The sequence below is a fragment of the Streptomyces sp. NPDC107765 genome (genome assembly GCF_055657085.1).
In genome coordinates, this window is record NZ_JBVKBL010000011.1 from 114,116 (window position 1) to 344,801 (window position 230,686).

189 protein-coding genes and 4 pseudogenes (2 of these 193 cut by a window edge) are annotated in these 230,686 nt (G+C 72.9%); 102 read left to right on the plus strand and 91 right to left on the minus strand.

The genetic code is table 11. The features are described from left to right. From ACZ7MX_RS25550 to ACZ7MX_RS25560, 3 genes are all read right to left on the minus strand, one after another. Positions 1–862 carry the 5' portion of a ScbA/BarX family gamma-butyrolactone biosynthesis protein gene (locus ACZ7MX_RS25550; protein ID WP_472135561.1) on the minus strand. 116 nt of this gene lie to the left of the window's left edge, so 862 of the gene's 978 nt are visible here — the first part of the coding sequence; it begins with the start codon at positions 860–862; its stop codon lies off the left edge, out of view. Positions 863–991: 129 nt separating this feature from the next. Then, positions 992–1,609 carry a ScbR family autoregulator-binding transcription factor gene (locus tag ACZ7MX_RS25555; protein WP_472135562.1) on the minus strand — a complete coding sequence of 206 codons (618 nt, stop codon included), beginning with the start codon at positions 1,607–1,609 and terminating at the stop codon, positions 992–994. A gap of 467 nt (positions 1,610–2,076) precedes the next feature. Further along, positions 2,077–2,721 carry a TetR family transcriptional regulator gene (locus ACZ7MX_RS25560; RefSeq protein WP_472135563.1) on the minus strand — a complete coding sequence of 215 codons (645 nt, stop codon included), beginning with the start codon at positions 2,719–2,721 and terminating at the stop codon, positions 2,077–2,079. Positions 2,722–3,204: 483 nt separating this feature from the next. Here ACZ7MX_RS25560 and ACZ7MX_RS25565 point away from each other — a divergent pair, with 483 nt between their 5' ends. After that, positions 3,205–3,954, plus strand: a complete 750-nt coding sequence (locus ACZ7MX_RS25565) for an HAD family hydrolase (RefSeq protein WP_472135564.1) — start codon at positions 3,205–3,207, stop codon at positions 3,952–3,954. 13 nt (positions 3,955–3,967) lie between these two features. Here the strand turns inward: ACZ7MX_RS25565 and ACZ7MX_RS25570 are convergent, their stop codons facing one another. Next, positions 3,968–4,819 (minus strand): PaaX family transcriptional regulator, encoded by an 852-nt coding sequence (locus tag ACZ7MX_RS25570; protein ID WP_472135565.1) that lies wholly within the window; start codon positions 4,817–4,819, stop codon positions 3,968–3,970. Positions 4,820–4,823: 4 nt separating this feature from the next. Further along, a complete protein-coding gene (locus ACZ7MX_RS25575; RefSeq protein ID WP_472135566.1) occupies positions 4,824–6,473 on the minus strand; it encodes an AMP-binding protein in 1,650 nt (549 codons plus the stop codon). Between the two features lie 239 nt (positions 6,474–6,712). Here ACZ7MX_RS25575 and ACZ7MX_RS25580 point away from each other — a divergent pair, with 239 nt between their 5' ends. Together ACZ7MX_RS25580 and ACZ7MX_RS25585 are read left to right on the plus strand one after the other, a co-directional pair. Beyond that, positions 6,713–7,840 (plus strand): acyl-CoA dehydrogenase family protein, encoded by a 1,128-nt coding sequence (locus ACZ7MX_RS25580; protein WP_472135568.1) that lies wholly within the window; start codon positions 6,713–6,715, stop codon positions 7,838–7,840. Between the two features lie 123 nt (positions 7,841–7,963). Further along, complete coding sequence (locus ACZ7MX_RS25585; protein WP_472135569.1) at positions 7,964–8,764, plus strand: VOC family protein; 801 nt, start codon at positions 7,964–7,966, stop codon at positions 8,762–8,764. A gap of 88 nt (positions 8,765–8,852) precedes the next feature. On the opposite strand, the gene ACZ7MX_RS25590 is transcribed toward ACZ7MX_RS25585, so the two are convergent. Continuing rightward, positions 8,853–10,382, minus strand: a complete 1,530-nt coding sequence (locus ACZ7MX_RS25590) for a helix-turn-helix domain-containing protein (RefSeq protein ID WP_472135570.1) — start codon at positions 10,380–10,382, stop codon at positions 8,853–8,855. Between the two features lie 285 nt (positions 10,383–10,667). On the opposite strand from ACZ7MX_RS25590, the gene ACZ7MX_RS25595 reads away from it, so the two are divergent. From ACZ7MX_RS25595 to ACZ7MX_RS25610, 4 genes are all read left to right on the plus strand, one after another. Then, complete coding sequence (locus ACZ7MX_RS25595; RefSeq protein WP_472135571.1) at positions 10,668–11,636, plus strand: DUF1648 domain-containing protein; 969 nt, start codon at positions 10,668–10,670, stop codon at positions 11,634–11,636. 1 nt (position 11,637) lies between these two features. After that, positions 11,638–11,997 carry a GntR family transcriptional regulator gene (locus tag ACZ7MX_RS25600; RefSeq protein ID WP_472135572.1) on the plus strand — a complete coding sequence of 120 codons (360 nt, stop codon included), beginning with the start codon at positions 11,638–11,640 and terminating at the stop codon, positions 11,995–11,997. A 188-nt stretch (positions 11,998–12,185) separates the two neighbouring features. Next, on the plus strand, positions 12,186–12,989 hold the full coding sequence (locus ACZ7MX_RS25605) for a nucleotidyltransferase (protein WP_472135573.1): 804 nt from the start codon (positions 12,186–12,188) through the stop codon (positions 12,987–12,989). Between the two features lie 215 nt (positions 12,990–13,204). After that, positions 13,205–13,969, plus strand: a complete 765-nt coding sequence (locus ACZ7MX_RS25610) for a S16 family serine protease (protein WP_472135739.1) — start codon at positions 13,205–13,207, stop codon at positions 13,967–13,969. A 49-nt stretch (positions 13,970–14,018) separates the two neighbouring features. Here the strand turns inward: ACZ7MX_RS25610 and ACZ7MX_RS25615 are convergent, their stop codons facing one another. Then, on the minus strand, positions 14,019–14,960 hold the full coding sequence (locus ACZ7MX_RS25615) for a sigma-70 family RNA polymerase sigma factor (RefSeq protein WP_472135574.1): 942 nt from the start codon (positions 14,958–14,960) through the stop codon (positions 14,019–14,021). Between the two features lie 400 nt (positions 14,961–15,360). Between ACZ7MX_RS25615 and acnA the strand changes: the two genes are divergently transcribed. Next, complete coding sequence (gene acnA / locus ACZ7MX_RS25620; RefSeq protein WP_472135575.1) at positions 15,361–18,078, plus strand: aconitate hydratase AcnA; 2,718 nt, start codon at positions 15,361–15,363, stop codon at positions 18,076–18,078. A 103-nt stretch (positions 18,079–18,181) separates the two neighbouring features. On the opposite strand, the gene ACZ7MX_RS25625 is transcribed toward acnA, so the two are convergent. Then, entirely contained in the window at positions 18,182–21,598 is a 3,417-nt protein-coding gene (locus ACZ7MX_RS25625) for a GH92 family glycosyl hydrolase (RefSeq protein WP_472135576.1), read from the minus strand. 435 nt (positions 21,599–22,033) lie between these two features. Between ACZ7MX_RS25625 and ngcE the strand changes: the two genes are divergently transcribed. From ngcE to ACZ7MX_RS25670, 9 genes are all read left to right on the plus strand, one after another. Then, positions 22,034–23,473: an N-acetylglucosamine/diacetylchitobiose ABC transporter substrate-binding protein gene (ngcE, locus tag ACZ7MX_RS25630; protein WP_472135577.1), complete on the plus strand. Its 1,440-nt coding sequence runs from the start codon at positions 22,034–22,036 to the stop codon at positions 23,471–23,473. 63 nt (positions 23,474–23,536) lie between these two features. Further along, positions 23,537–24,460: a carbohydrate ABC transporter permease gene (locus ACZ7MX_RS25635; RefSeq protein ID WP_472135578.1), complete on the plus strand. Its 924-nt coding sequence runs from the start codon at positions 23,537–23,539 to the stop codon at positions 24,458–24,460. Continuing rightward, positions 24,460–25,428: a carbohydrate ABC transporter permease gene (locus ACZ7MX_RS25640; protein ID WP_472135579.1), complete on the plus strand. Its 969-nt coding sequence runs from the start codon at positions 24,460–24,462 to the stop codon at positions 25,426–25,428. Before ACZ7MX_RS25635 ends, ACZ7MX_RS25640 begins: the two co-directional genes overlap by 1 nt. Before the next feature lie 208 nt (positions 25,429–25,636). Further along, positions 25,637–26,836: an ROK family transcriptional regulator gene (locus ACZ7MX_RS25645; protein ID WP_472135580.1), complete on the plus strand. Its 1,200-nt coding sequence runs from the start codon at positions 25,637–25,639 to the stop codon at positions 26,834–26,836. Positions 26,837–26,975: 139 nt separating this feature from the next. Further along, positions 26,976–28,070: a substrate-binding domain-containing protein gene (locus ACZ7MX_RS25650; RefSeq protein WP_472135581.1), complete on the plus strand. Its 1,095-nt coding sequence runs from the start codon at positions 26,976–26,978 to the stop codon at positions 28,068–28,070. Positions 28,071–28,303: 233 nt separating this feature from the next. After that, entirely contained in the window at positions 28,304–29,104 is an 801-nt protein-coding gene (locus ACZ7MX_RS25655) for an ATP-binding cassette domain-containing protein (RefSeq protein ID WP_472135582.1), read from the plus strand. Beyond that, the gene (locus tag ACZ7MX_RS25660; RefSeq protein ID WP_472135583.1) at positions 29,101–30,441 is read left to right on the plus strand and encodes a sugar ABC transporter permease; all 1,341 of its coding nucleotides are present in this window, start codon (positions 29,101–29,103) and stop codon (positions 30,439–30,441) included. The genes ACZ7MX_RS25655 and ACZ7MX_RS25660 overlap by 4 nt, the downstream gene beginning before the upstream one ends. 237 nt (positions 30,442–30,678) lie before the next feature. Beyond that, positions 30,679–32,649, plus strand: coding sequence for a 1-deoxy-D-xylulose-5-phosphate synthase (gene dxs / locus ACZ7MX_RS25665; RefSeq protein WP_472135584.1), 1,971 nt, complete (start codon positions 30,679–30,681; stop codon positions 32,647–32,649). A gap of 198 nt (positions 32,650–32,847) precedes the next feature. Continuing rightward, on the plus strand, positions 32,848–34,383 hold the full coding sequence (locus ACZ7MX_RS25670) for an amino acid permease (protein ID WP_472135585.1): 1,536 nt from the start codon (positions 32,848–32,850) through the stop codon (positions 34,381–34,383). A gap of 80 nt (positions 34,384–34,463) precedes the next feature. Here ACZ7MX_RS25670 and ACZ7MX_RS25675 read toward each other — a convergent pair whose 3' ends face one another. Then, complete coding sequence (locus ACZ7MX_RS25675) at positions 34,464–34,712, minus strand: hypothetical protein (protein WP_472135750.1); 249 nt, start codon at positions 34,710–34,712, stop codon at positions 34,464–34,466. Here ACZ7MX_RS25675 and ACZ7MX_RS25680 point away from each other — a divergent pair. Then, on the plus strand, positions 34,638–35,030 hold the full coding sequence (locus ACZ7MX_RS25680) for an MmyB family transcriptional regulator (RefSeq protein ID WP_472135586.1): 393 nt from the start codon (positions 34,638–34,640) through the stop codon (positions 35,028–35,030). The genes ACZ7MX_RS25675 and ACZ7MX_RS25680 overlap by 75 nt on opposite strands. Here ACZ7MX_RS25680 and ACZ7MX_RS25685 read toward each other — a convergent pair. The 3 genes from ACZ7MX_RS25685 to ACZ7MX_RS25695 all read right to left on the minus strand — a co-directional run bounded on the left by ACZ7MX_RS25685 (position 34,939) and on the right by ACZ7MX_RS25695 (position 38,783). Next, positions 34,939–35,325, minus strand: coding sequence for an NTP pyrophosphohydrolase (locus ACZ7MX_RS25685; RefSeq protein ID WP_472135587.1), 387 nt, complete (start codon positions 35,323–35,325; stop codon positions 34,939–34,941). The two genes, ACZ7MX_RS25680 and ACZ7MX_RS25685, sit on opposite strands and share 92 nt — an antisense overlap. Positions 35,326–35,427: 102 nt before the next feature. After that, entirely contained in the window at positions 35,428–37,560 is a 2,133-nt protein-coding gene (locus ACZ7MX_RS25690; protein ID WP_472135588.1) for a 3-hydroxyacyl-CoA dehydrogenase NAD-binding domain-containing protein, read from the minus strand. Continuing rightward, positions 37,557–38,783 carry a thiolase family protein gene (locus ACZ7MX_RS25695; protein ID WP_472135589.1) on the minus strand — a complete coding sequence of 409 codons (1,227 nt, stop codon included), beginning with the start codon at positions 38,781–38,783 and terminating at the stop codon, positions 37,557–37,559. The genes ACZ7MX_RS25690 and ACZ7MX_RS25695 overlap by 4 nt, the downstream gene beginning before the upstream one ends. 261 nt (positions 38,784–39,044) lie before the next feature. Between ACZ7MX_RS25695 and ACZ7MX_RS25700 the strand changes: the two genes are divergently transcribed. After that, positions 39,045–39,710, plus strand: a complete 666-nt coding sequence (locus ACZ7MX_RS25700) for a PepSY domain-containing protein (RefSeq protein ID WP_472135590.1) — start codon at positions 39,045–39,047, stop codon at positions 39,708–39,710. 44 nt (positions 39,711–39,754) lie between these two features. On the opposite strand, the gene ACZ7MX_RS25705 is transcribed toward ACZ7MX_RS25700, so the two are convergent. From ACZ7MX_RS25705 to ACZ7MX_RS25715, 3 genes are all read right to left on the minus strand, one after another. Next, positions 39,755–41,035, minus strand: a complete 1,281-nt coding sequence (locus tag ACZ7MX_RS25705) for an HRDC domain-containing protein (RefSeq protein WP_472135591.1) — start codon at positions 41,033–41,035, stop codon at positions 39,755–39,757. A 77-nt stretch (positions 41,036–41,112) separates the two neighbouring features. Continuing rightward, entirely contained in the window at positions 41,113–41,775 is a 663-nt protein-coding gene (locus ACZ7MX_RS25710) for a response regulator transcription factor (protein ID WP_006602452.1), read from the minus strand. Between the two features lie 253 nt (positions 41,776–42,028). Further along, a complete protein-coding gene (locus tag ACZ7MX_RS25715) occupies positions 42,029–42,685 on the minus strand; it encodes a DUF3000 domain-containing protein (RefSeq protein ID WP_472135592.1) in 657 nt (218 codons plus the stop codon). A gap of 102 nt (positions 42,686–42,787) precedes the next feature. On the opposite strand from ACZ7MX_RS25715, the gene hemE reads away from it, so the two are divergent. After that, complete coding sequence (gene hemE, locus ACZ7MX_RS25720) at positions 42,788–43,855, plus strand: uroporphyrinogen decarboxylase (RefSeq protein ID WP_472135593.1); 1,068 nt, start codon at positions 42,788–42,790, stop codon at positions 43,853–43,855. 47 nt (positions 43,856–43,902) lie between these two features. On the opposite strand, the gene ACZ7MX_RS25725 is transcribed toward hemE, so the two are convergent. Then, on the minus strand, positions 43,903–45,288 hold the full coding sequence (locus ACZ7MX_RS25725; protein WP_472135594.1) for an FAD-dependent oxidoreductase: 1,386 nt from the start codon (positions 45,286–45,288) through the stop codon (positions 43,903–43,905). Positions 45,289–45,494: 206 nt separating this feature from the next. Here ACZ7MX_RS25725 and ACZ7MX_RS25730 point away from each other — a divergent pair, with 206 nt between their 5' ends. Next, on the plus strand, positions 45,495–46,025 hold the full coding sequence (locus ACZ7MX_RS25730; protein ID WP_472135595.1) for a hypothetical protein: 531 nt from the start codon (positions 45,495–45,497) through the stop codon (positions 46,023–46,025). Positions 46,026–46,058: 33 nt separating this feature from the next. Here ACZ7MX_RS25730 and ACZ7MX_RS25735 read toward each other — a convergent pair whose 3' ends face one another. Both ACZ7MX_RS25735 and ACZ7MX_RS25740 read right to left on the minus strand, forming a co-directional pair. Beyond that, the gene (locus ACZ7MX_RS25735; protein ID WP_472135596.1) at positions 46,059–47,255 is read right to left on the minus strand and encodes a thiolase family protein; all 1,197 of its coding nucleotides are present in this window, start codon (positions 47,253–47,255) and stop codon (positions 46,059–46,061) included. Between the two features lie 96 nt (positions 47,256–47,351). Next, the gene (locus ACZ7MX_RS25740; RefSeq protein ID WP_472135597.1) at positions 47,352–48,419 is read right to left on the minus strand and encodes a DUF4349 domain-containing protein; all 1,068 of its coding nucleotides are present in this window, start codon (positions 48,417–48,419) and stop codon (positions 47,352–47,354) included. A 140-nt stretch (positions 48,420–48,559) separates the two neighbouring features. Here ACZ7MX_RS25740 and hemG point away from each other — a divergent pair, with 140 nt between their 5' ends. Both hemG and hemQ read left to right on the plus strand, forming a co-directional pair. Further along, a complete protein-coding gene (hemG, locus tag ACZ7MX_RS25745) occupies positions 48,560–50,035 on the plus strand; it encodes a protoporphyrinogen oxidase (protein ID WP_472135598.1) in 1,476 nt (491 codons plus the stop codon). A gap of 11 nt (positions 50,036–50,046) precedes the next feature. Then, entirely contained in the window at positions 50,047–50,799 is a 753-nt protein-coding gene (gene hemQ / locus ACZ7MX_RS25750) for a hydrogen peroxide-dependent heme synthase (protein WP_472135599.1), read from the plus strand. Between the two features lie 63 nt (positions 50,800–50,862). Here hemQ and ACZ7MX_RS25755 read toward each other — a convergent pair whose 3' ends face one another. The 6 genes and pseudogenes from ACZ7MX_RS25755 to ACZ7MX_RS25780 all read right to left on the minus strand — a co-directional run bounded on the left by ACZ7MX_RS25755 (position 50,863) and on the right by ACZ7MX_RS25780 (position 57,621). Beyond that, a complete protein-coding gene (locus tag ACZ7MX_RS25755) occupies positions 50,863–52,542 on the minus strand; it encodes an alpha/beta hydrolase (RefSeq protein WP_472135600.1) in 1,680 nt (559 codons plus the stop codon). An 84-nt stretch (positions 52,543–52,626) separates the two neighbouring features. Continuing rightward, complete coding sequence (locus tag ACZ7MX_RS25760; protein ID WP_472135601.1) at positions 52,627–53,445, minus strand: TIGR04222 domain-containing membrane protein; 819 nt, start codon at positions 53,443–53,445, stop codon at positions 52,627–52,629. 136 nt (positions 53,446–53,581) lie between these two features. After that, the gene (locus tag ACZ7MX_RS25765) at positions 53,582–54,610 is read right to left on the minus strand and encodes a TIGR04222 domain-containing membrane protein (protein ID WP_472135602.1); all 1,029 of its coding nucleotides are present in this window, start codon (positions 54,608–54,610) and stop codon (positions 53,582–53,584) included. After that, a pseudogene (locus ACZ7MX_RS25770) lies at positions 54,610–56,014 on the minus strand (MbnB/TglH/ChrH family RiPP precursor modification enzyme). The gene ACZ7MX_RS25765 and the pseudogene ACZ7MX_RS25770 overlap by 1 nt, the downstream one beginning before the upstream one ends. A 145-nt stretch (positions 56,015–56,159) precedes the next feature. Further along, positions 56,160–56,861, minus strand: coding sequence for a LysE family translocator (locus ACZ7MX_RS25775; RefSeq protein WP_472135603.1), 702 nt, complete (start codon positions 56,859–56,861; stop codon positions 56,160–56,162). A gap of 7 nt (positions 56,862–56,868) precedes the next feature. Beyond that, positions 56,869–57,621: an aminoacyl-tRNA hydrolase gene (locus ACZ7MX_RS25780; protein WP_472135604.1), complete on the minus strand. Its 753-nt coding sequence runs from the start codon at positions 57,619–57,621 to the stop codon at positions 56,869–56,871. A gap of 384 nt (positions 57,622–58,005) precedes the next feature. Between ACZ7MX_RS25780 and ACZ7MX_RS25785 the strand changes: the two genes are divergently transcribed. From ACZ7MX_RS25785 to ACZ7MX_RS25795, 3 genes are all read left to right on the plus strand, one after another. Then, entirely contained in the window at positions 58,006–58,968 is a 963-nt protein-coding gene (locus ACZ7MX_RS25785; protein ID WP_472135740.1) for an ABC transporter ATP-binding protein, read from the plus strand. Beyond that, complete coding sequence (locus ACZ7MX_RS25790; RefSeq protein WP_472135605.1) at positions 58,965–59,630, plus strand: ABC transporter; 666 nt, start codon at positions 58,965–58,967, stop codon at positions 59,628–59,630. Before ACZ7MX_RS25785 ends, ACZ7MX_RS25790 begins: the two co-directional genes overlap by 4 nt. Positions 59,631–59,795: 165 nt before the next feature. After that, complete coding sequence (locus ACZ7MX_RS25795; protein WP_472135606.1) at positions 59,796–59,987, plus strand: hypothetical protein; 192 nt, start codon at positions 59,796–59,798, stop codon at positions 59,985–59,987. A gap of 25 nt (positions 59,988–60,012) precedes the next feature. On the opposite strand, the gene zapE is transcribed toward ACZ7MX_RS25795, so the two are convergent. Beyond that, the gene (gene zapE, locus ACZ7MX_RS25800) at positions 60,013–61,152 is read right to left on the minus strand and encodes a cell division protein ZapE (RefSeq protein ID WP_472135607.1); all 1,140 of its coding nucleotides are present in this window, start codon (positions 61,150–61,152) and stop codon (positions 60,013–60,015) included. Between the two features lie 67 nt (positions 61,153–61,219). Here zapE and ACZ7MX_RS25805 point away from each other — a divergent pair, with 67 nt between their 5' ends. Next, complete coding sequence (locus ACZ7MX_RS25805) at positions 61,220–62,044, plus strand: dihydrofolate reductase family protein (RefSeq protein WP_472135608.1); 825 nt, start codon at positions 61,220–61,222, stop codon at positions 62,042–62,044. A gap of 136 nt (positions 62,045–62,180) precedes the next feature. After that, positions 62,181–62,678 carry an indole-3-glycerol phosphate synthase gene (locus ACZ7MX_RS25810; RefSeq protein ID WP_472135609.1) on the plus strand — a complete coding sequence of 166 codons (498 nt, stop codon included), beginning with the start codon at positions 62,181–62,183 and terminating at the stop codon, positions 62,676–62,678. Between the two features lie 29 nt (positions 62,679–62,707). Here the strand turns inward: ACZ7MX_RS25810 and ACZ7MX_RS25815 are convergent, their stop codons facing one another. Together ACZ7MX_RS25815 and ACZ7MX_RS25820 are read right to left on the minus strand one after the other, a co-directional pair. Continuing rightward, positions 62,708–63,394 carry an ABC transporter ATP-binding protein gene (locus ACZ7MX_RS25815; RefSeq protein ID WP_472135610.1) on the minus strand — a complete coding sequence of 229 codons (687 nt, stop codon included), beginning with the start codon at positions 63,392–63,394 and terminating at the stop codon, positions 62,708–62,710. Beyond that, positions 63,391–64,473 (minus strand): ABC transporter permease, encoded by a 1,083-nt coding sequence (locus ACZ7MX_RS25820; protein ID WP_472135741.1) that lies wholly within the window; start codon positions 64,471–64,473, stop codon positions 63,391–63,393. The genes ACZ7MX_RS25815 and ACZ7MX_RS25820 overlap by 4 nt, the downstream gene beginning before the upstream one ends. Positions 64,474–64,657: 184 nt before the next feature. Here ACZ7MX_RS25820 and ACZ7MX_RS25825 point away from each other — a divergent pair, with 184 nt between their 5' ends. From ACZ7MX_RS25825 to ACZ7MX_RS25845, 5 genes and pseudogenes are all read left to right on the plus strand, one after another. After that, positions 64,658–65,893 (plus strand): sensor histidine kinase, encoded by a 1,236-nt coding sequence (locus ACZ7MX_RS25825; protein WP_472135611.1) that lies wholly within the window; start codon positions 64,658–64,660, stop codon positions 65,891–65,893. Positions 65,894–65,901: 8 nt separating this feature from the next. Beyond that, positions 65,902–66,543 (plus strand): response regulator, encoded by a 642-nt coding sequence (locus ACZ7MX_RS25830; protein ID WP_472135742.1) that lies wholly within the window; start codon positions 65,902–65,904, stop codon positions 66,541–66,543. A 337-nt stretch (positions 66,544–66,880) separates the two neighbouring features. Further along, on the plus strand, positions 66,881–68,278 hold the full coding sequence (gene murC / locus ACZ7MX_RS25835) for a UDP-N-acetylmuramate--L-alanine ligase (protein WP_472135743.1): 1,398 nt from the start codon (positions 66,881–66,883) through the stop codon (positions 68,276–68,278). A 17-nt stretch (positions 68,279–68,295) separates the two neighbouring features. Beyond that, positions 68,296–68,733, plus strand: coding sequence for a peptide-methionine (R)-S-oxide reductase MsrB (gene msrB, locus ACZ7MX_RS25840; protein WP_472135612.1), 438 nt, complete (start codon positions 68,296–68,298; stop codon positions 68,731–68,733). A gap of 400 nt (positions 68,734–69,133) precedes the next feature. Next, positions 69,134–69,256: pseudogene (locus ACZ7MX_RS25845) on the plus strand (alpha/beta hydrolase); the annotation flags it as partial. A 197-nt stretch (positions 69,257–69,453) separates the two neighbouring features. On the opposite strand, the gene ACZ7MX_RS25850 reads toward ACZ7MX_RS25845, so the two are convergent. The 4 genes from ACZ7MX_RS25850 to treZ all read right to left on the minus strand — a co-directional run bounded on the left by ACZ7MX_RS25850 (position 69,454) and on the right by treZ (position 74,837). Then, complete coding sequence (locus ACZ7MX_RS25850) at positions 69,454–70,113, minus strand: 4'-phosphopantetheinyl transferase family protein (RefSeq protein ID WP_472135613.1); 660 nt, start codon at positions 70,111–70,113, stop codon at positions 69,454–69,456. Continuing rightward, complete coding sequence (locus ACZ7MX_RS25855; protein ID WP_472135614.1) at positions 70,110–71,090, minus strand: metallophosphoesterase family protein; 981 nt, start codon at positions 71,088–71,090, stop codon at positions 70,110–70,112. Before ACZ7MX_RS25855 ends, ACZ7MX_RS25850 begins: the two co-directional genes overlap by 4 nt. A gap of 116 nt (positions 71,091–71,206) precedes the next feature. After that, positions 71,207–72,940 carry a PucR family transcriptional regulator gene (locus ACZ7MX_RS25860; RefSeq protein WP_472135615.1) on the minus strand — a complete coding sequence of 578 codons (1,734 nt, stop codon included), beginning with the start codon at positions 72,938–72,940 and terminating at the stop codon, positions 71,207–71,209. Between the two features lie 112 nt (positions 72,941–73,052). Then, positions 73,053–74,837, minus strand: coding sequence for a malto-oligosyltrehalose trehalohydrolase (gene treZ, locus ACZ7MX_RS25865; protein ID WP_472135616.1), 1,785 nt, complete (start codon positions 74,835–74,837; stop codon positions 73,053–73,055). A 234-nt stretch (positions 74,838–75,071) separates the two neighbouring features. On the opposite strand from treZ, the gene ACZ7MX_RS25870 reads away from it, so the two are divergent. Continuing rightward, positions 75,072–75,617: an FHA domain-containing protein gene (locus tag ACZ7MX_RS25870; RefSeq protein ID WP_472135617.1), complete on the plus strand. Its 546-nt coding sequence runs from the start codon at positions 75,072–75,074 to the stop codon at positions 75,615–75,617. Here ACZ7MX_RS25870 and otr(A) read toward each other — a convergent pair. Then, positions 75,596–77,524 carry a tetracycline resistance ribosomal protection protein Otr(A) gene (gene otr(A) / locus ACZ7MX_RS25875; RefSeq protein WP_472135618.1) on the minus strand — a complete coding sequence of 643 codons (1,929 nt, stop codon included), beginning with the start codon at positions 77,522–77,524 and terminating at the stop codon, positions 75,596–75,598. The genes ACZ7MX_RS25870 and otr(A) overlap by 22 nt on opposite strands. Positions 77,525–77,707: 183 nt before the next feature. Next, positions 77,708–79,147, minus strand: coding sequence for a dihydrolipoyl dehydrogenase (gene lpdA / locus ACZ7MX_RS25880; protein WP_472135619.1), 1,440 nt, complete (start codon positions 79,145–79,147; stop codon positions 77,708–77,710). 141 nt (positions 79,148–79,288) lie between these two features. On the opposite strand from lpdA, the gene ACZ7MX_RS25885 reads away from it, so the two are divergent. Next, the gene (locus ACZ7MX_RS25885) at positions 79,289–80,185 is read left to right on the plus strand and encodes a LysR family transcriptional regulator (RefSeq protein WP_472135620.1); all 897 of its coding nucleotides are present in this window, start codon (positions 79,289–79,291) and stop codon (positions 80,183–80,185) included. A gap of 43 nt (positions 80,186–80,228) precedes the next feature. On the opposite strand, the gene treY is transcribed toward ACZ7MX_RS25885, so the two are convergent. Beyond that, positions 80,229–82,922 (minus strand): malto-oligosyltrehalose synthase, encoded by a 2,694-nt coding sequence (treY, locus tag ACZ7MX_RS25890; RefSeq protein WP_472135621.1) that lies wholly within the window; start codon positions 82,920–82,922, stop codon positions 80,229–80,231. Between the two features lie 151 nt (positions 82,923–83,073). On the opposite strand from treY, the gene ACZ7MX_RS25895 reads away from it, so the two are divergent. Beyond that, entirely contained in the window at positions 83,074–84,324 is a 1,251-nt protein-coding gene (locus tag ACZ7MX_RS25895; RefSeq protein ID WP_472135622.1) for an MFS transporter, read from the plus strand. On the opposite strand, the gene glgX is transcribed toward ACZ7MX_RS25895, so the two are convergent. Continuing rightward, positions 84,284–86,500, minus strand: coding sequence for a glycogen debranching protein GlgX (gene glgX / locus ACZ7MX_RS25900; protein ID WP_472135623.1), 2,217 nt, complete (start codon positions 86,498–86,500; stop codon positions 84,284–84,286). The two genes, ACZ7MX_RS25895 and glgX, sit on opposite strands and share 41 nt — an antisense overlap. Positions 86,501–86,739: 239 nt before the next feature. Here glgX and ACZ7MX_RS25905 point away from each other — a divergent pair, with 239 nt between their 5' ends. From ACZ7MX_RS25905 to ACZ7MX_RS25920, 4 genes are all read left to right on the plus strand, one after another. After that, positions 86,740–87,549, plus strand: a complete 810-nt coding sequence (locus tag ACZ7MX_RS25905) for a Tat pathway signal sequence domain protein (protein WP_472135624.1) — start codon at positions 86,740–86,742, stop codon at positions 87,547–87,549. Between the two features lie 41 nt (positions 87,550–87,590). Then, entirely contained in the window at positions 87,591–88,943 is a 1,353-nt protein-coding gene (locus tag ACZ7MX_RS25910; RefSeq protein WP_472135625.1) for a copper amine oxidase, read from the plus strand. Positions 88,944–89,043: 100 nt separating this feature from the next. Next, the gene (locus ACZ7MX_RS25915) at positions 89,044–90,285 is read left to right on the plus strand and encodes an SAV2148 family HEPN domain-containing protein (RefSeq protein ID WP_472135626.1); all 1,242 of its coding nucleotides are present in this window, start codon (positions 89,044–89,046) and stop codon (positions 90,283–90,285) included. Positions 90,286–90,307: 22 nt separating this feature from the next. Then, on the plus strand, positions 90,308–93,598 hold the full coding sequence (locus ACZ7MX_RS25920; protein WP_472135627.1) for a BTAD domain-containing putative transcriptional regulator: 3,291 nt from the start codon (positions 90,308–90,310) through the stop codon (positions 93,596–93,598). Here ACZ7MX_RS25920 and ACZ7MX_RS25925 read toward each other — a convergent pair. Next, positions 93,544–94,365: an SDR family NAD(P)-dependent oxidoreductase gene (locus tag ACZ7MX_RS25925; RefSeq protein ID WP_472135628.1), complete on the minus strand. Its 822-nt coding sequence runs from the start codon at positions 94,363–94,365 to the stop codon at positions 93,544–93,546. The two genes, ACZ7MX_RS25920 and ACZ7MX_RS25925, sit on opposite strands and share 55 nt — an antisense overlap. A 231-nt stretch (positions 94,366–94,596) precedes the next feature. On the opposite strand from ACZ7MX_RS25925, the gene ACZ7MX_RS25930 reads away from it, so the two are divergent. After that, positions 94,597–95,316 carry an exonuclease domain-containing protein gene (locus ACZ7MX_RS25930; protein WP_472135629.1) on the plus strand — a complete coding sequence of 240 codons (720 nt, stop codon included), beginning with the start codon at positions 94,597–94,599 and terminating at the stop codon, positions 95,314–95,316. A 136-nt stretch (positions 95,317–95,452) separates the two neighbouring features. Here ACZ7MX_RS25930 and ACZ7MX_RS25935 read toward each other — a convergent pair whose 3' ends face one another. Then, a complete protein-coding gene (locus ACZ7MX_RS25935) occupies positions 95,453–96,343 on the minus strand; it encodes an aminoglycoside phosphotransferase family protein (protein WP_472135630.1) in 891 nt (296 codons plus the stop codon). Positions 96,344–96,518: 175 nt separating this feature from the next. Between ACZ7MX_RS25935 and ACZ7MX_RS25940 the strand changes: the two genes are divergently transcribed. From ACZ7MX_RS25940 to ACZ7MX_RS25975, 8 genes are all read left to right on the plus strand, one after another. Then, positions 96,519–97,463, plus strand: coding sequence for a carbohydrate ABC transporter permease (locus ACZ7MX_RS25940; protein ID WP_467573858.1), 945 nt, complete (start codon positions 96,519–96,521; stop codon positions 97,461–97,463). After that, positions 97,460–98,299, plus strand: a complete 840-nt coding sequence (locus ACZ7MX_RS25945) for a carbohydrate ABC transporter permease (RefSeq protein WP_472135631.1) — start codon at positions 97,460–97,462, stop codon at positions 98,297–98,299. The genes ACZ7MX_RS25940 and ACZ7MX_RS25945 overlap by 4 nt, the downstream gene beginning before the upstream one ends. Next, a complete protein-coding gene (locus tag ACZ7MX_RS25950) occupies positions 98,299–99,627 on the plus strand; it encodes an ABC transporter substrate-binding protein (protein WP_472135632.1) in 1,329 nt (442 codons plus the stop codon). The genes ACZ7MX_RS25945 and ACZ7MX_RS25950 overlap by 1 nt, the downstream gene beginning before the upstream one ends. A 321-nt stretch (positions 99,628–99,948) precedes the next feature. Next, complete coding sequence (locus ACZ7MX_RS25955; RefSeq protein WP_472135633.1) at positions 99,949–101,157, plus strand: S8 family peptidase; 1,209 nt, start codon at positions 99,949–99,951, stop codon at positions 101,155–101,157. Between the two features lie 176 nt (positions 101,158–101,333). Next, positions 101,334–101,954: a TetR/AcrR family transcriptional regulator gene (locus tag ACZ7MX_RS25960; RefSeq protein WP_472135634.1), complete on the plus strand. Its 621-nt coding sequence runs from the start codon at positions 101,334–101,336 to the stop codon at positions 101,952–101,954. Positions 101,955–102,163: 209 nt separating this feature from the next. Continuing rightward, positions 102,164–103,540 carry an MFS transporter gene (locus ACZ7MX_RS25965; protein WP_472135635.1) on the plus strand — a complete coding sequence of 459 codons (1,377 nt, stop codon included), beginning with the start codon at positions 102,164–102,166 and terminating at the stop codon, positions 103,538–103,540. A gap of 67 nt (positions 103,541–103,607) precedes the next feature. Further along, positions 103,608–103,748 carry a hypothetical protein gene (locus ACZ7MX_RS25970; RefSeq protein WP_472135636.1) on the plus strand — a complete coding sequence of 47 codons (141 nt, stop codon included), beginning with the start codon at positions 103,608–103,610 and terminating at the stop codon, positions 103,746–103,748. Then, positions 103,714–104,814: a glycosyltransferase family 2 protein gene (locus ACZ7MX_RS25975; protein WP_472135637.1), complete on the plus strand. Its 1,101-nt coding sequence runs from the start codon at positions 103,714–103,716 to the stop codon at positions 104,812–104,814. Before ACZ7MX_RS25970 ends, ACZ7MX_RS25975 begins: the two co-directional genes overlap by 35 nt. Before the next feature lie 65 nt (positions 104,815–104,879). On the opposite strand, the gene ACZ7MX_RS25980 is transcribed toward ACZ7MX_RS25975, so the two are convergent. After that, positions 104,880–105,914, minus strand: coding sequence for a LacI family DNA-binding transcriptional regulator (locus ACZ7MX_RS25980; RefSeq protein WP_472135638.1), 1,035 nt, complete (start codon positions 105,912–105,914; stop codon positions 104,880–104,882). 142 nt (positions 105,915–106,056) lie between these two features. Between ACZ7MX_RS25980 and ACZ7MX_RS25985 the strand changes: the two genes are divergently transcribed. Next, positions 106,057–106,374 (plus strand): hypothetical protein, encoded by a 318-nt coding sequence (locus tag ACZ7MX_RS25985; RefSeq protein ID WP_472135639.1) that lies wholly within the window; start codon positions 106,057–106,059, stop codon positions 106,372–106,374. 26 nt (positions 106,375–106,400) lie between these two features. Then, positions 106,401–108,083 (plus strand): glycoside hydrolase family 13 protein, encoded by a 1,683-nt coding sequence (locus ACZ7MX_RS25990; RefSeq protein WP_472135640.1) that lies wholly within the window; start codon positions 106,401–106,403, stop codon positions 108,081–108,083. 159 nt (positions 108,084–108,242) lie between these two features. On the opposite strand, the gene ACZ7MX_RS25995 is transcribed toward ACZ7MX_RS25990, so the two are convergent. The 15 genes from ACZ7MX_RS25995 to ACZ7MX_RS26065 all read right to left on the minus strand — a co-directional run bounded on the left by ACZ7MX_RS25995 (position 108,243) and on the right by ACZ7MX_RS26065 (position 122,146). Then, the gene (locus tag ACZ7MX_RS25995) at positions 108,243–109,091 is read right to left on the minus strand and encodes a sirohydrochlorin chelatase (protein ID WP_472135641.1); all 849 of its coding nucleotides are present in this window, start codon (positions 109,089–109,091) and stop codon (positions 108,243–108,245) included. 4 nt (positions 109,092–109,095) lie between these two features. Beyond that, positions 109,096–110,043, minus strand: coding sequence for an ABC transporter permease (locus ACZ7MX_RS26000; protein WP_472135642.1), 948 nt, complete (start codon positions 110,041–110,043; stop codon positions 109,096–109,098). Further along, complete coding sequence (locus tag ACZ7MX_RS26005; protein ID WP_472135643.1) at positions 110,030–110,836, minus strand: ABC transporter ATP-binding protein; 807 nt, start codon at positions 110,834–110,836, stop codon at positions 110,030–110,032. Before ACZ7MX_RS26005 ends, ACZ7MX_RS26000 begins: the two co-directional genes overlap by 14 nt. 36 nt (positions 110,837–110,872) lie before the next feature. Next, entirely contained in the window at positions 110,873–111,982 is a 1,110-nt protein-coding gene (locus tag ACZ7MX_RS26010; RefSeq protein WP_472135644.1) for an aliphatic sulfonate ABC transporter substrate-binding protein, read from the minus strand. 213 nt (positions 111,983–112,195) lie between these two features. Continuing rightward, positions 112,196–113,551, minus strand: coding sequence for a sulfate adenylyltransferase subunit 1 (locus tag ACZ7MX_RS26015; RefSeq protein ID WP_472135645.1), 1,356 nt, complete (start codon positions 113,549–113,551; stop codon positions 112,196–112,198). 2 nt (positions 113,552–113,553) lie between these two features. Beyond that, positions 113,554–114,504 (minus strand): sulfate adenylyltransferase subunit CysD, encoded by a 951-nt coding sequence (gene cysD / locus ACZ7MX_RS26020; RefSeq protein WP_472135646.1) that lies wholly within the window; start codon positions 114,502–114,504, stop codon positions 113,554–113,556. After that, positions 114,501–115,034, minus strand: coding sequence for an adenylyl-sulfate kinase (cysC, locus tag ACZ7MX_RS26025; RefSeq protein WP_472135647.1), 534 nt, complete (start codon positions 115,032–115,034; stop codon positions 114,501–114,503). Before cysC ends, cysD begins: the two co-directional genes overlap by 4 nt. Before the next feature lie 20 nt (positions 115,035–115,054). Continuing rightward, positions 115,055–115,747, minus strand: a complete 693-nt coding sequence (locus ACZ7MX_RS26030) for a phosphoadenylyl-sulfate reductase (protein ID WP_472135648.1) — start codon at positions 115,745–115,747, stop codon at positions 115,055–115,057. Then, entirely contained in the window at positions 115,744–115,929 is a 186-nt protein-coding gene (locus ACZ7MX_RS26035) for an eL43 family ribosomal protein (protein ID WP_472135649.1), read from the minus strand. Before ACZ7MX_RS26035 ends, ACZ7MX_RS26030 begins: the two co-directional genes overlap by 4 nt. A gap of 31 nt (positions 115,930–115,960) precedes the next feature. Then, complete coding sequence (locus ACZ7MX_RS26040; protein ID WP_472135650.1) at positions 115,961–117,658, minus strand: nitrite/sulfite reductase; 1,698 nt, start codon at positions 117,656–117,658, stop codon at positions 115,961–115,963. 214 nt (positions 117,659–117,872) lie between these two features. After that, on the minus strand, positions 117,873–117,956 hold the full coding sequence (locus tag ACZ7MX_RS26045; RefSeq protein ID WP_350257049.1) for a putative leader peptide: 84 nt from the start codon (positions 117,954–117,956) through the stop codon (positions 117,873–117,875). A 92-nt stretch (positions 117,957–118,048) separates the two neighbouring features. Then, positions 118,049–118,654: a GNAT family N-acetyltransferase gene (locus tag ACZ7MX_RS26050; RefSeq protein WP_472135651.1), complete on the minus strand. Its 606-nt coding sequence runs from the start codon at positions 118,652–118,654 to the stop codon at positions 118,049–118,051. Between the two features lie 157 nt (positions 118,655–118,811). Further along, positions 118,812–119,477, minus strand: a complete 666-nt coding sequence (locus ACZ7MX_RS26055) for a class F sortase (RefSeq protein WP_472135652.1) — start codon at positions 119,475–119,477, stop codon at positions 118,812–118,814. Between the two features lie 167 nt (positions 119,478–119,644). Then, positions 119,645–120,505, minus strand: a complete 861-nt coding sequence (locus tag ACZ7MX_RS26060; RefSeq protein WP_472135653.1) for an LLM class flavin-dependent oxidoreductase — start codon at positions 120,503–120,505, stop codon at positions 119,645–119,647. 342 nt (positions 120,506–120,847) lie between these two features. Then, the gene (locus ACZ7MX_RS26065; RefSeq protein ID WP_472135654.1) at positions 120,848–122,146 is read right to left on the minus strand and encodes a helix-turn-helix domain-containing protein; all 1,299 of its coding nucleotides are present in this window, start codon (positions 122,144–122,146) and stop codon (positions 120,848–120,850) included. Positions 122,147–122,489: 343 nt separating this feature from the next. On the opposite strand from ACZ7MX_RS26065, the gene ACZ7MX_RS26070 reads away from it, so the two are divergent. Beyond that, positions 122,490–122,915: a hypothetical protein gene (locus tag ACZ7MX_RS26070; protein ID WP_472135655.1), complete on the plus strand. Its 426-nt coding sequence runs from the start codon at positions 122,490–122,492 to the stop codon at positions 122,913–122,915. A 537-nt stretch (positions 122,916–123,452) separates the two neighbouring features. Here the strand turns inward: ACZ7MX_RS26070 and ACZ7MX_RS26075 are convergent. After that, positions 123,453–125,096, minus strand: coding sequence for an acyl-CoA dehydrogenase family protein (locus ACZ7MX_RS26075; protein ID WP_472135656.1), 1,644 nt, complete (start codon positions 125,094–125,096; stop codon positions 123,453–123,455). A gap of 17 nt (positions 125,097–125,113) precedes the next feature. On the opposite strand from ACZ7MX_RS26075, the gene ACZ7MX_RS26080 reads away from it, so the two are divergent. Beyond that, positions 125,114–126,196 carry a YihY/virulence factor BrkB family protein gene (locus ACZ7MX_RS26080; protein ID WP_472135657.1) on the plus strand — a complete coding sequence of 361 codons (1,083 nt, stop codon included), beginning with the start codon at positions 125,114–125,116 and terminating at the stop codon, positions 126,194–126,196. A 193-nt stretch (positions 126,197–126,389) separates the two neighbouring features. Then, the gene (locus ACZ7MX_RS26085; protein WP_472135744.1) at positions 126,390–127,724 is read left to right on the plus strand and encodes an MFS transporter; all 1,335 of its coding nucleotides are present in this window, start codon (positions 126,390–126,392) and stop codon (positions 127,722–127,724) included. 74 nt (positions 127,725–127,798) lie between these two features. On the opposite strand, the gene ACZ7MX_RS26090 is transcribed toward ACZ7MX_RS26085, so the two are convergent. Beyond that, a complete protein-coding gene (locus tag ACZ7MX_RS26090; protein ID WP_472135658.1) occupies positions 127,799–128,224 on the minus strand; it encodes a hypothetical protein in 426 nt (141 codons plus the stop codon). Next, on the minus strand, positions 128,221–129,933 hold the full coding sequence (locus ACZ7MX_RS26095) for an IclR family transcriptional regulator domain-containing protein (protein WP_472135659.1): 1,713 nt from the start codon (positions 129,931–129,933) through the stop codon (positions 128,221–128,223). The genes ACZ7MX_RS26090 and ACZ7MX_RS26095 overlap by 4 nt, the downstream gene beginning before the upstream one ends. A 215-nt stretch (positions 129,934–130,148) precedes the next feature. On the opposite strand from ACZ7MX_RS26095, the pseudogene ACZ7MX_RS26100 reads away from it, so the two are divergent. The 8 genes and pseudogenes from ACZ7MX_RS26100 to ACZ7MX_RS26135 form a co-directional block, all read left to right on the plus strand. Further along, positions 130,149–130,937, plus strand: a pseudogene (locus ACZ7MX_RS26100) (CoA transferase subunit A); the annotation flags it as partial. A 147-nt stretch (positions 130,938–131,084) separates the two neighbouring features. Next, the gene (locus ACZ7MX_RS26105) at positions 131,085–131,876 is read left to right on the plus strand and encodes a CoA-transferase subunit beta (protein ID WP_362139058.1); all 792 of its coding nucleotides are present in this window, start codon (positions 131,085–131,087) and stop codon (positions 131,874–131,876) included. Next, positions 131,873–133,102: a thiolase family protein gene (locus tag ACZ7MX_RS26110; protein WP_472135660.1), complete on the plus strand. Its 1,230-nt coding sequence runs from the start codon at positions 131,873–131,875 to the stop codon at positions 133,100–133,102. Before ACZ7MX_RS26105 ends, ACZ7MX_RS26110 begins: the two co-directional genes overlap by 4 nt. Positions 133,103–133,346: 244 nt before the next feature. Then, positions 133,347–134,210: a protocatechuate 3,4-dioxygenase subunit beta gene (pcaH, locus tag ACZ7MX_RS26115; RefSeq protein ID WP_472135661.1), complete on the plus strand. Its 864-nt coding sequence runs from the start codon at positions 133,347–133,349 to the stop codon at positions 134,208–134,210. Further along, entirely contained in the window at positions 134,210–134,869 is a 660-nt protein-coding gene (pcaG, locus tag ACZ7MX_RS26120) for a protocatechuate 3,4-dioxygenase subunit alpha (RefSeq protein WP_472135662.1), read from the plus strand. Before pcaH ends, pcaG begins: the two co-directional genes overlap by 1 nt. Before the next feature lie 100 nt (positions 134,870–134,969). Next, positions 134,970–136,397, plus strand: a complete 1,428-nt coding sequence (pcaB, locus tag ACZ7MX_RS26125; protein WP_472135745.1) for a 3-carboxy-cis,cis-muconate cycloisomerase — start codon at positions 134,970–134,972, stop codon at positions 136,395–136,397. Further along, on the plus strand, positions 136,394–137,230 hold the full coding sequence (pcaD, locus tag ACZ7MX_RS26130) for a 3-oxoadipate enol-lactonase (RefSeq protein ID WP_472135663.1): 837 nt from the start codon (positions 136,394–136,396) through the stop codon (positions 137,228–137,230). Before pcaB ends, pcaD begins: the two co-directional genes overlap by 4 nt. Next, positions 137,227–138,465, plus strand: a complete 1,239-nt coding sequence (locus ACZ7MX_RS26135; protein ID WP_472135664.1) for a 4-hydroxybenzoate 3-monooxygenase — start codon at positions 137,227–137,229, stop codon at positions 138,463–138,465. Before pcaD ends, ACZ7MX_RS26135 begins: the two co-directional genes overlap by 4 nt. Here the strand turns inward: ACZ7MX_RS26135 and ACZ7MX_RS26140 are convergent. After that, on the minus strand, positions 138,414–139,517 hold the full coding sequence (locus ACZ7MX_RS26140) for a PP2C family protein-serine/threonine phosphatase (protein ID WP_472135665.1): 1,104 nt from the start codon (positions 139,515–139,517) through the stop codon (positions 138,414–138,416). The two genes, ACZ7MX_RS26135 and ACZ7MX_RS26140, sit on opposite strands and share 52 nt — an antisense overlap. Before the next feature lie 253 nt (positions 139,518–139,770). On the opposite strand from ACZ7MX_RS26140, the pseudogene ACZ7MX_RS26145 reads away from it, so the two are divergent. From ACZ7MX_RS26145 to ACZ7MX_RS26160, 4 genes and pseudogenes are all read left to right on the plus strand, one after another. After that, positions 139,771–140,829: pseudogene (locus ACZ7MX_RS26145) on the plus strand (NAD-dependent epimerase/dehydratase family protein); the annotation flags it as partial. Beyond that, positions 140,809–141,552, plus strand: a complete 744-nt coding sequence (locus ACZ7MX_RS26150) for a glycosyltransferase family 2 protein (protein ID WP_472135746.1) — start codon at positions 140,809–140,811, stop codon at positions 141,550–141,552. The pseudogene ACZ7MX_RS26145 and the gene ACZ7MX_RS26150, both read left to right, overlap by 21 nt. Then, positions 141,549–142,220, plus strand: coding sequence for a TIGR04282 family arsenosugar biosynthesis glycosyltransferase (locus tag ACZ7MX_RS26155; protein ID WP_472135666.1), 672 nt, complete (start codon positions 141,549–141,551; stop codon positions 142,218–142,220). The genes ACZ7MX_RS26150 and ACZ7MX_RS26155 overlap by 4 nt, the downstream gene beginning before the upstream one ends. Next, positions 142,217–142,948, plus strand: a complete 732-nt coding sequence (locus ACZ7MX_RS26160; protein WP_472135667.1) for a class I SAM-dependent methyltransferase — start codon at positions 142,217–142,219, stop codon at positions 142,946–142,948. Before ACZ7MX_RS26155 ends, ACZ7MX_RS26160 begins: the two co-directional genes overlap by 4 nt. On the opposite strand, the gene ACZ7MX_RS26165 is transcribed toward ACZ7MX_RS26160, so the two are convergent. Then, positions 142,873–143,430, minus strand: coding sequence for a hypothetical protein (locus ACZ7MX_RS26165; RefSeq protein WP_472135747.1), 558 nt, complete (start codon positions 143,428–143,430; stop codon positions 142,873–142,875). The genes ACZ7MX_RS26160 and ACZ7MX_RS26165 overlap by 76 nt on opposite strands. 20 nt (positions 143,431–143,450) lie before the next feature. Continuing rightward, positions 143,451–144,701 (minus strand): molybdopterin-dependent oxidoreductase, encoded by a 1,251-nt coding sequence (locus tag ACZ7MX_RS26170; protein WP_472135668.1) that lies wholly within the window; start codon positions 144,699–144,701, stop codon positions 143,451–143,453. Between the two features lie 114 nt (positions 144,702–144,815). Between ACZ7MX_RS26170 and ACZ7MX_RS26175 the strand changes: the two genes are divergently transcribed. Then, positions 144,816–146,234 carry a hypothetical protein gene (locus ACZ7MX_RS26175; RefSeq protein ID WP_472135669.1) on the plus strand — a complete coding sequence of 473 codons (1,419 nt, stop codon included), beginning with the start codon at positions 144,816–144,818 and terminating at the stop codon, positions 146,232–146,234. Between the two features lie 111 nt (positions 146,235–146,345). Here the strand turns inward: ACZ7MX_RS26175 and ACZ7MX_RS26180 are convergent, their stop codons facing one another. Further along, positions 146,346–146,597, minus strand: a complete 252-nt coding sequence (locus ACZ7MX_RS26180; protein WP_030413200.1) for a hypothetical protein — start codon at positions 146,595–146,597, stop codon at positions 146,346–146,348. A 234-nt stretch (positions 146,598–146,831) separates the two neighbouring features. Between ACZ7MX_RS26180 and ACZ7MX_RS26185 the strand changes: the two genes are divergently transcribed. Then, positions 146,832–147,386, plus strand: a complete 555-nt coding sequence (locus ACZ7MX_RS26185; RefSeq protein WP_472135670.1) for a MarR family winged helix-turn-helix transcriptional regulator — start codon at positions 146,832–146,834, stop codon at positions 147,384–147,386. A 54-nt stretch (positions 147,387–147,440) separates the two neighbouring features. On the opposite strand, the gene ACZ7MX_RS26190 is transcribed toward ACZ7MX_RS26185, so the two are convergent. Then, complete coding sequence (locus tag ACZ7MX_RS26190; protein ID WP_472135671.1) at positions 147,441–148,640, minus strand: serine hydrolase domain-containing protein; 1,200 nt, start codon at positions 148,638–148,640, stop codon at positions 147,441–147,443. Positions 148,641–148,880: 240 nt separating this feature from the next. Between ACZ7MX_RS26190 and ACZ7MX_RS26195 the strand changes: the two genes are divergently transcribed. Continuing rightward, a complete protein-coding gene (locus ACZ7MX_RS26195; protein ID WP_472135672.1) occupies positions 148,881–149,561 on the plus strand; it encodes an isochorismatase family protein in 681 nt (226 codons plus the stop codon). A gap of 70 nt (positions 149,562–149,631) precedes the next feature. On the opposite strand, the gene ACZ7MX_RS26200 is transcribed toward ACZ7MX_RS26195, so the two are convergent. Further along, the gene (locus tag ACZ7MX_RS26200; protein WP_472135673.1) at positions 149,632–150,450 is read right to left on the minus strand and encodes a lipase family protein; all 819 of its coding nucleotides are present in this window, start codon (positions 150,448–150,450) and stop codon (positions 149,632–149,634) included. A 317-nt stretch (positions 150,451–150,767) separates the two neighbouring features. On the opposite strand from ACZ7MX_RS26200, the gene ACZ7MX_RS26205 reads away from it, so the two are divergent. From ACZ7MX_RS26205 to ACZ7MX_RS26235, 7 genes are all read left to right on the plus strand, one after another. Continuing rightward, entirely contained in the window at positions 150,768–151,154 is a 387-nt protein-coding gene (locus ACZ7MX_RS26205) for a hypothetical protein (RefSeq protein ID WP_030413195.1), read from the plus strand. 261 nt (positions 151,155–151,415) lie between these two features. Further along, entirely contained in the window at positions 151,416–152,072 is a 657-nt protein-coding gene (locus ACZ7MX_RS26210) for a 2Fe-2S iron-sulfur cluster-binding protein (protein WP_472135674.1), read from the plus strand. Beyond that, positions 152,069–153,064: an FAD binding domain-containing protein gene (locus ACZ7MX_RS26215; protein WP_472135675.1), complete on the plus strand. Its 996-nt coding sequence runs from the start codon at positions 152,069–152,071 to the stop codon at positions 153,062–153,064. Before ACZ7MX_RS26210 ends, ACZ7MX_RS26215 begins: the two co-directional genes overlap by 4 nt. A gap of 53 nt (positions 153,065–153,117) precedes the next feature. Next, the gene (locus tag ACZ7MX_RS26220; RefSeq protein ID WP_472135676.1) at positions 153,118–155,235 is read left to right on the plus strand and encodes a xanthine dehydrogenase family protein molybdopterin-binding subunit; all 2,118 of its coding nucleotides are present in this window, start codon (positions 153,118–153,120) and stop codon (positions 155,233–155,235) included. Positions 155,236–155,413: 178 nt separating this feature from the next. Beyond that, positions 155,414–155,914, plus strand: coding sequence for an ATP-binding protein (locus tag ACZ7MX_RS26225; protein WP_472135677.1), 501 nt, complete (start codon positions 155,414–155,416; stop codon positions 155,912–155,914). A gap of 923 nt (positions 155,915–156,837) precedes the next feature. Next, positions 156,838–158,895: a phosphocholine-specific phospholipase C gene (locus tag ACZ7MX_RS26230; protein WP_472135678.1), complete on the plus strand. Its 2,058-nt coding sequence runs from the start codon at positions 156,838–156,840 to the stop codon at positions 158,893–158,895. Positions 158,896–159,079: 184 nt separating this feature from the next. Beyond that, entirely contained in the window at positions 159,080–160,138 is a 1,059-nt protein-coding gene (locus ACZ7MX_RS26235) for an aldo/keto reductase (protein ID WP_472135679.1), read from the plus strand. Between the two features lie 58 nt (positions 160,139–160,196). Here the strand turns inward: ACZ7MX_RS26235 and ACZ7MX_RS26240 are convergent, their stop codons facing one another. Both ACZ7MX_RS26240 and ACZ7MX_RS26245 read right to left on the minus strand, forming a co-directional pair. Continuing rightward, positions 160,197–161,378 carry a L,D-transpeptidase family protein gene (locus ACZ7MX_RS26240; RefSeq protein WP_472135680.1) on the minus strand — a complete coding sequence of 394 codons (1,182 nt, stop codon included), beginning with the start codon at positions 161,376–161,378 and terminating at the stop codon, positions 160,197–160,199. A gap of 178 nt (positions 161,379–161,556) precedes the next feature. Then, positions 161,557–162,621 carry a DUF6777 domain-containing protein gene (locus tag ACZ7MX_RS26245; protein WP_472135681.1) on the minus strand — a complete coding sequence of 355 codons (1,065 nt, stop codon included), beginning with the start codon at positions 162,619–162,621 and terminating at the stop codon, positions 161,557–161,559. Between the two features lie 524 nt (positions 162,622–163,145). On the opposite strand from ACZ7MX_RS26245, the gene ACZ7MX_RS26250 reads away from it, so the two are divergent. Next, entirely contained in the window at positions 163,146–164,474 is a 1,329-nt protein-coding gene (locus ACZ7MX_RS26250; protein ID WP_472135682.1) for a streptophobe family protein, read from the plus strand. On the opposite strand, the gene ACZ7MX_RS26255 is transcribed toward ACZ7MX_RS26250, so the two are convergent. The 3 genes from ACZ7MX_RS26255 to ACZ7MX_RS26265 are packed head-to-tail and all read right to left on the minus strand — an operon-like array spanning position 164,471 to position 168,454. Continuing rightward, positions 164,471–165,532 carry a serine/threonine-protein kinase gene (locus tag ACZ7MX_RS26255; RefSeq protein ID WP_472135683.1) on the minus strand — a complete coding sequence of 354 codons (1,062 nt, stop codon included), beginning with the start codon at positions 165,530–165,532 and terminating at the stop codon, positions 164,471–164,473. The two genes, ACZ7MX_RS26250 and ACZ7MX_RS26255, sit on opposite strands and share 4 nt — an antisense overlap. Continuing rightward, complete coding sequence (locus ACZ7MX_RS26260; RefSeq protein ID WP_472135684.1) at positions 165,529–166,086, minus strand: hypothetical protein; 558 nt, start codon at positions 166,084–166,086, stop codon at positions 165,529–165,531. The genes ACZ7MX_RS26255 and ACZ7MX_RS26260 overlap by 4 nt, the downstream gene beginning before the upstream one ends. A 16-nt stretch (positions 166,087–166,102) precedes the next feature. Beyond that, positions 166,103–168,454, minus strand: a complete 2,352-nt coding sequence (locus ACZ7MX_RS26265; RefSeq protein WP_472135685.1) for an ABC transporter ATP-binding protein/permease — start codon at positions 168,452–168,454, stop codon at positions 166,103–166,105. 452 nt (positions 168,455–168,906) lie between these two features. Here ACZ7MX_RS26265 and ACZ7MX_RS26270 point away from each other — a divergent pair, with 452 nt between their 5' ends. Beyond that, positions 168,907–170,538, plus strand: a complete 1,632-nt coding sequence (locus ACZ7MX_RS26270) for a nucleobase:cation symporter-2 family protein (RefSeq protein WP_472135686.1) — start codon at positions 168,907–168,909, stop codon at positions 170,536–170,538. A gap of 72 nt (positions 170,539–170,610) precedes the next feature. On the opposite strand, the gene ACZ7MX_RS26275 is transcribed toward ACZ7MX_RS26270, so the two are convergent. Then, positions 170,611–171,336 (minus strand): transcriptional regulator, encoded by a 726-nt coding sequence (locus tag ACZ7MX_RS26275; RefSeq protein ID WP_472135687.1) that lies wholly within the window; start codon positions 171,334–171,336, stop codon positions 170,611–170,613. 655 nt (positions 171,337–171,991) lie between these two features. On the opposite strand from ACZ7MX_RS26275, the gene ACZ7MX_RS26280 reads away from it, so the two are divergent. Beyond that, positions 171,992–174,361, plus strand: a complete 2,370-nt coding sequence (locus ACZ7MX_RS26280; protein ID WP_472135688.1) for a glycosyltransferase — start codon at positions 171,992–171,994, stop codon at positions 174,359–174,361. Then, positions 174,358–175,551 carry an acyltransferase family protein gene (locus tag ACZ7MX_RS26285; protein WP_472135689.1) on the plus strand — a complete coding sequence of 398 codons (1,194 nt, stop codon included), beginning with the start codon at positions 174,358–174,360 and terminating at the stop codon, positions 175,549–175,551. The genes ACZ7MX_RS26280 and ACZ7MX_RS26285 overlap by 4 nt, the downstream gene beginning before the upstream one ends. Here ACZ7MX_RS26285 and ACZ7MX_RS26290 read toward each other — a convergent pair. Then, positions 175,524–176,297 (minus strand): TetR/AcrR family transcriptional regulator, encoded by a 774-nt coding sequence (locus ACZ7MX_RS26290; protein ID WP_472135690.1) that lies wholly within the window; start codon positions 176,295–176,297, stop codon positions 175,524–175,526. The genes ACZ7MX_RS26285 and ACZ7MX_RS26290 overlap by 28 nt on opposite strands. A 209-nt stretch (positions 176,298–176,506) precedes the next feature. On the opposite strand from ACZ7MX_RS26290, the gene ACZ7MX_RS26295 reads away from it, so the two are divergent. Then, positions 176,507–176,728, plus strand: a complete 222-nt coding sequence (locus ACZ7MX_RS26295) for a hypothetical protein (protein ID WP_472135691.1) — start codon at positions 176,507–176,509, stop codon at positions 176,726–176,728. Between the two features lie 76 nt (positions 176,729–176,804). Here the strand turns inward: ACZ7MX_RS26295 and ACZ7MX_RS26300 are convergent, their stop codons facing one another. Continuing rightward, positions 176,805–178,787 carry an APC family permease gene (locus ACZ7MX_RS26300; protein WP_472135692.1) on the minus strand — a complete coding sequence of 661 codons (1,983 nt, stop codon included), beginning with the start codon at positions 178,785–178,787 and terminating at the stop codon, positions 176,805–176,807. Between the two features lie 245 nt (positions 178,788–179,032). On the opposite strand from ACZ7MX_RS26300, the gene ACZ7MX_RS26305 reads away from it, so the two are divergent. Continuing rightward, positions 179,033–179,512 carry a DUF4118 domain-containing protein gene (locus ACZ7MX_RS26305; RefSeq protein ID WP_472135693.1) on the plus strand — a complete coding sequence of 160 codons (480 nt, stop codon included), beginning with the start codon at positions 179,033–179,035 and terminating at the stop codon, positions 179,510–179,512. A 54-nt stretch (positions 179,513–179,566) separates the two neighbouring features. Here the strand turns inward: ACZ7MX_RS26305 and ACZ7MX_RS26310 are convergent, their stop codons facing one another. The 4 genes from ACZ7MX_RS26310 to ACZ7MX_RS26325 form a co-directional block, all read right to left on the minus strand. Next, positions 179,567–180,073 (minus strand): hypothetical protein, encoded by a 507-nt coding sequence (locus ACZ7MX_RS26310; RefSeq protein WP_472135748.1) that lies wholly within the window; start codon positions 180,071–180,073, stop codon positions 179,567–179,569. A gap of 162 nt (positions 180,074–180,235) precedes the next feature. Further along, a complete protein-coding gene (locus ACZ7MX_RS26315; protein ID WP_472135694.1) occupies positions 180,236–183,100 on the minus strand; it encodes a SpoIIE family protein phosphatase in 2,865 nt (954 codons plus the stop codon). Between the two features lie 150 nt (positions 183,101–183,250). After that, positions 183,251–184,471 carry an agmatine deiminase family protein gene (locus ACZ7MX_RS26320; protein WP_472135695.1) on the minus strand — a complete coding sequence of 407 codons (1,221 nt, stop codon included), beginning with the start codon at positions 184,469–184,471 and terminating at the stop codon, positions 183,251–183,253. Positions 184,472–184,525: 54 nt separating this feature from the next. Beyond that, on the minus strand, positions 184,526–186,091 hold the full coding sequence (locus tag ACZ7MX_RS26325) for an APC family permease (protein WP_472135696.1): 1,566 nt from the start codon (positions 186,089–186,091) through the stop codon (positions 184,526–184,528). Between the two features lie 136 nt (positions 186,092–186,227). Here ACZ7MX_RS26325 and ACZ7MX_RS26330 point away from each other — a divergent pair, with 136 nt between their 5' ends. The 3 genes from ACZ7MX_RS26330 (at position 186,228) to ACZ7MX_RS26340 (ending at position 189,978) form a co-directional block, all read left to right on the plus strand. Then, on the plus strand, positions 186,228–186,872 hold the full coding sequence (locus tag ACZ7MX_RS26330; RefSeq protein ID WP_472135697.1) for a TetR/AcrR family transcriptional regulator: 645 nt from the start codon (positions 186,228–186,230) through the stop codon (positions 186,870–186,872). Between the two features lie 293 nt (positions 186,873–187,165). Then, the gene (gene rsgA / locus ACZ7MX_RS26335; RefSeq protein ID WP_472135698.1) at positions 187,166–188,293 is read left to right on the plus strand and encodes a ribosome small subunit-dependent GTPase A; all 1,128 of its coding nucleotides are present in this window, start codon (positions 187,166–187,168) and stop codon (positions 188,291–188,293) included. 134 nt (positions 188,294–188,427) lie between these two features. Next, complete coding sequence (locus tag ACZ7MX_RS26340; RefSeq protein WP_472135699.1) at positions 188,428–189,978, plus strand: DNA-3-methyladenine glycosylase 2 family protein; 1,551 nt, start codon at positions 188,428–188,430, stop codon at positions 189,976–189,978. A gap of 45 nt (positions 189,979–190,023) precedes the next feature. On the opposite strand, the gene ACZ7MX_RS26345 is transcribed toward ACZ7MX_RS26340, so the two are convergent. Continuing rightward, complete coding sequence (locus ACZ7MX_RS26345; protein ID WP_472135700.1) at positions 190,024–190,506, minus strand: DUF456 domain-containing protein; 483 nt, start codon at positions 190,504–190,506, stop codon at positions 190,024–190,026. 224 nt (positions 190,507–190,730) lie between these two features. Between ACZ7MX_RS26345 and ACZ7MX_RS26350 the strand changes: the two genes are divergently transcribed. Continuing rightward, a complete protein-coding gene (locus ACZ7MX_RS26350) occupies positions 190,731–192,473 on the plus strand; it encodes a pyruvate dehydrogenase (RefSeq protein WP_472135701.1) in 1,743 nt (580 codons plus the stop codon). Positions 192,474–192,489: 16 nt separating this feature from the next. Here the strand turns inward: ACZ7MX_RS26350 and ACZ7MX_RS26355 are convergent, their stop codons facing one another. Beyond that, positions 192,490–195,621 (minus strand): alpha-mannosidase, encoded by a 3,132-nt coding sequence (locus tag ACZ7MX_RS26355; protein WP_472135702.1) that lies wholly within the window; start codon positions 195,619–195,621, stop codon positions 192,490–192,492. Positions 195,622–195,815: 194 nt separating this feature from the next. Between ACZ7MX_RS26355 and ACZ7MX_RS26360 the strand changes: the two genes are divergently transcribed. Beyond that, entirely contained in the window at positions 195,816–196,283 is a 468-nt protein-coding gene (locus ACZ7MX_RS26360) for an ATP-binding protein (RefSeq protein ID WP_472135703.1), read from the plus strand. Positions 196,284–196,323: 40 nt separating this feature from the next. Here ACZ7MX_RS26360 and ACZ7MX_RS26365 read toward each other — a convergent pair whose 3' ends face one another. Continuing rightward, positions 196,324–197,424: a DUF2637 domain-containing protein gene (locus ACZ7MX_RS26365; protein WP_472135704.1), complete on the minus strand. Its 1,101-nt coding sequence runs from the start codon at positions 197,422–197,424 to the stop codon at positions 196,324–196,326. Between the two features lie 195 nt (positions 197,425–197,619). Then, the gene (locus ACZ7MX_RS26370) at positions 197,620–198,459 is read right to left on the minus strand and encodes a (2Fe-2S)-binding protein (RefSeq protein ID WP_472135705.1); all 840 of its coding nucleotides are present in this window, start codon (positions 198,457–198,459) and stop codon (positions 197,620–197,622) included. A 186-nt stretch (positions 198,460–198,645) separates the two neighbouring features. Between ACZ7MX_RS26370 and ACZ7MX_RS26375 the strand changes: the two genes are divergently transcribed. Then, positions 198,646–199,344 (plus strand): GntR family transcriptional regulator, encoded by a 699-nt coding sequence (locus ACZ7MX_RS26375; protein WP_472135706.1) that lies wholly within the window; start codon positions 198,646–198,648, stop codon positions 199,342–199,344. Between the two features lie 75 nt (positions 199,345–199,419). Here ACZ7MX_RS26375 and ACZ7MX_RS26380 read toward each other — a convergent pair whose 3' ends face one another. The 3 genes from ACZ7MX_RS26380 to ACZ7MX_RS26390 form a co-directional block, all read right to left on the minus strand. Beyond that, on the minus strand, positions 199,420–200,295 hold the full coding sequence (locus ACZ7MX_RS26380; protein ID WP_472135707.1) for a hypothetical protein: 876 nt from the start codon (positions 200,293–200,295) through the stop codon (positions 199,420–199,422). Positions 200,296–200,977: 682 nt separating this feature from the next. After that, entirely contained in the window at positions 200,978–201,838 is an 861-nt protein-coding gene (locus ACZ7MX_RS26385) for a hypothetical protein (protein WP_472135708.1), read from the minus strand. 467 nt (positions 201,839–202,305) lie between these two features. Next, entirely contained in the window at positions 202,306–203,967 is a 1,662-nt protein-coding gene (locus ACZ7MX_RS26390; RefSeq protein ID WP_472135709.1) for a PucR family transcriptional regulator, read from the minus strand. 265 nt (positions 203,968–204,232) lie between these two features. Between ACZ7MX_RS26390 and ACZ7MX_RS26395 the strand changes: the two genes are divergently transcribed. From ACZ7MX_RS26395 to ACZ7MX_RS26415, 5 genes are all read left to right on the plus strand, one after another. Then, the gene (locus tag ACZ7MX_RS26395) at positions 204,233–205,120 is read left to right on the plus strand and encodes an FAD binding domain-containing protein (protein WP_472135710.1); all 888 of its coding nucleotides are present in this window, start codon (positions 204,233–204,235) and stop codon (positions 205,118–205,120) included. Continuing rightward, the gene (locus ACZ7MX_RS26400) at positions 205,111–205,722 is read left to right on the plus strand and encodes a (2Fe-2S)-binding protein (RefSeq protein WP_472135711.1); all 612 of its coding nucleotides are present in this window, start codon (positions 205,111–205,113) and stop codon (positions 205,720–205,722) included. Before ACZ7MX_RS26395 ends, ACZ7MX_RS26400 begins: the two co-directional genes overlap by 10 nt. 2 nt (positions 205,723–205,724) lie before the next feature. Continuing rightward, on the plus strand, positions 205,725–208,112 hold the full coding sequence (locus ACZ7MX_RS26405) for a xanthine dehydrogenase family protein molybdopterin-binding subunit (protein ID WP_472135712.1): 2,388 nt from the start codon (positions 205,725–205,727) through the stop codon (positions 208,110–208,112). A 243-nt stretch (positions 208,113–208,355) separates the two neighbouring features. Then, the gene (locus ACZ7MX_RS26410; RefSeq protein WP_472135713.1) at positions 208,356–209,843 is read left to right on the plus strand and encodes an NCS2 family permease; all 1,488 of its coding nucleotides are present in this window, start codon (positions 208,356–208,358) and stop codon (positions 209,841–209,843) included. Between the two features lie 41 nt (positions 209,844–209,884). Next, positions 209,885–211,066, plus strand: a complete 1,182-nt coding sequence (locus tag ACZ7MX_RS26415) for an XdhC family protein (protein ID WP_472135714.1) — start codon at positions 209,885–209,887, stop codon at positions 211,064–211,066. 552 nt (positions 211,067–211,618) lie between these two features. Here ACZ7MX_RS26415 and dmpI read toward each other — a convergent pair. Next, complete coding sequence (dmpI, locus tag ACZ7MX_RS26420; protein WP_093486277.1) at positions 211,619–211,801, minus strand: 4-oxalocrotonate tautomerase DmpI; 183 nt, start codon at positions 211,799–211,801, stop codon at positions 211,619–211,621. A gap of 137 nt (positions 211,802–211,938) precedes the next feature. Beyond that, positions 211,939–212,865, minus strand: coding sequence for a LysR family transcriptional regulator (locus ACZ7MX_RS26425; RefSeq protein ID WP_472135715.1), 927 nt, complete (start codon positions 212,863–212,865; stop codon positions 211,939–211,941). Between the two features lie 78 nt (positions 212,866–212,943). Between ACZ7MX_RS26425 and ACZ7MX_RS26430 the strand changes: the two genes are divergently transcribed. Both ACZ7MX_RS26430 and ACZ7MX_RS26435 read left to right on the plus strand, forming a co-directional pair. Then, a complete protein-coding gene (locus ACZ7MX_RS26430; protein WP_472135716.1) occupies positions 212,944–213,483 on the plus strand; it encodes a GNAT family N-acetyltransferase in 540 nt (179 codons plus the stop codon). An 862-nt stretch (positions 213,484–214,345) separates the two neighbouring features. Then, positions 214,346–215,887: an AMP-binding protein gene (locus ACZ7MX_RS26435; RefSeq protein WP_472135717.1), complete on the plus strand. Its 1,542-nt coding sequence runs from the start codon at positions 214,346–214,348 to the stop codon at positions 215,885–215,887. Positions 215,888–215,915: 28 nt separating this feature from the next. Here the strand turns inward: ACZ7MX_RS26435 and ACZ7MX_RS26440 are convergent, their stop codons facing one another. Both ACZ7MX_RS26440 and ACZ7MX_RS26445 read right to left on the minus strand, forming a co-directional pair. Beyond that, positions 215,916–216,338 (minus strand): RidA family protein, encoded by a 423-nt coding sequence (locus tag ACZ7MX_RS26440; protein ID WP_472135718.1) that lies wholly within the window; start codon positions 216,336–216,338, stop codon positions 215,916–215,918. A 58-nt stretch (positions 216,339–216,396) separates the two neighbouring features. Continuing rightward, entirely contained in the window at positions 216,397–217,386 is a 990-nt protein-coding gene (locus ACZ7MX_RS26445) for a zinc-dependent alcohol dehydrogenase family protein (RefSeq protein ID WP_472135719.1), read from the minus strand. Between the two features lie 208 nt (positions 217,387–217,594). Here ACZ7MX_RS26445 and ACZ7MX_RS26450 point away from each other — a divergent pair, with 208 nt between their 5' ends. The 6 genes from ACZ7MX_RS26450 to ACZ7MX_RS26475 all read left to right on the plus strand — a co-directional run bounded on the left by ACZ7MX_RS26450 (position 217,595) and on the right by ACZ7MX_RS26475 (position 224,583). Next, positions 217,595–218,518, plus strand: coding sequence for an AraC family transcriptional regulator (locus tag ACZ7MX_RS26450; protein WP_472135720.1), 924 nt, complete (start codon positions 217,595–217,597; stop codon positions 218,516–218,518). 140 nt (positions 218,519–218,658) lie between these two features. Further along, a complete protein-coding gene (locus tag ACZ7MX_RS26455; RefSeq protein WP_472135721.1) occupies positions 218,659–220,281 on the plus strand; it encodes an adenosine deaminase family protein in 1,623 nt (540 codons plus the stop codon). Between the two features lie 368 nt (positions 220,282–220,649). Further along, a complete protein-coding gene (locus ACZ7MX_RS26460; protein ID WP_472135722.1) occupies positions 220,650–220,826 on the plus strand; it encodes a hypothetical protein in 177 nt (58 codons plus the stop codon). After that, entirely contained in the window at positions 220,823–222,472 is a 1,650-nt protein-coding gene (locus ACZ7MX_RS26465) for an AMP-binding protein (protein WP_472135723.1), read from the plus strand. The genes ACZ7MX_RS26460 and ACZ7MX_RS26465 overlap by 4 nt, the downstream gene beginning before the upstream one ends. A gap of 94 nt (positions 222,473–222,566) precedes the next feature. Then, positions 222,567–223,769 carry a bifunctional glutamate N-acetyltransferase/amino-acid acetyltransferase ArgJ gene (gene argJ / locus ACZ7MX_RS26470; protein WP_472135724.1) on the plus strand — a complete coding sequence of 401 codons (1,203 nt, stop codon included), beginning with the start codon at positions 222,567–222,569 and terminating at the stop codon, positions 223,767–223,769. Between the two features lie 118 nt (positions 223,770–223,887). After that, the gene (locus tag ACZ7MX_RS26475) at positions 223,888–224,583 is read left to right on the plus strand and encodes an alpha/beta fold hydrolase (protein ID WP_472135725.1); all 696 of its coding nucleotides are present in this window, start codon (positions 223,888–223,890) and stop codon (positions 224,581–224,583) included. 68 nt (positions 224,584–224,651) lie between these two features. Here ACZ7MX_RS26475 and ACZ7MX_RS26480 read toward each other — a convergent pair whose 3' ends face one another. Genes ACZ7MX_RS26480 through ACZ7MX_RS26490 form a run of 3 tightly spaced genes read right to left on the minus strand, consistent with a single transcriptional unit; the run spans position 224,652 to position 226,250 of the window. After that, positions 224,652–225,035, minus strand: a complete 384-nt coding sequence (locus tag ACZ7MX_RS26480; protein WP_472135726.1) for an MmcQ/YjbR family DNA-binding protein — start codon at positions 225,033–225,035, stop codon at positions 224,652–224,654. Between the two features lie 55 nt (positions 225,036–225,090). After that, entirely contained in the window at positions 225,091–225,630 is a 540-nt protein-coding gene (locus ACZ7MX_RS26485; protein WP_472135727.1) for a GNAT family N-acetyltransferase, read from the minus strand. Further along, on the minus strand, positions 225,627–226,250 hold the full coding sequence (locus tag ACZ7MX_RS26490; protein ID WP_472135749.1) for a short chain dehydrogenase: 624 nt from the start codon (positions 226,248–226,250) through the stop codon (positions 225,627–225,629). The genes ACZ7MX_RS26485 and ACZ7MX_RS26490 overlap by 4 nt, the downstream gene beginning before the upstream one ends. Positions 226,251–226,416: 166 nt before the next feature. Between ACZ7MX_RS26490 and ACZ7MX_RS26495 the strand changes: the two genes are divergently transcribed. After that, entirely contained in the window at positions 226,417–227,427 is a 1,011-nt protein-coding gene (locus tag ACZ7MX_RS26495; protein ID WP_472135728.1) for a helix-turn-helix domain-containing protein, read from the plus strand. Here the strand turns inward: ACZ7MX_RS26495 and ACZ7MX_RS26500 are convergent. The 3 genes from ACZ7MX_RS26500 to ACZ7MX_RS26510 form a co-directional block, all read right to left on the minus strand. Further along, positions 227,402–228,139 (minus strand): hypothetical protein, encoded by a 738-nt coding sequence (locus tag ACZ7MX_RS26500; protein ID WP_472135729.1) that lies wholly within the window; start codon positions 228,137–228,139, stop codon positions 227,402–227,404. The two genes, ACZ7MX_RS26495 and ACZ7MX_RS26500, sit on opposite strands and share 26 nt — an antisense overlap. Positions 228,140–228,729: 590 nt before the next feature. After that, positions 228,730–230,211 carry a catalase gene (locus ACZ7MX_RS26505; RefSeq protein ID WP_472135730.1) on the minus strand — a complete coding sequence of 494 codons (1,482 nt, stop codon included), beginning with the start codon at positions 230,209–230,211 and terminating at the stop codon, positions 228,730–228,732. A gap of 194 nt (positions 230,212–230,405) precedes the next feature. Then, a protein-coding gene (locus ACZ7MX_RS26510) for a thiamine pyrophosphate-binding protein (RefSeq protein WP_472135731.1) crosses the window boundary here: on the minus strand, positions 230,406–230,686 show its 3' portion. Its footprint extends 928 nt past the window's final position; only the last 281 of its 1,209 coding nucleotides appear in the window; its start codon lies beyond the right edge, outside the window — the gene reads right to left on this strand; the stop codon is at positions 230,406–230,408.

The window sequence follows — 230,686 nt, forward strand, 5'->3', positions numbered from 1 at the left end:
GCACCCAACTCGGCGCGTCCAGTTCGGCGTACCGCTCGAAGGAGCACTCCAGGGAGACCGGCAGCATCGGCACACCGGGGGTCACCGCCTGGGCGGCCTGGCGGACGGCCTCGACCATCAGCATGCCGGGGGCGTGGTCGACGGGATGGCCGAAGAGCACCGGATGGGAGGTGTCGACCCGCAGCTGCCAGCGGTCCGGGAGGTCGGTGGGGGAGAGCACCACATCGCGTGCGCGGTCCCGGGCGACCAGCTGTGGGCTGACCGGCTCCGGCACCGGCAGCCGACGGGAGTTGGCGAACGCCAGGTCGCCGTATCTGCCGCGCAGCCGGCGGTGGGCCGTCGGGCTGTGACAGGAGTAGATCAGCCGGGCATGGGCCAAGTGGGCGCCGTCGCACCGGATGCGGAACTCCTGACGGGCGCTGATCAGGCGCTTCCCGCGGCGTACCACGTCATGGTCGGTGATCCGCAGCTCCACCTCGGCAGGTTCGTCGGCGGTGCGCAGCGCCTGCGGGGCGAGGTCGTAGCGGACGTGCTGCCAGACGATGGGGTGGTCGAGCGGCACCCGGTGCGCCACATGGCTCAGCAGTATCCCCGCCTGCCGCACGGTCTCGATCAACAGCAGCGGATCGTGCAGCCCGGCGACCGGTTCGTAGAAACTGTGGGCCCGCGGCCACTGGGCGCTGACCACCCAGCTGTTGCCGGGGCCGGGCCGCCAGTTGGTGAGGAACACCTCGGACACGGCGGTGCGGTGCCCGTACTCGCGGAGGCCGGGCGGGTACGAGGTCGGTCGGTTACCTCCCGCCGACGGGGCCGCCCTGTGGTGGTCGCGCGAGGAGGAGGGCATCAGGGTGGCGCTGGCCATAGGCGTCCCTTTCTGCGGTGCGGCACTCAGCGCCCTCACGGGCGAACGATCGACGACGGCCCCGAGGTAACTAAGATACGGACCATGTGGTTTGTTTGCCAGGGGCCACCTGCCGGAGTGAAGCGCGGTTCAGATGGGGACCTGGGTCCTGCGGCCGTGCGGATCGAGATGGCTCAACGGACCGGGCGCGGCCAGCCCCGGCAGGGTGTGCTTCCACAGCGCGGTGACCCGCTCGGGGAGGTCCGCGCGATTGGTCGCGGCCCGCGAGAACAACTGCACGCCCATGTAGGCGGCGACGAAGAACTCGGCCGCCCGTTCGGGCACCACGCCCGGCAGTAATTCCCCGTTGTCCCGGGCCTCGCGGAACATCGTCGTGATGATGTCCGTCCACACCTGATAGGGCATCAACGGTTCCTCGCTGAAGGTCGTTTCCACCGCGATCCGGGTGCCGGCCTGCAGCATCGGGTCGCTGCGCAGCGCCAGGGCCACCTGGTGCGTGAAGTCGATGGCGTCCTGGAGGCGGGACGCGCTGACCTGTGGGAGGAACGGTTCGGTCTGCTCCGTGATGACGGCACGGGCCAGCGCGTCCTTGGAGGTGAAGTGGAAGTACACCGCCCCTTTGGTGACGCCGGCGCGCTGGATGATCTCGGCCATGGTGGCCGCCTGATAGCCGCGATGTCCTATGACGTGAGCCGCTGCTTCGAGGACCGTGCGTCGGGTACGCAGTGCGCGTTCCTGCTTGACCACAGATCATCCTCCGCATGCTCTCTTGGAGTTGTTCGGCCGCCACCGCCGCTCGTGGCCGCGCAGTCTATTTGCGCCATGGTAAAGAAGCCAACCATGCGGTATTGAACCGCGCGCCGCCCGTCCCCAAGCCCCGTCGGTCGCAGGGCACTTCATCGGGAGCAGGGCATCGGGCGCAGGGCAGCGGGAGCAGGGCCGGCCTCGCTGCCGCAGTCTCGGCGGCACGCGGGTCCCGGCAGCGGCTGCGCGCTCCGGCGGACTCGGCCGCCGCCCTTAGGCGCGGCGGGAGTTCACCGCCGACGAGCGGGTGCGGAGGTGACCCCCGGCGCCGGACGGCATCGACGTGCCGGCATCGGCGCGGTGTGCGTGAAGCGGTGACGCGGACGCACGGTGGCAACGGCGCGTCGGCGTTCGCCGGAGAGAGGAAGACGGGCCGCGGGTGCGGCCCGGTACGGCGCGGCGGCTCCGGATCAGCCGGCCGCAGGCAGTTGCGCCGGTGCGGGAACGCCGGCGGCCGGCACCCGGTCCGGGGCCTCCGGCAGCAGCGCCCACAGCCCGGCGACGGCCTCCTCGTCCCACCAGGTGCCGTCCTCGCCACCCAGGTGCAGCAGCCCCACCACGATCGAGGTCAGCAGTTGGGCGGTGCGCCGCGGTTCGGCGTCCGGCGCGTCCGCCGCGGCCGGTCCGCCGGGGCTGCCGGTGCCGCAGGTGACGGCCTTGTCGAGGAAGAGCGCGTACCAGCGCTGCTCCAGGGCGTAGATGCCGAGGCCCGGTGCGGTCTCGGGCCGCAGCCGCAGCCCGGCGCGCAGCACCGAGTCGGTCCGCACCCGGCCGAACAGCTCGACGGCGAAGTCCCGTACGGCGTGCGGCAGCGGCTCCGGGGAGCGGGTGAAGGCGTCCTCGATCTCCTGGAGGGTGGCGAGTGCGGAGTCCCGCACCGCGAGGGTCAGGTCGTCCTTGGACGTGAAGTGGAAGTAGAGGGCGCCCTTGCTCAGGCGGGCCCGCCGGCTGATCTCGACCATGCCCGCGGCCGGGACCCCCTTCTCCAGGAAGGTCTCGGCGGCCGAGCGGATGAGTGCCTGGCGGCTCTGGATGGCGCGATGCTGGGTGGGCACGGTGTCCGTCCCGTCTCTAGTACGGCTGCGAGCTGTTTGCAGTCTACATAGAAAACCAACCATGCGGTTCGATATGCTTCAGGGGTTTGGCCGGAACTCGCGTCTCCTGACGGGAAGTCGACGGTTCGCCGCCCCTTGGGGGCATCGGCGGCCCCTGTGAAGCGTGTGTCCCCAGTCTGAACGCTGGAAAGGGTGTTGTCGACCCGTCAGGGAGTGACCAAGGCACATTGACAAACAGCGCAGGCGGTTTTTAAATCTCCGAAGGCGGTAAACGGGACGTTCTCTTCCGTTGCAGCCGCCCCGTCGGTCGCGTGCCGCCCCAGGACAGCGGTGCGCCATGGCGAGACCGCCTCAGCCGTTACGAGTCGTCGACCGCGGGCCGCCCCACCAGCAGAGCCGGCAACGTCACCCGAACCCGCACCCCCACCGGAACCCGAAAGGTCTCCAGCCATGCGCGTAGCAACGGAAGTCCGCGAACGTCCCGTGAGAGGCGCACGGGGTACCGGAGTCGACACGCTCCGGGCCGCCGTCTTCGACCTGGACGGCACTCTCGCCAACACCCTGCCCGCCATCAGCAAACTGTTGGTCAAGGTGGCTTCGGAGCAGGGCTGCTCGGTGACCGCGCGGCAGGCGGCGGCGGCCATCGGCAAGCCGCCCGGCCCGGCCTTCGGCCGGCTGCTGGGCCGTCCCGAGGACGACAGCCGGGTGCAGGCCGCCATCAACCGCTACCGCGAGCTGTTCTCCTACGAAGTGCTCTGTCAGGGACCGCAGCTGCTCTTCCCCGGCGTGAGCGCGGGGCTGTCCGCACTGCGCGCCCACGGCGTCGAACTGGCGGTCGCCACGTCCAAGCCCACCCGCAGCGCCGAGGCGCTGCTCGACGTCATGGGCATCCGCGACCTGGTCGGGCCGGTCATCGGCCAGGACATGGTCCGGCGCGGCAAGCCGCACCCGGAGCTGGTGCTGCGGGCGGCCGGCCGGCTGGGGGTCGCGGCCTGGCAGACCGCCTACGTGGGGGACACCGTGGGGGACATGAGGATGGCGGTCACCGCGCGGATGGAGCCGGTCGCGGTGACGTACGGGGTCGGCACGTTCGGCGAGTTGGCCGCGGTCGCCGGTACGCGCATGTGCGGTTCGTTCAAGGACGTGGTGTCGGTGATCGCCGCCGCCCGGCCGCGCCCCGCCATGGCCGCCGGAGCCGCGGGCGCCGCGCGGGCCGTACAGCGCCGCCGCTGACGCGCCGCGGCCGTCACGGCCCGGCCGTCACCTCACGCACGTAACGGGCGCCCGCCGCCTGCAAGGTGTCGTGCAGCCGGCCGAAGACCTCCGCGGCGCGGCCACCCGGCCAGTCCTCCGGCAGGAGGGGAGAGGGCAGTCCGGGATCCGCGTACGGCAGACGGCGCCAGGCGTCCAGGGCCAGCAGATAGTCGTGGTAGGCGGCCTCGCCCGGCACCGTGCGCCGCCGTGACCACCGGCGCAGCACCGGCTCCTGCTCCGCCAGGAAGGCGCGGTGCTGCGCGGCGATGGCGTCCAGGTCCCACCACCGCGCCACCGACGAGGCCGTCGGCGCGAAACCCGCATGGGTACCGGTGAACAGCTCGACGTAGGGGGCGAGTTCGAGCCGCTCCAGGGTGTGCCGGGTCTCCTCGTAGAGGTGGGCGGGGGCGATCCACACACCCGGGGCGGCGGTACCGAAGCCCAGCCGGGCCAGCCGTGAGCGCAGCAGGTGCCGTTTGTGCCGCTCCTCCTCGGGGACGGAGAAGACGGCCAGCACCCAGCCGTCGGACAGCCGCGCGGCCGGCCGGCCGAAGATCCGCCGGTCACCGTCGTCCAGCAGCTGGCGGCCCGCGTCCGACAGCCCGTAGCCGGCCGCCCCGGTGACGGTCCGCCCGGGGACGAGCAGGCCGCGCCGCTTGAGGCGGGAGACCGAGGAACGCACCGACGGCGGATCGACACCCAGCACGCCGAGCAGCCGGATCAGCGCGGCGACCGGCACCGGCCCGGCCGGCTGGTCCGCCGGGCCGGGCTCGTCGCGCCCGTACGCACCGTAGAAGGTGACGATCAGGGACCGGGGGGTGCGCTGTGTCTGCTGGTCGGTCACCGGATCACTGTAGATCGACGACCGGGTGCGGCCCGCGGGACGGGTCGGCCGCCTCTTGCGGCGCGCGCAGCCGGAAGCGCTGGAGCTTGCCGGTCGGGGTGCGCGGCAGCGCGGTGTGGAAGACGATCTCGCGCGGGCATTTGTACGGGGCGATGCGGGACTTGGTGAAGGCGCGCAGCGCGGCGACGGTGTCCGGGCCCTGGGGTACACCGGCCCGCAGGACGACGTGGGCGACCACCACCTGCCCGCGCTCCTCGTCCGGTCGCCCGACGACCGCGGCCTCGGTCACGTCGGGGTGGTGCAGCAGGGCGTCCTCCACCTCGGGGCCGGCGATGTTGTACCCGGCCGAGATGATCATGTCGTCCGCGCGGGCCACATAGCGGAAGTAGCCGTCCGGCTCGCGGACATAGGTGTCGCCGGTGAGGTTCCAGCCGTCCCGCACGTACGCGGTCTGCCGCGGGTCCGCGAGGTAGCGGCAGCCCGTCGGGCCGCGGACCGCCAGCAGTCCGGGCTCGCCGTCCGGCACCGGCGCGCCGTCCGCGTCCACCACCCGCGCCTCGAAGCCCGGCACCGGCAGGCCCGTGGTGCCGGGCCGGATCGCCTCGTCGGCGGCCGCGATGAAGATGTGCAGCAGTTCCGTGGCGCCGATGCCGTTGATGATCCGCAGACCGGTCGCCTCGTACCAGGACTGCCAGGTGGCGGCGGGCAGGTTCTCCCCGGCCGACACGCAGCGGCGCAGCGAGGAGACGTCGTGCCCGGCGAGCCGGGGCAGCATCGCGCGGTAGGCGGTCGGCGCGGTGAACAGCACCGAGATCCGGTGCCGGGCGATGTCGCCGAGCAGCCGCTCGGGTCCGCCCCAGTCGGCGAGCAGGGCCGAGGCGCCGGCCCGCAGCGGGAAGATGACCAGCCCGCCGAGGCCGAAGGTGAAGCCCAGCGGCGGGCTGCCGGCGAACACGTCGTCCGGGGTGGGCCGCAGCACCTGTGCGGAGAAGGTGTCGGCGATGGCGAGCACGTCCCGGTGGAAGTGCAGACAGCCCTTGGGGCGGCCGGTGGTGCCGGAGGTGAAGGCGATCAGCGCGACGTCGTCGGCCGCGGTCGGCACCGCCGGGTACGGGGCGCCGCCGGGCCGGGCCAGGTGCCGCAGATCGCCCGGTCCGTCGCCGCCGTACGTCGTGATGCGCAGCCCGGGGACCTGGGCCTTCGCGAGGTCGTCGACCGCCTCGGCCGCGCACAGGGCGTGCTGCACCTGTGCCAGCCCGCAGATCGTGGCGAGTTCGTCGGGGCGCTGGGAGGCCAGCACCGTCACCGCGACCGCGCCGGCCTTCATCACGGCGAGCCAGCAGGCGGCCAGCCAGGGGGTGGTGGGGCCGCGGAGCAGGACGCGGTTGCCGGGGCGCACACCCAGCGGACCGGTGAGCGCGTGCGCGATCGCGTCCACCCGGGCGCGCAGTTCCCCGTACGTCCAGACCCGGCCGGCCGCATCGCGCAGCGCGGGCCGGTCGGCGCCGTACCGGGCGAGGGAGCCGTCCAGCAACTCGGCGCCGCAGTTCAGCCGGTCGGGATAGCCCAGGTCGGTCAGGTGCGGCCACTGCTCGCGAGGTGGCAGCCGGTCGCGCGCGAAGGTGTCGGTGTGGGCCGAGGACCGTGGCTCCATGGCGGTGCGCCCCCTAGGACGGCCGGGTGGCCGGCTCGGTCGGCTGCTCGTCCCTCCGGCCGGGACCGGCCGACGAGCCGTCGAGACTGCTCCAGAACTGTCTGTTGTCCAGGGACTGTCCGTCGCTCAAGGGCTGTCCCTCGCCCCGGGGGCTGCCGTGCGGATCCGTCGTCAGCGTAACGTGTTCGTGACGGCAGTCAACAGACCGCGATAGAGGACCGCTACCAGGGAGCCGCCTCGTGACTGTATTCGCGCTGGGACCGGACGAGCAGGAATGGTGCGCCGCGTTGCGCGCCATGACGGCCGAACGGCTGAGCCCGCTCGCCGAGAAGGGGACCGAGGGCCGGGTCAACCGCCCCCTGGTCGCCGCCCTCGGCGAACTCGGCCTGCTGCGCCGCCTGTTCCCGGACGACGGGCCGCCGCGCGCCCTGGACCTGTGCCTGCTGCGGGAGTCCCTCGCCCAGGAGTGCACGGAGGCGGAGACCGCCCTCGCGCTCCAGGGGCTGGGGACCTGTCCGGTCGTCCAGTCGGGGACCGAGGCGCAGCGCGCCCGCTGGGTGCCCGAGGTCGTCGCCGGCCGCGCGGTCGCCGCCTTCGCGCTGAGCGAGCCGGACGCGGGCTCGGACGCCGCCGCGCTGTCTTTGGCCGCCGAGCCGGACGGGCCGGGGCGCTGGCGGCTGACCGGCGAGAAGTGCTGGATCTCCAACGCGCCCGAGGCGGACTTCGCCACCGTCTTCGCCCGCACCGGCGGCGCGCCGGGGTCCCGCGGCGTCACCGCCTTCCTGGTGCCCGCCGACCGGCCCGGCCTGACCGGCACGCACCTGGAACTGCTCAGCCCGCACCCCATCGGCACGCTGGTCTTCGACGGCACCCCGGTGACCGGTGAGGACGTCCTGGGCGAGGTGGACGGCGGCTTCGCCGTCGCGATGCGCACGCTGAACCTCTTCCGGCCGAGCGTGGGCGCCTTCGCGGTCGGTATGGCGCAGGCCGCGCTGGACGCCGCGGTGGCGCACGCCGGCGCGCGCACCGCGTTCGGCGGACCGCTGAAGGACCTGCAGTCCGTCGGCCACCAGCTCGCCGAAATGGCCACCCGCACCGAGGCGGCCCGCCTCCTGGTCTACGCGGCGGCCACCGCGTACGACACCGGGGCCCGCGACATCGCCCGCCGCTCGGCGATGGCCAAGCTGCTGGCCACCGAGACCGCGCAGTACGTGGTCGACGCCGCCGTCCAGATCCACGGCGCCCGCGCGCTGCGCCGTGGCCACCTCCTGGAGCACCTCTACCGCGAGGTCCGGGCTCCGCGCATCTACGAGGGCGCCACGGAGGTGCAGCGCTCGATCATCGCGAAGGAGCTCTACCGGGCCTGACCGCCGACGGCGGGCCGGTGCCGCGCACGGCCCGCCGACCGGCGGTCACCCACCGTTCCGACGGGCGATTGTCAGTGCCGAATGTCAGGCTGAATCCAGAGAGGATCCGCGAAGGGAAACGCCATGATCACTACTGACTTCGTCCCCGGCTCCCCGTGCTGGCTCGATCTGGGTGCGCCCGACGTCGAGGTCGCGACGGCCTTCTACCGAGCGGTGTTCGGCTGGCGGTCGGAGCCGTTCGGTGACCAGCAGGCGGGCGGATACACGCTCTTCCGGCTCGACGGGAAGGCGGTGGGCGCGGTCGGCCCGCTCACCGAGGACGGCGCCGCGTCGGCCTGGACGATCTACTTCCACACCCCCGACGCGGACGCCACGGTCAAGGCGGTGGAGCGGGCGGGCGGCTCGGTCCGTTCGCAGCCGGTCATGGTCGGCGCCGAGGACGGCCGCTTCGCGCAGCTCACGGACCCGCAGGGCGCGGACTTCGCCGTCTGGCAGCCCGCGCGGTACCCGGGCTTCGAGGCCGCCGACGCCCCGGGCAGCCTGGGCTGGACGGAGCTGTACACCACCGACCCGGCCGCCGCCCAGACCTTCTACCGATCCGTCTTCGACTGGCACACCCAGGACATGCCGCTCCCCGCCGGAGGCGGCACCTACACCCTCCTCACCCCCGCGCACTGCGGCGACGACCGCACGCACGGCGGCCTCATGGGCGTCCCCACCGACCTCCTCGCCCCCACCGGCAAGCCCTACTGGCACCCCGTCTTCATCTCCAAGGACTGCGACGCCACCGTCGGCCTGGTGACCGGCAACGGCGGCACCCTCTCCATGGGCCCCGAAACCGCCGAGGGCGTCGGCCGCCTCGCCGTCTGCACGGACTCCGCAGGCGCCGAATTCGTCGTCCTCACGCCGCACGGAGCGCTGTGACGCCGGGACCCCGGCAGGCGCGGCACGCCCCGGCTGACGGCAGCCGGGGGCGGGTGCCTGCCCGAACTGCCGCAGCCGGGGCCGGCGTTCAGATGTCCCGGAAGATCTCGATCTGGGCGCCGATGGAGTTGAGGCGGGCCGCGAGGTCCTCGTAGCCGCGGTTGATGACGTAGACGTTGCGCAGGACGGAGGTGCCTTCGGCGGCCATCATGGCGAGGAGGACGACGACGGCGGGGCGCAGGGCCGGGGGGCACATCATTTCCGCGGAGCGCCAGCGGGTCGGGCCGTCGACCAGGACCCGGTGCGGGTCGAGCAGTTTGACCTGGGCGCCGAGGCGGTTGAGGTCCGTGAGGTAGATCGCGCGGTTGTCGTAGACCCAGTCGTGGATCAGGGTCTGGCCCTGGGCGCTGCCCGCGATCGCCGCGAAGAAGGGGACGTTGTCGATGTTCAGGCCCGGGAAGGGCATCGGGTGGATCTTGTCCAGCGGGGCCTGGAGTTTGGAGGGGCGGACGGTCAGGTCGATCAGCCGGGTGCGGCCGTTGTCGGCGGCGTACTCCGTGCTGCGTTCGTGGTCCAGGCCCATCTCCTCCAGGACCGCGAGCTCGATCTCCAGGAACTCCACCGGCACCCGGCGGATGGTCAGTTCCGACTCGGTGACGACCGCGGCGGCCAGCAGGCTCATCGCCTCGACCGGGTCCTCGGAGGGGGCGTAGTCCACATCGCGCTCGATGTGCGCGATGCCGTGCACGGTGAGCGTGGTGGTGCCGATGCCGTCGACCCGGACGCCCAACTCCTCCAGGAAGAAGCAGAGGTCCTGGACCATGTAGTTGGAGGAGGCGTTGCGGATGACCGTGACGCCGTCGTGCCGGGCCGCCGCCAGCAGGGCGTTCTCGGTGACGGTGTCCCCGCGCTCGGTCAGCACGATCGCGCGCTTGGGGGTGACGGTGCGGTCGACCTCGCCGAGGTAGGTGCCGTCGGTCGCGGTGATCTCCAGCCCGAAGTGCCGCAGCGCCGCCATGTGCGGGGTGACGGTCCGGGTGCCGAGGTCGCAGCCGCCCGCGTACGGCAGCTTGAAGCGGTCCATGCGGTGCAGCAGCGGACCGAGGAACATGATGACGCTGCGGGTGCGGCGGGCCGCCTCCAAGTCCATGGAGTCCAGGTCGAGTTCCGCGGGCGGCACGATCTCCAGGTCGTTGCCGTCGTTGATCCAGCGGGTGCGTACGCCGATGCTGCCGAGCACTTCGAGGATGCGGTAGACCTCCTCGATGCGGGCCACCCGGCGCAGAGTTGTGCGTCCGGCGTTCAGCAGAGTGGCGCAGAGCAGCGCCACGCAGGCGTTCTTGCTCGTCTTCACGTCGATGCTGCCGGACAGCCGGCGGCCACCGACCACCCGCAGATGCATCGGGCCGGCATAGCCGAGCGAGACGATCTCACTGTCCAGCGCCTCGCCGATGCGAGCGATCATCTCAAGGCTGATGTTCTGATTCCCGCGTTCGATGCGATTCACCGCACTCTGGCTTGTGCCGAGCGCCTCCGCGAGCTGCGTCTGCGTCCAGCCCCGGTGTTGCCGGGCGTCACGGATGAGCTTGCCGATGCGTACGAGGTAGTCGTCTGCCATGGGGCGACCGTATCTCAGATATGAGATGGGTATGCAATTGATGGTGGTTGAGTTGTTCTATTAGTATGCGAATAAGTGGGGGTGGTTGAGGGTGGGTCACCGACGGTGTGTGCGCGATGCCGTGGGGCGTAGGACCAACGGGCCCTATTCGGCTGGTACCCCCAATGGCGCACTAAATACTGCGCAAAGGGCCTTTGGCGAGTGAAGGGCGTGAAAGGTGTGAAAAGCGTGAAAGGGATGAAAGGTGCGACAGGGGTCGGGGACGGGGCGCGGTCGCGTTCCGGGTTGGCGTCGAGCGGTCCCTGGTGGGCCCTGATCGCCGCGTTCCCTTTCGTCGCCGTGCCCACCACCGTCGTGCTCGTGTACGCCGTCGTCGCCGACCGGCTGCCCGAACCGCTCGCGACCCACTTCGCCACCGGCGGCCGGGCCGACGGCTATGGCACCGCCCCGGACTTTCTGACGGGGGTTCTGGGGCTCCTCCTGGTAAGCGGCGCCGTCTTCGGTGCCCTCCTCCAGGTGCGTGCGTTCCGCCCCGCCACCCCTTGGCTGATCGCCGGCGGTTACGCCACGGCCGCCGGGGTCGGCTATCCCGGCTGCCTCACCCTGCTCCTCAACGACGGCGTCGCCGATGCCTCGGCCGTACGGCTGCCCTTGTGGCATCTGCCCGCGATGGTGGTGGTCGCCCTGGCCGCCGGTGTACTCGGCCGGCTGCTGGCCGGCGCCCCGCCCCGGCTGCCGCACCCGGAGTCCGGCCGGGCACCCCGGCTTGATCTCCCGGCCGGCACGGCCGCCGGCTGGTCACGCACCATCAGCTCACCCCTGATGGCCGTCCTCGGCGGCGTGCTGCTCTGCGGCGGGCTGGTCCTCGGCGTCCTCGTCGACTGGTGGGCGAGCCTGAGCCTGATCCTCGCGGCGGCCGTGGTCCTTCCGTTCGCCTCCGTGCGGGTGACCGTCGACCGTCGCGGCCTGACCGTCGCGCCCACCCTGCTGCCCTCGCGGCTCCGCATCCGGCAGGTGCCCCTCGACCGCATCACGGAGGCCACCGGCCGGCCGATCGCCGCCCTGCGGGAGTACGGCGGCTGGGGCTACCGCATCCGCCCCGGCGGCAGCGGGCTCATACTGCGCTCGGGTGACGGCATCGTGGTGACGCTCACCGGCGGCCGGACGTTCGCGGTGACGGTCGACGACGCGGCCACCGCCGCTGCCCTGCTCAACACGTACGCGGACCGCGCGCGGTCGCAGAAAGGAGGCTGAGGTGCTCTTCCGGGTCGATCCCGGCTCGTCCGTCCCGCTCGGCGACCAGATCGCGGCATCGGTCCGCGGGGCGATCGCCGACGGCAGCGTCAGCACCGGGGAGCGGCTGCCGGCCGCCCGCGAACTCGCCGCGTCCCTGGGCGTGAACGTGCACACGGTCCTGCGCGGCTATCAGCGCCTCAAGGAAGAGGGCCTGATCGAACTCCGCCGCGGCCGCGGCGCGGTCGTCACCGGCACCACCTCGCCGGCCCGCGCCCGCCTCGGCGAGACCGCCGCCCGTCTGATCGCCGAGGCCCGCCAACTGGGGCTCTCGGACGACGAGATCGTGGGGGTGGTGCGGGTGGGGCTTAACGGGCGGTGAGGGAGCGGGCGGACGAGCGGTGAGGGGCAGGCGGACGGGCAGTGAAGGGGCGGGCGGAACGGTGCGAGCCGGTCGCCCGGCCGTTGCGCGGCACCCCAGGGCCGGTGCGGGGGCCGCTGGTCGTTGCGCGCCGCCCCGCTCTCGTCCGGCCCCTCCCCGTGCTGCGCCGTCCGGGCCACACTGCAGCCATGGAACCCACCCAGGACCGGCGCACCGACGCCCTCCTCCAGCGCTTCCACACCGCCCTGCACACGCGGCTTCCGCTCCGGGCCCTGTGGGCGCACGGTTCGCTGGGCGGCGGGGACTACCAGGAGGGCCGTAGCGACCTCGACCTGATCGCGGTCCTCGACCGTCCCCCCACCCCGGAGGACGAACGCGAGATCGGTGCGCTGCACCGCACGCTGGACGCCGGCGACCCGCTCGCCCGGCACCTGCACTGCAGCTACCTGGTCGCCGATGACACCGCCGCCGACCCCGGACGCAGCCACCTCACCTGGGCCCACCGGGAGGTGCTGCGCCGCCCGGTCACCCCCGTCACCCGGCGCGAACTCCACACGTTCGGCCGCGTCCTTACCGGTGACGCCCCCGGTGCGCTGCTCCCGCCGGTGACCGATGCCGAGCTCGCCGCCTACATCCGTCACGACCTGCGGAGTTACTGGCGGCCCGCCCTGGACCACCCGGCGCGCTGGCTCCAGGACGTCTGGGTCGACCTCGGACTGCTGACCCTCGCCCGCGCCACGGTGACCCTTCGCGACGGCACCCTCATCACCAAGGCCGCGGCGCTGACCGTCCTCGGCGAACTCGGTGCCCCGGACGCCGTCGTCACCGACATCGAAAACCGGCGGTACGGCCCCCGGTCCGCCCTCGTGCCCGCGGACCCGGACCGCCCCGGTCCCTCGCCCTGGCACCTTCGCCGCGCCGACCTCACCCGCGCCTTCCTCGGCCCGGCCCTCGACCGGACCCTCGTGACGTACGGAGAGGGCCGGGCTTGAGACGTCAACTGCACGGAGAATAACCGGAGTTGAGCGTGTCCGGTGTCGAACGGGCGCGGCGTTCCGGGGTCGGTGAAAGCGGGCAATTGCCGTGATCTAGATTGGGCCGGGTGACCACTCGCCCCTCCCGTGACGAAGCCCCGACGTCAACGTCGACGCCCTCGCAGACGCCTGCGCCGACCCCGGCTCCCGGCCGTTCCGGGTCCCGCGCCCGGGTGCGGGGGATCGCGCTCGGCGTCGTGCCGCTGGTGGCGCTGCTCGCCGTGGTGGGGTTCGCGCCGCTGCCGTACTCGGTGGCGCGGCCCGGGCAGACCACGGACGTGCTGGGGAAGCACGGTGGCGGGGAGGTCATCGCCGTCAGCGGTGCCCCGGTGCGTAAGACCCGCGGCCAGCTGCGGATGGTGGCGATCCAGGCGACCGGCCCGCATGTCGACATCCACCTGGGCCAGGTGGTCGACGCCTGGTTCCGTCCGGATCGTGCGGTGATGCCCAAAGATGCCGTCTTTCCTTCCGGAAAGTCCGATGCGCAGGTCGCCCAGCACAACCTCGCGGACATGAAGTCCTCCCAGCGGTCCGCCGTCGCCGCCTCGCTCGGGCTGCTGCACAAGGACCCGGACCAGGTGAAGGTGAAGCTGACGCTGGACGACGTGGGCGGGCCCAGCGCCGGGCTGATGTTCTCGCTCGGCATCGTCGACAAGCTGGCCGGCGACGGCAGCGGCGGCGACCTCACCGGCGGTCGCACCATCGCCGGTACGGGGACCATCGACGCCGACGGCACGGTGGGTGCGGTCGGTGGCGCGGCGCTCAAGACACAGGCGGCGCGGCGCGACGGGGCGAGTGTCTTCCTCGTGCCGGAGGAGGAGTGCGCACAGGTGCAGCCCGCACCGGCGGGGCTGCGGCTGGTCCCCGTCACCACGCTCAAGAGCGCGGTGCAGGCACTGCGCGCACTGGCCCGTGGCGGCACGGTCCCCCACTGCTGAGGCGGCCCACGCGACTCCTCGAGCAGCGGTCCTCCATCGCCGGTTGCCCTCACTCGCCGTCGGTCGATGACCTCGGTGTCCTGGTCATCGTCCTGTCCTCGTCCTCGTCCTCGTCGAGGATGGTCAGGTCCAGCCGCCGCAGCCGCGCGAGGTCGGCCAGGATGTTGATCTCGACGATCCTTCCGTGCGCGAGGGTGAAGCCCATGACGGAGAAGAGCCGGCCGTTGTGCACCGTGACCACCCCCGGCGCGCCGTTGACCAGGGCCGGCCGGGCGGACAGCGCCAACCGGGAGAACAGCAGGGCCTGTTCGACGACCGGCCGGGCCCCGCGGACCAGTTTCGAGATGCCGCCGGGCGCGGCACCGGCGTCCGCCCGCAGCACCACGTCCGGGTCGAGCACCGCGAGCAGCGCGTCGAAGTCACCCCCGCGCGAGGCGGCGAGGAAGGCCTCGACCACCTCCCGCTGGCGGGTGAGATCGGAGTCCGGAACCGGCGCCGTGCCCCGGACCCGCCGGCGGGCGCGGCTGGCGAGCTGCCGGGTGGCGGCCGGTGTGCGGTCGATGACCGGCGCGATCTCGTCGAAGGGCATCGCGAACATGTCGTGGAGCACGAACGCCAGCCGTTCGGCGGGGGTGAGGGTCTCCAGAACGACCAGCAGGGCGAGCCCCACCGAGTCGGCCAGCAGTGCCTCCTGTTCCGGGTCGACGCGGTCCGGGGAGCTCACGATCGGCTCGGGGACGTGCGTGTCGAGGGGGTCCTCACGACGCGCCTTGCGCATCCGCAGCTGGTCCAGGCAGACCCGGCCCACGATCGTGGTCAGCCAGCCGCCCAGGTTCTCCACCCCGTCCACGCCGGACCGGCTCAGCCGCAGCCAGGCCTCCTGCACGGCGTCATCCGCCTCGCTGAGCGAGCCGAGCATCCGGTAGGCCACCGCCCGCAGATGCCTCCGGTTCTCCTCGAACTGCTCCGCCAGCCACTGGGCGTCGGTCATCGCTCTCCTGCTTCCCCGTCGAGGTGCGTCATGAGGATGACGTAGCGGACCGGCACGATGTGACGGTCACGTGAGGGCATGGAGTTGTCACGCCGCGTCGTGCGAGGTCATCGCCGACCCGGCCCGCCTGTGCCGGCTCGCGCTCGTCGCCCTGTATGTGCAACCCGTGCCGGAAGCGTCACCGCCCGCGTGCGGGGAAAGCGGGCACAGGAAAGTCGGGGCATGACCGCGCCGCCTCGATGTACTAGAGTTATCTCGACATCGAGATATCTGCCGAGAGGCGTACCGCTGCCGCTCTAGTAAGGCGTACCTAACTTAGGCTCACCTTAGCGGATGGGGCGAAAGCCCGTGACGGCAGGATGCGGTGGTACGCGCGAATTCATGCATGAAGGAGACTGTCGTGTCGGCGAACAGCTTCGACGCCCGCAGCACGCTGCGCGTGGGCGACGAGTCGTACGAGATCTTCAAGCTGGACAAGGTCGAGGGCTCCGCTCGCCTTCCCTACAGCCTGAAGGTGCTGCTGGAGAACCTGCTCCGCACCGAGGACGGCGCGAACATCACCGCCGACCACATCCGGGCGCTCGGCAACTGGGACTCGCAGGCCCAGCCCAGCCAGGAGATCCAGTTCACGCCGGCCCGCGTGATCATGCAGGACTTCACCGGCGTGCCGTGTGTCGTGGACCTCGCCACCATGCGTGAGGCCGTGAAGGAGCTGGGCGGCGACCCGGCGAAGATCAACCCGCTGGCCCCGGCCGAGCTGGTCATCGACCACTCCGTCATCGCCGACAAGTTCGGCACGAAGGACGCCTTCGGCCAGAACGTGGAGCTGGAGTACGGCCGCAACAAGGAGCGCTACCAGTTCCTGCGCTGGGGCCAGAAGGCGTTCAACGAGTTCGCCGTCGTCCCGCCCGGCACCGGCATCGTCCACCAGGTCAACATCGAGTACCTGGCCCGCACCGTCATGGTCCGCGGCGGCCAGGCGTACCCCGACACCCTGGTCGGCACCGACTCGCACACCACGATGGTCAACGGCCTGGGCGTCCTGGGCTGGGGCGTCGGCGGCATCGAGGCCGAGGCCGCGATGCTCGGCCAGCCGGTCTCCATGCTCATCCCGCGCGTCGTCGGCTTCAAGCTGACCGGTGAGCTCAAGCCCGGCACCACCGCCACCGACCTCGTGCTCACCATCACCGAGATGCTGCGCAAGCACGGCGTCGTCGGCAAGTTCGTCGAGTTCTACGGTGAGGGCGTCGCCGCCACCTCCCTCGCCAACCGCGCCACCATCGGCAACATGTCGCCCGAGTTCGGCTCCACCGCCGCGATCTTCCCGATCGACGACGAGACCCTGAACTACCTGCGCCTGACCGGGCGTGACGCCAAGCAGGTCGCCCTGGTCGAGGCGTACGCCAAGGAGCAGGGCCTCTGGCTGGACCCGAAGGCCGAGCCGGACTTCTCCGAGAAGCTGGAGCTGGACCTCTCCACCGTCGTCCCGTCGATCGCCGGCCCGAAGCGCCCGCAGGACCGCATCGTCCTCGCCAACGCCGCCGAGCAGTTCAAGCTGGACGTCCGCAACTACGTCGACGTGGTGGACGAGGCGGGCCAGGAGTCCTTCCCGGCCTCCGACGCCCCGGCCGTCCACCCCAACGGTGCGCCGTCCAACCCCTGCACCGTCACCGCCCCCGACGGCTCGACCTACACCCTCGACCACGGTGCGGTGACCGTCGCGGCCATCACCTCCTGCACCAACACCTCGAACCCGTACGTCATGGTCGCCGCGGCGCTGGTCGCCAAGAAGGCCGTCGAGAAGGGCCTGACCCGCAAGCCGTGGGTCAAGACCACCCTCGCCCCGGGCTCGAAGGTCGTCACCGACTACTTCGACAAGGCCGGTCTGACGCCGTACCTGGACAAGGTCGGCTTCAACCTCGTCGGCTACGGCTGCACCACCTGCATCGGCAACTCCGGCCCGCTGCCGGAGGAGGTCTCCAAGGCCGTCAACGACCACGACCTGGCCGTGACCTCGGTGCTCTCCGGCAACCGCAACTTCGAGGGCCGGATCAACCCCGACGTCAAGATGAACTACCTGGCCTCGCCGCCGCTGGTCGTCGCCTACGCCCTCGCCGGCTCCATGAAGGTCGACATCACCCGCGACGCCCTGGGCACCGACCAGGACGGCAACCCGGTCTACCTGAAGGACATCTGGCCGACCGAGGCCGAGGTGAACGACGTCGTCGCCAACGCCATCGGCGAGGACATGTTCTCCAAGTCCTACAGCGACGTCTTCGCGGGCGACGCCCAGTGGAACGCGCTCCCGGTCCCGACCGGCAACACCTTCGAGTGGGACGCCGAGTCCACCTACGTCCGCAAGCCCCCCTACTTCGAGGGCATGCAGATGGACCCGGCGCCGGTCCAGGACATCACCGGCGCCCGCGTCCTCGCCAAGCTGGGCGACTCGGTCACCACCGACCACATCTCCCCGGCCGGTGCGATCAAGGCCGACACCCCGGCCGGCCAGTACCTCACCGAGCACGGCGTCGAGCGTCGCGACTTCAACTCCTACGGCTCCCGCCGTGGTAACCACGAGGTCATGATCCGCGGCACCTTCGCCAACATCCGCCTGCGCAACCAGATCGCGCCGGGCACCGAGGGCGGCTACACCCGCGACTTCACCCAGGCCGACGCGCCGGTGTCGTTCATCTACGACGCCTCGCGCAACTACATCGACCAGGGCATCCCGCTGGTCGTCCTGGCCGGCAAGGAGTACGGCTCCGGCTCGTCCCGCGACTGGGCCGCCAAGGGCACCGCGCTGCTCGGCGTCAAGGCCGTCATCGCCGAGTCCTACGAGCGCATCCACCGCTCGAACCTCATCGGCATGGGCGTGCTGCCGCTGCAGTTCCCCGAGGGCCGCAACGCCGAGTCGCTCGGCCTGACCGGTGAGGAGACCTTCTCCATCGCCGGCGTGACCGAGCTGAACGACGGCACCACGCCGCGTACGGTCAAGGTCACCACCGACACGGGCGTCGAGTTCGACGCGGTCGTCCGCATCGACACCCCCGGTGAGGCCGACTACTACCGCAACGGCGGCATCATGCAGTACGTGCTGCGGTCGCTGATCCGGAAGTAATCCCCGGCAGCCGCAACCGGCTACTGCGCCAAGACGGGCCGCACTCCCTCTGCCGAGGGGGTGCGGCCCGTCCGCGTGGGCGCGGCCGGTGAGGCGCCCCCGGTCACCGGCTTGCCGGCGCTCCCAGCAGCTCGACCTCGGCGAGCGTGGCGGTGCCGTCGGGCACCAGCCGGTAGTGCCGGTGGTCCGCCGGGCGGGCGAGCGCGAAGACCCGGGTCTGCCGGTCCCAGGCGAACGATTCGCCGGAGCGGCGGTCCAGCACCGTCCAGTGCGTGCCGTCCGCGGAGCCCTCCAGCCGCCAGCCGGCCGGGGCGGTGCCGCGGTCGGCCGAGGTGAGCGTGTACGAGGTGACCCGGGCCGGCCGGGGCAGGTCGATCGGCGCCGCGGTGAGCGGGGCCGCCGTGTCGGAGGTGTTGTCGAAGAGCGGGCCGGCGGACGGGTCGGTGGTGTCCGCCGGCGGCACCGGCACCTCGTCGTCCTTGGTGAGGGACGTGGGCGCGGCGTGCGGGCCGGTGCCCCAGGAGGACGGCCGGTCGCCCATGGTGAATTCGAGGGTGCCGCCGCGGGCGAGCAGCCGGTGCGGCAGCGCGGTGGAATTCCACGGCTTTCCGTCGACCCGGAGGTCCTGGACGTAGATGTTGCGGGCGTTGTTGCGCGGGGCCTCGATGACGAGATCGCGGCCGTTCTCCAGGTGGACCGTGGCCTTGGGGAACAGCGGTGAGCCCACCGCGTATTCGCCCTGGCCCATCACCAGCGGGTAGAAGCCGAGCGCGCTGAAGACGTACCACGCGGACATCTCGCCGTTGTCCTCGTCGCCCGGATATCCCTGGCCGATCTCACTGCCGAGATAGAGCCGGGAGAGCGCCTGACGGACCTTCTCCTGGGTCTTCCAGGGCTGCCCGGTCGCGTCGTAGAGATAGGCGATGTGGTGCGACGGCTGGTTGCTGTGGCCGTACATGCCCATCCGGGTGTCGCGGGCCTCGGTCATTTCGTGGATCACACCGCCGTAGGAGCCGGCGAATTCCTTGGCGGCGGTTTCCGGGGTGGAGAAGTAGGCGTCCAGCTTCTTCGCCAGCGCGGCGCGGCCGCCGTAGAGGTTGGCCAGCCCCCGGGTGTCCTGCGGCGCGGTGAAGGCGGCGGTCCAGGCGTTGGTCTCGGTGTAGTCGTTGCCCCAGACCCGGGGGTCGAACTTCTGCGAGGGCAGCCGCCAGTGGCCCTCGGCGTCCTTGCCCTGGAAGAAGCCGATCCGGTCGTCGAAGAGCTTGACGTAATTCCGGGCGCGACCCAGGAAGTAGTCGGACTCCTCCTTGTAGCGGGGCTTCTTGGTCTTCTCGTAGAGCGCCTGGCCCATACGGGCGATGCCGAAGTCGTTGAGACAGCCCTCCAGCGCCCAGGACATGCCCTCACGGGTGTCGGTGCTCGTATAGCCGAGGAAGGGCGCGGTGTTCATGCCCTTGCGGCCGACGCCGGAGCCGGGCGGGGCGACCGTGGCGTTCTTGACGGCGGCGGCATAGGCGGCCTCGGCGTCGAATTCCACGCCCTTGACGTAGGCGTCGGCGAAGGCCACGTCGGAACTCGTACCGGTCATCAGGTCCGCGTATCCGGGCGAGGACCACCGCGAGATCCAGCCGCCGTCCTTGTACTGCTGGACGAAACCGTCGACCATTTTCCCGGCCCGCCGCGGGGTGAGCAGCGAATAGGCCGGCCAGGTGGTCCGATAGGTGTCCCAGAAGCCGTTGTTGACGTAGATCTGCCCGTCGACGATCTTCGATCCGGTGCGGGTCGGGGTGTCCGGGCCGGTCTGCGGGGAGAACGGGCTCGCATAGCGGCTGCGCGAACCGACCTGCTCGAAGCCGGAGTTGGGGTAGAGGTAGAGCCGGTAGAGGTTCGAGTAGAGGGTGGTCAGCTGGTCGCGGGTGGCGCCCTCGACCTCGATCCGGCCGAGGAGCGCGTCCCACTGTGCCTGGGCCCGCCGCTCGACGGTGCCGAAGGCGGTGCCGGCCGGGATCTCCCGGTTCAGGTTCGCCCGGGCCTGGTCCACGCTGATCAGGGAGGTGGCGATCCGCATCGTCACGGTCCGGTCGGCGCCCGGGCGGAACCGGAGGTACCCGGTGACGTCCTTGCCGCCCCCTCCTGCCAGCCGGCCCCCGCCGGTGACCGGCGCGTCGAAGACGCCGTAGACGAAGAGCCGGGTGGCGCCGACGGACAGCCCGCTGCGGACGTCCGAGAAGCCGGTGACCACACCGCGGTCGGTGTCCAGGCTCAGCCCGCCCTTGTTGTTGACGTTGTCGAAGATCAGGCTCGCCCGGTCGCCGGGGAAGGTGAAGCGCATCAGCGCGGCGTGGTCGGTCGGGGTGATCTCCGTCTTGAGGCCGTTGTCGAAGGTCACGCCGTAGTAGTGCGGCCGGGCGGTCTCGTTGCTGTGGTGGAACGGCAGCGCACGGCCGGTGCGGGAGGCGTCCGGGGTGCCGTCCGCGACGGACGGCATCACCTGGAAGGTCTGCCGGTCGCCCATCCAGGGGCTGGGTTCGTGGCTGGCGCTGAACGCCTGGAGGGTGGGCAGGTTGTCGGCGTTGTTCTTCCGCGCGTACTCGTAGAGCCAGTCGGCGGAGTTCGCGTTGGTCACCGGGGTCCAGAAGTTGAAGCCGTTGGGGACGGCGGTGGCCGGGAAGGTGTTGCCGCGCGAGAAGCTGCCGCTGGAGAGGGTGCCGCGGGTGGTGACGGCGTAGTCCGACAGATGGGCGAGCGGTTTCTCCGGCGGAGTGGGCCGGAGGGTGATGTCGTCGACCCAGCCGCGGAAGGCGGGCGCGGCGGTGGGGGCCCTGGGCGCGTCGTAGACGACCAGGATCCGGTCGACGGTCTTGCCGGCGGCGACCGCGCCGATCCGCGAGGTGCGGTGGTTCCACTGGTTGACGTAGAGGGTCTTGGACGCGGCCTGGCCCTGCGGGGTCAGCGGAGCGCCGTGCTGGTCGACCGCGGACAGGTCGCTGAGGTAGGTGCCGTCGGTGAAGGCCAGATCCACCGCGACATGGGTCGCGGGGTAGGACAGATCGGTCGTGGCCATCTCCGGGAAGACCAGGTACGAGAGCGAAGTCGACGCCGTGACCGGGACGTTGACGTCGAAGATCTTGTTGTACGCGTAGCCGTGGCCGTCGGCGGTGTGGATGCCGGCGTACCGCAGCGCATGCCCGCCGGTGAAGCCGGCGTGGGCCTTGGCGGTGGGGGAGTCGGTGGGGCCGGTGTCGGGGCGGGTGGTCATGCCGGGCGCCGCCGGGGTGGTCTCCGGGCTCACGCCGTCGGTCCGGGGTCTGCCGTCGGGGCCGGTCTCGGCGGTGTCGGTCCAGTCCGGGCTGGGCTGGCCGGGTTCGAAGGAGGAGCTGAACTCCGCGTCCGCGCGGGGGGTATGGGGTGGCGCGGCCCGGGCCGGGCCGGGAAGGGTGAGGACGAGCAGAACGGCCGCCGTGAGGGCGGCCGGGCGGGTGATGTCCCGCAGCTGACGGTGCCGGTGTCGGATCCGCACGCGAGCCCTCTCAACCAGGTTGACATCGTTGTCAGTTGAATGGCGCCAAGGCAAACAGAGATAAGTAACGTGCGTGGGGACTTTGGTGTCAAGGGTGCGACTGCGATCGGGGTGCCGGTCGTGTCGCGGGGTGATCCGGCGGGCCACCGGCGGCAGATGCGCCGCATGTCCGCGAGGTCTCAACTAGGGAAAGATGCCCGGCCAACCCTGCATTCGATCTTGCCCCTTCGGCTGGAAGTGGACTATACCTGTCGGCGTCCGACCGGCCGTACGACCCAGGCCGTGGATCCGGGGGGAAGGCGGGGAACGGATGAATGACCCGCATTTCTCTAGCAGGCCCGGTGCACATCCCGTACAACTCAGCTTCATCTGACCTGCGGTGCCGGGGTGGCTCCGGTACACCGCCTGAGTCCTGAAGAAGGCGAGGACTTGAGCATGGGATCCACCTCAGAATTCAATCGTCGTGATCTGGTCAAGCGAGCGGCCGCCCTGGGGATCGTCGCGGTACCGGCCATGAGCGTGCTGTCCGCCTGTGCCAGCGGCGGTGGCGGCGACGAGGACAAGGTCGAAAAGGGCAAGAAGTCGGCGAAGAATCCGCTGGCGGTCAACGAGTCGGCCGGCCTCGACGTGGTCATCTTCGACGGCGGATTCGGCGACAAATACGCCAAGGACGCCCAGGCCCTGTACGTCAAGGACTTCCCGAAGGCCGACGGCAAGGTCAAGCTGTCCTCCACCCAGAAGATCCAGTCGACCCTGCAGCCGCGCTTCAACGGCGGAAACCCCCCGGACCTGGTCGACAACTCCGGTGCCGAGCAGATGGATTTCGGCACGCTGGTGGCCAAGGACCAGCTGACCGACCTCACCCCGCTCCTGGACGCCCCCTCCGTCGACGACCCGAACAAGAAGGTGCGCGACACCCTGCGCCCCGGCGTCGTGGAAATGGGGCAGTTCGGCGGCAAGGAGACCTGGATCCTCTACTACGCCTACACGGTGTACGGGGTGTGGTACTCCCGGAGCAATCTGCACAAGCTCGACGCGGAATACCCCGAAACCTGGGACGACATGCTCGCGCTCTGCGCGAAGGCCAAGAAGAAGGGCGTCGCGGGCTGGACGTACCCCGGTAAGTACCCGTACTACCTGCCCTTCAGCCTCTACCCGTTCATCGCGAAGATCGGCGGCGAAGAGGTCCTGAAGAAGATCGACAATCTGGAGCCCAACGCCTGGAAGGACCCGGCGGTCAAGGCGGCCTTCGAGGCCTATTACGAGCTGTACCGCAAGGGCTATGTGCTGAAGGGCTCGCCCGGCCTGGACCACCTCCAGTCGCAGAAGGCCTGGGCCGAGGGCAAGGCGCTGTTCATTCCCAACGGCTCCTGGGTGGAGAACGAGTCGGCCAAGCAGATCGCGAAGAACCCGCACTTCGACCTCGCGGTCGGCGCCCCGTCCAGTCTGTCCTCCTCCGACAAGATGCCGTACGGCACGATCTGGGCGTCCGGCGGTGAGCCGTACATCGTCCCGAGGAAGGCCCGGAACGCCGAGGGCGGAATGGAATTGCTGCGCATCATGCTCAGCAAGCAGTCCGCGCAGAACTTCATCAAGCAGGTGTCCTCGCTGACCTCGCTCAACGGCGGCACGGAAGGACTGAAGCTGCCGCCGGGCCTGGCATCGGCGCAGGCCGCACTGCAGAAGGCGGGCCAGAACATCGTCAATCCGCGGCTGCAGGACTGGTACGTGGCGCTGCAGAAGGAACGCATCGGGGTCGGCGCGCTGGGCGAGATGATGGCCGGCCGGATGACGCCCGACGAGGCCATCGCGAAGATCCAGAAGTATGCGGACGAAACCCGCGACGATTCCAGCGTGAAGAAGTACAAGCGCTGACGGATACGTCGTCCGACGCGTCACCGGCGGTGGGAACGCAGGCAGAGAGCGGGATCGGTAGTCATGAAGCACGGTAAGTACCGTTTCATCGCGGGGTTCTTGGTGCTCCCGCTGGCGATTTATGCGATCTTCGTGATCTCGCCATTCCTCCAGGCCATCTACTACTCCTTCACGGACTGGACCGGACTGAGTCCGGACCTGAAGATGGTCGGGTTCGACAATTACGCCCGCCTCTTCAAGGACGAGGTGTTCTGGGCCGCGGTGGGCAACAGCGTCACGCTGTTGCTGCTGCTGCCGGTGGTGACGCTCTCGCTCGGCCTGTTCTTCGCATTCATGCTCAACGTCGGTGGCCGCCGCCGGAAGAAGGCGGTCATCGGCGGGGTGCGCGGCTCGGGCACCTACAAAATCCTCTACTTCTTCCCGCAGGTGCTGTCGGTGCCGATCGTGGCGCTGCTCTTCCAGTTCGCCTACAACCCGGAGAGCGGCGCCCTGAACGCGTTCTTCAAGGCGATCGGGCTCGATGGTGTGCAGCCCGACTGGCTGGGGGATCCGCAGCTCGCGCTGTGGTGCGTGATGGCCGCCATGGTGTGGGCCAACGTCGGTTTCTACGTCGTGCTGTTCTCGGCCGGTATGAGTTCCATTCCGAAGGACTTCTACGAGGCCGCGCTGCTGGACGGCGCGAACCGCTTCAACACCTTCTTCCGGATCACCCTGCCGCTGCTGTGGGACACCGTGCAGACCGGCTGGATCTACATGGGCATTCTCGCCCTGGACGTTTCGGCCTTCGCGTTCGTGCAGATCATGAGCGTCGGCCCGGGCGGTCCCGACTATTCGACCGAGGTCCTTCCGCTGTACGTGTACCAGAAGACGTTCCGCGACGGTCAGGCCGGTTATGCGACCGCCATCGGCGTTTCCCTGCTGATCGTGACCCTGATCTTCTCGGGCATCGTCATGCGGCTGGGACGCCGCGAGCGACTGGAGTTCTGATGAGCGCGCAGACCGACCCCGCGGACCTCCCGGGCGTCACCAAGGAGCAGGGGTCGCCCGGCGGGGCCGCCTCGCGGGTGCCCGGACCGCGCGCCGGACGCGGCGGCCCGGACGGAACGGCCGGCCGGGACGGCGGCGGCGAGGGCCGGGTCCTCAACGTCTTCTCGCACGGAGTCCTGGTCATCTGGGGCCTGTTGGTGACCATGCCGCTGCTGTGGGCGGTGGTCAGCTCCTTCAAGGACGACACCGAGATCTTCGGCTCGCCCTGGAGCCTGCCCTCGGTGCTGCACTTCGACAACTGGGCCCGCGCCTGGGACAAGGCGAACATGGGCCAGTACTTCCTCAACTCGCTGATCGTGGTGGGCGGTTCGCTGATCGGCACGATGCTGCTCGGGTCGATGGCGGCCTATGTGCTGGCCCGTTTCGACTTCCCCGGCAACCGCTTCCTCTACTTCCTGTTCGTCGGCGGCATGGGCTTTCCGGTCATCCTCGCGCTGGTGCCGCTGTTCTTCGTCATGAAGAACATGACGCTGCTGGACAGCTATCACGGCCTGATCCTGGTCTACATCGCCTATTCGCTGCCGTTCACGGTCTTCTTCCTGAGCGGCTTCTTCCGGACGTTGCCCACCTCGGTGGCCGAGGCCGCGCTGATCGACGGTGCCTCGCACACCCGCACCTTCTTCCAGGTCATGCTGCCGATGGCCAAACCCGGTCTGATCAGCGTCGGGATCTTCAACTTCCTCGGGCAGTGGAACCAGTACCTGCTGCCGACGGTGCTCAACGTCGGTGATCCGGACAAGAAGATGCTCACCCAGGGACTGGTGGCACTGGCGGTGAGCCAGGGATACAAGGGCGACTGGTCGGGACTGTTCGCGGGTCTGACGATCGCGATGCTCCCGGTGCTCGCCGCGTACATCATCTTCCAGCGCCAGGTGGTGGCCGGGCTGACCGCCGGCGCGCTCAAGTAGTGCCTGATCAGACCGTGCCTCCCGTCGGATTGCCGGCGGGAGGCCGGTGCGCTGTGCTGGTTTCGGGGTGCCTGGAGGACTTGACGGGAGGTGGCCCGGGCGGCTCAGCTTAGATTCACATGTTGGAGACAAGCCGGGCCCCGCTGCTGTGGTCCGGCAAGGCGGGCGGTCGTCGCGCCGTCCGTCCCAGGCGGGAGTGGATGAGTCGATGGAGACTCCGGGGTCGCAGTCCTCGCTGCACCGGGCCAATCTGGAGCGGGTGGTACGCGCGGTACGCATGGCGGGCTCGCTCACCCAGGCGGAGATCGCCCGGAGCACGGGGCTGTCCGCGGCCACCGTCTCCAACATCGTCCGGGAACTGAAGGACGGCGGCACCGTCGAGGTCACCCCCACGTCGGCGGGCGGCCGGCGGGCGCGCAGCGTCTCGCTCTCCGGTGACGCGGGCATCGTCGTGGGCGTCGACTTCGGCCACTCCCACCTGCGGGTGGCGGTCGGCAACCTGGCGCACCAGGTGCTCGCCGAGGAGGCCGAGCCGATCGATGTGGACGCCTCCGCCGCGGAGGGCTTCGACCGCGCGGAAGTGCTGGTCAACCGGCTGATCGAGGCGACCGGCATCGGCGCGGACAAGGTCATCGGCGTCGGCCTGGGCGTGCCCGGACCGATCGACGTGGAATCCGGGACGCTGGGCTCGACCGCGATCCTGCCGGGCTGGACGGGTACGAACCCCGGCCAGGAGCTGTCCGGGCGGCTGGGCGTGCCGGTCTACGTCGACAACGACGCCAACCTCGGTGCGCTGGGCGAGCTGGTCTGGGGTGGTGGCCGCGGGGCCGCCGACCTCGCGTACATCAAGGTCGCCAGCGGTGTCGGTGCCGGGCTGGTGATCAGCGGGCAGATCTACCGCGGGCCGGGCGGTACCGCGGGCGAGATCGGGCACATCACGCTGGACGAGTCCGGGCCGGTGTGCCGGTGCGGCAACCGCGGCTGCCTGGAGACCTTCACCGCGGCCCGGTACGTCCTGCCGCTGCTGCAGCCGAGCCACGGACCCGATCTGACCATGGCGCGGGTGGTCGAGCTGGCTCGCGAGGGCGACCCGGGCTGCCGGCGGGTCATCGCGGACGTAGGCCGCCATATCGGAAGTGGTGTGGCGAACCTGTGCAATCTGCTCAATCCCAGCCGAGTGGTGCTCGGCGGCGATCTCGCCGACGCCGGTGAGCTGGTGCTCGCGCCGATCCGCGAATCCGTCTCCCGGTACGCAATCCCCAGCGCCGCACGGCAGTTGGGCATCGTCACCGGCACGCTCGGCGGTCGCGCCGAGGTGCTGGGCGCGCTGGCGCTGGTGCTGAGCGAGATGGGCGATTCGACGCTGCTCGACGGCGCTCAGCACGTGGACGCACCCGCCCTGGCATAAGCGCTCTGCGTTCACACAGCTAACGCATGGCACCGTTGCCATCTCGTTAAGGATTTACTTCTTGACGGTCGGCTGGCGGCCGAGTTGACTTCCCCCACCTCGGCCGCAACGACGCGGCCTCGTCAGGGAGGCAACCCCAATGAACGTTTGGACGCGCCGCGTCGTCATAGGCACCGCCGCCGTTTCGATGGCTCTCTCCGTTGCCGCGTGCGGCAAGGCCGGAGACGGCGCCAAGGGCGGCGGTGGCGACAACAAGACCATCGGCCTGCTCCTGCCGGAGAACAAGACCACGCGTTACGAGACCTTCGACCGCCCGATGATGGAGGCGAAGATCAAGGAACTGTGCAGCGACTGCACGGTCAAGTACAACAACGCGGCGCAGGAGACCGAGACCCAGAAGAAGCAGTTCGACGCGCTGATCACCCAGGGTGTGAAGGTGATCATCCTGGACCCGGTCGACTACAAGGCCACCCAGTCGTGGGTGAACCAGGCCGCCAAGAAGGGCGTCAAGGTCATCGCCTACGACCGTCTGGCCGAGGGCAAAATTTCGGCCTATGTCTCCTACGACAACGAGAAGATCGGCCGCCTCCAGGGGCAGGCGCTGGTCAAGGCGCTCGGCGACAAGGCCAAGGACAGCAATGTCGTCATGATCAACGGCTCGCCGACCGACCCGAACATGCCGTTCTTCAAGAAGGGCGCACACAGCGTCCTCGACAAGCAGGTCAAGAAGATCGCGTACGAGCAGGACATCCCGGACTGGTCCTCGGACGAGGCCAACAAGAAGATGAACGCGGCCCTCGACTCGCTGGGCAAGGACGGCATCCAGGGCGTCTACTCCGGCAACGACGGCATGGCCGGCGGCATCATCACCGCGCTCAAGCAGAAGGGCGTCAAGGTCCCGGTCGGCGGCCAGGACGCCGAGCTCGCGGGTCTGCAGCGGCTCCTCAAGGGCGACCAGGCGTTCACCATCTACAAGCAGATCAAGCCGCAGGCCGACTCCACGGCCGAGATCGCGGTCAAGCTGCTCAAGGGCGAGAAGATCGACTCCCTGACGTCCACCAAGGTCGACAGCCTCAGCGGCGCGGTCAAGGGCATCCCCGCCAAGCTCTACGACGCGCAGATCGTGACCAAGGACAACATCGCCACCACGATCATCAAGGACAAGGTCTACAAGGCGAGCCAGATCTGCACCGGCGACGTCAAGAAGGCCTGCGCGGCGGCCGGCATCAAGTAGCCGGCGACAGCACCTACGCGCCATCTCCCGCGCGGCACCACCCCCTCGGTACCGCGTAAGGCATCCGGCCCCGGCCCGCGCCGACCCCTTCCGGGCGCGGGCGGGGCCCTCCCCGGCATCCACCTCGGCTCGCCGAGCACCCCTCTGAGCGCTCGCAGAGCACCACTCCTCCCGCTCGCAGAGCACCCCTCTTTGCACCACCATGCCCCGCCGTTGTGACGGCGGCGAAGGAGATGATTCACGTGTCCGCTACGCCTGTGCTGGCGTTGCGCGGAATCTCCAAGCGGTTCGGCGCCGTCCAGGCACTCACGGACGTCACGCTGGAGATCCACCCCGGTGAGGTGGTCGCCCTCGTGGGCGACAACGGCGCCGGCAAGTCCACCCTGGTCAAGACCATCTCGGGCGTCCACCCGGTCGACGACGGCACCATCGAGTGGGAGGGCGAGGCGGTCCGCATCAACAAGCCGCACGACGCCCAGGAGCTCGGCGTCGCCACCGTCTACCAGGACCTCGCGCTCTGCGACAACCTCGACGTCGTCGCCAACCTCTTCCTCGGCAACGAGAGCCGCACCGCCGGCATCCTCGACGAGATCGCCATGGAGAAGCGCGCCAAGGAACTGCTCGACACCCTCTCCATCCGCATCCCCAGCGTCCGCATCCCGGTCGCCGCGCTCTCCGGCGGCCAGCGGCAGGTCGTCGCCATCGCCCGTGCGCTGATCGGCGACCCGAAGATCGTCATCCTCGACGAGCCCACCGCCGCGCTCGGCGTCGAGCAGACCGCGCAGGTCCTCGACCTGGTCGAGCGGCTGCGCGAGCGCGGCCTGGGCGTCATCCTCATCAGCCACAACATGGCCGATGTGCAGGCCGTCGCGGACCGGGTCGCGGTGCTGCGGCTGGGCCGCAACAACGGTGTCTTCGACGTCGAGGGCACCTCCCACGAAGAGATCATCGCCGCCATCACGGGTGCCTCGGACAACGCGGTGACCCGCCGCAAGGCGCGCACGGACCAGGTGAAGAAGGAGGTTGGGGCATGAGCGACCTCACCAAGGAGCCGACGGGCGGCGTCACGGAGGCCGCGGCCGGCGAGGCGACGGACGCGGTGACGGAGACCGAGCAGGCCGCCGCCGCCGACGCCCCCCAGCCCGCCGCCGTCGACCCCCGGCTGCTGGTCCGGGAGGCGGGCCTGGCCGGCTACCTCGCCGACTTCAAGCGCCGGGTGCGCGGCGGTGAGCTGGGCTCGCTGCCGGTCGTCATCGGCCTGATCGTCATCGCGATCGTCTTCCAGCTCAAGAACAGCAGCTTCCTGTCGGCGGACAGCCTCGCGAACATCGGTGTCTACACCTCCGGCCTCGGCATCATGGCCGTCGGCATCGTCTTCGTCCTGCTGCTCGGTGAGATTGATCTCTCCGTCGGCTCGGTGGCCGGCGTCGGCGCGGCCGTCTGGGCGGTGCTCAGCGTCACCCACGGCGTCAACGACTGGCTCGCGGTCCTGATCGCCATCGCGGCCGGTGTGGTCATCGGCGTCATCCATGGCTTCTTTTTCGCCAAGATCGGCGTGCCGGCGTTCGTCGTCACCCTGGCCGGATTCCTCGGCTGGAGCGGCCTGCAGATCTGGATGATGGGCCAGGAAGGCTCGATCAACACGCCGAGCGGCAGCCTGGTCGAGAACCTCACCGGCTACTACTTCGAGGACAAGGCCGCCGCGTACGGCCTCGCGCTGGTCGCGGTCCTCGCGTACGCCGGTTCGCTGCTGCTGGACAGCAAGCGCCGCAAGGCCGCCGCGCTGACCTCCCGGCCGCTCAGCGAGATCCTGCTGCGCACCGGTGTGGTCGCGGTGATCGCCTTCGTGGTCGCCTACGTCCTCAACGAGCCGGCCGGCGCCCGCGGGCTCCCGCTGGCCCTGGTGCTGTTCCTGGCCGTCCTGGTCATCGCCGACTTCGTGGTGCGCCGCACCTCGTACGGACGGCAGATCTTCGCGGTCGGCGGCAACGCCGAGGCGGCCCGCCGGGCCGGTATCAACGTGAACAAGATCCGGATCAGCGTCTTCGCGATCTCCGGGATGCTCGCCGCCTTCGGCGGGCTCTTCATCGCCAGCCTCTCCGGTGGCGCCACGAAGAACCTCGGCTCCGGCAACACCCTGATGAACGTCATCGCGGCGGCGGTCATCGGCGGCACCAGCCTCTTCGGCGGCCGCGGCAAGATCTGGTCCGCGCTGCTGGGCATGCTGGTCATCCAGTCCATCCAGCAGGGCCTGAACCTGCTGGGCATGGCCAGTGAGATCCAGTACATGATCACCGGCGCGGTGCTGCTGGCCGCGGTCGTGATCGACTCGGTGTCGCGGCGGACCCAGAAGACCGCGGGCCGTACCTGACACTGCCCCGCCGCCGTCCCTTCCCGGACGGCAGCTACCGGCCCCCACCGGGCGTGTCCCGGTGGGGGCCGAAACGTGTTCCCGGAGGCATTTCCGGGGCGGCCGAAAGACGGCTTTCACCCGAGTGACATACATCGCAAGGCCCGGGCGTCGCGGCAGCAGGCGCGACATTAGACTCATCTGATCGGCAAGCTCGATCGATCGACGGCAGCAGCAGCAAGCAGCAAGGAGGCAGGGGTGGCGTTGCTTTCCCGTATCAGGGGACCGCGCGATCTGGACCGACTGGGCCCGGAGCAGCTGGAGCAGCTGGCGGGGGAGATCCGTTCCTTCCTTGTCGACGCGGTCTCCAAGACCGGCGGCCACCTCGGCCCGAATCTCGGTGTGGTCGAGCTGACCATCGCCCTGCACCGGGTCTTCGACTCGCCCAGAGACCGGGTGCTCTTCGACACCGGCCACCAGTCCTACGTCCACAAGCTGCTCACCGGCCGTCAGGACTTCTCCAAGCTGCGGGCCAAGGGCGGTCTGTCGGGCTACCCCTCGCGGGCGGAGTCGGCGCACGACGTCATCGAGAACAGCCACGCCTCGACGGTGCTGGGCTGGGCGGACGGTCTGGCCAAGGCCAACCAGGTGCGCGGGAAGAAGGACCATGTCGTCGCGGTCATCGGTGACGGCGCGCTGACCGGAGGTATGGCCTGGGAGGCGCTGAACAACATCGCGGTCGCCAAGGACCGCCCGCTGGTCATCGTCGTCAACGACAACGAGCGCTCCTACGCGCCGACCATCGGCGGGCTGGCCAATCACCTCGCCACCCTGCGCACCACCGACGGCTACGAGCGCTTCCTGGCCCGCGGCAAGGACCTGCTGGAGCGCACCCCGGTCGTCGGCAAACCGCTCTACGAGACCCTGCACGGGGCCAAGAAGGGCCTGAAGGACTTCATCGCGCCCCAGGGCATGTTCGAGGACCTGGGCCTGAAGTACGTCGGCCCGATCGACGGCCATGACATGGAGGCGCTGGAGTCCGCGCTGCAGCGCGCCAAGCGGTTCGGCGGCCCGGTCATCGTGCACTGCCTCACCGAGAAGGGCCGCGGCTACAAGCCGGCCGAGCAGGACGAGGCGGACCGTTTCCACGGCATCGGCGTCATCCACCCCGACACGGGTCTGCCGGTGGCCTCCGGCGGCGCCAGCTGGACCTCCGTCTTCGGCGACGAGATGGTCGAGCTGGGCCGGGAGCGCGACGACATCGTGGCGATCACCGCGGCGATGCTGCAGCCGGTGGGCCTGGGCAAGTTCGCCAAGGAGTTCCCGGACCGGGTCTACGACGTCGGCATCGCCGAGCAGCACGCGGCCGTCTCGGCGGCGGGCCTGGCCACCGGCGGCCTGCACCCGGTCTTCGCGGTCTACGCCACCTTCCTCAACCGCGCCTTCGACCAGATCCTGATGGACGTCGCGCTGCACAAGTGCGGCGTGACCTTCGTCCTGGACCGGGCCGGCGTCACCGGCGACGACGGTGCCTCGCACAACGGCATGTGGGACATGTCCCTGCTCCAGGTCGTCCCGGGCCTGCGGATCGCCGCGCCGCGCGACGCCGACCAGGTGCGCGCGCAGCTGCGCGAGGCCGTCGAGGTCAAGGACGCACCGACCGTCGTGCGCTACTCCAAGGGCAAGGTCGGCCCCGCCGTCGAGGCGGTGCGCCGGGTCGGCGGCATGGACGTGCTGCGCGAGCCCGCCAGCGCCGTCGAGCGGCCGGACGTGCTGCTGGTGTCCGTGGGTGCGCTCGCCCCGATGTGCCTGGAGATCGCCGACCTCCTCGACAAGCAGGGCATCTCCACCACCGTCGTGGACCCGCGGTGGGTCAAGCCGGTCGACGAGGCGCTGCCCGGCCTGGCGGCCCGGCACCGGGTCGTCATCACCGTCGAGGACAACTCCCGGAGCGGCGGCGTCGGTTCGGCGATCGCGCAGGCGCTGCGGGACGCCGGTGTGGACCTGCCGCTGCGGGACTTCGGCATCCCCGAGCGGTTCCTCGACCACGCCTCCCGCAAGGAGGTCATGGCGGAGATCGGGCTCACCGCCCCCGACATCGCCCGCCAGGTGACCGGCCTGGTCGCCAAGATCGACAACCGCGACGAGGACGCCGCCGGCGCCGCGTCGGCCGAGGACGCCGCCGGTGCCCGGGGCACCGCGGAGCCCGCCGAGGTCGCCCGCGACTGATTCCCGCGCACTGCTGCCGATGGGCCGGCCGGTCATCCGTACGGATGTTCCGCCCGGCCCATCGGCATCACGGCAACCGCACCCCATCGGGTGAATCCCCGCCGTCCGGGGGCCCGCCGAAGCTGACTGTTTCACGCCATTGCGGAGACTCGGTCAGTTCAGGAGAGTTGCCAGGGTCGTCCAGGCGGAGGTTCGCCCATGAGCACACAGCACGGACCACACATCGGACCACGACACACGGCGCGGCGGGCCAACGGCCTGTTCCGCACCAAGTCCGTCGAGCAGTCGATCCAGGACACCGAAGAGCCGGAACACACCCTCAAGAAGTCCCTCTCGGCGCTCGACCTGACCGTATTCGGTGTCGGTGTCATCATCGGCACCGGCATCTTCGTCCTCACCGGAAAGATCGCCAAGGAGCAGGCCGGACCGGCCGTCGCACTGTCCTTCATCGCCGCCGGCGTGGTCTGCGCGCTGGCGGCCCTGTGTTACGCGGAGTTCGCCTCCACCGTGCCGGTCGCCGGATCGGCCTACACCTTTTCCTACGCCTCACTGGGTGAGCTGCCCGCCTGGATCATCGGCTGGGACCTGATCCTGGAACTGGCCCTGGGCTGCGCGGTGGTCGCGGTCGGCTGGTCCGGCTACATCCGCTCCCTGCTGGACACCGCCGGATGGCATCTGCCCGCCGGCCTCGCCGGCACGCACGAGGGCCGCTTCGGGTTCGATCTGCTCGCCTGCATCCTCGTGCTCGTCCTGACCGGCATCCTCGTCCTCGGGATGAAGCTGTCCTCCCGGGTGACCGGCGTGGTCGTGGCGATCAAGGTGACCGTGGTCCTGCTGGTCATCATCGCCGGGGCCTTCCTGATCAGCGGGGCCAACTACCACCCGTTCATCCCGCCCAGCCAGCCGACGCCGTCCGGCGGCGGGGTGTCCGCACCCCTGATCGAGCTCATCTTCGGGTTCACCCCGTCCCACTTCGGCGTCATGGGCATCTTCGCCGGGGCGGCCGTGGTCTTCTTCGCGTTCATCGGCTTCGACGTCGTCGCCACCGCCGCCGAGGAGACCCGCCATCCGCAGCGGGACGTGCCGCGCGGCATCCTCGGCTCCCTGGCCATCTGCACCCTGCTGTACGTCGCGGTCTCGGTCGTGGTGACCGGCATGGAGAACTACCACAAGCTCTCGGTCGACGCCCCGCTCGCGGACGCGTTCAAGGACCTCGGCAAGCCGTTCTTCGCCGACGTCATCAGCTTCGGCGCCGCGGTCGGCCTGACCTCGGTCTGCATGATCCTGCTGCTCGGCCAGAGCCGGGTGTTCTTCGCGATGAGCCGGGACGGGCTGCTGCCGCGGGTGTTCTCCCGCGCCCACCCGCGGTTCGGCACGCCCTACCGCTCGACCATCGCCCTGGGCGTCATCGTCGCCGTCGTCTCCGGCTTCACCTCGATCGACGTGCTCGCCGAACTCGTCAACATCGGCACGCTCTTCGCGTTCGTGGTCGTCGCCATCGGCGTCGTCCTGCTCCGCCGTTCCCGCCCCGACCTGCCGCGCTCCTTCCGCACCCCGTGGGTGCCGGTGGTGCCGCTGCTGTCGGTCCTCGCCTCGCTCTGGCTGATGCTCAACCTGCCCGCCGAGACCTGGATCCGGTTCGCGATCTGGATGGCCATCGGCTTCGTCATCTACTTCCTCTACGGCAGATCGCACAGCCGCCTCGGCCTCCGCAACCGGCAGAACAACGGCTAGCGCGGCCCGTCCCACGGATCACCCGGGCCGGCCGGGACCTTGACCGGACCTGCCCGGCCCGGGTGATCCGTGCGGACTCCTCACGCAGCGCCCTTCACGAACGCCCCTGACGAACCGGCCGCCGTCGGGTTGACCGTGCTCCAGTCCTCCTTGCCGCGGCCGTCGGCCAGCGCCGTGCCGAACAGGGTCCGCACGCCGTCCAGGACCGGGTGCGGGACTCCGCCGGCCATGCGGGCCGCGTACTCCAGGTCCTTGTGGGCCCACTCCGCGGAGAAGTTGACCGGCTCCGGCGGGGTCAGACAGCTGTTCCAGGCCAGTTCGGTGACCACGCCGCCGCGACCCTCCGGCAGCGTTACGACGTGCGCGCGCGGACCAACGGCCGCAAGTGCTTCGCCGATTCGGCGGTCGGACGGATGGACCTCAGCTACGAGGCGTACACGGTCGCCCGCACCGACGGCCACCGCCTCGTCGTCTATCAGGCCGAGCCCGGCACCCCGGACCACGACGCGATGCTCCTGCTGAGGTCGCGGCTTCCGGGCGCGACCGCCGCGCGCATCACGCGCGTCCGCGCCCCCGGACCGCCCGCGGCCCGGTCACCCGGGCGCCCAGCGCCTGCACGCGGTCGCGCAGTCCACGGTCCGCCGTGACCACCAGGCAGTCCCGCCCGGTGCCCTCGTCCGCGACCAGTTCCACGATCCGGTCGTCACCGCTGCCGGGCGCCGGAACCACCCGTACGCCCTCCACGGACGTCACCCCGCGCGCCGCGCCCTCCACCACGAGGACCAGTTCCAGGGGCGGTTCGGCGAGGCCCGGCAGCCCGCCCGCGGCGTAGGCCGGCAGGGTGTCGCGCAGCCGTTCCGCCGCGCCGTGCCGGTCCCGCCACCAGCCGTCGGGGACCGAGCCCACGACGTTCGCGGCATCGACGATGACCAAGGTATCCATGGCGCCACCCTGCCATGCCGGGGCGCCCGCGGCTCCCGCCCGGACATACGGCAGCGCGGGCCGGCTCCGCCGAGCCGGCCCGCGCCTTCGTACCGAGCCGCGTTACGCGGGCACGCTCGCCACGCCCGGGGCCAGGAACTTCTTGCCGGTCACCCGCTCGGAGACGCCCTCACGGTCCAGGTACGGCGTGATGCCGCCCAGGTGGAAGGGCCAGCCGGCGCCGGTGATCAGGCACAGGTCGATGTCCTGGGCCTCGGCCACCACGCCCTCGTCGAGCATGAGGCCGATCTCCTCGGCGACCGCGTCGAGCACCCGGTCGCGGACCTGGGCCTCGGTCAGCACCGAGTCGCCCTGCTTGAGCAGCGCGGCGACCTCGGGGTCCAGCTCCGGCTTGCCGCTGTCGTAGACGTAGAAGCCGCGCTTGCCGGCCTCGACGACCGCCTTGAGGTTCGGCGACACCTTGAAGCGGTCCGGGAAGGCCCGGTTGAGGGTCTCCGAGACGTGCAGGCCGATCGCGGGGCCGACCAGCTCCAGCAGCACCAGCGGGGACATCGGCAGACCCAGCGGCTCGATGGCCTTCTCGGCGACCTCGACCGGGGTGCCCTCGTCGATGACGTTCTGGATCTCGCCCATGAAGCGGGTCAGGATGCGGTTCACGACGAACGCCGGGGCGTCCTTGGTGAGGACCGCGGTCTTCTTCAGCTTCTTGGCGACGCCGAAGGCCGTGGCCAGCGCGGCGTCATCGGTCTTCTCGCCGCGCACGATCTCCAGCAGCGGGAGGATCGCGACCGGGTTGAAGAAGTGGAAGCCGACGACCCGCTCGGGGTGCTCGAGCTTCGACGCCATCTCGGTCACCGACAGCGAGGAGGTGTTGGTGGCGAGGATCGCGTGCGCCGGGGCGACCGCCTCGACCTCCGCGAACACCTGCTGCTTGACGCCGATCTCCTCGAAGACGGCCTCGATGATGAAGTCCGCGTCCGCGAAGCCCTCGGCCTTGTCGAGGACACCGGTCACCAGGGCCTTGAGGCGGTTGGCCTTGTCCTGGTTGATCCGGCCCTTGCCCAGCAGCTTGTCGATCTCGCCGTGGACGTAGCCGACGCCCTTGTCGATGCGCTCCTGGTCGATGTCGGTGAGGACCACCGGCACCTCCAGGCGGCGCAGGAACAGCAGCGCCAGCTGAGAGGCCATCAGACCGGCGCCGACGACGCCGACCTTGGTGACCGGGCGGGCCAGGTTCTTGTCCGGGGCGCCGGCGGGCCGCTTGGCGCGCTTCTGCACCAGGTTGAACGAGTAGATCCCGGCGCGGAGTTCGCCGCCCATGATGAGGTCGGCGAGCGCCTGGTCCTCGGCGTCGAAACCGGCCTGCAGGTCACCGCTCTTGGCGGCCGCGATGATGTCCAGCGCGCGGTAGGCGGCCGGGGCGGCGCCGTGCACCTTGCCGTCGGCGATGAAGCGGCCCTTGGCGACGGCCTGGTCCCAGGCCTCGCCGCGGTCGACCTCGGGACGCTCGACGGTGACGTCACCCTTGAGCACCTGCGCGGTCCAGATCAGCGACTGCTCCAGGAAGTCCGCGCCCTCGAAGATCGCGTCGGCGATGCCGAGGTCGAAGACCTGCTGGCCCTTGAGCTGCTTGTTCTGGTTGAGCGAGTTCTCGATGATGACCGAGACGGCCTTGTCCGCACCGATGAGGTTCGGCAGCAGGGCGCAGCCGCCCCAGCCGGGGACCAGACCGAGGAAGACCTCGGGCAGCGAGAAGGCCGGCAGGGCCTTGGAGACGGTGCGGTACGAGCAGTGCAGACCGACCTCGACGCCACCGCCCATCGCGGCACCGTTGTAGTACGCGAAGGTCGGCACGGCGAGCCCGGAGAGCCGCTTGAAGACCTCGTGGCCGCCCTTGCCGATGGCCAGCGCGTCCTCGTGCTTCTTCAGCAGCTCGACGCCCTTGAGGTCGGCGCCGACCGCGAAGATGAAAGGCTTGCCGGTGATGCCGGCGCCGACGATCTCGCCGTCCGCGGCCTCCTTCTCGACCTGGTCGAGCGCGGCGTTGAGGTTCGCCAGCGAGCCCGGGCCGAAGGTGGTCGGCTTGGTGTGGTCGAAGCCGTTGTCCAGCGTGATGAGGGCGAACCGGCCCGCGCCGAAGGGCAGGTCGAGGTGGCGGACGTGCGCCGACGTCACGACCTCGTCCGGGAACAGCTCGGCCGCGCCCTTGAGCAGCTCGGCGGTGGTGGTGCTCACTTGTCGCCTCCGGCGTCCTTGTGGTTCGGGTTCTCCCAGATGACCGTCGCGCCCATGCCGAAGCCGACGCACATGGTGGTCAGGCCGTAGCGGACCTCGGGCTGCTCCTCGAACTGGCGGGCCAGCTGGGTCATCAGCCGGACGCCGGAGGAGGCCAGCGGGTGGCCGAAGGCGATGGCGCCGCCGTACTGGTTGACCCGCTCGTCGTCGTCCGCGATGCCGTAGTGGTCGAGGAAGGCGAGGACCTGGACGGCGAACGCCTCGTTGATCTCGAACAGGCCGATGTCGCCGATGCCGAGGCCGGCCTTGGCGAGCGCCTTCTCCGTCGCCGGGATCGGGCCGTAGCCCATGACCTCGGGCTCGACGCCCACGAAGGCGTAGGAGACCAGGCGCATCTTCACCGGGAGGTCGTGCTCCCGGGCGAAGTCCTCGGACGCGATGATCGAGGCGGTGGCACCGTCGTTGAGACCGGCGGCGTTGCCCGCGGTGACCCGGCCGTGCGTACGGAACGGGGTCTTGAGGCCCGCGAGGTTCTCCAGGGTGGTGCCCGGGCGCATCGGCTCGTCGGCGGTGACCAGACCCCAACCGGTCTCGCCCACCTCGGCGTTGGTGTTGCGCACCGAGATCGGGACCAGGTCCTGCTGGATCTTGCCGTTGGCGTACGCCTTCGCGGCCTTCTCCTGCGAGCGCACCGCGTACTCGTCGGCGCGCAGCTTGGTGATCTGCGGGTAGCGGTCGTGGAGGTTCTCCGCGGTCATGCCCATGAACAGGGCCGACTCGTCGACCAGCTTCTCGCTGACGAAGCGGGGGTTGGGGTCGACCGCCTCGCCCATGGGGTGGCGGCCCATGTGCTCGACACCGCCGGCGATGACGGCGTCGTACGCGCCGAAGGCGATGGAGCCGGCGGTCGCGGTGACGGCCGTCAGCGCACCGGCACACATACGGTCGATGGAGTAGCCGGGCACCGACTGCGGGAGGCCCGCGAGGATGCCGGCGGTGCGGCCGAGGGTCAGGCCCTGGTCGCCGATCTGGGTGGTGGCGGCGATGGCGACCTCGTCGATCTTCGCCGGGTCGAGACCGGGGTTGCGGCGCAGCAGCTCCCGGATCGACTTCACGACCAGGTCGTCGGCGCGGGTCTCGTGGTAGATGCCCTTCGGGCCCGCCTTGCCGAACGGGGTGCGGACGCCGTCGACGAAGACGACGTCCCTAGCGGTACGAGGCACGTTGGCTCTCCTCCAGGTGCGGGATGGCACTGCTGCGGGGCGCCCCCAGGGACGCTTCCCACCGACATGCTACTTACGGGTAACCAGCCTGCCCACCCCCACCGCCCGGAGCGGTGAAGGTCACACCGGATGGAGGTGTGGGGCGGCCGGGGCGGCGCGCCGCCGACGGGGAACGGGGCGGCCGGGAGCCGGTGATCGAAAACGTCCGGATGCCGTCGGGTCCTGGCGCAAACCACGCCAAGTCACACTTAAAGTGACGGTATGGACACAAAGAGGAGTGCGGCGCTCTGTACCGCCGTCGTCCTGGGCGGCGCCCTGCTGGTGGGCTGCGGAAACGGGAACCCAAAGGCAAAGGCAACCGGGACGCCCGGCCGGGGCAGCGCGGCCCCTTCCCGGGCGGTGGCCGCCTCGGCCCCCGGCTCACCGGGCACCACGCTCAGCGCGGACCAGACCGAACGGAAGGCGCTCATCCCGGCCGCCAAGGTGGACTACGCGCGGGCCCTGAAGGCGGCGGTCGCCGCGGTGCCGGCCTCGGAGCCGGTCGCGGCCGAACTCAAGGGCACGCCGAAGAGCCCCTACTGGCGGACGGTGGTCGCGACGTCCGACGGAATCGCGCACGCCGTCCGCGTCGACGCGATCACCGGCAAGGCCGGCCCGCCGCACACCGAGTCGGACGACGCCGACGACAAGAAGGAACTGGCCGCCCGGCTCGACGAGGCCACCGTCACCGCGCAGCAGGCCGCCGAAACGGCCACCGCGAAGACGAAGGGCACGGTCAGCTCCCTGGGGCTGGGCCAGGCCGACAACGGCAGCGACAAGGCGGCCTGGTTCGTCGACGTGGTCACCACCGACGACTGGAACAAGACCACTTACGACATCGACGCGACCAACCGTAAGATCCTCCGGATGCACGTCGACCAGGACTGATCTGACGGATCGGTCCTGGTCGACGCGGTGGTGGGCCGGGCGGCTCAGCCGTCCTCGGCGCCCGTCAGCAGGGCCTCGGTGAGGATCGGGGCGACCTGCTCGATCTGCCAGGGGCGGGCGCCGTAACCGGTGAGGATCTCGGCGACCGACTCGCGGCTGGGCACGGCGGGTGGCTCCCAGCACAGCCGGCGCACGGTGTCCGGCGTGATGAGGTTCTCCTGCGGCAGGTTGAGCTCCTCGGCCAGCGCGGTGACCGCGGCGCGGGCGGCCGCCAGCCGGGCCGCGGCGACCGGGTCCTTGTCGGCCCAGGAGCGGGGCGGCGGGGGGCCGTTGAGCGGCTGGCCGGGCTGCGGCAGCTCGCTCTCGGGGAGCGCGCGGGCACGGTCGACGGCGGCCTGCCACTGCTCCAGCTGGCGACGGCCCATGCGGTGGCCGAAGCCGGGCAGCGCGGCCAGCGCGTGGCTGTTGGGCGGGAGGTTCAGCGCCGCCTCCACGATCGCGGCGTCGCCCAGCACCTTGCCCGGCGAGACGTCGCGCCGTTGGGCGACCTGGTCGCGGGCCGTCCACAACTCCCGTACGACCGCCATCTGGCGGCGCCGGCGGACCTTGTGCATACCGGACGTACGGCGCCAGGGGTCCTTGCGGGGCGGCGCCGGGGGAGCGGCGGCGATCGCCGCGAACTCCTGGTGGGCCCACTCCAGCTTCCCCTGTCGGGTCAGCTCCTCCTCCAGCGCGTCGCGCAGGTCCACCAGCAGCTCGACGTCGAGCGCGGCGTAGCGCAGCCAGGGCTCGGGCAGCGGGCGGGTGGACCAGTCGACCGCGGAGTGGCCCTTCTCCAGCGCGAAGCCGAGGACGTTCTCGACCATCGCCCCCAGGCCGACCCGGGCGAAGCCGGCCAGCCGCCCGGCCAGCTCGGTGTCGAAGAGCCGGGTGGGGACCATCCCTATGTCACGCAGGCACGGCAGGTCCTGGGTGGCGGCGTGCAGCACCCACTCGGCGTCGCCGATCGCCTCGCCCAGGGCCGTCAGGTCGGGACAGCCGACCGGGTCGATCAGCGCGCTGCCGGCGCCCTCGCGGCGCAGCTGCACGAGGTAGGCGCGCTGGCCGTAGCGGTAGCCCGAGGCGCGCTCGGCGTCGACGGCCACCGGGCCGGTGCCGGCCGCGAAGGCCGCCACCACCTCGGCGAGCGCCTCGTCCGTCGCGACCACCGGGGGAATGCCCTCACGGGGCTCCAGGAGAGGGACCGGCGCCGGTCGGGGATCCGGAGGGGAGTCTCCGGGGGCTCGCAGTGTCGTGTCTGCTGCGGTCTTTTGGGCGTCGGTCACCAGTCAAGGGTATCTGTGTATGCACGTCGCCCGTCGAGGGAACGTTCCCTCGACGGGCGAGCCGGTCGTGCAAAGGGTCAGTGGATGATGCCGGTGCGCAGCGCGACCGCGACCATTCCGGCGCGGTCGCCGGTGCCGAGCTTGCGGGCGATCCGGGCGAGGTGGCTCTTGACGGTGAGGGCGGACAGCCCCATCGACACGCCGATGGCCTTGTTGGACTGGCCCTCCGCCACCAGCCGCAACACCTCGACCTCACGGCCCGACAACTCCCGGTAGCCGCCGGGGTGCCCGGGGGCGCCCGGAGGACGGCGCTGCATACGGGCCGCGTTGGCCCCGATGGGAGAGGTGCCCGGCCGGCCCGGGATGCCCAGGTTGGTGCGGGTTCCGGTGACGACATAGCCTTTGACGCCGCCGGCCAGGGCGTTGCGGACGGCGCCGATGTCGTCGGCGGCGGAGAGGGCGAGGCCGTTGGGCCAGCCGGCCGCCCGGGTCTCGGACAGCAGGGTGAGGCCGGAGCCGTCGGGAAGGTGGACGTCGGCAACGCAGATGTCGCGCGGGTTGCCGACGCGGGGGCGCGCCTCCGCGATGGACGACGCCTCGATCACGTCACGCACTCCGAGGGCCCACAGGTGGCGGGTGACGGTGGAGCGGACGCGGGGGTCGGCCACGACGACCATGGCCGTCGGCTTGTTCGGGCGGTAGGCGACCAGGCTCGAAGGTTGCTCAAGGAGAACAGACACCGGGCCTCCTGGGGGAGTGGCGGGGGGGACGGAAGCCGGCTGGGGGGAGCCGGAATGATCCGTGTTTGAAGGGTCACTGACCTCTTCGGCAGCAATCCGGCGGGACTTTAGACTTTGATCACGATTTAGTTAGGGGCAATTCGGGCAAATCGGATGCGTGATCGATCAGGTGGGCACCCAGTGCATACCGAGGTGATCAGAGCCCGCGCGAACGTGATCAATACGGCCGGAGCACGGCCCGCCGCGACGGCGGTCAGCGGGGATGTGCGCCGCGGCGCTGCGGCAACGGGACGACCCCGCCGCGCGGTGCCGCGTCCGGCGCGGCCGGCGGCAGCCCCGCCACCTGCGCCAGCAGATCGCACCAGGCCGCCAGGTGCACGCCCAGGTCCAGCGCCCCGCCGGGCCCCTCGGCCGGCGTCCAGGACGCCCGGATCTCGATCTGGGTCGCCGGCTCGCGCGCCGCGAGCCCGCCGAAGTAGTACGACCCGGCCCGGGTCACCGTGCCGCTCGGAGCGCCGTACCGCACCCCCCGGGCCTCCAGCGCACCCGTGAGCCAGGACCAGGACACCTCCGGCAGCAGCGGATCGGCGCCCATCTCCGGCTCCAGCTCCGCCCGCACCAGCGTCACCAGACGGAACGTGCCGTGCCACGTGTCCTCGCCGGCCGGATTGTGCAGCAGCACCAGCCGGCCGTCCGCCAGGTCCCGGTCCTCCTCGCCCGGCGCCGTCGCCCGCTCGACGACCGCCGCCTCCAGCGCGTACGCGTACGGGGCGAGCCGTCTCGGCGCCGGTGCCGGATCGATCTCGACCTCCGGCCGCAGTCGTGCCGCGCGGAGCGCCTCGACCGCCTGACGGAAGGGGATCGGGGCCTCGTCCGCGCTGTCCGCGAGGTGTTCGTGAGCCGCAGCCATGCCCGGAAGATTAGGCGGAACCGGGCCCGCATACGGGGAGGACACCCGGTACACGCGTCGCCCATTCGGAGGCGCCCCGGAGCGCATGCGAAGATTTGGGGCGTGAGCGCCAACCATAGCCCTGCGGGCCAGCAGCAGACCGGTACCCACGACTCGGCCTTCCTCCGGGCCTGCCGGCGTGAGCCGGTACCGCACACGCCGGTGTGGTTCATGCGTCAGGCCGGGCGCTCGCTGCCCGAGTACCTCAAGGTGCGCGAGGGCATCCCGATGCTGGAGTCGTGCACGCGGCCCGAGCTGGTCGCCGAGATCACCCTGCAGCCGGTGCGCCGGCACGACGTCGACGCGGCCATCTACTACAGCGACATCGTCGTGCCGCTCAAGGCCATCGGCGTCGACCTCGACATCAAGCCCGGAGTCGGCCCGGTCGTCGCGAACCCGATCCGTTCGCGCGCCGACCTCGCCCAGCTGCGCGACCTGACCCCGGACGACGTCTCCTACGTCACCGAGGCCATCGGCCTGCTCACCGCCGAGCTCGGCCCCACGCCGCTCATCGGCTTCGCGGGCGCGCCCTTCACGCTGGCCAGCTACCTCGTGGAGGGCGGCCCGTCCCGCAACCACGAGAACACCAAGGCCCTGATGTACGGGGACCCGCAGCTGTGGGCCGATCTGCTCGACCGGCTCGCCGAGATCACCTCCGCGTTCCTCAAGGTGCAGATCGAGGCGGGCGCGAGTGCCGTGCAGCTCTTCGACTCGTGGGTGGGCGCGCTCTCCCCGGCCGACTACCGGCGCTCCGTGATGCCCGCATCCGAGAAGGTCTTCACGTCGGTCGCGGCGTACGGCGTCCCGCGCATCCACTTCGGTGCCGGCACCGGTGAGCTGCTCGGACTCATGGGCGAGGCCGGCGCGGACGTCGTCGGCGTCGACTGGCGGGTGCCGCTCGACGAGGCCGCGCGACGCGTCGGCCCCGGCAAGGCGCTCCAGGGCAACCTCGACCCGGCCGTCCTCTTCGCCCCGCGCGAGGCCGTCGAGACCAAGGCCGGCGAGGTCCTCGACGCCGCCGCCGGCCTCGAAGGCCACATCTTCAACCTGGGCCACGGCGTCATGCCGAACACCGACCCGGACGCGCTCACCCGGCTCGTCGAGTACGTCCACACCCGCACCGCGCGCTGAACCGGACGGCACGCTGACCGGTAGGTGCGCCGAACGCCGCGGAGCGGTCAGGCGCCTGCCGCCCGTACCGCACCCGCGGCCTTGCGGGCGGCCACCAGGACCGGGTCCCAGACCGGGGAGAACGGCGGGGCGTAGCCCAGGTCGAGGGCGGTCATCCGCTCCACCGTCATCCCGGCGGTGAGCGCGACCGCGGCGATGTCCACGCGCTTGCCGGCGCCCTCCCGGCCGACGATCTGCACGCCGAGCAGCCGGCCGGTCCGGCGCTCGGCGAGCATCTTGACGGTCATCGGCCGGGTGCCGGGGTAATAGCCGGCGCGGCTGGTGGCCTCGACGGTGACCGCGACGAACTGCAGTCCGGCGGCGTGCGCCTGGCTCTCCAGCAGCCCGGTCCGGGCGATCTCCAGGTCGCAGACCTTGCTGACGGCCGTGCCGACGACTCCCGGGAAGGTCGCGTAACCACCGGCCACATTGGCGCCGATGACCTGGCCGTGCTTGTTGGCGTGGGTGCCCAGCGCGATGTGGCGGGTGCGGCCCGAGACCAGGTCCAGGACCTCGACGCAGTCGCCGCCGGCCCACACCGTTTCGTGGCCGCGCACCCGCATCGCCAGGTCGGTGAGCAGCCCGCCGGACTCGCCCAGCGGCAGCCCCGCCGCCTCGGCCAGTGTGGTCTCCGGCCGGACGCCCAGCCCCAGGACCACCACGTCCGCCGGGTACTCGGCGTCCTCGGTGGTGACCGCACGGGCCTTTCCGGCGTCGTCGGTCAGTACGCCGGTGACGGTGGCGCCGAGCACCGTCTCGATGCCCATCCGGCACATCGCCTCGTGGACCAGCGCCCCCATGTCCGGGTCGAGGGTCGACATCGGCTGTTCGGCCTGCTCCAGGACGGTGACCTCGTATCCACGGTGGATGAGCGCCTCGGCCATCTCCACGCCGATGTAGCCCGCACCGACGACCACGGCCCGCCGGCCCGCGGCACCCTCCAGGGTGTCCAGCAGCGCCTGGCCGTCGTCCAGGGTCTGCACGCCGTGCACACCGGGGGCGTCGATCCCCGGCAGCGGGGGCCGTTTGGGCGTCGCGCCGGTGGCCAGCACCAGCTTGTCGAAGCCGGTCCAGGTCTCCCGCCCGCCGTCATCCAGCTCCCGGCTGCGCACCCGCCCCCGGTCCAGGTCGAGTTCGGTGACCTCGGTGCGCATCCGCAGATCGATGTCCCGGGCGCGGTGCTCCTTCGCCGTACGGGCGACCAGCGCGTCCGGTCCGTCGACCTGGCCGCCCACCCAGTAGGGGATGCCGCAGGCGGAGTAGGACGTGAAGTGGCTGCGCTCGAACGCGGTGATCGCGAGCTCCTCGGGCTTCTTCAGCCGGCGCGCCTGCGACGCGGCCGCCATCCCCGCCGCGTCGCCCCCGACGATCACCAGCCGCTCGGCCGTCGCCATGCCATGTCCCTTCGTCGGATGTGCCTGATGTGCCTGATGTGTCGGTCCGTTGCTTGCTGGGTACCCGGTCGCCCCGCGCGTCTACCGCGTGCCCGTGAGGCGATGCCGGATCGTCCCCGGGGCGGGGCGGTGTTCCGCCGCGCGGGGGAGCGGTGATGCGCCCGTGGGGCGATGTGCTGCCGGGGCGCGGTGGCCACCCTGGAACGGTGACTGGACACCGCAATTCCGAGGCCGCCCCCGCCCGCCGGCCCACGCCGGACGTGCCGCGGTGGGCACGGCTCGCCGCCCACGCCGTACCGCTCCTCATCCTGCCGTCGGGGCTCTGGCGGATCGGCGTCGTGCTCGCCGTCCCGGGCTTCGGCAGCGCCGCGGCCCGGGCCCAGAGCACCGGGACGCATCTGTACCTGCTGGTCCTCGTGATCGTCTCCGAGGGGCTCGGGCTGCTGACGCTGGGGCTGGTCCGGCCGTGGGGGGAGGTGGTGCCGCGCCGGGTGCCGCTGCTGGGCGGGCGCACCGTGCCGCCGCCGGCCGCGGTGGTCCCGGCCGTCCTCGGCGCCGTCGCCGCCACCGGAGTCGTCTGCTACTTCTTCGCCTCCGTACTGCTGACGGGCTTCCCGCCCGGCCACACGCCCACCGAGGAGCTGGTCCTGACGGTCTGTTACCTGCCGTTGCTGGCCTGGGGACCCCTGGTGGGCGTGCTGGCGTACGCCTACCACCGGCGCCGGGCGGGCACCTGACCCGGCCGGGCCCGCCGCCGCACGGACGTCCCGCTACCGCTCCAGTACGAGCGCCAGGCCCTGGCCCACCCCGATGCACAGGGCGGCCAGGCCGGTGCCGGAGCCCGCGGCGGCGAGCTGGTGGGCGACCGCGCCGGCCAGCCGGGCGCCGGAGGCCCCGAGGGGGTGGCCGATGGCGATCGCGCCGCCGCGCGGGTTGACCACGGACGGATCGAGGTCCGGCCACTGGCCCAGGCAGCCCAGGGCCTGAGCCGCGAACGCCTCGTTCAGCTCGAACGCGGCCAGATCGGCGAAGCCGCGCCCGGCCCGGTCCAGCGCGCGCCGGACCGCCTCCACCGGGCCCAGCCCGAACAGCTGGGGCTCGATACCGGTCACCGCGCTCGCCCGGATCCGGGCCAGCGGCTCCCGCCCGGTGGCGCGCAGCCCCTCCTCGTCGACCAACAGGAGGGCGGCCGCACCGTCGTTGAGCGGTGAGGAGTTGCCGGCGGTGACCGTGCCCCCGGCCGTCCGGAACACCGGCTTCAGCTTGGACAGCGCCTCCAGGGAGGAGCCCTCACGGATCGTCTCGTCACGGTGCAGATCGACGCCGGGAAGCGGTACCACCTCGGCGTCGTAACCGCCCTCCCGCCAGGCCCGGACCGCCTTCTGGTGGCTCGCCAGCGCGAACACGTCCTGCTGTTCCCGGGTGATGCCGTGCGCGTCGGCGATCAGCTCGGCGCCCTCGCCCAGCGCCACCGTCCACTCCGGGCGCATCCGCGGATTGACCATCCGCCAGCCCAGCGTCGAGGAGAACATCTCCTGATGGCCGGCCGGGAAGGCCCGCTCGGGCTTGCGCAGGACGTACGGCGCGCGGCTCATCGACTCCACCCCGCCCGCCACCACGATCTGCGCATCGCCGTGCGCGATCGCCCGGGCCCCCTGGATGACCGCCTCCAGACCGGAGCCGCACAGGCGGTTGACGGTGACGCCGGGCACGGTCACCGGCAGCCCGGCGAGCAGCACGGCCATCCGCGCGACATTGCGGTTGTCCTCGCCGGCGCCGTTCGCGTCACCGAAGCAGACGTCGTCGATCCGCGCCGGGTCGAGGTCGGGGGTGCGGTCGACCAGGGACCGCACCACATGGGCGGCGAGGTCGTCGGGCCGGACGCCGGCCAGCGCGCCGCCGTATTTGCCGACGGGGGTCCGCACGGCGTCGACGATGTAGACATCCCGCAGGCGTGGCTCGGTCATCAGGCGCTGTCCTCGCTGTCCCGGCTCTCGAACGGTCGGCGGACGGTACGAAGATCGCCGCCGCCGAACCGAGTCTTTGCCCGCCGCCGCCCGCTGTCAACGGGGTCCTTGGTCACCCTCCCCGGCCGCCGCGGTCCGGTCGGGGTCCTCCGGCGCGTTCGCCGGCCCGTCGTCCGCGGCATGCTCCCCGGCGGCCGGTCCCGGCCCGTCCCGCGTGTCCGCGGCCCGGGTCCGGCGCCGGAACGCCGACGGCAGCCGGCCGCGGACCAGCCGCCACAGGCCGTACAGCAGCCCCACGGCCACCGCGAACGGCAGCACCGCGCCGAGCGCCACCAGCAGCCACTTCACGGCCGCCAGGAAGGCGTGCCAGCCGCCGGACAGCGCGTCCCCGAAGGACCTCGTGTCGTCGTCCAAGGCTCCGTCGGGGGCGGCGTCCGGCTGCCGCAGCAGCAGCGTGACGGTGGCCATCGCGGTCCGGTCCCTGAGCGATTTCAGCTGCGACTCCAGGGACTCCAGATCCGCCTGCTGGCTGCTCAGTTCGGACTCCAGCGAGACGATGTCGCCGATCGACGCCGCCTTCTCCATGAGCGCCCGGACCCGCGCCACACTCGCCCGCTGGGTCCGGACCCGGCTGTCCACGTCCACCACCTGATCGGTGACGTCCTTCGCCGCGACCTCACGGGACACCACGGTGCCCAGGCGGGCCAGCCGCCCCAGTACGGCGTCGAACTCCGCCGTCGGGACCCGCAGCACCAGCCGCGACCGCTCATGCCCCTCCGGGTCCTGATCGGTGGTCTCCGTGGCCGGGTAGCCGCCCGCGCCGTCGACGACCGCCCGGGCACGGGCCACCGCCCCGGAGACGTCCTCGGCGTGCACGGTGAGCGTCGCGGTCCGGACGATCCGCGACGAGGCCGCCGTCGGCACCTTCGCGAGCCTGCCGCCGGGGCGGGCGACGGCACCCTCCGCGGCGCCCCGGGCGCCGGTCCGGCCGTCGGCCGCACCGGTCCGGCCGCCGGCGGCCGCCCGGCTCGGCGCCGCCTTGCCGGGCAGCGCCGCCCCGGTCGAGGTCGGGCCGGCCGACGTGCCGCACCCGGCAGCCGTCAGGGCGACGGCGAGCAGCAGCCCCGCCGTCGCCGTTCGCCCTGCTCGTGCTGCTCCCCGCATGTGCGCTCCCCGCGAAGTGACGTGCCGGTGGCGCTTCTTCGGCCGGCGCTTCTTCGACGGGGGCGCCCGGAGAGGGGTTGTGCTTCGCCGGGTCGCGATCCGGTCACGGCGCTGTCAGTGCCCTTTGAGAGAGTGGAGCCATGAGCGCAGCGCACACGAGCACGCCCCCCGGCACCGGCGGCGGGCAGGTCGTCGTCATCGGTGGCGGTATCTCCGGACTGGCCGCGGCCCACCGGCTGCTCGAAGGCGGTGCCCGGGTGACCGTCCTGGAGGCGTCGGACCGGCTCGGCGGCAAGCTGCGGGCGGGCGAGATCGCCGGCGTGCCGGTCGACCTCGGGGCCGAATCGATGCTGGCCAGGCGGCCGGAGGCGGTGGAGCTCGCGCGCGCCGTCGGGATCGGCGACCGGCTCCGGCCGCCCACGACGGCCACCGCCTCGCTCTGGACCCGCGGTGCGCTGCGCCCGATGCCCAAGGGCCATGTCATGGGAGTCCCCGGGGACCTCGCCCCGCTCGCCGCCTCCGGTGTCGTCTCCCCGGAGGGCCTCGCCCGCATCGAGGAGGACGCCGAGCTGCCCCGGACGGAGGTCGGCACGGACGTCGCGGTGGGTGAGTACGTCGCCCGGCGCCTGGGCCGCGAGGTGGTCGACCGCCTGGTGGAGCCGCTGCTGGGCGGGGTGTACGCCGGCGATGCGTACCGGATCTCCATGCGGGCCGCCGTACCGCAGCTGTTCGAGGCCGCGCGGACCAGCCGCTCGCTGTTGGAGGGCGTCCGTGGCATCCAGGCCCGGACCGCTGCCACGATGCACCAGATCGGTCCGGCCGCCGGCGGAGGCGGCGCCGGTGCCCCGGTGTTCATGGGGATCGAGGGCGGGATCGGCACACTGCCCGGCGCGGTCGCCGAGGCCGTCCGGGCCAAGGGCGGCGAGATCCGGACGGGCACGCCGGTCGTCGAGGTCCGGCGGTCCGCCGACGGCTGGCGGATCGAGCTCGACGGTGCGGCGCTCACCGCCGACGCGGTCGTCCTCGCCACCCCCGCGCCGGACGCCGCCCGGCTGCTCGCCCGGGACTGCGCGCCGGCCGCCCGCGAACTGGCCACGGTCGAGTACGCCTCGATGGCCCTGGTCACCATGGCCTTCCGCCGCTCCGAGCTGCAGCGGCAGCCGGCCGGCAGCGGCTTCCTCGTACCGCCGGTGGACGGCCGCAAGATCAAGGCCGCCACCTTCGCCGGCAACAAGTGGGGCTGGATCGACCGCGCCGCCCCGGACCTCTTCGTGCTGCGCACCTCCCTCGGCCGGTACGGCGACGAGGCGGACCTGGCGCGCGAGGACGCCGAGCTGGCCGCCCTGGCCCGCGCCGACCTCCGCGAGGCGATCGGGCTGACCGCCGCCCCGGTGGCCGCCCGGATCACCCGCTGGGAGGACGGTCTGCCCCAGTACCCGGTCGGCCATCTGGAGCGGGTGGCCCGCATCCGGGAGGCCGTCGGGCAGCTGCCGGGCCTGCGGGTGTGCGGTGCGCTCTACGACGGCGTCGGCATCCCGGCCTGTATCGCCTCGGCCCGCAAGGCCGCCGAGGACATCCTCGGCACCCTGCGGCCGGCCGGCCTCCCCGGCGAGTGAGAATGGACGACATGACAGACGCTTCCACCCCCGCTTCCGCACCGCAGGCCCCTGCGGCGCCCGAGAAGGCACCGAACGCCGGCAAGAAGGCCAAGGACCTCAACGAGGTCATCCGCTACACCCTCTGGTCGGTGTTCAAGCTGCGCGACGTCCTCCCCGAGGACCGCACCGGCTACGCCGACGAGGTCGAGGAGCTGTTCGCGCAGCTCGCCGCCAAGGACGTGGTGGTCCGCGGCACGTACGACGTCTCCGGCCTGCGCGCCGACGCCGACGTCATGATCTGGTGGCACTCCGAGAGCTCGGACGCCCTCCAGGACGCCTACAACCTCTTCCGCCGCACCCGGCTCGGCCGCGCGCTGGACCCGGTGTGGTCCAACATGGCGCTGCACCGCCCCGCCGAGTTCAACAAGGCGCACATCCCGGCGTTCCTGGCCGACGAGCGGCCCCGCGCCTACGTGAGCGTCTACCCCTTCGTGCGCTCCTACGAGTGGTACCTCCTCCCCGACGAGGACCGCCGCCGGATGCTCGCCGACCACGGCAAGATGGCCCGCGGCTTCCCGGACGTCCGCGCCAACACCGTGCCGTCGTTCTCGCTCGGCGACTACGAGTGGGTGCTCGCCTTCGAGGCCGACGAGCTCTACCGCATCGTCGACCTGATGCGTCACCTGCGCGGCTCCGAGGCGCGGATGCACGTCCGCGAGGAGGTCCCGTTCTACACCGGCCGTCGCAAGGCGGTCGCCGAACTGGTCGCCGGACTGGCCTGACCTCCCGGCACGGACGAGCGGGCCGCCCCTGCCCCGGGGCGGCCCGCTCGTCGGTCGTTTCGGCTACTTCCCCGGGCGCGCGTGCTGGGCGCGGGCCGTCTGCTGGCCCGGCACCGGCTCCGCGCGCGGCGCGCAGTACACCTTGTGCGCCGGGATCTTCCCGTGCAGCAGATACGCCTCGGCGTAGCGGTTGACGCACTCGTTCTCGCCGAAGCCGATGCCGTGCGTGCCCGCGCCGTTCTCGGTGACCAGCGACGAGCCGGGCAGCCGGCGCTGCAGCTCCAGCGCGCCCCGGTACGGCGTCGCCGCGTCCCGCTCGGCCGCCAGCAGCAGGACCGGCGGCAGCGCACCGGGCTCCGTGTGGACGTCGAGCGGGAGGCGCGGGCCGTGCAGCGCACCGTCGAGCTCGGTGGCGGCCGCATGGCCGGCGGCGTCCGCCAGGCCCTGGCCCGACCCCTGCTCCACCCGGCGGGCCGCCGCCGCGACCCCGGCCGCCGCGGACTGCGTCCGGTCCGGCCAGAACGCGCACGGCAGGTTCATCCAGGCGTTGTCCCAGGTCTCGAACGGTGCGATCTCGGCGACGTCGGTGTTGTCCCGGTCCCAGGTCCGCCAGGACCGCGGCCAGGGCCCGTCGTTGCACTCCACGGCCGTGTAGACCGCGTTGGCGTTCTCCGCGTCCTTGGCGCCGGTCTCGTGCGGCAGGGCCTGGGCGATCAGCGGTTTGGGGTCGCCGTGCAGATAGCTCGCGAGCGCCTCGGCGCGCAGCGGCCAGAAGCCGTCGTTGTAGCCGGTCTTGAGGAAGGCGGCCTGCAGCTCGCCGGCGCCGATCTTGCCGTTGAGCGGACGGCGGCGCAGCTTCCCGGAGACCGTGTCGTACGCCTGCTGCACGGCCTTCTTGGTCCTGCCGAGGTGGTAGTGGTCGTCGTGCTTGGCGACCCAGCGCAGCCAGTCGCCCCAGCGGCGCTCGAAGGCGATGTCCTGATCGAGGTTGTTGCGGTACCAGATCTTCCGGGGCTCCGGGTTGACCACGCTGTCGAAGATCATCCGCCGCACGTGGCCGGGGTAGAGCGTCGCGTAGACCGCGCCGAAGTACGTCCCGTACGAGGCACCGATGAAGGTCAGCTTCTTCTCACCGAGGGCGGCCCGCAGCATGTCCAGGTCCCGGGCGTTGTTGACCGAGTTGTAGAACGGCAGGTCCGCGCCGGCCCGCCGGGCGCAGCCGCGGGCGTACGCCCTGGCCTGGGCCCGCTTCTTCCGCTTGAACGCCGCGTCGGGGTACATCCGGCTGTCGGTGGGCGCCTTGGCGAACTCCTTGGGGTCCTGGCACGACAGCGGCGCCGAACGGCCCACCCCGCGCGGCGCGTAGCCGACGAAGTCGTAGGCCCGGGCCAGCCTGCTCCATTTGGGCAGCGTGCCGTAGAACGGGAACTCCAGGCTGGAGGCGCCGGGGCCGCCCGGGTTGAACACCAGCGAGCCCTGCCGCTCGCGGGGCGCGGTGGCACGCGCCCGGCTGACCGTGAGCTGGATCTTCTTGCCGTCGGGGCGCGCGTAGTCGAGGGGGACGGTGAGCCTGCCGCACTCGACGGACGACGGCAGATGCGGCGCGCACCGGCCGAAGTCGATGCGGTGCGCGACGGGCGCGGGTGGCGCCCCGGCCGCCTGCGTGCTGCCGCCCGCCGGGGCGGTGGCGAGGGCGGTCACGATCAGCGACCCGATGGTGCCGTACAACGCAAGTGCTCTCACTGGCCGTCCCTTCGTGTGTGCATACAAAAGGGATAGTTGGGGCGGTGATTGGCGATGTAAAGCACCGGGCACCGGTGTCGGGCGCTATGCCCCGGAAGAGTGGAGCGCGGCGCGAAGGGCGGGATCGGTGAGGGCGCTGGGGCCGTTCAGGGCCAAGGAGATGAGGGAGGTGAGGGGTGCCAGAGGGGTGGAGGGGAGCCGCGAGCCGGGCGGGTCGGCCTTGTCGGGGAGGCGCTCTTCGCCCGCGTCGGTGGCCCAGTCCCGGTACGGGTGGAGCTCGAAGCGGGCCACGGCCAGGGTCCCGAGGCAGAGCACCAGCGGCAGCGAGAACCACCCCAGGAGCAGCGCGGTGTCCGTGCCGGGCGGCGCCATCCAGTAGGCCGCGGCGGCGGCCAGGACGACCAGGAGGGCGGCGGCCCACACCTGGCGGACCCCGCTGCGGATGCCGGGGCGGGCCGCGGCGGGCAGCGCCAGCCCGTCGGCCACCAGCTTGTCGGCCACCGCCCGGACCGCCTCGTCGGCCACCAGGGCCTCCCGCACCGCGGGTATCGGGCGCTGTCCGTCCGGGCCTATCGCGCTGAGCGTCGCCTGCTCGACCGGGTCCTGTGCGACCGGCTCGACGACGGTGGCCCAGCCGGTGTGGGCGAGCAGCAGCCGGCGCTTCTGGGCCATCAGCACCAGGACCACGTCGGCGAGCCGCTGCGGCCCGCCGGAGAGGTAGGCCATCTCGTAGAGGGTCAGTCCGGGCGCGTGCCCGTCGTCACCGGCCGGGTCCGGGACCGGGGCGGAGACCGGCGGGCGGGCCGGGCGGCCGGTCCGGGCCGCGGCGACCGCGGCCCGGCACACCCGTGCACAGGAGAACACCGCCGCGACCGCGGCGACGAGGAGGAAGAGAAGCCACATGGTCCATTTTCTACGGGAAGGTCCATGACAATGGCTATTAATTTTCCCCTTGTGTGGACCACATCACGTCCCTTCCTTCCCTGATCAGGACGGGTGTGGCCCGCAAACCGGACACCTTCGGGCGGAGAATCGTCGCTCAGCTGCTGCCGCAGCCGGAACCGCCGCCGCACGACGAGCCACCGCCGCACGAGGAACCGCCCCCGCAACTCGAACCGCCGCCGCACGACGAACCGGAGCCGCAGGACGAACCGCCGCTGCCGCAGCCCGAACCGGAGCCGCCGTCGGACGAGCCGCACCAGAAGGAGCTGTCGCCGCCCAGGTCGCCACCGGAGTCGTAGCCGGCCGCCGAGCTGCCGGACGACGAGCCGCCGGCGGTGGCCAGCGCGGCGGTCCGCTGAGCCTCCTCGAACTGCTGCCGCAGCAGCTCGTCCGCTATCAGCGCCGTACCGCCGAGCGCCACCACCAGCCCGGCGGCCTGCCAAGCCCCGCCCACGCCGGCCCTGGAGTGGGCGGCCTGCGCGGAGCGCAACGCGCGGGCACCCGCCTTGGTGACGCGGTTCCGGAAGACCGTCCGGCACAGCGCGGCCACGATCAGACCCGCGATCAGCGCCGGCATGACCGTGATCACCACCGGCGGGTCGAACCCCTCGCCGAAGCCGTCGTCGTTGCCGGCGTCCGCGACCGAGAGCAGCACCCCGAGGGCGAAGAGCACAAGGGTGGCGGCCATTTGAGCGCCCGCCAGCCGGCGCCAGCCGCGTCCCCGCCGCGGATGACGCATCAGTCCGCGGGCCGCCAGCCGGTTGCCGACCTCCTGGACCGCGGGGCTGCGCATGGCCTCGGTGCGCACCGCGGCCAGCGCCCCGCCGGGCGTCCGGGCGACCGCGTCCAGCACGGCGGTCTCGACCGCGTGCTGCGCGGTGGCCTGGCGGACGGTCACCACGCCCGGGCCGCCCACCGCCAGCCGGCCGTCCTCGCACATCCCGGCGAGCGCCGCGTCCACCACCCGCCCGGGACCGCCGGCCAGGAACGCCGTCTCCCACACGGTGCGGGCCTGCGCCTCGCCCCGGGGGACGGACGGGGTGCCGCGCCGCACCAGGAGCGTGCCGAGCAGCAGCACCAGCGAGGAGGCACCGAGGCCCACGTACACCGCTTGCGTGAACGACATCATCGCCACCTTCCCTTCAGTGCCTGGCGAACGGCGTGGACGGTACGGGCGAGCCGGGCCGCGGGCCCGGCGGACGGTGGGGTGGGGCTCGCGCGCTCCCGCCACCAGCGGGTCAGCCGCTGCCGGGCAGCGGGGTCCGCGGGACGGCCCTGGGCGAGCAGGTGCGCCGCGAAGTCCAGCGCGTCCTGGCGGTAGCCGCCGCGCATCGGACGGTTGCGGGCGTAGCCGGCGAACGCCGGACGGTAGTCGTCGCCGAGGATCTCGGGCAGCTCGGGCGCGACCTTGGCGACCACACCGGACCGCTTGGCGGTCAGCGCCCGGCTCTGCACGCCCAGCCGGGTGCGGTCGAAGCCTTCGGGCGCCGGGGTGCCGGCGACCAGCGCGGAGAGCAGCGCGGTCTGCGCCAGCGCCAGCCGCTGCCGCGCCGCGTCGGTACCGGAGGTGGCCGGGGCCGCGGTGGCGAGGGTGGTGGGCGGTGCGGTGGTGCGGGCGGTGGGGGCCGCGCCGGCGGTGGGGCCGGCGCCCGGCTCCCGTACGGGCTCAAGCCGCCTGGACATGGCGGGCCTCCTTCAGGACGGTGCGGATCGCGTCGAGTTCCCCGGCCAGCTCGCCGGCCTCGGGGAAGTCGTCATCGCGCTCCAGCAGCACACCGGGCGGGGTGATCCGGGCACACAGCTCGGCGAGCACGTCCAGCACCGGCCGGGTCACCGGATGGGCGTGGCTGTCGTGCCAGACCCCGTCCCGCTCCACGCCGCCCGCCACATGGACGTAGGCGATCGCCTCGACCGGCAGCTCGTCCAGCGTCACGGCCGGGTCCTCACCGCGGTTGACGTGGTTGGTGTGGAGGTTGGCGACGTCGATGAGCAACCGCACCCCCGTCCGCTCGACGAGCTCGGCCAGGAACTGCCCCTCGGTCAGCTCCTCGTCCGGCCAGTTGACCAGGGCCGCGATGTTCTCCAGCGCCAGCGGCACCGGCAGCGCGTCCTGGGCGATGCGGACGTTCTCGCAGAGCACGTCCAGCGCGTCGCGGGTGCGCGGGACCGGCAGCAGATGCCCGGCCTCCATCAGCGGTGAGGCGGTCAGCGGCCCGCCGGCCCGGACGAACGCGATGTGCTCGGTGACCAGCGGGGCGCCCAGCACCTCGGCGCGCTCGGCGAGGGCGGCCAGCCGGCCGGCGTCCGGACGGTCGGCGCCGCCGAGCCCGAGCGAGACGCCGTGCGGGACGACGGTCGTCCCGCGCTCCCGCAACTCCCGCAGGGCGTCCGGGAGATGGCCGGGGCAGATGTTCTCCGCCACCACCTCGACCCAGTCCACACCGGGCAGCCCGGCGATCTCCGCGGCGATTTCCGGCCGCCAGCCGATGCCCGTCCCCAGGCGCTCGATGTCCGTTCCCGGATGCTCCATGGTTCCCCCTCCCACTCCGTGGTCGGGGTACTCATGGCCACGTCAGGACGGGCCGAACCCTGTACCTGCCGAGTTCAGAGCTTCATTTGAGCTTCCCGCCCGGACCTCCGCCTGCTTACGGCAACCCGTCGGCCGTCCCTGCCGGTCAGCGCGCGGTCTCGAACCCCACCGCGGCACCGAGCGCCAGCAGCACCCCGCCGGTGGCCTGATCCAGCCGCCGCCGTATGCGCGGCCGCTGGAAGACGGCCCGGGCGCGGTGCACCGCGAAGGCGATACCGCCGAGCCACAGCACGCCCAGCGCGGCATGGACGGCGACCAGCAGCAGCGTCGCCGCGATCACCGGCGCGCCGTGCGGGATGAACTGAGGCAGTAGCGACATGTAGACCACCCCGACCTTGGGGTTGAGGACATTGGTCAACAGGCCCGTCCACAACGCCCGCAGCGGGGTCACCGGCCGCGCGCCCGCGCCGTCACCGGACCGATCCCGCACCGCGGCGGGCACCTCGGCCTCCGAAATCCCGGATTCCGGTACCCCGGCCGCCGGTTCCCCGGCGATCCGTATGTGCCGGGCGCTGCGCAGCGCCTGTATCCCCAGCCACATCAGATACAGCGCGCCGGCCACCCGCAGCACGTCGTACGCCGTCCTCGACGCGGCGAGCATCGCGGTCAGCCCGACCGCACCGGCCACCCCCCACACGAAGCATCCGGCGGCTATGCCCAGCGCGCTGCACAGCGCGGCGCGCCGCCCCGAGCCGAGCGCGGTCCGCAGGACCACCGCGAAGTCGGGGCCGGGCGAAATGGTCAGCAGCGCGGCCACGAGGGTGAAACCGAGCAGGGACGTCAGCACGGCCGCCTCACCGCCCCTGCGGCAGCGCGCCGCGCAGCGCGGGGTGGTCCGCGACGACCGTGCAGGAGCCCGGCGCGATCTCCGTGAACCCGGCGTCGCGGACCACGGGCAGCCCGCTGCGGGTCAGCGCCTCCCAGCGCGCGGGATCCGCGGACCGCACGGCCAACGGGAAGCCGGCCGCGCGCCAGGCCGTCCGCTCCTGCTCGGACAGCTCCCACCACGCCAGCTGGGCGCCGTGGCCGGCCTGCGCCATCTCCTTGCCCGCCGACATCTCCAGCGCCGGGTTCAGCCACAGTACGGGCACGCCGTCGGCGGGCGGCCCGGGCGGCTCGGGGTCGTCCAGCTCCGTGCCGGAGACCTGGAGCTTCACCAGCTCCTTGGGCCAGCCGTCCAGGGGCACCGGGGGATAGACCCGCACCTCGGCGCGGCGCCCGGTGACCGTGATCCCGGGCAGCGCCTCGGCGCGCCGCCACTCCGCGCCGCGCGCCCGCCGCACCACCTTCCGGATCCGGGCGTCCTGCCAGTCCCGCACCGCCGCCGCCCACTCGCCGTCCCCGGCCGACCGCTCGTCCGACAGCAGCACCAGCACCGCCCGGGCGGCCGTCTCCAGCGCGTCCGTACGCGCCGGAGGGTCGGCCCGCTCCAGCCGCACGACGAGCGGCAGCACGAACTGCAAAGCCGCGTCGCGGTCGCTCTCCTCGGGGCGGAACGGGCTGGTGGAATCGTTGCCGGACTGCCCGGCGGTCTCGGTCCTGGTCACCCGATCAGTCTGCCAGCCGCCACTGACAACGCCCCCGGCGCTGCCCGCGCAGGCCCCGCCCGCACACACCGGCTGCCCCGACGCCGGCCCCGCGCTGGTCCCCGCCCGGCGCGCTGGCGCCCACGCGCAGGCCCGCCCGCGCGGACCCGACTGTCCGGACGCGCCCGCCCGGACTCGCCCGCGCCGTGTCGTCCGCCGCGTCCCTGAGCGGGCATCCGGCGACCGGTCCCGCTACCGTCGAGCGCGGCGGGCGGACCGACGCCGTACGGCAGTTGGACCGCCGGCGGGAGTGACGCCAGACGCCAATGGGCGTGCCGGCGCGGGCGATCGGGGCGCCGGGCCGGGCAGCGCGGGGACACGGGGAGGCAGCGGGTGCCGGAGCGGATGCGGCTGGACGGGGTGGGGCGGCGTTACGGGGTCCGCGGCCCCTGGGTGCTGCGCGAGGTCCACCTCGCGGTGCCCGAAGGCGCGTTGCTGCGCATCGAGGGGACCAACGGCACCGGGAAGTCCACCCTCCTGCGGCTGCTCGCCGGGATCGACCGGCCCAGCACCGGACGCATCACCGGCCGGCCGCGCCGCGCCTACGTCCCCGAACGCTTCCCCGCCGCCATGCCCTTCACGTCCGCCGGATACCTCACCCACCTGGGCCGCGTCCACGGCCTGACCGGCGCGGAAGCGGCCCGGCGCGCCGCCGAGTGGCTGGAACGCTTCGGCGCGGCCGGGCACGCCCGTACCCGGCTGGCCGAGCTGTCCAAGGGGACCAGCCAGAAGGTCGCGGTCGCCCAGGCGCTGCTTGCCGAGCCCGAACTCCTCGTCCTGGACGAGGCGTGGACCGGCCTGGACCGCGGCGCCCGTGAGGTGCTCGACCGCGCGGTCGCCGAACGGGTCGCGGACGGCGGCACCGTGGTGTTCGTCGACCACGATCCCCAGCGTTTGGCCGGCGCGGCCGACGCCCGCTACCGGGTCGCGGACGGGCGGCTGCTGGCCCAGGAGGAGCGGCCCGGCACGCCCGCGGATCCGGGCGCCGCGACCGGCCCCCGGGTGACCATCGAGGCCGAGGGCCCACCGGGCGCCGCCCCGCCGACCGGCCCACCGGGTACCACCGCCGGCGCCCCGCGCCTACCGGGCGGCCCGGAGATCACTCCCGGCCCGGACGGCACATTCCGGTTCACGGTCCCCGCCGTCCACTCCGACGCGCTGCTGCGCGCCCTGCTCACCACCCGTCCGCCGTGGCACATCCGCGCCGTCACCACCGCCCCCGGCCCGGCCGTACCGCCAGGTCCGGCAAGCCCGTACGCCGCCGACCCCGCCCCTGACCCCGACCCCGAAGAGGCCCCCCACCCGTGATCGCTCTCCTCCGCTATCAGGCGGCGCTGCTCGTCGGCTCGCACCGCTGGCTGCCGCCGGTCATCCTCTACGCGGCGTTCCTGGCCATCGGCATCCGGAGCGGCGGCCCGATCCTCGACGCGTTCGGCTACGCCGCGGTCGGTGTGCTGCCGGTCACCGTCTGGCTGACCCGGATCTGCGTCACCAACGAGCCGCCGGCCGCCCGTAGTTGTACGGCGACCGCCGCCGGGCCCGGCCGGGTGCACCTCGCCTCCGTGCTGACCGCGGCCGGTGCCGGGCTGCTGCTCGGGCTGCTCGGCACGGCCCTGGTGGTGCTGCTGTCCGATCCGCACTCCGCCCACCACGTGGCGGTACCCGTGCCGGCCGCGACCGGCGCCGGCCTGTTCGCCGTGCTGACCTGCCTGTTGACGGGCCTGGCCCTCGGTGCGCTGTGCACCTGGCCGGTGCTGCGCGTTCCCGGCTGGGGCGTCCCGGCCGGACTGCTCGGCTCGCTGCTGCTGCTCGTCCTGGGCGGCTCGCCCGCCAACGCCGCCATGACGGGCCTGGTCACCGGCTCCCTGCACGGCACGATCACCGTCCCCTGGCTCCCGGCCGCCGCGGCCGCCCTGCTCGCGGCCGCCGCCACCACCGTCGCCTGCGCCCTGACGTCCCGTCGCAGCTGAACCACGGGGAGAGGGCGGGGGAGGAGGTACGAGCCTTCGGAACGGCCCCGGACGGGCGCCGACGGTTCGGGCGCTCCCGGGGAGGGCGCTGGCGGTTCGGGTGCCCCTGGGACGGGCGCCGACGGGACGGGCGCCCCCGGGACGAGCGGGCGTACCCTCGGCCCCATGCCGCACACGCCCGCCACCCCCGATCCCGCTCGCCCAGCCCCAGCGCCCGCCGGCACCGCCCCCGAACCCCCGGTCGCCGACTGCCTGTACTGCGGCCGGCCCACCGAGTACCCGGTCGACCGGCCGGGCATCGTGCTCTGCCCGGTGTGCGAATGGCAGGAGGCCCAGCGGACCGCGTGCTCCGGCTGAGGGCGGACAGTCGGAAAGGCCTCGGCTAGCCGACCTCGCCGGTCACCAGCGACTTCGCGTCACGCGCCAGGGCCGTCAGCCGGGAGATCGCCCGGAAGTACTTCTTGCGGTAGCCGCCGCGCAGCATCTCCTCGCTGAACAGCTCGTCGAACGGCTTGCCGGAGGCCAGTACCGGCACCTCGCGGTCATAGAGCCGGTCCGCGAGGACGACCAGGCGCAGCGCGGTGGACTGGTCGGGCACCGCCTGGACGTCGGTCAGGCAGACCGCCTCGATGCCGTCGCACATCGCGCCGTACCGGCTGGGGTGCACCTTCGACAGGTGGTCCAGGAGGGAGGGGAAGTCGTCGAGCGAGGCCCCGGGCGTGCGGTACGCGGTACGGGTGACCGTCTCGTCGTCGAACGGGGCGGGCGCCTCGGGCAGACCGCGGTGGCGGTAGTCCTCGCCGTCGATCCGCAGCGGGCGGAAGTGGGCGCTCAGGCCCTGGATCTCGCGCAGGAAGTCGACGGCGGCGAACCGGCCCTCGCCGAGCTTGCCGGGCAGCGTGTTGGAGGTGGCGGCCAGCGCCACACCGGCCTCCACCAGCTTGCCGAGCAGCGTGGAGACCAGCACCGTGTCGCCGGGGTCGTCCAGCTCGAACTCGTCGATGCACAGCAGCTTGTGCTCGCCGAGCGTGCGGACGGTCTGCTGGAAGCCGAGCGCGCCCACCAGGTTCGTCAGCTCGACGAAGGTGCCGAACGCCTTCTGTTCGGCGGGCGCCGGGGACGCGTGCCACAGGGAGGCGAGCAGATGGGTCTTGCCGACGCCGTAGCCGCCGTCCAGATAGACGCCGCGCGGGCCCTTGGGGGCGGCGGCCTTCTTGGGGCTCCTGGCGAACCAGCGGCGCTTGCCGCCGCCGGTGTCCGCCCCGGCGATGGAGTCCGCGAAGTCGCTCAGGACCTGGACCGCCTCGGCCTGGCTGGGCTGCTTCGAATCCGGGATGTACGTGTCGAACCGGGCGTCCTGGAAGCGCGGCGGCGGCACCATCTCGGCGACCAGGCGGTCGGCCGGGACGTGCGGGGCGCGGGCGGTGAGCGCGGCGGGGGCTGCGTCGGCCGGGTCGGCCGCGTCGGCCGCCGGTCCGGCTATCGGGTCGGGCTGCGGCGCGGAGGGCTGGGAAGGTGACACAGCCGTCCAGCCTATCTCCTTCGCCCGAGGTGCCGGACCGTCCGGCGAGGCATGTCACACTGCCGCCATGCGACGCCTGTTCCCCCTCACCGCCCCGCCCGTGCCCACCGCCGACGAGGCGGCCGCCGCGCCCGCGGCGACCGGTGCCGACGACCGTGAGTGGACGCTCGACGAGCTGGCCGACGCCTACGCCTACCCGGCGCCGGACGACCCGGCGCGCGCCGGACGCCCCGGCTGGCTGCGCGCCAACATGGTGTGCTCCATGGACGGCGCGGCCCATCACGACGGCCACTCGCAGCCGCTCTCCAGCGACGCCGACATGCGGATCTTCGGGGTGCTGCGGGCGGTCGCGGACGTCGTGGTGGTGGGTGCGGAGACGGTGCGGCAGGAGGGTTACCGGCCGGCTCGCGCCCGGGAGGCGTTCGCCGCCCGCCGGGCCGCCGCGGGGCAGTCCCCGGCGCCCGCCATCGCGGTGGTCACCGCCGGGCTCGGGCTGGACTTCGGGCTGCCCCTGTTCACCGAGGCGCTGGCGCCGACCGTCGTCCTGACCGGCGCGGGCGCCCCCGCCGATCGGGTGGCCAAGGCCCGGGCGGCCGGTGTGGAGGTGCTGTTCGCCGGCGAGGGCCTGGGCGTCGACCCGTCGCGGGTGGCCGGTGTCCTGGCCGAACGCGGTCACACCCGGCTGCTCACCGAGGGCGGGCCGATGCTGCTGGGGCAGTTCGCCGCGGCCGGTGCGCTGGACGAGATGTGTCTTTCGCTCGCTCCGGTGGTAACGGTCGGAGATGCACCGAGGATCATGAAGGGGCCGGCCGTCAAGGTCCCCGAGCGGTTCGTCCTGGCGTCCGTATTGGAGGAGGCCGGGTTCCTGTTCACTCGCTACCGTCGGTCCTGACAAACAGCGGAATTATCTGTTCCGCTTAGCTTCCTTTGGGCACACTAAAAGCCAACAGGTCCCGCGTGGCGACGGGGCAGGATGGTGTCTGTCGGGCTCCGCACAATGCGGCCTGAGGAGAAGAAGGGCGTCCGTCGTGTTCACGAGCGTATTGATGATCGAGAAACCTCTGACGCCCGCCGACGTGGAGTTCGTGACCACCCTGCACGGCGACGACCCGGTCTCGTTCGTCGTGCTCATGCAGCCCCGCGGCAAGCAGGACGTCCTGCTGCGGGCCATCGACGACGTCGCCCTCGGGGAGTTCGACGACGCCGTGCGCGAGGGTGCCGAACCGGGCGGGGCGCAGGCCGAGGCCCCCGCCGAGGTCGGGCTGACGCACACCCTCCAGGCACTGCGCGGGACCGGTGCGCAGGCCGTCGGACAGGTCGTCGAGGACCATCCGCTGGACCTGCTGCGCGCCGTCGTGGACGAGACCGGGGCGGACGAGGTGATCGTGCTGACCGCCCCGCACTTCGTCGAGGAGTTCTTCCACCGCGACTGGGCCTCCCGCGCCCGCCACAAGGTCGGCGTCCCAGTCCTCAAGCTCTTCTCGCACGCCGCCGACGACCAGCCCCAGGGGACGCCCGGGGGCTGACCGCACCCCGGGGCGGGCCACCGGCACCGTCACGGCCGGGCGGCCGGCCGGGGGCGCAGCCGTCCGTCGTGCACCTCCGCGATCTCGTCCGCCGCGTCCAGATGGCTGTGGTCGTGGGTGACCAGCACCGTCGCCGTCGCCCGCTGGTGGGTCAGGGTCACCAGCAGCTCCAGCACCGCGGCGCCCCGCTCGTGGTCCAGCGCGCTGGTCGGCTCGTCCACCAGCAGCACCGCGGGATCGTTCATCAGGGCCCGGGCGATGTTGATCCGCTGCCGCTGACCGCCGGACAGCTGGTGCGGCCGCCGGCCGGCCAGCCCCTCCAGGTCGACGGCCGCCAGCAGCTCCCGCGCCCTGGCCCGGGCCTTGCGCGGCGAGCGGCCGTCCAGGTGGGCCATCACCTCCAGCTGCTCGGCGGCGGTCAGGGACGGCAGCAGGTTCGGCTGCTGGAAGACCATGCCGAGGGCCGTCCGGCGCAGCGCGGTCAGCTCGGCGCGGCCGAGGCCCGTGGTGTCCGTGCCGTCGATCACCACCCGCCCGCGGTCCGGGCGGATCAGCGTCGCGGCGACCGCCAGCAGGCTGGACTTCCCCGACCCGGACGGCCCGATCACCGCGGTCATACAGCCGGCGGGCACGGTCAGCGAGACCGCGTCCAGCGCGGTCAGCCGGTCCTCGCCGTCGGGGTAGGTCAGGGTCACATCGGTCAGTTCGAGGCTCATCGGGCACTTCCCAGGGCGGTCAGCGGGTCGACGGAGGTGATGCGTCGGATGGACAGCGCGGCCCCGGCGGCGCCGAGCGCGATCATGACCAGGGCCGGGACCAGCACCGTGGGCGGGTCGAGGACGAACGGCACCGCGCCGCCGATGCCCGCACCCACCCCCGCCGCCACTGCGGTGCCCAGTCCCGTCCCGATCACCAGCAGGACGACGGCCTGGCCGAGCGCGTCCCGCAGCAGATAGCGGGTCGAGGCGCCCAGCGCCTTCAGCACGGCGACGTCGCCGCTGCGCTGGATCGTCCACACCGTGAAGAACGCGCCGATCACCAGGGCGGAGATGGCGAACAGGAAGCCGCGCATCAACTGGAGCGAGCCGTTCTCGGCGGTGTACGAGCCGATGGCCTGCAGGGCGTCGTCCAAGGGCACCGTCTTCGTGCCCAGCCGCCCGTCGGCGCCGGCGAGGCCCTGCGTCCCCGTGGTGGAGAGCGCCAGCACCGTCGCGCCCGGGGAGCCGCCGCCGGTGCCGCCCGTCAGGGACCGCCAGGCGGCGAGCGACGTCCAGACCACCGGGGTGTGGCTGTACATGGCCGCACCCGCCACCGCCGCCACCCGGAACGTGCGCCCGCCCAGCGACACCGAACCGCCGGCCCGCACCCCGAGCGAGGCCGCGGCCTTCTCCGAGAGCACCACCGCGCCGTCCCCGGCCCGCTCCTGCGCCGGGGCCAGCGGCGACCCGGGGCGCACCCCGAATGCCGACACCGCGGCCGCCCGGTCACCCGCCTCCGCCTTCGTCGTGGCGATCCCCAGCGGCTCGGCCCGCCGCACGCCGGGCACCCGCGCCCACTCCCTTACGGTCCGTTCGGCCAGCCGGGAGTCGGTGAAGGCGACCGCACGGCCCTCCAGGGGCGCCGAGAACACCAGGTGGTCGGCGGGCAGCCCGGTGATCGCCGAGGTGTTCTCCCGGCCCAGGCCCGCCGTCAGGCCCGACAGCAGACCCACCAGCACGGTGATCAGCACCACGACGGTGCCCATCAGGGCGAACCGCCCCTTGGCGAATCTCAGATCTCTCCAGGCGACGAACACGGGCTCGGCCATCCTCCGGGTCGGACGCCGGACCCACTGCCCGGCGGCTGGACCCCACCGTCGCCCGCCGGAGGGGGCCGCGGCATCGCGCCGCGGAGTGGTCCGCGGAGATCGAAAGGTGCGCCCCGGCATCAACCCTTCGGTTGATGCCGGGGGCCGTACCCGCCCGTAGCCTGAAGGAGCCGTGACCGAAGAAGCCGTGACCGCCCACTCCCTCACCCCCGTCCTGCGGGTCCTGCGCAGCTGCCTCCATCTGATGGTGGCCGCGCTGCTCGGCCTCGCCGCCGTCCGCGCGGTCGCCGATCACCGCCCGCACGCACCCGCGGTCCTGGCCACCGCCGTCGTGCTGTTCGCGCTCTACGTCGCCGGCCCCAGGCTGCCCCGGTTGCGCGGCTCCACCGGCGCCGCCGCCCTCTGGCTCACCGCCGTCGGGCTGGTCTGGCTGGTGCTGCTGGCCCTCACCCCGGACGGCGTCTGGCTGGCCTTCCCGCTGTTCTTCGTCCAGCTGCACCTCCTCCCGCTGCGCTGGGCGCTGCCCGCCGTCGCGGCCACCACCCTCGCCGCCGTCGCCGGCTTCGGATGGCACACCCACGCCCTCACCGTCGGCACGGTCCTCGGCCCGGCCCTCGGGGCGGCGGTCGCGGTCGCCGTCGTCCTCGGATACGAGGCGCTCTACCGCGAGAGCGAACAGCGCCGCCGCCTCATCGAGGAGCTCACCGCGGCCCGCAGCGAGCTGGCCGCCGCGGAGCACGCGGCCGGCGTGCTGGCCGAACGGGAGCGGCTGGCCCGCGAGATCCACGACACCCTCGCCCAGGGCCTCTCCAGCATCCAGCTGCTGCTGCGCGCCGCCGAGCGCGCCCTCCCCGAGCGGCCCGGGGCGGCGCTCGGGCACGTCCGGCAGGCCCGTACGGCCGCGGTCGACAACCTCGCCGAGGCCCGCCGGTTCGTCCGCGCGCTCAGCCCGCCCGACCTGGAGACCGGCTCGCTGCCCGCCGCCCTGGAGCGGCTGTGCGCCACCACGGAGCGCGCCTCCGGCCTGACCGTGCACTGCCAGGTCTCCGGCGCGCCCACCGCGCTCCCCACCCCGCACGAGGTCGCCCTGCTGCGCATCGCCCAGTCCGCGCTGGCCAACACCGTCCAGCACGCCGCGGCCGGCCGGGTCGAGCTGACCCTCAGCTACATGGACACCGAGGTCGCCCTCGACGTCGTCGACGACGGCACCGGATTCGTCCCGGCGCAGGTGCCCGCGCCGGGCTCCGCGGCGGCCTCCGGCACCGGCTTCGGGCTCGCCGCGATGCGCGCCCGGGCCCGCGCCCTCCAGGGCACCCTCGCCGTCGAGTCCGCCCCCGGAGAGGGCACCGCCATCGCCGTCACCCTGCCCTGCCCCGCAGCACCCGCCGGCCCGGAGGCCACGCCGTGACCAGGCCCGTGACCAGCCCCGCGCCCCCCATCCGGCTCCTGCTCGCCGACGACCACCCGGTCGTACGGGCCGGACTGCGCGCCGTCCTGGAGACCGAACCGGGCTTCGAGGTCGTCGCGGACGTGCCCACCGCAGAGGAGGCCGTCGAGCTCGCCGGGCGGTGCGAGGTGGACGTGGTCCTCATGGACCTCCAGTTCGGCGGGCGGATGCTGGGCTCGCAGGCCACCGCCGCAATCACCGCCCGGACCGGCGCCCCGCGCGTCCTGGTCCTGACCACGTACGACACCGACGCCGACATCCTCGCCGCCATCGAGGCCGGCGCCACCGGCTACCTCCTCAAGGACGCGCCGCCCGAGGAACTGGCCGCCGCGGTGCGCACCGCGGCGGCCGGGAAGTCCGCGCTCGCGCCCACCATCGCGCTGCGCCTGATGGACCGGATGCGGACACCCGCCACCGCGCTCTCCCGCCGCGAGACCGAGGTCCTCCAGCTCGTCGCGGACGGCCTGTCGAACGCCGCGATCAGCAAACAGCTCTTCCTCAGCCAGGCAACCGTCAAATCCCACCTTGTCCACATCTACTCCAAGCTGGGAGTGGACTCCCGCACCTCCGCGGTCGCCGCGGCCACCGCAAAGGGCCTGATCCGCCGCTGACGGCTGACGGCTGACCGCTGACCGCTGTCTCGCAGCTCCGGTGTGGCCCGGTCCGTGGTCGTCCGCTGCCCGCGGTCGTCTGGGGGACCGTCGGGGTCGTTCGGGCCCCGTCCGGGGTCTTCCGGGGTCTTCCGGGGTCCGTGAAACGACGCTGTCGGTGCCGGGTGCGACAATCTTCGACAGCAGGACAGCCGTACCGGCAGCACAAGGACCGGAACCGGCAGCCCGGCAGCAGAACCGCAAGACCGTACGACCGCAGAACCGCAAGACCGCACGACCGCAGAACTGCACCACCGCACCACCGCTCGCGATGATCGACGATCAGGGAGACCCGCCCATGGCACCCGCCATCCCAGCCTCGATGGACCGACCGCACTTCATCGGTATCGGCGGAGCCGGCATGTCGGGCATCGCCAAGATCCTCGCCCAGCGCGGCGCCCGGGTGGCCGGCAGCGACGCCAAGGACTCCCCGACCGCCGAGGCGCTGCGCGCCCTCGGCGTCACCGTCCACCTCGGCCACGCCGCCGAGCACCTCGCCGCCGACGCCACCAGCGTCGTGGTCTCCTCCGCGATCCGCCCCGACAACCCCGAGCTGGCCGCCGCCCACGAGCGCGGGATCCCCGTCGTGCACCGCTCCGACGCCCTCGCCGCCCTCATGGAGGGCCTGCGCCCGATCGCCGTGGCCGGCACGCACGGCAAGACCACGACCACCTCCATGCTCGCCGTCTCCCTCGGCGCCCTCGGCCTCAAGCCGTCCTACGCCATCGGCGGCGACCTCGACGCACCCGGGTCCAACGCGGAGCACGGCACCGGCGAGATCTTCGTCGCCGAAGCCGACGAAAGCGACCGCAGCTTCCACAAGTACGCCCCCGAGGTCGCCATCGTCCTCAACGTCGAGCTGGACCACCACGCCAACTACGCCTCGATGGACGAGATCTACGAGTCCTTCGAGACCTTCGTGGGCCGCATCCGCCCCGGCGGCACCCTGGTCATCTCCGCCGATCATGCTGGCGCCCGCGAGCTGACCGAGCGGATCACCGGCCGCCACGACATCGAGGTCGTCACCTACGGCGAGGCCAAGGACGCCGACGTGCGCATCCTCAAGGTCAACCCCCGCGGCCTGACCAGCGACGTCACGGTCACGCTCACCAGCGGCAAGATCCTCACCTTCACGGTCTCCGTCCCCGGCCGGCACTACGCCAGCAATGCCGTCGCCGCCTTGGCCGCCGGCGTCGCCCTGGACCTGCCGCCGCACAACCTCGCCTCCGCGCTCGGCAAGTACACCGGGGTCAAGCGCCGCCTCCAGCTCAAGGGCGAGGCGGCCGGCGTCCAGGTCATCGACTCCTACGCCCACCACCCGACGGAGATGACCGCCGACCTGGAGGCCATCCGCGGCGCCGCCGAGGGCTCCCGGGTCCTGGTCGTCTTCCAGCCGCACCTCTTCTCCCGCACCCAGGAGCTCGGCACGGAAATGGGCCAGGCGCTCGCCCTCGCCGACGCCTCCGTTGTGCTGGACATCTACCCGGCCCGCGAGGACCCGATCCCGGGCGTCACCAGCACCCTGATCATCGACGCCGCGCGCGCCGCCGGCGCCGAGGTCACCGCCGAGAGCGACAAGTCCGCCGTCCCGGACGTCATCGCCGGAATGGCCCGACCCGGTGACCTTGTTCTCACCATGGGCGCGGGCGATGTGACCGACCTCGGCCCCGCCATCCTGACCCGCCTGGGCAACTGAGCCGGAGGAGGCCCCAGATGCCGTACGAGATCGACAAGCCCGAAGAGCAGTGGCGCGCCGAGCTGACCCCCGCCGAGTACCAGGTACTCCGCCAGGCCGGCACCGAGCCCGCCTTCGTCGGTGAGTACACCGACACCAAGACGTCGGGCCTCTACTCCTGCCGCGCCTGCGGCGCCGAACTCTTCCGCTCCGACACCAAGTTCGAGAGCCACTGCGGCTGGCCGTCCTTCTACGACCCCAAGGACTCCGACGCCGTCGAGCTCCTGGAGGACCGTTCGCACGGCATGCTCCGCACCGAAGTCCGCTGCGCCCGCTGCGGCTCCCACCTCGGCCACGTCTTCGAGGGCGAGGGCTACCCCACGCCTACGGACCAGCGGTACTGCATCAACTCGATCTCGCTGCGGCTGGTTCCGGACGAGGGCGATCCCGGTTCGCATGGGGAGCACAAGCCGTAGGCCGACGCGTCCGGCAGCATTTTGAGACTCCTTGCTGACGCGCGAGGACAGCTGCCGAACTGCCCGGAGGAGCACCGCCGGTGTGTGCGGGCACATGACGAGGGGGCCGGACGAATCGTCCGGCCCCCTCGTCGTGCGCGCTTACACCTGCCTGTGGCCTGGTGACCCACGAAGAGCAGCTTTGATGGGCCAACTGAAGTCGAAGTTGGCCTCACTTCCGCTTTGCGAAAACCCGTTGGCGAAGCACGGCGACCACTGATACTCCTCCGGGGGCCGTGCGAGAGAACGAGGAGGTGGTACCCGTGAACGCAGTATCGAATTGGGTGCTCCCCTCCGGGGTCACGGTCAGGCGATAGGTCGTCCGGGAGCACCGTTCCAGAGCACTCCCGAAGGCACGACCATGCAATTCACTTCCGGACGGCGCCTCGACGACGGTGTCCTCGAACGCGAATTCACCCTCGGCGAGATCCCCGGCACCCTGTGGACACCTGAATCCGCCGCCCCGGCCCCGCTGATCCTCATCCAGCCAGGGCGGCGGGGAAGGCGAACGAGGCGACGAGCGGCGGGGAATTCGACGCGGGGTGCGTGGAATCTGCGGTGACACAGGGGGCGGTCGGCAGGTGGTCGGCCTACCGGCGTGGCGGGCAGGAACCGGGTGGTGCCCACGAAAGCTTCGGCTTTTGTGGGCACCGTCGCGTTTCCCGCCGGAAGGGTTCCGGGTCAGGCCGGCATGGTGATGGCGGTCACCACCAGGCCCTCCTCGACCAGCCAGCGGCCGGTGAACTCGGTGAGTTCGGTGCCGTTGACGAGCGGGCCGGGGACGAGGAGGCGGGCGGTGAAGGTGGCGTCGGTGGGGTCGAGGGTGAGCAGGGCGTCCTCGAAGCCGAGCCAGCGGTGGGCGAGGGGGTACCACGCCTTATAAACGCTCTCCTTCGCGCTGAAGATCAGGCGGTCCCAGGCGATCTCCGGTTCGAGGTCGGCCAGATGGTGCAGCTGCGCGCGTTCCTCGGGGAGGGTGACGAGCTCCATGACGCCCGGGTCGGAGACCGGGAGGTTGGGTTCGGCGTCCAGGCCGACGGTCCGGATGTCCCGTTGGCGGGCCACTGCTGCGGCGCGGTAACCGGTGCAGTGCGTCATCGCGCCGACGATGCCTTCCGGCCACTCCGGCGCCCGGTCGCGGCCGGGGAGCAGCGGCGCCGGGGCGATGCCCAGCCGGGACAGTGCGGCGCGGGCACAGCCGCGTACCGTGCCGAACTCCCGCTGGCGCTTGGGCACGGCGCCTTCCACCAGCGCCCATTCCTCGGGGAACATCTCGGACAGCGGGGCGTCCTCGAAGGACTCGGCGGTCACGATCGGTGCCGGGAGCAGCTTGTCGATCATGCCAGGGCCCCCGTGGTGCCGGAACCGACGGTGGCCGGGGCCGGCAGGATCTGCACCGGACGGCCCGGTGCGCCGGAGCGGCGCCGCCATTCCCGGGGATAGCCGAGCGAGACCTCCTGGTGCGGGACGCCGTCGCAGACCAGCAGGCGGGGGATGTGCAGATGGCCGTAGACCACGGTGGCGGCACGGAACCGGCGCGGCCAGTCGGCGGTCGCCTCCGTGCCGCACCACAGTGCGAAGTCCGGGTACCACAGCGGGTTGGTGGGCTCCCGGACCACCGGCCAGTGGTTGATCAGGATGGTCGGCAGGTCCTCCGGCAGGGCCGCGAGCCGGGCCTCGGTGGCCGCCACCCGGGCCCGGCACCAGTCCTCGCGGGTGGGATACGGGTCCGGGTGCAGATGGAACTCGTCCGTGCACACCACCCCGGCCCGCTCGGCCTGGGCGAGTGCCTCCTCCTTGGACGTCACGCCCGGTCGCCGGAAGGTGTAGTCGTAGAGCAGGAACAGCGGGGCGAGGACGACCGGGCCGCCGGCCCCCTCCCAGACCGGGTACGGGTCCTCGGGCGTCAGCACGCCCAACTCCCGGCAGATCTCCACCAGATGCTCGTACCGCGCCACCCCGCGCAGCTGCACCGGGTCGTCGGCGGGGGTCCACAGCTCGTGGTTGCCCGGCACCCACACCACCTTGGCGAAGCGTTCGCTGAGCAGGCCGAGCGCCCAGCGGATGTCGGCGACGTACTCGCCCACGTCGCCGGCGATCAGCAGCCAGTCGTCGACGGACTCCGGTCTTAACCCCTCGACGATCTCGCGGTTCTCGGCATAGCGGACGTGCAGATCGCTGACCGCGACCAGGGTGCCGGGCCCGTGGGCCGGTGCGGGGTGCGGGGACGGGGCGGGGGCGGGGCGGGGCGCGGCGGGGCCGTCGGCGCCGGGAGCGCCGGGAGCGCCAGGGGTGAGGGTGCGGATCTCGTAGGTCACCCTCGCAGTAAAGACGGTGCGCCGGGGAGAGTGAAGGGCGGGCCGGGGGACGGGCGGTGTGTCACCGGTCCGGGTGTGCCGGGGGAGGCAACGCCCCTGCTCCCTCCCCCCCCGCGTCACCGTTCCGGTTGTGGCGGTGGCATGGCCGCCGTGGGGCGCCCGGTGGTCCCGGGGGACGGTGTGCCGCCGCCGCGGATGCGGGTGGCCAGCCACAGGTCGAAGCGGTCGTCCGGATCGTTCAGCCGGCGCCCCGTCAGTTCCATGGCCTTCTCGAGGCGGTTGCGGACGGTGTGCCGGTGCACGCCGAGCCGGCGGCTGGTGGCGTCCCAGGCGCCGCCGGTCTCCAGCCAGCCCGCCAGGGTGGCGATCAGTTCCTCGCCGTGGTCCGCGAGGTCGAGCGGGCCGAGCACGGTGTCGGCGTAGCCCTGCAGCGTGCGGCGGTCGCCGAGGTCGAGCAGCAGCCGGCTGGCCTGGCTCTGCCGGGCCTCGGCCGGTTCGCCCGACGCCCGGCTGACGGCCAGCAGACCGGCCGCCTGCCGCAGCGACACCCGCACCGCCTCCGGTGCGGTGACCGGCCCGATGCCGGCCGGCCGGCGGGGCGCGAAGCGGGCCAGTACGTCCCGGATGTCCAGGTCCTCGCCAACCACCGCCTCGATCATCCGGCCGGCCGGCCCGCCCGGTGTGCGGTCCGGTCCACCGGCCGGGGTGGCGTCTGTGGTGCCGCCCAGGGTGTCGTTGGTGGTGCCGTCCGGGGTACCGCCCACGACCCGGACCAGTCCGCCGGGCATCGCCAGGGCGAGATCGGCGGCCATTTCCTGGGCGGCGGACTCGGCGGTGGGCCCGTCGGCGGGTTCGGGGGCCGCCGGACCGGAACCGGCTCGCGAGGCCCGCGTGCGCGCGTCGTCCCCGCTCACCGCCTCCACCACCACGCCGCGCACCCGCTCGGTCGTCAGCCCCACCGAGTGCAGCATGTCCCGGGCCCGGCCGGGTGCCGGATGTTCCTCGGCCAGCAGTTCCGACAGCAGCGCCGACCGGCGTCGGCGCTCCGGCTCGTCACGCAGGTGGCGGCGCTCCAGCTCCAGCGAGAGCAGCGAGACCAGACCGGGGACCACCGACCGGGCGGCGTCGTCCGGACGGCCGGTGAGCAGCAGCAGGCCGCGCAGCCGCCGCGCGCCCAGCGGCTGCACCTCCAGCTGTTGCCCGCCGGCCGTGCTGGACGCGCTGCCGCGCAGCCCGCGCGCGGCGACCCGGTCGAGCAGATCGCGGGCCTGGGCAAGTGGGGTGCGCGGCTCCCGCTCGCCCGCCGCCAGCAGTCGGCCGAGCGGATCGAGCACCGCCGCGCCGACACCCGTGGCGGCCGTCCACTCCGCCAGCATCGGCCGCAGCCCGTCACCGGCCGCCGCCGCGGTCAGCCGCCGCTGGGTGGCGAACGCCCGGTGCAGCGCCGCGCGCTGCTCGGTGGCGCGGGCGTCGAAGACCGCCTTGGTGACCGCGATGAACGGCACCTCGTCCGGCACCGTCAGCAGCGGCAGCCCGGCCTCCTCGGCCGCGGTCACCAGCGGCTCCGGCGCCTCCTGGTACGGCAGCCCCTGCCCCAGCCCGAGCGCCAGGCAGGCCGCCCCGCCCTCGGCGACATCCCGGACGTACGCCCGGCAGGCGGCCGGCTCCATGGGCAGCAGCAGGCCGATGGTCATCAGGAGTTCGCCGCCCTGGAGCCACTTGCCGGGCGACAGCAGGTCCGAGACGGTCGCGGCCTCGATCGGGCGGGCCAGCAGGTGCGGCGGCACGTCGTAGGTGACCGAGAGGCGGAGGTCGGGCCGGGCCAGCAGGTCCGAGAGATGCAGCGGCACAGACCCAGTGTCCACCACCTGTCCATCGGAGGGACGATCGGGCGGTCGAGGCGACCCGGCGGCGTGGCGCACCGGCGTGCCCGCGGACGCCCACCGCCCCGCCCGAGCCGGCTCACGGCCCCAGGACCACCACCGACTCCGGGGGCAGGCGGAGGATGCCGTCCGCGCCCGGCAGCCGGGCCGCCGGCCAGCCCGCCAAGGCTTGCAGGGCCGGCCGCCGGCCGCCGTCCCCGGCCGGCAGCGGTACCGCGGCGGTCGCCTCCGGCGAGAGGTTGACGGCGACCCGCAGCGGACCGCGGCACAGCAGCAGCCAGCGCGCCGCCTCGTCGAAGCGGACCGAGGTGTGCCGGGGGTCCGGGTCGGTCAGCGCGGGCAGTTCACGACGGAGCGCCAGCAGCGTGCGGTACCAGGCCAGCAGCCCGGCGTGCGGGGCCACGGCCGGCTCGGACCAGTCCAGTACGCAGCGGTCACGGGTGGCCGGATCCTGCGGGTCGGGCCACTCGGCGCGCTCACCCGTCCAGGCGTGCTCGGCGAACTCCCGCCGCCGGCCGGCCCGTACCGCCTCCGCCAGCTCGGGGTCGGTGTGGTCGGTGAAGTACTGCCAGGGCGTGCGTGCCCCCCACTCCTCGCCCATGAACAGCATCGGGGTGAACGGCGCGCACAGCACCAGCGCACCGGCGCAGGCCAGCAGGCCGGGGGAGAGGCCGGCGGCGAGCCGGTCGCCGAGTGCCCGGTTGCCGATCTGGTCGTGCGTCTGGGCGTAGGCCAGCAGCCGGTACGCCGGGGTCTCCCGCAGGTCCAGCGGTGCGCCGTGCGGCCGGCCGCGGAAGCTGGAGTACGTACCGTCGTGGAAGAAGCCGCCGGTCAGGGTCTTGGCGAGGGCGGCGAGCGGGGCCCGTGCGAAGTCCGCGTAGTAGCCCTGGGACTCACCGGTGAGCGCGGTGTGCAGGGCGTGGTGGAAGTCGTCGTTCCACTGGGCGTGCAGGCCCTGGCCGCCGCTGCCGCGCGGCGCGGTCGTCCGCGGATCGTTCTGGTCGGACTCGGCGATCAGGAACAGCGGGCGGTGCAGCCGGCCGGCCAGCGCGTCCACGGCGGCGGACAGCTGGGCCAGGAAGTGCGGGCTCCGGTCGTCGTGCAGCGCGTGCACGGCGTCCAGCCGCAGCCCGTCGAGCCGGTAGTCGCGCAGCCAGGACAGCGCGCTCCCGAGGAAGTAGGCGCGGACCTCGTCGGAACCGGGCGCGTCGAGGTTGACCGCCGCGCCCCACGGCGTGTGGTGGGCGTCGGTGAAGTACGGGCCGAATTCCGGGAGATGGTTGCCGGACGGGCCGAGGTGGTTGTGCACCACGTCGAGGACCACGCCCAGGCCCAGGCCGTGCGCCGCGTCCACGAACCGCTTCAGCCCCTCGGGCCCGCCGTACGGCTCGTGCACCGCCCAGGGCGCGATCCCGTCGTAACCCCACCCGTGGACGCCCGGGAACGGACAGACCGGCATCAGTTCGATGTGGGTGATGCCCAGGTCGGCCAGGTGCCGCAGGCGCGCGGCGGCGGCGTCGAAGGTGCCCTCCGGGGTGAACGTCCCGATGTGCAGCTCGTACAGGACCGCGCCGGGCAGCGGGCGGCCGGACCACGGATGGCGCCAGCCGAACCGGTCGTGCTCGACGACCGCGGCCGGGCCGCCGGGACCCTCCGGCAGCCGGGCGGCCCGGGGGTCGGGCAGCGCCGGCCCGTCGTCGAGCCGGAAGGCGTAGCGGTCGCCGTCGCGGGCCGGCGCCTCGGTGCGCCACCAGCCCGCGCGGGCGTCGTCCGGCGCCATCGGAATCTCTGGTTCCGCAGCCCGCTCGCCCGCCCACCGGAGAGCCACCCGTCCGGCGCGCGGCGCCCACACCTCGAACAGCACGGCCGTCCTCCTTCGTTCGCACCCGGTCCGGACGACCCAAGCACGCCGGCGCGCCGCCCGACAGCCCGACGTGGCGGCACGGGCCGACATCGCGCCAATGCGCGCGTCCGTTCCGGCGAGGTGACGGGCCTGTGACGGGCCGTATGACGGGCCGTCCGGCACCGCCCGGGACCGTCCGGTGCCGCGCACCGGCCTCGCCTGGACAGCGGCTCGCGGGAGCCCGACAATCACGGCATGACTTCGCTGGAGTTCCCCGCGCGTCCGGCGCGGCCGTCGGACGCCGACCGGGAACGCGCCCTTGACCTGCTGCGGGACGGCGCGGCACAGGGGCGGCTGTCCCAGGACACCTTCCTGCGGCGGCTGGAACTCGTGCTCACCGCCCAGGAGAACGCCGAACTCGACCTGCTCACCGCCGACTTGGCGAGCCGCGGCAAGGTCCAGGGCACCATGCTGCGGATGGTCGGCCGGGTCTCGGCGTTCCACCTCCGGGTGCGCCGGGCCTGGCGGATGGAGCGGCTGCCCAAGCTGCTGCTGCCCGAACCGAGCCCCCTCCCGCTGGTCATAGGGCGGGCACCGGGCGTCGGCCTGCGGCTCAACCACGAGACGGTCTCCCGCGCGCACGCCGAGCTGCGCAGCGCCGGCAAGGGCTGGCTGCTGCGCGACCTCGGCTCCACCAACGGCACCTGCGTCAACGGCCGGCGGGTGGTCGGCGAGATCCCGGTCGGCCCCGGCGACCACATCACCTTCGGCCACGTGGACTACGTCCTCACGGAGCGCTGAACCCCCGCCTCCGGGACGTCGGAGCGCACCGGACGGTCCCCCGACGGGCTGGACGTCCACACCCCCTCGCCGTGCGTCAGACCGGGCAAGTCCTGCTGGACCCGCGGCACATGACGCGCCGCAAGGGCTCCGCTGATCAGCCAGGACCGTCGGCCGCCGGTGGTCCGGTCGAGCTCCGCGCCGAGCGCCGCGAGCCGGGCGGTCACCGGCGCCAGCGCGTCCACCGGGACCTCCGCCTCGAAGGCGTGGTACGGCTCGTAGACCCGGGTGCCGGCCCGGTCGAGCGCCCGCAGCAGGACGCCCGGGGTCACCGCCCGGAAGTCCCCGGCCGTGCTCAGCGGCCCGATGAACCCGGACCGGGTCAGCACGACCCGGCAGTCCGTCACCGCCAGGCCGCGCGGACCGCTGCGCAGGGTGGCCAGCACGCTCTCCTCGACGGCCTGGTGGAAGCCGTGCGGCAGGGCGCCCAGTTCGGTCTCGTAGGTGAAGACCGGACCGGAGCCGCGGGCGCCCGGCTCGACCCGCAGCCCGACCGTGGCCCACGGCCCGGTGTGCCCGCGCCGGGCGATCTCCGCCAGCGCCTCGCCGACCCCGCAGGGCCGTTCCACGCACACCACCCGGCTCGGTGCGAAGCCCGCCTCGATGCCGTACTCCTGACGCAGCGTCGCCGCCAGCACCTCCTTCTGCACCTCGCCGTGCAGCAGCACCGACGTCGCGCCGTCCGGCGCCGGGCGGACCGCCAGCAGCGGGTCCTGGTCGGCCAGCGTCAGCAGCGCGGCGCGCAGGGCGGCGGCGCGCTCCGGGTCGCGGGCGTGCACCACGGATTCGAGGGTGGGGGAGGGGAAGTGGGCGGGGCCGTCCGCGGTGTCGCCGGGCGGACCCAGCCGGTCGCCGGTCCGGACGCCGGGCAGCCCGCGGACCACCGCGATGTTGCCGGCGGTCAGCGGCCCGTCGTCCCCGGGTGGCCGCCCGACGACGTCGAGTGCGGTGATCCGGCCGGTGAGCGGCTCGCCGCCGGCGCGGTGCAGCTCGACCCGCTGCCGGGCCCGCAGCTCGCCCGCAAACAACCGGAGGTACGCCCTCCGCTCGCCCTGTGGCGGCTGGTGCACGGCGAAGACCGTGCCGCGCGGCGGACCGCCCGGCCCGGCCGGAGCCGGCGGGATCAGCCGGACCATGCCGTCGACCAGCGCCCGGACGCCCTGACCGCCGAGCGCCGAGCCGAAGAACAGCGGATGCAGCGAACCGTCGGCCGTCCGGGCGGACAGCGCCGCCCGCAGCTGCTCCGCGTCCGGCGGCGAGCCCTCGACGAGCCGGGCCAGCACCGACTCGTCCACCTCCGCCACGGACTCCGCGATCCGCTCGCGCACCTTCGGATCCGCCGGCGCGTACGGCACCGCGCGGGCCTGCGGGGTGCCGAGACCGGTCACGGACGTCAGGGGCACGACGGCCGGGGTCAGCAGCCGGCGGATGTCGGCCACCAGCTCCTCGCCGCGGGCGCCGGGCCGGTCGATCTTGTTGACGAAGAGCAGGGTGGGCATGCGCAGCCGCCGCAGCGTCCGCATCAGCACCCGGGTCCTGGCCTGGACGCCCTCCACCGCGGACAGCAGCAGCACGGCGCCGTCGAGCACGCCGAGGGCCCGTTCGACCTCGGCGATGAAGTCCGAGTGGCCGGGGGTGTCGATCAGATTGACCTGGACGTCGCCGACGGTGAAGGAGGCGACCGCCGAGCGGATCGTGATGCCGCGCTGCCGCTCCAGCTCGCCGGTGTCGGTCCGGGTGTCACCGGCGTCCACACTGCCGAGCCGGTCGATGACGCCGGTGTCGAACAGCAGCCGCTCGGTGAGGCTGGTCTTACCCGCGTCGACGTGGGCGAGAATCCCGATGTTCAGGGTGTGCGAAAGGTGCATGGAAGGGGGCGTCCTCGAAGACGGTCGTCCGGATGGGGCGATGAGTCGTTCCGAGGAATCCGCGCATCCCGTTGCTCCTGTTCAGTCATTCCTGTGTACCGGGCCATGGTGGCAGCCGTGCGCCGGACCGCAACCGAATTAACGGGCGGCCCGGCGCACGGTGCCGGTGCTCGGTGCCGGCGCTCAGTGCTGGTGCAGCCCCCGCCCCGCCAGCGTCAGGAAGGTCTCGCCGACCGCCTCCGACAGCGTCGGATGGGCGTGCACGAGCTGCGCCACATCGGACGGTTCGGCGTCCCAGGCCACGATCAGCTGGCTCTCCGCGATCATCTCCGAGACCTGCGGCCCCACCAGATGCACGCCCAGCACCGCCCCGGTGGCCGCACCCGCCGCCCCCTCGGCCGCCGCGATCACCTTCACCAGGCCGCCCTTGCCGTGCACCATGCCCTTCGCGGTCGCGGTCAGCGGCAGGGTGTTGACCTGGACGGCCAGCCCCCGGGCCCGCGCCTCCTCCTCCGTCAGACCGACCGAGGCGGTCTGCGGCGAGGAGTACGTCACCCGCGGCACCGTCGCGTAGTCCACCGGACGGGACGGCACCCCCGCCAGCGTCTCGGCCACCAACAACCCCTCGGCGAACGAGGCATGGGCGAGCCCCAGGGACGGCGGCGGCAGCAGGTCCCCCACCACGTGGATGCCCGGAACCGCGGTCTCCAGCCGCGACCAGTCCGCCGGCACCACGAACCCCCGCTCGTCGGTGGCCAGCCCGGCCGCCGCCAGCCCCAGCCCGTCGGTCACCGGCGCCCGCCCCACCGCCACCAGCAGCCGCTCCGCCTCGACCACCACCTCCGCACCCTTGGAGGTCCGTACGGTCGCCCGGACCCCGTCCGGAAGGATCTCGCTCCCGACGAGCATGGAACCGGTCCGGACCGCGATACCGCGCTTCTTCAGCCCGCGCGCCAGATGGCGGCCCACATCGGCGTCCTCCAGCGGCAGCAGCCGCTCGGCCGCCTCGACGAGCGTGACCTCGGCCCCCATGGACCGGTGGAACGAGGCGTACTCGACACCGATCGCGCCCCCGCCCAGCACCAGCACCGACCCCGGAAGCTCCTCGGCGAACAGCGCGTCATCGCTGGTCACGACGGTCCGCCCGTCCGCCGCCAGCCCCGGCAGCAGCCGCGGCCGGGACCCGGTGGCCAGCACGATGCCGCGCCCGGCCGTGAACTCCCCGGCGCCCTCCACCTGCACCGTACGCGGCCCGGTCAGCCGCGCCGCACCCCGCAGCACCCGCACTCCCGCGGTCCGCAGATGCCCCTCCACGCCCTGGTGGTTGCGCGAGACGATGCCGTCCCTGGTGGCCACCAGCGCCGGCCAGTCCAGCGCGTCCACACGGGCCTTGACGCCCCATCGCTCCCGGGCCTCCGCGATCCCGTCCACCAGCTCCGCGGCGTGCAGCATCGCCTTGCTGGGGATGCAACCGCGGTGCAGACAGGTGCCGCCGATCAGATCCCGCTCGGCCAGCACCACCCGCAATCCCAGAGCAGCGGCCCGCAGCGCCGTGCTGTACCCGCCGGTGCCCCCGCCGATCACGATGACGTCGGGCGCGGTGAATCGATCCCTCTCACTCATGGGCCCAGCCTCCGCCCACCTGCACTCATGAGTCCAAGGCAATGTTTTTATGGAGCCGATGAACAACCGTCATACCGATGTGCCGGGAGCAACGGTGAGCAACCACCACGGCGCCACAGACACACACGGGGGAGGCCGGCCATGAGCCTGCGGCAGATGGAATACCTCGTAGCCGTGGTGGAAGAGGAGTCCTTCACCCGCGCCGCCGAGGCCCTGCACGTCACCCAGTCCGCCCTCTCCCACCAGATCAAGGCACTGGAACGGGAGGTCGGCGGCCCGCTGCTGGAGCGGATGCCGCGCGGCGTACGGCTGACCGCGATGGGCCGGGCCTACTTCCCGCACGCCGAACTCGCCGTACGCAGTGCCCGGCAGGCCCGGCGCGCCGCACTGGCCGCGGGCGGCGCCCGGACCGGAGAACTCCACATCGCCACGGTGCACGCGCACGCCCTCGGGGTGCTGCCGGAGGTCTGCGCCCGCTGGGCCCGGTCCCGGCCCGGCGTACGCCTGGTGCTGCACGAATACGCCACCACCGGTGAGCTGGAGGAACAGATGGCGCGCGGGGTGGCCGACATGGCGCTGGGGCCCCGCCCCAAGGACTGGCCGGGGCCGGTCGGCGTCGTCGGAAGCGAGCGCATGGTGCTGGTGGTCCCGCACGGCGATCCGCTCGCCGCCCGGTCCTCGGTGCGGCTGGCGGACCTCGCGGACCGGCCCTGGGTGCGCTGCAGCCTGGAGCCGGTGGTCGACGGCCGGCGCTGGCTGGACCTGGAGTGCGAACGGGTCGGCTTCACCCCGCGCACCGCGGTCCGCACCCAGCACACCTCGACCGCCGTCCGGATGGCCTCGGCGGGCGTCGGGGTGCTGCTCACCGCGGCCCATGAACTGACCGGCCTGGACTGCGCGTCGGTGCCCACCGACCCACCGTGGCGCCGCGACATCACGGTCTTCTCGCGGGTCCAACTGACCGGCGCCGCCGCCGAGTTCACCGAACTCCTGCGCACGACCGGCCCCACGGCCACCGACCCGGCGGACGCTCCCTGAACCGGGCCACCGCCCGCCTCTGTAGGAGGCCGCCGCCGGCCCGTCACTCCCGTACGAACAACGCCACCGGCGACCGGGCCAGCAGCTCGCTCAGCCCCACCACCTCGCCGCCCGGCAGTTCCCGCCCGGTTCCCCCGGTCAGCGCATCGCGCCAGGGACCGCCCGGCGGCATCCGCAGCCCGGTGTCCCACCAGCCACCGGTCTCCACCAGGCGCAGCGACAGCCGGGTCACCACCGTCAGCACCCGCCCGGTACGGCAGAAGGCGACACAGTGCTCGGCCGCCGGGCCCTCCGCGTACACCGGGGTGTACGAGCCGGCCGCGCCGAACCACTCCGGATGCGCCCGCCGCAGCCGCAGCGCCACGGCGGTCAACCGCAGCTTCTCCCCGGCCAGATCGAGCGGCGCGCCCCCACCGTCCGGCCCGCCGTCCGTACCACCCTCCGGCCTCCCGTCCGGTCCGCCCTCCGCCCCTCCGTCCAGTTCGGCGAGCAGTTCAGGGCGGAAGGCGGCGGGCCGCCGGTTGTCCGGGTCGACCAGTGCGGAGTAGGTGAGTTCGGTCCCCTGATAGAGGTCCGGGACGCCCGGCATCGTCAGATGCAGCAGCGCCGCACCCAGGACGTTGGCGCGGATGTACGGCGCGAGCTGCGCCGTCAGCGCGGCCAGCGGCGCGGCCGTCACGCCGCACGGCCCGGTCCGTACGAACTCCGTAACAGCCTCCTCGTACGCCGCGTTCGGCTCCGTCCACGAGGTGCGCAGTCCGGCCTCCCGCACGGCCTTGAGGACCGCGGGCGCCACCCGCCCCCAACTCTCGCCGGGTGGTGCCCCCATGGCCGCCGGCCCGTCGGCGGTGGCGCCCAGGCCGAACGCGGTCTGCCAGGCCAGCCAGGAGACCATCGGATCGGCCGGCCCGGCAGCGGGCAGCAACGCCGCCCCGGCGCCGCACACCGCGTCCTCTCCCATTCCGGCCAGCAAGTCCCGCCACCGGTCCGGGCACTCCGACAGCACCGCGATCCGGGCCCGGACGTCGGCGCTGCGCTTGGTGTCGTGCGTGGAGAGCACCGTGCCGGTCGCCGGCCAGTCCCGCTGGATGCGGGCGCCGTACGCATGGAACGCCTCCGGGCCGAGCGAGGGCTCACCGGGGTCGCCGCCCACCTCACACGCCGACAGCAGCACCGGGTAGCGGTAGAAGGCGGTGTCCTCCACGGACTTGGCGTGCAGCGCGGACGCCGTCTGGGCGAAACGGGCGGCGAAGTCGGCCCGGTCGAGCCGGTCGAGCCGGTCGAGCCGGTCGAGCCGGTCGAGCCGGTCGAGGCGGCCAGGACGGTCGGCCTGGTCGGCCCGTACGGTTCGGTCGGGACCGTCGGCCCGGTGGGGACCGTCGGCAGCGCCCGGGGCCTCGTCGAGCGCCGCTTCACCGTCCGCGCCGAGCCCCAGCGCGAGATCGTGGATCAGGTCCACCGCCCGGGCCTCCTCGGGCACCCGGAACGCGGTGCGCGCCCCGACCGCCGCCCGGCCCAGCATCGCCGCGTCCTGCACCGCCCGCGAGGCGTCCCCGGCGTACGGCCGGTAGACCGGCAGCCGGACCAGCAGTTCCCGAAGCGCCTGCCGCAACGCCCACGGCGCATGGTCGCCGGGCCGCGGATCGCGCGCACTGATCCGGGCCGCGGTACGCACCAGCCGCTCCACCTCGGCGGCCAGGTCATGGCTGACCACCTCGTAGGCGGCCCGGCGCACCGTCTCCTCCCAGTCGCCGCCCTCGTCGGCCAGCGGCGTGACGAAGTCCCGGTAGTGGGAGAAGAGCCGCCCGGCGCCCTGCGGGCAGACGAACAGCCCGTCGATGTGGCGCAGCGCGTCATAGCCCGTGGTGCCCGCGCACGCCCAACTGCCGGGCAACTGCTCCTCGCCCGTGAGGATCTTCTCGACGACCGTCCAGCGCCCGCCGGTGGCCTCCCGAAGCCGCGCCAGATAGCCACCGGGGTCGGCCAGCCCGTCCGGGTGGTCGATGCGCAGCCCGTCGATGACGCCCTCGCGGATCAGCCGCACCACCGTCGCGTGCGTCGCCTCGAAGACCTCCGGCTCCTCGACGCGCACCGCGATGAGGTCCGAAATGGTGAAGAAGCGACGGTAGTTCAGCTCACTGCGGGCCAGCCGCCACCAGGCGAGGCGGTACCACTGCGCCTCCAGCAGGTGCGGCAGCGGCAGTTCCTCGGTACCGGGGCGCAGCGGGAAGACCTTGTCGTGGTAGCGCAGCACCCGGTCCTCCGGGTCGACGCGGAGGTGCCGTGCCTCGTCGCCGATCCGCCCGCCCAGCACCGGCAGCAGCAGCTGGCCGTCGTGCCCGCCGTCCCAGTCGACGTCGAACCAGCGGGCGTACCGGGACGCCGGGCCGTCCCGCAGGACCTCCCACAGCGGTGTGTTCAGAAACGTCGACCCCGGCACCGCCATGTGGTTCGGCACGATGTCGACGACCAGCCCGAGGCCGTGCGCCCGGGCCGTCGCCGCCAGTGACCGCAGGCCCGGCTCGCCGCCCAGTTCGGCCCGTACTTCCGTGTGGTCGACGACGTCGTAGCCGTGCGTGGACCCCGGCACCGCCTCCAGCACCGGCGACAGGTGCAGATGGGACACGCCCAGCGCGGCCAGATGGGGGACCACCCGCTCGGCGGCCGAGAACGGGAAGTCCGGCTGGAGCTGCAGCCGGTAGGTGGCGGTCGGCGACACACTCGAGGGCTCCGTCATGGGAACACCCGTACCCCGCCGACGGCCCGTTCTGTCATCGCTGCGCGGCATTGGCGTCGTCGTTTCCTCCCACCCGCTGCGCCGGGGCGGCAGGCCGCTTCGTACGTCCGGTGCGTACGGCGCCGCAGCCCCCGACGGATAGCGTCGGGCGATGACCGCCGTCACCGCCTACCGCCGGGTGATCGCCCTGAGCGGGCCGCTGCTGCCCGTCGTGTCCTTCCTCGGCCGGCTCCCGACCGCCATGTGCCAGCTCGGCAGCCTCCTGCTGGTGGCCGACACCAGCGGCTCACTGGCCACCGCGGGCCTCGTCGGCGGGGCCCTGGCGGCGGGTCAGACGGCCGGCGGGCCGCTGCTCGGCCGGCTCGCCGACCGGCACGGCCAGCGTCCGGTGGTGCTGGCCGCCTGCTGGTGCGACGCGCTCGCTGTGGCCGCCTTGGTGGCCGCCGCCCTGGCCCGGGCCGGGACGCTGCCGCTGGTGCTGCTCGCCCTGCTGGCCGGGGCCGCCGTACCGCAGGTCGGCCCGCTCGCCCGGACCCGGCTGGTCGCGCTGGCCCGCCGGGCCCGGGCCGACGACCGCACGGTCACCACCGCGCTGTCCTTCGAGGGCACGTTGGACGAGGTGTCGTTCGTGCTCGGCCCGGCCCTGGTGGGGCTGTCCGCGACGCTCGCCCGGCCGGCCGTCGCGCTCGCCCTGGCCGCGGTGCTGCTGGCCGTCTGCGGTTCGGCGTTCGCGCTGCACCCGACGGCGGCCGCGGTCCGGCCCGCCGGACGGCAACCGGCCGCCGCCGCACCGGCCCGCGTGCGCACGCCCCGGGCGGTCCACGGGATGCGCGTCTCGATGGCGTTGCAGGGCGTCCTCTTCGGCGCCTGCCAGGCCGGCATCACCGCCCTCACCGCCCGTCTGCACCAGCCCGGCCAGGCCGGGCTGGTCTATGCCGCGATGGGTGTGATGAGCGCCGCCGCCGGGCTCTCGCTGGCGCTGGTCCCCGCCCGGATCGGTCTGCCGGCGCGCTGGCGGACGGCCGCCGCGGCGCTGATCGCGCTGTCCGTGCCGCTGTTGTGGGTACGGACGCTGGGGGCGCTCTATCTGGTCGTCGTGGTGCTCGGGGCGGCCATCGCCCCGCATCTGATTCCCGTCTTCGGGCTGACCGAACGCCTGGTGCCGGCCACCCGGCTGGCCGAAGCGATGGCCTTCCTCACCAGCGCGGTGGTCGGCGGCCAGGCACTCTCCCTGGCCGCCTCCGGCCGGCTCGCCGAGGCGTACGGCCCGTCCGCCGCCTTCGCGGTGGCCGTCTGCGCCGCCGTAATGATCCTCGGCATCGCCCTTGCCACCCGGGGTCCGGCCCCGGCGTCCGCGGCCGCTACGCGGGCCGCTGCAGCACCAGCATGCTCCGGTCGGTGAGCGTCAGCCGGTCGCCCGCCTTGACCTTCGCACCCCCGCCGCCCGCCACCGTCCGCGGCCGGTCGGTGTCCACCACGACCTGCCACTGCCGGCCGAGGTGCTCCGGAACCGTGAACTCCTTCTCCTGGTCGTGGGCGTTGAACATCAGCAGGAACGAGTCGTCGGTGACCGGCTCCCCGCGGGGCCCCGGCTCCGAGATCGAGCTGCCGTTGAGGAAGACCGTCAGGGACTTGGCGTGCGCCGACTGCCAGTCCCGCGGGCCCATCTCCCGGCCGCCCGCGGTGAACCAGGCGATGTCCGACAGCTCGTCGTGGGTGCCCTCGATCGGGTGACCCTGGAAGAACCGCCGGCGCCGGAAGACCGGGTGGTCGCGCCGCAGCCACACCATCTGGCGGACGAATGCCAGCAGCTCCAGCTGGTCCTCGTCACCCCACTCCGCGGCCGCCGCCGCTTCCGGCTCCTCCTCACCCGCTTCGTCCGCCTCGTCCGCCTCGTCCGTCGCGTAGGTGTCCTCCTCCGGGCCCGCGGGCTCCGGCCAGTGCACCCACGACAGCTCGTTGTCCTGGCAGTACGCGTTGTTGTTGCCGCCCTGGCTGCGGCCGAACTCGTCCCCGTGGCTGAGCATCGGAATGCCCTGCGACAACATCAGCGTGGCGATGAAGTTCCGCATCTGCCGGGCCCGCAGCCGCCGCACCCCAGGGTCGTCGGACGGCCCCTCGGCGCCGCAGTTCCACGACCGGTTGTAGCGCTCACCGTCGCGGTTGTCCTCGCCGTTGGCGTGGTTGTGCTTGTCGTTGTACGAGACCAGATCGCGCAGGGTGAAGCCGTCATGGCAGGTCACGAAGTTGACCGAGGCCAGCGGGCGGCGCCCGTCCTCCTGATAGAGGTCCGACGAGCCCGTCAGCCGGGACCCGAACTCCGCGAGGGTACGGGGCTCGCCCCGCCACAGGTCCCGCACGGTGTCGCGGTACTTCCCGTTCCACTCGGTCCACAGCGGCGGGAAGTTCCCCACCTGATAGCCGCCCTCGCCGACGTCCCACGGCTCGGCGATCAGCTTCACCTGGCTGACGACCGGGTCCTGGTGCACCAGGTCGAAGAACGACGACAGCCGGTCCACCTCGTGGAACTGGCGCGCCAGCGTCGCCGCCAGGTCGAAGCGGAAGCCGTCCACCCGCATCTCCTGCACCCAGTAGCGCAGCGAGTCCATCACCAGCTGGAGCACGTGCGGACTGCGCATCAGCAGGGAATTCCCGGTGCCGGTGGTGTCCATGTAGTACTGCCGGTCGTCACAGAGCCGGTAGTACGAGGCGTTGTCCAGCCCCCGGAACGACAGCGTCGGCCCCAGATGGCTGCCCTCGGCCGTGTGGTTGTAGACCACGTCGAGGATCACCTCGATACCGGCCTGGTGCAGCGCCCGCACCGCCGTCTTGAACTCCAGCACCTGCTGCCCCCGGTCGCCCCAGGAGGCGTAGGCGTTGTGCGGTGCGAAGAAACCGATGGTGTTGTAGCCCCAGTAGTTCGTCAGCCCGGCGTCCACCAGCCGGTGGTCCTGGACGAACTGGTGCACCGGCATCAGCTCCAGGGCGGTCACCCCGAGCTTCGTCAGGTGCTCGATGATCGCCGGATGCGCCAGCGCGGCATAGGTGCCGCGCAGCTCCTCGGGGAGCTCCGGATGACACATCGTCAGGCCCTTCACATGGGCCTCGTAGAGCACGGTCTCGTGGTACGCGGTGCGCGGCGGACGGTCGTCGCCCCAGTCGAAGTACGGATTGACCACCACGGAGGCCATGGTGTGCGGCGCCGAGTCCAGGTCGTTGCGGACCTCGGGCCGCCCGAAGTGGTAGCCGTAGACCGCCTCGTCCCAGTCGATCACCCCGCTCATGGCCCGGGCGTACGGGTCGAGCAGCAGTTTCGCGGAGTTGCAGCGGTTCCCCCGCTGCGGTTCGTAGGGACCGTGCACCCGGAATCCGTAGCGCTGTCCCGGCATCACCCCCGGAAGATAGGCGTGCCGCACAAAGGCGTCACTCTCGCGCAGCTCGACGGCGGTCTCCGAGCCGTCGTCGTGCAGCAGACACAGTTCGATGCGGTTCGCGGCTTCGGAGAACACCGCGAAGTTGGTGCCCGCCCCGTCATAGGTGGCACCCAGCGGATACATCTGTCCCGGCCAGACCTGCATGCGTAGACTCTTCCACTTTCTCGTCGGGCGCTGCGGCGACTCCACGACACACGTCCGCGGACCGAGGGGAATTCCTTCCCCAACTTGTCGCAACTTGTCCCTCACAGAGGGATTTTCGCGAGATTCCCGCTGAATGGTGGCAACCTGTCGGGATGTCGGATCGTCCTAATGGTCGTCCTACTGGAGGACCCACGGGGGACCGCGACCGCATGTCACGGATGTGACAGCAGGGGAGAACCGTGCACCGACTGTTGCACCGCCACCTCGGGAAGGCCGTCGCCGGTGCCGCCCTGGCGCTGACCGGCACCGCCGTCATGGCCGCCGTCACCCTGCCGGCCGGCGCCGGCGCCACCGGCACGACGGGCACCCGGCCGGCCGGGGCCGGCGCCCCGGCCCCGGGAGGCGGTCCCGGCGCACCGACGCCGGGCGTCGTCGAGCCGGCCGGCATCCAGGGCGCACGCGGCCGGGGACGCGATCCGCTCACCGACGACGAGCTCCGGCGCGCCCGGGACCTGGCGCGGCCGCGCGCCCTGCGCACCGCCGCCAGGAACGTCACCGGCCGCCCGGGACCCGAGCCGCTCCTCACCGATCTGGCCGAACGCCGTCCCTCGGAAGCCGGCCTGGCCGACCCGCCGCGCCGGGCCCTGGTCTCGTTCTACGACTACGCGACCGACGGCTACGTCACCACGACGGTCAATCTGACCACCTCCACGGTGGAGGCCACCGACACCCAGCACGGCGTCCAGCCGCCACCCAGCCGCACCGAGGCGGTCGAGGCCGCCCGGCTGCTGATCGCCGACCCGCTCGGCGCCGGACTGCGAGCGGACTACCGCCACGCCACCGGCCACGACCTCACCGGACCCGACCCGCTCGCGGTCACCGGCTTCGTCTACCGCGGCCGCGCCGAGGGCGACGCCCCGGGCGCCCTGGCCGCCTGCGGACCGCACCGCTGCGTCCGCCTCTTCACCAAGGTCAAGAACGGCCCGTGGATCGACACCCGCCGCCTCGTGATCGACCTCAGCGCCCGCACCGTCGCCCGCCTCGGCTGACCGCCACCGCCACCCTCTTCCTCCTCCCCGGAGCCGCCACCATGCCCGGACGACGCCCCGCCGGTGCCCGCATCCGCCGGCGCACCACCGCGCTCGCCGCCGCCCCTTTACTGCTCACCGCGACCGCCCTGCTGACCGCCCCGGCCGTCCAGGCCGCCCCCGGAGCCCGTGAAGCCCCCGGAGCGCGCGCCGCCCGCGCCGCCCCGACCGCCCCGCCCTGCTCCGCCGCGTTCCGTATCTCCCGGACGCTGGACGGCGGCACCACCTGGCGGATGTGCTGGCACTACGAGGGCAACGCCGGCCTGGTCCTGGACGACGTCTCGTACCGGCCCAAGGGCGAACCCCGCCCGGTCAAGGTGCTCACCAGCGCCCGCCTCGGCCAGATCCACGTCCCCTACGACGACGGCAGGAACGAGTACGACGACCTCACCGGGCAGGGCTTCGCCCAGGGCCTGCAGAAACTCACCCCCGCCGAGTGCCCCGGCGGCACCATCAAGACCGTCAAGGTGCCCGGCGCCTATGACCCCGCCCACCCCGACGTCAGCGGCCTGTGCACCACGACCCGCGCCCGCGGCCACGCCTACCGCGTGGGTCCCTACCCCGGCGAGCAGGCCCCGACCTACCAGCTCCAGGGCCAGGACCTGCTGGTCTACACCGTCAACAAGGTCGGCTGGTACGAGTACCTCACCGAATGGCGGTTCGCCGGCGACGGCACCATGACGTTCCAGGTCGGCGCCACCGGCACCGTCTCGCCCGGTGACTACGACGCCGGCGACGGCCGGGGCATGCCGCTCGGCAAGGGCGCCAAGGACTACGCCACCAGCCACAGCCACAACGTCTTCTGGCGCCTCGACTTCGGCCTGGACGGATCCTCCGCCGACAAGGTCGAGCAGTTCGATTCGGCCACCACCACCCGCCCCGGCGGCAACACGCCCACCATCCGCACCACCCGTACCCCCGTCACCCGGGAACTCGCCGGCGACGCCGGACCGCTGCGCTGGTGGCGGGTGGTCAGCCCCAACGGCCGCAACAAGGACGGCCATCCGCGCTCGTACGAGATCGTGCCGGGCCGCACCAGCAAGTACACCGGCCGCGGTTACACCCGGCACGACGTCTATTTCACGGACTACAACGCCTGTGAGCGGTTCGCCAGCAACAACCTGGCCAACTGCGGTCCGCACACCGGGCGGAGCGTGGACACCTGGGTCAACGGACAGCCGCTGAAACACCCCATCGCGTGGGTCAACATCGGGTTCCACCACATCGCCAGGGACGAGGACCAGGAGCCGATGCCCGTCCACTGGCAGGGCTTCCAGCTGGTCCCGCGCGACGTCACGGCTATGAATCCGCTCACTCCGCCCGCCCTCGCCGGTCACAACGGGCACTATGGATAAGGGGAGTTGGTAGACGTCTCGACCCATCCTGCTGCACCGCCTCCCGCACCGCAGTAGTCTGCCTTGATCGTTGGCACGGGGGTTCGGAAGGCGGTGGCAGGTGAGCGGCGGGCTGGAGTTGCCCCCTGGTGACGAGAGTCATGAGGGGCATGACGGCGGCTCCGTCGACGCACCGCCCGGCGCGGTGTCCCTGGCACGACCGCTGGAGATCGGGGCGGAACTGGACTGGGGCGCCGAGGCGTGGAGCGAGGTGCGCACCCGTGCCCGCCGGGCCGGGCGCGCCTACATCTGGCTGAATCTCGTCGAGCAGCGGCTGCGGGCCGTGGTGGCGGCCGTGCTGCGGCCCATCTACGAGCCGGTGCACGGCGACGAATGGGTGATCGCCGCAGCCGGACCCGCCGGTCAGGAATGGGTGCAGCGGGCGGTCGCGGTCCGCGAGGTCAGCCGCCGCAAGGGCTACCTCCTCGACCCCGCGGACGACAACATCGTCAGCTTCCTGACGCTGCCGCAACTCCGCGAACTGATGGTCCAGCACTGGCCCTGCTTCGAGCCCTACTTCGACGACCGCCGGGAGGTCGAACTCGCCCTCGACGAGCTGGAGGTCGCCCGCAACATCGTCTCCCGCAACCGCGCGCTGTCCGAGACCGTCCTCGCCCAGGCCGAGCGCGCCTCGGCCCGGCTGCTGGACATACTCGGCTCCGGTGCCGGCACCCGTATTTCCGGGCGACTGCCCATCGACGCCGTCGAGGACCTCGTCGGGGACCGCTACGCCGACGTCATCGGCGTCCACCCCGACCGGGTCCGCCTCCAGCGCCAGCTGCCGGCCGAGGACCTCTTCGGCGGCGCCCGCCGGCTCGACGCCGTCGGCATCGGGCTCAACCTCCTCGTCCAGAACTACTCCGGCCGCCGCCTGGTCCGGCTCGCCGAATCCGGCTGCCGGGTCCGGCTGCTCTTCCTCAACCCGGCGAGCAGCGCGGTCCGCCGCCGGGAGCGGGAAATCGGCCTGAAGAAGGGCGAGATGAGCCGCTCCATCGAGATGAACATCCTGCACATGCGGCGGGTGCGGGCCCGGCTGCGCGACCCCGGCGCCTTCGAGATCCAGGTCTTCGACGAGACCCCGCGGTTCACCGCCTACCTCGTCGACGGGGACGGGGCGGACGGCCTGGCCGTCGTCCAGCCGTACCTGCGCAAGAGCCGCGGCATGGAATCCCCGGTCTTCGTCCTGCGCGGCGGCTCCCGGGACCTCGTCCGCCAGGACGCCCGGGACGGCGACCACGGGGTGTTCGAGACCTACCGGGAGGAGTTCGAGGGCATCTGGGCGGACTCGCGGCCGGTTTCCTGACCCACCTCGTACGGTTGTGCGTATGCAGTTCCGCGTACTGGGCCCGCTGGACGTGCGGTCCGCCGACGGCCGCCCCGCCCCCGTCCCGGAGAAGAAGGTACGGGCCCTGCTCGCCGCCCTCCTGGCGCACCACGGCCGGCCGGTCGCAGCCGGCCGGCTCATCGAGCACCTCTGGGGCCCGCGGCCGCCCGCCCACCCCACCGCGTCCCTGCAGAGCAAGGTCTCCCAGCTCCGCCGCGCCCTGGACACCGCCGAACCCGGCGCCCGCAACCTGGTGGCCACCGCCCCGCCCGGCTACCGGCTGGACATCACCGCCGACGCACTCGACGCCGGCCGCTTCACCGCGCTCACCACCCGCGCACGCACCGCCCGCTCCGCGGCGGAACGGGCCGGGCTGCTCGCCGAGGCGCTGGACCTGTGGCAGGGCCCGGCGTTCGCCGGCTTCGCGGACGACGACCTGATCCGCCCGGTGGCCGAGGGCCTGGAGGAGCAGCGGCTGACCGCCCTGGAGGAGCACGCCGCGGCCCGCCTGCAGCTGGGCGAGCACACCGCACTGACCGGCGAACTGGCCCCCCTCGTGGCCCGGCACCCGCTGCGGGAACGGCTGCGCGCGCTCCAGCTGACCGCCCTGTACCGGTCCGGCCGGCAGAGCGAGGCGCTGGCCGCGTACGACGAGATCCGCACCCGGCTGGCCGAGGAACTGGGCGTCGACCCCGGCGCCGAACTGACCGCGGCCCACCGGGCGATCCTGCGCCAGGAACCCTGGCAGCCCCGGCCCGTGGCCACCACGACGCCGGCGCACACCCCGGGCGCGCAGCCGCCCCGACACCCCCGCCCCCGCACCAACCTCCCCACCCCGCTCACCGAACTCCTCGGCCGCGAGGAGGCGGTGCACCAGGTCGGGCGGGCCCTGGCGGCCCACCGCCTGGTGACGCTCACCGGCCCCGGCGGGGTGGGCAAGACCCGCCTCGCGCTGGAGAGCGCCGGCCGGCTGGCCGACGACTTCCCCGACGGCAGCTGGCTGGTGGAGCTGGCCGCCCTCGGCCGCCCGGACGACCCGGACCGCGACCGCCGCGCCAAGTGCACCGCCGCCGAGGTCGCCGAGGCGGTGCTGGCCGTGCTCGGTGTCCAGGAGGGCGCGGCGGCCGGGCCGGTGGCCGAACGCGTGGTCGCGGCCGTCCGCGGCAAACGCCTGCTGCTGGTCCTGGACAACTGCGAGCACCTCGTCGACGCGGCCGCCGAGGTCACCGCCGAACTCCTGGCCGCCGCCCCGTCGTTGCGCATCCTGGTGACCGGCCAGGAACCGCTGGGCCTGGTGGGCGAACGGATCCGGCCCGTACCGCCGCTGGCCCCGGACGGCGCGATCGCCCTGTTCGCGGCCCGCGCGGCCGCCGCCGACCCCGGCTTCGTCCTGGACGCCGACAGCGCCCCCGCGGTGGCCGAGATCTGCCGCCGGCTGGACGGCATCCCGCTCGCCCTGGAACTCGCCGCCACCCGCGTCCGCGCGCTGGGCGTACGGGAGCTGAGCGCCCGGCTCGACGACCGGTTCCGGCTGCCGGCGGCCGCCCGGCGCGGCGCCCCGCGCCGCCAGCAGACCCTGCGCGCCATGATCGACTGGAGCTGGGAGCTGCTGCCCGGCCCCGAACGCACCGTGCTGCGCCGGCTGGCCGTCCACGCCGACGGCTGCACCCTCCAGGCCGCCGAAACGGTCTGCGCGGGCGACGGCATCGCCCGCGAGGACGTGCTGGAGCTGCTGGCCCGGCTCGTGGACCGCTCGCTGGTGACGGTCGCCCGGACGCCGTACGGGACCCGCTACCGGCTCCTGGAGACCGTCGCCGCGTACTGCCTGGAACGGCTCCGGGAGGCCGGCGAGCTGTCCGCGGTACGCCGCCGGCACCAGCTCCACTACACCGAACTGGCCGAGCGCGCCGCCCCGTTGCTGTACGGGGCGGCCCAGCGGGAGTGGCTGGAACGGCTCGACCAGGAGACCGCGAACCTGCGCGCCGCCCTGGACGGCGCGGTCGTGGACGGCGCCGCGGACCGGGCGCTCCGGCTGGTGAACGCCCTTGCCTGGTACTGGTTCCTGCGCGGCCGGCTCGCGGAGGCGGGCCGCTCGCTGGACGCGGCACTGACCGCGTCCGCAGGGGCGCACCCGGACGTCCCGGAGGGCCGGCGGCTGCGGGCGGCCGCCTGGCAGGTCGGCATGGCCTCACTGGCCGGCGGGGACGCCGACCCGGTGACCCGGGCGGCCGCCGTCCTGCGCCGCTACGAAGCCCACGACGACCCGGGCGAACGGGCCTGGGCCCAGTGGTTCCTCGGCTACGCCCAAGTGGGCCTCGGCGACCCCGGCGTGGCGGCGGACCGGATGGTGCGGGCGCTGACCGCGTTCCGGGCGCTCGGCGACCGCTGGGGCACCGCGGCGGCGCTGAGCAGCCGCGCCCAGGGCACCGGCGGCGAGGACCTGCCCGCCCGCCGCCGCGCCGCCGAGGAGAGCGCCGCGCTCTTCGGCGAACTGGGCGACCGCTGGGGCCAGTTGCAGGCCACCGACGCCCTGGCCGCGATCGCCGAGATCACCGGCGACTACGGCCGCGCGGCCCGGCTCCACCAGGAGGGACTGCGCAGTGCCGAGGAACTGGGCCTGCGGATCCAGGTCTCGTACAAGCTCTCCGGTCTCGGCCGGATCGCGCTGCTGACCGGCGACCTGGCGGCCGCCCGGGACCACCACGAGCGGGGGCTGCGGCTGGCCGCGGAACAGTCCCACCGGCGTGGCGAGATGTTCGCCGCGTGCGGGCTCGCCCTCGGCGCCAGGAAGGAGGGCCGGCTCGACGAGGCCGAGGCGCATCTGCTGCCCTGGCTGGAGTGGTGCCGCGGCCGGGAGGGCGATCCGGGAACCGCGTTCGTCCTGGCCGAACTGGGCTTCCTCGCCGAACTCCGCGGGGACGCCGCCACCGCCCGCGAGCGCCACCTCGACGGCTTCGCCGCGGCCCGCGCCACCGGCGACCCGCGCGCGGTCGCGCTGGCCCTGGAGGGCCTGGCCGGCGCCCGGACGCTGACCGGTCATCTCGCCTCAGCGGCCCGGCTGCTCGGTGCGGCGGACGCCCTGCGCACCGCCGCCGGCGCACCCCGGCCGGCCGCGGAAGGCACGGACGTGGCCCGCAGCACGACCACCGCGCGCCGCGGGCTGGGCACGGCGGCCTTCGACACGGCGTACGCGCGCGGGGCGGAGCTGACCCCGGAGGAACTGGTGGCGGAGGACTGCTACGGAGTCCCGGTGATCCCGCCGTCCACCCGCAGCTCGATCCCGTTGACGTAATCGGCGCGCGGGCTCGCCAGATAGGCGACCGCGGCGGCGATGTCCTCCGGGCGCCCCAGCCGCCCGGTCGGGTTCGCGGCGTACGCGGCAACGACGTCCGCCTCGTCGACGGCACCCACCGACTCCACGGCCGCCGTGGCGCCGTTCCCCTCGTCCGTCGTGTCCGCCGCCCGTTCCTCGAACATCCGGTACATCGACGGGCTGACGATCACCCCGGGACTCACACAGTTCGCGGTGACGCCCGTCCCGGCGAGGTGGCGGGCCAGGCTCGTCGTCATGTTCACCACGGCGGCCTTGGCGGCGGAGTACGTCACCATGTTGGGCAGCGGCGTCCGCACGGCCCGGCTGCCGATGGTGATGACCCGGCCCCAGCCGTGCGCGCGCAAGGACGGCAGCAGCGTCTGGCTGACCCGCACCGTGGGCAGCACGTTCCCCTCGAAGGCGGCCCGCCAGTCGGACACCCGGGAGCTCTCCCAGTCGTGCTCGGCGAACGGCCCGGCGTTGTTGACGAGGATCTGGACCCCGAAGTCCCGGGCGGTCAGGGCGATCTGCTCCGCCACGCCCGGTTCCGTCAGATCCCCGAGCACCACCTCCGTCCGCACGCCGCGCGCCGCGACCCGTTCGGCGACGGCCGCGGCGGCCCCCGCGTTGCGGCCGTGGACGAGGACCTCGCACCCCTCGTCCGCCAGCGTCTCGGCGATCGTCGCCCCGATCCCCGAACTGCTGCCCGTCACCAGCGCCCCGCGCCCTGCCAGCCGTAGATCCATGCGGCCAGCCTAGGGGGACGCCGCCCCGATCGTGCCCGGCTCGCGGTTCTCGCCGCGGGCCCGGTCCGCCGGGGGCGACGGGCGGCCGGTCGATTGTCAGTGGTGCGTGGGAGAGTGGCGGAGCAACGGGGGCAGTACCACCGAAGGAGGCCGCATGAGCGAGCGTGGCGAGCTCGGCACGGCAAGGAGCGCGCCGGGCGCGTGCCGGGCCGGGCGAAGTGAGGTACCGGCATGAGCTGGCATCAGGAGCTGCTGGTCGGCTTCGACCTGGAGACCACGGGCACGGACGTCGAGCAGGACCGCATCGTCACCGCCGCCCTGGTCCGGCTGGAGGGGGACGGCCGGACGGTGGGGAAGCAGACCTGGCTGCTCGACCCGGGAGTGCCGATACCCGAGGAAGCAGCGGCCATTCACGGCATTTCGACCGCATATGTCCAGGTGTACGGCCGACCGCCCGCGACCGCGATAGAGGAGATCACCGAGGCCCTGGCCGACTCCCTGCGCGCCGACATCCCCCTCGTGGTGATGAACGCCCGCTACGACCTCTCCCTCCTGGACCGCGAGTGCCGGCGCCACGGCATACCGACCCTGACCGAGCGGCTCGGACGCGCACCCGCGCCGGTCATCGACCCGCTGGTGCTCGACAAGCATGTGGACCGCTTCCGCAAGGGACGCCGCGCGTTGCAGGCGCTCTGCGGCCACTACGGCGTCCGGTTGGAGGGGGCCCACGAGGCGGGCGCCGATGCCGCCGCCGCGGCCGGGGTCGCCCGGCGCATCGGCGAGCGCTATCCGGCCGTCGCCCTGCCGTCACCGCGTGCGCTGCACGCACTCCAGGAACGGGCGGCCGCCGAGCAGGCCGCCTCCTTCCAGGCGTATTTGCGCCGCACCGACCCGGAGGCGACGGTCGAGCCGGCCTGGCCGCTGATCCCGTATCAGCCGGCGAGAGTCTGATCCGCCGGCCGCCGGGCCGGGACAGCGGCAGGCGCAGGGGCCGGCCGGTCGCCGCGACGCAGGGCAGGCGCAAGGCACGGCCGGCCGCGGCGACGCAGGGCAGGCGCAGGGCACCATCGGTCGCCGCGACGCCGGGTCAGAAGGGGTACCACCGCACCGTCGCGTCCTTCTCGCGCAAGGAGGCGATCCGGCGCCGGAATTCCTTCAGCGCCGCCGGGTTTCCGGGCGCGTGCTGGGAGACCCAGGCACAGCTCGCGGTCTCCCGCGAACCGCGCAGCACGGCGCAGCCCTCCCAGTCCCGTACGTCCCAGCCGTAGACGGACACAAAGGTGTCGTAGGCGTCCGCGGCCAGGCCGTAGCGGTCCCGGCTGAGCGCCATCACGACCAGGTCGTGCTCCCGCAGGTCGAAGGAGAAGGTCTCCAGGTCGACGAGCACCGGCCCGTCGGGCCCGACATGCACGTTGCGGGTCAGCGCGTCGCCGTGGATCGGCCCGCGCGGCAGATGCGGCTCCAGCGCCGTGGCGGCCGCCGCGAAGGCGTCCCGGCGCCCGCGCAGATACTCCGCGTCCGGCGCCGATACGGCGTCACCCGCCAGCCGCAGCCAGCGCTCGACACCGCCGAGCAGCTCGCGGCGGGGGAGCGCGAAGGGCGGCGCCGGCAGCGCGTGGACGAGCTTGAGCAGCGCGGCGAGGTCCTCGGGACCGGCCGGCCGGACGGCCTCCGGCAGCCGCTGCCAGTACGTCACGGGATGCCCGTCGACGAGCGTGGCCACCGGCTCCGCGGCCCGCACGGCCGGCACGCTCTCGGCGGCCAGCCACTGCGCCACCGCCAGTTCCCGCTCGGCGCGCGCCAGGAGGTCGGCGCTGCGGCCCACCCGTACGACCGGACCGCGCTCGCCGAGGGCGAAGACGGCGTTCTCACCGAGCGCGAGCAGCCGGGCGTCGGCCGCCGCCTCCGGTCGTCCGGCCGCGGCGAGTACGTCCCGGGCGCGCGCCTCCGTGAAGGCGGCCGGGCTCGGTTCGGTCATGGTGCTGCCTCCTGCGATACGTCCGGCCCTCAGTGTCGCAGGTGCGCCGGGGGTCCCAGGATGGGGAGAGCCGGCACGGAATCCGGCCAGGACCTTGACGGCGGCAGCCGGTCTCACGACGATGACGGCGGCCGGTGGGGAGCGGCCACCGGGGGACGGGACGGGGGGCCGATCGATGGCAGCAGCGCCGACCGCGGTGGCGCGGCGGTCCACCACGGCGGGCCCCGGCCGCGCCGGCCGGCCGCGGCGCGACCACGGCGTCTGGTTCCTCGTACTGCCCGCGCTGCTCCCGATCCTGGGCTTGAGCGTCGGGCCGCTGCTGTACGGCATCGGCCTGTCGTTCACCGACGCCCAGTCCGGCCGGACCCGGGCCACCGGGTTCGTCGGACTGCTGAACTTCTCCGACCTCCTGCACGACTCCCTGTTCTGGGACTCCTTCCGGATCGGCCTGATCTGGGCGTTCGGCGTCACGGTCCCGCAGTTCCTGCTCGCCCTCGGCCTGGCCCTGCTGCTCCACCTCGACCTCCGGCTGCGCTGGCTGGCCCGCGCGCTGGCGATCATTCCGTGGGCGATGCCCGAGGTCGTCGTCGGCATCATGTGGCGGCTGGTCTACCACCCCGACGCCGGTGTGCTGAACGAGACCCTGCGCGGTCTCGGCCTGTCCGGGGCCGAGGGGCGGGACTGGCTCAGCGGCCTGGCCACCGCGCTGCCCGCGGTCCTGGTCGTCGGCGTCTGGGCCGGGATGCCGCAGACCACCGTTACGCTGCTGGCCGGTCTGCAGAACGTGCCGCCCGAACTGCACGAGGCCGCGGCCCTCGACGGCGCGGGCGCCTGGCGCCGGTTCCGCACCGTCACCTGGCCCGCCCTCAAACCGGTCGCCCTCGCCGTCACCGCCCTGAATTTTATTTGGAACTTCAACTCCTTCGCCCTGGTCTTCGTGCTGACCGACGGCGGCCCCGGTGGCCGCACACGACTGCCGATGCTCTTCGCGTACGAAGAGGCGTTCCGCTACGGGCAGTTCGGGTACGCCGCCGCGATGGGCCTGGCGATGGTCGCGGTGATCTCCGTCCTGCTGGCCCTCTATCTGGCCGGCCGGCTGAAGGGGGACGAGGACCGATGACCGCATTCCGCCGCACCGCCACCCGCACCGGCCAGTACGCAGCCCTCCTCGGCTACCTCGCCTTCCTCGCCTTCCCCTTCCTCTGGCTGGTCTCCACCGCCGTCAAGCCGCCCCGCGAGCTGGCCGCCGCCCACCCCACCTGGATCCCCGAGGCCCCCACGCTGGCGAACTTCCGGCACGCCTTCGACCAGCAGCCGCTGCTTTCCGCCGCAAGCAACAGCCTGCTGGCCGCCGCGGTCTCCGCCCTGCTCGCCGTCGTGCTGGCGACCCCGATGGCGTACGTCCTGGCCCGTCACCGCACCCGCCTGGCCCGGGCGGCCACCGGCTGGGTCGTCGTCAGCCAGGCGTTCCCCCTGGTGCTGGTGATCATCCCGCTGTTCCTGATCCTCAAGGGACTCCACCTGGTCGACTCCCGGACCGGGCTGATCCTGGTCTACGTGGTCTGGGCGCTGCCGTTCGCGCTGTGGATGCTCACCGGTTACGTCCGGGCCGTCCCCCGCGAACTGGAGGAGGCGGCGGCCGTCGACGGCGCCGGCCGGCTCCGTACCCTGCTGTCCGTCACCGGGCCCCTGCTCGCCCCGGGCATCGTCGCCACCGCACTGTTCGCCTTCCTCACCGCCTGGAACGAGTTCTTCTTCGCCCTGGTCCTGCTCAAGTCGCCGGAAAAACAGACCCTTCCGGTGGTGCTGACCCACTTCCTCGGGGCGGAGGGCGTCGCCGACCTCGGGCCGCTGGCCGCCGCCGCACTGCTCGCCACCCTCCCCGGCCTGCTGCTCTTCGCCGCCCTCCAGCGCCGGATCACCGGTGGCATGCTCGCCGGGGCGGTGAAGAGCTGATGCCCGCCGCCCGCACGCCGGCGCGGCCGGCCCGATGGAGCCGCCGGGGTCTGCTGACGGCCGCCGCCGCGCTGCCCGCCGCGGCCCTCCTCCCGGGCTGCTCCGCCGACCGCCCGCGGCGCGGCTCCGGAGGCCGGATCACCCTGCGCTTCCAGTCGCTGGCCTGGCAGCAGGACTCCGTCAAGGCCAACAAGCAGCTGGTCGCCGAGTGGAACAGCCGTCACCCCGCCGTCCAGGTGAGCTACGTCCAGGGCGCCTGGCCGACCGTCCACGACCAGTTGCTGACCTCCTTCGAGGGCGGCGAGGCACCGGACATCATCCATGACGCCTCCGACGACCTCGCGGACTTCGCCTACGGTGGCGACCTGGCCGACCTCACCTCCCTCCTGCCGGCCCGCCTCAAGGCGGACATCCCCGGCCACAGTTGGGAGACCGCCACCTTCGACGGCCGCATCTACGGCGTCCCGTTCCTCCAGGAACCGCGGGTACTGGTGGCCAACCGCGCGAAACTGCACCGCTCCGGCGTCCGCGTCCCCACCCCGGAACACCCCTGGACCTGGGAGGAGTTCGCGGAGGCGGCCCAGCGGCTGACCCGTGGCACCGACCACGGGGTGGCCTGGCCGCTGAAGGAACCGGTCTCGGCCACCCTCAACCTCTCGCTCTCCACCGGCGGCCGGGTCTTCCACCGCCGCCCGGACGGCCGGGTCCAGGTCCGCTTCGACGCCGTCGACCAGGTGGTCCCGCGGATCATCCACGACCAGGTGAACGTCGACCGCACCGCCGCCCGCACGACGCTGGGCATGGGCGGGTCCGACACCCTCCCCGGCTTCTTCGCCGGGCGGTACGCGATGGTGCCGCTCGGCTTCTCGTACCGCCAGCAGATCGCCCAGCAGGCCCCCAAGGGCTTCGACTGGACCGTGCTGCCGGCCCCCGAGGGAGCGACGCAGGAGCAGGGCGTGAGCCCGCAGACCCTGTCGATCGCCGCGGACTGCCCGTACAAGGAGGAGGCGATGGCGTTCATCGACTTCTTCCTCCGCCCGCCGAACATGGTCCGGCTGGCCCTGGGGGACTGGCTGTTGCCGACGGGCCAGGAGGCGCTGCGTGACCCGGCGCTCCGGGTGCGGCGGTACGACTGGGCGACCGGCACCGCGCTCGCCGGAACCCTGCGCTCCGCCCCGGCCCAGGCCGTCCGCGGCTACCCGGAGTGGAAGGACAAGATCGCCACTCCGGGCCTGCAGGAGTACTACAGCGGCGCGATCGACCTCGATACCCTCCGCAAACGGTTGATCAGGGACGGCAATCTGGTCCTGGCGCGGTACCAGCGCTGAGGAATGACCCCGAAGTCGCCGTACGAGTAACGGAGTTGTGGCCGTGAGTGGGCGTACAGCAATCGCGGCCTGTTTCCCTCCATTTCACGAACGTAAACAGAGTTGAGTCGCCTTGCTTCAAGTCGGCCGCTTGCTTTGAGCAGTTCTGGGCCCTTTTGCATTTTTTCAAGCTTGTTGCCTATCTCACACGATGGGGTCTCCCTTGAATTGGACCCATCAATCAGACAGGGTTTCGAGTCAGCCCGACGCAGATCTTCCTGTGTCCAGGGGCTGTTGGCGCAACGCTTTCCCCCCACACCACGAACGAGGAGAACCCTCGCAATGGCTCACAAGCGTTCCAGCAAGAAGCGGCTCGTCACGGCGATAGCTGCCGCGGTGGCCGCGACTGGTATCGCCACCGTTACCGCGGTGACCGCGGGCGCATCGCCCGCCCCCGCCGAAGGCAAGATCTACGGCGCCCAGGCCAAGGGTGCTGTCAACGGCAGCTACATCGTCATGCTGAAGAAGTCGGTCCGTACGGCCGAGAGCGGCGATCTCGCTTCCAAGTACGGCGGCAAGGTGAAGCGCACCTTCTCCTCCGCCATCGACGGCTTCTCGGCCAACGGTCTGAGCGCCGAGGAGGCCAAGCGCCTCGCCGCCGACCCGGCCGTCGACAAGGTCGTCCAGAACAAGAAGTTCCACATCGACGCCACCCAGGACAACCCGCCGTCGTGGGGCCTGGACCGCATCGACCAGGCGGACACCAAGGGCGACAAGAAGTACAACTACCCCGACAGTGCCGGTGACGGCGTCACCGCGTACGTCATCGACACCGGCGTCCACATCAGCCACAAGGACTTCGGCGGCCGCGCGTCCTACGGCTTCAACGCCATCGACGGCAGCAACAAGGCCGAGGACGACAACGGCCACGGCACCCATGTCTCCGGCACCATCGCCGGTGAGGCGCACGGCGTCGCCAAGAAGGCCAAGATCGTGGCCGTCAAGGTCCTGGACGGCCAGGGCTCCGGCACCACCGAGCAGGTCGTCGCCGGCATCGACTGGGTCACCAAGAACCACAAGGGCCCGTCGGTCGCCAACATGTCCCTGGGTGGCGGCGTGGACGAGGCGCTCGACGCGGCCGTGAAGAAGGCCATCGACTCCGGTGTCACCTTCGGTGTCGCGGCGGGCAACGAGGGCGCCGACGCGGGCCAGAGCTCCCCGGCGCGCGTCAAGGAAGCCATCACGGTGGCCTCCAGCACCAACAAGGACGAGCAGTCCGACTTCTCCAACTTCGGCAGCGTGGTGGACATCTACGCTCCCGGTTCCGACATCACGTCGGACTGGAACAGCGGCGATGACGCCACCAAGACCATCTCGGGTACGTCGATGGCGACCCCGCACGTGGTCGGTGCCGCCGCGGTCTACCTCGCGGGCCACAAGGACGCCAAGCCCGCCGACGTCGAGAAGGCGCTGACCGGCGGCGCCACCGCCGACAAGATCACCAACCCGGGTCAGGGAACGCCCAACAAGCTGCTGAAGGTCGTCGAGTAGGACCTCGGCTCCCCGTTCTCCACGCCGGCCGTCGCGCTCGCCCCCACGGGGCGCGGCGGCCGGCGTCGTCGTGTCTGCCGCTCCTCGGTGTGGGTGGTCGGCCGTTTCCCGGCGTGCGGGCTCCGGTTCCCCGGCGCGGGTAGACACTGTCTACTCACGCCTGGTAGACAGTGTCTATGTCAACGTCTCCCCCTGCGAACCCCGCGAACGAGGAACCCGCCCAGGACGCGGGCCTGCGCGCCCGACTGGTCGAGACCGGTGTCGAGCTGGTGGCCAGAGAGGGCGCACAAGCGCTGTCACTGCGGGAAATCGCCCGCCAGGCAGGGGTTTCGCACGGCGCCCCGCGCCGCTACTTCCCCACGCACCTCGACCTGCTCTCCGCGATCGCCCGCCGGGGCTTCGCCGACCTGGCCGCCCGGACCGCCGAGGTGCTCGACGGCGACGACGCGTCGCCCCGCGCCCGGCTCACCTCGCTCGCCCGGACCTACCTCGACTTCGCCCTGTCCGAGCGCGGCATGTACGAGCTGATGTTCCGTCACGACCTGCTGGAGAGCAACCGGCTCGGCCTACGGGACACCAGCCTCCCGCTCTTCCAGGTACTCGTGGACCTGATCGCCCGGATACGGCCGTCCGCGGACACCCCGCCCTCGGTGGTCGCGGGCGCCCTGTGGGGGAACCTGCACGGCGTCGCCCAGTTGTGGGGATGGGGCAGCCTTCCGCTCGCCACCGGCTCGGACGACATCGAACCGCTGCTGCGCGCCACCCTCGACGCGCACCTCGGACCGGAGGCCCGATGACCGCCCCTCCGCGCTCCTCACGGGGCGGCCGTGCCGGTGACCGTTCCTCGGCGGATCGCAGCGACGCCGACCGCTCCTCAAGGGGCCGCGGTGAGGCCGTAGCCGGAAGTCATCCGCCCGCCGCCTCACCTCGCCACCGCCCACCCCGCGCCTCCTCCCGCTCCGGTCGCCATCGCCGTCTGGTCCTCACCGGGAGCATCACCGGAGCGGTGATCGTCGCCCTGGACGGCACCGTATTGACCATCGTCCAGCCGGCCCTCCAACGGGAGCTGCACGCCTCGTTCGTACAGGTCCAGTGGACCAGCACCGGCTACCTCATCGCCGTGGCCGGCCTGCTCGTCCTCGCCGGCCGGCTCGGCGACCGCTACGGCCACCAACGCCTCTTCGCCCTCGGCATCCTGGGCTTCGGCGCCGCATCCGCGGGGATCGGACTGGCGCCCGGCATCGGCTGGGTGATCGCACTGCGCATCGCGCAAGGCGTCTTCGGCGCGCTGCTGCAACCGGCCACCCTGGGCATGCTGCGCGCCACGTATCCACCGGACCGGCTCGCCATGCCCCTGGCCCTCCGTACCAGCGCCATCGGTCTCGCGGCCGCGGCCGGCCCGGTCCTCGGCGGGGCGCTCTCCGCTCAGTTCGGCTGGCGCGCCGTCTTCTTCCTCAACGTGCCGCCCGCGCTGGTCGTCGGTGTCCTGGCCCTGGTCGCCCGCGTGCCGACGCGACCGCACCCCCACCACGCCCCCGACCCCACGACCCCACCACCCGCATCACCCCCGCCGGCCCGCTCCCCCCTCGACCTCCCCGGAGCCGCCCTCCTCTCCCTCGCCCTCCTGTGCCTGGTCCACACCCTCGTCGTGCTCCCGGAATCCGGCTGGACCGCGGTCACTCTGGTCACCACCGGGGCGGGAGCGGCCGCCTGCGGCGCCTTCGTCCGCCATGAACGCCGTACCGCGAGCCCCCTCATCCCGCCCACGGTCCTCACCTCACGCGCCGTGGTCTTTGCTCTCTCCGTCCTGCTGTGCGCTTCCGCCGGCCTGTCCGGCGCGCTCTTCGTCGGCTCGTACTTCCTGCAGAACGTCCTCGGACTCGACCCGCTCCAAAGCGGCCTGCACGTACTGCCCCTGGCCGTCCTGATGGTGCTGAGCGCGCCTGCCTCGGCCGTACTCCAGCGCCGCTACGGTCCCCGCCGGACCACCCTCACGGCCATGGCTCTCCTCTCCGCCGGCATCCTGCTGCTCTCCCAACTCACGCCTGGCTCCGGTGCGTTGACGATCGGCGGCGGTTTCGCCCTGCTCGGTGCGGGATTCGGCACGGTGATGGTCAGTGCGACGGCGGTCATCGTGCGCCATGTCCCCGTGGCTCACGCAGGAGTGGCCGGCGGACTCCAGCAGACCGCGATGAACATCGGCCCGACGCTGGGGGTCGCCCTCGCGACCATGCTGACCGCCCTCACCTCCGCGATGAGCACCACGCTCCTCGCCCTGGCCGCCGTCGCCGCCACCGGCGCCCTGGCGGCCTGCGGACTACCCCTCCGCAACCACACGAAGGCAGCCGAGCAGGAATCGGCATCCCCAACCCGCCCGAGCTGAAAGCAAGTTATCCACAGGAGGAACCCTCCGGAACCAAGAATCGCTCCCTCCGACTACCGTCGGTGACATGCACGGAGGACTGCCGTTCATCGGCATCAGCACCATCGTCTACGGCGTCATCGGTCTGGCCGGTGTCGTCATCACCGCGATCCGCACCAAGGGGGGAGCCCGTCATGCGCACCATCACCGCCATCGTTCCTGCTCATAACGAGGAGGAGGGCCTACCGGCCACACTGGAGTCACTCGCCCGGCAAACGGTCCCGCCCGACCGCATCCTGGTGGTGGACGACGCCTCCACGGACCGCACGGGCGAGGTGGCGGCATCACACGGCGTCACGGTCTTACGCCCGCCGCGCAACCTCGGCAGCAAGGCCAAAGCCCAGAACTACGCCCTTCCGCACTGCACCACCGACCTCGTCCTGGCCGTCGACGCGGACACCGTCCTCGCACCGGACTACCTCGAAACCGTTCTGCCCGCCTTCGACGACCCCACCGTCTCGGTCGCGGCCGGTACGGTCCGCACCCGCCACACCCGCACACTCTGGGAACGCGGACGGTCCACGGAATACCTCTTCGGCTTCCACTGGCACCGCCCCATCCAGGCCCGCGCCAACAGCCCCATGGTCTGCTCCGGTTGCTGCTCGGTCTTCCGCCGCGACGACCTCATGACCTTCGGCGGCTTCCCCGAACGCACCATCGTCGAGGACATGGACTACACCTGGTCCCAGCAGATCGCCGGCAGACGCGCGGTCTATGTCTCCGACGCCGTCGCCCTCGCCGCCGACCCGGAGGACCTCACCTATCTCCGCAAACAGGTCTGGCGCTGGATGGCGGGCTTCTGTCAGAACGTCCGCCTCCACCTGGGGAGTCTGATCCGCCACAAACCCCTGCTGGCCCTCTGGGTGCTCCTCGCGCTCCTGGAGATCGTCACCGCACCGTTCTGGTGGGCGACCCCCTTCGTGACCGCGGCGACCACCGGCCGGCCGCTCGCCGTCACCTTCGCCTGGTGGGTCGGAGCCGAGCTGCTCCTGACCGCGCCACCCCTGATCTACGCCGCCCACCGCCGCAAACTCCCGCTCGGGGGCGTCCTGTTGAACCTCCCCTGCGTCTACGCCACCAAGACCGTCAACCTCGTCTACGCCTGGAAGGCCCTCCTCGTCGAGCTCGTCCTGGTCCCCCTCCACCTGGCCCGCGGCCTCACGGTCTACGAAAAGGGCCGAGCCGACACCCCGACGGGACAGACGGTACGAACGGCTCCTGCCGGGGCGGCGTAAAGGAGAAAGTCGGCGGCATCGGGCATCTGCGCCAGCGCCTCGGCCCGCTTCACACTCGTTGCCTTCTACGCTCCCGCCGCCGGCGGTGGCGCCGTGGTGCGGCGGGGGACGAGGTGGGTGGGCAGGACGATGTGGCGTTCGGCGTCGCCGTCGGTGTCGTCGATGACCGAGCGGGTGAGGCGGACGGCGGTGCGGCCCAGCTCGGCGGCGGACTGGGCGAGGGTGGTCAGGCCCATGAGGGCGGACATGACGTGGTCGTCGAAGCCCATGACGGAAATCCGGCCGGGGACCGGGATGTTGGCCTCGCGGAGGGCGGCCAGAAGGCGGAACGCCAGGTCGTCGGTCTCGGTGAAGAGCGCGGTCGGCGGGGACTGCAGGCTCAGCAGCCGGCCCACCGCGGCGGCCATACCACTGCCCTTCCAATCGGGCACGCTCATGACGAGGTCGTCGTCGTGCTCGATGCCCGCCTCGGTGAGGGCGCGCAGATGGCCGGCGAGCCGGTTCTTGCTGCTCCAGGCGAAGCCCGTCTCGTCGGCGGTCTGGAGGAAGGCGATCCGCCGGTGCCCGAGGTTGAGCAGATGGCGGGTGCCGCGCAGGGCGGCCTCCTCGTCGTCCACGTAGACGCTGGGCCGGCCGGGGGCGTGCTGGCTGACGAAGACCAGCGGCATGCCCAGGTCGTCGAGGCGGGCGCGTTCGGCGGGGGAGAGCGCGAAGCTCACCACGAGGAGGGCGTCGGCGTTGCGGCGGGCGGGCAACCGGTCGAAGAAATCGGCGCGTTCCTGGACGTCGGTCACGCTGTAGACCAACAGGTCGAGACCGGCGTCGCGCAGGGCGGGGGCCATGCCGGACAGCGTGGCGCTCAGGAACCACGACTCCAGGTGGGGCATCAGGACGGCGACCCGGCCGGTGCGGCCGGTGACGAGGCTGGAGGCGCTGCGGGTGATGGCGAAGGAGAGCTCGCGGGCGGCCGCCTCCACCCGGGCCCGGGTGGTCTCCGACACCGTCGGCAGGCCGCGCAGGGTGCGCGAGACGGTCGACACCGAAACCCCCGCCCGATGGGCCACATCGGCCATCGTGGCCTCGCTGCGAGCTGAGGACATGCCGGGACGCTAGCACAGACGGGCGATGACAGCGCTGGCAGCGAGATCGCTTGAGGAATCTCTGTCCCACCGCCCGTTGACCTGACCGCAAGCACACTCCTAGCCTGCAAGCGCTGTCACACAGCATGCAGGCAACCAAGACGTGAGGAGCACTCCGGGCGGGATCTTCACCTTCACCGCGCCCTGGTCGGAGTTCCTGCCGGCGCTGACGTTCAACAGTGAGGACGGGCACCGCACGGTTCCGGTCGGAATCGTGCTTTTCCGCAGCCAGTGCACCGTCCCCTACGGGACGCTGTGCGCGGGGGCCGTGGCGGCCACCCCGCCCATCGGCGTCCTGGTCATGAACTTCCGCCGCTCGACCGTCCCGGGCATGACCTCAGCGGCGGTGGGGGCGGTAGGGCGGTCAAGGGATCCCCCACCAGGGGCGCCGCTCCTCCCTGCCCGTCGACCCATCCGGTGACACACCCGCTACCGAAAGGCAGCCACGTGACCGCACAGCACCTCGGCCCGGACCCCGGAACGACCGGCCGCAGCAGCCGCGACTGGTGGCGGCAGGCCGTCGTCTACCAGGTGTACCCGCGCAGCTTCGCCGACTCCGACGGTGACGGCATCGGCGACCTCCCCGGTGTGACCTCCCGGCTCGGCCACCTCGCCGACCTCGGAGTGGACGCCGTCTGGCTGAGCCCCTTCTACCCCTCCGAACTGGCCGACGGCGGCTATGACGTCGCCGACTACCGCGACGTCGACCCGCGGCTGGGCACCCTCGACGACTTCGACGCGATGGTCACCGAGGCGCACCGCCTCGGCCTCAAGGTGATGGTCGACATCGTGCCCAACCACTCCTCCGACCAGCACATCTGGTTCCAGGAGGCGTTGCGGGCCGGCCCGGGGTCCGCCGCGCGGGAGCGCTACGTCTTCCGCGAGGGCAAGGGCGCACACGGCGAGGAGCCGCCCACCGACTGGGTCTCCTGCTTCGGCGGCCTCGCCTGGACCCGGCTGCCCGACGGCTGGTGGTACCTCCACCTCTTCGCCCCGCAGCAGCCCGACTTCAACTGGGACAACCCCGAGGTCCGCGCGGAATTCCGGAAGACCCTGCGCTTCTGGTCGGACCGCGGCGTGGACGGCTTCCGGGTCGACGTCGCGCACGGCCTCGCCAAGGACCTGGCGGCGCCGCTCCGCGACATCGGCACCGTCGAGAGCTACCAACCGGACGACCTGCCCGAGGACGGCAGCCACCCCTTCTGGGACCGCGACGAGGTGCACGAGATCTTCCGCGACTGGCGCACGGTCTTCAACGAGTACGACCCCCCGCGGATCGCGGTCGCCGAGGCCTGGGTGCGCAACTCCCGGCGCACCGCCTACGCCACCCCGCAGGAGCTGGGCCAGGCGTTCAACTTCGACTTCCTCAGGGCGTCGCTGCACGCCGGGGAGCTCCGGTCCTCCATCGACACCGCACTCGCCGACGCCCGGGCGGCCGGCGCGACCGCGACCTGGGTGCTCTCCAACCACGACGTGATTCGGCACGCCTCCCGGCACGGCCTGCCGGACGGCTGCGACGAGGAGGCATGGCTGCTCTCCGACGGGCAACTCCCGGTCGTGGACCGGGAGTGGGGCCTGCGCCGGGCGCTCGCCGCGACCCTGCTGATGCTGGCACTGCCCGGCGCCGGCTACGTCTACCAGGGCGAGGAACTGGGCCTGCCCGAGGTCGCCGATCTGCCCCGCGAGGCCCTGCAGGACCCGGTGTGGACGCGCAGCCGCGGCCGGTCGAAGGGCAGGGACGGCTGCCGGGTGCCGCTGCCCTGGCGGCGCGACGGAAGTTCGTACGGGTTCGGCAGCGGCGGGTCCTGGCTGCCGCAGCCGCCGGGCTGGGGCGAGCTGTCCGCCGAGGCCCAGCAGGGCGATCCGGCCGCGCCCCTGGAGCTCTACCGCACCGCGCTGCGCATCCGCCGCGGGCTGCTCGCCGACGAGGCACTGGAGTGGATCGGTGGCCCCGAAGCGGTGGCCGGCGGACTGCTGCACTTCCGCCGCTCCGGCGGCTGGGAGTGCCTGACCAACCTCTCGGACACCGCCCGACCGCTGCCCGAAGGCGAACTGCTGCTGTTCTCCGCGCCGTTGAGCGGCGACCGGCTGCCGCCGTGGACGACGGCCTGGGTACGGACGGCCGCCTGAGCCCGGGTGCCGGACCGGTGGCCCGCGGGGGGCTTGGGTACCCCTAGGGGAGGGTCGAACAGATCCCGTAGGGGATGCGGACGCCCCTTGCAGACCTCAACTCGGCGGGCGGGGGAGGGTATTCCCGACATCTCCACCCCGCTCCACGACGCGTGGCTGTCAGGCGATCAGGGACGGCAGGTCGCCGCGGGCCCGGGCCGCCAGCGACTGGTCGTAGCGCCGCAGCAGCAGCCGGGCCAGCTCGGGGGCGTCGCCGAGGACCGGCGCGAGGACGTCCGCCCGGGCCTCCCGGGCGCCGGACGCGATCCGGTCCGGGAGGAAGCCGGGGGCGATGACGTAGGGGGCGACGGCCACCCGCGCCACGCCCTCGGCCCGCAGGGCCCGTACGGCGTCGGCCGTACGGGGCAGAGATGCGGAGGCGAACGCAGGTCGCACGGCACACCAACCAGCGGTGCGCCGCCACTCCCGCGCGATTTCAGCGATCACTGCGATCGCCTCCGGGTCTGAGGAGCCCGCCGAGGCCAGCACGACCCCGGTCGAGCGACGGTCCCCGGGTCGCAGCCCGGCCTCCGCCAGCCGGCGCTCCAGCGCGGCGGTCAGGAGGGTGGACGGGCCGAGCACCTCGGCCTGACGGATGGCCAGCCGCGGCAGCCGGGCGGCCGCCTCGCGCAGCACCGCCGGGATGTCGGACTTCGCGTGGAACGCCCGGGTCAGCAGCAGCGGCAGCGCCACCACGCCCACCCGTCGCCCGCCACCACCCCGGGACGAAGGCTCCCCCGGACCCCGTCCGCGGGGACCCCCGTCGCGCCATCCCTCGGCCTCTCCCTCTGCCGCCAGCCGCTCCAGCACCCGGGGGACCCGGGGTGCGTTGAAGTCCAGATGGCCGACCTCGACACGCAGCCCGGGCCGCAGCGACCGGACGCGCGCGCAGAGCGCGGCGACGGTCGCCGCGTGCCGCGGGTCGCGGCTGCCGTGGGCGATGACGAGGAGAGTGGGACGTGCGCTCATGGGATCAGTTCTTGACCAGGAGACCGCGGCTGCGCAGCACCCGCCGCTCGATCGGCGCGAAGATCAGCAGCTCGATGCCGATGCCGACGACGAGGATGAGGAAGATCGCCGCGAGCACCCAGGACATGTCCTGCAGCTCCCGGCCCTGCTCCAGCAACTGGCCCAGACCGGTGCCCAGATCGGGCGCGTTGACGATCAGCTCGGCGGCCATCAGGGAACGCCAGGAGAACGCCCAGCCCTGCTTCAGGCCCGCCAGGTAGCCCGGCAGCGCGGCCGGCAGCAGCACATGCCGCACCCCGGCCAGCCCCGTCGCGCCGATGGTGCGGCCCGCGCGCAGGTAGAGCGGCGAGATCTGGTCGACGCCGGACACCAGGCCGTTGGCGATGGACGGGACGGCGCCGAGCAGCACCACCGCGTAGATCGTGGCGTCGCTCAGCCCGAACCAGATGATCGCGGCCGGCACCCAGGCCACCGACGGCAGCGACTGCAGACCGCTCAGGATCGGCCCGATCGCGGCCCGTACGACCTTGACCCGGGCGACGATCAGCCCGAGCACCGTACCGATGGCGACCGAGGCCACGAAGCCCAGCGCACCGCGCGAGACACTGGTCCACACGAAGCCCAGCAGCGTGCCCTCCAGCCACTTCTGCTGGAGCGAGTGGGCGACGTCGACGGGACTGGGCAGCAGGTAGTGCGGCTTGAGCTGGAAGTGGTAGGCGACCTGCCACAGCGCCAGCACGACGACGACCGCGACGATCGGCGGGACCGCCTTCGACACGGCGGTCCGCAGCCAGGGCTGCCGGTGCACGACCTGGGATTCCAGGGCGTCGAGCCCGGCCTCCAGGCCGGCGAGGTCCGCGGCGGCACCGCCCTTCGCCGGGGTGCCGGAGGCGGCCGGGTCGTCGTCGGTCCGGGTGCTCGTGGACCCGGCCCGGGTCTCAGTGCTGGCCATGGCGGCGGATCTCCCCACGCAGCTGTTCGGTGATCTCGATGGACAGGTCGGCGACCGCGGCGTCCTCGATGCGCCGCGGCTGCGGGATGTCCACCTGCCACTCGCGGGCCACCCGGCCCGGACGGGAGGACAACAGGACCACCCGCTCGGCCAGCCGCACCGCCTCGCGGACGTTGTGCGTGACGAACAGGACCGACAGCTGCGTCTCCTGCCAGATGCGGGTCAGCTCGTCGTGCAGCACGTCCCGGGTGATCGCGTCCAGCGCCGCGAACGGCTCGTCCATCAGCAGCAGTTGACTGTCCTGGGCGAGCGCCCGGGCCATCGCCACCCGCTGGCGCATGCCGCCGGACAGCTCGTGCACCCGCTTGCCGTAGGCGCCCTTGAGGCGGACGAGTTCGAGCAGCCGCTCGGCCTCGTCCCGGCGCTCGGCCCGCGGCACCCCGCGCAGCCGCAGCGCCAGTTCGATGTTGCGGCCCGCGGTCAGCCACGGGAACAGCGCGTGTTCCTGGAACATCAGGGCCGGCCGGCCGCCCGGCGTCTCGATGCTGCCGGCGGACGGCGCGTCCAGACCGGCCACGAGGTTGAGCAGGGTGGACTTGCCGCAGCCGGACGCCCCCAGGAGGCAGACGAACTCGCCGGGTGCCACCTCGATGTCGATGTCGTCCAGCACGTGCTGCTGCGCGCCCGGGCGGCCGAACGACTTCGAAACGTGATCGATGCGAGCCGCGTACGGCACGGTGGTGCTCGTGTCCGCCGTGGCGGGCTGGTGCTTGGCGAGCGTGCTGGTCGTCATCGGTGTCACCTCCTGGGGGAGTGCGGAGCTACGGGCTTACTTGGTGCCGAGACCGGCGTCGTCGACCGGCTGCTTGCCCTCGGACTTGAGGACCTTGTTCAGCAGCGTGAGGTCGTAGATGCCCGTCAGGTCCGGCTTCTTCAGCAGGCCCGCCTTGACGGCGTGGTCGGCCTCCTCCTGGAGGGTGGCGGCCAGCGGGTCGTCGGTGATGTCGATGTTCTTGAAGGCCGGGTCGAGGACGTCGGCCGGCAGCGCCTTACCGGCCACGTCCGGCTCGGCGAGCTTGGCGTTGAGCGCCTTCTTCGCCTCGTCCGGGTGCGACCGGATCCAGGCGTTGGTCTTCACCGAGGCGCGCAGCACCGCCTCGACGGCCTTCGGGTGCTCCTTGAGGAACTTCTGCGAGACGATCATGTTCGTGATGACGAACTTGCCGTCCTTCCACAGCTTCTTCTCGTCCAGGATGGCCTTGCCGCCCGCCGCGACGAGCTTCGAGGCGGTGGGCTCGGGCACCCAGGCACCGTCGATCGAACCCTGCTCGAAGGCGGTCGGCGTCACCTTGTTGTCGGTGCGCTGGACGGTGACATCGCCCTTGCCCGTGGTGGCGTCGACCTTGTAGCCCTTGTCCGAAAGGAAGTTGAGCAGCGCCACGTCCTGGGTGTTGCCCAGCTGCGGGGTGGCGATCGTCTTGCCCTTGAGGTCGTTCAGCCCCTTGACCTTCTTGGGGTTGACGACGAGCGAGACACCGCCGGACGCCGAACCGGAGATGATCTTCAGGCTCTTGCCGTGCGACTTGGCGTAGCCGTTGATGGCGGGGGAGGGGCCGATCCAGCCGATGTCGATCGCGCCCGAGTTGAGCGCCTCGATCTCGGCGGGGCCCGCGTTGAAGAGGGAGGTCTTCACCTCGGTGCCGCCCAGCTCCTTCTGGAACCGGCCGCTCTGGAGGCCGATCAGCGGGGTGGCGTGGGTGGTGTTGCCGAAGAAGCCGAGCTTGATCTGATCGAGCCCGTCGGTCTTGGGTCCCTTGGGGGCGACCTGGTCGGAGGTGTCCTTCTTGGCCTCGGAACCGTAGCCGCAGGCGCCCAGCGCGCCGATCAGCACGGGGACGGAGACGGCGGCCGCCAGCAGGCGGTGTCGAACGGCAGACACGGAGGTGGTTCCTCTCGGAGGGCCGGGAGACTACGCGCCCTCTAGGGCGCGCCCGGCGGTGCGATGGATCTTCGGAAAGGGGGCGTGGGGGGTACGGAGTCGGGCATCGTCAGCACACACATCGGCCGACTCCGCCCTGTCCGCTTCCCATGGCGCCGCTGCCGATGCGGCCGCCCTCCTTGGCGAAGGTCGAGAACACGTCGTTCAGCATGCTCAGAAGTCCCATCCGTCGTCGTCCGTTTCCTCAGCCGGCGCCGCCTCGGCGGCCGCCTCCGCGAACGCGGTGCCCGCCATCCCGGCGGTCAGCGTCGTGCCGTCCGCCGGGTCGATCAGCAGGAACGAGCCGGTGCGCCGGGAGTCCGCGTACGCGTCCAGGGCCAGCGGCTCGGCCGTCCGGACCACCACCCGGCCGATGTCGTTGGCGGCCAGCTCACCGGGCGCCGGGTGCTGCGAGAGGTCGTCCAGCGTCAGCCGGGACGGGATGTCCTTGACGATCGCCTTGACGGTGCGGGTGGTGTGCTTGAGCAGCACCCGCTGTCCGACGGTCAGCGGACGGTCCGCCACATGGCACACGGTCGCCTCGACGTCCTGCGTGCCGGCCGGCGCCGCCGCCGTCGGGGCGATCAGATCACCGCGCGAGACGTCGATGTCGTCGGCGAGCCGGACGGTCACCGACTGCGGCGCCCAGGCGACGTCCACGGCCTGGCCGAGCGCGTCGATCCCCTCGATGGTGCTCGTACGGCCCGAGGGCAGCACCGTCACCGCATCGCCGACGCGCAGCACACCGGCGGCGATCTGGCCCGCGTAACCGCGGTAGTCGGGGTGCTCGGCGGTCTGCGGCCGGATCACGTACTGCACCGGGAAACGCGCCGGGTCGTCCGACGGATCGGCGACCACCGGAACGGTCTCCAGGTGCTCCAGCACCGTCGGGCCGCCGTACCAGTCCATATGGGCCGACGGGGACACGACGTTGTCACCGGCCAGCGCGGAGATCGGGATCGCGGTGATCTCCGGGACGCCCAGCGAGCCCGCGTAGGTCGTGAACTCCTCGGCGATCGCGGCGAAGACGGACTCCTCGTACCCGACCAGGTCCATCTTGTTGACGGCCAGCACGACGTGCGGGACGCGCAGCAGGGCGGCGACCGCGGCGTGCCGGCGGGTCTGCTCGACCACGCCGTTGCGGGCGTCGACCAGCACCACGGCCAGCTCGGCGGTCGAGGCGCCGGTGACCATGTTGCGGGTGTACTGCACGTGGCCCGGGGTGTCTGCCAGGACGAACCGGCGGCGCGGCGTGGCGAAGTAGCGGTAGGCGACGTCGATGGTGATGCCCTGCTCGCGCTCGGCGCGCAGCCCGTCGGTCAGCAGCGCCAGGTCCGGCGTCTCCTGCCCGCGGCCCAGCGAGGCCCGCTCGACGGCCTCCAGCTGGTCGGTCAGCACCGACTTGGAGTCGTGCAGCAGCCGGCCCACCAGGGTGGACTTGCCGTCGTCGACGGAACCGGCGGTGGCGAAGCGCAGCAGCGAGGTGGCGCCGGCGTCCACGACGGCCTGGGCGGCATGGGTGGTGCTCATGGTTAGAAGTACCCCTCGCGCTTGCGGTCCTCCATGGCGGCCTCGGACATCTTGTCGTCGGCCCTCGTCGCGCCCCGCTCGGTCAGCCGGGACGCGGCGATCTCGGCGATCACCTTGTCGATGGTGTCGGCGTCCGAATCGACGGCACCGGTGCAGGACATGTCGCCGACGGTGCGGTAGCGCACCAGACGGGTCTCGACCGTCTCGCCCTCCTTCGGGCCGCCCCACTCGCCCGGCGCCAGCCACATGCCGCTGCGGGCGAAGACCTCGCGCTCGTGGGCGTAGTAGATGGCGGGCAGCTCGATCTTCTCCCGGGCGATGTACTGCCAGACGTCCAGTTCGGTCCAGTTGGACAGCGGGAAGACCCGGACGTGCTCACCGGGCGAGTGCCGGCCGTTGTACAGCTGCCACAGTTCCGGGCGCTGCCGGCGCGGGTCCCAGCCGCCGAACTCGTCGCGCAGCGAGAACACCCGCTCCTTGGCGCGCGCCTTCTCCTCGTCCCGGCGGCCGCCGCCGAAGACCGCGTCGAAGCGGTTCTTCTCGATGGCGTCCAGCAGCGGCACGGTCTGCAGCGGGTTGCGCGTGCCGTCGGGACGTTCGCGCAGCTCACCGCGGTCGATGAAGTCCTGCACCGAGGCGACGTGCAGCCGCAGCCCGTGCTGCTCGACCGTGCGGTCGCGGTAGTCGAGGACCTCGGGGAAGTTGTGCCCGGTGTCGACGTGCAGCAGCGAGAACGGCACCGCGGCCGGCGCGAACGCCTTCAGCGCCAGGTGCAGCATGACGATGGAGTCCTTGCCGCCGGAGAACAGGATCACCGGCCGCTCGAACTCGCCCGCCACCTCACGGAAGATGTGCACCGCCTCGGACTCCAGCGCGTCCAGGTGCGACAGCGCGTACGGGGAGTCGCCCTCGTGCCCCGGGCCGGTCTCGGTGATGGAAGCAGCCGTGGTCACGCCAGGCCCCTTTCGGTGAGCAGCTCGTACAGCGCCGCGGCGGACTCCTGCACGGTCTGGGTGTGCGACTCGATGCGCAGATCGGGCGCTTCGGGAGCCTCGTACGGATCGTCCACGCCGGTCAGCCCGGAGATCTCGCCGGCCGCCTGCTTGGCGTACAGGCCCTTCACATCGCGCTCGGAGCACACCTCGACCGGCGTCGCCACGTGCACCTCCAGATACGCGGTGCCCTCGGTCTGGTGGCGCTTGCGCACCGCCTCGCGGCTGTCCGCGTACGGCGCGATCACCGGCACCAGTGCCTTGACGCCGTTGCTGGCCAGCAGTTCGGCGACGAAGCCGATCCGCTGGACGTTGGTGTGCCGGTCCTCGCGGGTGAAGCCGAGGCCCGCGGAGAGGAACTCGCGGATCTCGTCGCCGTCGAGCACCTCGACGCGGTGGCCCTCGCCGCGCAGCGTGCCGGCCAGCTCGTGCGCGATGGTCGTCTTGCCCGCGCTCGGCAGACCGGTCAGCCAGATCGTGGCGCCCGTCATGGATATCTCCTGCTGACTCGTCATCCGTGCAGCCCGCACTCGGTCTTGTTGCTCCCGGCCCAGCGGCCGGCCCTGGCGTCCTCGCCCTCCCGCACCCGCCGGGTGCAGGGCGCGCAGCCGACGGAGGCGTAGCCGTCCATCAGCAGCGGGTTGGTGAGCACACCGTGCTCGGCCACGTACGCGTCCACGTCGGCCTGCGTCCAGCGGGCGATGGGCGAGACCTTCACCTTCTGCCGCTTGGCGTCCCAGCCGACGACGGGGGTGTTCGCCCGGGTCGGCGACTCGTCCCGGCGCAGCCCGGTCGCCCAGGCGTCGTACCCGGTCAGGCCCTCTTCGAGCGGCTTGACCTTGCGCAGGGCGCAGCACAGGTCCGGGTCGCGGTCGTGCAGCTTCGGCCCGTACTCGGCGTCCTGCTCGGCCACCGTCTGACGGGGCGTCAGGGTGATGAGGTTGACGTCCATCACCTCGGCGACCGCGTCGCGGGTCCCGATCGTCTCGGGGAAGTGGTAGCCGGTGTCCAGGAAGACCACGTCCACGCCCGGGAAGGCCCGCGAGGCCAGGTGCGCGACGACCGCGTCCTCCATCGAGGAGGTGACGCAGAAGCGCGGACCGAAGGTCTCGGCGGCCCAGGTGAGGATCTCCAGGGCGGACGCGTCCTCCAGGTCGCGGCCCGCCTGCTCGGCGAGCTGCTGGAGATCGGTAGCGGTGGTCACGACGTACCTCCGTCAGGGGCAGGGGAGTTGGCGGACGTCCCGGGAGCCAGCAGGCCCAGGAACGTCAGCCGGAACGCGCGGCTGCAGGACCGGCATTCCCACGCTCCGTGGCCTTCCTCGGAGGGGCGCAGGTCCTCGTCCCCGCAGTACGGGCAGTAGAAGGGGGCAGCTCGCTCGCTCACTGCGCCTCCCGCTCGGCCATGAGGTGTTCGCTCACTTCAGCGCACCCTCTTCCGCCCGGGCGGCCCAGGTGGCGAAGCGCTCGCCGTCCTCGCGCTGCTCCTGGAAGTTGCGCAGCACCCGCTCGACATAGTCGGGGAGTTCGTCGGCGGTGACCTTCAGGCCGCGGACCTTGCGGCCGAAGCCGGCCTCCAGGCCCAGCGCGCCGCCCAGGTGCACCTGGTAGCCCTCGACCTGGTTGCCGTCGTCGTCCAGGACCAGCTGGCCCTTGAGACCGATGTCCGCGGTCTGGATGCGGGCGCAGGCGTTGGGGCAGCCGTTGAGGTTGATGGTCAGCGGCTCGTCGAAGTCCGGGAGGCGGCGCTCCAGTTCGTCGATCAGGGACGCGCCGCGGCCCTTGGTCTCCACGATCGCCAGCTTGCAGAACTCGATGCCGGTGCAGGCCATCGTGCCGCGGCGGAACGGCGAGGGCGTGATCTGGAAGTCCAGCGCCTCCAGGCCCGCGACCAGCGCGTCGACCTGGTCCTGGGCGACATCGAGGATGATCAGCTTCTGCTCGACGGTGGTGCGCAGGCGGTCCGAGCCGTGCGCGGCGGCGAGTTCGGCGATCTTGGTGAGGGTGGTGCCGTCGACCCGGCCGACGCGCGGGGCGAAGCCCACGTAGTAGCGGCCGTCCTGCTGCCGGTGCACACCGACGTGGTCGCGCCACTTCTGGACCGGCTCCTCGGGCGCCGGACCGTCGATCAGCTTCCGGTTCAGGTACTCGTCCTCCAGCACCTGGCGGAACTTCTCGATGCCCCAGTCGGCCACCAGGAACTTCAGCCGGGCGCGGTTGCGCAGCCGGCGGTAACCGTAGTCGCGGAAGATCCCGACGACGCCGGCCCAGACGTCCGCGACCTCGTCCAGCGGGACCCAGGTGCCCAGCCGCTGGGCGAGCTTGGGGTTGGTGGACAGCCCGCCGCCGACCCAGAGGTCGAAGCCGGGGCCGTGCTCGGGGTGGACGACGCCGACGAACGCCACGTCGTTGATCTCGTGGACCACGTCCTGGACCGGGGAGCCGGAGATCGCGGTCTTGAACTTGCGCGGCAGGTTGGAGAACTCCTTGCTGCCGATGTAGCGCTCGTGGATCTCCTCCACGGCCGGGGTGCCGTCGATGATCTCGTCCTCGGCGATACCGGCCACCGGGGAGCCGATGATCACACGCGGGCAGTCGCCGCAGGCCTCGGTCGTGGACAGCCCGACGCCCTCCAGCTTCTCCCAGATCGCCGGGACGTCCTCGATCCGGATCCAGTGCAGCTGGATGTTCTGCCGGTCGGTGATGTCCGCGGTGCCGCGGGCGTACTGCTCGGAGACCTCGCCGATGGCCCGGAGCTGGGCCACCGTCAGCCGGCCGCCGTCGATCCGGACCCGCAGCATGAAGTACTTGTCGTCCAGCTCCTCCGGCTCCAGGATCGCGGTCTTGCCGCCGTCGATCCCGGGCTTGCGCTGGGTGTAGAGGCCCCACCAACGCATGCGCCCGCGCAGGTCGTTGGGGTCGATCGAGTCGAAACCGGCCTTGGAGTAGATCGTCTCAATGCGTGTCCGCACATTGAGACCGTCGTCGTCCTTCTTGAACTGCTCGTTTCCGTTGAGCGGCGTGAAATGACCTACGGCCCACTGGCCCTCGCCGCGGTGGCGTCCGGCCTTGCGGCGGGTCGAAGCGGCTGCGGGACGGTCGGGGGAGGCGGCCATGGGTGTACGTCCTTCTGGGCGGGCGGGGGGATCGGGACCGGCGCCGGAGACCCGTGCCGACCTGCGCAGGCACACCGAAGCGCGGCGCGTGGGCAACGCGTCGGCGACAGCTGCGGGTCAAAGGGGGTTCCGGCGCGTCCGCGACGATGGGGACGGCGGGTGATCGGTGGTGCCGGGTGCTGTCCAGGGCCATCGGTCCTGGCTGGAAACAGCCTCAGCCCGCCCGACAAATGGCGCTGGACATGCGGCCGAGGTCGACGTGCCGCCGACTCACCAAGGCAATTCCAGCTCTGGACATGACGGAAGCGTGGCACGCCGCTCTCCGGCCAGTCCACCGCTATCCATGATGTGGACAACCCTGTCCCGTTTGGTGAGACAGGGTGACGTCGGTCACTTCCTGGCGGTCGACTGCGGCGGGAGGACGAGCGGCCCGGCGCCCGGCCAGGGGCCCGGCGCCGGCACGTCGGGCTCTTCGGTCACCGTGGTGTCGTACACCCGAAAGCCGCGGCGTTCGTAGTTGGCCATCGCGTGCTCACCGTCCTTGCTGCAGGTGTGCACCCAGACCCGCTGCGTCGACGGCCGGCCCGGCCACCGTTCGGCCAGGTCCCAGGCCCGCTCGATGCCGTACGTCAGCAGGTGGCCGCCGATCCGGCGGCCCCGGAAGGCCGGTATCAGGCCGAAGTAGACGATCTCCACCGAACCGTCCGGCGTGGCGGCCAGCTCGACGAACCCGGCGGGGGTGCCGCGCTCGTACGCCACCCAGGTCTCGACCCCCGGCCGCCCCAGGTACTCCGCCCACTGCGCGTACGACCACGGCAGCCGGTCGGTCCAGGTGACGTCCCCGCCCACCGCCGTATAGAGGAAGCGGCTGAATTCCGGCGAAGGCACCTCGGCCCGGGCGATCCGGACACCCTGCTCGGCCGGCGGTTCCTGCCCGCGGGACAGGTCGGCACGCGAGGTCTGTTCGAGGTACCAGGTGGTGACCGAGATGCTCATGCGGCCAATACATCACATCGAGGAGGGGTGCCGGGCGGGGCAGAGAGGGAGGGCCGGGTCCCGCGTCCCGGATGGTGAGATGACGGTTCGCATCGTGGGGCATTCCCGCATTCCCGGTCCTGCGGTCGACCACCGGCGCCTCGCACCCCGTACGTCCTCAGGCGCTCCCGGTCATCCTGGCGAAGACCACCACATTGCCCGTGTACCCGGACCCCGCCGCATACGGACCCCCGCAGGTCAGCACGCGCAGCTCGGGGCGCCCGGTGCTGCCGTAGACCTTACGGGCGGGGAAGTCGCGCTGGTCGAAGACCTGGACGCCGTAGACCTCGAAGACCGCGGTCCGCCCGTCCGCACGGATCACCCGGATCGTGCTGCCCTTCGCGAGACGACCCAGCCCGTAGAAGACCGCGGGCCCACTGTGGGTGTCGACGTGCCCGACGAGGACGGCGGTGCCCCGCTCCCCCGGGGAGGGCGCGTCCGCGTACCAGCCCGCCAGGTTGGGGTTCCCGTCCGGCGGGGCCTCGATCCAGCCGTCCTTGTCCAGGCCCAGCGGCAGCACCGGCGCGGACACCGCGAGCGACGGGATGTCGACCTCGGCCGGGGCCGAACGGGGCAGTGGCGCGGCCGCGGGGCCGGCCGCGCCACCGGGCACCACCGAGGTGGCGGCGCCCGGCTGCGGCGGCCCGTCCGGATCGTCCGACAGCCCCTGCCGCAGCATCCCGAACCCCACCAGACCGGCCAGCGCGAGCGCACCCCACCGCGGCCGGCGCGCGACCGCGGCGGCCTCCGCCGGCGCCGCCTCGGGCGGATCCGTCGGGCTCATCGCTCACCTCCCGCACGCCGCGGCCACCACCTTCATGGCCCGGTCGGCACGCTAGGCCGTGCCCACCCCGGCGGCGACACCGAAGGGCCGAACGGGTGCCGGCTCCGGGCTCGGTCACACGAGCGCCGGGTCGGCCGCGGTCACGCCGCGTCCCGGCCCTGGCCCGGTCACGCCGGGCCGAACACCGCGTCGGCGAGGCGCTCGACCTGGTCGGCGTCGGGCGACCAGCAGTAGAGCATCACCTCGTCCGCGCCGATCGCCCGGAAGGCGGCCACCGCGGCGCGGATCGCCGCCGGGGTGGTGAGCAGCCCCTTCACGACATGGTCCACATGGCCGCTGGGGCTGTAGTACGCATGCAGCTCGCGGCGGGCGCGGTCGAGCGTCTCCTCGGGGCCGAGGGCCGCGTTGACCTGCGCCACCAGCCGCGGTCGGCCGTCGCGTCCGGCCCGCGACCAGGCCGCCTCCACGTTCCGGAACAGGCCGTCCATGTGCTGCGGCGGCAGCGCGGCCCCGAGGAAGCCGTCGCCCCAGCGGGCCACCCGTTCCCTCACGGCCGGCACGAACCCGCCGAAAAGCACCTCGGGCCCACCGGCCCGGGCCGGCGCCGGCCCGACCGGGCCGACGTCCGCGGAGAGCGGCTCACCGGCCCACAGGCGCCGCAGCGTCGCCATCTGCGCGTCCAGCCGCCGGCCGCGGCTGCGGAGGTCGACACCGGCGGCCTGATAGTCGTCGTCCCGGCCGCCGATACCGATGCCGAGGGTGAAGCGGGAACCGGAGAGCAGATCGAGCGTGGCGGCCTGCTTGGCGAGCAGCGCGGTGCGGTGCAGCGGGGCGAGCAGCACCTCGGTCTGCAGCCGGATCCGGGAGGTGGCGCCGGCCAGGGTGGCCAGCGTGATCAGCGGTTCGGGGTTGGTGAACACCAGCCGGTCGAGCAGGGCGACGGTGCTGAACGGGGTGGCTTCGGCGCGCCGGGCCCAGCTCAGCAGCTGCGCGGGGTCACCGATGGGAAGGCCGAGTCCTACGGACATGGAAGTCCTCCAGAAGGAAGGGGCACCCGCCGGCCGGCGCGCACGCCACCGGCGCACGCGTCGTCCGGGCAGGCACGATCACGGATCGTCGTTGTCGCCCACTCATTCGGCCGCGCGTGCTTGCCGCGCCGGCTGCTCCCGTTCTGCGACGTCCTTCTGGAGAGCTCACGTCAGAGTGCGCTCACCTTAGGACGGGCGAGGGCGGGGCCGCATCCGAATTTCCGGCGCGGTTTTCGCCACGCCTTTTCCGGCGCGGGTTCGCCGTCCCACGGCAACGAACTCGCCGTTCCGCATTCCTCCGCGGCGCACTCCTCCCCCGCTGCGTCCCGCCGCACCGCCGGCTCAGGACGTGTGCCGCCCCCGCCGCGCCGCCGCCACCGCCGGCGCCAGCGAGTGCGGCAGCAGCCGCCCGGGCCGGGCCGGGAGCCGCAGCTCCACCTCCACCCCGTCGGCGAAGCGGTACGGCCGGTGCGCCAGCACGCTCCCCAGGTGGCGGCGCAGCCGGGACAGCTCGGCGCGCACCGTCACCGTACGCCCGGCGTCCCCGAAGAGGTCCTGGGCGAGTTCGGCCGCGGTCCGCCCCTGCGGCTGCGCGGCCAGCACGAAGAGCAGCTCGGCATGGCGCGGCGACAGCTCGTGCGACCAGCTGCCGGCCGGCCCGCTGACCGTGACCGTCGAGCCGTCCCGCCGGCTGACGTCCAGGACGACCCGGTTCGGCACCGGCTCCCGCTCCGCCCGCCCGACCCGGATCAGCCAGCCGCCCGGAAGCGGTTCCAGGGCGCACATGCCGTAGCGCGGCAACCACAGCGGCCCGGCCGCGGGCGCCTTCGGCAGCGCCACCCGGTCCGGCGGCGTCAGCCCCGTGACGCCCACCACCCAGCCGTTCGGATCGACCACCAGCGCCTGCCCGCCGAGCCGCGCCAGCACCGGCGCCGCGCTCGACCGCAGCCGCTCCAAGGACCGGTGGTGACGGCTGCGCAGCTCACCCTCGGCGAGCCGGGCGACCGCGGACACCAGCGAGAGCGTGGTGGGGTGGAAGGACTGCGCCGGTCCGCTGACGTCCACGGTCCCCAGCAGCCGCCCGTCCCGCGGATCATGCAGCGGCGCCGCGGCACAGGTCCACTGGTGGTGGCTGCGCACGAAGTGCTCGGCGGAGTGCACCAGCACCGGGCGGCGGGCCACCAGGGCGGTGCCGATGGCGTTGGTGCCGACGACCTGCTCCGTCCAGTCGGCGCCCTTGTCGAAGCCCAGCCGGTCGGCCATCCGCCGTACCGGCGCGCTGCCCTCCCGCCACAGCACGCGGCCCTCGGCGTCGGTGACGACCATGATCTGCTGCGCCGCGTCGGCGGCCGCCAGCAGCCCCTCGTTGAGCACCGGCAGCACCGCCGCCAGCTGCGACTGCTGCCGGCGGTGCTCCAACTCCGCGACGGAGAGCGGGCGTTGAGCGGGATCGGCGTCCGGATCGACACCGGAGTCCAGCGCCCGGCGCCACGATGCGCCGATCACCGCACGGGGGGAGTCGGCCGGGTCGCCGGGTGCCCCGCCGGCGAGCGCGGCCTCGCGGGCGGTGGCGAGCCGGCGGGCGGTGGCGCGGACTTCGTGGGCCGACCAGATGGCGCTGTCGATCGTGCTGTCGCTCACGCTGCTCTCCGTTGTGCACTGTCCCCTGGGGGGCGCCCCCCCGATCATGCCGGGCTCACGGGTTCACGGTCGGCCCGCCCCGGGAAGTCCCCCCGGTCCGTGCGCCCATGGTGCCGTCATCGGCCCGCCATGGAGGCGCCATTGCCCACATCGGCTCCGGGGAGTGCAACGCACTGCAACCGTTGTGGCCTATGACGGGTAAACGGGACTCTGGCCCGAGCGGCCGATGGCATCTCGCCACCGCGGATTCGCCGGTCACCCGTCGGAGAACCTGCCGGTTGTCGCCGGGAAGTCCATCGGCCGCTGTGCGACGTCGGTACGGTGCGGGGGAGGGGGCTCCACGGTGGCCGCTGCTCCGCGCGTCGTGGTGATCGGAGCGGGTGAGGGGGTACGAAGAGCACGAGCCGCCCGGCTGGCCGGCCACTATGCGATCCCCCTGCTGCAAGCGGTCGACCTGCTGATAAAGCGTCAGTTTCTGCCCGATGACGGCTATGTGATCGACAGTCCGCCGCAACTGCTCGACCGGGTGGCCGGGGCCGGCGGTCTGCTGCCCGTACTGGCCTTCGTCGACCTGGTGGTGCTGCTGCCCGGCGCGGGATCGAGCGGTACGGAAGAGACCTCCCGCGTACTGCGCTACTACGACGCGCGCGGGGTGCTGCTGACCGTAGGGGCGGACACCCCCGACGACGAGATCATCCTGGTCATCGACGCGGCACTGCGCGGGCGCGGCGACCCGGACGGCCCACCCGGGATGCCCTGGCGGCCCTGAGACGGGGGAGCGGTGCCGAGTCGGCGCGGCACCGCTCCCCGACCGGCGCGGCGGCGGTTCACCCCCTGTCCCCGTCCCTTCGCGAGGCCACGGCCCGAAGCGACGGGGAACCGCCGCCGCGCCGAGACTTCGGGGGCGGGCCCGGCGCGGCGTCACTACGCCGCGCCGGGAACCTCCTGCGCTGAGGAACCTCCTGCGCCGGGAATCTCCTGCGCCGGGAATCTCCTGCGCCGGGGAACATCCTGCGCTGGGAACCTCCTGCACATCCCGCGCCGGGGAACGTCCCTCGACAGGAATATCCCTCGCCGCCGCCTCGTTGTGGCCCCGCAGGGGGGCTTCGCGTCCCCTACGGGATCCGTTCGACCGCCCCTAAGGGACCCCGCCCGGGCCCGGGGCGCCTCCCCGATCGGCTGAGGCTCACCGATCGGCTGAGGCTCACCGGTCGGAAGCTCACCGGTCAGTGGCGCCGGGTCCTCGGCAACTCGGAGCCGCCGCACGTCTGTTGCCTCGGCAACTCGGCGCCGTCGGCTGCCGTCCTCAGTGCTCCAGCACCGGCCGGGAGCGGTCCACCACCGCTGCCAGGTCCAGGGTGTGGGGCAGGGTGCCGAAGGCCGCGCCGGCGTCGCCGCCCAGGCGGGAGGCGCAGAAGGCGTCCGCGACGGCGGGGGGTGCGTGGCGTACCAGCAGTGAGCCCTGGAGCACCAGTGCCATCCGCTCCACCAGGCGCCGGCCCCGGGCCTCGATGCCCTCCAGGTCGGCGAGTTCGGTGAGCATCCCCTTGATCGCCCGGTCCAGCCGGTGGTCCGCGCCGCGCGCCGTACCGATCTCGGTCAAGTAGGCGTCCAGCGCCCCGGGTTCGCGGCGCAGGGCGCGCAGCACGTCCAGCGCCTGGATGTTCCCCGAACCCTCCCAGATCGAGTTCAGCGGCGCCTCGCGCAGCAGCCGCGGCAGCCCCGACTCCTCGACGTAGCCGTTGCCGCCCAGGCACTCCATCGCCTCGGCCACCACCGGAGTGCAGCGCTTGGTCACCCAGTACTTCGCCGCCGGGACCGCCAGCCGCAGCAGCTGCCGGTCCTGTTCGGTGCCGCCGTCGTACGCCGCCGCCAGCCGCAGTGCGAGGGTGGTCGCCGCCTCCGACTCCAGCGCCAGATCGGCCAGGACGTTGCGCATCAGCGGCTGGTCGGTCAGCCGGCGGCCGAACGCCTCGCGGTACGCGGTGTGGTGCAGCGCCTGGGCCACCGCCTGCCGCATCACCGCCGCCGACGCGCTGACGCAGTCCAGCCGGGTCGCCGCGACCATCTCGATGATCGTCGCCACCCCGCGGCCCTCCTCGCCGACCCGGCGCGCCCACGTCCGCCCGTCGAACTCGACCTCCGCCGAGGCGTTCGACCGGTTGCCGAGCTTGTCCTTGAGCCGCTGGATGCGGAACGAGTTGCGGGTGCCGTCCGGCAGCACCCGCGGCAGCAGGAAGCAGGTCAGTCCTCCCGGCGCCTGGGCCAGCACCAGGAACGCGTCGGACATCGGTGCCGAGCAGAACCACTTGTGCCCGGTCAGCGCGTACTCGCCGGGAGCCGACAGCGGTTCGGCGCGCGTGGTGTTGGCGCGTACGTCGCTGCCGCCCTGCTTCTCCGTCATGGCCATGCCCGCCAGCGCGCCGGCCTTCCGGGCGGCCGGTCCCAGCTCCTGCTCGTAGATCCACGAGGTCAGCAGCGGCTCCCATTCGGCGGCCAGCTCCGGCTCGTGGCGCAGTGCGGGCACCGCCGCATGGGTCATCGACAGCGGGCAGCCGTGGCCCGCCTCGGCCTGGGTCCACACGATGAAGCCCGCGGTGCGGCGCAGATGGCCGTCCGGCCGTGACCAGGCGTCGTTCAGCCCGGCGGAGACGGCGTGGCCGAGCAACCGGTGCCAGGCCGGGTGGAACTCCACCTCGTCGATCCGGTGGCCGTAGCGGTCGTGGGTGTGCAGCACCGGGGGGTGGGCGTTGGCCTGCTCGCCCCACTGCTGGGCGTGCGCGGAGCCGGCGGCTTCCCCCAGCCGGCCCAGTTCCTGGCGGACCTCGTCCAGGCGGTCGGCGGCGATGTGCCGGGTGATGCCCTCGGTGAGGGCCGGGTCGCTCGCGAACACGTCGTATCCGACCAGCGGCGGGGGCTGGTTCGTGACCGTGTGAGTGGTGGCTGCCATGCAGCTACGGTAAGGAGGTGCAGCCGGAGAACGAACCAACCGAGCGGCACGCGGGCCGTCTGACCAGGGCCCGTGTGCTCTACCGCAACGTCTCCACGCGCCGGCTGGCCTGGTTGCTGCTCAAGGACATCGTCCACTCCTGCATGACCTACCGCGTCACCGGACTGGCCGCCGAGGCGGCGTTCTGGTGCCTGCTGTCGCTGCCGCCGCTGATCCTCGGTCTCCTCGGCGTGCTCGGCTACACCCAGACCTGGATCGGGCACGACACCCTCGACAACGTCCGGCAGCACATCCTCGGCGTGGCCGGCACGGTGCTCTCCGACAAGGGCGTGGACGAGGTCGCCCGGCCGCTGCTGAACGACGTCTTCACCGGCCGCCGACCCGACGTCATCTCGCTCGGCTTCGCCATCGCCCTGTGGTCCGGCTCCCGCGCCCTGAACGTCTTCGTCGACACCATCACGATCATGTACGGGCTCGACGGCCGCCGCGGCATCGTCAGGACGCGGCTGCTGTCGTTCGCGCTGTACGTCGCCGGGCTGCTGGTCGGCGCGGTCGCGCTGCCGTTGATGGTGGCCGGGCCGGACGCCGTGGTGAGCCTGCTGCCGGCCAGTGAGCATGTCGTCCGGGCGCTGTACTGGCCGGTGGTCCTGCTGCTGTCGGTCGCCTTCCTCACCACCCTCTACCACCTCTCGGTGCCGGTCCGGTCGCCCTGGCCGGAGGACATTCCCGGGGCGGTGGTGGCCCTCGGCATCTGGGTGCTGGGCAGTTTCCTGCTGCGGCTGTACCTGGTCTCGACGGTCGAGGGGCCCACGATCTACGGCTCGTTGGCGGCGCCGGTCGCGGTGCTGCTGTGGATCGGCGTCTCGGCCTTCGCGGTGCTGGTCGGCGCCGCGATGAACGCCTCACTGGACCGGGTCTGGCCGTCGGCCGCCACCGCCGAGGCGCGCGAGGAGATGGCCCGGCGGCTGGCGGAGAAGCGCGCCGCCGAGTCGAGGAAGCGGGACGAGGACGGCCGGGAGGGTCGGGCGGGCCAGGAAGGCCGGGCGGGCCGGGAGGGTCGGAAGGGGCACGACGGGCCGGCGGGGCCGGCGAACGGGTAACGCGTAACGGCCTTGGCCGTTCGAACCATTGACACCTCCCCGGACCGGCGCAGATGATCCTGGCCCACGAGCGAACGAAAGTTCACCAGGCGAACGAGCGCCGCCCGAGAGATCGGTAGTCCGTAGCCGTAGCCGTAGCCGGTAGCCGGTAGCCCGCTCGCCGTATCCCGAAGACGAGGTGCCCGAGGTGCCCATGCCACCCACCGCTCCGCGCCATACCTTCCGTTCCGTCGCGCCCGTCCTGGCGCTGTGCTGGCTCGCCGTCTTCTTCGAGGGGATGGACGTCAACGTCTACGGCGCCGTCATGCCGCGGATGCTCGACGACCCCGGGCTCGGGCTCGGCCCCGCCACGGCCGGCACCATCGGCAGCTGGACCACGCTCGGCATGCTGGTCGCCGCCCTCGCCATCGGACCCGTCACCGACCGCCTCGGCCGCCGCCCGGTCCTCGCCGCCAGCGTCGCCCTCTTCTCCCTCGGCTCGGCGGTCTGCGCGCTCTCCGGCACCCCCGCGCCGTTCGGCGCCGGACGGTTCCTGGCCGGCCTCGGCTTCGGCTCCCTGCTGCCCATCTGCCTGTCCATGGTGCTGGAGTTCGCCCCGCCGCGCCGGGCCGCACTGGCCACCGGCCTGCTGATGACCTCGTACCACGTGGGCGGCATGTTCGCGACGGGCCTCGGCATGACCCTCGCCCCCGCGCTCGGCTGGCGCTCGATCTTCTGGGCCGGTGTGCTGCCCGCGCTGATCGCCATCCCGCTGCTGCTGCGCCTGCTGCCGGAGTCCCCCGGGGTGCTGCTCGCCAAGGGCCGTACCGCCGAGGCCCATGCGGTCGCCGACCGCTACGGCATGGCCCGCCCCGGCCCCACCGACGCGCCGGCCCACGGGACCGGCGGCCGGCCGTCCTCCGTCCTCGCCCTCTTCCGCCCCGGCGCCCGCTGGGCGACGCCGCTCCTCTGGCTCGCCTCGTTCTGCGGACTGCTCCTGGTCTACGGCGTCGGCACCTGGCTGCCCCAGATGATGCGCGCCTCCGGGTACGGCCTCACCTCCTCGGTCAGCTTCCTGCTCGTCATCAACATCGGCGCCGTCGTCGGGATGTTCATCGCCGGCCGCACCGCCGACCGCTACGGCCCGGTGCGGGTCTCCGCCCTCTGGTTCCTGCTCACCGCCGCCGGTGCCCTGCTGCTGAGGGCGCATCTGCCGCTCGCCCTCACCTACGCCGTGGTCGCGGTCACCGGCATCTGGCTCTTCAGCGCCCAGGTGATGGTCTACGCGGCCGCCGACCGCGTCTACCCGGCCGCCGACCGCGCCACCGGCATGGGCTGGGTCACCGGCATCGGCCGCACCGGTGCCGTGGTCGGCCCCTGGCTGGGCGGCGTCCTCGCGGCCGGCGGCAACGCCCCACTGGGCTTCGTGGCCTTCGCGTTGGCGGGCCTGGTGGGTGCCCTCGCGATCGGCCTGGTGCCGGCGGCCCGCCGGTTCGGCAGCGGAGCGCCGGTTCCGGTTCCGGCGGGGGCACAGGCGGGGGCGGAGTAGCGGGCGGGAGCGGCGCGGTAGGCCCGCTGGGCGTACGCCAAGGGGCGTCGGCCGTCGCCTCGTCGGCAGCCCGGTCAGGTGAGCGGCTCCTCGAAGTGCGTGAAGCCGGTCGTCGGGTTGCCGGCGAAGCGCAGGGCGCGGCGGTCGAGGCCGCATACGGTCAGCAGGAGCCCCAGGGCGGCGTCCTCCTCGGGCGTCCCGCGGCCGAGCCACACCAGGACGACCTCCTGTCCGTCGTGCCGGGTGAGCGCGAAGTCGGTGGTCCGTACGCGGAACACGGCGAGTTGCATCTCGCCCAGGTCGTCCCAGCTGGGTTCGAGGGTCAGGCGGAGGCGGGCGGCCAGCGCCTCCAGGGGGACCCGCAGCCCGGCCACCGGCCGGAAGTTCGCGGCGGCGTACTCCCATGCGCTCGCCTGGAAGGCCGGGTTGCGCTTTCCGCCCTGATAGGCGGGGGCCACCTCCCAGTCCGGCTCCGGCGGCGGGACGGAAAGCGCCGTCACAGGGCCGGGATCCGTACGTACCGGCCGGCCACCGCGAGGTCCGCCTCGATGGCGGTGGCTGTCTCGCGCAGCGCCGGGAGGATCGCGTCGCGGGTGCCGGCGGGGGTGGTGCGGCCCGCGTGGGTGGAGACGTTGACGGCGGCCACGACCTCGCCGGTGCGGTCGCGCACGGGGACGGCGAGCGAGCGCAGGCCCTCCTCCAGTTCCTCGTCGACCAGGGCGTATCCGTCGGCGCGGACCTGCCGGACGATGCTCAGAAGGGCCTGTTCGTCGGTGACGGTGTGCCGGGTGAACGGGCGGAGGTCGGTGAGGGACAGCCGGGCGGACACCTCCGCCGGCGGCAGGCCGGCGAGCAGGGCCCGGCCCATGGACGTCGCGTAGGCGGGGAAGCGGGTGCCCAGGGTGATGTTGACGCTCATGATGCGCACGGTGGGGACCCGGGCGACGTACTGGATGTCGTCGCCGGAGAGGACCGCCATGGAGGCGGAGTCGTGCACCCGCTCGACGAGCGCGGCCAGGTGGGGCTGTGCGATGGCCGGCAGCGTCAGGCCCGAGAGGTGTGCGAAGCCCAGCTCCAGCACCTTCGGCGTGAGCCGGAAGAGCTTGCCGTCGGAGGTGAGGTAGCCGAGGTGCTCCAGGGTGATCAGGGCCCGCCGGGCGGTGGCCCGGGCCAGGCCGGTGGCCTCCGCGACGGCGGTGAGCGGGAGTGCCGCGCGGCCGGCGCCGAAGGCGGTGAGGGTGATCAGTCCGCGGGCCATGGATTCGACGAACTCGGGGCCCAGCTCCTGCTTGGAGGCCCGCATCCAGGAGGCGTGGGAGGAGGCGGACGCGCCCTCGGCGGCCCCCGGCTCCGGTGCGGACGGGTCCGTCTGCGGGGTGGTCAGGGCGAGTTCCATGGCCGTCACCGTGTCGCGCAGCCGGGGGAGGACCGCACCGGGCAGCTCGGCGGCGGACAGCCGGCTGGTGTGGCTGACGACGCTCACCGCGCAGACGACCCGGCCGGAGGGGTCCCGTACGGGCATCGCGACCGCGACCAGGCCCGGTTCGATGAGCTGGTCGTCCAGCGACCAGCCGGCCGCGCGGGCGGTGTCAACCCGGCCCTCGAATACGGCAGTTGGGGCGGTGGCGGACTCCGTCTCGTCGTCGGGGCGCGGGGGGACGGCCGGGAAGCCGGCGTCCGTCGGGTCGGCCGCGCGGCGGCGGTGCCAGCGCTCCCAGTCCGCCGCGTCCCAGGCGTCCGCGAACAGCGCCCCGGGCGCGCCGCGTTCGGCGGGCAGCAGATCGCCGATGCGGAAGGCGAGGGACATCGCGCGGCGGCGGGTGGCCTGGTGGACGAAGCGCACACCGTCGCCGTCCGGGACCGCGAGCGAGACCGACTCGTCCAGCTCGTCGGCCAGCCGGTCGGCGAGCGGGCCCAGCCGGTCCGGGAGCCCGGACGCCGCGAGATAGGCGTTGCCCAGCTCCAGCAACCGCGGTGCGAGCACCGCGTCCCGGCCCTCGACGCGTACGTAACCGAGCCGGGCGAGGGTGCTCAGCACCCGGTCGACGGTGGACCGGGCCAGGCCGGTGCCCCGCACCAGATCGCCCACCGCCTGGCGGCCGCCGCCGGCCGACAGCTCCCGCAGCACGGTCAGGCAGCGGATCAGCGGACCCACCGCTTCCGGCGGGGCGGCCGGGGAGGACGGTGCGGCGGGGGCGGGGTGGGTCATGGCCTCTCCCTGGTGCGGTGATCTCGTGCGAACCGTACCCGGCGGACCGTTGACAGGCCCGTGGGCGGGGTCCAGACTCGGAGCGGCCTTATGAACTTAAGTTCACTGGGCGAACAACCCGCTGGTGCCGCAATCTTCCCGTTCGGTCCGAAGCCCCCGCTCTTTTCCCTCCCTGGCGCCCGGATCATCCACAGAGGCTGGAGGACATGGCCGATATGGCCGACATCCGTTCGTTGCACGAGGCCGTCGCCGAGCTGATCCACGACGGGGACACCGTGGCACTGGAGGGGTTCACCCACCTCATCCCGTTCGCCGCGGCACACGAGATCATCCGCCAGGGCCGCACCGGCCTCACGCTCGCCCGGATGACCCCCGACGTGGTCTACGACCAGCTGATCGGCGCGGGCGTGGCCGCGAAGCTGGTCTTCTCCTGGGGCGGCAACCCGGGCGTCGGCTCGCTGCACCGCTTCCGGGACGCGGTCGAGAACGGCTGGCCCGGCCCGCTGCAACTCGACGAGCACAGCCACGCCGGGATGGCCAACCGCTATGCCGCGGGCGCGGCCGGGCTGCCGTTCGCCGTGCTGCGCGGCTACCGCGGCAGCGACCTCCCCTCCCGCACGCACACGGTCGCCACCGTCACCTGCCCGTTCACCGGCGAGGAACTGGCCGCCGTCGCCGCCCTCAACCCGGACGTCACGGTCATCCACGCCCAGCGGGCCGACCGGGCCGGCAACGTCCAGCTGTGGGGCCTGACCGGCGTGCAGAAGGAGGCGGCGCTGGCCGCCCGGCGCGTCCTGGTGACCGTCGAGGAACTCGTCGACACCCTGGAGCCGCGCCCCGGCGGCGTCGTCCTGCCCACCTGGGTCGTCGACGCGGTCGCGGTCGTCCCCGGCGGCGCCCACCCCTCCTACGCGGCCGGGTACTCGGTCCGCGACAACGCCTTCTACCGCCGCTGGGACGGGATGTCGCGGGACCGCGCGGCGTTCGGGCGGTGGCTGGAAGGGATCAGGGGCGGCGCCACCACCTCTCCCGCGGCAACCGTCCCCACCACCGCGCCCGGTGCCCCACCCGCGCCCGCACCCGCCCCGGCGCCCGAGCCTGCCGCCACCCCCGCGCCCGCCCCCGCCCCGTCCTGCACCCCCGACGAGCTCATGGAGGTCAACGCGGCTAGGGCACTGGCCGGTGCGCGGACCTGTTTCGTCGGGATCGGGCTGCCCAGTACGGCCGCCAACCTCGCCCGCCGCACGGTCAATCCGGACCTGGTGCTGATCTACGAGTCCGGCACCCTCGGCTCCAAACCGACCCGGCTGCCGCTGTCCATCGGGGACGGCGAACTGGCCGACACCGCCGACGCGGTGGTGTCCGTGCCCGAGATGTTCAACTACTGGCTGCAGGGCGGCCGGATCGACGTCGGCTTCCTCGGTGCCGCGCAGGTCGACCGGTTCGCCAACATCAACACCACCGTCGTCGACCGCGGCCCCGGCAAACCGGAGGGCCGGCTGCCGGGCGCCGGCGGCGCGCCCGAGATCGCCGCCAACTGCGGGCAGGTGCTGATGGTCCTGCGGCACAGCCGCCGCAACTTCGTCGGCTCACTGGACTTCGTGACCACCCTCGGCCACGGCAGTGGCCCCCGGGACCGGGCCGCGCTCGGCCTGCCCGGCGCCGGCCCGACCGCCGTCATCACCGACCTCGGCGTCCTCCGCCCCGACCCCGGCACCGCCGAGCTCGTCCTGACCGACCTGCACCCGGGCGTGACGGTCGAGCAGGTGCGGGCGGCCACCGGCTGGGACCTCAAGGAGGCGGCCCGGATCGGCGTCACCGACCCGCCCACCGCCGCCGAACTCGCCGCCCTGCGCGCCCTGAAGGCCGCCACCCCCCAGGGCACCCCCGCATCCGGTACGCCCGAGGCGGCCGGCGCACGGAAGGACACCGCCACCCGATGATCACCGACCGGCCCCGGGACGTGTACGTCGTCGACGCCGTCCGCACCCCCTTCGGCAAATACGGCGGCGCGCTGTCCGGCGCCCGCCCCGACGACCTCGCCGCCCATGTCGTCAAGGCCCTGGTGGACCGCGCGCCGGGACTGGATCCGGCCACGATCGACGACGTCTGGCTCGGCAACGCCAACGGCGCGGGCGAGGAGAACCGCGATGTGGCCCGGATGGCGGTGCTGCTCGCCGGGCTGCCGGTGTCCGTCCCCGGCGTCACCGTCAACCGCCTCTGCGGCTCCGGCATGGAGGCCGTCATCCAGGCCGCCCGGGCCGTCGCGCTGGGCGACGCCTCGGTGGCCGTCGCCGGCGGTGTGGAGTCGATGAGCCGGGCGCCTTGGGTCCTGCCCAAGCCGGACCGCGCCTTTCCCGCCGGGCCGCAGACCCTGCACTCCACCACCCTGGGCTGGCGGCTGACCAACCCCAAGATGCCCGGCGAGTGGACCGTGGCGCTGGGCGAGGGCGCGGAACTGATCGCCGACCGCGACCGGATCACCCGCGACCGGCAGGACGCCTTCGCGCTGGCCAGCCACGAGAAGGCGGCCCGGGCCCGGAAGGACGGCGCCTTCGCCGCGGAGATCGTGCCGTACGGGGACGTGGCCGAGGACGAGGGCATCCGTGCGGACACCTCGGCGGCGGCGCTGGGTGCGCTGCGGCCGGCCTTCCGTACGGGGGGCGACGCGGTGCGCGGGGCCACCGGGCCGTCGGCCGGCGCGGGCACCGTCACGGCCGGCAACTCCTCACCGCTCAGCGACGGTGCGGCCGCGCTGCTGCTGATGGACGAGCGGGGGCTGCGCGCCTCCGGCTGCACCCCGCTCGCCCGGATCCGCAGCAGCGCGGTCACCGGCATCGAGCCGCAGTACTTCGGGCTCGGCCCGGTGGAGGCGGCCGCCCGGGCCCTGGAGAAGGCCGGACGCGGTTTCGACGGCCTGCACACCGTCGAGCTCAACGAGGCGTTCGCCGCCCAGGCGCTCGGCTGTCTGGCCCGCTGGCCCGAGCTCGACCCGGGCATCGTCAATCCGCGCGGCGGTGCGATCGCTCTCGGCCACCCGCTCGGCGCCTCCGGGGCACGGCTCGTCGGCGCGGTCGCCCACCAACTGGCGGCCGCCGGCGCCGGAACGGGCCTCGCGACGCTGTGCATCGGCGTCGGGCAGGGGCTGGCGATGGTGCTCGAAAGGTAGTTACCCGCCCGGCGTCGGGAGCCGCATCCTGCAGGGGCGCCGCACCACGGACGTGCCGGCGCGGCCCGTCACCGCTCGAAGCTCGCGCACCCGGAACCTCCCGCACCGCCCCGGCCCCCGGGCCGGCCCCGACCGCCCGCACGGAACCGACCACCGGCCCCGACCACCGGAACCACCCGGCCCGATCACCCGCACCGCCTCGACCCCTTGCACCGCCCCGACCACCCGCACGGAGAGGGCACCCATGACCTTGACCCCGTTCACCCCCGCGACTCCCGCCTCCCTACCTGGCGCCCCGCTCCCCGGCCCCCGGCCGCTCGTCGCGCCCGCACCGCCCCTGCCCACCCAGGCCGACATCAGCCGTGAGATCGCCGCGCGGTCCGCCGCCGCCGACCGGGACCGGGCCGGCGGCCTCCCCGCCCCGGCGCACCCCGCGCGGGACTACACCCCGTACCGCAGCAGCACCCCCCGCCACCCCCGGCGCCCGCCGGTCGAGATCGACCACCTGGCCGACCCGGAGGCCGTCGAGCTGACCGGCCCGGCGTTCGGCGTCACGGACGTCACCGACCTCGACGCCGACCTCACCCGGCAGCACCCGGGCGAGCCGCTCGGCGAGCGGATCACCGTCACCGGGCGCATCCTCGACCGCACCGGCCGCCCGGTGCGCGGTCAGCTCGTCGAGATCTGGCAGGCCAACGCCTCCGGCCGGTACGCCCACCGGCGCGACCAGCACCCCGCCCCGCTCGACCCGAACTTCACCGGTGCCGGCCGCTGCCTGACCGACGATCAGGGCCGCTACACCTTCACCACCATCAGGCCCGGCGCCTACCCCTGGCGCAATCACGACAACGCCTGGCGCCCGGCCCACATCCACTTCTCGCTCTTCGGCACGGCCTTCACCCAGCGGCTGATCACCCAGATGTACTTCCCCGGCGACCCGCTCTTCCCCTACGACCCGATCCTCCAGTCGGTCACCGACCCGGCCGCCCGCGCCCGCCTGGTCGCCGCCTACGACCACGAACTGTCCTGCCCCGGGCGGACGTTGGGCTACCGCTGGGACATCGTCCTGGACGGCCCGTCCGCCACCTGGACCGAGGAGGGCCACTGATGCCCCGCGCCACCACCGACCCGGCCGCCACCACCGACCCGGCCACCACTCCCGCCGCGCCGCTGCCCCCGACGCCGTCGCAGACCATCGGCCCGTTCTACGGCTACGCCCTCCCGTTCCGCGGCGGCGAGCAGATCGCACCGGCCGGCCGGCCCGGCACGATCACCCTCCACGGCCTGGTGCGGGACGGGGACGGCGCCCCGGTGCCGGACGCCCTGCTGGAGTTCTGGCAGGCGGGTCCGGACGGCAGCCTCACCGGCGCGCCCGGCTCGCTGCGCCGCGACCCGGTCACCGGTGCGGTCATCGGCCGCCACGGACTGGACTTCACGGGATTCGGCCGGGTCCCGACCGACGCCGACGGCCGCTACGTCCTGCACACCCTGCCCGCCACCGCCCCGGCCGGCCACCCCGACGCCGCGCCCTACCTCGCCGTCTGCGTCTTCGCCCGCGGGCTGCTGCACCACCTCTTCACCCGCGTCTACTTCCCCGAGCACGCCGAGGCCCACGCCGCCGACCCGCTGCTGTCCCGGCTGCCCGGCCACCGGGCCCGCACCCTGCTCGCCCACCCGGACGGCCCGGACCGCTACCGCTTCGACGTCCAGTTGCAGCAGACCGCCGACGGCACCCACGAGGAGACGGTCTTCCTTGCGTTCCGATGACCACCTCCGCTCCGACGCCCCGCGCCACCGGGCCCGTCGTTCCGCCACCCGTCCCGCCCCGGCCGCCGCACCGCCCCCACCTCCCCCCGACGACGCCGATCTGGGGCTGCTCGCGCCCTCCTGGGCCGGCTCCGCCGTGGCCGACGCCACCGGGGACGTCGCCTATCTGCGCGCCCTGCTCGACGCCGAGGCCGCGCTGACCCGCGCCCAGGCCGCCGTCGGGCTCGCGCCGGAGGAGGCGGCCGCCGCGGTCACCGCCGCGGCCGACGGGCCCGGCCGGCACGACCCCGGCACGCTCGCCCGCCGGGCCCGGGCCGCCGGCAACCCCGTCGTCCCGCTCGTCGCCGACCTGACCGCCGCGGTCGCCGCCCGCGCCCCCGAGGCCGCCGGCCATGTCCACCGCGGCGCCACCAGCCAGGACATCCTCGACACCGCCACCATGCTGGTCTGCACCCGGGCGCTGGAGCCCGTACTGGCGGACCTGGCGCGGACCGCCGAGGCGCTGGGCCGGACCGCCGCCGCGCACCGGAACACCCCGATGGCCGGCCGGACCCTCACCCAGCACGCGGTGCCGACCACCTTCGGCCTCAAGGCCGCGGGCTGGCGCAGCCTGGTGCTCGACGCCCACGCCCGGCTCACGGCCGTCCGTGCCACGCTGCCCGTCCAACTGGGCGGCGCGGCCGGCACCCTGGCCGCCTTCCACGCGTACGCCGAGGCCGAGGGCACACCGGCCGTCCTCCCCGCGTACGCCGGGGCCGAGGCCGGCCGCGCACCGGACACCGCGGGCCAGGACCCCGGCACCCGGCTGCTCGCCGCGTACGCCGCCGCGACCGGGCTCGCCGAACCCGCCCTGCCCTGGCACACCCTGCGCACCCCGGTCGCCGATCTCGCCGGGGCGCTCGCCTTCACCGCCGGTGCCCTCGGCAAGCTCGCCGCCGATGTCCTGACCCTCTCCCGCACGGAGATCGGCGAGCTGTCGGAGGGCAGCGGCGGCGGCTCGTCCGCCATGCCGCACAAGGCCAACCCGGTGCGCGCCACGCTGATCGCGGCCGCCGCCCGCCAGGTACCGGCGCTCGCCGCGGTGCTGTACGGCGCGCTGGCCGCGGAGGACGAGCGTCCGGCCGGCGCCTGGCACGCCGAATGGCAGCCGCTGCGGGACGCCCTGCGGCTGGTGGGCGGCGCGGCCCGGGACGCCGCCGAACTGACTGCCGACCTCCGGGTGCATCCGGACCGCATGCGCCAGCACCTCGACGCCACCGGCGGCCTGGTCGTCACCGAACGCCTGGTCGCGGCCCTCACCACCCGGACCGGCCGCGCCGAGGCCCGCCGCCTCCTGGACGCCGCGGCCCGCCGCACCGCCGAGAAGGGCGTCCCCCTGGCCACGGCACTGCGCGACGCCCTGGGCGAGGAGCGGCTGCCGGAAGACCTCGACCCCCTCCTGGACCCGACCACCTACCTGGGGTCCGCCGGCGCCCTCGTGGACCGGGCGCTGGAACGTACCGTGCACACCCCGCAGGAGCCCGCATGACCCGCCCGTCCGCCGGCCCGCCGCCGTACCACACCCTCGACGGTCCGGACGGCGCCCCACCGCTCGTCCTGGGCCCCTCCCTCGGCACCGAACTCTACGTCTGGGACCGTCAACTCGCCCTGCTGGCACAGCAGTTCCGCGTCGTGCGCTGGGACCTTCCGGGCCACGGCGGCACCCCCTCCGTCGCCACCACCACCGTCCCGGCCCTCGCCCGCGGGGTCCTCACGCTCGCCGACGGCCTCGGCATCGACCGTTTCTCCTACGCCGGGATCTCGCTCGGCGGCGCGGTCGGCGCCTGGCTCGCCGCCCACCACCCCGAGCGGATCGCCTCGCTCGTCCTGATCTGCTCCTCCGCGCGGTTCGGCGACCCGGAAGCCTGGCACGAACGGGCCGCGCTGGTACGCGGGTCGGGGCTCGGGCCGGTCGCCGACACCGCCGCCGACCGCTGGTTCACCCCGGCCTTCGCCGCCTCCCCGGCGGCCACCGCGCTGCTCGCCACCCTGCGGCGGCGCATCGCCCCCGCCGGCTACGCGGCCTGCTGCGACGCCCTCGCCGGCTACGACCTGCGCGGCGACCTCGCCCGCATCACCGCCCCCACCCTCGTCGTCGCCGGCCGCACCGATCCGGCCACCCCGCCCCCGCACGCCCGCGCACTCGTCGACGGCATCCCCGGCGCCGGCCTCCTCGAACTGCCCGGCGCCGCCCACCTCGCGGGCGTCGAACGCCCCGCCGCCGTCCTGGCCGCCCTCCTCGGCCACCTCGCCGCACCGCCGGACGCCCCCGCGGCGGTCCGCGTCCCCGCCCCGCACCCCTCGGAAGGAACCGCGCCGTGACACCCCCACCGCCCGTCCGCCGCACCACCGTCGGCATCATCGGCGGCGGCCCCGCCGGACTGCTGCTGGCCCGTCTGCTGCACCGGTCCGGCATCGACTGCGCCGTCCTGGAGAGCCGCGACCGCGGTTACGTGGAGCGGCGGCAGCGCGCCGGCCTCCTCGAACAGGGCACCGTCGACGTGCTGCGCGGCTGCGGAGCCGGGGCCCGGCTGGACCGCGAGGGGCTGGTGCACGACGGCATCGAGCTGCGCTTCGCCGGGCGGGCCCACCGCCTCGACCTCCCGGAGCTCGCCGGCGGCCGCCGGGTGACGGTCTACGCCCAGACAGAGGTCGTCAAGGACCTCATCGCCCTCCAACTCGCCGACGGGGCACCGCTGTTGTTCGGGGCGGAGGCGCTCACCGTCGAGGGGGCGGACGGGGACCGCCCCGCCGTCCACTACCGGTACCAGGGCCGCGTGCACACCCTCCACTGCGACTACGTCGTCGGCTGCGACGGCTTCCACGGCGTGGCGCGCCGGGCCGTACCGGAGGACCAGCGCCGCACCTACGAGCGCGGCTACCCGTACTCCTGGCTCGGCGTGCTCGCCGACGTCCCGCCCGCCGCGGACGAGTTGGTCTACGCCCACTCCCCGCGCGGCTTCGCCCTGTTCAGCATGCGCAGCCCGACCGTCAGTCGGCTCTACCTCCAGGTCCCCAACGGAACCGACCCGGCGGACTGGCCCGACGACCGGATCTGGGACGAACTTCAGACCCGCGCGGCCGTCGACCCGGCCACCGGCGCCGCCCCCTGGAAGCTGGCGCGCGGGCCGATCACCGCCAAGTCGGTGCTGCCCATGCGCAGTTCCGTCACCGAGCCGATGCGGTACGGCCGGATACTGCTGGCGGGCGACGCGGCGCACATCGTGCCGCCCACCGGAGCCAAGGGCCTCAACCTCGCCGTCGCCGACGTCACCGTCCTCGCCCGCGCCCTGGACCGCCTGCACACGACCGGCTCGACGGACCTGCTGGACGCCTACTCCGCCACCTGCCTGCGCCGGGTCTGGCGCGCCGAGCACTTCTCGGCCTTCATGACGACGACCCTGCACACCGCCCCGGACCAGTCGCCGTTCGACACCCGGCTGCAGCTCGCCCAGCTCGACCGGATCGCCACCGCCTCGCACGCCGCGGCCGAACTCGCCGAGAACTACGCCGGACTGCCGCTCCCCGCGGTGCCGGCGGAGTGCTCGTCGCGGTAGCGGACCAGCAGCATCGCGGCGTCGTCGTGCAGCGGGCCCTCGGCATGCTCGACCAGGTCCTCGCGCACCGCGCGCAGGGCGGCCTCCGGGTCGGCGTCCTTGAGCAGCGCCGCCCGGTCGTCGAGCGGATAGAACCGGCCGGCCGCGTCGCGTGCCTCACTGACCCCGTCGGTGTAGAAGAGCAGCTGGTCGCCGGGGCTGAACGGCACCTCGTAGGGCAGCGGGGTGTTTGCGGCGTACCAGGTGAGGCCGAGCGGCAGGGACCGTTCCGGCGGCGCGGGGAAACCGACCGTGCCGGCGGGGCGGACGACCAGCGGCGCCGGATGGCCGTAGTTGAGCAGGGTGGCGTGCGGACCGTCACCGATCTCGGCGAGCACGGCCGTGACGAAGCGTTCGCCGGACAGATGGCGGTTCAGGGCCCGTTCGACCCGCTCGCCGACGGCCGGCAGATCGGGTTCGTCGTACGCCGCCTCGCGGAACGCGCCGAGCACCACCGCCGCGCTCTCCACGGCCTCCAGCCCCTTGCCCTGGACGTCCCCGACGATGATCCGGACACCGGCGGGCGAGGTCACCACCTCGTACAGGTCCCCGCCGATCCGGGCCTCGGCCACCGCCGACGTGTAGGAGACCGCGATCCGCAGCGGACCGGCGCTGCGCGGCACTGGGCGCAGCAGGACCCGCTGGGCCACCTCGGCGATCGAGCGGACGCTGGCCAGCTCGGCCTCCCGGCGCTGCCGCATCACCGCGGCGACCACCCCGGCCGCGGTCACCCCGGCCACCGACAGCAGCGCGGTCAGCCCCCGCCGGCTCTCGTACACCCCGTTGTAGACACCCAGACCGAGGCAGAGGACGAACGCGGTCAGCCCGACCAGTGCGGTCCGCCGCCAGCCGCCGACCAGTCCGGCGAACGCGGGCCCCAGGGACACCAGCGGCAGGAAGCCCACAACGGGCCCCGCGGTCAGGTCGACGGCGGTGACCACGGCCATGACCGTGTAGGGGAGCACGGACAGCACACGGGAGCCGGTGCGGCGCTCCCCGTTCTCCACGGCCAAGGCGGTCTCCGACGGTGTGGTGTGAGGTGATCGGGTGGAGGGGGCCCCGGCCGTCGGACTGTCCGAAAACGGCCCCCAGACCCCCGACCTGAGCATATGCAACATATGCCGTATCGAAATACCTCGCCGAAGCCCGTTACCGAATCGCAGTGGCGGGAACATCCGCCGGTCACGAACGCCCGGATCTTACGGACCCGTGACACGGTGGCCGTGGCGCGGGGCTTCCGGCCCGGCCGCGCTTAGCGTGACCGGCATGCGCGTACTGGTCACCGGCGGCGCCGGATTCATCGGATCACAGGTCGTCGAGGCCCTGCTGGCCGGCGGTCACGAGCCCCTCGTACTCGACGCCCTGCTGCCCACGGCACACCGCGAACCCCCGCCGGCGCGGCCCGGCACCCGGCGGATCGTCGCCGACGTACGGGACCGGCCGGCCGTCGAGGCCGCCCTGCGCGGTATCGACGCGGTCTGCCACCAGGCCGCCATGGTCGGCCTGGGCAAGGACTTCGCCGACGCCCCCGACTACGTCGGCTGCAACGACCTGGGGACCGCCGTCCTGCTGTCGGCGATGGCCACCGCCGGGGTCCGGCACCTGGTGCTCGCCGGATCCATGGTGGTCTACGGGGAGGGCCGCTACACCTGTCCCGCACACGGGGCGGTGCGCCCCGGTCCGCGCGCGGTGGCGGACCTGGACGCCGGCCGGTTCGAACCCCGCTGCCCGCACTGCCGCTCCGAGCTGCGGCCGGGCCTGGTCGACGAGGCCGCGCCCACCGATCCCCGCAACGTCTACGCGGCCACCAAACTCGCGCAGGAACACCTCGCCGCGTCCTGGGCCCGGGCGACCGGCGGCCGGGCCGTCGCACTGCGCTACCACAACGTCTACGGCCCCGGCATGCCGCGCGACACCCCCTACGCCGGGGTGGCCTCGTTCTTCCGCTCCGCCCTCGCCCGCGGCGAGCCCCCGACCGTGTACGAGGACGGCGGCCAGCGGCGGGACTTCGTGCACGTCCGGGACATCGCGGCCGCCAACGTACTGGCCCTGACCGCCCTGCCGGACCGGGCGCCCGCCACCCTGACCGCGTACAACACCGGCAGCGGCGTGCCGCACACCGTGGGCGAGATGGCGCAGGAACTGGCCGCCGCGTACGGCGGACCGGCGCCGGTGGTGACGGGGGAGTACCGGCTCGGCGACGTCCGCCACATCACCGCGTCGTCGCGGCGGATCGCCGAGGACCTCGGCTGGCGGGCGGCGACCGGATTCGAGGAGGGCATGGCCGAGTTCGCCCGGGAGGAGATGCGGACCGCCGCACCCGCCGGCACCGGCCCGGCTTTCCCCACCGCCCCCCGGCCCGCCCCGGTGGACGTCGTCCTGCCCTGCCTGGACGAGGCCGCCGCGCTCCCCTGGGTGCTGGCGCGCATCCCGGCCGGCTGGCGCGCGATCGTGGTGGACAACGGCTCCACCGACGGCTCCGCCGAGATCGCCCGCGAGCTGGGCGCCACCGTCGTCCGCGAACCGCGCCGCGGCTTCGGCGCCGCCTGCCACGCCGGACTGCTGGCCGCCGAGGCGGACATCGTCTGCTTCTGCGACTGCGACGCCTCCCTGGACCCGTCCCTGCTCGTCCCGTTCGTCCGTGCGGTCCGCGACGGCGACCGCGATCTGGTGCTGGGCCGCCGGCGCCCCCAGGGACGGGGCGCCTGGCCGCCACACGCCCGGGCCGGCAACCTCGCCCTGGCCCACCTGCTGCGCCGCCGCACCGGACTGCGGCTGCACGACCTCGGCCCGCTGCGCGCCGCCCGGCGCACCGCACTCCTCGGGCTCGGCCTCACCGACCGCCGCAGCGGCTACCCCCTGCAGATGGTCGTGCGGGCCGCCGACGCCGGCTGGCGGATCGAGGAGCGCCCGGTGCCCTACCGGCCGCGCACCGGCCGTTCGAAGGTCACCGGCACCTGGCGCGGCACCTGGCAGGCGGTCCGCGACATGCGGGCCGTCCTCAATCAACCCCCGCAGCCCGCCCCGGCGCAGGAGGCGGCCCGATGACCCGCCCCGCGGACCGCACGCCGCCCCCGCACGGGCCGACCGCGATCCTGGTCATCGCCAAGGAACCGGTGCCCGGCCGGGTCAAGACCCGGCTGACCCCGCCCTACACCCCTGCCGAGGCCGCCCGGTTGGCCGCGGCCGCCCTGCACGACACCCTCCTCGCGGTCCGCGCGATGCCCGCCCGGCGGCGGACCGTGGTGCTCGACGGACGTCCCGGGGACTGGCTGCCGGACGGCTTCGAGGTCCGGCCGCAGTGCGCCGGCGGCCTCGACGAACGGCTCGCTGCGGCCTTCGCCGCCAGCCCCGGCCCCACCCTGCTCCTCGGCATGGACACCCCCCAGGTGACCGCCGAACTCCTCGCGCCGGCACTGGAGTTGACCGCCTGGGAAGACTGTGACGCCTGGTTCGGCCCGGCCGAGGACGGCGGGTTCTGGGCGCTCGGCCTCGCCGACCCCGACCCCCGGTTGCTGCGCGGTGTCCCGATGTCCACCGCGGGCACCGGCGCCGCCCAGCGCGCCCGCCTGACCGCGGCCGGCCTCCGGATCGGCGACCTGCCGGTGCTCCGCGACGTCGACACCGCCGCCGACGCCCACCGGGTCGCGGCCCAGGCCCCCACCGGCCGCTTCGCCACCACCCTCGCCCGGCTGACACCGGTGACCGGCCGATGAGCACCACTGTCCCGGCCGCCCCGCCGCACCCGCCGTCGTGGGGCGCGGACGCCTACGCCGAGGCGCTGCACCGCGGCCGCGGCCCGCTCTATCTGCGCCGTGCCGACGGCTGGTTGCTGCCGCTGGATGTCGAACGCTGGTGCGCCGCGGCGGACGCCGCCGACCTCGCGGCGCTGCGCCGCTGCGAGGGCAGCGTCCTGGACCTCGGCTGCGGCCCCGGACGGCTGGTCGCCGCGCTCACCGCACCGGGCAGGCGGGTGCTCGGCATCGACGTCAGCCCGGCCGCGGTCGCCCGCACCGCCGCGGCCGGGGGCGCCGCACTGTGCCGCTCGGTCTTCGACCCCCTCCCGGGCGAGGGGAGTTGGGGTACCGCGCTGCTCCTCGACGGCAACATTGGCATCGGTGGTGACCCCCGCGCCCTGCTCGCCCGCACCGCCGCACTGGTCCACCCGACCGGCCTGCTCATCGTGGAGACCGTCCCCGCGGACGTCGACGAACGATCCCGGGTCAGCGTCGCCGGCGACCCGTACACGGGCCACCACACCGCCGACCCGTTCCCCTGGGCCCGGGTCGGCACGCCCGCGCTGCTGCGGTACGCCGACGCCGCGGGCTGGACACCCGTCGAGCGGTGGTCCGTCACCGGCCGGAGGGGTCAGTCACCGTCCGCCGCGCGCTGCTTCGTCGCCCTGCGGCGCCGTCGCAGCCTGCCCAGTGCCCGCCGGGGCTGACCCGTACGGCACAGCAACCACAGGGCGGAGCCCGCGAACAGCGCGGCGGTGATCAGCAGCCAGCGGCCCAGGAACACCCCGGCCGGCAGCCCGGTCGCGGCCTCGTAGTGCACCGCCCAACCACCGCCCGCCGCATAGGCGATGAGCGGGAACCACACCAGCAACAGCAGGCCCGACAGCGCGGCGGGCACCCGCACGAAGGCCGTCCAGGCCCGATGGCGAGGGGTCCCCGCCGTGCACCGGACCACCGCACGGTCGGCGAGCGCGTACAGCGGCAGCAGCACCAGATCGTGCAGCAGCGCCGCCCCCACGAACCACACCACCACCAGCGGCCACCGCCCGCCGGCCAGCAGCCGCACCCCCGCATAACCGGTGAGCGCGAACGACCCGAGCATCAGCACCAGGTGCAACGGCCCCTCGCCGTACCAGCGGTGCCGGCGCAGCCGCCGCCACCCACGGACCGCGGCGGCCCGCCCCGGCATCCGTACCGGTCGCACGCCGCTCACCCCTCCCCGAACGAAAGCCGCGCCACCCACTTGGTGTTCAGCACCCCCGGCGCCGCCGGCACGATGATCCGCGCCGGATGGCCGTGGTCCCGCGACAACTCCGCGCCGTTCACCCGCAGTGCGAGCAACGAGCGCGGATCGCGCACCTGGCTGCCGCTCAGCGCGGCCCGGCGGAACGCGCCGTGCAACTGGAGCGACTCCACCAGCACGCCCGGCGGCCGGTCGCCGAGGCCCACCAGCGCGGCGAGCTCCCGCAACCGCACCCCGCTCCACAACTGGTCGTCCGTCGACCAGCCCTCCACACAGGCGATCGGCAGCGCCGCCTCGTGCTGCGGCAGCCGCAGCAGTTCGGCGCGGGTCAGCCGCACCCGGCGCCCGCCGCCCTCCACCGTCAGCCGCCAGTCGTCACCGGCGTCCTGCGCCCGGATCCCGACGGCCGCCGCGGACTTGTTGATCTGGAACCCGTTCGGCCCGCCGCCCGGATCCGCGCCCCCGTGCGGCGCCAGCAGCGCGGTCCGCCGCCACCACCCGCCCAGGCTCTGCCCCGCCGTCGTCACCAGCAACACCAGCGACCCGGCGCCGACCAGCCCCAGCGCGCCCCGCCGGCTCAGCGTCGGCCGGTCCGGACGGACCGCCACCAGCCCGGTCTCGTCGTCCTGCGCCGCCGGATCGGTCCGCTCCCGCAGCGCCCGTACGGTCCGCGGCAGCCGCAGCACCACATGGGCCACGAACGCGCCGATGAACACCCACGCGCCGTAGAAGTGCAGCCGGTAGAACGACCCGGGGAAGAGGTACGCCAGCTGGACGTTGAGCAGCCCGGTGACGAACTCGAACAGCGCCCCGCCGACCAGCAGCAGCAGCGACAGCCGCTCCAGCGCATCACCCGCCGACCGCGCCGGCGGCATCCGGAACAGCTTCGGGATCACCGACCACAGCTTCGCCAGCAGCACGGGCACGAGGACCACGCCGAGGGTGACGTGCACCCCCTGGGTCAGGCGGTAGAGCCAGCGCGGGCCGGTGGGCCAGCTGAAGAGGTAGAACCCCAGCAGGCCCTTCCCGGGCGTCTGGTCGTTGACGCCGCCGGCCAGGTCGGGGTTGTAGGCGGCGTACGACAGCAGCCCGGTGACGAACAGCAGGGTGATCCCGGCCAGCAGGACCACACCGAGCAGCGCGGTCAGCCGCGGGCCGCGCAGCGGACTGCGCCAGAACGACGGGGAGGTGGGCGGAACCGGGCGGGAAGCGGCCATGCGCCGACGGTATGCCGGGACCGGCGTCCCGGGCGGGCCGCAACGCATGACGAAAGTCTGACGTCGGCGGAACGGCGCCACCCCGGCCCGGCCGCGGCCGCCTAGCGTGCCGGTGTGACCCACCGTGAGATCCGGCCGGACCGGGCGAGCGTCCGTCCGGAGCCCGACGAGCGCGCCGTGCGCCGTGCCGACCTGCTGGCCGCCGCGGCCGGCGCCCTCCTCGTCGCGCTCGCCGCCGTCATCGGCACCGTCATCGAGCACGCCAACGGCAGCCTGCACGTGAACTGGCCGCCGCTGTACGCCTCGTGGTTCCCGCACCTCGGCCCCGGCACCCCCGCCGCGGTCATCGTCGCCGTCCTCGTGATCGCCTACGGTCCGCCGCTCGCCGCCCGGCTGCCCTGGCGGGCCCTGCTCCTCACCTGCTGGGCCGCCGCCCTCGCCTGGACGACCGCACTGGCCCTGGTCGACGGCTGGCAAACCGGTGTCGCCGGCCGGCTCACCACCGCCTACGAGTACCTGACGGTCATCCACCGCTTCGACGACCTCGGCCCGGCGCTGCGCGGCTTCACCGGGCACATCCTCAACAACGCCCCGGACCACTGGCCCGCCCACGTCGCCGGACACCCGCCGGCCGCGATCCTCACCTTCGTCGGGCTGGACCGCCTCGGCCTGGGCGGCGGCGCCTGGGCCGGCGTCTGGTGCCTGGTCACCGGCGCCTCCACCGCGGCCGCGGTCCTCATCACCGTGCGCGCGCTCACCGACGGGCCCACCGCACGCCGGGCCGCGCCCTACCTCGTGCTGGCCCCGGCCGCCGTATGGGTGGGCACCTCCGCCGACGGCTACTTCGCCGCGGTCGCCGCCTGGTCACTCGCCCTGCTCGCGCTCGCCGCCACCGGGCGCACCCTCCGCCCGGCCGCCGCCCTCGGCTCCGGGCTCCTCCTCGGCCTGACCTGCTATCTGTCCTACGGACTCACCCTCATCGTCCTGATCGCGGCCGCGGTCCTGCTGCTCGCCCGGAGCGCCCGCCCGTTGCCGCTGGTGGCGGCCGGGGCGGCGGCCGTCGCGGTGGCCTTCACCCTCTCCGGTTTCGACTGGTGGGAGGGGTACCGGCTGCTGGTCCAGCGCTACTACCAGGGCGCCGCGGCGGTCCGTCCGTACGCGTACTGGGTCTGGGGCAACCTGGCCTGCGCCGTGCTGATCGCCGGTCTCGCCACCGTCGCCGCGCTGCGGCACACCCTCACGGCCGCCCCGGCCGCCGTGCGGCGCCTCCGCCCGCGCACCGACGCGCGCACCGGACCGCCGCCCACGCCCGCCGACCGCCTGACCGTGCTCGTGCTGGCCGCGCTGCTCGCCCTCCTGGTGGCCGACCTCTCCGGCATGAGCAAGGCGGAGACCGAGCGCATCTGGCTGCCGTTCGCGCCCTGGCTGCTGGCCGCCTGCGCCCTGCTGCCCGCGTCCCACCGGCGCACCTGGCTGACGGCCCAGGCCGTACTGCCGCTGCTGGTCAACCACCTGCTGTACACCGGTTGGTGACGGCTGCGGTCCACCGGCCCTCTACGGCGCGGGCCGGCGCGCCGCCGGGCCCGGCCGCCTTCGGGGCGATACGCCAGGGCCGCGGTCGGGCCGCATACGGCGGGGGCGCCGTCAGGCCAGATACGTCCGGGTCGAGTTCACCCGGCCGGGGCGCAGGATGCGGATCGGGCCGAGGTTGCAGGAGGGGCAGTCATTGCGGGTCAGCGGGGACGGAACCCGGATGCCGCGCGCGAAATAGTCGGCCCGTCGGTGGCCCGCCAGATCCGTGGTGTGCCGGATCTCGTACTCCTCCTCCCAGCCGTGCCCGCAGTGCAGACAGACGAACGCGTACGCCTCGTGAACCGTCTCGGTGTCCCGTTCCATGATCACCACGCCCTCTCCCCGGCTCCGCCGTACGGGCGGCGGCGCCGGATGCATGCCGGACCCGGCCATGCCGTACCTCCCATTATTGCGCCGCGCAAAGAGGAGCGCGGGGCCGGATTTCCGGGCCGCCCCGGGCCACGGCACGGGACGGTCCGGGACCGCGGCCCCGGCCCGTTCGCGCCCGTCGGCACCGCCCCCGACCAGGCACGATGCCGGGACGGGTATAAAGGCGCCATGGGGAACGAGGAAGATCGCACCAGGCGGCCGGCCGCCCCCGGGGACGAGCCCGCGCGGCACGGCGGCGAGAACCTCGACCAGGACGTCGAGGAGGTCATCGCCGCGGTGCTGACCGCCTCCCGGCTGCTGGTCGCGATCTCGGCCCGGGCACTGGCCCGGATCGAGCCCTCGCTCACCCTGCCCCAGCTGCGCACCCTGGTCGTGCTCGACAGCCAGGGCCCGGTCAAGCTCGCCGCCCTGGCCGCCGCTCTGGGGGTCAATCCGTCCACCGCGATGCGGATGGTCGACCGGCTCGCGGCGGCCGGCCACGTCACCCGCAAGGCCAACCCCGGCAACCGCCGGGAGGTCGTACTGGAACTGACCGCCGAGGGCCGGGAACTCGTCGCGCAGGTACTCGCCGACCGGCACGCCGAGATCGCCGCGATCGTGGCCCGGCTGCCGGCCGGCGAGCGCGCCGGCCTGGTCCGCTCGCTGCACGCCCTCGCCGACGCCGCGGACGCCCCGCCGGTGCCGCCCCGGCCGGCACCCCCGCCCGAACCGGCCGCTCCCTAGCGGACCGGGCGCCGGGGGAGGTGGGCCCCACGTCCCTGCCCGCCGCCACCGCGCTCAGCCGCGCCGCCCGTCCAGCGCCTGGTACACCGCCCTGACCAGTCCGCCGTTGCGCGGGTCGTCGCCCGCCGTCCCGCCGCCGTACTTGTTCATGGTGTACGCGTACGACAGCCGGTTCTCGGGGTCGGCGAAGGCGAACGAACCGCCGGCCCCGCCGTGCCCGAACGCCCGCGGATTGGGGCCCAGCCGGCACTGGTGGTTGAGCATGTAGCCGAGACCCCAGCGCAGCTCGAATCCCGGCGGGGCGAGCGCCCCTATGGCCAGATCCGGCTCCCCGGGCCGGCTCTGCGACCGGCGCATCGCCTCCAGCGTCCCGGCACCGACCAGCTTCCCGCCCACCAGCGCGCCGTACACCGTCGCGAGCCCGTGCGCGGAGGCATGCGCATTGCCGCCCGGGAGCTCCGCCGAGCGATAGGCCGCGCTGTTGACATCGCCGGTCGGGATGGACATCAGGGAGAGCATCACGACGGCCATCGGATGGTCGTCCAGGGACCGGAACGGCGGCCTCGGCGCACCGGGAAGCCGCTCGGCGAGCAGCGCCTCGTCCAGCTGCCCGACCATGTCCGCGCAGGAGGCGTGCTCCTCGTCCGGGGTGCCGATGAACACCCGGGCCCCCAGCGGCTCCGCGATCTCGCTGCGCAGGAACGCCCCCAGGGACTGCCCGGTGACCCGCCGGACCACCTCGCCGACGAGATAGCCGAAGGTCACCGCGTGATAGCCCTGGGCGGTCCCCGGCTCCCACCACGGCTCGGTCGCCGCCAGCACCGTGCAGACCGCGTCCCAGTCGTAGGCGCGCCCGGGCGGCAGCGGCGTGCGCGGGGCGATCAGGCCGGAGCGGTGGCTGAGCAGCCAGCGGACGGGTAAGTCCTCCTTGCCGGCCTGGGCGAACTCCGGCCAGTAGCGGGCGACCGGCGCATCGAGGTCCAACTCCCCGCGGTCGACGAGCAGATGGGCGCAGAGTGCGGTCATCCCCTTGGACGTCGAGTAGACGTTGACCAGGGTGTCGCGTTCCCAGTCCTGCGTCCGGTCCGCATCCTTGTGGCCGCCCCACAGGTCGACCACCGGCTCCCCGTCCAGGGTCACGGTGACCGCGGCCCCGACTTCTCCGTGCCGCCGGAAATTCCGCTCGAAGGCCTCCCGTACGCCCGCGAACTCCGGTGCGCAGTGGCCGTTGACGTTGACGGTTGCTGGTCCCACGGCTGCCTCTTCTCGCGTCGCCCGGTGCGCTCATCCCGTACGCAGGGGTGTGCGTACGTACGCCTGTACCTGCGAAACGGCGTCCCTACGGGATGATCTGCCCCGTTCGATGCCCGTGGCAACCAATGTGGACCCGGACGGCCGAGAACGGCGTGTCAGGGAACCGGGGGAGCCCGAGCCATGGCCGAATCGCGCCCAGGCCGCCGCATACGGGGGCGCGCCACCCGCACCATGGTCATCATGACAACTACCACCGCCGACGGGGCTGGCGAGGCCGGCGAGGCGTACGAGGCCGACGAGGCCGGTACGGGCACCAGCACCTTGGGCGACGCCGGCGCGCCGGTCCGTCCCGTCGAGGCGCTGATCCTCGTCGACATCCAATCGGCCTTCGTCGCGGGCGAGGACGCGGTGCCGGACGCGGCGCGGGTGCTCGACCGGAGCCGTGGTCTGCTGGCCCGGGCCCGCGCCGCCGGGGCCCTCGTCGTCCACCTCCAGAACGACGGCGAGCCCGGGGCCGTCGACGCACCGCACACCCCGGGCTGGGAACTCCACCTGCCCGTCGCGCCCGGGCCGCGCGAGACCGTGGTCCGCAAGACGCAGGACGACGGCTTCGAGGGCACGGCGCTGGGCGACCTGCTGGAGGCGGCGGACGTCGGGGGACTGGCGATCTGCGGGGTGCTCTCCGAGATGTGCGTCAGCGCGACCGCCCGTACGGCCCTGGCCCGCGACTACCGCGTGGTCCTGCCGCACGACGCACACGCCACCTACGACATCCCCGCGGCCCCGGGCATCAGCGGGGTCGTCCCGGCCGCGATGTCCTCCCGCGCGGCCGAATGGGCCCTGGGCGACGAGGTCGAGATCGTCGCCCGTGCCGCCGACCTCACCTTCACCGCACCGGCCCGCGCCCACCGGGAGCCCTGACCCACCGGGCGCGCTGACCCGCCGGGCGCGGTGACCCGGCGGGGCGTGCCTCCACGCCGCCGCGCCGCGGTCAGTTCTGGTTCTTCTCCAGGGCGGTGATGTAGGCCCCCATGAAGTGGTCCCGGACGCCGTCGGACGTGGGCGCGAGCAGGTCGGCGGTGTAGCCCTTGGCGTGGTCGAAGAGGCCGGTGATCACCGGCATGGTGGTGTGGATCTTCCCGGTGGAGTCGATGTAGCGCAGCGCGGAGACGTGGTGGAAGGCGGGCTCCGGCGGGAGCTGGGGCACGACGTCGTTGTTGTTGACGAAGCGGTACATGCGGTCGGTGAAGGCCGCGTCGAACTCCCGCTTCAGCAGCCGGTCGCAGGTCCGCGGCTGCCCGAAGGTGTAGACGCCGGTGGCCGTCAGATACGGCTCTTCGAAGTGCAACCGGGCGCCGGCCAGCATCGCCAGCGCACCACCCAGGCTGTGGCCGGTGAACCAGACCGTCTGGCCGTTGTCCCGGAACTCGTGCACAGCGGTGTGGACCTGCGGCCAGACGGACTCCAGGGCCTCGCCGAAGCCGTGGTGGATGTATCCCTTGCCGCCGGGGCCCGGCCAGGGCGGCGTCGTCGCGTCGGACAGCCAGTCGCGCATGTTCGTCGGCTCGGTGCCCCGGAAGGCCGTGATGATCATGTCGCGGCCGCCGAGGGTGTACGCCTGGGTGTCCTCCAGCGGGAACGGCGGCCGGAACGTGGTGTGGTGGTGGCGCACCCGCTCGAAGCCCCACTCCCGGGCGGCTTTGTCGATGGCCGGCTCGTCCTTGTACGTGAGCTCGGCGGCGCGCGCCAGGCAGAGCGCATGGCGGACGCTGTAGCTGGTGACCTTCTGGTCGATGACGGTGCTGGTCAAGGTGGGCTCCTGAGATCGGATCGAGGGGGCGTACTGCGGTGGTTGCCGGCGGTGCAACGGGAACGAGAGGCAGTCGGGAGCAAGAGGCAGTGGGAACACCAAGCAGTCAGGAACGAGGGGTGCGTGCACGGCGCCGGCGGCCGCGGGCGATTACAGAATGCTCGCTCTGATTACTGAGCGTAACATCTCGGGGTTGCGCCGCGCCGTTGCGCCCGTTCAAACCACTCGTTCGAGCCTCGGGTCGCACAGAGCGGGCCGGGGGGCGAGCCTGGAAGCGTTCGGCTCCCAGAGGAAGGCCCACAGAGGAAGGCCCCACAGTGAACAGCGCGGAACAGGCGTCACACGCGGAACACGTATCGGCCGAGGTGGTGGTGGAGCTGGAGAGCTGTGCGACGCAGGACGCGCATGCCGTCTTCAGCGCCCTGCGGACCGCCTTCGCCTCCGACCGGGCCGCCGACGACGTGCCCGAGGAAATGGCGGGGGCGGGGCCGACGGTGTGGACCTCGACCATCGACGTGAGCGAGCACAAGGCCGAGGCCGAGCCCCGGAGACTGACGGCGCCGGTGCTGGTCAGCCTCCAGGGCGGCTACTGGGCCGTTGACCAGCTGTGCAAGGGCCTGGAGCCGGCGTTCACGGTGCACATCCTCGGCATGGCCGCCGGCGACCAGGAGAAGGAGGTCGAACTCCGCCTGGAGTCCCGCTAGCCCGGCCACCGGACCAGGGTGGCGCCCGGGAGCCCGGGGAGGCGACCGGCCCCTTCGACGGGGCGACCGGCCGTCCTCACCCGCCCACCCCCCGAAGGGGGGTGGGCGGCGGGGAAAACCAAAAGCCACGGAAGAACGCACGGAAAGCAGAAAAACGCCAAGGGGAAAGCAGAGCAAGGGGAAAGCGAAGCAAGGGGAGAACCCGGAGCCAGGGGAGGGCCCGGAGCCAGGGGGGACCGGAGCAAGGAAAGGCAGAAGCGAGTGCAGCCCACCAATCAACCGGCGGACGCCGGAGGCGCGCGGGCGGCGGGCGCCGCGCGTTCCGGGACCGGTGCCGGAACGCGCGCAGGGACGGCCACCGCCCGCCCCGCCGAGGCAGCGGCCGAGCAGAGTTCCCCACTGGTTCTGCACGTCAACGGAACGGCGTACGAGCTGACCCTGGACCACCGGACCACGGTCCTGGACGTGCTCCGGGAGCACCTCGGCCTCACCGGGGCCAAGAAGGGCTGTGACCACGGACAGTGCGGCGCCTGCACGGTGCTCGTCGAGGGCCGGCGCGCCAACAGCTGTCTGATGCTGGCCGTGGCCCAGGACGGACGGCACATCACCACCATCGAGGGGCTGGCGGACGGGGAGCGGCTGCACCCGCTTCAGGAGGCGTTCGTGGAGCGGGACGCGCTGCAGTGCGGCTACTGCACCCCGGGCCAGATCTGCTCGGCCGTGGGAGTGCTCCAGGAGGCGGCGGACGGCTTTCCGTCCCACGTCACCCCGGCCGACGCACCTCAGGGCGCACCGGTGCAGCTGACCGTCGAGGAGATCCGCGAGCGGATGAGCGGCAACCTGTGCCGCTGCGGGGCGTACCCGCGGATCGTCGAGGCGGTCCATGACGTGTCCACCGACCAGGGGGTGGCGTCATGAAGCCGTTCGGATACGTGCGGGCGACCAGCGTCGAGGAGGCCGTACGGGCCGCCGAAGACCATCCAGGCGCCCGCTTCCTCGGCGGCGGCACCAACCTCGTCGACCTGATGAAACTGGGCGTGGAGCGGCCCGGTCTGCTCATCGACGTCACCCGGCTGCCGCTGGACCACATCGAGGAACTGCCCGACGGCGGGCTCCGCATCGGGGCGATGGTCAGCAACAGCGCCCTGGCCGCGGCGGCCCCCGTGCGCGAGCGCTACCCGGTGCTGTCGCAGGCGGTGCTGTCCGGCGCCTCGGGCCAGCTGCGCAACACCGCGACCACCGGGGGCAATCTGCTGCAGCGCACCCGCTGCCTGTATTTCCAGGACGTCTCCAAGCCCTGCAACAAGCGTGAGCCGGGGACCGGCTGTCCGGCCCGTGAGGGCGTCCACCGCGACCTCGCCGTACTGGGCCACTCCCCGCACTGCGTCGCCACCCAGCCCTCCGACATGGCGGTGGCGCTGGCCGCACTCGACGCGACCGTCCACCTGCACGGCCCGGACGGCGACCGGAGCGTGCCGGTGACCGAGTTCCACCGGCTGCCCGGCGACCACCCCGAGCAGGACACCGTGATCCGGCCCGGCGAACTGATCACCGCCGTGCAGCTGCCGCCCGCGGACAGCGGGGCGCGGTCCCGCTACCGCAAGGCCCGCGACCGCGCGTCGTTCGCCTTCGCGCTCGCCTCCGTCGCCGCCGTGCTGGACGTCCGGGACGGTGTCGTACGGCGTGCCGCGCTGGCGTTCGGCGGGCTCGCGCACCGGCCGTGGCGGGCCCGCACGGCCGAAGAGGTGCTGCGGGACGCCCCCGCCACCGCGGACACCTTCGCCCGCGCCGCCGAGGCCGAACTCGCGGCCGCCGAGCCCCTGCGCGACAACGGATTCAAGGTCCCGCTGGCCCGCAACCTCGCCGTCGCCGTCCTGACCGAACTGGCGGCCCCACCCGCCCACGGCTGACCTCCACCCACCCGGACCCACCAGGGTCTCCAGGAGCACCCAAGGACCCGCCCATGAGCCCCCGCACCTTCCCGCTCGGCCCACCCCCGTACCCCCTGGGCGAACCGCTCGTCCGGCGGGAGGGCCGGGAGAAAGTCACCGGTGCCGCCCGTTACGCGGCCGAACACACCCCGCCGAACTGCGCCTACGGCTGGCCGGTCGCCGCGGGCATCCCATGCGGCCGGGTCGCCGCCGTGGACACCGCGGAGGCGCTCGCGCTGCCGGGTGTGATCACGGTGCTGACACACGAGAACGCCCCCCGGCTGGCCGCCGCCGAGGACCCCACGCTGTCGCTGCTCCAGGAGGACCGGGTGCCGCACCGCGGCTGGTACGTGGCGCTCGCGGTCGCCGAGACGATCGAAACGGCGCGGGCGGCCGCCGAGGCCGTCCGGGTGACGTACGAGACCGACGACGACATCGACGTCCTGCTGCGGGCCGACCATCCGCGGATGTACGAGCCGGAGAAGGCCAACGGCGGATACCCGGGGACGCGGGAACGCGGCGACTTCGAGGGGGCGTTCGCCGCCGCGCCGGTCACCGTGGACGCGACCTACCACGTGCCCCCGCTGCACAACCACCCGATGGAGCCGCACGCCTCGACCGCCCACTGGAGCGAGGGCCATCTGACGGTCCACGACTCCAGCCAGGGCGCCACCAAGGTGTGTGAGGACCTGGCCGCCCTCTTCAAGCTCGACACGAGCGAGATCACCGTCGTCTCCGAGCACGTCGGCGGCGGCTTCGGCTCCAAGGGGACGCCGCGCCCGCAGGTCGTCCTGGCCGTGATGGCCGCACGCCACACCGGGCGGCCGGTCAAGGTCTCGCTGCCGCGCCGGGAGATGCCCGCGGTCGTCGGCCACCGCGCCCCGACGATCCAGCGGGTCCGCCTGGGCGCCGGCAGCGACGGCGTGCTCACCGCGCTGTCCCACGAGAGCGCCACCCACACCTCCACCGTCACGGAGTTCGTCGAGCAGGCCGCGGTGCCCGCCCGCGTCATGTACGCCTCACCGAACAGCCGCACCGTGCACCGCGTCGTCCCCCTCGACGTACCGACCCCCTCCTGGATGCGCGCCCCGGGCGAGTGCCCCGGCATGTACGCCCTGGAGTCCGCCATGGACGAACTCGCCGTCCAGCTGGGCATGGACCCGATCGAACTGCGGATGCGCAACGAACCGGACACCGAGCCGGACAGCGACCGGGCCTTCAGCAGCCGGCACCTGGTGGGCGCGCTGCGCGACGGCGCCGAGCGGTTCGGCTGGCTGCCGCGCGATCCGCGCCCCGGCGTGCGCCGCGAGGGCGATCTGCTGCTGGGCACCGGTGTCGCCGCGTCCACCTACCCCGTGCTGGTCGCCCCTTCCGCGGCCGAGGCGCACGCCGACCGCGACGGCACCTTCCGGATCCGGGTGAACGCCACCGACATCGGCACCGGCGCCCGCACCGTCCTCGCACAGATCGCCGCCGGTGCGCTGATGGCCCCGGAGGACCGGGTCCGGATCGAGATCGGCAACAGCGATCTGCCGCCCGCGATGCTGGCCGGCGGCTCGGCCGGCATCGGCTCGTGGGGCTGGGTGGTCCACAAGGCGTGCACGGCGCTGCGGGCGCGGCTGCGGGACCATGTCGGGCCGCTCCCGGCCGACGGGCTCACGGTCGCCGCCGACACCCGCCAGGAGACCTCCGAGCGGTCCCCGTACGCCCGGCACTCGTTCGGCGCCACCTTCGCCGAGGTGCAGGTCGACACGGTCACCGGGGAGATCCGGGCGCGCCGCCTGATGGGCGTGTTCGCGACCGGCCGCATCCTCAACCCCCGCACCGCGCGCTCCCAGTTCATCGGCGGGATGACCATGGGCCTGGGTATGGCACTCACCGAGGGCAGCGAGGTGGACCCGGAGTTCGGCGGCTTCGCCGGGTGCGATCTGGCCGGCTACCACGTGCCGGCCTGCGCCGACACGCCACGGATCGAGGCGTACTGGGTCGAGGAGGAGGATCCGCACCTCAACCCCATGGGCAGCAAGGGCATCGGCGAGATCGGCATCGTGGGCACCGCGGCGGCCGTCACCAACGCGGTGTGGCACGCGACTGGAGTAAGGCTGCGCGACATTCCGCTCACCCCCGACAAGGTGCTGCCCCACTTGTGAGAGGGCCGTATCAAGTGAGCGCCCCAGGGCCCCGGTGGCCAGGAGCTGTTGCGGGCCCCCGGTGGCCGGGTCAGCATGACAGATGACCCATACGTACCAGATGCTCACTCTTCGTGTTCGGGGTTCGTTGGTCCAACGAGGTGAAGGACGTGAGCCTCTCGCGGTGAGGAGCCACGACATGAGACTTCCCAGCGACCGGCACTACACGGTCGAACTGCATGCTTCGGCGGAGCGCGTGCCGCAGATCCAGCGGATTCTTGCCGCGCACCTGAGGTATTGGGACCTCGAGCTCCATATCCCGCCCGTGTGCCGGGGAGTGGCGGAACTCCTGACCAACGTCCATCGCCACATCGGCCCGGAGGCCCGCTGCGTCGTCGAACTCCGCTGGTCCGGCCGCAATCTGACGACCTCCGTCGCCGACGAGGGCCCGCGGCTGCCGAAGCTGATGAGCGCCGCCGGCGGCGGGCTCTCCCGGGTCGCCGCGCTCAGCGACAGCTGGGGCACCTGCGGCACCCCCGACGGCAAGGTCATCTGGTTCACCCGGCGCGTCGAGGCGACCCGCAGGACGCGGCTGTCCGGCCGCGCCCCGCTGCGCAGCGTGCCCGACGAGAAGGGGCAGCCGGTGGTTCCGCCGGCCGTACCGGTCGAGCCGCTCGCCGAGCCTGCCCGCCTCGCCTGAGACGTCCGCGACAGGGCGGGGCCACGGTCACCGAACCCGGCGAGGCGTCCGCCACGACGCCTCCCGGCACGCCTCGCCCACCGGCCGACAGCCGCGCCCGCAAAGGAAGTTGAGACGGACTCCGGCCGTCCGCCGCGGTGACGCTCGCGGCACGGCAACGGCCCGGAGCCGCAACGGCGCGCGACGGCACGGCTCTTCGGCCGCCCCGTTCCCCTGTTGTGGCGGCGGCGCTGCGGCTGGGCGTGCTCGTCGCCCCCGCGCGCTCTGCCTCTCCGGCCGGCCCCGGTACGGCGGCCCGCCGGCGTCCCCGTGCGCCGCCCGCTGACCGGCCCGACCCGGACCACACCGGCACCGGTCCACGCCGGCCGCCCTCCCGGCGCCTCCGCCGCCCTTCCGGCACCTCCGCCACCCTTCCGCCGCCGAGCGGCGCCCCCCGCCTCCGTGCTGCCGCAGATCCGGATTCCCGCCACTTCCGGCCCCCGCCCTGCCGTTCCCGCGTGCCCGCGGTCCTGAGCGCCTGTTCCGACCGCGCCGCGGCGGCAGTCCTGCGGAGGCCGGGTGCCCTGCCGCGCCCTCGTTCCGTCCCGCACCCCCTCCACCGCACCGGGCGGCCCGACCCGCCGCAGCGGACCGGCGGTGGCGCCGGGCCGTCCCGTCCGGTGGTTGCCCGGATTCCGGTACGAACCGGGCAGCCACCGGCCCCGGTCACCGAGCGGGCCCGGCGTCCGTCTCTGCCGACCGCTCCGACCAGGGAGTTCGCTGCCCGTACGGCGATCCGACACGCATCTGACACCCCCCCTTCCCTGACGCTCGTTCCTCTTGGAACACTCTGCTGACGCTGTCATCGCACAGCACCTGACACAACCGAACAGCACCGCCCCAACACGCCAGCATTCCCCCCATATCGCGAGGTCCCCAGACTCATGCCTGAACTCAATCGGCGGCGATTCCTCCAGATCGCCGGTGCCACCGCGGGCGTTTCGGCGCTGTCCAGCAGCATCGCCCGCGCCGCCGCCATCCCCGCCACCCGCAGCTCCGGTTCCATCAAGGACATCGAGCACGTCGTGGTGCTCATGCAGGAGAACCGTTCCTTCGATCACTACTTCGGCTCGCTGAAGGGCGTACGCGGCTTCGGTGACCCGCGTCCGGTCATCCTGGAGAGCGGCAAGTCCGTGTGGCACCAGCCGGACGGCGGCAAGGACGTCCTGCCGTACCACCCCGACGCCGACGACCTCGGCATGCAGTTCATCGAGGGCCTCAACCACGACTGGGCCGGCGGTCACAAGGCCTGGAACAACGGCAACTACGACAGCTGGATCCCGGCCAAGGGCACCGGCACGATGGCTTATCTGACCCGCAAGGACATCCCGTTCCACTACGCGCTGGCGGATGCGTTCACCATCTGCGACGCGTACCACTGCTCGATCATCGGGGCCACCGACCCCAACCGTTACTACATGTTCTCCGGCCACGTCGGCAACGACGGTTCCGGCGGCGGCCCGGTCCTGGGCAACGAGGAGGTCGGCTACAGCTGGACGACGTACCCGGAGCGGCTGGAGAAGGCCGGGGTCTCCTGGAAGGTCTACCAGGACATCGGTGACGGCCTGGACGCGAACGGCAAGTGGGGCTGGATCGACGACGCCTACCGCGGCAACTACGGCGACAACTCGCTGCTCTTCTTCAACCAGTACCGCGACGCCAAGCCCGGCGACCCGCTCTACGACAAGGCCCGCACCGGCACCAACGCCAAGCAGGGAGAGGGCTACTTCGACCGGCTCAAGGCCGACGTCAAGGCCGGCAAGCTGCCCCAGGTCTCCTGGATCGCCGCGCCCGAGGCGTTCTCCGAGCACCCCAACTGGCCCGCCAACTACGGCGCCTGGTACGTCTCCCAGGTCCTGGACGCGCTCACCTCCAACCCCGAGGTGTGGAGCAAGACCGCGCTGTTCATCACGTACGACGAGAACGACGGGTACTTCGACCACATCATCCCGCCCTACCCGCCGGCCTCCGCCGATCAGGGCCTGTCCACCGTGGACACCAAGCTCGACTACTTCGGCGGCAACGCCTCCTACTCGGCGGGCCCCTACGGCCTCGGCCAGCGCGTGCCGATGCTCGTCGTCTCCCCCTGGAGCACCGGTGGATACGTCTGCTCCGAGACGTTCGACCACACCTCCATCATCCGGTTCCTGGAGCGCCGCTTCGGGGTGCACGAGCCCAACATCTCGCCCTGGCGGCGGGCCATCTGCGGCGACCTGACCTCGGCCTTCGACTTCTCCCTGGAGAACACCAAGCCGGCCGCGCTGCCGGACACCGACGGCTACCGGCCGCCGGACACGGACCGGCACGACAGCTACGTCCCCAAGCCGCCGGCCAACCCCGTGCTGCCCAAGCAGGAGCCCGGCTCCCGGCCGTCCCGCCCGCTGCCGTACGCACCCCTGGTCGACGGCGCCGGGACCGCGTCCACCGGGCGCTTCACGCTCACCTTCAGCGCCGGCGCCCGTGCCGGCGCCTGCTTCACCGTCACCTCGGGCAACCGCACCGACGGCCCCTGGACGTACACCACGGAGGCCGGCAAGAAGATCTCCGACACCTGGAACACGGCCTACTCCAAGGGCGTCTACGACCTGTCCGTCTTCGGCCCGAACGGCTTCCTGCGCACCTTCAAGGGCGACGGGAAGAAGAAGGGCCCCGAGGTGACGGCCCGTCATGACGCGACCTCCGGGCGCCTGGTCCTCACGCTGACCAACCCCGGCAGCACCGACGCCCACCTCACGGTCACCAACGCCTACGGCGGTGCCGCCCAGACCTACCCGGTCCGCGCCGGCGCCACCGTCAAGCACGAGATCGACCTGCGGGCGAGCAAGCGCTGGTACGACCTGTCGGTCACCTCCGACACCGACAAGACCTTCCTGCGCCGGTTCGCCGGCCACGTCGAGAACGGCCAGGTCGGCGTCAGCGACCCGGCGATCATCACCGGCTGACGGCACACCTGACGGCACACCTGCCGGGGCGCCCGCCGCACACGCGGGCGCCCCGGCACGGCACCGCCCACCGGGGGACGCCCGGTGACACGCGCGCCCCCGGACGCCGATGACGTGCCTTCCAGCGCGCTCCAGCTCCTAGCGTGGCGACCACGACCGGCCAGAGCGGACCGAAGGGAACCACGTGCGCTACACACTGTTCGGCAGGACCGGCTTGCGGGTGAGCGAGCTGAGCCTGGGCACGATGACGTTCGGCGAGGAATGGGGCTGGGGCACCCCCAAGGAGACCAGCGCCCGGATCCTGGACGCCTACGCCGACGCGGGCGGCAACTTCCTCGACACCGCCAACAACTACACCGAGGGCTCCTCCGAGCGGATGCTGGGGGAACTCCTGGAGGGCCGCCGGGACGCCTTCGTCCTGGCGAGCAAATACACCTGCGTCACGCGCAAGGGCGACGTGAACGCGGCGGGCAACCACCGCAAGAACCTGATCCGTTCGGTCGAGGCCAGCCTCGCGCGGCTGCGGACCGACCACCTCGACGTGCTGTGGGTGCACGCCCGGGACAACTTCACCCCGGTCGAGGAGGTCATGCGGGCGCTGGACGACGTGGTGCGGGCGGGCAAGGTGCTCTACATCGGCGTCTCCGACTGGGCGGCCTGGGAGATCGCCCAGGCCAACACCCTCGCCGAACTGCGCGGCTGGACCGCCTTCGCCGGCTCGCAGCTGCGCTACAACCTGCTGGAGCGGACCCCGGAGCGGGAACTCCTGCCGCAGGCCCGCGCCTTCGACCTGGCGGTCCTCGCCTGGGCGCCGCTGGCGGCCGGCAAGCTCACCGGTAAGTACCGCCGCGGCGAACAAGGCCGGCTCACCACCGTCGATTCCGAGGTCGCCCGCGACCACAACGCGGACGAGACCATCGGCACGGTGCTGGAGATCGCCGAAGCGGGCGGCTGGAGCCCGGCGCAGGTGGCGCTGGCCTGGCTGCGCGGCCGGCCCGGCAACATCGTCCCGATCATCGGCGCCACCAAGGAGAGCCAGCTCGCCGACAACCTCGCCAGCGTCGACGTCGAGCTGGACGCGGACGCCACGGCCCGGCTCGACCGGGTGAGCGCGGTGCCGCTGGGCTTCCCGCACGACTTCCTCCGGGAGCCGGGCATCCTGGACACCGTCTACGGCGACCGCTGGCCCGACATCGAGGACCGGCGCTCGACCTACCGCCGTACGGCCGACGGGATCCGCTGACCGGCGCGCCTTCCGGCCCGGACGGTGCCGGTTCCGGAAGGCGCGGCTTCCCCGGTGGCTACTTCAGGGCGCTCCGCTGCTGCCACTGCTGCCAGCTCTCCTGCCAGACCTCCAGGCCGTTGCCGACGTCGGTCTTGTTGGGGTTGGAGGTGCCCTTCACCTCGACGGTGGAGCCGATGGTCAGGAAGTCGTAGACCTTCTTGGCGTCCGAGGTGGTCATGCCGAAGCAGCCGTGGCTGTTGTTGACCACGCCGAGGGACTTGTTCCACGGGGCGGAGTGCAGGAAGGTGCCGGACGCGGTGAGGTGGGTGACCCACTGCGAGTCGAGCATCCACTCGGTGCCGTGGCCGATGGTGGCGGAGTCCATGGTCTCGGCGGCGTTCTTGCTGCGGACGGTGTGCACGCCGCCGCGGGTCGGGTCCTGCGGGGAGCCCGCGGAGCCGGTGATGCTGCCGACGGCCTTGCCGTTCTCGTACATCGTCAGGCGGTGCGCCGGTACGTCGATGACGGCCTTGTGGTCGGCGCCGATGCGGAAGCCGAAGTTGTAGTCGCGGGCGAACCAGCCGCCGGTGTCGCCCGAGTTGACGCCGGACAGCGCGCCCTTGACCGAGACCTTGGTGCCGCTCGGCCAGTAGTCCTTGGGGCGCCAGTCGATCCGGTCCTTGCCGGAGTAGTCCTTGACCCAGCCCCAGGCGCCGGTGACCTTCGGCTGGGTGGTGACCTTCAGCGCCTTCTCGATCTCGGCGCGCCGGTCCTTGGCTATCGGGTGGTCGAAGAGGATCGATATCGGCATTCCGGTGCCGACGGTCTGGCCGCCGCCCGGGGTGTTGGTGAGCTTGTTGATCCGGTCGGCCTTCTCGGTGGTGAAGGTCGAGCTGGCCGCGGCCTTCCGGCCCTGGTCGGAGGTCGTCCGGGTCCGTACGGTGTAGGTGGTCGCCGGCTTGACCTTGCCGTCGGAGGTCCATGACGTACCGTCACCGGACAGCCGGCCGTCGACCGTGCCGCCCTTGTCGTCCTTGACGTCGACCGAGGTCAGCTTGCCGCCGGCGGCCCGCACGGATATCGCCGAGCCGAGCTTGGCCGCCTTGCTGCCGGCGGCCGGCGTGACGGTCACCTTGGCCGGCGGCTCGTCGGCCTTCGTCGAGCCGGCGCCGCCACCGCCGCACGCGGTCAGCAGACCGGCCGCCGCGGCGACGACGGGTATCAACCGGGCGGGGTGGCGGCGGAGTGCGGGGTGCACGGGGGTCCCTCCAAAGCAGAACGCTGACAGTGGCGGGGCCCGGCCCTGGTAAGGGGGGAACCGTCAAGGCTGCCCATGCACCCGCCGCCTATGCAGAGGGTGTGTCCGCTGTGGAGGTTGTCCGCCGCGCCAAAAATTTCAGGACACGGTTCGATATCGAGCGGTGTGCGCCGGGGCGTCAACTGGCCGGGGCCGGGGTCTCCCCGCTCGGGTGGGACTCGTTGCCCGACGATCCGCCACCGGGGGTGGAACCGCCCGGTGTGGAGCCGCCCGGTGTGGATCCGCCGGGGGTCTCACCGCCCGTGGACGACTCACCGCCGGTCGTGCCCTCACTGGGGACGCTCGGTGTCTCGGGCGTCGTCCCGCCCTCGGAACTGGAGCCGCCGGTACTGCTCTCCGGCGGAGACGAACCACCGGGGGGCGGCGTGCCCGGTTCCGTCGTCGGGGAGCCCGGGACGGTCTCGCCCGGTGCGGGCGGTCCGGACGGGCGCATCGAGGCCGGGGGACCGCTGGGCGTCTCCTTCGGCGGGGCCGACGGGTGGTCCGCGGCCACGCCGGTCTCACCCTTGGGGCGCTTGAACCACTGGCCGGTCTTCGGGTTGCGCAGGGTGAATTCCTGGATCTGGGAGTTGGCGGGCGTGACGACGACCGCGTTGGTGGGCTGGTAGCCGGGCCAGGTCTGACCGGTCGTCCTGGCGCCCTTCGCCAGGGCCTCCGGTTCGGTCAGCGGGTTGCCGCACTTGCAGCGCACCCGCGGTACCCCGTAGCTGTCGACGAGGACGGCGGTGCCGGCCTGCAGGACCGACTGGAAGGGGTACGCCTTGCCGTCCTTGTAGCCGTGGTTGGTGACCCGGGTGTCGTAACCCAGCTGTACCGGCGTCATCGACCGCAGGTACGACGGGATGTCACCGGGCGCCTTGTCCAGCGCCCCGGCGAACGCCTGGCGCTTCGCCGGGGCGCTCTCCAGATACGTGATCTGCTTCTCGACGTCGCAGCTCGCGGTGTGCTCGGTGCCGCCGTAGAGGCCCGGCATCGAGCCGGGGATCTGGCTGTTGGTGCCCTGGGAGGGCTTCACGGGGCGGACCGAGGGGGCCGCGCTGGACTCGTTCGCGGTGGATTGGGTGACCGGGTTCGGGCCGGTCGCGTTGGCCGGTTCGGCGAACAGTTCGGCCGAGGCGGAGCCGCCGCCCGGCCGGGTGAGGACGATGGTCAGGATCACCGCCGCGACGACGGCCGCGGCCACGATGGCGACCCGGGGCGCGGAGCGCCACCAGGGGCCGCCGCCCCCGGTTCCGCCGCCCCAGCCGCCGCCCCCGCCGCCCCGGCCCCGGCCGCCCGGGGGCCTCGGCCCTTCCGGCCTGCCGGGTTGCGGCTGGGGGCGCCCGGGCCCGGAGCCCACCTGCGTCGGCTCGCGCGAGGGGCCGGAGGGCCGGCCCGAGAGGGGACCGGTGGGCGGCCCGGTGGGGTGGCTGTCGGGCGGCGGTGGAGATGTCACGGGTCCCTCTTCCGGCACAGGGCCATCCGGCCAGGCGGATGTGGTGCTGTTTGTTCCCCTTATAGGCAATTGTCTGCCTCAGATCGGCGCCGTCCGCAAGCGGGGCGACGAGGACGCGCACGCGACGAGGACGCGCACGCGACGAGGACGCGCACGCGACGAGGACACGTGCGGCAGGGGGAGTGCCTTCGGTGGCGGGTGGGCTCGACCGATGAGGTAATTGCGGCAGTTGTTGCCATTGCTGAATGCCGGGGAAGGTGAGGAGGCGGCGCGTGAGCCAGATCCGAGGCCCCGCCCCGGCCGGTCCCGGACCGGTCCGCCCCGGCGGCGCACCGGCCGCCCTCCGGGCCTGGGGGCAGGCCCTCGGTGCGGCCGCGGCCGGCCTCCTGACCATGCTCGTGGTCGCCGCGCTCGGCCTGTGGGCGGCCGGCGCCACGGGCCTGCCCGGCGGGGCGTTCCCCTCCGTCGTCGCGGCCGCCGTCGTGGTCGCCGCCGGCGGCTCGATCGGCCTGACCGGTGACGCCGGGATCATCGTCCAGGCGGAAGCCGCGCTCGACGTCGTACCGCTCTCGGTCACGCTGGCCGGTGCGCTGGTGACCGCCGCCGTCTTCCTGCTGCCGCTGCGCCACCGGGCGGTGGCCGGCACGACGGAACTGCTCGCCCGGGTCGCCCGTACGGCCGTGTGCTGGCTGGTCCTGCTGCTGCTGATCGGGCTCGCCGCCCGGCACAGCTTCCGGATCTCGGTGGGCAACGACCTCGCCGACGAAATCGGCGCCGAACTCGGCACCACCCCCACCGTCGGCTTCCGCCCCGACCTGGCCGCGACGCTGGGCTTCGGGCTGCTGTGGGTGCTGGCGGTGCTCGCGCTGACCTTCCTGGTCGCCCGCCGCGCCCCGCTCTCCTCCCGGCTGCTGCACTACCAGGACTCGCTCCGGCCGCCGGCCTTCGCCATGGTGCTGACCCTGCTGGTCTACGTGGCGATCGCGCTGGTCGTCGCCGTCATCGAGCTGATCACCGGCGACCACCCCAGGGACACCCTCGCGGTGGTCTTCCTCGGTCTGCCCAACCTCGCCTGGACGGCGCTGGGCATCGGGACCGGCGGCGGCTGGACGGGCCATGTCGACAAAGCCATCGGGCTGCCCCTGCCGCACGTCCTGGACCAGCTGCTGCGCACCCACGAGCAGGGCACCCTCGACCTCGGGTCGCTCGCCCAGCAGGACGGCCGTGCCTGGTGGCTGCCGGTGATCGCGGCGGTGGTCCTGCTGACCGCCGCGTTCCTGGCCGCGGTCCGCTCCCCGGCCCGGCGGCCGGCCTGGCGGCACGCCGTGGAGCTGGCGGTGGCCCTCGCGCTGACCCTGTTCGTCGTCGGCATGCTCACCCGGGTCCACGCCCACTACGGGCTCTCCCTGATCGGCATCGGCGACCTCGGCGGCAACCTGGGCGGCCAGGTCACCCTGCAGCCCCAGCTCCTCCGGCTGGTGGGCGTCGGCGCCGCCTGGGGACTGGTCACCGGTTTCCTCGGCAGCCTCCTGGCCCGGGGCGTACGGCACCGCGGCGAGGTACCGGACGACGGCCCGGGCCGCTACCCTCCGGGCCGCTAGTGCGTCCGGCCCCGGAACACCGGGGCCGCCCAGGGCGGCGGGGGCGGCGGTGCCGTACCGAGGCGGTCGCTCCCGGCCGCCTGGCTGCCGGCCGCGACCGGCCCGGTGTCCACCTGGGTCCGCTGATGATCCTCCGGGGGCGGCGTCTTCTTGGGGGGCGGCGCGGTCCGCCCGGCCGCGCGCAGCGCCGCCACGAAGCCCCGGCAGGTCTCGTAGCGGTCGTCCGGCGTCTTGGCCAGCGAGCGGGTGAAGACCGGGTCGACGGCCGGCGGCAGGTCCGAGCGCAGGGTGGTGAGGACCGGCGGCGCGGCGTTCATGTGGGCCCACAGCAGCGCCATGTCGTCCTCCCGCCGGAACGGCGGCGCACCGGTCAGCATCTCGAAGACCACGCAGGCCAGGCTGTAGACGTCGCACCGGCCGTCCACCGGCCGGCCCGAGATCTGCTCGGGCGCCACGTAGTCCAGCGTGCCGACGAACTGGCCGACCCGGGTGAGCCCGGTCAGCGACAGCGACTTCTTCGTCAGTCCGAAGTCGGTCAGATAGGCGTGCTCGGGGCGGTCGCTGTCGGTCCCCTCGGCGATCAGGATGTTGCCCGGTTTGACGTCCCGGTGGACCAGGTCGTGCGCATGCGCCGCGTCCAGCGCGGAGGCCACCTGCAGCGCGATCCGGCAGGTGGTCTCCAGCGAGAGCGGCCCCTCCCGGCTCAGCAGTGCCGCCAGGTCCTTGCCCTGGACGTACCGCATCGCGATGTAGAGCATGCCCTCGGTCTCGCCGGCCTCGAAGACCGGCACGATGTGCGGATGGTCGATCGCCGCGGCCACCCGCGACTCGTGCGCGAACCGCTGCCGGAAGCTGTCGTTGCGGGCGAGCTCGGGCGCCAGCAGCTTCACCGCCACGGTCCGGCCGAGCCGCAGGTCCTCCGCCCGGTAGACCACCGCCATCCCGCCCCGGCCGATCTCGTCCTGCAGCAGGTACTCGGCGATCCGGCGCCCGCGCAGCCCCGACGAGTCGGGCGCCGTGGTGCGCGACCGGTCCCGCTCGTCCGGTGCGCCGTTCACAGGTACTCACCCGGCGGGGGAGTGGCCGACTGGGAGGTGGCCGGTGTGTCGTCCTCGCCGCTCCGCGACGACGGCCGGGACGCCACCGCGTACGTCTGCAACGCCACCCCGTCGCAGTAACACCACCGCTCGTGCCGGGCGTCGTACAGCCAGAGCGCGTCGCCGTCCACGACCATCCCGATCCGGTGGCCGCGGGTCCGCTCGGCGAACGACTCCCCGTCCAGCTTCCCGGCCATCAGCTCCTCGACCAGCCGCCGGTAGCGGACCAGCGCGCTCTCCGCCTCGCCCAGCAGCGGCCGCGGGTCGGCGGTCCGGGCGGCGGGCTGGGCGGCCGACGGCGGATCGCGCGGGATCGCCAGCAGCAGCCGTCCGTCCACCCAGGCCGACCAGCCGTTGGAACACAGCGCCAGCGCCCAGTCGCCGCGCCGCTCCAGGACCTGGACCGGCAGCAGCGGGTCGAGCGGTGCGCTCGGCATGGTCGCATCGGGAGCCGACCACGTCGCCATACCCTCCGGCGGGACGACATGGCTGGGGAGGAACGCGGGGGCGGTCACAGGCGGCTCCTCGCTGCTATTGGCGCATGATCTCGGGTTCGTGCCGCCGCAGCAGCCGGGTGACCACGAAGCCCGCGACCAGCGAGAGCACGACCATCATGCCCATGTCGAGCAGCCAGATCCCGGCGGTGTGCCGGAACAGCGGGTCCGCGGTGCTGGAGTCCGGCAGCAGCCGGTGCAGGTCGATGGTGCCCGCCATGGCGCCCAGAGCCCACCGCGAGGGCACCAGCCACGCCAGCTGCTCCAGCCCCGGCACGCCGTTCAGCTTGAGCAGCGCACCGCAGAACACGACCTGGACGATCGCGAGGAGGACCAGCAGCGGCATGGTGACCTCCTCCTTGCGCACCAGTGCGGACACCACCAGGCCGAGCATCATGGCGGTGAACGCCAACAGCGCGACGGCGAGGATGATTTCGATCAGGGCGGGCAGCAACACCCCTTTGCCGCCGGGTGCGTTCAGCCTCACCCCGGTCAGCGCGACCAGCGTCAGTACCACCGCCTGGACGACCGTGATCAGCCCGAGCACCAGCACCTTGGACATCAGGTACGCCGAGCGGGACAGGCCGACGGCTCTCTCCCGTTGGTAGATCGTCCGCTCCTTGACGAGTTCGCGCACCGCGTTGGCGGCACCGGTCAGCACCGCCCCGACGCACAGGATCAGCAGGGCGTTGAGCGCGGTGTCCGGCGTGAGCGAGGACCCGGCCAGGGCGTGCGCCATCGCACCCATCACGAACGGCAGCGCGACCATGATGATCAGGAAGGTCCGGTCCGCGGTCAGCGCCGCCGCGTACCGGCGCACCAGCGTGTGCAGCTGGGCGCCCCAGCTCTGCGGCTTGTGCGCGGCCACCGATCCGGTCGGCGCCTCCGGGGCGTGCGGCGGCTGGTGGGTGTCCATCGCGATGTAGTGCCGGTGCTGCGGGGAGGCCCGGTACGTGCCCGCCCAGTCCCGGTCGAGTTCGTTCTCGAAGGCCTCGAACGCCTCCGGCCACTGGGTGTACCCGAAGTACGGCAGCGCCTCCTCCGGCGGCCCGTAGTAGGCGATGGTCCCGCCCGGCGCCAGGACCAGCAGCCGGTCGCAGACGTCCAGGCTGAGCACGCTGTGGGTGACGACGATGACCGTGCGGCCGTCGTCGGCCAGGCCGCGCAGCATGTGCATCACCGACCGGTCCATCCCGGGGTCGAGCCCGGAGGTCGGCTCGTCGAGGAAGAGCAGCGAGGGCTTGGTGAGCAGCTCCAGCGCCACGCTGACCCGCTTGCGCTGCCCGCCCGACAGGCTGTGGATCGGCTGGTCCACCCGGGCGTCCAGGCCCAGTTCGTGGATCACCTCGTCCACCCGGGCCTGCCGTTCGGCCTTCGCGGTGTCCTCGGGGAAGCGCAGCTGCGCCGCGTAACCGAGCGCCCGGCGCACGGTCAGCTGCAGATGCAGGATGTCGTCCTGCGGCACCAGCCCGATGCGCTGGCGCAGTTCGGCGTAGTCGCGGTAGAGGTCGCGGCCGTCGTAGAGCACCGTGCCGTCGTCCGCGGGGCGCAGCCCGGTCAGCGCGTTGAGCAGCGTCGACTTGCCCGCGCCGCTCGGGCCGACCACGGCGAGCAGCGTCCGCTCACCGACCGGGAACGACACCCGGTCCAGCAGCGTCTTCTCCGTCCTTCGGCCGCCGTCGACCCGGACGGTCAGGTCCTGGACGTCCAGCGAGACCTCGCCGGTGTCGATGAACTCCTGCAGTTCGTCGCCGACCAGCGCGAACGCGGAGTGTCCGATGCCGATGATGTCGCCGGGGATCAGCGGGGCCCGGTCGACCGGCTGGCCGTTGAGGTAGGTGCCGTTGTGGCTGCCCAGGTCGACGATCTCGAAGCCTTCCGGGCCGGCCCGGAGCTCGGCGTGCCGGCGGGAGACCGACAGGTCGTCGACGACCAGGTCGTTGTCGGGTGCGCGGCCGATCCGGGTGGTCCGGGCGGCCGGGATCGGCCGCACGGAACTCGGGCTGCGGAAGGTGTGGGTGCCGGCGGGGTGCGAGACGGCGGACGGCCGCCGGACCGGCTCCGGGCGGGGTACCTGGGAGAGCACCGCGCAGGGCCCGTCGGCGGGGTTCCCGAACCGGATCACGCTGCCCGGTCCGACCCCGGTCTCCTGGACCCGCCGCCCGTCCGTGAAGGTGCCGTTCGTACTGCCCTCGTCCCGCACCGTCCAGTGGCCGGCCTCGGCCCGCAGCACCGCGTGGTGCCAGGAGACCCGGGCGTCGCCCAGCACGACCTCGCTCTGCGGATCCCGCCCCACGTGGTAGATCCGGGCGGGATTCATGACCTGGGTGCCGCCGTCGGACTCGACGACGAGCTCGGGCGCGGTGGGCGTCTCCGGCCGCTCAGCCATACCAGGATTTTACGGCGGCGGCCCGGGCCCCGCCCGTCCGCGCCCGGCCGCGGCCGTCGTCCATATCGCCGCCCTCGCGACAAAGGCCCTGGCAAGGCTGCCGTCCAAAAGGGAAATTCACGCGGTGATCCCGCTTTATATGCGCGAAGGACGGCTTTATGAGGGCTTTATGCGAGCGAACGCCGCCGGTTACTCGCGAGGAAGGCCGAAGGTCAACTAAGGTGAGCGATCCGATTGGCCGCCACCCGCAAATTCCAAGGAAATGCCGGACATTGCTGCGCTGATCGAAGGAAGTCCTGCCGAACCAGGACGCAATGTGCAGCGCAGGGCTACGTGGTGTCGGCAACACCGGTTCAACGTCGGCTTTGTAAGACCCAGCCGGCCCGTCCGTTCACCGGGACGCGACGGCGCCGGTCCTTCTTATTCACCTACCTCGTGAAGGCAAGGCAGAGATGGCACGAGTCTCCCGACAGCATCACCCGCAGTTCCCGAACCAGAGCACGCATCCGGTCGACGAGGTGCTCCCCGTCGGCAAACTCACCCTCTACGGTTTCCAGCACGTCCTCGCCTTCTACGCGGCCGCGGTCATCGTCCCGATCCTGCTCGGGAACGCCCTGGAACTCTCCCACGAACAGCTCATCTACCTGATCAACGCTGACCTCTTCACCTGCGGCATCGCCTCGATCATCCAGGCCCTCGGCGTCTGGAGGATCGGCGCCAGGATGCCGCTGGTCCAGGGCGTCACCTTCACCGCCGTCTCCCCGATGATCGCCATCGGCCAGGGGGCGGGCGGCGGCACCGCGGGACTGCTCGTCGTCTACGGCGCGGTGATCACCGCGGGCATAGCGACCTTCCTCTTCGCGCCGTTCTTCAGCAAGCTGGTGAAGTACTTCCCGCCGGTCGTCATCGGCACCATCCTCACCATCATCGGCATGACGCTGATACCGCAGGCCCTGCAGGACGCGGCCGGCGGTGCGCAGTTGATCGGCAAGCCGGAATACGGCGACCTGAAGAACCTCGGATACGCCCTGGGAACCCTGCTGTTCATCCTCGCCGTGGTCCGGATCGGCAAGCCGTATCTGAGCAGCCTCGCCGTGCTGCTCGGCCTCGTCGGCGGCACCGCGGTCGCCTGGGCCTGCGGCGACGTGGATTTCAGCGCGGTGCAGAACGCCGACTGGTTCGGCGTCAGCACGCCCTTCCACTACGGAATGCCGAAGTTCGAGCCGTTCCCCATCATCGCGATGGTCGTCGTCATGCTGATCACGATGGTGGAAACCACCGGTGACGTCTATGCCATCGGGGAGATCACGCGGAAGCGGGTGGACAACGACACGGTCGCCCGGGCGCTGCGCGCGGACGGTGTCGCGACCCTTCTCGGCGGTCTTTTCAATTCCTTCCCCTACGTGGCATTCGCCGAGAACATCGGTCTGGTGCGGATGTCCCGGGTCATGAGCCGGTACGTCGTGGTCGCGGCCGGTGTCTTCATGATCGCCCTGGGCCTGCTGCCGAAGGTCGGCAGCCTGGTCGCCGCGATCCCGCACCCGGTGCTCGGCGGTGCGGCGATCTCCATGTTCGGCATGGTCGCCACCGTCGGCATCCAGATCCTCGGCAAGGTGGACCTGCGCGAGGAGCGCAATGCGCTGATCCTGGCGGTCAGCCTCGGCGCCGCGATGCTGCCGACCGCCGTCGCCCCGTTCTTCGAGCGGATGCCGGAGGGCGTCCGGGCGGTCCTCAACAGCGGTATCACGCTGGGCGGTCTGACCGCGATCCTGCTGAACCTGCTCTTCAACGTCTTCACCCGCCGCAACTCGGTGGAGATCGACTGGGACGAGATGGAGGACGACGGGGAGCCGGCGGACGCGGCGTACCCCTCGCCGGCCGGCCACGACCCGGTGGGCGCCGCCGACCCCCTGGGTGTCCCCGGCCCGGCGGCCGCCCCGTACGACCCGCAGGGCCCGGTCGCGCATTTCCCGCCCGACCCGGCCCAGCATTTCCCGCCGCCCGGCCCGGCCCGGCACTTCCCGCAGCACCCGCAGGGTCCCCAGAGCCCCCAGGGCCCGCACTGGGACATGCCGACGCATTGAGCGCGGCCCCGGACGCGCGGCGGGCGGGGAAGGGCCCGCACCCCTCCCCGCCCGCCGCGCTCCCGGAACCGTCTAGTAGGCCGTCACGGTGTTGAACGGCGGCGCCTCGCCGGCCTCGCCGATCAGCTCCCAGAAGTGGTCGGCCAGCCGGCGCAGGTACGCCGACCGTTCGGCCGCGACCTCCTTGAGGCGGGAGTCGTCGTTGCGCGCCACCAGGTGCCCCATGTAGCGCTCGGAGAACTCCGCGAACTCCGCGTGCATGGTGCGCAGCGCGTCGCTCACCCGGGTCTTGTTCAGCGTGGTGATCTCGGTGACCGGTCCGACGTGTGCCTTCCAGCGGCCCTCGATGGCCGACCGCAGGTGCCCGGCGAGTTCCTCGTCCCGTCCCATCACGCCGATCAGCTTCCGCAGCGACAGGCCCAGCGCCTCCACCAGGGCCTTTGTCTGGCGGTAGTCACCGTCCCACCGGTTCGCGGCCTCCGCCGCCCGGTAGGCCGCCGGGTCCATGCCGATCAGCTGGGCCAGCCGCTCCACGCCGACCTGACGGGCCATCCGGTGTTCGGCCAGGGTCCGCGGCTCGACGCCCATCAGCACGGTCGGCGGGCACCACAGGACGTCCGCGAGGGCGAACAGCTGGACCTCGGTGGGCACCTGGGAGCCGTACTCCCAGGCCTCGATGAGCTCGGGCCGGACCGGCGCACCGCAGGCCGTCATGGACTGGGCGACCTGAGCCGTGGTCAGGCCCACGCGGGCCCGCGCGGATCTGGCCTCTGCAGGGGAAAACGGAGTGCTGTACACGTGCGGGACACCTCGCTGCACCCGGCGCTGAAGGGTGCTTTGGGGGAGGGGAGATGGAGGAACATCCAGGAGCGGGCAGATTAACAGATCGTCCATATGTACGAACCTCCATTTCCCCTTCGACTCGAAGGCGCCGGGACTGTGCGAGGCGTCGGTGCGTCAGAAGTGCACGATCTGTCCTATTTCCCTCATCAACTCGCTTACTGGGTATAGCCGATGACCCGGTGCTTACCGGGCGGTAGCGCACAACGAATCGGCTGGGACGACGCGGCGTAATAAGAGCGTTACGCGGATGAAGGTGCGGTGTCACAGTGAACCCCGAGGCTGGCGTTGCCGACCGGTACGCGTGGCGGACCGGCCGGCCGCACCACCTGACATCCGGTCCTCCCCCCACAATCCGATCAGGATGGGACCCTCATATGCGAGCAATGCAGGAACGCCGCGATGCGTTCCGAGGCTTGGAGGCTGCATCAGCAGCCGTGCGTCCGCGCGTCGTCGTCCGTCCCGCGGAGAGACGGACATCCCCGACGACCGCGGCGATCCGCATGTCATGCATCTGACAGCCCACTGAACCGGCTGACCGGTCCGAGGCCGCCGCACGTCCGGCGCCCGGGCCCGCTTTCGCATGTCTCCTTGCACGAAAGGACATTCCCAGGTGCTCACTTCGCACCACGACAACCCCCAGGGCTCACCCACGGCCCTGCTCGACGACGCACTCGACCCCACGACGCACGTCCTCGTCGTCGGCGCCCCAGGACCGCGCCTGGAACGCCTCACCCGGACCCTGCGCGCCACCGGCCACGACGTCACCCACGCCCCGCCCGGCGAGGTCGATCGGCGGATGGGCCACGCGCACCCGGACGCCGTCGTCGCCCTCGACGACCCTTACGGGTACGCCGTTCCCGGCACGGCCGCGGACCACGAAACCGGTCTGGAGGTGATCCGCGAGGTCCGCACCGCCCCCGCCGGGCGGGCGCTGCCGCTGCTCATGGTCACCGCCACCCCGGAGCCCGCCGACGTCGTCGACATGCTCCGCCAGGGCGCCGACGACTGCATACCCGAGTCCTCCGACCCGGTCGAACTCTCCGCCCGGATCGAGGCCAAGCTCCGCCGCGTCCCGGTCCCCGTCGAGAGCCTGCTGCGCGACCCGCGCACCGGCCTCTACTCCCAGCCGCACTTCCTGGACGAGCTCGACCGCGAGCTCCAGCGTCCGGAGGCGGCCCGGCACGGCGGGGTGCTCGCCGTCGTAGGGGTCGCCGAGATGGCCGCCCTGGAGGCCCGGCTCGGTCCGCGGGTCCGCCGGGAGGTCGCCGAGCGGCTGGCCGGCGTGGCAGAACGGCTCGGCAGCTTCTGCGACCGGCTCGGCCGGGACGACGACGGCCATCTGCTGATGCTGCTGCCCGGCGTCGACGAGGAGACCGCCCGGCGCGGCCTCACGAAGTTCGCCGCCACCGTGGCCGGCACCCGCTTCATCGTCGCCGACGAGAACGTCCGCCTCACCCCGGCCATCGGCTGGCTGCCGCTCACCGGCTGCGCGACCGGCACCCAGGCCACCGCGCAGGCCCTGGACGCGGTGCAGGAAGCGCTCCGCCACCGGGACCTGCGGCCGGTCCGGTACGCGCCCTGGATGCGCGGCACCCCGCACCGGCACCGCCGGCTGCCGCTCGGCGCGCTGATCCGGCCCGCCCTCTCGGCGCTCTCCCCGGTCCTGGCGCTGCTGCTCGGCGTCGCGGTGCCGTTCCTGCTCTACCAGCAGGCGTACACGCTCGGCTGGGACCTGGGCTCGGCCATGTACTGGGTCGTGGTGGGCGGACTGGTGCTCTCGGCGCTGCTGATCGTCCTGGAGTGCCTGTTCTCGCTCGACGCGACGGCCCGGCCGGCGGAACCCGGCGCGCCCTATCCACCGGCCAGCGCGGTCATCGCGGCGTACCTGCCCAACGAGGCCGCCACCATCGTCGACACCGTGGAGTCGTTCCTCCGCCTCGACTACCCCGCCGAGCTGGAGATCGTGCTGGCGTACAACACGCCGCACCCGCTGCCGGTCGAGGACACCCTGCGCGAGATCGCCGTCCGCGACCCGCGGCTGGTGCTGCTGCCGGTCGCCGGCTCGACCTCCAAGGCACAGAACATCAACGCCGCGGTCACCCGGGTCCGCGGCGAGTTCGTCGGCATCTTCGACGCCGACCACCACCCCGCACCGACCGCCTTCAAGGATGCCTGGCACTGGCTGTCCAACGGCCACGACGTGGTCCAGGGCCACTGCGTGATCCGCAACGGCGAGAGCTCGCGGGTGGCCGAACTGGTGGCGGTGGAGTTCGAGGCGATCTACGCGGTCAGCCACCCGGGCCGCACCCGGCTCTACGGCTTCGGCGTCTTCGGCGGCTCGAACGGCTTCTGGCGCACCGACCTGCTCGCCCGCACCCGGATGCACGGCTCGATGCTCACCGAGGACATCGACTCGACGCTGCGCGCCCTGGGCGAGGGCGCCCGGTTCGCGGTCGACCGCACCCTGATCTCCCGCGAGTTGGCGCCCACCACCCTCAAGGCGCTGTGGAACCAGCGCTCCCGCTGGGCGCAGGGCTGGCTCCAGGTCTCCCTCAAGCACCTGTGGCGGGGCCTTGCGTCACCGGTGTTCACGGTCCGTCAGAAACTGGGACTGTTCGTGCTGCTGGGCTGGCGGGAGGTGCAGCCCTGGCTGACCCTGCAGATCCTGCCCATCCTGCTGTACTCGGCATGGAAGGCAGGCGGCTTGGCGCACCTCGACTGGGCCGTGCCGGTGTGCGTGCTGGCCGTGCTCTTCACCCTGGCGGCCGGCCCGGTGCAGGCGCTCTTCGCCTGGCGGCTGGCGGTGCCCGAACTCCGCTCGCGCCGCCGGTGGTTCTGGTCGTACTTCCTCGTCTCGACCGTCTTCTACAGCCACTTCAAGAACATGGTGGCCCGGCAGGCGCACCTCAAGGAGGCACTGGGGGACCGGCAGTGGCGGGTCACCCCGCGCGCCGCCGCGAAGGCGGTGGCCCCCCGATGAGCACGTCGGCCGCCGCGCCGCCCGGCAACCGGGCCGGCGCCATCGACGGCTTCCGCGGACTGGCCGCACTGAGCACCGTCGCCTTCCACGTGTGGCAGCAGTACTTCCGTTACGACGCCGGCGGCAGCCACCCGCCGGTCGACGACCCGCTGGTGGGCGCGGCCCTCTCGCTCGAGGTCATCGACCTGTTCTTCGTGCTGTCCGCCTACCTGCTGACGCTGTCGTACGCGCGGGCCGCGATCGACGGGCGCTCGCTCCGCCCGGCCCGGCTGTTCCTCTTCCGGCGCGCGATCCGGATCCTGCCGCTGTACGTGCTGGCGGTCCTGGTCGTCTGGGCGAGCCGTAACCCGTCCCTGCCGGGCAACTGGCGGGACCTGGTGGAACACCTCACCTTCACCCATGTCTTCGACCGGCAGCGGATCTTCTACACCCTGGGCCCCACCTGGTCGCTGTCGCTGGAGGTGCTGTTCTACGCCGTGCTGGTGGCGCTGGGTCCGCTGGCCGTACGGGCCTGCCGGCCGCTGCGGCGACGCGGCAGCCGGGTGGCGCTGTGCGCGGCGGGCTGCGCGGTGCTGTACGCCGTGCCGCTCGCCTGGATCGCCGTCGCCCACTACGGGTTCGGGGTGCCGCACACCGACTGGGTGGTGTACTTCGGTCCGCAGGCCCGCTTCGGCGGGTTCGCGGCCGGGATGGGGCTGGCCGTCGCGACGGCCGCGCTCGGTGACCGGGGCCGGCTCGGTCCGCGCGCCGCGCTGCTGCCGGCCGGGCTCGCGCTGGCCGGGCTGTTCGCGCTCTCGCTGGACTCCGGCCCGGAGAACTTCACCTTCACCTTCTACCACCCGATCGCCTCGGTGCTGTGGGTGGTGCTGATCTTCAGCACCCTCCACGTACGCCAACCCCCGCGCTGGCACCGGCTGTTGACCGCCCGCTGGCTGACCGCCGTGGGACTGGTCAGCTACAGCATGTTCATCTGGCACGAACCGGTGATGCTCCAGCTGCACAACGCCGGGCTGCTGCCCGGTGGCCGGGCGGGCTTCTGGCCCGCCCTGCTGATCGTGTTCCTGGCGGCGCTGCCGGTGGCCGCCGCGAGCTACTGGCTCGTCGAGTACCCGGCGAGCCTGCTGGCCCGGCTCAAAGACAGCCGCGGGCGGCCGCGGGAGTTCTATCCCGAGCCCGCCGCGTCCCGCTGACCGCCCTCGCCCGGACCGTCGCCGGGGACCTGCGCCGTATGCGCCCGGTCCCCGGCGAAGATCCGTTCCAGGTGGTAGTCCAGGGTGCGCCGGACGTCCGCCAGCGAGCGGCGGTGGTGCAGTACGTCGCCGCCCAGCCCGATCGCCCCGGAGACCAGCAGATCGGCCTCGCGCCACGGGTCGAGACCGGGGGCGGTCCGCCCGGCGTCGCGGGCCGCCCCGATCAGGTCCGCCACCAGCCGCTCCAGGGGCTGCTCGGCGGCCAGGAAGACCGCGGCGAGCGCCGGATCGGTCAGGCTCCGGGCGTAATAGGCCGCGAACACCCGTAGTGCCGTGGCCCGTTGGGCGTCCAGCGGCAGGAACTCCTCCAGGACGGCGCGGAGTACGGCGCGCGGATCGGCCGGGTCCTGGCGGAACCGGGACCGGGCGATCCGCTCGTTCTCCTCGTGCAGCAGGTGCAGCGCGTCGACCAGCAGCCGGTGCTTGCTGTGGAAGTGGTACTGGACGGCGCGCAGCGACACCCCGGCCTCCGTGGCCACCTCCCGCAGGCTCGCCGCGTGCAGCCCCCGCTCGGCGGCGATCCGCCAGAGCGCCTCGGCGATCTGCCGGCGGCGCCGGGCGTGCGCGGCGGAACCGGCCGGCGGCGCGGCCGGGGGAGCGGGCGGCTGCTTGCGCCGCCGGTACGCCTTGGCCTGGCAGCTGCGCGAGCAGTACACGGCCGGCCGCCCGCGCCCGGCCGGTGCCATCCCCGTACCGCACATACGGCACGCGCGACCGGTCCCCCCGGCCTTTTCCTCACGCACAATTCCCCTCCACGGCACCTGAAAATGTGTGACGGAATGCGAATTCGGCTGTAATTCCAAGGTAATTCGCCGATTTCTCAATGGTACGTTCGTAACGTCCCACTGCGGGACGGACATCGCTGGACCACGCATACGAGGGGGACCTGCACACCATGAAGTACGACATCCTGCAGATCATCGGGGCGGCCACGACGGTGGTGTTCACGCAGGGGGCGATCCGGCTGCTCGTCGACCACGAGAACACCGGCCTGCTCGGCTGGCTCGGCGCCGGTTTCGGCGGCACGCTGGCCGCGCACGGACTGCTCGTCGCGGTGGGTCTGCTGCTGACCGGCTGGTCCCACACCCGCGCGAAGGCCCTCGGCCGGCGCGGCTGACGGCGCCGCCATGGGAGACGCCCGGCCCCACGATGCACGAGGGCCGGGCGTCAGAGTTTCTCCTGCCTGCGGGTGGCTAGCCCACGTGGACGCGCGGACGGCGGCGCGGGTCCGGCTCGGCGCGGCGCAGGACCTCGCGGGTCACCGGCGCCACCTCACCGTCACCGAAGACCAGGAACCGCAGCAGATGGCTCAGCGGATGGCCCTCGGTCCAGTTGAAGTACGCGTGCGGCACCTCGCCGGTGCGCTCGCGCAGCTGCATCAGCACGGCGGCGATGGTGTTCGCCACGCCGGCGCCCTCCACCCGCAGGATCTGCGCGCCGTACTCCTCCGCGCCCCGCACGTGCAGGTTCGTGGTGAAGTCCGAGGAGTCGGTGACCGTCACCTCCAGGAACAGCACCGGCCGCCCGTCGGGTATGTGGGTCTCCTCGCGCTGGCTGTACTCCTTCTGCCGGTACTCCTGCGCGTCCCGCTCCTGCGGCTCGTTCGCGATGACCCGCAGCGGCCCGGCCGCGATCGCCGTGTCGATCAGCCGGCCCGCGGTCTCGTCGAAGTCGACCTGCACGGCGCGGAGTTCGAAGGCGCGGTGCACCCGGGACGCGAACGAGGTCAGCAGCATCCCGTGGATGAACAGCAACGCGATCTTCAGGCCGTCCGGCCGCTCGATCACATTGGTGACCAGGGTGTAGCCGAAGACCAGGGTGATCGCTCCGAAACCGACGGCGGCCGCCCGGTGCCGCCGGTGCCGGGCCGCGACGGTGGAGGCGAACGACGCCGACAGCATCAGCACCAGCACACCCGTCGCGTACGCCCCGCTCTGCTCGTCGACGCTGGCGTTGAAGACGACGGTGATGCCGAAGGCGATGGCCAGGAAGATCAGCACCAGCGGGCGCACCGCCCGGGCCCACTCCGGGGCCATGCCGTAGCGCGGCAGATAGCGCGGTACGAGATTGAGCAGCCCGGCCATCGCCGAGGCCCCGGCGAACCAGAGGATGGCGATGGTGGAGATGTCGTAGACCGTGCCGAACGCCTCGCCCAGGTACTGGTGCGCCAGATAGGCCAGCGCGCGGCCGTTCGCCGAACCGCCGGCCTCGAACTCCTTCTGCGGGATCAGCAACGTGGTGGCCAGGCTCGACAGCAGCAGGAAGCCGCTCATGATCAGCGCCGCGGTGGTCAGCAGCCGGCGGGTGTCACGGATCCGGCCCGCCGGCTTGGCAGCGGTGTCGGTGGCCTCGCCGCGGATCTGCGGCATCACCGCCACACCGGTCTCGAAGCCGGACATGCCCAGCGCCAGCTTCGGGAAGACCAGCAGCGCCACTCCGACGATCGCCAGCGGTGAGGAGTGCTCGGCGGTCATCGCGCCCCACCAGTCACCGACCACCACCGGGTGCGCCAGCACGTGCCAGGCCGCGGTGCCCAGCACGACGACGTTCAGCGTCAGATACAGCCCGACGAGCCCGACGGCGATGCCGATCGCCTCGCGGAAGCCCTTGAGGAACACCGCGCCCAGCGCGGCCAGCAGCAGCAAGGTGATCCACAGGTTGGCACCGTGCAGCACCGGCGGCGCGAACGGGTTCTCCACCACGTGCGCCGAGGCGTCGGCGGCCGACAGCGTCATGGTGATGACGAAGTCCGTGGCGGCGAACCCCAGCAGCACCAGCACCAGCAGCTTCCCCGCCCACCAGGGCAGCAGCCGCTCCAGCATGGCGATCGAACCCTCGCCGTTCGGGCTTTCCTTGGCCACCCTGCGGTACACCGGCAGGGCACCGAGCAGGGTCAGCGCGATCAGCACGAGAGTGGCGAACGGCGAGAGCAGCCCGGCCGCCAGCGCGGCGATACCCGGCTGATAGCCCAGCGTCGAGAAGTAGTCGACACCCGTGAGGCACATGACGCGCCACCAGTGGTGACCCTTGTGCTCGGCCGGCGGCGTGCCGTGCGGCCCGGGGTGACGGGCGGCCCGGCTGCTCAGTCCGTCCAGCAGCCAGCTGCGCCACCGTTGGCCGGGAACGGCCGGGGCGGCAGGCGGGGGCTCGGCCTCGGCCTCGGTACGGGTGCTCATGCGGGTTCGTCCTGCCGTTCATCGGTCGTCGGTTCGGGCAACGAGCAGCGAGTATGCATCACCGGCCACCGCCCGTTTCTGCCACCCTGGCCACTTCTGCCCGCTCCGTGCGCCAACCCGGCGTCAGGATCGCGTCAAGATGCCACCGCGGCACGTACACACGGTGTCAAGGCACCCCGCACGGCGGCCGCGTGCCTGCTCCGACGCGCACGCTGGCAGGAGTTCCGACGGCAGGAGGTGTTCTTGTGGTCACCCTGCATCCCCCGACGTCCTGGGGCCGCCCGCACGTCCCGCAGTTCCCCCGCGTCCCCACGCGCCCCCGCCCCCGCCCGCGCCCGCGCACCGCGGCGCCGCCCCGCCCGGCGCGCGTGCACCGGGCCCCGCCGGACCGCACCCTCGGGGCCGAACTCGCCCTGCCGCTCGGCGCCGTGGCCGCGGCGGTCCTGGTGACCGTCCTGCTGCTGGCCGGCGGCCGCGCCCACCCGGCGGTCGCGCTCGCCGCCCTCGCGCTGCTGACACTGCTCGCCGCCGTGCCGGCCCGGCCGGTGCTGCGGCCGGCCGTGGCCCTGGTGTCCTGGCTGTGCTACGACGGTTTCGTGCTGAACGGCCACTCCGACCTGGCCTTCCGGTCACCGGACCGGACCGGCCTGCTGGTCCTCCTGCTCGCCGCCCTCGCGGGCGCGGGCTGCGCCGCCGCGCTACGGCTCGTACGACGGCAACCGTAGGCCGCGCTGCGGACCCGCCGTCAGCCGCGTCCCCTCACCAACAGCGGCTTTCCCTCACCAGCAGCGGCACCGGACGTGCCGGCGCGCCGCCTTGTGGCCGTAGTGGTGGTGGCCGGGTCCGCACCGGTGGCCCCGGGCCGCGCGCCGCCGCCTGCCCGGTGCGGCCAGCAGCCCCAGCCCGGTACCCAGCATCCAGACGTCCTTGGCCAGCGGAATCCCTTCCTGGGTCGGCCGCGGACTGCCCGGCTCGTGCATCCCCGGGGTCCGCAGGTACATCCCGACCAGCCCGCCGGAGAACCCGGTCAGCGCCAGTCCGGCCAGCCGGGTGGGCACGAACGGCGCCAGTAGTGCCCCGCCGACCGCGACCTCCGCGCACGCCAGCAGCCGGGTGAACCGCTCGGCGGGAATCCGCTGCAGGAAGGGATACGCGGTGCAGGCCATCCCGTGCACGCCCTCGGCGGTCCCCTGGTCGGCCTTCAGCATCGTCAGCCCGGCATTGAGGATGAACGCGCCGGTGGCCAGCCGCGGGGCCACATCACGCACGTCGGGCAGCAGCACCATCGGAGCCTCCGTGATCGGGTCGTCGGCCCCCCGACCGAGCTTAGCCACGGCCTCACGGACGGGCATCCGGGCACGGATACGACGGCGGGCATCGGGGCACGGACGTGACGACGGGCGTCCCGGGCGCGGAAGAAAGGCCGGGCGTGCGGCCCCCGGTCCGGGTCACAGCGCCGGTACGTCGTCCCACTGGTCGAGGATGTCCTCGGCCGAGTCCGGGCCGCCCTCCTGCTGCCCGTCGTCGAGCGACTGCTCGGTCCAGATGACCTTGCCGCCCGGGGTGTAGCGGGTCCCCCAGCGCTGGGCGAACTGGGCGACGAGGAACAGTCCGCGGCCGCCCTCGTCGGTGGTGGCGGCCCGGCGCAGGTGCGGCGAGGCGCTGGTCCCGTCGGAGACCTCGCAGATCAGCGTGCGGTCGTGCAGCAGCCGCACCCGGATGGGCTGGGCGCCGTACCGGATGGCGTTGGTGATCAGCTCACTGAGGATCAGCTCGGTGGTGAACTCGATCGCCGCCAGCCCCCACGACTCCAGCTGCCGCAGGCAGGCGGCCCGGATCGGTGCCACGGCGGCCGGATCGGAGGGCACGTCCCATTCGGCCACCCGGGACGGACCCAGCAGCTGCGTGCGGGCCACCAGCAGGGCGATGTCGTCGCTGGGGTGCTCGGGCAGCATCGCGTCGAGGACCGCCGCACAGATCCCGTCCGGGTCGCGCCGCCCACCGGACTCCAGCGCGCTGTGCAGCATCGCCAGCCCCGTGTCGATGTCGCGGTCGCGGTCCTCCACCAGCCCGTCGGTGTACAGCACGAGTCGCGAACCCTCGGCCAGCGTCAGCTCCGCGGTCTCCACGGGCACGCTCGCGCCCAGCCCCAGCGGCGGGGAGACCGGAATCTCGGGGAACGTGACGGACCCGTCCGGGTGAACCAGCGCCGGGCCCGGGTGCCCGGCCCGGGCCACCGTCGCCCGGCCGGCCACCGGGTCGTAGATGGCGTACAGACAGGTGGCGCCGGTGATCCCGGTCCCGCCGCCGTCCGGCCGGCCCCCTTCCGTATCGCTGCCGATGCCCGGCCAGGCCACCGCGTCGCCGGCCGTGCCCCCGGGCCGCCGGCCCGCCGCCCGGGCCTCGTCCGTGTCGATGTGGCTGACCAGCTCGTCCAGATGGTTGAGCAGCTCGTCGGGCGGCAGGTCGAGCGCGGAGAAGTTGTGCACGGCGGTGCGCAGCCGGCCCATGGTCGCGGCGGCGTGCAGCCCGTGCCCGACGACATCGCCGACGACCAGCGCGACCCGGGTGCCCGGCAGCGGGATCACGTCGAACCAGTCGCCGCCGACCCCCGCCTGCGCGGGCAGGTAGCGGTGCGCCACCTCCAGCGCGGACTGCTCGGGGAGGGCCTGCGGGAGCAGGCTGCGCTGAAGGGTGACGGCCGTGGTGTGCTCGCGGGTGTAGCGGCGGGCGTTGTCGATGGAGACCGCGGCCCGCGCGGCCAGCTCCTCGGCGAAGGTCAGGTCATCGTCCTCGAAGTCGTCGGACTGGTCCGAGCGCCAGAAACTGGCCACCCCCAGCACCACGCCCCGGGCCTGCAGCGGCACGCTGATCAGCGAGCGGATCCGGGCGTCCAGCACCCGCTGGGTGGCCTCCAGGTCCTGCCGCCGCCACTCCTCCGACCGGCGCAGATCCGGTACGAGCACGGTCCGGCGGCTCTCCAGGCTCGTCGCCATGGGCGTACCGGGCACGAACCGCAGCACGTCCCCGACCCGGTAGATCGCCGAGCCCTCGGGCACGCCCCGGACCGCCATCCGCCGCAGTTCGGCGGTCAGCGCGGCCCCCGGTTCGTCGCCGCGCAGCACCGGCTCCAGCAGCTCGACGGTGACCACGTCGGCGAACCGCGGCACCGCCACATCGGCCAGCTCCGCCGCGGTCCACCCGACGTCCAGCGTGGTCCCGATCCGCAGCCCCGCGTCGTAGATCAGCTTCAGCCGCTCCTGGGCCACCTCGGCCCGGCCGGCCAGCACCCGCAGTTCGGTGGTGTCCCGCAGCGTCACCGCCGACCCGGCCGGACCGCCGAACGGCGCGGTCGGCCGGACGTTGACCGCGAGCAGCCGGTCACCCGCCAGATACACCTCGTCGGTGGCTTCCCGGCCGGACGCCAGCAGGGCGCCCAGCCGTGGCTCCAGCCCCAGCTCCGCGACCGGCCACCGTTCCTGGTCCGCGTCCTCGGGCAGGTCGAGCAGCCGCCGCGCCTCGTCGTTGGCCAGCACCAGCCGCCCGTCACTGCCGATGATGAGCACGCCCTCCCGTACGGCGTGCAGCACCGCGTCGTGGTGGTCGTACATCCGCCGCATCTCGGCCGGGTCAAGACCGTGCGTCTGCCGCCGCAAACGGCGGTTGACCAGCACCGCCCCGCCGCTGACCAGCAGCAGCGCCCCCGCGGCGGACCCGAGCAGCAGCGGCAGTTGGTGCTCCACCCGCTGGTTCGCCCGCCCGGCCCGGATCCCCACGGACACCAGCCCCACCACCGATCCGTCCTTGTCCTCGACCGGCACCACGGTGGCCACGGCGGTCCCCAGGGCGGACGTGAAGGTGTCGGTCAGCGTCCTGCCCTTCAGCGCCTCCCCGAAGCCGGGCCCGACCACTCGTTTCCCGATCAGCCGCGGATCGGGATGCGTCCAGCGGACCCCGTCGGGCCGGAACGCCACGATGTAGTCGACCCCGGTCGCCTTCCGGGTCGCCTCCGTCTGGGGCTGCAGCACCGCGCTCGGATCCGGGGACTTCATGGCGGCGAGGGTGCCCGGCGCGTGCGCGAAGCTCTCCGCGCCGACGAGCGAACGCTGCCGGGCATCGTCCGTCACCGCACTCCGCGCCTGGAAGACCAGCGCCACGGCAGCGGCGACGATCAACAGCAGCACGAGGGCGAGCTGCACCACGAACACCTGGCCCGCCACACTGTGCGCCGTCACCAGCGCCCGGAGGCGGCCCCCGACGGTCGGCGACGAGCCCTGCGACCCGTCACCGTTCCGCCGGAAATTTTCCCTCATGCCCCATATTTAGCATTCTGTTCACTTGGGGGCGGGGTGACCGGCGACGGCGGCGGCCCGTACCGCACCCGCCCGAGGGCGAGGTGCGGCACAGGCCGTGCGGCGAACCGTTCGCTGAATCGGCTCAGGGAACCGGTTCGGAAAACCGGCTCAACCCGTCCGCGGGATCTGCTGGGTGATGCAGTGCACCCCGCCGCCGCCCCAGGCGAGGGTGCGGGCGGAGACGCCCACGATCCGCTTGGTGGGGAACAGGGACTGGATGGTGGCCAGGGCCGCCGTGTCGAACGCCGCGATGCCCGTCGTCGGGACCACGACGCCGGTGGCGGTCGGGTAGTAGTTGGTGTAGCTGAAGGTGATCACCTCGTCCGTGCCCACGGTGAAGGTGGGCAGTTGGTTCATCTCGGTCAGGGTGAAGTGCCGGCCCTGGGCGTCCGTGCCGGCCTGCAGCACGCTCTTGTTCTCGGCCAGCCGCGCGTAGTTGGGGTCCCCGGTGTCGGACGGCAGATTGATCAGCAGGCGGGCCGGACCGGCGTAGGCGGCGACGAGGTCGACATGGCCGTTGGTGACGGTGTCCCCGTACATCCCGTACGGCAGCCAGATCATCTTGGTCGCCTGATAGGCATCGAGCAGTTTCGCCTCGATCTGGGCCTTGGTCAGGTCCGGATTGCGGTTCGGGTTGAGCAGGCACTCCTCGGTGCCGATGATCGTGCCCTGGCCGTCCTGGAGGAGCGCACCGCCCTCGAAGATCATGTCGACCGGCAGCCGCGGAACCCCCAGGTAGTCGCAGACGCCTGTCGGCAGGTTGTCGTCCTTGTCGTACGGGAACTTGTTGCCCCAGCCGTTGAAGCCGAAGTCGAGGCCCAGGAGCTTCCGTCCGCTGCGGTCGACGCCGAAGATCGGGCCGTTGTCGCGCGGCCAGCAGTCGTTGATGGGGTACTCGATGACGGTGACGGTCGGGCCGACCTGCTGCCGCACGAAATCGGCCGTGCCGGTGTTCGCCACCATGGTGACCGGCTCGAACTGGGCGATCGCGCGGGCCACATCGGCGACCTCGTTCTGCACCGCCGGGAGCTTCTCACCCCAGTTGTCACTGGCGTCCCACGGGAAGGCCATGAGGCAGCCCGCGTGCGGAGCCCACTCGCCGGGGACGGTGTACGTCGTCCCGTTGTACGTGGCGGCGGCGGCGCGCCCGGCACCCGCCCCGAGGAAGGCGGCCGAGGCGGCGGCCATCGCGGAGGCGGTCAGGAAGCCGCGCCGGCTGAGCGCCGACCTCCGGGGGGTCCCGGCGCCGATGCCTGGGGCGCCGGTGGTGCCGGAATCGGAGGCGCTTGTTTCGTCCGGGCCGGACGCGGGTGCGCTGGGTTCGGTCATGCTGAACTCCTCACGTGGGTGGTGTCGTGGGGGGGGGCGGGCACTGGGGAGGGGTCAGGGCCGCGGCTCGGCGGCGGGCACCGCGGGCAGGGGATCCGCCGCGCCGACGGCGTCCGTCTCCGCCCGGGCCGGGATCCTGTCCTGCGGTCGACGGGCCATCAGATAGGCCGTGCCGGCGCCGAGTACCACCGCGACGCCGAGCGGTGCGGCCCAGATCTGGTACCAGGGGGCGCCCGGTGGGGCGAGCACCGCGCGCGGCCAGGCGACGTTGGTGACCTCGAAGCCGGTCCAGGCGACGGCGACGACGTTGAGCACCGTGCCCTTGCGGCCCTGCCGGATGTGGCCACCGGGCACCCAGGTGCCGCGCAGCCGCGCGACCAGGGCGGCCGCGGAGACCAGGAAGAACGGTACGAAGGTGGCCGCGGTGCCGAAGGCGATCAGCGAACCGATCGCGGTGGCGTTCAGGCCGAGCAGCAGCGCCACGCCCGAGACGAGGGTGGAGGCGATCAGGCCGCCGCTCGGCGCCTGCTGCTTGTTGACCTTCCTGACCTGCCGCGAGAACGGGAACACGTCGTCCCGGGCGAGTGAGTAGAGGCCGCGGGCCGCACCGCCCTGGGACGCCATGGCACAGGCCAGGAAGCTGACCAGCACGACGAGCACGAACGGCTTGTCCGACCAGGAGCCGAACGACGTGACCACGGCCGTGGTCACCGGGTCGACGTCCTTGCCCGCGACGGCGGTGGCCGTGTGCGGGTACGAGAGGGCGACGGCCACCGCGTTGAGGATGACCACGGCGCCGACGGACAGCAGCGCCCACCACATCGCCCGGGGCACCTGGCGGCCGGCGTCCTTGGTCTCCTCCGCGGTCGAGACGCACGCGTCGAAGCCGATGAAGGCCCAGCCGGCTACGGCGAGCACGGTCAGCAGCGCCGCCGACACCGAGCCGCCGGACAGTGCCTCGGCGCCGAAGGTGTGCGTGAACAGCGAGAACGGGTGCTTGCGGAAGAAGAGCAGCAGGGACAGGCCGACAAGGACGGAGGCGATGGCCTCACCGGCGATGCCGGCCGAGACGAACCACTTCAGGAGGTTGATGCCGTACGCGTTGACCAGCGCGCAGAGCAGCACGATGGCCATCGAGACGGCGACCATCGCGCCGGGCGACGGCGCCACCCCGAGGAGCGCGAACACCCAGGGCGCCGCCAGGTAGGCGACGGTGGTGTTCCCGAACATCACCGCGAACTGCCAGACCCAGCCGCTCAGCCAGCCGAACCGCGGGCCGATGAGCCGCCGCCCCCACTGGTAAGGGCCGCCGGCCAGCGGCCACTGCGAGGTCAGTTCGGAGTAGACGTTGACCACCAGGCACTGACCGGCCAGGACCACGGGCAGGGCCCAGATCCACGCGGGCCCGGCGATCATCGTGCCGATCATGGAGACCGCGTACAGCGCGACCACCGGGGAGACCACGGCGAAGCCCATGGCGATGTTTCCCAGGATGTTCAGGCTGCGGCGGAGTTCTTGGGTGTAGCCCAGTGATGCGAGACGGGCGGCGTCGCCGTCTCCGCCGGCAGCGCTGTCTGTGCTGCCGGCGGGCGGCCGGTGCGGGGGCGTGGAGTGGGACATGGCGTACCTCGCCTGGCGGTTCGAATGAAAACTAACTTTGTTAGTCGGCGAAGGTAAGGAGGTCAGGCCGCTCTGTGAAGCCCCTGCCGGTGAGTAACCTTGGAAAACCAGGAATTCAACGGAAAGCGAGGGTGTCGTGGGCCGCCCACATCAGACATTGCTGAGCAGGACGGCCATAGCGCACGCGGCTCTTGAGCTGATCGACGACCGCGGCTACGAAGCACTCACCATGCGGGCGCTGGCCGACCGGCTGGGCGTGCGCGGCGCGTCGCTCTACAACCACATCGGCTCCAAGGACGACATCCTGGACGCCGTCGGCGAACTGCTCGACGCCGAGATCGACCACACCCCGCTGCACCGGGAACCCTGGCTCGACGGCATCGCCGCGTACGCCCGCGGCTACCGGCGGGTCCTGCAGCGCCACCCCAACGCCATCTCCCTGGTCGCCCGCCGCGCCGTGCACACCGAGGACGCGCTGCGCGAGTACGACACCCTGCTCGCCACCCTGGTCCGCGCGGGCTGCACCCCCGCCCTGGCCGCCGAGACCGCCGCCGCCCTCGACTTCCTGGTCATCGGCTCCGCCCTGGAGACCTACGCGGCCGGCTTCACCCGCCCGCCCGCCGCCTACCGCCCCGACTACCCCGCCCTGGCCGACTCCCTCGAAGCCGCCACCCACGTCGACCCGTCCCCGACCGCCCTCGACGACCGCGGCTTCGAATTCGGCCTCCGGATGATCCTGGGCGGCCTGGCGGCGCAACTGGCGGGCCCGGGCAGCGACTGACGCCGGCAGGCCGACGCGGCGCCGCCGAAAAAGGGTGGCGGCGCCAAGTGCCGCTGGTTTACGGTGAGCGGGTTCCGGAGGGTGGCCTGAGGCCGCCTTCCTTGTCGGCCGTTGAGGAATCTGGGAGGTGAGGACCGATGGCTGTCGTTGTGAGGGGCGCTGCCCGCATCCAGGAGTTCATCACATTCACCTCCGTGGTCTCCGGCTGACTCGACGTCACTTCCGTTTTCCGCTGCGCAGAGTGCGCACGCGGTGGCGTGGGCCGGGGCCGCTTTCCCTGAAGGGTCCTTGCGTTGTTCGACCTCGATCTTTCTGCTGCGCATCCGCTGACGGCCTACGGCTGGGACGACGGGTTCGCGGAGAGTTTCACCCCCTTTGCCGGGCAGGGGTTCGTGCCCGGCCGTGTCGTCCGCGTGGACCGCGGGCGCGTGGACGCCGTGGTGCCCGACGGCGACGGCGTCCGGACCGTGCTGGCGGACACCGCGCTGGTGGCGACCGGCGATCCGATGCGGGTGCCGTGCACGGGTGACTGGGCCGTCATCGATCTGGAGAACGGGCGGGGCGGTGACCATGTGGACGGCGTCCTGCGGGCGTTGCTGCCCCGGCGTACGTCGTTCGTGCGGTCCACGTCGTCGAAGCGTTCCGAGGGGCAGGTCCTGGCGGCGAACGTCGATCACGCGGTGATCGCGGTCTCGCTGGCCGACGCGCTGGACCTCGGACGTATCGAACGGTTCGTCTCGCTGGCCTGGGAGAGCGGCGGACAGCCGCTGGTGGTGCTGACCAAGGCCGACCTCGCCGGGGACGGGCGCGGGCTGGCGCACCTGGTGGCGGACGCCGAATCGGCCGCTCCAGGGGTGCAGGTGCTGGCCGTCAGCTCGGAGACCGGTGAGGGGCTCGATGTGCTGGCCGCCGTACTGGCCGGGGGGACGTCCGTCCTCCTGGGGCAGTCCGGCGCGGGCAAGTCCACACTGGCGAATGCGCTGGTGGGGGCGAGTGTGCAGACGGTTCAGGCCACCCGGGACCGGGACGGCAAGGGCCGGCACACCACGACCACCCGCGATCTGCTCGCGCTGCCCGGCGGTGGCGTGCTGATCGATACGCCCGGGCTGCGCGGGGTCGGGATGTGGGACGCCGAGGGCGGGCTGTCCCGGACGTTCTCGGACGTCGAGGCGCTGGCCGAGGAGTGCCGCTTCCATGACTGCGCGCACGGGAGCGAGCCGGGGTGCGCGGTCCAAGACGCCCTGGAGAACGGCGAGTTGGCGGTGCGCCGGCTGGAGAGCTACCGCAAGCTGCTGCGCGAGAACCAGCGCATCGTGGCCAAGACGGACGCCCGGCTGCGGGCCGAGATCCGGCGGGACTGGAAGCAGAAGCAGGCGCTGGGCCGGCACATGATGGAGCGGAAGAGGGGGGTCGGAAGGTGAGCTGAGGCCGGGAAGCAGGGCGGGTGAGGTGAGCCGGGGCCCGGGCGTCATTGCCCGGGCCCCGGCGACGTCCAAAACGTGAGGTCCGAAATCCGCCGGTCGGAGCCCCGCCGCGGGCGCAGACTGGAGGCGTGATGGACGACGAGACCAGGTACGAAGCGGTGTCCAGCCGGGATGCGCGGTTCGACGGGGAGTTCTTCTTCGCGGTGGTGACCACCGGCATCTACTGCCGGCCGAGCTGCCCCGCGGTCACTCCCAAGCGGGTGAACGTGCGGTTCTTCCCGTCGGCCGCGGCCGCGCAGGCCGCCGGTTTCCGGGCCTGCCGTCGGTGCCGGCCGGACGCCGTGCCCGGCTCGGCGGAGTGGAACGTGCGCGCCGACCTGGTGGGCCGGGCCATGCGGTTCATCGGCGACGGCGTGGTCGACCGGGAGGGCGTCGCCGGGCTGGCACAGCGGCTGGGGTACAGCGCACGGCAGGTGCAGCGGCAGCTGACCGCGGAGCTGGGCGCCGGGCCGGTCGCCCTGGCCCGGGCCCGCCGGGCACACACCGCGCGGGTGCTGCTGCAGACCACCGCGCTCCCGGTGACCGAGCTGGCGTTCGCGGCCGGGTTCGCCAGCATCCGGCAGTTCAACGACACCATGCGGGAGATCTACGCCGGTACGCCGAGCGAGCTGAGGGCCGCGGCGGTGGGCGGGCGCGGCGGCGCCACGACCACGCGCCCCCGGTCGCGGCCCGCCCCGGGCGGCGGCCCGGCGGCCGGCGGGATCCCGCTGCGGCTGGCCTACCGGGGCCCGTACGCGGCCGCGGAGATCTTCGACTTCCTGGCGGAACGGGCCGTGCCGGGCGTGGAGGAGGTACGCGGCGGGCCCGGCCCGCGCACCTACCGCCGTACCCTGCGGCTCACCTACGGCAACGGGATCGCCGAGGTCGAGGAGCCGCCCGCGGGGCCGCGCGGACGGTCCCGGCCGCCGGCCGGCCGGGTGTGCCCGGCGGCCCGGGGCGGGGACGGCGGCTGGCTGGAGTGCCGGCTGCTGCTGACCGACCTGCGGGACCTGTCGACGGCCGTGCAGCGGCTGCGCCGGCTCTTCGACCTGGACGCCGACCCGTACGCCGTCGCCGAGCGGCTCGGCGCGGACCCGGTGCTCGGCCCGCTGGTGGCCGAGCGCCCGGGCCTGCGCTCGCCGGGCGCGGCGGACCCGGAGGAAATGGCCGTACGGATCGTGCTCGGCGGGCCGCCGGAACGCGCCGCCGCGCTGGTACGGGCCTACGGCAAGCCGCTGGACGCGGCGGACGGCGGGCTGACCCACCTCTTCCCGGCGCCCGCGGAGCTGACCGGCGCGGACGTCCCCGAGCCGGTGCGTGCGCTGTGCACCGCGCTCGCCGACGGCACGGTCCCGCTGGACGCCGGCGCCGACCGGGCCGCTGCGGAGCGGGCGCTGGCCGCGCTGCCCGGTGTCGGGCCGCGCACCGCCGCGTACATCAGGATGCGGGCGCTGGGGGACCCGGACCTGGGCGGCCCGGCGGCCGGCGAGCGGGCCGACGAGGAGCGGGGTGCGGACCGGGCCGCGGACCCGGAGGGCGCCTGGCGGCCCTGGGGCGCGTACGCCCTGCACCAGCTGTGGCGGGCGGGACTGCTCCCGCCGGGCGAGCTACCGGCCCTCACGGGGGCGGCGCCGGCGGCCTGAGGCCGGTCCCGCGGTGCCCGTCGTCGGCCCTTGCCCGGGGCCGCCTCACCTCGTGAGCACCGTCCCCGCCCAGCCGCCGACCACCAGCAGGCAGGCGAGCAGTTCGACCAGCACGCTCAGGCCGAGGGTGCGCATCACCGTGCGGGTCGAGGCCCAGGCGTCGCCGTGGCCGCCGAGCCGGACCCGTTCCAGCAGGTAGAGGCCACCGACCGCGCCCACCACGGCACCGATCACCGGCAGCACGAAGAAGCCGACGATGCCGGCCGCGCCGGCCAGGAACAGGGTGCGGTACGGCGCGCCCGCGGCCCGCAGATCACGCACCGGCAGCAGCCACTTCAGCGCCTGGTTGAGCAACAGCACCGCGGTGGCGCCCATCAGCACCGCCCATGCCGGACCGGACTTCTCCGTGACCGCCCACCACAGCACGCCCGCCCACACGATCAGCGGCCCGGGGATTCCGGGTACCAGCACCCCGATCAGCCCGAGCAGCAGCACCAGACCGACCGCGACCAGCTGCCACGCGCTCATGGCCCCAGACTGCCGGACGGGACCCGGAAGCGCTTGCCGGCCGCCCGCGACCGTGCGGGCCGGCGCCGGCCGCCGCGGACACCCGACCGGCCCGGCACCCACGGACGGCCGACCGGGCAGACGGCGGACACGCGGAGGCGGACCGCCCGCCCGCATGGGTTCATGGGAACAGGCCCCTCGTACCCCCGGCCCCGACCCCCTTCCACCCTGGGAGCGACAGCGACATGGCGAAGCAGACCGTGGCCGAGCAGTTCGTGGACATCCTGGTGCGGGCGGGGGTGCGGCGCCTCTACGGTGTCGTCGGCGACAGCCTGAACCCGGTGGTGGACGCCGTCCGCCGGAACGCGGCGATCGACTGGATCCAGGTCCGGCACGAGGAGGCCGCCGCCTTCGCCGCCGGGGCGGAGGCGCAGCTCACCGGCCGGCTCGCGGCCTGCGCCGGCTCGTGCGGGCCGGGCAATCTGCACCTCATCAACGGCCTCTTCGACGCGCACCGTTCGATGGCCCCGGTCCTCGCGCTCGCCTCGCACATCCCCTCCAGCGAGATCGGCACCACCTTCTTCCAGGAGACCCACCCGGACCGGCTGTTCGCCGAGTGCAGCCACTACAGCGAGCTGATCTCCAGCACCCGGCAGATGCCGCGGGTGCTGCAGACCGCCATCCAGCACGCCGTCGGCCGGAGCGGCGTCGCGGTGGTCTCCCTGCCCGGCGACATCGCCGCCGAGCCGGCACCCGAGCGCGCCTTCCAGCACGCGCTCGTCACCACCCGGCCGCTGGCCCGGCCCGGGGACGCCGAGATCGACGCGCTGGCCCGGATGGTCGACGAGGCCCGCAAGGTCACGCTGTTCTGCGGCAGTGGCACGGCCGGTGCGCACGCCGAGGTGATGGAGTTCGCCGAGCGGGTGAAGGCCCCGGTGGGCCACGCCCTGCGCGGCAAGGAATGGATTCAGTACGACAATCCCTTCGACGTCGGCATGAGCGGACTGCTCGGGTACGGCGCGGCCTACGAGGCCACCCACGAGTGCGATCTGCTGCTCCTGCTCGGCACGGACTTCCCCTACAACGCCTTCCTGCCGGACGACGTCACGATCGTCCAGGTCGACGTCCGGCCCGAACACCTGGGCCGCCGCACCAAGCTCGACCTCGCCGTCTGGGGCGACGTCCGCGAGACGCTGCGGTGCCTGATCCCCAAGGTCCGCGAGAAGACCGACCGCAGGTTCCTCGACCGGATGCTGAAGAAGCACGCGGACGCGCTGGAGGGCGTGGTCAAGGCGTACACGCGGAAGGTGGAGAAGCATCTGCCGATCCACCCCGAGTTCGTCGCCTCGGTGCTGGACGAGGAGGCCGCCGACGACGCGGTCTTCACGGTCGACACCGGCATGTGCAACGTCTGGGCCGCGCGCTACCTCACGCCCAACGGCCGCCGCCGGGTGATCGGCTCCTTCAGCCACGGGTCCATGGCCAACGCGCTGCCCCAGGCGATCGGCGCCCAGTTCCTCGACCGCCGCCGCCAGGTCGTCTCGATGTCGGGCGACGGCGGATTCGCCATGCTGATGGGCGACTTCCTCACCCTGGTCCAGTACGACCTGCCGGTGAAGGTGGTGCTGTTCAACAACTCCTCCCTCGGCATGGTCGAGCTGGAGATGATGGTCTCCGGCCTGCCGTCGTACGGCACCACCAACCACAACCCGGACTTCGCGGCGATCGCCCGCGCGGCCGGGGTGTACGGCGTCCGGGTGGAGAAGCCCAAGCAACTGCGCGGGGCGCTGCGCGACGCCTTCCGGCACGACGGGCCCGCGCTGGTCGACGTCGTCACCGATCCGCACGCGCTGTCCATCCCGCCGAAGATCAGCGCGGAAATGGTGTCCGGTTTCGCGCTGTCGGCCGGCAAGATCGTGCTGGACGGCGGGGTCGGCCGGATGCTGCAGATGGCCCGCTCCAACCTGCGGAACATCCCCCGGGTGTGAACCGCCCAGCGCGCGGTCAGCCGCCGGGGCGCTGCGGCCGAAGCCGGAGCGTCAGGATCTGGAACGGGCGCAGCTCCAGCGTCAGTTCCGCGGTCGGCCCCTCCTCCTCGTCGTGCAGCGGACGCTCCAACAGGTCGGTCACGGTGGCCCGTTCGACGGGAAAACCGGGCGAAAGGGTGCCGGTGGCGCGGCCGCCCCGGGACTCGTAGAGCCGGACCACCACGTCACCGCTGCGGTCCTCGGCGAGCTTGACGGACTCGACGGTGATCCCCGGGTGGTCGACGCGGATCAGCGGCGGCACCGGCGGCGCGGCCGCGGTCCGCAGGGGCAGGTTCACCGCGAGGCCCTCGGCGACCGCGGCGCCGGTCGTGGCGCCCGGCAGCAGCGCGTAGCGGAACCGGTGGCTGCCCTGGTCGGTCGCCGGGTCGGGGCTGTGCGGGGCGCGCAGCAGGGTCAGCCGCACGGTCGTGCCCACGCCCTCGGCGTGCGGGACCCGGGTCACGTCGTGGCCGTAGGTCGAGTCGTTGAGCAGCGCGACGCCGTAGCCCGGCTCGGCCACCCGCAGCCAGCGGTGCGCACAGATCTCGAACCGGGCCGCGTCCCAGCTGGTGTTGGTGTGGGTGGGGCGGTGGACGTGCCCGAACTGGATCTCGGCGGTGGACCGTTCGGCGTGCACGTCCAGCGGGAAGGCGGCCTTGAGGACCTTCTCCGACTCGTGCCAGTCGATGTCGGTGAGCACGTCGAGGCGGTGCGCGCCGGCCCGCAGCGTCAGCTCCTGGACGACCCGGGACGCACCGAACGACCTGGTCACCCGCACGCTCGCGACCAGCGGCCCGGAGGCGACCAGGTCGACGGATGCGGCGGCGGTCAGATCGGTGTGCCGGTGGCGGTAGTGCCGGTCGAGGTCCCAGGCGTCGTATTTGGTGGGGTGGTCGGGGTGCAGCTGGAGCAGATTGCCCCGGGCGCCGGGCGCCAGCACCTCCCGCCCGGCGTGCAGATCGCGGACCGAGGCCAGCAGGCCGTCGGTGTCGATGCGGACCCGGAGCAGCCCGTTGTCGAGGGTGACGGTGCCGTCGGTGCCGGTGGCGGCCCGTACGGGCGCGGGCGGCGGAACGGGGGAGTCCGGCCCCGGTGGGCGGACGGCCGCCGCCCCCAGCGCGGGGACGTGCACGGCGACGGCCGCACCCGCGCCGACCCCGTCTCCGGGCAGCTCGACGATCTCGTTCCGGTCGTACGGCGAGGCGTTGAACACCGTGGGCGGCGCGCCGTCCGCCGCCCGGCCCAGTGCGGCGAGCGCCTCCTCGATGATGCCGGTCAGCTCCGCCTCGACCACCGCGTAGGTGTCCCTGGCCTCCCGGTGCACCCAGGCGATCGACGAGCCCGGCAGGATGTCGTGGAACTGGTGCAGCAGCACGGTCTTCCAGATCCGGTCCAGCGCGTCGTACGGATACGCATAACCGCCCTCCGCGCCCCCGGCGGCCGCCGCCCGGACCGCCGCCGTCGCCGCCCACAACTCCGCCTCGCGCAGCAGGTGTTCACTGCGCCGGTTGCCCTGTTTGGTCTTGGCCTGCGAGGTGTACGTGCCCCGGTGGTACTGCAGGTACAGCTCGCCCGACCAGACCGGCGCGGCCGCACCGTACTCCTCGTGCGCCGCCGCGAAGAACCGGGCCGGCGGCTCGATCTCGACCCGCGGGGAGCCCTCCAGCGAGCGCAGCCGGCGGGCCCGCTCCAGCATCTCCCGGGTCGGGCCGCCCCCGCCGTCGCCCCAGCCGAACGGGACCAGGGAGCGGGTGGCGCGGCCCTTCTCGGCGAAGTTCCGCTCGGCATGGGCGAGTTCGGCGCCGTGCAACCGCGAGTTGTAGGTGTCGACCGGCGGGAAGTGGGTGAAGACGCGGGTGCCGTCGATGCCCTCCCACCAGAAAGTGTGGTGCGGCATCCGGTCGGTCTGGTTCCACGACAGCTTCTGCGTCAGGAACCACCGCGCGCCGGCCAGCCGGGCCAGCTGCGGGAAGGCCGCGGTGTAACCGAAGGAGTCCGGCAGCCAGACCTCCTCGGTCTCCACCCCCAGCTCCTCCAGGAAGAACCGCTTGCCGTGCACCAGCTGCCGGGCCAGCGCCTCACCGCCGGGCATGTTGGCGTCCGACTCCACCCACATCGAACCGACCGGCGCCCAGGTGCCGCTCTGCACCGCCTCCTTGATGCGCGCCCAGATGTGCGGCTGGTGCTCCTTGACCCAGGCGTACTGCTGCGCCTGCGAGCATGCGAACACCAACTCCGGGTAATCCACTGCCAGTTGGGTGACATTGGCGAAGGTCCGGGACGCCTTGCGGACGGTCTCCCGCAGCGGCCACAGCCAGGCCGAGTCGATATGGGCGTGCCCGGTGGCCGAGATCCGGTGGGCGCTGGCCGCGGCGGGGCGGCGGAGCACCCCGGCCAGCGCGGCCCGGCCGTCCTCCGCCGTGCCCGCGACGTCGTGCAGGTCCAGCGCGTCCAGCAGGTCCTCCAGCGCGCGCAGGATCTCGTGCCGGCGCGGGCGGTCGGCCGGCAGCTCCGGCATCAGCTCGGCCAGCACCTCGATGTCGAGCACGAGGTGCCAGACCGTCTCGTCGAGGACGGCCAGGTCCGCCGAGGCGAAGCGGTACAGCGGGCGGTCCGGCGCGGTGCGGAGGTCACCGAGGTCGGTGGGGCGGAAGTCCCGCAGCACCGCCGGATTCGCGGCGGCCTCCAGCAGCAGCCGCACCTCCTCGCCACCACGGACGGGCGCACCGACGGGGACGTGACGGTTGCGCGGATGGATCCCCTTCAGCGGAACGCCCTCGGCGTCGTACACCAGGCCCTCCGCCTGGAAACCGGGCCCGTCGCCGCTGAACCCGGGATCGATGACGGCCTCCACCCGCCGCCCCGCCCACTCCTCGGGCACCTCACCGGCCAGCCGGAACCAGCTCGTCGACCACGGCGGCCCCCACGCTTCGCCCGCCGCGAACGGCACGTACTCGGCGCCCAGCGCCTCGGCCACCGGCCGCGGTTCGCCCGGCGCGTGCCAGGCGGCCAGCCGCAGCGGCACCCGCGCCGCGTACACCGCGGGCCGGATGAACTGCCCCAGCGCCCGTTCCAGGCGCCCCTCCACCAGCAGTCGGTCGTCGTGCACGGCGGCTCCTCCCGCTCGTCCGGGCCCCACCCGACAGGCATACCCAGCGCGGGCCGGCCCGCCCACCCGGCGCGCGCACGCCCGCGCGCCCCGAAGCGGAAGCGGACGGAAGCATGGCGACTGATCCGATGGGCATGCTGACCGTGAGGCTGTTCGAGACCGGACGCCGAGGTCCGTGGGGGGCGGGGGAGAGCATGCGTCAGCCTGTGCGACGCGAGGAACGGGAAAGACGACAGACGACGGCTCAGCAGAGCGAGGGGGGCGCGGCGCGGGCGCCGGGCGTGCTGGAGCGGAAGGTGCGCCGGGCCGATCTGCGCGCGGTCGGTGAGATACGCAGGGAGCTGCGGCAATTACTCAGCCGGTGGGCGGCACCCGGTGGCGGCGAGCTCGCGGAGGTCGCCACGCTGCTCACCAGCGAGTTGGTCACCAACGCCCTGGTTCACGCCGAGGGCGATGCGGTGGTCACGGCGAAGGTCGGCGACCGGCTGCGGGTCGAGGTGCGGGACTGCGCTCCCGGGCGTCCTGAGGTGCGTGCGGCGAGCACGGACGGGACCTCGGGCCGGGGGCTGATGCTGGTGCGCGCCCTGGCCGACGCATGGGGGATACGCAGCGAGGGATTCGGCAAGTGCGTCTGGTTCGAGCTGGGCGGCGGACCGGCCTGACCACAGGTCGGGGGTGTCGGCCGACGCGGTCCGCCGCCGGTCAGCCGAATTGCCGTTCGATCTCGGCGAGTTTCTCCTCCAGGGAGTCCAGACGGGGCAGCGTCTGGGTGTCGTCCTCCGCGGTGAGGTCCACGGCCCGCCAGGACCGGGCCGCGGGATCGACGGTGTCCGTGGCGGTGACCGCGTCCGGGTCAGCGCCGGATACGGCCTTGAGGGCCGGGCGGGAGCGCAGCGGCAGCTCTACGGCGGGCAGGGGCGGCGGATCGCCGGCTATGGCGGGGTCCGGACCGGCCACCTCGGCGCCGGCAGGGGTGACCGCCAGCTGCCGGCCGCCGCTCCGGCCGATGCCCCAGCCGCGGTGCTGGCGGTTGATCGCCTTGATCCGGGCCCGGTCGAGCTTGCCCTGCTCGCGGCGGCGCAAGCGGTTCTGCTCCCGCTCCCGCCGGTCCTCGCGGACCTCCTCGACGGCCTCGTCCAGCGTCCGTACGCCCTCCAGCAGCATCAGCGACCAGGCCGCGAAGGTCTCGCGGGGCGCGCGCAGCCAGCGCACGATCCGGATCTGCGGCAGCGGCCGGGGCACCAGGCCCTGCTCCCGCAGTGCCGCCCGGCGGGTCTGCTTCAGCGCGCGGTCGAAGAGCACCGCGGCCGACAGCGACATCCCGGCGAAGAACTGCGGGGCGCCGGCGTGGTCCAGGCCGCGCGGCGCATGCACCCAGTTGAACCACGCCGCGGCGCCCGCGAAGGTCCACACCAGCAAGCGCGAGCCCAGCGCCGCGTCGCCGTGACTGGCCTCGCGCACGGCGAGCACCGAGCAGAACATCGCCGCACCGTCGAGCCCGAACGGCACCAGGTACTCCCAGCCGTCGGTGAGCCCGAGGTTCTGGACGCCGAAGCCGACCAGTCCGTGGAAGGACAGCGCGGCGGCGACCGCGGCACAGCAGAAGAGCAGCAGATAGGAGGCGGAGGCGAAGACGGCCTCCTTGCGGCGGCGGCGCTCCTCGCTGCGTTCCCAGGAGTCGTCGGCGCCCGACTGCGCGGCCGCCCGGCGGCCGCGCACCACCAGCACCGCCGCGGCCATCACGGCACCCAGCGACAGGACGCCGGGAACAAGCCAATCCAGCGATATGTCGGTCGTTCTCATTGTGGGGATCCCTTGCCTCGGATACGCGATTTCGCGCGACATCCTGGCGGAATCCCCTCGCCCCCCAAGGGCTTTCGGAGCAAGAGGACGCCAAGGAGGGGCAGGACCGGCAGATAGCGGACGCCACCCTCGAACTGCCGTATGTGCACGGCCGGTTGGGTTCGAATCCGGCGACCCGAACGGGTGGTGTGGGCGTCAGGTGGTTGCGGTGAGGCGGGTGATGCGATCCGCGTCGCAGGTGCGCGGACAGGTGATGCAGGTGTCCTCGGGGCGCAGCGTGTAGAACATGCAGCAACTGGCGCGGTCCCGGGTCTGCAGCGCGGCCCCGTCCGGACCGGTCAGCGTACGGAAACCGGCACCGCCCACGTACGGGGACGTGGCCCCCGGCAGCAGCCGCTCCAGCTCCGCCACCGCGCGCGGCTCCTCACCCAGCAGGTGTCCCAGGTACCACAGCCCCTCGACGATCTCGTCGGAGGCCATGCCCCACAGCGCCCGCGGACCGCGCCGCATCCGCCCGCGGAAGCCTTCCAGGACGGGCGCCAGATGCCCGGCCACCGCCGCCCGCACCTCCGCGCGCAGCGCCTCCTCGTCCGGCACCACCCGGGCCCCGGGCAGCGCCGCCGCCGGATCGTCCGGGAGGCACCCGAACGAGCCGATGCGCACGGCCATCCGGCCCAGCTCGCGCTGGAAGCAGACGTCCTGCACGGGCAGGTACGGCACCCGGCGGTGCAGGAACCACGGGACGGTGATCAGCAGGCAGGCCGGCCAGGCGTAGCGGTGCAGCGCGAAACTGGCGATGACGTCGGGCCGGGCGGACTGCCCGTAGTCCCGCTGGATCTGGGCGTCGTCCCAGGCCAGGAAGGATTCCAGGGCCTCCCCGCCGGCCGCGAGCCCGGCCGCGCACACCCAGCCGTCACCGGTCGGCGGCGCCGCGTCCCACAGCGACACCCGCAGCCCGGGGAACACCTCCGAGAGGCGCGCGTACGACTCGGCGACGGGGTGTGTGACGGGCGGGGCGGCGAGGGCAGAAGCCATGGGGGTGACCACCGAATCGCGAGCGTTGGCAGGTAAGGCTTACCTTATCGGAAACCCTACCCGGGCCCCTCGCGAGCCAGTCCTGAGCCACCTGTACGAGGGCCGGGACCGGCCGTTCCGCCTCCTTCCGGATTTGAACTATCGCCAAGGCCGCCTATCGTGCTGGGAATGTCAGAAGGAGCCGCCATGGAGCAGGGCACAGCGGAGCAGCAGCCGCGCGCACGGGCCTGGGTGCCCGCGCAGCCCGGTCCCACCGCACCCCGGCGGCACTCGGTCCGCGCCCAGGTGCTGGCCGCGCTGCGCCGGGCCCTCGTCGACGGCGAGCTGACCCCCGGCGAGGTCTACTCCGGCCCGGCGCTCGCCGAGCGCTACGGAGTGTCCGCGACCCCGGTCCGGGAGGCCATGCAGCAGCTCGCCGGCGAGGGCGCCGTCGAGGTCGTGCCCAACCGCGGCTTCCGGATCGCCGAGCGCAGCTCCCGCGACCTCGCCGAGCTGGCCGAGGTCCGCACCATGCTGGAGGTGCCCGCGATCGTCCGGCTGGCCCGGGCACTGCCTCCGGAGCGCTGGGAGGAGCTGCGCCCGCTCGCCGCCTCCGGCGTCGCGGCCGCCGCCCGCGGCGACCGGGCCGGCTACGCCGAGGCCGACCACGCCTTCCACCAGGCCGTGATGTCACTCACCGGCAACCGCCGGCTCACCGAGGTCACCGGCGACCTGCTCCGCCGCGCCCAGTGGTCCGCGGCCGGCGGCGCCCGCCTGCGCACCGCCGAGCTGCTGGCCGACGCCTCCGAACACACCGCACTGCTCGACGCCCTGATCGCCCAGGAGTACACGGTCGCCGAGCGCATCGCCCGGGAACACGTCTCGGTGGCCCGGCACCCGCATTGACGGCCTGGCCGGCCCGGTCCCGGCGGCCCGTTCGCCGGGCGACCGGCCCGGCCCGGCCACCCCGGGCCTGACCGCTCAGCCCGGCAGCAGTTCCGTCAGCGGCAGGGCCGCGACCTCGGCGGCCGGCCGGGACAGGTAGAAATCGGCGTGGTAGAAGCCGTCGGACTCCTTGCCGGCGATGGACAGCCCGCGCCGGGCCAGCGCCTCGAACGCCGCGCGCCGCTCGTCGCCGTCGGCGAACCGCCGCTGGCGGAACGTACGGGTGGTGAGCTGCTCGGTCACCAGCCCGGCCCGGGCCAGCAGGGCCGACACCGGCCGGTAGGAGACCGTCCGCAGGACGAACGCGGCGACCCAGGGCGGCCGGGCCACACAGTCGAAGAGCCGGCCGAAGGTCCGGGCGGATATGTAGCCGACGCCGCCGGTGACGGTGATCAGATCGGTGCCGGCCAGTACGGCGCGCAGCTCCGGGCTCGGCTCTTCGAGCTCCAGGTTCTCCGCGAACCCGTGGTCGAGCAGCCCGACCTCGCGCGCGTACCCCACGGCCCGCTCCGCCGCGTCGATGCCGGTCACCCGGACGGCTTCGGCGCGCCGCCGGGTGGCGAAGAACGTGCGGTCCTCGTCGGTCAGTTGGCCGGTCGTCGGACCGTCCGGGCGGTGTCCCGCATAGCGCCCGTAGAGGTCGGTCAGGGACAGCCGGTGGTTGAGCAGCGCCGCGTTGACCCCGTACGAGCAGCACAGGTCGACAACGCTCAGTGGGGGGCGGTCGCCGCGACTCCGCCGCAGGTTCTCCGTCAGCGCGCGGAACACCGCCTGGCCGTGGTGCGGAATCTGGTACTCCAGGGGTTGCAGGGTGGTGAAGTACCGACGGGGATCAGGGCAGTTGTAGATCGCCTCGAAATCCGCCTTGCCCCAGTCGGTTCCAGCGGTCGTCTTGGTCACTCCTGCTGCCACAGATGGCCTCCTGGTGGGCTCTGACGATGGGGAGGGGCCCCAGCTGGTCCCGGACCAGCATCCAGGCCGGGCCGCCCGCTCACAGTGCGACTTGAGGCCATTCTCGGGGCAGGCGGGGCCCGTCGCATCCCCGCCACCCGCCCGACCGGCGCGCGTCGCCCACCTCCCGGTTCGCCCCCCGCGCCGCCCCGGGCCGCCACCCGCCGACCGTCGCGCCCCGGCCGATCCGCCCTCAGGACAGACCCGTCCCGGCCAATCGCGGCGAACCTCGGCATGGCCGATGACGATGCCTTGACATGTCCTGGACGGGAGGGGACGGGTTTTGGGATGGGCCGCGGGGGTGGGCGGGAGGGCGCGGTGCGGCTGCCCCCTTACCCGCCGCCCACCCGCACCTTCTTTTGTTTTTCCCCGCCGCCCACCCCCCTTCGGGGGGTGGGCGGGTGAGGTGGTGCGGTTTTCCGGCCGCCCCTATAGAGCGCGGTGCCGGACGTGGCCAACGGGGGAGCGGTGTTTGGGAGTTGCGGGAGTTGCGGGGTGGCGTGTCGGCGCCGTTGGTTTCGTGGTGAGCGGTCCCGCTGGGTGACCCCGGCGAGCGGTTCCGGTGGATGATCCCGGTGGGCGACCCCGGTGGTTGCCCACCCCGTGAACGGTCCTGGCCCCTCCGTGCCGTCCGCGGTCCGGTTTACGTGGCCGCCGTGGCCGTCGAAAGGTGGTCGGCGAGCCAGGTGGGGACGCCGCCCATGAGACGGAAGAGGCGGGCGGCCTCGGCGCGGAGGCGGTCCGCGTCGTCCTCCGGGGCGGCGTCGGCCAGTGCCGCGAGTGCCGGGGCCGTACCCACGAGGAAGCCCAGTTCCTCGCGGATCCGCAACGACTCGGCGAACCCGTGCCGGGCCTCCGCCAACTCCCCGTCCCGCAGGGCGAGTCCGGCCAGATGACGCCAGGTGAAGGACAGCAGCAGGCTGTCGCCCTGGGCGGTGGCGCCGGCGTGGGCGCGGCGGTAGGCGGCGCGGGCCGCGTCCGGGCTGTCCGCGACGTGCTCGGCCATCAGACCGCGCCGGAAGTCCAGCAGCGGGCGGCCGGCCGCGGTCGGGGCGAGCAGTGCGGCCGCCCGGCCGAGCGCCGAACGTGCCTCGTCGGCCCGGTCCCGTACGCCCAACACCGTTGCGGCGTAGGCGAGATGGCCGCGTTCGCAGGCCGCGCCGCCGCGCTCGTCGTCGTTGCCGGCCAGCGCCTCGGCGGCGCGCAGTGCGTCCTCCGCCTCGGCCCAGCCGGTGGTGGTGAACATGCAGCGCTCCACCAGGAGCGCGGCGCGCCGCAGGGCCGCCGGGGCGTGCCGGGCGGAGTGTGGTTCCAGGAGCGCGGCCGCGTCGTCCCAGCAGCCACGGGAGCGCAGCCGCCAAACGGCACGGTCGAGGGGGTCATCCCCCTCGACCGTTCTGGCTGCCGGTACTTCCGGTGCTGGTGCGGGTGCCGGTGCCGGTACCGCGAGCGATACCGGATCGGCGGTACTGACGGAATCCGCGGCATCCGCGGATCCTGACATGGCGGTATCCGCCACATTGCCCTCCCCGAGCGCGCCATTGAGCTGGAAACAGGAAGCTGGGCGAATCTCAGCACGGATTCCGTGGCGCGGCCAAGGGGGTGGGTGAATGAATTCACAATCGCGCCGTGGCCGGTCGCGAGGGGCCGGACGGCTCGGATCGGGGCCTTCGCCGGGCGGGCGCGCGGCCGGGCGGGTGGTCGGGCACCGTACGGACTTGGCGGGAAGCCGCCCGATCGGATGACCCCGAATGGCTGATTCGGTGTGGTCGGCGGGCGAGCGGCGGGCGGCGGGCGGCGGGCGGCGGGCGCGGTGCAGCGGGCGGAGCCGGTGCGGTGCCCGCGGCCGGCCCAGCGCAACCGCGGGCGGCCTGGCTCAACCGCGGCCGGCCCGGCGCAATCGCAGGCGGCCGGATCCCCGAGCAGGGGCCGTGACCCGGACGGGCCGGCCGGCCCGCCCGGAGGCGCCCCTCAGCTCATCCGCAGAGCCAGGAAGAAGTCCAGCTTGTCCTCCAGGCGGGACAGGTCGCGGCCGGTGAGCTGCTCGATCCGGCCGACCCGGTAGCGGAGCGTGTTGACGTGCAGGTGCAGGCGGGTGGCGCAGCGGGTCCAGGAGCCGTCGCAGTCCAGGAACGCCTCCAGGGTGGGGATCAGCTCGGCGCGGTGCCGGCGGTCGTAGTCGCGGAGCGGGTCCAGGAGGCGGGCGGTGAAGGCGCGGCGGACGTCGTCGGGGACGAACGGGAGCAGCAGGACGTGCGAGGCCAGTTCCTCGTGGCCGGCGGCGCAGACCCGGCCGTTGCGGGCCGCGGCGACCCGACGGGCGTGCCGGGCCTCCTCCAGGGCGCCGCGCAGCCCCTCCGCGGAGTGGACCGAGGCGCTCACCCCGACCGTCAGCCGCCCGTCGCCGTCCAGGCCGCGGGCCAGCGGCTCCTGGACGACGGAGAGCAGCGCACCGGCGTGCAGCCCGGCCGCCGAGCCGTCCTCGGGCTCGTCCGGGACCGGCAGCGGCACCAGCGCCACCGCCTCGTCGCCGGTGTGCGCCACCGCGATCCGGTCGGAGGGCTCCGGCCCGAAGGTGCCCGGGTCCACCAGCACCTCCTCCAGGAGGGACTGCGCCACCGGGCCGCCGGGCAGGTCGCCGCCCTCCCACTCGACCCTGGCCACCACGATCTGCCAGTGCGGGGCGGTGCCCAGGCCGGGCAGCAGCACCGGCGCCGCGACCCGCAGCCGGGCCGCGATCTCGGCGGGCGGCGCACCGGTCTGGACGAGCTCCAGCACCTCCTGCGCGAGCCGCCGGCGGACCGTACGGGCGGCGTCGCGCCGGTCCCGTTCGACGGCGATCAGCTGGGTGACGCCGTGCAGCAGGTCGAGCCGCTCCTCGGACCAGTCGCCGGCGTCCGCCTCGACGGCCAGCAGCCAGTCGCTCAGCAGCGTCTGCCGCAGGTCACGGCTCTCGTGGCGGATCGGGAACAGCGAGTACGTGACTCCCTCCAGGGCGATCCGGTGCGGGCCGCGCCGGCCACTGCGGGCGGCCGCCAGATGCTCACCGGCGAGCCGGGCGGACAGGCCGGCGGGCAGCTCGGGCCCGGAGCCGGCCAGCGTCGATCCGGCGATCTGCCGGCCGGTGGGGGAGAGCACCCAGGCCCGCAGGTCCAGGTCCGAGCCGAGCAGGTCCAGGACGACCTCCGGCCCGCCGCCCGCGGGGCCCGACGTCATCAGCCGGCGGTGGCGGTCCACCACGGCGGCCAGGTCGCTGGCCCGCTCGCTGGAGACCTGCCGCACCACGTGCTCGGTGATGGACGCGAACGAGACCGTCTCGTCCACCGAGAACAGCGGCAGACGGTGCCGGGCGCACGCCTGGACGAGATCGTCGGGGATCGCGCCCAGCTCGGCCTCGCCCGCGCCGAGCCCGGCGACCCCGGCCGAGGCCAGGATCCTCACGAACGGTTCGGAGTCCTCCGGCTCGCGGCGCCAGGCCAGACCGGTCAGCACCAGCTCGCCGCCGGAGAGGTAGCGGCTGGGATCGCGCAGGTCCGTGGTCATCACGCCGCGTACGGTGCGGTCCAGCTCGTCCTCGCCGCCGAGCAGCCGAAGGCCCAGGGTTTGGGTGTCCAGGAGTGCGCGGAGCCGCATGACCTCGCCCGCCGTTCTTTGCTGTCTGGTGTTGCCGGTGGAATGCCGCGAGGTTTCAGAGCCTCGTCTTTCGTTCGAATCTACAAGACAGGTGGCTTGGCCAGCCAACCGCTTCATGGTTTCGGTGACTGCACCGGGCGGGTCCCGGGCGCGTTCACTAACTCCAACCGCGTGAACAAGACATGAACGGCTCGATGGCGACGAGGGCCCCGGCTCCTCACCATGAGCAGCGAACGACCCCATCTTTTCGTAGAAGAGGCCACCCATGGACTTCCTTCGCCCCGCCAGCTGGGAGGAGGCGCTCGCCGCTAAGGCCGAGCACCCCACCGCTGTGCCCATCGCGGGCGGCACGGACGTGATGGTCGAGATCAACTTCGACCACCGCCGCCCCGAGTACCTGCTCGACCTGAACCGCATCGGTGAGCTGAGCGAGTGGGAGGTCGGAGAGAAGACCGTGCGCCTCGGCGCCTCCGTTCCTTACACCAAGATCATGGAGAACCTGCGGACCGAGCTCCCCGGTCTCGCGCTCGCCTCCCACACCGTCGCCTCCCCGCAGATCCGCAACCGCGGCGGCGTCGGCGGCAACCTCGGCACCGCCTCCCCGGCCGGTGACGCCCACCCCGCGCTGCTCGCCGCCGGCTGCGAGGTCGAGGCAGAGTCCGTCCGCGGCCGCCGCATGATCCCGATCGACGAGTTCTACGTCGGCGTCAAGCGCAACGCCCTGGCCCCCGACGAACTGATCCGTTCGGTGCATCTGCCCAAGGCCGACGGCCCGCAGCAGTTCTCCAAGGTCGGCACCCGCAACGCCATGGTCATCGCGGTGTGCGCCTTCGGCATCGCGCTGCACCCCGAGACCCGCACGGTCCGCACCGGCATCGGCTCCGCCGCCCCCACCCCCGTACGGGCCCGCGAGGCCGAGGACTTCCTCGCCGCGGCGCTGGAGGAGGGCGGCTTCTGGGAGTCCGGCAAGCCCATCCCGCCGTCCGTGGCCAAGCAGTTCGCGCAGCTCGCCTCCGGGGCCTGCAACCCGATCGACGACGTGCGCGGCAGCGCCAAGTACCGCCGGCACGCGGTCGGCATCATGGCGCGCCGCACCCTCGGCTGGACCTGGGAGTCCTACCGCGGCAATGAGAGGAGCGCACAGTGCGCGTGACATTCACCGTCAACGGCCGCCAGCAGGAGGCCGACGACGTCTGGGAAGGCGAGAGCCTGCTGTACGTCCTCCGCGAGCGGATGGGCCTCCCGGGCTCCAAGAACGCCTGTGAGCAGGGCGAATGCGGTTCCTGTACCGTCCGGCTCGACGGCGTGCCGGTGTGTTCGTGCCTGGTCGCGGCCGGACAGGTGGAAGGCCGCGAGGTCACCACCGTCGAGGGCCTCGCCGACTACGCCAAGCACCGCGAGAGCGCCCACCCCGGCGGCGGCTGCGCCTCCGGCGCCTGCGGCACCTCGCTCCAGGACGCCCAGCAGTGGAGCGCCAAGGGCCAGGACTCGCAGACCGGCGAAGGCGCCGAACTGTCGCCGATCCAGCAGGCGTTCATCGACGCCGGCGCCGTCCAGTGCGGCTTCTGCACCCCCGGTCTGCTCGTCGCGGCCGACGAGCTCCTGGAGCGCAACGACACGCCGTCCGACGCGGACATCCGCGAGGCACTGTCCGGCAACCTCTGCCGCTGCACCGGTTACGAGAAGATCCTCGACGCGGTCCGCCTGGCTGCGGCCCGTCAGGGTCGTCAAGGACTCCAGGAAGGCGCGGTCTGATCATGGCTGGCACCACCACCGGTATCCCCGCCAACGTCACCCAGGGCTCACAGACGAAGGGCGGCGTCGGCGAGTCGATGCTGCGCCCCGACGGCACCCTGAAGGTCACCGGCGAATTCGCCTACTCCTCGGACATGTGGCACGAGGAGATGCTCTGGGGCCAGGCCCTGCGCTCCACGGTCGCGCACGCCGAGATCGTGTCCATCGACACCTCCGAGGCCCTGGCCATGTCGGGCGTCTACGCCGTCCTGACGGCCGACGACCTGCCGGCCGCGAAGAACTACGGCATGGAGTACCAGGACACCCCCGTCCTCGCCTACGGCAAGGTCCGCCACCACGGCGAGCCGATCGCCCTCGTGGCCGCGGACCACCCCGAGACCGCGCGCCGCGCCGCCGCCAAGATCAAGATCGAGTACAAGGAGCTCCCGGTCATCACGGACGAGGCGTCCGCGACCGCTCCCGACGCGATCCTGGTCCACGAGAACCGCGGCGACCACCACGCCGCGCACGTCCCGCACCCGAACATCGTGCACCGCCAGCCGATCATCCGCGGCAACGCCGCCGAGGCCGCCAAGAAGGCCGACGTGATCGTCACGGGCGAGTACACCTTCGGCATGCAGGACCAGGCCTTCCTCGGCCCGGAGTCCGGCCTCGCGGTGCCCGCCGAGGACGGCGGCGTCGACCTCTACGTGGCCACCCAGTGGCTGCACTCGGACCTCAAGCAGATCGCCCCTTGCCTCGGCCTGCCCGAGGAGAAGGTCCGCATGACGATGGCCGGCGTCGGCGGCGCCTTCGGCGGCCGCGAGGACATCTCGATGCAGATCCTCGCCTCCGTCCTCGCCCTGCGCACGGGCAAGCCGGTGAAGATGGTCTACAACCGGTACGAGTCCTTCTTCGGCCACGTCCACCGGCACCCCGCCAAGCTCTACTACGAGCACGGCGCCACCAAGGACGGCAAGATCACGCACATGAAGTGCAAGATCGTCCTCGACGGCGGCGCCTACATGTCGTCGACCCCCTCGGTCGTCGGCAACGCCTCGTCCCTCTCGGTCGGCCCGTACGTCATCGACGACGTGGAGATCGAGGCGATCGGCCTCTACACCAACAACCCGCCCTGCGGCGCCATGCGCGGCTTCGGCGCGGTCCAGGCGTGCTTCGCGTACGAGGCCCAAATGGACAAGCTGGCCGCGAAGTTGGGCATGGACCCGGTGGAGTTCCGGCAGAAGAACGCGATGGAGCAGGGCACCATCATGCCGACCGGCCAGCCGGTCGACTCGCCCGCTCCCGTCGCCGAACTGCTGCGCCGGGTCAAGGCCCGCCCCATGCCGCCGGAGCGCCAATGGGAGTCCAGCGAGGGCGCCGACGTCCGCGCGCTGCCCGGCGGCCTGTCCAACACCACGCACGGCGAGGGCGTCGTCCGCGGTGTCGGCTACGCGGTCGGCATCAAGAACGTCGGCTTCTCCGAGGGCTTCGACGACTACTCGACCGCGAAGATCCGCATCGAGGTCATCAACGGCGAGGCCGTGGCCACCGTCCACACCGCCGCGGCGGAGGTCGGCCAGGGCGGCGTCACCATCCACGCGCAGATCGCCCGCACCGAACTCGGCGTCCAGCAGGTCACCATCGCCCCCGCCGACACCCAGGTGGGCTCGGCGGGGTCGACCTCCGCGGGCCGCCAGACGTACATGACCGGCGGCGCCATCAAGAACTCCTGCGAGATCGTCCGCGAGAAGGTCCTGGAGATCGGCCGGCGCAAGTTCGGCTCGTACCACCCGGCGTGGGCCAACGCCGAACTCCTCCTGGAGGGCGGCAAGGTCGTCACCGACGGCGGCGAGGCCCTCGCCACCCTCGTGGACGTCCTGGAGGACGAGGCCGTGGAGATCGAGGAGGAGTTCCGGCACCGCCCCACCGAAGCCTTCGACCTGCGGACCGGACAGGGCAACGGCCACGTCCAGTACGCCTTCGCCGCGCACCGCGCGGTCGTCGAGGTCGACACCGAGCTCGGCCTCGTCAAGGTGATCGAACTGGCCTGCGCCCAGGACGTCGGCAAGGCGGTCAACCCGCTCTCCGTCATCGGCCAGATCCAGGGCGGCACCACCCAGGGCCTGGGCGTCGCGGTGATGGAGGAGATCATCGTCGACCCGAAGACCGCGAAGGTGAAGAACCCCTCCTTCACGGACTACCTGCTCCCGACCATCCTCGACACCCCGACCATCCCGGTCGACTACCTGGAGCTCGCCGACCCGCACGCGCCCTACGGCGTGCGCGGCATCGGCGAGGCCCCCACCCTCTCCTCGACCCCTGCGGTCCTCGCGGCGATCCGCGCGGCCACGGGTCTGGAGCTCAACAAGACGCCGGTGCGCCCGGAGCACCTCACCGGCACCCAGTGAACTGTCCGGGGGCGCTCCCCCGGACCCCGGCCTCCGGGCGGTACGCGACAAGGGGTGTCCCTGTCCGTCCTCCTCCGCGCACCGCCCGGAGCCTCCCCCCTCGCACCACCGCAGTCGCTGCTGCCTCGTACGCAGTCAGTACCCCACGTTCGCCTCGGGCCGTCCCCCGGGTCGTGCAGCCGAAGATCCATCCCAAATCTCGCACTCTGCGAGTGCCCCTTTGAACCTTGGGAGTAAGGCACCATGACCCAGCAGTCCACCGAGCCGAGGACCACGGCGGAAGACGCGGGCGACGGCTCGCGCCAGCCCGCCGGCCGTTCCTGGCTCGACCGGTACTTCCACATATCCGAGAGAGGGTCGACGGTCGGCCGGGAGGTGCGTGGCGGCGTCACCACCTTCATGGCGATGGCGTACATCATCCTCCTGAACCCGGTGATCCTGACCACCACGAAGGACATCACCGGAGCCACCCTCAGCGCCGACCAGGTGACCACGGCGACCGCGCTGGCCGCCGCCGTCACCACGATCGTCATGGGGTTCCTCGGCAACGTCCCGCTCGCCCTGGCCGCCGGCCTGAGCGTGTCCGCCGTGATGTCCTTCCAGGTCGCCCCGCAGATGACCTGGGACAACGCCTGGGCGATGTGCATCATTTACGGTGCCGTGATCGTCCTGCTGGTCGTCACCGGCGCGCGGGAACTGATCATGAACGCGATCCCGTTGCCGCTCAAGCACGCCATCACCATGGGCATCGGCCTGTTCGTCTGCCTCATCGGCCTGGTCCAGGCGGGCTTCGTCACCTCCATGCCCGGCCCGGGCGGTCTCGCCGGCGCCAAGCCGATCCAGCTCGGCACCGCCGACATGCTCACCGGCTGGCCCGTGCTCTGCTTCGCCTTCACCGTCCTGCTGATCTTCCTGCTGCAGGTCCGCAAGGTGCCCGGCGCGATCCTCATCGGCATCGTCGGCGGCACGGTCTTCTCCGCGGTCGTCCACCAGCTCGCCGGGCTGACCGTCAAGGACTGGGGCGGCCGCAACGCACCCGTCATCTCCGGCTCCATCGTCTCCAACCCCGACTTCGGACTGCTGGGCCACGTCTCCTTCAGCGGCCTGGGCGACGTCGGCGGCATCACCGTCGGCGTCATCGTCTTCACCCTCGTCCTGGCGGGCTTCTTCGACGCCATGGGCACCATCATCGGCATCGGCCAGCAGGCCAACCTCGCCGACAAGGACGGCAAGATGCCCGGGCTGAACAAGGCCCTGGCCATCGACGGTGCGGGCGGAGTCGTCGGCGGTCTCACCGGCGCCTCCGGCCAGACCGTGTTCGTCGAGTCCACCGCGGGCGTCGGCGACGGCGCACGGACCGGCTTCGCCAGCGTCATCACCGGTCTGGGCTTCGCGCTCTGCCTCTTCTTCACCCCGTTGGCCCAGGTCATCCCCACCCAGGTCGCCGCCGCCGCACTGGTGGTCATCGGCTCGATGATGCTGACCAACGCCAAGCACATCAACTGGGACGACCCGGCGACCGCCATCCCGGTGTTCCTCACGACGGTCCTCATGCCGTTCACGTACTCCATCACCGCGGGCATCGCGGCCGGCGTCCTCGCCCACGTCGCCATCAAGGCCGTGCAGGGCAAATGGCGCGAGCCCGGCTGGCTGATGTGGGTGCTCTCCCTGGTGTTCCTGGCCTACTTCTCGCTCAACCCGATCGAGAACTGGCTGGGCGTACACCACTGATCCGCCCCATCCACCCATCCGTTATCCGTAAGGAGACCGACATGCTGGACATCGCCGACGAGCTGCACCGGTGGGTCGAGCAGGGCCGTGAGTTCGCGGTGGCCACCGTCGTGGCCACCAACGGAAGCGCGCCCCGCCAACCAGGAGCCGCCCTCGCCGTGGACGGCGACGGCACGGCGATCGGTTCGGTCTCCGGCGGATGCGTGGAGGGCGCGGTCTACGAACTGTGCCAAGAGGCGCTGCAGACCGGCCAACCGGTACTGGAGCGCTTCGGGTACAGCGACGAGGACGCCTTCGCCGTGGGCCTGACCTGCGGCGGCATCATCGACATCCTCGTCCAGCCGATACGGACGGGCACCCCGCGCTCCGCACCGGGCGGAGCCGCGGGGGAGCGGGTGGACAGCACCGCCGACACGCTCGCCGCCGGGCTCGCCGCCGCTGCCGCCGGGGAGGCGGCGGCGGTCGCCCGGATCATCGAGGGCCCCGCCGAACTCCTCGGCCGGGCACTGCTCGTACGCCCCGACGGCACCCATGAGGGCACCCTCGGCGGCCACCTCGCCCTCGACCGCACCGCCATCGAGGAGACCCGGGCCCTGCTCGACGCGGGCCGCACGACCACGATCGACATCGGCGTCGACGGGTCCCGGTGCGGGCAGCCGGTCGTCCTCCTCGTCGAATCCTCCGTCCCCGCCCCCCGCATGATCGTCTTCGGTGCCATCGACTTCGCGTCCGCACTGGTCAAGGTCGGCAAATTCCTCAACTACCACGTCACCGTCTGCGACGCCCGCCCCGTCTTCGCGACCCGCACCCGCTTCCCGGACGCCGACGACATCGTCGTCGACTGGCCGCACCGCTACCTCGACTCCCAGGAACTCGACGGCCGCACGGTGCTGTGCGTCCTCACCCACGACGCCAAGTTCGACGTGCCGCTCCTGGAACGCGCGCTGAAACTCCCCGTCGCCTACGTCGGCGCGATGGGCTCGCGCCGCACCCACCTGGACCGCCTCCAGCGACTGCGCGACGTCGGCCTGACCGAACTCGAACTCAACCGCCTGCGCTCGCCGATCGGCCTCGACCTCGGGGCACGCACCCCCGAGGAGACCGCGCTCTCGATCGCCGCCGAAATCGTCGCCAACCGCCGCGGCGGCACGGGCACACCGCTGACCGGCGCGCACACTCCGATCCACCATGATGCGGCGGTGCGTCTCGACTTTGTCGCTTAGCGCCCACGTAGTTGGCCGTCCCGCCGTGGTGGTTGCTCGTCGTTGCGCCTGCGGCGGGCTGGGTTTGTGGTGGGTGCGGTGACGGGCCTCCGGGGCCGGTTGTGTGGACTGCTGACGCTTTACGTCCACACAACCGGCCCCTCCGGCCCGTCCCCTCCCGTTGGGGGAGTGTGCGGGTGGGTGGGGGCGCGCGTTGTTGCCCGCGCACCTGGTGTCATGTGGTCTTGGGAATGCCTCGCCCCGCCCATTGGGTTGTGGCCCCGCAGGGGGCCCTCGCGACCCTTACGGGTTCTGTTCGACCGTCCCGTAGGGGTAGCCAGGCCCCCTTGCATGCCCCAACGCCCACCCCCACACACTGCATTCCACCCCACACGGGAGGGGCTGGACCGGAGGACGAAGTCTGGAGGGCCGGCACCGCACCCAAAAACACCACGCCCGCCGCCAGGCGCAACGGCGAGACGACCCGTGGCGGGAGAGACGGCCACGTGCGGGGCGCCGCAAAGCGCGCAACGGCGAGACGCCCCGCGGCGCCGCAGACGGATACGTGGGGAATTACTTGTCCGCGGTCAGGGTGCCCGCTGCGCCCCAGCTGTCGGTCGGGACCTCCTGGATCCAGACCTGCACGGTCTCGGCGGGGATCTTGTACGCGTCCACGAACGCATCGGTGATCTGCCGGACCAGCTCCCGCTTCAGCTCGACGCTGCGCGGACCCTGCTGGACGGTGACGATGGGCATGACGAACTCCCTTGGTTTTCAGGCGATTTGGCCGTTCGCGGCGGTTTCGCCGACGTGCCCTCAGTCCATCGCGTACGGCCCGCGCGACCAAGAAGCGGATCGCGCACGCAGCGATCACGGATCGAGATGGAACGGTCTCAGGCGGCGGGCCACACCCCGCCGCCGCCCGCCTCCGCACAGGCCCGCAGCAGCAGCTCCAGCCCGGCCGGCGGATCGCTGCGGCGCACCGCGAGATGGGTGGTGAGCTCCATACCCGGATTGCGGAACGGCAGGAAGGCCACCCGGGGCGTGTGGAGCCGGTCGGCGTGCGAGGCATAGACGACGGTCCACAGCCCGTCCGCCGGGCCGGCGGCGCCGATCGCGGTCAAGGTGTTGTCCAGCGAGCCGTACCGGGGGCCGGGCACGGGGGCAAAACCGGCGTCATGACACGCGTTGACCACGAGGTCGACCAGGGCGCGGTTGTTACGCCGCTCGGTCAGCAGCAGTGGCACGGGGGCGAGTTCGGTCAGCGCGACCGTGCCGGGCGAGGCGGCGAGCGGATGCCGGGCCGGGACGGCCGCCACCAGCGGGTCCTGCCACAGCGGGAGGAACCTCAGCCCCTCCCGGCCGCCGTCGTCCGGCTCACCGCGGAGGAACGCCGCGGCCAGCTCGCCCGAGACCACCCGGTCGAGCCGCTCCGGGGCCCGCGCCGAGACCAGCTCCACCCCGATCTCCGGCGCGAGCCCGGCCAGCGCGTCCAGCACCCGGTCCAGATGCGCGCCCAGGCCCGTGCTCGTCCCCAGGCGCAGGGTGCGGGCCCGGCCGGCGGTCAGCTCGGCGACGACGGCGCGGGCGCGCTCCTCGGCCGCCAGCAGCGCCTGCGCCTCCGGCAGGAACCGCGCACCGACGGCCGTCAGCCGCACCTGGCGCGCCGAGCGGTCGAACAGCTCGGCCCCCAGCTCCCGCTCCAGCCGCCGGACCTGCTGACTCACCGCCGACTGCACGATGTGCAGCCGCTCGGCCGCCCGCCCGAAGTGCAGCTCCTGCGCGACCGTGACGAAGTACCGCACCTGGCGCAGCTCCACGCCGTCCCCCCCTTCCGCCCGGCCCCCCGCCGGTCGATTTCAGTTGCCGCACCGTTCGCGGCCCGCCATCATCCCGTCATGATCGACCCCACCGCACTTTCGGAGAAGCCGGTGCTCACGGGCGAGCGGATCCGGCTGGTGCCGCTCACGCTCCGGCACGCGGACGCCTTCCACGCCACCTTCCTCGACCCGGAGATACGCCGGCTGACCGGCACCCACCGCGACTGGACGCTGCCCGAACTGCAGGACTGGTGTGCAGCCGCCGCCGGGCGCGCCGACCGTCTCGACCTCGCCATCGAGGACCGGGAGACCGGCGGCTACCTCGGCGAAATGGCGCTGAGCCAGATCGACAAGGACAACGCCCACGGCAGCTTCCGTATTTCCCTCGCCGCCGACGCCACCGGCCGCGGCATCGGCCCCGAGGCGATCCGCCTCCTCCTGGCCTACGCCTTCGACCGGGTGGGCCTGCACCGCGTCGAGCTGGAGGTCTTCCCGTACAACCCGCGCGCCCGACGGGCCTACGAGAAGTGCGGCTTCGAGGTCGAGGGCCGACTGCGCGACGCGCTGCACTGGGACGGCGAATGGCACGACGTCTTGCTTATGGCGGCCCTTGCGTAACCGCTTCGCGGTGTCCCCCCACGTACCCGTCTGTTCCGCCGTCGGGGTTGCTCGCCGTTGCGCTTTGCGGCGCGCCGCACGTACCCGTCGTTCGCGCCGCGGGGCTTGGTCGCCGTTGCGCCTGCGGCGGGCTGGGTTGTGGTGGGTGCGGTGACGGGCCTCCAGGGCCGGTTGTGTGGACTGCTGACGCTTTACGTCCACACAACCGGCCCCTCCGGCCCGTCCCCTCCCGTTGTGGGAGGGGAATGCGGTGCGTGGGGGCGGGCGTTGAGGTATGCAAGGGGGCCTGGGTACCCGTAGGGGATGGTCGAACAGATCCCGTAAGGGTTGCGAGGGCCCCCTGTGGGGCCACAACCCGACGGGCCGGGCAAGGTATTCCCGACACCTCACAACACTCACAACACACGGTGCTCGTTCAACGACGCGCGCCCCCACTCACCTTCACACTCTCCCAACGGGAGGGGACGGGCCGGAGGGGCCTTGTTCGTGGACGTAAAGCGTCAGCAGTCCACGAACAAGGCCCCGGAGGCCAGTCACCGCACCCACAACAAACCCAGCCCGCCGCAGGCGCAACGGCGAGAAACACCCGCGGCGCAGCAGACAGCCACGTACGCGGCGCCGCAAAGCGCAACGGCGAGACGCCCCGCGGCGCCGCAGACAGCCACGTGCGGCGCGCCGCAAAGCGCAACGGCGAGCAACCCCGACGGCGGGACGGCCAGGTACGTGCGGCGCGCCGCAAAGCGCGCAACGGCGAGCAACACCCGCGGCGGGACAGACAGCTACGTGGGCGGCGCAGCAAAGACGTACGTGGGACCCTCTCAGCTGGCGGTACCCGGTCCATCCGAAACACAGGAGAGCGCACATGCGGACACCGATGACGATCGCGGACTTCCTCGACCGTGCCGAGCTGGGCTTTCGGGGCAGTCCTGGTGTGGTCGACGAGCCGCGGCAGCCCGCCCCGCCGGTGCCCGTGGCGAGTTACGGGCGGTTCGCCGAACGGGTCCGTGCCTGGCAGGCGGGACTGGACGCCCTCGGGGTCGGTGAGGGCGAGCGGGTGGCCGTCGTGAGTCACAACTCCGCGCGTCTGCTGGAGCTGTTGTTCGCGGTGCCGATGAGCGGCCGTATCTGCGTCCCGGTGAACTTCCGCCTCAAGCCGGAAGAGGTCGACTACGTGGTGGCGCAGAGCGGGGCGTCGGTCCTCCTCGTGGATCCGGAGCTCGACGCCGGACTGTCCGCGGTCAAGGCGCCCCACCGCTTCGTCCTCGGCGAGCAGACGGAGACCGGGCTGATGCGGTTCGGGGTCGAGCCGCGCCCGTGGTCGCAGCCGGACGAGGACGCCACCGCGACGATCAACTACACCTCGGGTACCACCGCCCGCCCCAAGGGCGTACAGCTGACCCACCGCAACATCTGGGTCAACGGCATGACGTTCGGGCTGCACACCCGTGTGTGGGAAGGCGACGTCTACCTGCACACCCTGCCGATGTTCCACTGCAACGGCTGGGGAATGCCGTACGTGATGGCGGGTCTGGGCGTCAAGCAGGTGGTGCTGCGCAAGGTCGACGGCGCCGAGATCCTGCGGCGCGTCGACGAGCACGGGGTCACCCTCATGTGCGGTGCCCCCGCCGTCTGGAACATGGTGCTCGACGCGGCGGCGACCTGGGAGGGCGCGATCCCGGGCCGCGACCGCGTGCGGATCGTCTGCGCGGGGGCCCCGCCGCCGACCAGGACCATCCAGCGCGTGGAGGAGGAACTGGGCTGGGAGTTCACCCAGCTCTACGGCCTGACCGAGACCTCACCGATGCTCACCTTCAACCGCACCCGGCCGGCCGATGCCGCCCTCCCCGCCGAGGAACGGGCGCGCAAGCTGTCCCGTGCGGGGCTGCCCGCGCTGGGGGTGAAGCTGAAGGTCTCGGAGTCCGGTGAGGTCCTGGCCCGCTCCAACACGGTGCTCGACGGGTACTGGGACAAGCCGGAGGAGACGGCGGAGGCCCTGGAGGACGGCTGGTTCCACACCGGCGACGGCGGCACCCTCGACCCCGGCGACGGCCACCTCACCATCTCCGACCGGAAGAAGGACGTGATCATCACCGGCGGTGAGAACGTGTCGTCGATCGAGGTGGAGGACACGATCTTCAGCCACCCTGCGGTCGCCGAGGTCGCCGTCATCGGGGTGCCGCACGAGAAGTGGGGCGAGACGATCAAGGCCCTGGTGGTCCTCGCCGAGGGCGCGACGGCCGACGAGTCCGAGATCATCGCCCACTGCAAGCAGCACCTGGCCGGCTACAAGGCCCCGACCTCTGTGGAGTTCCGCGCGTCCATTCCGCGTACGGCCACCGGCAAGATCCAGAAGTTCAAGCTCCGGCAGCCGTATTGGGCCGGGATCGAGCGGGGGGTCAACTGAGGGGAGCGCTCCGCCGCCGGCCGGGCCGTCAGGTGGCGGCCGGCGGGGTCGGCCGTACGGCGATCGCGTCGACCTCGAACAGCATGCCGGGCAGCGCGAGAGCCGCGACCCCGCTCAGCGTCTGGGCCGGCAGCCGCTCCCCGAAGCGCGCATGCAGCGCCTTGCCGAGGACCTCCAGTTTGTCGGTGTCGTGGTCCACGACGTACGACCCGAGCCGGACGACGTGGTCGAAGCCGAGCCCGACGCCTTCGAGCGCCAACCGCAGCCGGTCGAAGGCGAGTTCCACCTGGGCGGCGAAGTCACCGGGCACCGGCGAGCCGGTGTCGTCGGACGCGTACTGGCCGGCGAGGAAGACGACTTCGCCGGGTGCCGAGGCGGCGTGGCTGTAACCGAACGGGGTGGGGTCGTGGAGAGTGGCCGGGTTGGTGATCGTGCGCAGGTCGCCTGTCATGATCAGGGGAACGTCCGGGGCTGCCTTCCCATTCCCCGGCCTGCGGGTTCGGGCAGGCCTAGTGGCCCACCGTCACCACGATCTTGCCGATCTGGCTGTTGGACTCCAGATGGCGGTGCGCCTCGACGATCTCCGCGAAGTCGAAGGTGCGGTCGATGGCCGGGGCCAGGGTGCCCGCCCGTAGGCCGGCGTCCAGGAAGTGCCAGATCCGGCGCCGCACCTCCGGGTCGCCGGTGACCTGGAGGTTGCCGTAACCGAGGATGCGCAGGGTCCAGTTGAGCGGCAGGGGCGCCGGCCTCGGGTCGAGCCAGCCGTAGACGATCAGCAGCCCGCCCGGTGCGACCGCCCGGGCGACCTCCGCCAGTCCGGGGCCGGACACCGGGTCGAAGACGATCTCGGCCCCGCGCCCGCCGGTGACCTCGGCGACCTGGTCGAGCAGCCCGCCCTCGTCGAGCGCGATCACCTGCGCCGCGCCGAGCTGCGCCAGTCGCTCCCGCTTCGCCGCGCTACGGGTGACGGCCACCGGGATCGCGCCGAGGTGGCGGGCTATCTGGATCGCCGCCACCCCCACGCTGCTGGAGGCGGCGGTGATCAGTACCGTGTCGCCCGGCCGCAGCCCGCCCTTCTCCACCAGCGCGCCGTAAGCGGTGCTGTACGACAGCCAGAGGGCGGCCGCCGTCGCCGCGTCCGTCCCGCCGGGGCGACGGAGCAGGCTGTCGGCCGACAGCCGCAGGTGGTCGCCGTACACGCCGTGGGTGCTCATGTCACCCGCGCCCGCCGTCAGCACCGGGTCGCCCACCGAGAAGCCGGTCACGCCTGCTCCGACCGCCAGCACCTCCCCGGCCGCCTCGTAGCCGATCCGGGACCCCGGGAGGGTGGGCCGGTAGTAGTAGCCGCCGGCACGGAACAGGGCCTCCGCCCGGTTGAGGCCGAGCGCGTCCACGCGGAGCAGCACCTCGCCCGGGCCGGGCGCACCGAGTTCCACATCCTCGATCCGCAGTACTTCCGGGCCGCCGAGCTCGTCGAACACCACGTGTTGGGCCATCATCACTGTGAATCCGTTCCTGTCATATTTCTGTCATGGGGCATGCGTGGCAATGCGTGGCAATGCGTGGCATGCGTAAATCACCGAGGGAGCAGGGGATTTCGCCTCCGTCGTGGAGGCGTGGATTCACCGTACGGAGAGCACGTACGCCGGGCCCATGCCACAACGTCTCGCGATCATGTGCAGGCGTCTCCTCGGTACGCTCACCGGCATGGACGTACTCAGCGACGCGATCACCGCGATGCGCGCCGGGCGGCCGCACGCCTCCCGCAAGCAGCGGAACGGATCGTGGGGCCTGCGCTTCCCGGCCACGACCGGCGTCGGTTTCCATGCCGTACTGGAGGGCTCCTGCTGGCTGCTGCCCGAGGACGGCAGCCCGCCCCTCCGGCTCACCGCCGGTGACCTCGCGTTCGTCCACGGCGTCGGGCACGGTCTGGCCGACGACCCGGGAACCCCGCTGGTCGAGGTCCGCCAGAACCCGGACGGCTCGTGGCCGCCCGGACCGGACACGCCCGACGACGGAACGCCCCGCACGCTGACGCTCTGCGGCGCCTACCGCCTGAACCGGTCCCGCCCCCACCCGCTGCTGACCTGCCTGCCCGGCGTGGTCCGGCTGCCCACCCACGGCCGGCCGCTGGGCGCGGTACTGGACCTGCTCCGCACCGAGACGGCCCACCCCCGGCCCGGGGCGGAGGCCGCCGTCTGCAACCTGCTCGACACCGCCCTGCTGTACATCCTGCGGGCCTGGTACGAGGAACACGCCGCGGCCACGAACGGCTGGGCGGTGGCCCTGCGCGACCCGGTGGTCGGACGGGCCCTGAGCGCGATCCACCACGATCCGGCGCACCCCTGGACGGTGGAGGAACTGGGCGCGGTGGCGGGCCTGTCCCGGGCGGCCTTCGCGAAACGCTTCACCGCTCTCGTCGGCGAGCCGCCGCTCGGCTATCTGACGTGGTGGCGGCTGACCCTGGCCGGCCGTCTGCTGCGCGAAGGGGACCAGCCGCTCCGCGTCATCGCCCAACGCTCCGGCTACACCTCGGAGTTCGCCTTTGCCAAGGCGTTCAAGCGGGAATACGGCACCGCCCCGGGCCGGTACCGGGCAGAGCCGCCGGTTCTCCTCGGCACCGCCGGCTGACGGCGCGACGGCATCTCCCCGGCCGACCGCCCCCCTGAAGTCCTCTCGCGGCCACTTCCGTCTCAGGCGTCACGCGTACGGTTCCCGTCCGGGGTAACTTGCCGAAAAGGGGCTTCGCGCGGCCTCGTCGAACCTTCACGATGGCGCTCGTGAATGGTGATCGCCATCGTGAAAGGGACCGTCGCCGGGCTCTTCGGGCCGCACTGGCCACCCTCAGCCTGCTGTCGCTCCTGTCCACCCTGCCCGCCGCCGCCCGGCCGACCAACTCCCGTACCCCGTCGGCGCCTTCCGTACGTCCGCGCTCCGCGGCCGAAGCGCGCACCGCGGCCTATCTGGAGTCCATCCGCCAGGAGCCGACCCGGCTCCGCGATTTCTTCCGGCGCCTGCCCAAAGGCGGTGATCTGCACAACCACCTGTCCGGCGCCGTCCCCACCGAGTACCTGATCGAACTCGCCGCCGAGGACGGACTGTGCATCGACGAGAAGACGATGACCGCGGTCGTGCCGCCGTGTGGTCCGGGGAAGCGGCCGGCTGCGGACGCCCGGACCGACCGGGGCTTCCATGACGCGCTGGTGCGCGCCTGGTCCATGCAGGACTTCCCGCCGGGCCGGTCGGGGCACGACCACTTCTTCGACGCCTTCGGGAAGTTCGGGGAGGTGACCTGGCGCCACCGCGGCAAGCTGCTGTCGAGGGTCGCCGACGACGTCGTCGCGCAGAACCAGTTCTACCTGGAAACGCTGGTCACCCCCGCCTCCGAGGAGGCCAAGCGCCTTGCCGACCAGGTGGGTTGGCAGGGCGACCTCGACCGAATGCACCGGGCGCTGGTCGCCGACGGCAAGCTGGACCGCCTGGTCGCCACCGCCCGCAAGGAGGCCGACGACGCGGACGCCGAGTTCCGTACCACCTCGCACTGCGGCACCTCCCGTCCCGCGCCCGGCTGCCGCCTGACGGTGCGCTGGAACGCCCAGGTGTCCCGGGGCAGCAGCCCCGAGCGGGTGTTCACGCAGATGGAGCTCGGCATGCGGCTGGCCGAGCAGGACCCGCGGTTCACCGCGGTCAACCTGGTGGCGCCCGAGGACTGGGACAGCTCGCTGCGCAACTACACCAGCCAGATGCGGATGCTCGACTTCCTGCGCCGCAGGTATCCGCGCGCACACCTCACCCTGCACGCCGGCGAGCTGTGGCCGGGCCTGGTCAAACCGGAAGACCTGAGGTTCCACATCCGCCAGGCGGTCACCCTCGCCCACGCCGAACGCATCGGCCACGGCGTCGACCTCGTCCACGAGGACAACTGGCAGGAACTGGCGAGGACCATGGCCGCCCGCCAGGTGGCCGTCGAGGTCCCCTTCACCAGCAACGCCCAGATCCTCGGCGTCAAGGGCGCCGAACACCCCTTCCCGACCTACCGCGCGTACGGGGTGGCGATCGTGCTGGCCACCGACGACCCCGGCATCTCCCGTATCGACATCTCCCACGAGTACCGGTACGCGTCCACGACGTACCACCTCGCATACGGCGAGCTGAAGGACCTGGCCCGGGCCTCACTGCAGTACGCCTTCCTGCCCGGCCGCAGCCTGTGGCGGGGCAATCCGACGCGGGACGGCTACCGGCCCGTCGACGCCTGCCGTGGCCGGCTCCCCGGCACCGGATCGCCCGGTGCCGCCTGCCGGCAGCTGCTCGCGTCCAGTCCCAAGGCGGCCGTCCAGTGGCGGCAGGAAGCCGCCTTCGCCTCCTTCGAGCGGCGCTTCACCACCCACCGCTGACCCGCTCCCCCTCCCGGCCTCGGCGCACCCGCTCGCAGCGGGGACGCCGGGGCCGTCCGCATGCGAGAGCCCGGAGAACCTCGAACTTTTCTTCGTGGGGCGAACGGATGGGTGGTTGTGGCTCCGCCCGGGCACGCCGGACGCCATCCTGTACACGGCGCGCACCGGGTGTCCTTGGAGCGGCTCGTCCCCTCGGGCGGGCAACCTTGCGGGTGTCATGGCAGCGATGGCCGATGTCGGGCTTCTGGGAGCAGCTGATGAACGCAGTGGTGGAGGCACCGGGGGAGGCGCCACCGGAGGGGGGAGTGAGGCATTGGCCCCTTGCGCCGCGGGGAGGCATCGGTCCCCGGCCGAGATGTTCGGAGACCATGAAGACGATCACCGAGCGCACCCACGAAGTTTTGGCCCCTTACCCGCGCATCCGGCGTCCCGAGGTCGCCGTCCTGCCGAAGACCGTCCCCGGCACCCCCAGCCGCAGTGAACTGCCCGCGCGCACCGCGCCGGGCGGCGGTGGTGCCGCGTACTGGGAGGAGAACCACCGATGAGCCCGTCGCACCAGGAGCTGTCGTACGCCAGCGGGGCCGCCGAGCGGCCGCTGCTCGGGCACACCATCGGCGCCGACCTGGCCCGCACCATCGCCCGGTGCGGTGACCGTGAGGCGCTGGTCGAGCGGGCCAGCGGCCGCCGCTGGACCTATGCCGAACTCGGCCGGGCCGTCGACGAGGTGGCGCTCGGCCTGCTCGCCAAGGGGGTCGGCAAGGGCGACCGGGTCGGGATCTGGGCGCCCAACTGCGCCGAATGGGTGCTCGTCCAGTACGCCACCGCCAAGATCGGCGCCATCCTCGTCAACGTCAACCCGGCCTACCGGGTGCACGAGTTGGCGTACGTCCTCCAGCAGGCCGGCATCACCGTGCTGGTCTCCGTGCCCCGGCACCGCACGAGCGACTACCGCCGGATGATCGAGCAGGTCCGCGCCGAAAGCCCGGCGCTGCGCGATGTGGTCTACATCGGCGACCCCACCTGGGGCGGCCTGCTGGCCGCCGGCGCCGGCGTCCCGCACACCCGGCTCGCCGAGTGCGAGAAGGCGCTGACCGCGGACGACCCGGTCAACATCCAGTACACCTCGGGCACCACCGGCTTCCCCAAGGGCGCCACCCTCTCGCACCACAACATCCTCAACAACGGCTACTGGGTGGCCGAGACGCTCGGCTACACCGAAGCGGACCGGGTCTGTCTGCCGGTGCCCTTCTACCACTGCTTCGGCATGGTCATGGGCAACCTCGGCATCACCTCGCACGGCGGCTGCATCGTCATCCCGGCCCCCGCCTTCGACGCCGGAGCCACCCTCCAGGCCGTCCAGGACGAGCGCTGCACCTCGCTCTACGGCGTGCCCACCATGTTCATCGCCGAGCTCAACCACCCGGACTTCGCCGATTACGACCTGACCTCCCTCCGCACCGGCATCATGGCGGGCTCGCCCTGCCCCGAGGAGGTCATGAAGCGGGTGATCTCCGAGATGCACATGGCCGAGGTCGCCATCTGCTACGGCATGACCGAGACCTCACCGGTCTCCACCCAGACCCGCCGCGACGACGACCTGGAGCACCGCACCGCGACGGTGGGACGGGTGCTGCCGCACATCGAGGTCAAGGTCGTCGACCCGGCGAACGGGGTGACCGTGCCGCGCGGCACCCCGGGCGAGCTGTGCACCCGCGGCTACAGCGTGATGCTCGGCTACTGGGAGGAGCCCGAGCGCACCGCCGAGGTCATCGACCCGGCCCGCTGGATGCACACCGGCGACCTCGCCGTGATGAACGACGACGGCTACGTCCGGATCGTCGGCCGCATCAAGGACATGATCATCAGGGGCGGTGAGAACGTCTATCCGCGGGAGATCGAGGAGTTCCTTTACACCCACCCCAAGATCGCCGATGTCCAGGTGGTCGGCGTCCCCGACGACAAGTACGGCGAGGAGATCGCGGCCTGCGTCATCCTCCGCGACCCCCAGGACCCGCTCACCCGCGACGAGTTGGCCCGCTACTGCCGCTCCCGCCTCGCCCACTACAAGGTGCCGCGCTACCTGGAGATCCTCGACGCCTTCCCGATGACCGTCAGCGGCAAGGTTCGCAAGGTCGAGCTGCGCGAACGGCTGGCGGAGGGGGTGGGGAAGGCGGGGAAGGTGGCGCCCTGACCGGTTCTCAGCGGTGAGGCGTGGCCCGGGTGGGGCCGTCCGGTGCTCCGTAAATCACTGGACGCCCCTGCGCCTAGCCGTAAAGATATGCGCCATGTCGCATACAAATGCAGAGCTGTCCGGCGTGGGGACCGACTCCCTCTCCTGGCCGACCGGCTTCCGCGCCTACACCGGCCACGGCGGGCTGCGTGACCAGGGCGATGACATCTCGGTCGTCGCCTCGGACCGCCCGGCGGTCAGCGCCGCCATGTTCACCCGGAGCCTCTTCGCCGGCCCCGCCGTGGTGCTCAGCCGCGCGCACGCCGCCGGGCGGGACCTGCGTGCCGTCACCACGCTGGCGCAGAACGCCAACGTCGCCACCGGGCGCCAGGGCGAGGCCAACGCCGCCGAAGTCGTCGGCCGGGTCGCCGCCCTCCTGGGCATCGAGGACCGCCAGGTGCTCATCGGGTCCACCGGAGTCATCGGGCGCCCGCTGCCGATGGACACGATCCGCGCCCACTTCGACGGCGCGGCAGGGCTCGGTCCCGGAGCCTTCGGGGCCGGGCCGCTGGACGTGGCCCGCGCCATGATGACCACCGACACCCGCCCGAAGGCCGCCGTCCGTACGGTCGGCGCCGCGCGGATCGTCGGTGTCGCCAAGGGCGTCGGCATGCTGGAGCCGAACATGGCCACGATGCTGGCCTACCTCTTCACCGACGCCGAACTGCCGGCGGACGACCTGGACACGGCGCTGCGCACGGCCGTCGACCGGACCTTCCACTGCCTGAGCGTCGACACGGACACCTCCACCTCCGACACCGTCGCGGTACTCGCCAACGGTGCGGCCGGGCCCGTCGGCACGGCGGAGTTCACCGCGGCGCTCACCGACCTGTGCCTGGACCTCACCCGGCAGCTCGCGAGCGACGGGGAGGGCGCGACCAAGCTCCTGCGCGTCACGGTCGGCCGGGCGCGGGACGAGGCCCAGGCCCGGCGCATCGCCAAGAGCGTGGTGAACTCACCCCTGGTCAAGACGGCCGTACACGGAGCCGATCCCAACTGGGGCCGGGTGGTGATGGCCATCGGCAAGAACACCGACGAACGCGACATCACACCGGACCGCGTCACGGTCGCGTTCGGCGGCATCGAGGTGTATCCCGAGGAGCCCACACCGGAGACGCTGGACGCGCTCACCGAGGCCATGCGGCAGCCCGAGGTCCCGATCGCCATCACCCTCGGCCTGGGAACCGCCGAAGCGACCGCCTACGGCTGCGACCTGTCCGCCGGCTACGTCCGGGTCAACGCGGACTACACCACCTGAACGACTGCACCACCTGAAGGCTGCTCCACCTGACCGGGGTCCAGCCCGCCGCCCGGTCGACCCGGCGCCGGCGGAACCGCGGCACCGGATTGTCAGTGGTCGCCGCTACGTTGCAGGCATGACCGCATTCGTATTGGTGGCAGGGACGTGGCTCGGATCGTGGGCGTGGGAGGAGGTGGCGGCGGAGCTGCGGGCGGCCGGGCACGCCGTCCATCCCGTGACGCTGTCCGGAGTCGCCGAGAAGCAGGGTGTACCGGCCGGGCAGCGGACGCACGTCCAGGACATCGTCGAGGAGATCGAACGGCGTGATCTGCGTGAGGTCGTCCTGGTGGGGCACAGCTATGCGGGCATACCGGTCGGCCAGGCCGCCGAGCGGATCGGTGACCGGCTGGCCCGCGTGGTGTTCGTCGACTCCGCCGTCCCGGCCGACGGCGGGTCCTTCGTGTCCGCCTGGCCGAGCGGCCGCGCGATGGTGGAGGCGTCCATAGCCGAGACCGGAGGTTTCTGGGCGCCCCTCACCGCGGCGGACTACGCGGGTCAGGGCCTCGACGACGACCAGATCGCGCGGATCGTGGGCGGCTCGACGCCGCACCCGGGCGCCACCCTCACCGAGCCCGCCGTGCTGGCCCGCCCGCTCGGCGACCTGCCGGCGACGTACGTCAAGTGCCTGCTGGACGGCCCCGAACCGAGCGATGAGGTGGCCGACCTGCTGAAGAGCGAGCACTGGCGGCTGGTCGAGCTGGACACCGGCCACTGGCCGATGTTCTCCCGACCGCGGGAACTGGCCCGCATACTCGTCGACGAGTGCCGGTGAGTCACCGGTCGCGCCGGCGCGGACGACACACCGCCTCCTGTGCGGCCGAGTTCGCCCCCTCGGGGCGGTCAGCGCTGCCGTGACTCACCCGGCCAGTCGAGCAGCAGTCGCTGGGCCCGCGGCAGCGAGGCGACCACCAGGTCGTAGGAGTCCTCGATCATGTCGTGGACGAGTTGATCGGGCAGCGCACCGGCCAGGGAAACGGTGTTCCAGTGCCGCTTGTTGAGGTGGTAGCCGGGCACCACTTCCGGGTGGACCGCCCGCAGCCGTTCGGCCAGCTCCGGGTCGCACTTGAGGCTCACGCTGAGCGGTGTGTCGGTGAGCGTCGTCAGCGCGAAGATCTTGCCGCCGACCTTGAAGGTGCAGACGTCCTGGTGGCGCGGGAAGGGGAACTCCTCGGTCGCACCGTTGAAGGCCAGGCAGTAGTCCCGGAGCGCATGCGCGTCGATCATGCCCTCATTATGGGCGGGTGACGTTCGTGACCGCCGCCCGTCTCCTGATGCACCGTCAGCTGGTCCCGTGTCCGCCGGCCGGTCGCATGCTCGGCTCGCGGCGCATGCACACCCGCGGCCAGCGGTCCAGGCCCAGCGCCGCTTCCTGGGCCCGTACCGCCCTGAGCCCGGGGGGCAGTTCGGCGTCGCCGAGCACCCGGAAGCCGAGGCGGGCGTAGTACGGCGCGTTCCACGGCACCTCGGTGAAGGTGGTCAGGGTGAGCGGCACCGGGCCGCCGTCGCGCTCCGCCCGGTCGATGAGGGCCCGCCCGATGCCCCGGCGGGCGTGCTCCGGGTGCACCGACACCTGCTCGATGTGGGTGCACCCGTCGACCGGCTCCCAGAGGAGATAGCCGATCGGCCGGCCGCCCCGCCCGGGCCCCTCGTAAGCGGCCAGGGCCCGGCCCGCGCGCCGGAATCGCGTCAGCTCGGCCGGTGAGAGCGGTTCGTCGTCCGCGACCGGGGCCATGCCCAGGTGGCGGAAGGGCTCGCCGGCGGCGCGCTCCAGGGCGCGCAGCAGGGGGAGTTCGGCGGGTGACGGGGCAGAGATGATCACTCCACCAGTGTCGTCGGTTCCGCCGGGCCGGGCGAACGGGTTTCCGCGGCCCGCGGGACGTGCGCGTCGAGGAGGCCGACGTACTCGCGGGCCACCTCGTCCGCGGGCGTGCCGTCGGCCGGGTCCAGGCCGAGACCGGCGAGGGTTTCGGAGATCCAGCCGGGGCTGACCACGTCGAGCCGTAGCCCGCGGGGGAGTTCGACGGCCGCGGCCCGTACGAAGGCGTCCAGGCCGGCGTTGACCAGTGCGCCGAAGGCTCCGCCCGGTGTCGGCTCGGTGAAGGTTCCGCTGGTCAGGATGATCGCACCACCGTCCCGCAGCTGGTGCAGCGCACGCCGGACGAGGTGGACCTGACCGAGGAGTTTGCCCTCCAGGCCCGTGGTGAACTCGTCGTCGCAAGGGGAGTCCAGGGGCGTCAGCCGGCCGCTCGCGGCGCAGCAGATCACGGCGTCCACGTCCCGTACGGCGGCGAAGAGCGCGTCGAGGGAGGCCGGATCGGCCAGGTCGACCGGGACCGGCCCGCGGCGCGCGGCCCGCACGACCTCATGGCCGCCGGCCGTCAGCCGGCGGGCGACCGCACTGCCGAGCGTGCCGGTCGCGCCGATGACGATGATCTTCAGGGGGCTCTTCGGAGGGGTCTTCAGAAGCATGGGCACGATGCTGCCGCGCCGCCGCGCGGCTACCCAGCCCCCTGTGAAGGGCAGGAACGCCGTGCCTACCCCTGCCAGGTGCAGGCTGCGTCCGCCCCGGCGCGCCGGGCGGATGAGCCCCCGGCACACTGAACACATGGATGAGCGACCGGACTTGGGGGAGTTCCTGCGGAGCCGGCGGGCGCGGCTCGCCCCGCGGGACGTCGGGCTGCCGGACTACGGCGGCCGGCGGCGGGTGCCGGGGCTGCGCCGGGAGGAGCTGGCGCGGCTCGCCGGGATCAGTCCGGGCTACTACACCCGGCTGGAGCAGGGCACCGGCGCCGCCGGCGCCTCGGACGCGGTCCTGGACGCGCTCGCCCGGGTGCTGCGGCTGGACGGGACCGAACGGCGGCATCTGTACGGGCTGGCCCGGCCCGGCGGCGGCAGCGGAGCCGACCGGGAAGCGGCCGTCGAGGAGCGGCTGCGTCCTTCCGTACGGAACATGATCGCGTCGCTGGGGGCCACCCCGGCGCTGGTGCTGGGCCGGTTCGTGGACGTGCTCGCCTGGAACCGTGCGGGGCATGCACTGCTGGCCGGGCACCTGCCGTTCGACGCCCCGGACGCCCCGGACGCCCCGGACGCCCCGGACGCCCCGGACGTCCTCGGTGCTCCGGGTGCTCCAGGTGTCCCGGATCCGCGGGGTGCCCCCAGTACCCCGGAGGCCCGCGTCGCCCCCGCGCGGCCGAATGTCGCGCGGATGATGTTCCTCGATCCGCACACCCGGGCGCTGTACCCGGACCGGGCGGCCAAGAGCCGTGACACGGTCGGCGATCTGCGGTTGATCGCCGGACGGTGGCCCGGCGCGCCGCGGCTCAACGGACTGATTGCCGAACTCCGCCGGGAGAGCGCGGAGTTCGAGGCTCTGTGGGCCGCGCACCCGGTGCGTACCTGCGCCACCCATACCCGGGACTACCGCCATCCGGTCGTCGGTCGGCTCACGCTCACCGACGAGCTGCTGGCCCTGCCGGACGACCCGGGGCAGCGGGTGGTGATCTATCACGCCGAACCGGGTTCGCCGTCCGCCGGCGCGCTGCGGCGGCTCGCCGGCGGGGTCGGTGACGGCGGTGCGGCGGACGGTGGGCTCACGGCCGTGGCGCGCCGTATTTGATCAGCTCGTCGGCCGGGTCGTTGACCGGCTGCGGGGTGCCCGTGAGGTCCATGACGAACAGCGGGATGTGCAGTTCGTCGGCGCGCGTCCGGGCGTCCCTGGCGTAGCCGGCGAGCGAGAAGAAGACCGCGATGGCCGAGTCGTTGAGGCCGTTGAGCCAGACGCACTCGATCTCGCGGAGCTGGGTGGCACGGGTGGTCGGGTCGACCTGGGCCACCACGCCGGTGCCCCGCAGGTCCACGCCGGCGGCGGTGCGTTCCTGGGTCCGGGCGACGTCGGCGTAGCCCAGCCACTTCAGATACTGCTGGGCGGCGGTGACGCAGTCCCGGGCGGTACGGATCGTCACCGGGCGGAAGGCCGGCCGGAGGACCGCGCGCCGGGGCTCGGCGACGGGTGGTGCCTCGGGGGCCGGCCGCGCGGGCGAGGGGAAGTTCGGCGGGGGCGGGGTGGGCGCCGGGACGACCGGGACCCGGACCACCGTGCCGCACACGCAGCCGGACTCCGGCGCCGGCCATTCGTCGTGCCGTCCGCACACGTCGCAGCGCACCTCCACCCAGGACGCCTGCCAGGTGCGGTGGAGTATCTCGACCGGCACCCCGCCGCGCAGCACGGGCATGGTCAGCGGGGCACCGCATGCGCACGGGAAGGTGGGCGGGGTGAAAGCGTTCTCGCGGCGGCACGTGGGGCACCGCACCGGCACGCTGTCGGCCATGGTCGGCTCCTGGCGGTAGGGCGGCAGGCAGTTGGGTTCTGCTGCTGTCCCATAGTCTCCGTAAACAAGGGCGCCGTGGGGGGAATTACGGCGAGAGGGCGCGGGGCGGGAAGATTCCGCGGAGGAAACCACGGCGCACGCGGCGCGCACGGCGGCGCACGGCGGCGTACGCAACGGAGTCGGCCGGCGGGGGCGTCAGGAGCGGGGCCGACAGGGCCAGGGCCCCGGCATGAACACAAGGCTCTCCATGACACAAGGCTCTGGCATGACACAAGGCTCTTGCCATGACACAAGGCCCGGGATCCGTGACCGTACGGATGCCGGGCCCTGTGCGGTGGTTCCCGTCCGGCAGGGCGAGAGTTGGGCGCGACGGGACATCGCACTGCCGGACGGAGTCTGGGGGAGGGGTTGAGGAAGAGGGAGCAGGCGGGCTCCGCGGTGCGGGGAGGTGGCTCGCCCTTCCTGTCGGGCGAGCACTGCCACCGCACTGGGCTCCCCGGTGACCGCGGAGCTCGCGCTACCTCTCCGTACCGGCCGACCACCCCTCAACGGGCCGGCCGGTACGGAGTGCGCAAGGGGCTGACCTCCCGTCAGTCCTCGCGCAGCTCGCGGACCCTGGCCTCGACGCGCTGGCCGTAGTCCTGGTCGGCGGCGTGGAAGTGGGCGAGGTTCTTCTCGATCACGTCGTCGCGGCTGACCTGGGAGAGGCCGCCGGCGATGTTGTCCACCAGGCGCTTCTTCTCGTCCTCGGACATCAGGCGGTAGAGCTCGCCGGCCTGGAAGAAGTGGTCGTCCTTGGTGTGCAGCGGCGCCTCGTGGGTGCCGGTGTGGCCGGCGAGGGCGAGCGGGGCGGAGAGCGCCTCGTTCGTCTGCACGGGGCCGCCGTAGGAGTTCGGCTCGTAGTTCTTGGCGTGCCGGTCGTAGGCGTTGGTCGCCATGAGACCGTCCCGGCCGTAGTTGTTGGCCTTCCCACCAGAAACAGCCTTGGGGGCGTTCACCGGCAGCTGGGTGTGGTTGACGCCCAGGCGGTAGCGGTGCGCGTCGGCGTAGGCGAACAGCCGGCCCTGGAGCATCTTGTCCGGGGACGGGCCGATGCCGGGCACGAAGTTGTTCGGCGAGAAGGCGGCCTGCTCGACCTCGGCGAAGACGTTGTCGGGGTTGCGGTCCAGGACCAGCCGGCCGACCCGCTGCAGCGGGTAGTCCGCGTGCGGCCACACCTTCGTCAGGTCGAACGGGTTGAAGCGGTAGTCGGCCGCCTCGGCCGCCGGCATGATCTGCACGTAGAGCGTCCAGGAGGGGTACACGCCCCGCTCGATGGACTGCAGCAGGTCGGTCTGGTGGCTGTTGGGGTCCTTGCCGGCCAGCTCGGCGCCCTGCTCGCTGCTCAGGCAGCGGATGCCCTGGTTGGTCTTGAAGTGGTACTTGACGAAGAAGGCCTCACCCTCGGCGTTCGTCCACTGGTAGGTGTGCGAGCCGTAGCCGTTCATGTGGCGGTAGGAGGCCGGGATGCCGCGGTCGCCCATCAGCCAGGTGATCTGGTGGGTGGCCTCGGGGGCGTGTGCCCAGAAGTCCCAGACGTTGTCCGGCTCCTGCTTGCCGGTGAAGGGGTCGCGCTTCTGCGAGTGGATGAAGTCGGGGAACTTGATCGGGTCCTTGATGAAGAACACCGGGGTGTTGTTGCCGACGAGGTCGTAGTTACCCTCCTCGGTGTAGAACTTCAGGGCGAAGCCGCGCGGGTCGCGGGCCGCGTCCGGGCCGCCGAGGCTGTCGGCGACGGTCGAGAAGCGAAGGAACGTCTCGGTCCGCTTGCCGACGGTGTTCAGGAAGTCGGCCCGGGTGAAGGCCGTGACGTCGTCGGTCACCTCGAAGTAGCCGTACGCGCCGGACCCGCGGGCGTGCACGACGCGCTCCGGGATGCGCTCGCGGTTGAAGCGGGCGAGCTTCTCCAGCAGGTGCTGGTCCTGGAGGATGATCGGGCCGCCGACGCCGGCGGTGGATGAGTTCTGGTTGTCGGCGACGGGGGCGCCAGCCTCCGTAGTGAGAACGCGCGCCGTCGGCGTGGGCTTCGACATGGTGACCTTCCGTACGAGAGCGCGGAAGTTGACTTCCGCATGTCGGAGCGTAAGAAGAGCTCCGACCAAACGTCAACAGTTTGTTGAAACAAACCTGGGTGGGTATTCCGGGCGGCGGCCGCGCCTGGGCGCGACAGGACAGGTGTCAGCGCAGCCACCGCCCGGAAGTTCGGGGGCCGGACCTCGGCAGGTGCCTAGGGTCCGTGGGGGTACTCGTGCACCGGCTCGGCGGCCGGGCCGACGGGAAGGCGTGCCGGCGGACCGATACGGACGTCGACCAGTACCGGCCGCCGGGTGGAGACGGCCTCCTTGCGGGCCCACTCGACCGCCGTGCGCAGCTCCGCCGGATCGACGACGTCCCGGCCCGCGCAGCCGTACGCCTCGGCGAGCCTCACGGGGTCCGCGAAGTCCTCGCCGGCCCGGTCCGGGGTGTGCAGGAGGAGCACCATCGGGGCGTCGAAGCGTGCCGCGGCAG

Bases quoted from the DNA above. Each gene is read 5' to 3' on its own strand.
- ACZ7MX_RS25575 (WP_472135566.1), bottom strand. From the start codon at position 6,473: ATGGAGCCACGGTCCTCGGCCCACACCGACACCTTCGCGCGCGACCGG.
- ACZ7MX_RS25585 (WP_472135569.1), top strand. From the start codon at position 7,964: ATGATCACTACTGACTTCGTCCCCGGCTCCCCGTGCTGGCTCGATCTG.
- ACZ7MX_RS25590 (WP_472135570.1), bottom strand. From the start codon at position 10,382: ATGGCAGACGACTACCTCGTACGCATCGGCAAGCTCATCCGTGACGCC.
- ACZ7MX_RS25605 (WP_472135573.1), top strand. From the start codon at position 12,186: ATGGAACCCACCCAGGACCGGCGCACCGACGCCCTCCTCCAGCGCTTC.
- ACZ7MX_RS25615 (WP_472135574.1), bottom strand. From the start codon at position 14,960: ATGACCGACGCCCAGTGGCTGGCGGAGCAGTTCGAGGAGAACCGGAGG.
- ngcE (WP_472135577.1), top strand. From the start codon at position 22,034: ATGGGATCCACCTCAGAATTCAATCGTCGTGATCTGGTCAAGCGAGCG.
- ACZ7MX_RS25635 (WP_472135578.1), top strand. From the start codon at position 23,537: ATGAAGCACGGTAAGTACCGTTTCATCGCGGGGTTCTTGGTGCTCCCG.
- ACZ7MX_RS25640 (WP_472135579.1), top strand. From the start codon at position 24,460: ATGAGCGCGCAGACCGACCCCGCGGACCTCCCGGGCGTCACCAAGGAG.
- ACZ7MX_RS25645 (WP_472135580.1), top strand. From the start codon at position 25,637: ATGGAGACTCCGGGGTCGCAGTCCTCGCTGCACCGGGCCAATCTGGAG.
- ACZ7MX_RS25650 (WP_472135581.1), top strand. From the start codon at position 26,976: ATGAACGTTTGGACGCGCCGCGTCGTCATAGGCACCGCCGCCGTTTCG.
- ACZ7MX_RS25655 (WP_472135582.1), top strand. From the start codon at position 28,304: ATGATTCACGTGTCCGCTACGCCTGTGCTGGCGTTGCGCGGAATCTCC.
- ACZ7MX_RS25660 (WP_472135583.1), top strand. From the start codon at position 29,101: ATGAGCGACCTCACCAAGGAGCCGACGGGCGGCGTCACGGAGGCCGCG.
- ACZ7MX_RS25670 (WP_472135585.1), top strand. From the start codon at position 32,848: ATGAGCACACAGCACGGACCACACATCGGACCACGACACACGGCGCGG.
- ACZ7MX_RS25685 (WP_472135587.1), bottom strand. From the start codon at position 35,325: ATGGATACCTTGGTCATCGTCGATGCCGCGAACGTCGTGGGCTCGGTC.
- ACZ7MX_RS25700 (WP_472135590.1), top strand. From the start codon at position 39,045: ATGGACACAAAGAGGAGTGCGGCGCTCTGTACCGCCGTCGTCCTGGGC.
- ACZ7MX_RS25715 (WP_472135592.1), bottom strand. From the start codon at position 42,685: ATGGCTGCGGCTCACGAACACCTCGCGGACAGCGCGGACGAGGCCCCG.
- ACZ7MX_RS25725 (WP_472135594.1), bottom strand. From the start codon at position 45,288: ATGGCGACGGCCGAGCGGCTGGTGATCGTCGGGGGCGACGCGGCGGGG.
- ACZ7MX_RS25735 (WP_472135596.1), bottom strand. From the start codon at position 47,255: ATGACCGAGCCACGCCTGCGGGATGTCTACATCGTCGACGCCGTGCGG.
- ACZ7MX_RS25740 (WP_472135597.1), bottom strand. From the start codon at position 48,419: ATGCGGGGAGCAGCACGAGCAGGGCGAACGGCGACGGCGGGGCTGCTG.
- hemG (WP_472135598.1), top strand. From the start codon at position 48,560: ATGAGCGCAGCGCACACGAGCACGCCCCCCGGCACCGGCGGCGGGCAG.
- hemQ (WP_472135599.1), top strand. From the start codon at position 50,047: ATGACAGACGCTTCCACCCCCGCTTCCGCACCGCAGGCCCCTGCGGCG.
- ACZ7MX_RS25760 (WP_472135601.1), bottom strand. From the start codon at position 53,445: ATGTGGCTTCTCTTCCTCCTCGTCGCCGCGGTCGCGGCGGTGTTCTCC.
- ACZ7MX_RS25765 (WP_472135602.1), bottom strand. From the start codon at position 54,610: ATGTCGTTCACGCAAGCGGTGTACGTGGGCCTCGGTGCCTCCTCGCTG.
- ACZ7MX_RS25785 (WP_472135740.1), top strand. From the start codon at position 58,006: ATGCGGCTGGACGGGGTGGGGCGGCGTTACGGGGTCCGCGGCCCCTGG.
- ACZ7MX_RS25795 (WP_472135606.1), top strand. From the start codon at position 59,796: ATGCCGCACACGCCCGCCACCCCCGATCCCGCTCGCCCAGCCCCAGCG.
- ACZ7MX_RS25805 (WP_472135608.1), top strand. From the start codon at position 61,220: ATGCGACGCCTGTTCCCCCTCACCGCCCCGCCCGTGCCCACCGCCGAC.
- ACZ7MX_RS25815 (WP_472135610.1), bottom strand. From the start codon at position 63,394: ATGAGCCTCGAACTGACCGATGTGACCCTGACCTACCCCGACGGCGAG.
- murC (WP_472135743.1), top strand. From the start codon at position 66,881: ATGGCACCCGCCATCCCAGCCTCGATGGACCGACCGCACTTCATCGGT.
- msrB (WP_472135612.1), top strand. From the start codon at position 68,296: ATGCCGTACGAGATCGACAAGCCCGAAGAGCAGTGGCGCGCCGAGCTG.
- ACZ7MX_RS25850 (WP_472135613.1), bottom strand. From the start codon at position 70,113: ATGATCGACAAGCTGCTCCCGGCACCGATCGTGACCGCCGAGTCCTTC.
- ACZ7MX_RS25870 (WP_472135617.1), top strand. From the start codon at position 75,072: ATGACTTCGCTGGAGTTCCCCGCGCGTCCGGCGCGGCCGTCGGACGCC.
- lpdA (WP_472135619.1), bottom strand. From the start codon at position 79,147: ATGAGTGAGAGGGATCGATTCACCGCGCCCGACGTCATCGTGATCGGC.
- ACZ7MX_RS25885 (WP_472135620.1), top strand. From the start codon at position 79,289: ATGAGCCTGCGGCAGATGGAATACCTCGTAGCCGTGGTGGAAGAGGAG.
- treY (WP_472135621.1), bottom strand. From the start codon at position 82,922: ATGACGGAGCCCTCGAGTGTGTCGCCGACCGCCACCTACCGGCTGCAG.
- ACZ7MX_RS25895 (WP_472135622.1), top strand. From the start codon at position 83,074: ATGACCGCCGTCACCGCCTACCGCCGGGTGATCGCCCTGAGCGGGCCG.
- glgX (WP_472135623.1), bottom strand. From the start codon at position 86,500: ATGCAGGTCTGGCCGGGACAGATGTATCCGCTGGGTGCCACCTATGAC.
- ACZ7MX_RS25910 (WP_472135625.1), top strand. From the start codon at position 87,591: ATGCCCGGACGACGCCCCGCCGGTGCCCGCATCCGCCGGCGCACCACC.
- ACZ7MX_RS25920 (WP_472135627.1), top strand. From the start codon at position 90,308: ATGCAGTTCCGCGTACTGGGCCCGCTGGACGTGCGGTCCGCCGACGGC.
- ACZ7MX_RS25925 (WP_472135628.1), bottom strand. From the start codon at position 94,365: ATGGATCTACGGCTGGCAGGGCGCGGGGCGCTGGTGACGGGCAGCAGT.
- ACZ7MX_RS25930 (WP_472135629.1), top strand. From the start codon at position 94,597: ATGAGCTGGCATCAGGAGCTGCTGGTCGGCTTCGACCTGGAGACCACG.
- ACZ7MX_RS25935 (WP_472135630.1), bottom strand. From the start codon at position 96,343: ATGACCGAACCGAGCCCGGCCGCCTTCACGGAGGCGCGCGCCCGGGAC.
- ACZ7MX_RS25940 (WP_467573858.1), top strand. From the start codon at position 96,519: ATGGCAGCAGCGCCGACCGCGGTGGCGCGGCGGTCCACCACGGCGGGC.
- ACZ7MX_RS25945 (WP_472135631.1), top strand. From the start codon at position 97,460: ATGACCGCATTCCGCCGCACCGCCACCCGCACCGGCCAGTACGCAGCC.
- ACZ7MX_RS25950 (WP_472135632.1), top strand. From the start codon at position 98,299: ATGCCCGCCGCCCGCACGCCGGCGCGGCCGGCCCGATGGAGCCGCCGG.
- ACZ7MX_RS25955 (WP_472135633.1), top strand. From the start codon at position 99,949: ATGGCTCACAAGCGTTCCAGCAAGAAGCGGCTCGTCACGGCGATAGCT.
- ACZ7MX_RS25960 (WP_472135634.1), top strand. From the start codon at position 101,334: ATGTCAACGTCTCCCCCTGCGAACCCCGCGAACGAGGAACCCGCCCAG.
- ACZ7MX_RS25970 (WP_472135636.1), top strand. From the start codon at position 103,608: ATGCACGGAGGACTGCCGTTCATCGGCATCAGCACCATCGTCTACGGC.
- ACZ7MX_RS25975 (WP_472135637.1), top strand. From the start codon at position 103,714: ATGCGCACCATCACCGCCATCGTTCCTGCTCATAACGAGGAGGAGGGC.
- ACZ7MX_RS25980 (WP_472135638.1), bottom strand. From the start codon at position 105,914: ATGTCCTCAGCTCGCAGCGAGGCCACGATGGCCGATGTGGCCCATCGG.
- ACZ7MX_RS25995 (WP_472135641.1), bottom strand. From the start codon at position 109,091: ATGAGCGCACGTCCCACTCTCCTCGTCATCGCCCACGGCAGCCGCGAC.
- ACZ7MX_RS26000 (WP_472135642.1), bottom strand. From the start codon at position 110,043: ATGGCCAGCACTGAGACCCGGGCCGGGTCCACGAGCACCCGGACCGAC.
- ACZ7MX_RS26005 (WP_472135643.1), bottom strand. From the start codon at position 110,836: ATGACGACCAGCACGCTCGCCAAGCACCAGCCCGCCACGGCGGACACG.
- ACZ7MX_RS26015 (WP_472135645.1), bottom strand. From the start codon at position 113,551: ATGAGCACCACCCATGCCGCCCAGGCCGTCGTGGACGCCGGCGCCACC.
- cysC (WP_472135647.1), bottom strand. From the start codon at position 115,034: ATGACGGGCGCCACGATCTGGCTGACCGGTCTGCCGAGCGCGGGCAAG.
- ACZ7MX_RS26040 (WP_472135650.1), bottom strand. From the start codon at position 117,658: ATGGCCGCCTCCCCCGACCGTCCCGCAGCCGCTTCGACCCGCCGCAAG.
- ACZ7MX_RS26045 (WP_350257049.1), bottom strand. From the start codon at position 117,956: ATGTCCAGAGCTGGAATTGCCTTGGTGAGTCGGCGGCACGTCGACCTC.
- ACZ7MX_RS26050 (WP_472135651.1), bottom strand. From the start codon at position 118,654: ATGAGCATCTCGGTCACCACCTGGTACCTCGAACAGACCTCGCGTGCC.
- ACZ7MX_RS26055 (WP_472135652.1), bottom strand. From the start codon at position 119,477: ATGAGCCCGACGGATCCGCCCGAGGCGGCGCCGGCGGAGGCCGCCGCG.
- ACZ7MX_RS26060 (WP_472135653.1), bottom strand. From the start codon at position 120,505: ATGTCCGTAGGACTCGGCCTTCCCATCGGTGACCCCGCGCAGCTGCTG.
- ACZ7MX_RS26075 (WP_472135656.1), bottom strand. From the start codon at position 125,096: ATGGCAGCCACCACTCACACGGTCACGAACCAGCCCCCGCCGCTGGTC.
- ACZ7MX_RS26085 (WP_472135744.1), top strand. From the start codon at position 126,390: ATGCCACCCACCGCTCCGCGCCATACCTTCCGTTCCGTCGCGCCCGTC.
- ACZ7MX_RS26095 (WP_472135659.1), bottom strand. From the start codon at position 129,933: ATGACCCACCCCGCCCCCGCCGCACCGTCCTCCCCGGCCGCCCCGCCG.
- ACZ7MX_RS26105 (WP_362139058.1), top strand. From the start codon at position 131,085: ATGGAGGTCAACGCGGCTAGGGCACTGGCCGGTGCGCGGACCTGTTTC.
- ACZ7MX_RS26110 (WP_472135660.1), top strand. From the start codon at position 131,873: ATGATCACCGACCGGCCCCGGGACGTGTACGTCGTCGACGCCGTCCGC.
- pcaH (WP_472135661.1), top strand. From the start codon at position 133,347: ATGACCTTGACCCCGTTCACCCCCGCGACTCCCGCCTCCCTACCTGGC.
- pcaG (WP_472135662.1), top strand. From the start codon at position 134,210: ATGCCCCGCGCCACCACCGACCCGGCCGCCACCACCGACCCGGCCACC.
- pcaD (WP_472135663.1), top strand. From the start codon at position 136,394: ATGACCCGCCCGTCCGCCGGCCCGCCGCCGTACCACACCCTCGACGGT.
- ACZ7MX_RS26150 (WP_472135746.1), top strand. From the start codon at position 140,809: ATGCGGACCGCCGCACCCGCCGGCACCGGCCCGGCTTTCCCCACCGCC.
- ACZ7MX_RS26155 (WP_472135666.1), top strand. From the start codon at position 141,549: ATGACCCGCCCCGCGGACCGCACGCCGCCCCCGCACGGGCCGACCGCG.
- ACZ7MX_RS26160 (WP_472135667.1), top strand. From the start codon at position 142,217: ATGAGCACCACTGTCCCGGCCGCCCCGCCGCACCCGCCGTCGTGGGGC.
- ACZ7MX_RS26165 (WP_472135747.1), bottom strand. From the start codon at position 143,430: ATGCCGGGGCGGGCCGCCGCGGTCCGTGGGTGGCGGCGGCTGCGCCGG.
- ACZ7MX_RS26170 (WP_472135668.1), bottom strand. From the start codon at position 144,701: ATGGCCGCTTCCCGCCCGGTTCCGCCCACCTCCCCGTCGTTCTGGCGC.
- ACZ7MX_RS26180 (WP_030413200.1), bottom strand. From the start codon at position 146,597: ATGGAACGGGACACCGAGACGGTTCACGAGGCGTACGCGTTCGTCTGT.
- ACZ7MX_RS26185 (WP_472135670.1), top strand. From the start codon at position 146,832: ATGGGGAACGAGGAAGATCGCACCAGGCGGCCGGCCGCCCCCGGGGAC.
- ACZ7MX_RS26195 (WP_472135672.1), top strand. From the start codon at position 148,881: ATGACAACTACCACCGCCGACGGGGCTGGCGAGGCCGGCGAGGCGTAC.
- ACZ7MX_RS26215 (WP_472135675.1), top strand. From the start codon at position 152,069: ATGAAGCCGTTCGGATACGTGCGGGCGACCAGCGTCGAGGAGGCCGTA.
- ACZ7MX_RS26220 (WP_472135676.1), top strand. From the start codon at position 153,118: ATGAGCCCCCGCACCTTCCCGCTCGGCCCACCCCCGTACCCCCTGGGC.
- ACZ7MX_RS26225 (WP_472135677.1), top strand. From the start codon at position 155,414: ATGAGACTTCCCAGCGACCGGCACTACACGGTCGAACTGCATGCTTCG.
- ACZ7MX_RS26230 (WP_472135678.1), top strand. From the start codon at position 156,838: ATGCCTGAACTCAATCGGCGGCGATTCCTCCAGATCGCCGGTGCCACC.
- ACZ7MX_RS26265 (WP_472135685.1), bottom strand. From the start codon at position 168,454: ATGGCTGAGCGGCCGGAGACGCCCACCGCGCCCGAGCTCGTCGTCGAG.
- ACZ7MX_RS26270 (WP_472135686.1), top strand. From the start codon at position 168,907: ATGGCACGAGTCTCCCGACAGCATCACCCGCAGTTCCCGAACCAGAGC.
- ACZ7MX_RS26285 (WP_472135689.1), top strand. From the start codon at position 174,358: ATGAGCACGTCGGCCGCCGCGCCGCCCGGCAACCGGGCCGGCGCCATC.
- ACZ7MX_RS26290 (WP_472135690.1), bottom strand. From the start codon at position 176,297: ATGGCACCGGCCGGGCGCGGGCGGCCGGCCGTGTACTGCTCGCGCAGC.
- ACZ7MX_RS26295 (WP_472135691.1), top strand. From the start codon at position 176,507: ATGAAGTACGACATCCTGCAGATCATCGGGGCGGCCACGACGGTGGTG.
- ACZ7MX_RS26300 (WP_472135692.1), bottom strand. From the start codon at position 178,787: ATGAGCACCCGTACCGAGGCCGAGGCCGAGCCCCCGCCTGCCGCCCCG.
- ACZ7MX_RS26310 (WP_472135748.1), bottom strand. From the start codon at position 180,073: ATGGTGCTGCTGCCCGACGTGCGTGATGTGGCCCCGCGGCTGGCCACC.
- ACZ7MX_RS26315 (WP_472135694.1), bottom strand. From the start codon at position 183,100: ATGAGGGAAAATTTCCGGCGGAACGGTGACGGGTCGCAGGGCTCGTCG.
- ACZ7MX_RS26320 (WP_472135695.1), bottom strand. From the start codon at position 184,471: ATGACCGAACCCAGCGCACCCGCGTCCGGCCCGGACGAAACAAGCGCC.
- ACZ7MX_RS26325 (WP_472135696.1), bottom strand. From the start codon at position 186,091: ATGTCCCACTCCACGCCCCCGCACCGGCCGCCCGCCGGCAGCACAGAC.
- ACZ7MX_RS26340 (WP_472135699.1), top strand. From the start codon at position 188,428: ATGGACGACGAGACCAGGTACGAAGCGGTGTCCAGCCGGGATGCGCGG.
- ACZ7MX_RS26345 (WP_472135700.1), bottom strand. From the start codon at position 190,506: ATGAGCGCGTGGCAGCTGGTCGCGGTCGGTCTGGTGCTGCTGCTCGGG.
- ACZ7MX_RS26350 (WP_472135701.1), top strand. From the start codon at position 190,731: ATGGCGAAGCAGACCGTGGCCGAGCAGTTCGTGGACATCCTGGTGCGG.
- ACZ7MX_RS26360 (WP_472135703.1), top strand. From the start codon at position 195,816: ATGCGTCAGCCTGTGCGACGCGAGGAACGGGAAAGACGACAGACGACG.
- ACZ7MX_RS26365 (WP_472135704.1), bottom strand. From the start codon at position 197,424: ATGAGAACGACCGACATATCGCTGGATTGGCTTGTTCCCGGCGTCCTG.
- ACZ7MX_RS26370 (WP_472135705.1), bottom strand. From the start codon at position 198,459: ATGGCTTCTGCCCTCGCCGCCCCGCCCGTCACACACCCCGTCGCCGAG.
- ACZ7MX_RS26375 (WP_472135706.1), top strand. From the start codon at position 198,646: ATGGAGCAGGGCACAGCGGAGCAGCAGCCGCGCGCACGGGCCTGGGTG.
- ACZ7MX_RS26385 (WP_472135708.1), bottom strand. From the start codon at position 201,838: ATGTCAGGATCCGCGGATGCCGCGGATTCCGTCAGTACCGCCGATCCG.
- ACZ7MX_RS26390 (WP_472135709.1), bottom strand. From the start codon at position 203,967: ATGCGGCTCCGCGCACTCCTGGACACCCAAACCCTGGGCCTTCGGCTG.
- ACZ7MX_RS26395 (WP_472135710.1), top strand. From the start codon at position 204,233: ATGGACTTCCTTCGCCCCGCCAGCTGGGAGGAGGCGCTCGCCGCTAAG.
- ACZ7MX_RS26405 (WP_472135712.1), top strand. From the start codon at position 205,725: ATGGCTGGCACCACCACCGGTATCCCCGCCAACGTCACCCAGGGCTCA.
- ACZ7MX_RS26410 (WP_472135713.1), top strand. From the start codon at position 208,356: ATGACCCAGCAGTCCACCGAGCCGAGGACCACGGCGGAAGACGCGGGC.
- ACZ7MX_RS26415 (WP_472135714.1), top strand. From the start codon at position 209,885: ATGCTGGACATCGCCGACGAGCTGCACCGGTGGGTCGAGCAGGGCCGT.
- dmpI (WP_093486277.1), bottom strand. From the start codon at position 211,801: ATGCCCATCGTCACCGTCCAGCAGGGTCCGCGCAGCGTCGAGCTGAAG.
- ACZ7MX_RS26430 (WP_472135716.1), top strand. From the start codon at position 212,944: ATGATCGACCCCACCGCACTTTCGGAGAAGCCGGTGCTCACGGGCGAG.
- ACZ7MX_RS26435 (WP_472135717.1), top strand. From the start codon at position 214,346: ATGCGGACACCGATGACGATCGCGGACTTCCTCGACCGTGCCGAGCTG.
- ACZ7MX_RS26440 (WP_472135718.1), bottom strand. From the start codon at position 216,338: ATGACAGGCGACCTGCGCACGATCACCAACCCGGCCACTCTCCACGAC.
- ACZ7MX_RS26445 (WP_472135719.1), bottom strand. From the start codon at position 217,386: ATGATGGCCCAACACGTGGTGTTCGACGAGCTCGGCGGCCCGGAAGTA.
- ACZ7MX_RS26450 (WP_472135720.1), top strand. From the start codon at position 217,595: ATGGACGTACTCAGCGACGCGATCACCGCGATGCGCGCCGGGCGGCCG.
- ACZ7MX_RS26455 (WP_472135721.1), top strand. From the start codon at position 218,659: ATGGCGCTCGTGAATGGTGATCGCCATCGTGAAAGGGACCGTCGCCGG.
- ACZ7MX_RS26460 (WP_472135722.1), top strand. From the start codon at position 220,650: ATGAAGACGATCACCGAGCGCACCCACGAAGTTTTGGCCCCTTACCCG.
- ACZ7MX_RS26465 (WP_472135723.1), top strand. From the start codon at position 220,823: ATGAGCCCGTCGCACCAGGAGCTGTCGTACGCCAGCGGGGCCGCCGAG.
- argJ (WP_472135724.1), top strand. From the start codon at position 222,567: ATGTCGCATACAAATGCAGAGCTGTCCGGCGTGGGGACCGACTCCCTC.
- ACZ7MX_RS26475 (WP_472135725.1), top strand. From the start codon at position 223,888: ATGACCGCATTCGTATTGGTGGCAGGGACGTGGCTCGGATCGTGGGCG.
- ACZ7MX_RS26480 (WP_472135726.1), bottom strand. From the start codon at position 225,035: ATGATCGACGCGCATGCGCTCCGGGACTACTGCCTGGCCTTCAACGGT.
- ACZ7MX_RS26495 (WP_472135728.1), top strand. From the start codon at position 226,417: ATGGATGAGCGACCGGACTTGGGGGAGTTCCTGCGGAGCCGGCGGGCG.
- ACZ7MX_RS26500 (WP_472135729.1), bottom strand. From the start codon at position 228,139: ATGGCCGACAGCGTGCCGGTGCGGTGCCCCACGTGCCGCCGCGAGAAC.
- ACZ7MX_RS26505 (WP_472135730.1), bottom strand. From the start codon at position 230,211: ATGTCGAAGCCCACGCCGACGGCGCGCGTTCTCACTACGGAGGCTGGC.